We start from the raw sequence: 230,686 nt of genomic DNA, 5'->3' as shown, positions 1-230,686 counted from the left end.
CATAGCCTATAGCCAATTATTGCAACTAGGAAAGGAGCACTGCCTTGAAATTTTCACGCGCAATTGCAACAAGGCTGTTGGTCGATGCAATCTTGATTAATAGCGGCTTGCTCTTGGCCTTTGTGGTGCGCTATATCACGATTGTGCTGCACGAGCCACATTTAGCCGAACGCTTGATTTTGGATTATCGCAACCAATTTTTGAGCACCAGTTGGTTATTGACCAGCCTTGGCCTAGGCTTGCTCTGGATGTTTGGGGTTTATCATCACGTGCGCAGTTATGCGCGGCGCTTCAAAATCATCACCTTGTTGCAAGCCACCACCTTAGCCCATCTTGCCTATGGATTTAGCTTTTTCTTTCTGCGCTTCTTGCCGTTTGTTCCGCGTGGGGTTGTGGTGCTGAGCTGGGTCTTTAGCTCGGGGTTGATTATTGGTATTCGGATTGCGCGCAATGTGGTGCTCGCCGTCGATGCCTTGGAACGTCAAACGCCCAAAGCTGATCAGCCGATTAAGCATGTGTTGGTAATTGGCGGGGCGGGCTATATTGGCTCGTTGGTGCTGCGCCGCTTGCTCAATCAAGGCTATCATGTGCGCTTGGTTGACTCGCTGATGTATGGCGATGGCGCGATTCGCGAGTTGTACAATCACCCGCAATTTGAGTTTGTGCATGGCGATATGCGCCACATCGAAACTGTCGTGCGCTCGCTGGTTGGCATGGATGCGGTGATTCACCTTGGGGCGATTGTTGGCGATCCAGCCTGCGCGATTGATGCAGATTTCAGCACCGAAATTAATCTGATTGCCACCCGAATGTTGGCTGAAGCCTGCAAAGGCTATGGCATTCGGCGCTTTATTTTTGCCTCGACCTGTAGCGTCTATGGCGCGTCTGATGAATTGCTCGACGAGCGTTCGGCGCTCAATCCGGTTTCGCTCTACGCTCAAACCAAAATCGATTCAGAGACGATTTTGTTGGGCTTGGCCGACCAGCAATTTGCCCCCACGATTCTGCGTTTTTCAACGATTTATGGCTTGTCGCCACGGCCACGCTTTGATTTGGTGGTCAATTTGCTTACCGCCAAAGCTGTACGCGAAGGCAAAATCACGGTCTTTGGCGGCGATCAATGGCGGCCATTTGTCCATGCCGATGATGCAGCCCGCGCGGTTGTGATGAGCTTAAATGCGCCACTGGCAGCGGTGCGCGGCGAGATTTTCAATGTTGGCTCGGATGCGCAAAACTATACGATCAGCGCAATCGGCGAATTAATTGGCCAATTGATTCCTGAGGCTGAGTTGGTGTTGCAAGGCAGCGATGTTGATAAGCGTAATTATCGCGTTTCGTTCGCCAAAATTGCCAAAGTGCTCAATTTCAGCCCGCAGTACACAGTTGAAGATGGCGTGCGCGAAATCGAAGCAGCCTTGCGCAAAGGCACGATTGGCGATTATTACGACTCAGCCTACAACAACCATAAATTCCTGACCAACGTTGATAATGCGCCATTGCTACGCTTGGAAACGCCGTGGGTCAACCAGCGCGAATCAATCAAGCAATGAGCCAACCTGCGTTGGCGTTGTTGATAGCGGCGTGGTCGAGCCAGCCACAGCCAAATTTAGCCGAATTATGCGCTGCCTGCGGCCCCAACGATTGGCAAATGCTCGCAGCATTAGCTGATTATCACGAGGTCGAGGGCTTGCTCTGGTTTGGATTGCGCCAACAAGCCTTGCCAGCTGCCTTGGCTGAACATTGGCGCGAACGCTATTACCTCGCAGCCTTGCGCAACGATTTGCGCTTGGAAGAATTCCAGCGCATTCAACATATGCTCAAGGCTGAATCAATCGAGGTAGCGTTGCTCAAAGGTATGGCCTTCGCCCCAACGATCTATCGCTCGCTTGGCCAGCGCCAAATGGGTGATATTGATCTCTTGATTCGGCGCGATGAATTGCAACGTGCCTGCGCGGTGTTGTTTGCTGCTGGCTACGGCCTCAGCGAATATACAATCAATACATGGCCGCAACAGCAGCGCAGTGGTGGCGAAGTACGCTTGCAAACTGCGAACGGCGCGACGCTGGAACTGCATTGGTGGCTGTTTGCTGGCCATTGGTCGCGCTGGGCTAGCTTGCATGCCTATCCGGCTTGGCAGATTCAGCATATTCAATATCAATCATTCATGCTGCCAGTTTTGGAGCCGATCAGCCAACTGCTGCACACAGCCCATCACTTGGTGATTGGCAATCAATTTGGCGCTGGCATTGGCCGTATGCTGGCTGATATTGATCGCTTGCTTGCAACCTATGAATTCGACTGGCAGCAAGTTTGGCACGAAGCTCAACGTTGGAGCTTGGCGCATGTACTTTGGGGAGTTTTGCGCTTGGCCGAGCAATGGTTTAATTCAGCAATTGAATGGCATTGGCAACCGCAGACTTGGCGCAAATTGGCTTTAGAAACATTATTGCCAAGCCAAAAACTGTTGCGTGGCGCAGATCCGCGTTTGCGGGCTTGGTGGCGCTACGCCATTTTGGCCAGTGCTTGGGGCTAAAAAAATAGGAGCTTCATCAACTGATGAAGCTCCTGTTGCTGTTGATTAGGCGCGAGCTGGTTGGAGCGGCTCGTTGGTTGAGCTAGGCTGAGCATTCGGCAATGTGGCAGCCCGTTTCAAACGCAGCGAGTTGGTAATGACAAACACCGATGAGAAGGCCATCGCGCCAGCTGCCAAGAGCGGCGAAAGTTGCCAGCCAGTTAGGTTGTAGAACACGCCCGCAGCAATTGGAATCCCAATCACGTTGTAGATAAAGGCCCAGAACAGATTCCAGCGAATCGTGGTCATGGTGCGGCGCGAAAGCTCAATCGCTTGGGCCACGCCCACCAAATCGCCACGCAGCAAGGTAATATCGCTGGCTTCGATTGCCACATCAGTGCCAGTGCCAATCGCCACCCCAACATCGGCTTGAGCCAAGGCTGGCGCATCGTTCACGCCATCGCCAACCATCGCTACCAAGCCACCTTCTGCTTGCAATTGCTTGATTTTGGCAGCTTTGTCTGCTGGCAGTACATCGGCAATCACATGCTCAACGCCTGCTTCGCGGCCAATCGCTTCGGCGGTACGTTGATTATCGCCAGTCAACATCACAACTTTCAAGCCCAAATTGCGCAATTGTTTGATTGCCGCAGGCGAAGAAGCTTTGATCGTATCGGCAACCGCCAACACGCCAGCAAGCTGTTGATCAACCACCACAACCATTGCGGTTTTGCCTTCGGATTGCCATTGATCGATCGTTGATTGAAGAGCGCTCAAATCGTAGCCTTGCTCGCGAACCAAGCGCGGGCTGCCAATCACAACTTTTTGCTGATTGACCTCGGCTTCGATGCCACCGCCAACAATTGCCTTGAAGTTTGTAGTTTGGCCAAGGGTTGCGCCGCGCGCAGTTGCGCCTTGCACAATCGCCTTGCCCAGTGGATGCTCGGAGCCACGTTCGGCGGTTGCAGCGAGGCTCAGCAAATTAGCCTCATCAGCCAAGGCCAGAATATTGGTCAAGGTTGGCTTGCCTTCGGTAATCGTGCCAGTTTTATCGAGCACAATTGTTTGCAAGCGCACGGCACGCTCTAGGCTCTCGGCGTTTTTGATCAAAATGCCATGTTGTGCGCCAACTCCAGTGCCAACCATAATTGCCGTCGGCGTGGCCAAGCCCAAAGCACATGGGCAGGCAATCACCAACACAGCAACGGCAAAGATCAGCGATTGGGTAAAGCCAACGCCACCAACCCAATACCACAGCCCAAAGGTCAGCAAGGCAATCACGATCACAATCGGCACAAACACGCCCGAAATTTGGTCGGCTAGGCGCTGAATTGGCGCTTTGGAGCCTTGGGCTGCTTTGACTAAGTTGACGATTTGGGCTAAAGCGCTGGCCTTGCCAACCGCCGTGGCGCGTAATTGGAAACTGCCAGCATTGTTGAGCGTCGCGCCAAACACGCTATCGCCAACCCGTTTTTCAACTGGCAACGATTCGCCAGTCAGCATCGATTCGTCAACCGCCGATTGGCCCATCGTCACAACGCCGTCAACCGGAATTTTCTCGCCAGGCCGCACAACGACAATCTCGCCAGCTCGAACCTCGGCCACTGCCAACTCAACCTCAACCCCGCCCCGCAAAACCCGCGCAGTTGGTGGTTGCAAATTAATCAAGGCGCGAATTGCCGATGAAGTGGCGCTTTTGGCTTTGGCTTCGAGATATTTACCAACCAAAATCAAGGCCACAATCATGGCGGCGGTTTCAAAGTAGACGTGGCCGCTGAGCTTGAACAGCAAAACCGCCAAACTAAAGCCATAGGCTGTCAGCGAGCCAAGCGCAATCAGCGTATCCATATTGGCGCTGCCATGCTTGAGGTTAACCCATGCTCCACGCAGAAAATCGCGGCCACTATAAAACACAACTGGAGTTGCCATCAGGCCAAACAGCCATGGCCAGAGGTTGTAGAACGCTGGCATATGATGGCCCATATCGCCCATATCGCGAGCGCTGCCCAGCCAAATTGGGCTAATCAGGCTGAAATCATGCATCATCGAGAGAATCATCAATGGCACTCCCAGCACGAGCGCCACCATCAGATTGGTGCGTTTGCGCTTGAGTTCAGCTTGGCGCGCTTGAGTTTCACTATCCTCAGCATCCTCATCTTCGCCAGTATCGATAACGCCATAGCCAGCTTTGCTAATTGCTGCTTTGATTTGCTCGAGGCTCGCCTGATCAGGCAGATAGCGGATACTTGCGCTTTCGGTTGCCAAATTGACCGTTGCATCCAATACGCCATCGACTTTGCGCGCAGCTTTTTCAACCCGCGTCACACAAGCGGCGCAGGTCATGCCCGTGATTGGCAAGGTGCGTTCGGCGGTAATTACGCCATAGCCGCCTTTTTCGACTGCTGCAATTAAGCTGGTCGGCGTAACAGCCGCCGGATCAAACGCAACGGTCGCTGATTCGCTAGCTAAATTGACGCTGGCCTCAGCAACGCCGCTTACTTTTTTCAAATTACGTTCGACGCGAGTTACACAAGCGGCGCAGGTCATGCCGGTCACTGGCAACGTAAGAGTCTTTGTATCCATAACTATACCTTCAGATCTGGCGCAGTGAGTGGGATGGCGGGCTGACTGCGCAACCCGACCCAGCCACAAGCCCCTAATTTAATGGAATTGAATTTGCGAATGGCGAAACATCGTAGCCAGCTTCGCTGATTGCCGTCACTAACTGGTCGCGGCTCACTTGCGCGTTGCTTTCAACTTTGACGGTTTTGCTCGCCAAATCGACAACCACATTCTGAACCCCAGCCACGGCGCTTACTTCGTTGTTGATGGCGTTGACACAGTGTTGGCATGAGATGCCTGGAACGTTGAAGTTTTCGGTTTTCATTGCTTACTCCTTATTGATCACCCCCCCACCCAGGGGGGGTATATCTAAACCATAACACGCTGTTTCGGGCTTGTCAATCAAATTAGCAGCAAATTTAGCAGAATGTCAATTGGTTGGGGACTAGAGAACATAGAACATAGAGCATAGAGCATAGGGGTCAGGGGCTAGGGGTTAGGGGTCGGGAGCTAGCAGAATATCATTCGTGGCTCTTCGTGGATAAGAATTTAACGCAGAGGCGCAGAGTAACCTAAGGATGAAGGATGAGGGATGAATGCAAAAATCAAAAATCAAAAGGCAGAAGCCCCAAAGCCGATAGCTCAAAGCCATTTCCCCTTCGTGCTCTTCGTGTCCTTCGCGGTTGCAGATCCCTGACACCTGCCCCCTAATCCCTAACGTTTCTGCTTGACATTTTGGCGATCGTGACGAAGATTGAACCAGAATTGTGTTGAGGTTGCACTATGAAAATTGGCTTTGTCTTTGATGATCACATGCACCGCATTGGTGGCATTCAGGTCTATATTCGTGGTTTGTACCATTATTTTGAGAGCCTAGGCCACGAGGTGGTGATTTTTGCTGGTGGCAGCCAGTTTGATAACGCCAAATTGGCCGAGCGGATTATTCCTTTGGGTATTTCGTTGCCAACTTATGGCAGCGGCTCGAATACTTCGTTGCCCATTTGCCTTGAATCAAATCGACGGTTGCGCGAGCTGTTAGAGGCCGAGAACTGCGATATTTTGCATATTCAGACTTTGCACTCGCCAACGATGGGCGGGCGAATTTTGGCAAATTCCAAGGCTTGCCATATCTCGACCTTTCATAATCGGGTTGATGAAGCGTGGAAATTGCAGGCTTTGCGCATGGCCAAGCATATCTTGCCCGATTTCTTTCGCCATGTGCATGGCCGAATTGCTGGTTCGCAAGCAGCAATGGAGACGGCGCAGGCAATTTTTGGCAAGCAAGATGAATATACGGTAATTGCGAGCGGCATCAATCTTGATCGCTTTGAGGATGCAGCCAACTTGCCCCGCCTGCGCCAATATGATGACGATAAAATTACCCTCTTTACGCTTGGCCGTTTGGAACAGCGCAAAGGTGTGGAGTATTTGCTGCGCGCGTATGCCTTGCTACAAAAAGATTATCCCAACCAACTGCGGCTGGTGATTGCTGGCGATGGGCCGTTGCGCGAGGAGTTGCAGGCCTTAGCCAAGCAATTGAATTTGAGCAATGTGGAATGGCTTGGCTATGTGACCGATTTGGCCTTGCCACATTTAATGGCAAGCGCCGATATTTTTTGTGCACCAGCGATTGGCCAAGAAAGTTTTGGCTATGTGATTGTCGAGGCAATGGCGCTTGGTTTGCCAGTCGTGGCAGCAGCTAATGCGGGCTATGCAGGCGTTTTGGTCAATCATCCAGGTAATTTAGCTGTGCCACCGCGCGATCCACGGGCGATGGCTGGGGCAATTGCCAGCTTTATCGCCAGCCCAGCAGCACGCAAAAAAATTGGCCAATCGAATCGCCAACAGGCCAAAGGCTATAGCTGGCAAGTCATTGGCGACCAAATTATGGAGTTTTACAAAAAAACTTTAGCCCAAACTGTGCAATAGTGCCAAGCGATTAAGCGCTTTTTTGTGTAGTTTGCATAACAGGTGCTTAATCTTTTTATGCTATAGTAAGGTCTATGCCAACGGTGGCAACGAACCCCAATGTGGTGGATTCTAACGATGAGCTATCTAGAGGAGGCGCATATGCGTTCCCATGATTATTCAATCGAAGAAGCCGCCGGATTAATGCAGCTTTCCGAAGATACCGTGCGGCGTTGGGTGAGCAAAAAGTTGATTGGCGCGTATCAACTTGGGCGTGGCTGGCGAATTTCCGAAGATGAGATTCAAAATATCTTGAAGGCGCGCTACGAAATGGAGCAAGAACGCCAATTTGCTCCAAGCGCTGCCTAGGTTTCAACTTTTTTGGCAGACAACCTAAAGCCTGCTGGATTCTTTACGAATCCAGCAGGCTTTTTTTAATTTCAGGCGCTGAGGTCTTAAACATCTCTCCTCGCAAGGTTTTTATTTGGTGGCGATATGCACGGCAACTGCGCCCAAGCCCAATTGCTTCCAGGTCACGTCGCGCCAGCCGCATTCGGCAATAATTTGGGCTAGCTCGGGTGGTTGGGGGAAGATTGATGCTGATTGGGGCAAGTAGGTATACGCCCGATTGTTGCCGCCAACGATGCTGCCAATAATTGGCACAATGTTGTTGAAATAGAATTGATGGCCCCAGCGTACCAAGGGATTTTTGGGCCGCGCAACTTCTAAACATGCCAATTTGCCGCCAGGCTTAGTAACACGCGCCATTTCGCTAAATCCTTGGCGAATATCCACGATGTTGCGCATGGCAAAGCCAGTCGTCACCATATCAAACGATTCATCGGCAAATGGCAAGTGCATACCATCGCCATTGACAAAGCTATGCTCAGTTGTATCTTGATCGCGCTTGGCTTGGCCCGCCGCCATCATCGCAAAGGTAAAATCCAGCCCAACCACGCCAATCTGCGGCATGGCGCGTTGCAAAATCGGCAGAAAATCGCCAGTGCCAGAGCCAACATCCAAGGCCCACGTGGCTTGGGTTTGCTTGATGCGTTTGGTTGCCCAACGTCGCCAGCCTTGATCCAGCCCAAAGGTCATCAGCCGATTCATCAGATCATAGCGCTCGGCAATGGCTGTGAACATGGCGTTGACATAGACTGCTTTCTCATCAGATTGTGGCAAGACAGACATTATTCAAGCTCCAAGCCAGCCCATTGCTGGTCACTATCAAGCTCAGGGCTTAGCCCCAAGGCAACTAAAGCGCGGGCGGCCACAAAATCGACGACTTCGGCAACCGTGGTCGGGCGAGCATAGAAATTGGGCATCGGCGGCACGAGCCGCACGCCGCGCTGCGATAAACGCAACATATTTTCCAAATGCACGCTCGAAAGCGGAGTTTCACGCGGGACGACGACTAAGCGCCGTCCCTCTTTTTGAGTGACATCGGCCACGCGCAACAGCAAATTGTTGGCGAGGCCAGCAGCCAAGGCTGCAACCGTGCCCATCGAACATGGCACAATCAGCATGCCATAGACCGGATACGAGCCGCTGGCAATCGTTGCCGCCTGATTATTGGGATTATGCTCGGTGATTAGGCCCGAAGCTTGCCAAGCAGTAACTGCTTCGGCCCAAGCTTCGCCTTGTTCTTGTCGCCAAACGATGCGTGCTGAGGAGGTGGCGATCAACTCAATTGGGTGTTCGAGCGCAATCAAGCGTTCGATTACCCGTTTGGCTAGTGCCGCACCGCTCGCACCGCTAACCCCAACTACCACCGGCAAACGCTTACTCATCGTCCCACAGCTCCAGCAATTCGCGCCATTCGTTTTCCAGCTCTTCGCGGCGCGCAGCATAGTAAATATGGTCAACGCCATCTTCATCGCGATAGACGAGATCGACTTGTGAGCGCATTGGCCGCATATAGCCAATATTGCCCCACCAGCGCACCGAGGCCTCGTCGATTGGCAGATCTTCGAGGAACATGCGGGCAGCATATTCGCGCACCGTACCTTGCTCAAGATCCAAATCGCGCCATGGGTCGCTAACCTCGCCGCTGCGCAAATTGCGGAAGCGGAAGGAGCGGCCAAAATCGCTTTCTTCCATGGCGACAACTTCGATGCCTGTGGTTGGCGGCTTGACCCGAATCAAATTGAGCCATGCTTCGGTCAATTTGGCGCGGGTTACATCGTTGAAGGTTTGGAAATCTTCATCTTCTTTGTTTTTCATGGCAAGGTCAAAGCGCATTTTTTCGTCGTTGCCATAGATGCGCCATAAGCCGCCACGGCCCTTCCAACGATATTTACGGTCGCCCCACGGCAGCCAATTATCTTCGTTGTCAGCTTCTGCATCGTCGATTGGTGGGCTAAAGCTGCGTGGCGCGCTGATTGGTGCATGATCGTCGTTATCGTTGGCATCAACTGCAAAACTATCGTTGATGCCGAGCAGCGAGCGCCAGCCTTCGCCAAGCCCCCACTCGGAAACGCCATAGAAAATATGGTCGATTACGCCTGAGGCATCGCGATGAATCAGATCGTATTTGGTGCGATTGCCTTGCTGGAAGGTGCGCCAAACGCCGAGCCGTCCATACCAACGCACATCTTCATTGAGATCGATTTTGGCATCGCGCAATTCTTCGTGGCGTGAGATGGCATAAGCCCACAACCCTTGAGCGCGATCGCGTTCAACGCCGGTGGTGGTGCGCAAATCACGTACTTCGTAGGTCCAAACTGAGTTGCGTTTTTGCTCGCTCACAATTTCGACCCCTGAACGTGGCAATTCCAGATCTTCACCATTATCAAGTGGCGACATCATGCTGCGAACCAAGGCGCGGCGGGACAATTGCAATAATTCTTCGCGGTTGGCGACCTGCGTTTGATCGTCGCGACGCACATACACTGCGCCATTGCTTGCAACATAGGGTGGCAATTCATCGGGCTTAACTTCAACCCGCACAACATCGCGTTCTTGATATTGCATTAATTCGAGGCTGAGGTTTGGTTGCGGGTCGAGGTGTTGGGCCACAAGCTGCTTAATTTGCTCGCTGATGCTGCTTGCTGAGACAGTTTGCTCGCCATCGGTGCCAATTAAGATCACCCCGCCATCAGCGTTGGCAAGCGCTGCCACATCGTGCCAAACTTGCGCCAGATACTCCTCGGTTGCCGGACGGGCAATTAAGTGGCGCGAATCGCCATTCAGTCGCACGTTATCAATCTCCCATTGCTTTTGGTCGCGGCGTGGCACGCGCACCTTATCGATTTGCTTGCTAGTAAACAAGGTTTTCAAGGCATCGAATGAGGCTTCGGGCAAGAGCGCCTCGAAATAGCGGTCGCCAACGCCATAGAGTTTTTTGCTTTCTTGGTCGTCGGCAGCGGCGCGACTGATGCGATGAGCATCGGAGCCTTGAATACAGAACATTGGCCGTTCGTAGTAGGTATGTTGGCCATTATAAAAGGTTGGGCTGAGGTAGCTTTCGTGTGAAGCGTAGAAATGGACAAATTCGAGAGCGTGTAAATAGGGGCTTTGGGTTGCAGCAACGCGAGATTGACCGCTATTGCCAAAGCGAATTGATTCGCTGACCACGCCAGAATGGGCATTAACGTGGGCTGCAATCACGATGCCCCCAGCCCGATTGATAATCTCATAGGCTTCGGTCACGTGTTTGGTGTTGGAGATTGAGCACGAGCCAGCCTTTAATTCTTGAGCTGGAATGCCCAATTGCAACAAGACAGCTTCGAGCACACTGAGCGGCGTGGTTGGGGCAAACAGGGCCAGAATATGCGAGCCATAGTGGCTGGTAAATTCAAAGCCTGGCAACACAGTCAATTGAGCCAGCAATTGTTGATATTCGCCGTAGCGTTCGCGCTCCTCGGGCGTACAGCGGTCGGCTTGCACAAAGCGTTCGAGTAAGGCTAACTCATCGCGAAATTGCTCATAGCCGCGAATCGTGTTGTGGTCGGTAAAGGCAATAATATCAAGTTGGTGGGCGGCGGCGGCCCGTAAAATATCGAGATAACTTACCTCAGGTTCGGCATAATCTTCAGATGCGGGCGTATGGATATGTAAATCTAAACGCATCCATCGCTCGGAAGGCGCAGATAACTGCTCATCGCTAAACGTCATTTTCCGTTTTACTCCATCAAGATCAATGTTTTTTCTTTTGCCAAAAACTCTCGACTTCTCGTGTCGATTTTGTTCGTCATGATACCTCAATCTGCTCAGAGCAGCAATTTACTTAAATTTGACCTCTGGGTCGCAAATATGTTCTATTGTTTCCCGTGAAACAATCACGCTTTGGCTTAAAGCAACTTAGTTATCAAGAAGTTATCCACAGCATGTGGATAACTTCGGTTAATTGCTAATGTGGAAAAGCTGTGGGAAATGTGTATAACTTGGCCAATTTAGACGCTAAGGTTAATTCGCGGTTAAGCGATTACGGATAATCGTGCATATGTTCACATGTGAGCCAACAAATTCGCACGCTAGACAAAAACAACGTGCTGTTGTTTAGGCAGCACGCTGTAATTCAGTGAGTTAAATGTTTCCCGTGAAACATTTAGGCTTGGTACGTCCACGATTGACTTGGTTGCAAGGCCACAATTTCTGTTTTCAACTCAAGCTTATTCAACTCGTTTTGCAAGGCTTCAGGGTTGCCATGCAAGGCAGGGAACGTGCCGTAATGCTCTGGAATTGCGAATTGCGAGCCGATTAATTTGAGGGAATGGGCTGCTTGGCGTGGCCCCATGGTATAAAAATCGCCAATTGGCAAGATTGTGACGTTGGGCTGATAGATTTCGCCCATTAAGGCCATATCGCTGTGGATACAAGTATCGCCCGTGACATAGACCACGCAGCCATCGGAAAATTCGAGGATAAAGCCACATGGATCGCCCAAATAGAGCGGAATACTGCCGTTAGTAATGCTGCTGCTGTGGTGAGCGGTGGTTAATGTTGCTTTGATGCCAGCAATTTCAATGCAACCACCTTTGTTGTAGCCAATACATTGTGTCGCATCGACACCTTGGCCTTGCACCCAGCCAATTAATTCGATCATGCCGGCAATTGGCGCTTTGCTTTGTTTGGCAAGCTCAACCGCGTTACCAGTGTGGTCGATATGACCGTGGGTGAGCAAAATCGCATCAACATGCTCAAGCTCTGCTTTGGCCGAAGCTGGAAAGCTTGGATTATGCTCATACCAAGGATCAAGAATAATCCGTTTGCCTTCGGGCGTGACGAATAGAAAGCTAGCGTGACCAAGCCAAGTGATGGTCGTGTTGGCCATGAAATGATCTCCTTACACACCAAATACGGCTACTCGCTAAAATTCTACCACAGCCGTTCGAATAAAGGCATGGTTTCCAAGGGCGCAGGATAATTGTAGAGCCAAGTTTCGCCATCGAATTTCTCGCCAGTCCAATAATCGCGCCAACCACCTTCGGGCAAGTAGATGTCGCGTTGGTAGCGGTTGGCTTGCAGAATTGGCGCTGCTAAATATTGCTCGCCAAACAACCATTGGTCGCCAATAAAGCGGGTGCTCGCATCGTCGGGGTAGTGCCACCACAAAGGCCGCACCAGCGGCGTGCCATCGGTTGTGGTTGCTTGCAATAATTCGGCAATATATGGCTCTAGCTCAGCGTGCAATTGCGCATAGCGCTGGCAAATTTGGCTGGTTTCGGCATCGTATTGCCAAGGCGCAATTGAGAATTGCATGGCCGGCAAGAGCGCGGTAACTTGCGTCCAACGAATTAGCAATTCGCGTTCAGGAAACTCACCATTATAAGCATTGCCGCCAATCATATCGGGCAACACGTAGGGATAGCCGATGACGCTCATGGCAAGGGCTTGAGTGACGACCGCATGCAAGCCATTATCCATGCCCCAGCGGCTCCATTTATCCCATTCGCGGAAGAAAATTGGCTGTTGTTGCGAGCGCCAACCAGTGCGTACCTCAGTCCATTGCCACGATTGAGCCACGAAGGCAACGTAGCGATCGCTATATTGATTGGGAGTCATTGGCAGATGGGTTTTGGCTTCGGCGGGCAAGAAATTACCTTCAGCACCATCGAATTTAAAGCCATCGATGCCGTACAAGCTTTGCAAACGGTCTAAGCCTGCTTGCCACCACGCCAACGCCGCTGGATTCGAAACATCCAACAGACCGCCCCAACCTTGCCACCAATGAGTCAAATAGGGTTGATCGTTGCCAGGATGTTTGACCAAATAGCCGTTGGCTGCTGCTTCGGCAAATGCTGCACTCTTGGGATCAAAAAATGGTGGAATCCACAAGGTTACTTTATAACCAAGCTGATGCAACTGATCGACCATTGCCTTGGGATCGGGAAACTTGCGCCGATCGAATTCTAAATCGCCATAAGCTGTTTGCCAGCGATCATCGATTTCGAGCACGGAGTATGGATACTGTTGATCGATGATTTCTTGGGCAAAGGCCAAGGTTTGAGCTTGATCGATATCCATTTTATAGCGTGCCCAGGTTGTCCAGATTGGCTTGCTGAACATGGCCAAGGGTGGCGCAGCTTTGGGATAGCCAAGTTTTTGAATAATCTGCTGGGCTGCGAGGCTCACATTCTCAGCAATCACCAGATCGAGCACCAAGCGTGTGCCTGCATAGTGAATTTCGCTGCCATCCAAGCCAGCGCCAAAAGGAGTTGGCGAAGGAAACTGCAATAGGCGAATGAGGCCAGCAGGATCGCTATCGATTGTGACGTGCAGCGGGCCAGTATCTTCGGCGACCATCAACGCCACGCCATTCGCGCCAATCCAAACTGGCGTAACAATATTAAGCGTGCCATCATCGGCGTGATCGTAGGTAATGAAGGGTTGGCTTTGCACGCCAGCCAAATTGAGCGGCCAACTTTGGATTACGCGTTCGCCCATGCCATACCACGAGCCTGCTGGCTGAATGCCGATTGCAAGACCAATTTGGGCAACTTGATGTTTCACGTGAAACACCAAGCGATAGCCAGTTGGTGTAGTTTCGAGGTTCAGTTCAAAGGTTTGGTTATCGAAGCTAGTGTATTGCACGGTATCGGGCTGGATTTGCACGCCCATTGCGGCAAACTGCGAGCCATATTGAGCCAAATAGGGCTGAATCGTCAGCACCTCTTCATCATCGCGGTGAAACACCAATAAGCCTGTTGATTCAAGGGTATATGTCATAAAAGCCTCAGGTAGTGATCAGTAGTTGCAATCTATTATAGTGGGAATAGAGAGCAGAGAGCATAGAGCATAGAACATAGGGGAAGGTATGAAGGATGAAGGCAAAGAGCAACGATTAACGCAGAGGCGCGAGAGAATGGCTATGGGCTATTTGTACTAGTTCATTCGGTTAACCACGGCTTGATCCCCTCACCCCAACCCCTCTCCCACGTGGCGGGCGAGGGGCTTTAACGCCGTGGTTCTTGCGCAATACGTCGGTAAAAACCAGTGCTCTCCCTCGCCCGCGTTCAGTGGGAGAGGGGGTTGGGAGGTGAGGGAACATAGTTGCCAATGCAATGAACTAATACATCTATGGGCTATCGGAAGATAATCACCATAATAAGTGCTCATCTATGGCTACAAATTGCTCTTTGTGGAATTCGTGCAATTCGTGGCTACCGTTTCACGTGAAACATGGTTGCTATCAAAATCGATCAAATTTTAGTTACCAATTGAGCTTTCAAAAAAGTCAAAACATCTACCAAATAAAACTATTTTATCCTTTTATAGCAATCTATTTTTATATTGGTTGTAAGTATTTTTACTTTATTTAAAACCTCGTTCGTTCAGTTGACAAAGTATTGGCAGTAGGCTATGATCGCAGCACCGCTAAAGTTTGTTTGACGACGCAACAAATCAAGGACAATGCAGTTCAAATAAAAACCCTTACCAAAGGAGCCGTCCATGCGTGACACAGCCCATCGTCGGAGCCTAATCAGCAGAATATTGCTGATTAGTATGCTATTGGCGTTAATGATCTCCACGCTTAGTCCTCAAACTCCCGTGGTTGCCGCTCAACCCAGCAAGGTTGATTTGGCCGCAACCAACGCTCCCACTGTTTCCAATGCACAAGTTAATTGGTGTTTCGCTGGTGAGTTCCAAGGCTGGAACAACAGTGCAACCCAAGCCAATGATGAAGGTCTCAATGGCGATTTAGTCGCTGGCGATGGCATCTATTCATTTGATGCTGTCGTGCCAACTGCTGGCCGCTCAGAATGGAAGGCCGTCATTTGTGGCGATTGGGGAACCTCGGTTCCTGCTGGCCCCAATGCTTGGATGAATACCACCCAAGCTAATCAAACGGTCAAATTGACCCTCGATACCAACAATTACAGCAGCAATGCTGGTAATCATGGCGTGCCAAGCCAAAATATTGTTCACGCCTACGATTCAGGCTTTGCCAATTGGACTGCTGTTGGCTCGTTCCAAAGTGCTGCTTGGACAAACAACGACCCTGCCACAGCCATGACCAACATTGGCAACGGTTGGTATTCGTTGGTCTATACCGTGCCAAACGCTGGTACATATGAGGGTAAAGTAAGCCACACTGGCGATTGGACAACCCAAGTCAATTCCCTTGGCCGCGCCGTCGATCAAGGCAACATTAGCTTTACCACAACTGAAGCCAACCAAAAAGTAACATTTTTGCTCGATACCAACACCAGCCGCTTGACGATTCGCCCACAAACTGTTGGCAACACTGGTCCTTGGTGTGCACCAGGCACTTACCAAAACCCCCAATGGCAAGAAACTGGCAATCCGTTGGTTGATAATGGGACTCAAGGTGACTTGGTAAGCGGCGACGGCGTTTTCAGCCGCGATGTTGTCGTACCAACCGCTGGCACCTACGAGTGGAAGGTTAATGCTTGTAACTGGGCAACTGCTTTCCCTGCTGCCAACGCTTGGATCTACACAACCGAGCCAAATCAAACCGTGAAATTGTTGTTCGATAGCAATAATCACGCAAATGATAACGGCTGGGATTTGCTGCCAAGCCAAAATATCGTCAATGTGCTCGATTCATCGAATGACTTCACGGTAGTTGGCGCATTTCAAGGTTGGAGCAATAACAATCCAGCTACCAAGATGACCCAAATCGCACCTAATCAATTTGTGCTGCGCTACACCGTGGCTGCACCTGGCGATTATGGCGCTAAGTTCACCCGCACTGGCTCTTGGACAGAGCAATACAATGCTCAGGGTCGAGTTTTTGATGCTGGTGAGCCAGCACCAATTGGTTTTACGACAACCACATTGAATGAAACCGTTGTGTTTTATTTGGATAATCGCACTGGCCGTATGGCAATTACGTCGCAACGTGATGGCCAAATTCCCGATTCAGTCATCGGCGATGGCTTGATCAATCGCGATGCAATTGAGCATCACAGCCGCGAATCGCTCTATCGCGTGCCATTCGGCGCTGCTCCGCTCAACCAAGCAGTCAAATTGCGCTTGCGCACCGCTGCTCACGACATCACTCAAGCGCGGATTCGTTTGTATTACACGGCCAACAACGGCCAAAGCATTCAACGTATGACCAAAGTTGCTAGCGACGAAAGCTACGACTATTGGGAATACACCATGCCAGCCCAAACCGTGCTGGGCGTGGTGTACTACCGTTTCATCCTCGAAGATGGCAGCACAACCCTCTTTTATGAAGATGATAGCTTGTTCGATGGTGGCTTAGGTGAGGTGGTCAACACCAGCGCTGATCGCTCGTGGAATATCTACATCTACGACCCAGCGTTTACCACACCTGAATGGGCACAAAACGCCACAATTTATCAAATTTTCGTCGAGCGCTTCCGCAATGGCGATGCAGGCAACGACCCAACCGGCGTAGCAACCGACACGACCTACCCCGGGCGCGGCTGGTTCTACCCAACCGAGCGCGGCCACCGATTCCCAGTCACGCCGTGGAACTCGATTGTGCCCGATCCAGAACCATTTACCGACCCAAGCAACCCATGGTGGTCGACTTACAGCAGCACCATGTATGGCGGCGACTTGAACGGGGTCCAAGATAAACTCGATTATTTGCAAGAGTTGGGCGTAACCACGCTCTATCTCAACCCAATTTTCGATAGCCCATCGAACCACAAATACGATGGTCGCAACTATCGCACGGTCGACCCAGCTTTTGGTGGGCAACAAGCCTTTGATGATTTGGTCGAAGATGCCCACAATCGGGGCATGACGGTGGTGCTCGACGGCGTGCCAAATCACGTCAGCAGCGATAGCCCCTTCTTTGATCGCTTTGGCCGCCACCCAGAAGTTGGCGCATGCGAAAGCGTCAATAGCCCTTATCGCACATGGTTCTTCTTTGAACCAGCTGCCGAGCCAGGCACTGGCGTGTGTGCAGGCGATACCAACTATCGCGGTTGGTTTGGCGTAGCAACCCTGCCCCAAATCAACACCAACCACCCAGAAGTAATGGCCTATTGGTTTGGCACGCCTGGCGGCAACCCCAACTTGCCAACCAACACCGCCAGCTACTGGGTCGATGGCGAAAACAAAGCCGACGGCTGGCGTATCGACGTTGTGCCCGATGTGATTGGGGTCAACCCAACCTTCTTTGAAACGTGGCGCGACGTGATGAAAGCCGCCAATCCCGATTCTGTGCTCTACTCCGAAACTTGGAGCGAAGGCGACGTGCGCGATCGGGTGCTTGGCGATGAATTCGATAGCACCATGAACTATCGCTATCGCCGCGCGGTGTTGGGCTTCTTGCGCGATACCCGCTGGGTCGATGGTGACGGTGGCCAAGAGATCGATCCACTCTTGCCAAGCCAATTTGTCAACAGCTTTGAAACTATCCGCGAGGATTATCCAGAGCCAGCCTACAATTCAGCAATGAACCTGATCGACAGCCACGATACCAATCGGGCCGTGCATGTGCTGAACGAATTGGGCTTTACTGGCGAAGGCTACGATCGCCAACCAGTTGATAATTTTGTTAATGCGCGCCATCGTTTGTCGTTGGTTGCAGCCTTGCAAATGACCTTGCCAGGTGCGCCAACCATCTATTATGGCGATGAAGTTGGCTTGACCGGCTATGGCTTCGATGTGCCACGCGACGATCCATACAACCGCCAACCCTACCCGTGGACAGACCAAGCAGGCTACAACAGCTTGCCAGAATGGCGCAAAGCAGACACCAATTTGTTGGCGACCTATCAACGGCTCGGTCAATTGCGCCGCGACTATAGCTACCTGCGCACTGGCTCGTTCGATGTGCTAAACGCCGACGATGCCAACAAAGTCTTGGCCTATGGCCGCAAAGACGAAAATGGCGCGGCAATTGTGGTCTTCAACCGCGATAGCCAAGCGCATACAGTCGAGTTGAATTTGGCTGGCTACGTGCCAACAGGCACCGTGCTAACCCGCACCATGCCATTGAGCCAAACAGGCTTGTTGCCTGCAACCGATGTCACAACCTATACCTTCGGCGTTGCGCCACAAAGCGTTGGCATTTGGCTAACGCCTGATAGCGTTGATATGAGCGCTCCTGCGGCCCCAACTAACTTGCAAGTGACCAACCAATTGTCACAAAGCATCGAGCTGAGCTGGAATAGCGTGGCAACTGCCCAAAGCTACAACATCTATCGCTCACTTGTTAGCGGTGGTGGCTACGAGCTAGTCGGCAACAGCAGCAATACCAATTTCAGCGATGCAGGGCTAACGCCAGGCCAACGCTACTATTATGTCGTCAAAGCGCTGCGCAATGGCTTGGAAAGCGCCGCCAGCAACGAAGTTTCGGGCTTGCCAGCCTATGTGATTAACTGGTCGAATCTGCAATTCCCAGCAGCAATCACCCATACGATCAGCATCACCAACCCAACAACCAACATTTATGGCCAGGTCTACATTGAAGGTGTGACTAGCGAAGCTGGTGCAACCCCAAGCCTGTTGGCCGAAGTTGGCTATGGCCCCGATGGATCGCAGCCAAGCGCTGCTAGCTGGCAATGGTTCGATGCCAGTTTCAATGTACAAAATGGCAATAACGACGAATTTGTTGGCAATCTGCTGCCCACCAGCGTTGGGACCTTCGATGTAGCCTATCGCTATAGCACCGATGGCGGCACAAGCTGGATTTACGCCGACCTTGATGGCTCGGCCAATGGCTACTCGCCAGCCCAAGCAGCAAGCTTGTTGGTGCAGGCCAGCAGCGATACAACCCCGCCAGCAGCGCCACTCAACTTGCACGAAGTGCGCCGCTCAGCCGCGCAAATTGTCATTGGCTGGGATGTTTCAAGCTCAAACGATACCTATCGCTACGATGTGTATCGCGATGGCAACGCGATTGCCTCGGTATTGCACCCAACCACAATCTTCACCGATACCGAAGTAACCGCAGGCATTACCTATACCTATCAATTGAAGGCGCTCGATGGCTCGTTCAATCAATCGGGCTTCTCGAATAGCGTCGATATTCGCGCCGAACAACGGGTTGTCGATGTGACCTTCCGCGTCAAAGTGCCCGCCGAAACGCCAAGCAACGAAAGCGTCTATATCGCTGGCAACGATGGCGCGGTCTTCAACGGAGCTTGGTCGGCCAACGGCCAAATTCTGCAACGCGTGCTGACCGATACTTGGGAATTTAGTAAGCCAATTCTCGAAGGCACGGTTTTGGATTACAAATACACTCGTGGCACATGGGAACGGGTCGAATCGTGGGGCACGATTGAAGGCTTCAACAATCGCCGCGTGACGATTGAATATGGCAACGACGGCCATTTCATCGTGAACGATACGAATACCAACTGGGGCACTGGCGACGACAACCGCAAGGCTGTCCAAGCCTGGCGCGACCCGTTGGTCAGCAGCAGCTCAATTGCCAATAACGCAGTTGAGGTTGCACCAAACGCCAACATCTCAATTACATGGTCGCAAGCTGTTACGGCAACTATGCCGATCAGCAACGTGTTGGTCTTGACCAACGCCCAAAATCAGCCTGTCGCTGGAACAGTGGTCGCTACCAGCCCTACAACCTTCAGCTTCATCCCCGCAGCACCACTGCCAAACGGAACCTATACGCTAACTGCATTCAATGTTCGGCGGGTCATTGGTGATCCATCGCCAATGCAACAACGCTACGTTGTGCGCTTCACGGTTGGTCGCGAAGGCTTCAAAATCTTCCTGCCAATTGTTGGACGAACCAACTAACTCTCATTCCAACCCGCTAATTGAATACCGATAATGGTGTCGGGGTATTGTCGCTGGCTTAGCCAGCGCGATACCCCGTTTTGCACCGCTCAATGGTGAGGCTCTGTTGGTTGTCGTGAAGATGGTCTATACCACCATCATCGCAAGCACAAACAGAGAGCATGGGAAGCCGAGCGCTCGACGCTAGGTTTGGTGTGCCTAAAATTTGGCGCACGGCTCCTATTGAAACGTTGGTGTTTCACGACAAATACTCTAACAACGATGTAAACGGAGTTATTCATGCGCAACAAACGATTTGGCGGATTGCTCGCGTTGGTGCTGTTGGTTTTGGCATTGCTGCCAACGCCTAAGTCGGTCGCTGCTGGCGATAATAATGTGCATTGGGATGAGCTGTATCATGCTGCTCCCAACGCTAACCCACGCACCGAACTTGTGCCAGGCGAGAGTTTTAGCTTTCAACAAGGGGCAAGCAATGGTATGATTGTGTCAACTACCAATGTCCAAATTTCAATTCTGGCGCTGGCTGGCGATTTGACGAGTGCCCAAATTCGCTATTGGAACGGCAGCGAGCAGCTGGTGGCGATGACCAAAGTCAAAACCCTCAGCGCTAGCTTCCGCAATACCGCCAACACCAGTTACGATCTGTGGCGCGGCACGATTCCAGCTCAAGCCGCTGGCACGACAGTTTATTATCGGGTTCGGGTCTACGATGGCAGCGTTTTGGCGTTGCTCAAAGCCCAAAATGGCAGCTATGTTAATCCACGCGGCCAGCATGTACGCGGCACAAACTACGATCCCGACGATTATAGTTTTACCGTCCAAAGTGGCACGAATCCAACTGCCACGCCAACAATTGCCCCAACCGCAACCAGCACGCCAACTCCAATCGCGACCGCGACCAAAACGCCAACCGTGGTTGCAACGCCATCGCGCACGCCAACCGCAACTAACACGCCAATCCCCACGGTTTCAGCCACGCCAACCGGGGCTTGTAGCGGCGCAGCGCTTGGCAATAACGCCATCATCAGCAGCGCTGTCTATCACGATAGCACCAACAGCGTCTACCGCGATCCGCTTGGTTCGCTGCAAGCAGGTCAATCGGCTAGCATTCGCTTGCGCACTTGTAGCAATGATGTCAGCGCGGTAAGTTTGTCGGTCTGGTTAACTGGCGCGCCCTACAGCCAGCCATCATTCAACTATCCCTTGAGCGTGGTCAGCAATGATGGAACCTACGCAATCTGGCAGGCTAGCGTGCCAGCACCCAGCACTTCAAGCGATCAGTGGTATCAATTTAAGCTCAACGATGGCGCGACGCTTGGTTATTATGTGGTTGCCAACACCAGCAACACAGGCCCGGGCGTTTGGAGTGCAACCGCGCTTGATCGTTCGTGGAAGTTAGGCACTGTGCCAGCGCCGCCCCAAGATTACGCCGTGCCAACATGGCTACAAGATGCAGTCATCTACCAAATTTTCCCCGATCGCTTCCGTGATGGCGATAGTACGAATAATTTCAACAACGTGCGCGTCTATGGCCCCAACACCTGCAACGGCTACAGTGGTGCAGGCGCACCCAATTGTGTGGCTTCAATTCACAGCAATTGGAATGAAACCCCAACCACGCCTGGCTATGGCATCGATTTCTATGGCGGCGACTTGCAAGGCATCGTCGATAAAATCAATGCTGGCTACTTCAACGATCTGGGCGTAAATGTGTTGTATCTCAACCCGATTTTCGATGCTTCATCGAACCACGGCTACGATACCAACGATTATTATGGCATCAACCCACGCTTTGGCAATTTGGCAAAATTCGACGAGATGATCGCCGCCGCCGATGCCAAAGGCCTCAAAGTGATTCTCGATGGCGTGTTCAACCACGCAGGCATGGATAGCATTTATCTACAAGGTTACCCAGGCTACAAAACCGACCGCTGGACAGGCATCAATGGTGCGTGCGAATCGGCTGCATCGCCTTACCGCAGCTGGTTTACCCAAGGCTCAGCAGGTACGAGCGGCGCGTATCCATGTGCTGGCAGCTGGGGCTGGAAGGGTTGGTATGGCTATGAAACCATCCCCGAATTTATCGAAAACGACCCAGTTAAGCAATTTTTCTATCGCGATGGCAGCGCTCAAAGCCCGAATGGCAAATCGGTTACTCGTTTCTGGCTCGAACGCGGCATCGCTGGCTGGCGCTTCGATGTCGCCCAAGACATCACCCACGCTTGGTGGAGCGATATGCGGCCCTACGTCAAAAATGGCTATGGCGATAGCGAAAGTTTATTGCTTGGCGAGGTAACTGGCGGCTGTGATTGGGGCTTATATCGCGCCTATCTCAACCAAAACGAGCTTGATTCGGTGATGAATTATTGTTTCCGCGATTGGGCAGTGAGTTTTGCCAATGGCAACGCGCCTAGCTCCTTCGACAGCAGCTACAATGCCTTTCGCGCTCAAATGCCCACCACGCCATGGTTTGGCATGATGAACTTGGTCAGTTCGCACGATTCAACCCGCGCCTTGCGTTTGCTCAACGACGATAAAGCTCGTATGAAATTGATGGTGCTGTTGCAAATGACCTTGCCAGGCGCGCCATCGGTCTATTATGGCGATGAAGTTGGGGTAACTGGCGGCGGCGATCCCGACAACCGCCGAACCTATCCATGGGCCGATAAAGGCGGCAGCCCCGATACAGCGATGTATGCCCATTTCAAAAAACTAATCGGGCTGCGCCGAACCTATGCAGTGCTGAGCAGTGGCGATGTTGCAACCTTGCTGGTCAACGATGCCAGCAAACTGTATGGCTATCGGCGTTGGAAGGGCACGCAAGAGGCAGTTGTAGTGCTCAACAACGGCACTGCCAACCAAAGCGCGACCGTCAACGTGAGCCATTTAGCCAATGGCACAGTCTTGACCGATCGCTTGAATGGCGGCAGCTACACCGTCAGTAATGGCCAATTAACTGTGCCAGTTTCAGCCCAATCAGGCGTGGTATTGGTGAAGTAAGTCACTCCCTCACCCTCCAGCCCCCTCGCCCACGAAAACGCGGGCGAGGGGGAGCCGACCATGTTTCGCCAAGGAATTGCGGGAGAACCAACGCGTTAAAGCCCCTCGCCCGTTGGACGGGAGAGGGGTTGGGGTGAGGGGATCTTAACAACCGACCCTTGTAAGCCATCCCCCTCGCCCACGAAAACGCGGGAGAGGGGTTGGGGTGAGGGATAGTTCAAAACTCAAGCTCGCTGGTTTCCAGCCAACCGTAACGCTGCCAGCTGATATAGCCGCGATCATCAAACTCAATGCCCTCGGCCTCTAAGCGCTGGCGTTGCTCAATCGCCGTATGCACCGGACAATTGGTCGAAATACGGCCCTCGCGATTGACCACGCGCCACCAAGCCACATCAGGATATTGCTCATCTAAACTATGCAGCGCTTTGCCGACAGCCCGCGCATAACCAGGGTAGCCCGCCGCCAGCGCCAAACGCCCATAATTCACAATTCGGCCTGTGGGTACTTGCTTGAGGGTCTCATAAATTGCGCTCAAAAATTCGTTGCTCATACAGTCGCTCGCTGATAAATCACCTATCAGCACTTTAGCATGGAACTACGAAGCAGGCAGAAGTTTTGATCCACGAAGAGCACGAAGAGCACGAAGAACGGAAACCACGAAGGGCACGAAGATCGCGAAGTTGGGGTTATAGAAGCATAATAACAATCCAGAACATGAATATTTGGGGGTGCCGGGGGATGAAAACCCCCGGCGTTTCCCTCCAGCGGAGGGACGGAAGGGAGGAGAAATAAATGTTGTTAAGCTAGGATCTAACGTCCACTATTTTCGCGGCGCGCCCGTGAAGCAGCATCGATTGTAACTGCCAGCAACAACACCGCGCCAGTTACAATAAATTTGATCGATGATTTGAGCGCCAGCAAATCCATGCCATTAGCAATTGCCCCAATCACCAGCGCGCCCAGCAAGGCCGACCAAATGCGGCCCCGCCCGCCAAACAAGCTCGTGCCGCCGATGACCGCTGCCGCAATTGCGTTCAACAGCACATCGCCATCGCCTGATGATTGATTGGCTGCGTTCAAACGTGAAGCCGCCAAAATCCCGCCACAGGCAGCTAAGGCCGAAGCCAGCATAAAAATCGTAATTCGGATGCGATTAACATTGATCCCTGCGCGGCGTGCGGCTTCGGTATTACCACCAACTGCATAGACATAGCGGCCAAACCGTGTGCGCTGAGTAATAAAATCGAAGATAATCAAGAAGGTCATAAAGATAATAACGGCGGTTGGCACACCTTGAATCGGAATCCCAGCAGCATTGGCATTGCGGTTGACGTTCATCATCGCAACCCCAGCCAAAACGCTGGCCCCAACCACGCCAACTCGCCACAGCACGCCATTCAACGAGCCAACTGGCAATTCGGCGGCGCGGCGACTACGATATTCATTGAACACAATCAGGGCATACACAACCACGCCAACCACCCCAAACACCCAGCCCAGCCAAATTGGCAGCCGAAAGTTGGCAATATCAATAATAAATTTGTTGGTGATGTTGATGCTGCCAGTGTCGCCAAGCACCCGCAGGCGCGCCCCTTGCCAAGCCAGCAAGCCTGCCAAGGTCACCACGAACGAGGGCACGCGGAAGGAGGAAATCCACCAGCCTTGCAACAGGCCAACCAAGGCCCCAACCACAATCGCGCCAACAATGGCCACGCCAGCAGGCAGATTATGCCGCGAAACCAACACCGCCATCACCGCTGCTGCCAAGCCGCTCACCTGGCCCGCCGATAAATCGACCTCGCCAAGCAGCAAAATCAGCACAACCCCAGTTGAAATTGTGCCCATCGCAGCAATTTGCACCATCAAGTTGGTCAGGTTCAGTGGCGTAAGAAAATTTTTGTTAATGCTTTGAAACACAATCGCAATAATAATCAGGCCAATAATCACTGGCAGCGAGCCTAAATTGCCTTGGCGAAAGCGTTCGGCCAATGCTTCACGCCAATTATTTGGCGCAGCAGCGAGATTGGTTGGTTGAGTCTTCATCATTCAGCTTCTCCATAGGCATTGGCGGGCAGCATTGCCCCGGTAATCGCGCCAATCACTTGTTCGTTGGTGCTGCGCGCTGTGTGGAAGGTTGCAACCCGCCGCCCCAGCCGCATGACAATAATGCGATCGGATACTTCAAACACATCGGCAACATTATGGCTGATCACGACCACGCCTAAGCCACGTTCGCGCAAACGCAAAATCAAATCTTTGACTTGGCGGGTTTGCTCAACGCCCAGCGCAGCAGTTGGCTCATCAAGCAACACAACTTTGGAGTTCCACATTACCGAACGCGCCACCGCCACCGATTGGCGTTGACCGCCAGAAAGATTGGCAATTTGCACCCGCACACTAGGAATTTTGACACTTAGATCACGCAGCACTTCAGTTGCCCGCCGCTCCATCTCGGTTTCATTCAACAAATCCATGGATTTAAGGCCGCTACGGCGTACATTTTCGCGGCCAAGATAGAGGTTGGAAACCACATCGAGATTATCGCACAAGGCCAAATCTTGGTAGACCGTTTCAACTCCGAGGTCGGTTGCTTGCCGCGGGCTATTAACTGAAACGACCTTGCCTTCAAAAATATAATCGCCTTCGTCTGGTTTGTAGGCTCCGGCGATGGTTTTAATCAGCGTCGATTTACCTGCGCCGTTATCACCAACCAGCGCCACCACTTCATTCGAATAAACTTCGAAATCGACGTTGGAGAGGGCTTGAACCGCACCAAAGCGTTTGCTAACTTGGCGCAATTGCAAGACAGGCATCGCTGCTTCTGTTGCTGTCATGACTCTATTCCTTTTGCTGTGGGTCAGTGGAGTGGCCGCTGGGCTGGCGTTGTGAGCCATGCCAACCCAGCGGCGAGGAGGCTACCTATTGAATACCGGCATCAGTACAGGCTTTGGCGAAATCGCCAGCACAGATCTGATCAACTTTGTGGAATTGGTCTTTGACAATCGTGTCTTTGACGTTGGCTTTGGTCACTGAAATTGGGGTCAGCAAGATTGAAGGAACATCAATTTTGCCGTTGTTGACTTTACCAGTTGCCTTGTCGGAGGTTTTGCCGTTGATCAAGGCGAAGGCCAATTCAGCTGCTGCTTCAGCTTGGGGCTTGATCGCTTTGTAAACGGTCATGTATTGGTCGCCAGCCAAAATCCGTTGAATGGCTGCCAATTCTGCGTCTTGGCCCGTTACTGGAGGCAATGGCGAGAGACCACCGGCCTTCATAGCTGCAATTGCGCCGCCACCAGTGCCGTCATTGGCTGCATACACGCCATCAACTTTGTTGCCAAGGCTGGTCAAGGCTTGTTGCATTTGGTCTTGAGCTTTGTCTGGGCTCCAGTCTGGAGTGTCGTATTCGTTGGCAATCGTCAATTTGCCAGCGCTCACTAATGGATCAAACACGCTGTGCGCGCCAGCTTTGAACAATTTGGCATTGTTGTCGGTTGGCGAGCCGTTGATCATCACGATGGTTGGGTTGGCAATGCCTTGTTTGGTCAATTCAGCGATCAAACTTTCGGCTTGTAATTTACCAACTGATTCGTTGTCGAATGAAATGTAGTAGCTCACGCCATCTGAGTTGAGGATCAATCGGTCGTAGGCGATGACTGGCACATTTTGGGCTTTGGCTTTGTCGGCAATCGAGGCAGCAGCAGCTGAATCAACTGGGTCGAGCACCAAAACTTGTGCGCCGTTGGTCAAGGCTGCTTCTGCTTGTTGCAATTGCAAGTTAGCATCTTGGTTGGCGTTGTTGTAAAGTACTGTACAATCGGGGCAAAGCTCTTTCATTTTGGCTTCGAAGTAAGGGCGGTCGGCAGTTTCATAGCGGGCTGTCTTTGCATCGGGCAAGAACAAGGCAACAACTTTGCCGCCACCGCTGGTGGTGCCACCAGTGCCCGTGGTTGGAGCAGTGGTTGCGCTTTCGCTGCCACAGGCTGCAATCACGCCTGAGAGAAGCACAAGCAAGAGGGAGGTGAATGCGCTACGCCGCACGTTCATAGAGTGGACTCCTTCGTCTGTTAAGACCTACAATCATCATTGATACCGAGTTGTCCGAACAAAAAGCCAACGAAATCGAACGAACCTGCTCCTTGTAGGAGCGCACCAATGCCCTATCCCAGCACCAAAGCTACGTTGAGCGAACCATTGCTTTTTTTCTGTAGGTGTAGTTTTGCCATGCTGGATAGTTGGTTGGTGGTGGGTTGCCTAAGTTGCGTAAATACGCTGCTTATGGCACGATATTCCGTGCTGACTGATGTAACCCAAGTGTACGCCAAAGCCGTTGGTCAACAAAACCCCCAATCCCCCAATCTTCCTAGGGTCTTTCCCCTAGTTCAATGGGGGGATTTCCCCTAAAGCGAGGAATTTCATGCAACTCAATGGCGAGCGTCAGATCCGAATTGTGGTCGCTGATGACCATGCCGTGGTGCGAGCGGGCATTTCTACGGCCCTAAGCGATTTGCCCAATGTGCAGATTGTGGCCGAGGTTGGCGATGGCCCAGGGGTTTTAGCAGCGCTTGATCTGCAACCAGATGCCTTGGTGATCGATGTGAGCATGCCGCAATTCGAGCCGCTGCAAACGATTCGCCAAATTCGCATGTACTATCCCCAGCTCAAAATTCTCGTCGTCAGCGCCTACGACGACGATGTGTATGTGCAGGGTTTGTTGCAAGCGGGAGTTGATGGCTACCAACTCAAGGATCAACCGTTGGCTGATATTCGGCTAGCATTGCAACGGGTGCTTGCTGGCGAGCGCTGGGTTTGCACGCCCTTACTTTCCAAGCTGATGCGCGGCGTGCCCGTGGTTGATACTGGCCTTACGCCGCGCCAACGCGAATTGCTCTGGTGTTTGCAGCAGGGCGACGATAATCACGCAATCGCCCGCCGAATTGGCCTGAGCGTCAAAACCGTTGAAAATCACCTAACCCGCTTGTATCGCCAAATTGGGGTGCAAAGTCGGCTTGAAGCTGTGCATTATGCAGCGCAACACCCGCAATTGCCAATGATGCCAACCAGCAGCCAAAATCTTGTCCCCAGCCAAGCCCTAAATGTATTGATTGTTGATGATAATTTGCGCTATCGCCAACATGTTAGCCGTATGATTAGCAAAATGCAGCCCAATTGTGCTGTGGTCGAGGCCGCGCATCAAGCAGAAGCCTTGGCAGCAGTCAGCCAACGCACGCCCGATTTGGCCTTGGTCGATGTGGTTTTGGGCGATGAAGATGGCATTGGCTGTGCCGCCCAAATCAAGAAGCAATCGCCGAATACGCGGGTTTTGCTGGTCAGCGCCTACCCTGATCGCGAGTTTCATCGGCGTGGCTTGGCAGTTGGTGCAGTGGCCTTGCTCGATAAAAAGGATCTCGATGCGGCCTCGCTGCGCTTATTGCTCGAGGATGTGTAGCGCGAAGAGCATAGAACATAGAGCATAGGGGTTGGCGATCCACGAAGCGCACAAAGAGCACGAAGGACGACAGGCTTTTGGCTAGCGGGGGTTTTAGGGAGGCAAGAAGTCAGAGTTTTGATCCACGAAGCGCACGAAGGGCACGAAGATGTGGCTATAGGCTATGGGCTATGGGCTTTTGTTTTCATCCCTCATCCTTCATCCTTCGGTCGTTCTGCGCCGCTGCGTTAAATTTTGATCCACGTAGGACACGAATTCCACGAATAAATTTCCGATAGACCAAAGCCCAAAGCCATTGCTCCTTCGTGCTCTTCGCGTCCTTCGCGGTTAAATTTCATCCCTCTCTCTCCCCTTTTTTGACTTTTGACTTCTGCCTTTTGACCTTAAATATTCCGATAGCCCATAGCCTATAGCCTCTGCTCTTTTTTGACTTTTGCCTTCTGCCTTTTGCCCTTACTTGCGGCGCACAATCAAGCCCAACACGAGCAAGAGCATGGCAAGCGTCGCCCAAGCCCAGCCATAGCTTGGTTGGCTGCTGCTGGTATCAGGCAAGGTAATTGGCACATTTGGCGCTGGCGTGGCGGTTGGCGCTGCTGTCACTGGCGTAGCGCTTGGTTGGGTCGCGTTGCCATAGTAGTGAGCGTACAAATCTGGCACTAAAGTAAAGTTAACTTTATTCACCACCGCTGGGTCAATTGTGCCAGCATTTTTAACCGATTCTGCAATCAAATCGCGAATTTCGCTGGTCGATTGATACAAAATCTTGCCTTCGCGGAACATGGCAAAGCCGCCGCCGCCACCAGCGCGATAGTTGTTGATTGCAATCCGCAGGGTTTGTTCAGGTGCAATGTCAACGCCATTTAATTGGAGCTTGGTCACACGCTGGCCTGCTGGCTTGGTCAAATCGTAGCTATATTCGATGTCGGTATACAAATCCCAATTGTAATCGCGGGCATTATCGTTAACCACAGCCTTGGGATCATCGGGCAAGGCATTGGGATCAAGTTGGCGGAAATATTCGGCGTTACGTTCTAGCGCGCGGCGCAAAATATCGCCATTAATTTCCATCACATACAACGTGTTGTCGTAAATGTAAATACTGTAGGCATCGCGCAAGGTAATTTGGCCAGCCGGAATCATGCCGCCATCGGTAAAAATCGCTGCCAGCGAGAGATCGACAGGGTAGCCTGCGTCAGCAGCAGCTTGCTTTTGCACATTGTTGATCAAATCGGCCAAGGCGCTATCGCGATAGCGAGCCTTAGGGCCGCCAGCAAATTCGGCGCTGGCCGTGCCAACGGGCTGGCTGATGTAGCTCAACGTTTGGTCGTGGTAGGGTTGGATAAGTGCTTTGATCTCTGGATCTTCAGCAACGTTGGTAACCGAAAGCGTGGTTGAATCTTTATTAACTACATTCCAGCTATCGCCATTTTTCTCAACCGTAATTGACACTTTGCCCAAATTCCGGCCCCAATATGATGGCTCGGTTAATAAAACATTATTGATAACAGCCTTGGGAACATTCAAGTGCGAGTGACCAGTTAAAATTGCATCAATCCCAGGCACTTCTAAGGCCAGTTTAATCGCCACATTTTCGCCAGGCAACGAGCCAGTATCGCGCCAGGTGTTGTGGTCGGTAAGCCATGCTTCTGGCTTGGTTGCATCGGCTGGTTGTTTTTCCCAACCAATGTGTTGAATGACCACCACAATATTGGCCCCTTCGGCGCGAATTTGTGGCACATATTGCTTGGCAATTTCAACCGGATCAGCGAATTGCAAGCCAGCAATGTTAGCTGGTTTTTCCCAAGTTGGCACAGATGGCGTGGTTAAGGCCAAAATACCAACTTTCACGCCATTGACATCTTTGATCGTATACGGCTTGAAGGCTTCGCTGCCATCAGTTTTACGGGTATTTGCGCTCATCACTGGGTATTGGGCTTGGCTGCTATAGCGATTCAGCACATCCAAACCATAGTTGAATTCGTGATTACCCAGAGCAGCTGCATCATATTTCAGCGTATTAAACACCGCTGCCATTGGATGCGGCGCATTTTGGTCAATCGTATTGTAGTAGTAGGTCAACGGCGAGCCTTGAATCGTATCGCCACTATCGACCAACAACAGATTGGGATCAAGCGCCCGTTCTTGTTTGATCAGGGTTGCGACCTTGGTCATACCCCATTCGGCGGGCTTGCCGGTGTAGTAATCCCACGCCATCAAATTGCCGTGAATATCGCTGGTTTCCAAAATTGTGACCGTGCGTTGCTCACTTTGGGCCTTCACGACACCGCTCTGTAAGCCGAGCGGAGCCAAAACAGCCACCAAGAGCAACAACGCGAACGCACGTAGCAAACGCATCATTCAATCCTCCTAAAACACTGATATGCTCGTATTGAGATCCAAGCATATAGTGCTATAATACGCCGCTCCGGAGATTCGGTCAAAAATATTAAGTTCTAAGCAACGCCGTTTCAATCTTTAATCATGCTAGAAACTATTTCTGCTTTAGTTAAGCGAAATAACTATTTACATCAATTAAACAAAAATTGTGCAACAAAACTGTTACACAATTCGATCTATCGTTCAATATTTAAATTCAGCTAATATCAATATCGAGCATTTTGCGCAGTTGTTCGCGGCGTTTTGGTTTGCGCCGTGGGCGATAAAATGGATCGCTGGCTTGCAGATCGCGTTTCATTTTTTGCGAACGGCCATTGACCAATCCTCGCACATAGGCGGTCAAATCGGCCAATGATGCAGCCTTATCGGCCAACGACAAAATCCAGCCTTCGCGGGTCATGGGTGCAGGGCCAATCGGGTACATATGGCCAACGATTGCTAGGCAGACAGCCGAATCTTCGCCTTGTTCTTCGGCCCAGCGTGCAGCCACAGCGCCATGATTTTCCAGCGTGCCATAGCGCGAATCAATATCGTGGAGCAAGGCAGCCCGAGTACAAACCCGCACATCGGCTTTGAGCAAACGGGCAATGCGATATGAATAGCGGGTAACCCGCATTAAATGTTCGTATTTTGCAATCCCATGGTGCAGATGGGTTTGGGTTTCCAGCACTTTGGGATGCGCAAGTAAATCCTCAATCAAATCATCCATCGTTCTTTCCTCCTGGCCGATTCAATTGAATTGCGTCAATCGTGATCTCCATATCACAAACTGTACCATGCGTCACTTTTTATTGTCAACCTATTTTTTAGTATCGTAAGATTTAAGCGCCTAGCAATAAGACGACGATTGGGCCACGCAGGATGCAAAGCGCGCAGTTTGAAACCACGAATAACGCGAAGAGCACGAAGATTAAGTTTTTAGCCACAGATTGACACAGATTACTCAGATTATTGTTCCGATAGCCGATAGCCATCAGCCTATAGCCATGGATTCTCTGCGCCGCTGCGTTAAATTATGCTCCACGAAGGACACGAAGAGCACGAAGGGGAGAAACCACGAAGCATAATTTTTTCGCCCCAGATTCCACAGATTGTTTTAATTATGTTCCAAAAGCCCATAGCCTATAGCCTGTAACCATAATGTCTCTGCGCCTCTGCGTTAAATTTCTCCCTTTGCTCTATGTTCTTCGCTCTATACTCTTTACTAACGCAACTGATTCCCAACCAGCGGCAAGAATACCTTGCGCAGCCCAATTGGTTGGGTCGCGGTCGGCGTATTGGTCGGCGGCGTGGCCGAGGTTGTTGGGGTTTGGCTCAGCGTCGCGGTCGGCGAATGAGTTGGCGTGCTGCTCGGCGGTGTGGTCGTTATGGTTGGGGTTTGGCTATTGGTCGGAGTTGGGCTGATTGTTGCCGAGCTGCTCGCAGTTGGGGTTTGGCTATTGGTCGGAGTTGGGCTGATTGTCGGCGTATTGGTGTTGGTTGGCGAATTAGTCGCGGTATTGGTTGGCGAATTGGTTGCGGTGGCAGTATTGGTGCTGGTTGGAGTTGGCGTTGCTGTCGTTAGCACAAAACGACAAATTTGGAACGATTCGTTGCGGCTGCTCATCGTAAAACTATTGTTGGCAAATTGACGACCGCCAACCACAAACAGCGTGTCGTTGATGCTATCGGCTTCGGCTCCATAGCGCGAACTGTTGAGCAGCACTTCCGACCATTCGTTGGTCTGCTGATCGAAAATTAAGCTTGAGTTTGAGGCCACCACCGGCATCGAATAGCCTGTTGTAATGATAAAAAAGCGGTCGAGAATTTGGGCATCGCCACCCTGCATTTGGCGACGGGGCAAGTTTGGCGCAGCCAGCCAAGCATTTACATTTGGATCATAGAATTCCATCGTATCCAAGGCCGTTTGGTTGCTAATTGTCGCCGTACCGCCTGCCACATAGAGTTTGTTATCCACCACTCCAGCCGAAGCGAATGCCCGCGGCGTGCTCATCGCTGGCCCGGCAGTCCATGCTTGGCTGGCTGGGTCAAATATCCAAACGCTGGCTAAGGCATTGGTTCCATTCGAGCCGCCAATAATATATAGTTTGCCAGCAAGCACCGCCGATTGATAATAGGCCAATGGCGTTGGCAGGCTTGGACCGCTGCGCCAAATATCAAGCGTTGGCGAATAAATTTGTAGATCGCTAATCAAGCCTGTGGTGGTTGAGCCGCCGCCAGTACGATAGCCACCAACCAGATAAATTTCACCATTCAGCGTAGCCGCATCAGTGCCAAAAGTTGCAACAGGCATCGGCGCACGTTGTTGCCAGCTGTCAGTAATCGGCTGATAGCGCAACGTATTGGGCAAGGCAGGAGAATTATTATTTGGCCCTTGCCCACCAATTTGAAACAGCGAACCATCGGCGCTAACGACCGACGAATAGCGGGCCGCCAGCAACGAATCTTCGCGATCAAGCCAATGGCCAAGGCTACAATTGGTCACAAGCGCTTGATTAAGCTCAACCAATTGATTGCTTAATTGCAACGTCGTTTGATCGCTAGTGCGCGGTTGGGCGGTTGCCGGAATATGTACGCTCACCGTAATTGGGCCGCTGCTTTGAGCAGGAATCGTCAGCGTATTAAACGGTAAACTGCTTGGCCAAGCACTCGGTGCAAGATTAAGGTTAATCGTTTGCGAATTGGGATAATTGTTGCGCACGCTTAATGGATAGAGCAAAGTATCGCCAGCACAGCCTTGGTTGCTGGTCGTGCCAAAGATTTCAATCGGCGGCGTATCTTGAATCAGCACATCATCAATTAAAAGATTGGCCCCAAAATCGCTGATCCCCAAAAATCCCAAGTAAAACGGCTGGCCGACATTGGCAAATGGCAAATCAAGCTGATATTGCGTCCAGCCATCAGTTGCCCGATAGCGCGGATAGCTAGTGCGAGTGGTGTAGTTTTGGCCATCATTGCTGGTTTGCACCAACAGCGTATCAGCCGAGGTTGGAAAAATTGCGCTATGGTAATACCAAAAACTTGCCCGTAGCACATTAGTAGTTGGCGTAAGCACCGTTGATAAGCGCGCTGCATTGTCATTGCTCGTTGAATAGCTATTGAAATGAGCCATGCCCACACCACTATGGGGCTGAGCGGTTGGTCGAGTAGCACTGGTTACGTGAGTCCATTCAGGATCAGGCGTATCGGTTGCGGTGATAATCGTGGTTGCCCAATTGGCAGGGGGAAAAATGGGGCTATCGAAGCTTTGGTTGATGTAAATTGTTGAGACAAGAGCAGTTTGTGGTCGGGGCATTGGCCGTTGCAACTCACGCGCTTGGGTATACGAGCCACCAAAAAAAAGCAGCAACAACCCCAGCAGGAGCACAATCCGAAGGGTACGAGTAGTCATGGGCTTGCCTCCAACAAGTACAATCGCCAAAAAAACGACATTCGATAGTAGATAATCAACTTAACAGAACAATGTGTAGCATCATTATACGCGCAATCTTTCGGGAGGCGAGGGATCAGGTTTTGATCCACAAAGAGCACGAAGAGCACGAAGAATGAAACCACGAAGAACACGAAGAGCGCGAAGGACACGAAGATGTGGCTATAGGCTATGGGCTATGGGCTTTTGCTTTCATCCCTCATCCTTCATCCTTCATCCTTCGGTCGCTCTGCGCCTCTGAGTTAAAGCTATGACTTTTGCCTTTTGACTTTTGCCTTCTGCCTTTTGCTTTCATCCCTATGTTCTATGTTCTTTGCTCTATGTTCTATGTTCTTTGCCTTCGCTTATACTTAGGCCTATGTTGACGATTCGCCAAACGAGCATGTTGATAAGCTTGCAGGATACGGGGCGTGCTGGCCTGCGGCATTGGGGCGTGCCTGCCAGCGGTGCACTCGATTGGCTGGCGCATAGTCTCGCTAGCCGCGTGGTTGGTAATTCAGCAGAGTTGGCTAGCCTCGAAATGACGGGCGCAGGGGCACGGCTGCATTTCAGCGAGCTAACAATCATTGCCTTGGTTGGGGCCGATTTCGGCGCTGAGCTTGATGATCAACCAATTGCGCTTGGCAGGGCATTGTTAGTGCGACCCAATAGCGAGTTGACATTTAGCCAACGGCGAAGCGGCGCACGCTGCTATCTGGCAATTGCTGGTGGTTTCAACATTGCGCCGCAACTTGGCTCGCAAAGCTGTTTGCTTGGCGCACCATGGTCGGGCCATTTAGCCCAACCGTTGAGAATCGGCGATCAATTAAGCTATAACCAACCAGATCTGACGATTGCAGGCCGAGGTTTGGACACAATGTCCATTGATTCAAGCCAAAGCCCAATTCGCTATCTGCCCAATCGCAACTTGAATGGCTCGATTCAGCGTCACTTTCAAGCCGAAACGTGGTGCATTAGCAGCAAAAGCAATCGCATGGGCTATCGTTGCGAAGGCCAAGCCTTAGCAGCCCCAGCCAATCGAGTACGTTCGTTTGGAGTTGTGCCCGGCACAATTCAGCTGCCACCAGATGGCCAGCCGATTGTGCTTTTGGCCGATGCCCAAACCACAGGCGGCTATCCAGTGCTTGGGGTTGTGATTCGCGCCGATTTGCCCAAACTCGCTCAGCACTTGCCTTCTGAGTATTTGCAATTTCAGCCAATTGGGCTTACACTAGCCGAACGCGCTTTTGCAGAACAACTCAATCTCCTCAAGGCCAACTTCGAGCCAGAACCAGACTTCATGGTTGCCCCAATCTAGCTTAACCCCAAAGTACTAGCAAGCTATCCCCCAAAAAGATTGTGCAAAAAGAAACAATAGCCCAAAAATGTGGGTAAGTGTGGGATAATGTGGGATAACTTTTTGCAATTTGTCAAATAAATTGTTTTTATCCAGCCATAATAACACAAATGTTTCAAATAATTATAAAACCCACTTGTTAATAAAAACACATGTTCTGAATACTATCCCCAAATTGCATAAGTTACCCCCAAAAATGTGGATAACCATGTGGGATATGTGGGAAACTTGGGATATGTGGGATATGTTCATGGCCCGCAAATGATTGTGTATAATCGCCAAGGCAAGCGAGTGTCGCTGCCATTCGCACCTATGTGAGGCTTTTTATGCGCATCTATCAGCTTGCAAAGGCATTATTATTTCGTTTAGCCCCAGAAAAAGCTCATCGAATTACCACTGCTGGGCTTGATTTGGTCACTTATTTACCATTTTCCGCAAATTTATTCCGTTCCTTTCATCACAATGACCCAATCCTTAAAACAAATCTGTGTGGGTTAACGTTTAATAATCCTGTTGGTTTAGCTGCTGGTTTTGATAAAAATGGCACGCATATTCGTGGTATGCGCCAATTGGGCTTTAGTTTTTTGGAATTAGGCACTGTTACGCCCAAACCGCAAGCTGGTAACGAACAGCCACGCTTATTTCGTTTAATTGAGGATCAGGCATTAATTAATCGCATGGGATTTAATAATGCAGGAATTGAAGCCTTAGCGCTGCGTTTGGCCAAACAGCCGCGGTTAATTCCACTGGGCATTAATTTGGGCAAAAATAAAAACACTCCGAATGAGCAAGCAGCTGATGATTATCGCCAAGGAATTAACTTGCTTGGAGAATATGCAGATTATATTGTGATCAATATTTCTTCACCGAATACACCAGGGTTACGTGAACTTAGTCGGCGCGAACCATTAACCGAATTATTGCAGGTTGTGCAAACTGCCCGCCAACAATTACGCCATCAAGCGCCATTGTTCGTCAAACTCTCGCCCGACGAAGATCGCGCTGGTTTAGATGCAGCACTTGGCGCAGCGCTCGATGCAGGCGTTGATGGCATTATCGCCACCAACACAACCGTAAGTCGTGCAAGCTTACGCTCTGCGCAGCAAACCGAAACTGGCGGATTAAGTGGCGCGCCGCTCAAAACCAAAGCCTTGCAAACCCTCAAATATATCTATCAAAGCACAAATGGCAAGCTGCCATTGATTGGCGTTGGTGGCATTGCTAATGGCCACGATGCTTACGAACGGATTTTGGCTGGCGCGAGCGCGATCCAACTCTATACCAGCCTAATTTATGCTGGGCCACAATTGGTAAGCGCAATCAACCGTGAGCTAGCTGCACTGCTGCGGCGCGATGGCTTTAATTCGATTCAAGCAGCGGTTGGGTCAGCAATTTAACGCTACAGAGGTGAACATAAGTCACCCATATGGCAAAACCAAGATGACACCAGAGCATGACATAACTGGTTGCGCTGCTATAGGGGGCGTGGTAAGATGCAACGCAAGGGAGCGGCATTAATTCATAAGTATGCACCACGATGATGCATAGAAAGGTTTCAGCGTTATGGTTCGTGTCCAGGTTGATAGCATACGCTTTAGTCTACTCACACAACAACGGATTGTTGTCCTACGGGAGCTGAACAGCCGTCGCTATGTGACAATCTGGATCGGCCCGTTTGAAGCCGATGCAATTGCACTAGCCGTCCAAGGCCATGAGCCACCTCGCCCAATGACCCACGACCTGCTTTTGGCCACCGTCAAAGCACTGGGCGGCACGATTCGCGAAGTTGTAGTTAGCGATTTTCGCGATAGCACCTTTTTTGCCCGCTTAGTCATCGATAACAATGGCCAAGCGATCGAGCTTGATTCACGTTCTAGCGATGCAATTGCCTTGGCAGTTCGCGCCGAAGCCCCTATTTTCGTGGCCGACCATGTGATGGAAGAATTGGGCCATATGATGGACGACCAAGACGAAAGCGAAGATATTCCAACAACATCGGTTTCGCAGGCCGAGCCTGAGGCTGCCCCAACAACCGATGAAGAAGAGCTTTCGATCTTCCGTAAATTCATCGACTCAATCGATCCAGAATCTGATCAATAAGAAACCCATACCCGCTCCTTTCGCCGTCACTGAAGCTTCAGTGGCGGCTTTTTTTGGCGAAAATCAGGCCTGCATGTTATCCACAAGTTTCCACAGCTATCCACAGGCTCATGGAGCGATCATGTTATACAGAGGTTTTCCACCACGTTATCAGCAGCTTTTCCACAAAACATCCACGACCAGGATCTACTATATCTAGGGCCATGCTCAGCCAAGTTATCCTAGATGTAGTGTTATCCCTGTTTATTCGCCAGTTATCCCCAAAATTATCCACAAATTGGGGATAACTAGCCCTTTGCTGTGGAAAACTAGCCAGCATGTGGACAAGCATGGGGAAACCATGTTGGCAGATCGTGCACAATAATCCACATCATGTGCCTATCCCCAAAACCATGGGGAACATGGGGAAACTCTTCCACGATCTATCCCGATCAAACATGGCGCATTAGAAGAGCATGAAACGCGATCTTTCCACAAATCCACATGCTCTACTGTTAACGTCTATTTCATGATCCTAATTAAATAATATATTGGGGAAATCCCCAATGCTGCGCATTGGATTAAGCCCGATTGGAAAGTAACGCAACAGAATATTCAAATCAACGAGATCAACGTAGCCCTAAAATATAATTTTTTATCATTATCTATATATTTAGATGTTTATTTGCCTGTATTTAATCTGTGTAAATGCTTTTTAAAGTATGCTAGGATGTAGTTAGCCATTTCTAGTGAAGACGGAGCTTTGTTATGTCTGACGAGCAGCGAGCCACAATTCGGATTTTATTGGCCGAAGATAACGAACTTGTGGCCTTGACCATGGAAGAATATTTGACCGATTTGGGCTATCAGGTTGTGGGTGTTGCCCGCACCGGAACCCAAGCCTTGGAGTTGGCGCGCCAATTAGATCCCGACATGGCGATTCTTGATGTGAAGTTGCCAGAATTGGAAGGCACCGAGGTTGCCGCGCGCCTGTATGCTGAGCGGCCAATGCCAATTGTAATGGTGACGGCGTTTACCGACCGTGACACCATTCGCAAAGCTGAACGAGCTGGCGCACTGGGATATTTGGTCAAACCTGTAACGATGGAAGCCTTAACGCCAGCAATCGATATTGCCTTAGCGCGCTTTGCCGAAATTCGGGCCTTGCGCCAAGAAGTCGATGCCTTGCACGAATCGCTGGAAGCACGCAAATTGATTGAACGGGCTAAGGGTATTTTGATGCAACGCCTGAATATTAGCGAACACGATGCCTATGAGCGGTTGCGCCATCGTGCTCGTGAAAAGCGGGTTAAACTCAAAGATGTCGCCCAAACCATTATCGATGCTGAAGCCTTGCTCTCATAATTGCCCCAGCATTGTTGTTATTGTTTGAATTTGGTCTTTTTGCGCTATTCAATAGGTTTGAAGCGCCCTTGTTGGAATAAACAAAGGCGCTTCAAGCGATTAAGCGAGCACAACTACCGTAGGATTTTGCTGGTGAATTTTGACCTGAACGGTATCGCCAGCATCGGGAGCCTTGAGCAACTCAAGGAAGGGATAGATTTTGAGGGTGGTTTGTTCGAGTTGTAATTCAAGCTCAAATTCGAAAATTCGACGGCCATAGGTGCCACGCAACCAACCGGTTGGCGTTGCGCTCAGCACCCTTGCGGTTTGAATTTTGCCGTTAAGCTTGGCTTCGCGTTCTGCTGGCGGGCTGTATAAGTGCATTCCATGGCGAATTGCCTTGAATATTAAGCCCGCAATCAGCGCTATCAGCAACGTCATGGTGAGGCCAAGCGAAACGCCCGTCATTTGAGCCGCGCCAACTGCTGGAATAAAAAGCGAAATCGCAAGCACTAACAACACTGCATCAACCCACAAGCCACGGAGACGTTTGGCAACTGGCATAACTAGCATTCCTCAGCATTTAAATTTGCTTCATTTGAGATAGTGTAGCTGATTCTGCTTTGTTTGCGGGAAATATAGCGAGCAAATAGATAGCCTATTGACAAAAAGCCTTTATTTTTGTCAATAGGCTATCTATGTTTTGGATAATCTCAATTTCTATTGACAGAAATGGGTACTTTTTGTCAATAGCAATAAGCTATTGAGTAATTCGCACAATAGCTTGTCAGCTGAATTAAATTTATTGGCAGCTTGTAGCTAGGGCTTGGTTAATCACGGCAGGGCTTTGTTCAATCGCTTCTAGCGCAACACGTTGAATTTGCCAAGGCTGATCTGGCTCGGTGTTGTTGCGATGCAGCGTGACGCAGCCCGCCTCAAATTGCAATTGCCCAGTTTGATCGGGGCTAAACCAAACCAGATTGGTCGAATAATAAATATTGCCAGCGCCAGCATCGCTCAAGGCTTGCGGGTTGATCAAGACTTGGTTGAACTGTTTGGCAGCAAATTGTTGACTCCAAGTTGCCACATCGCTAGCTGGTTGCTCGCGCCAATAGCTGAATGCTTGGGCATAATCTGCTTGATTGAGTGCATTCGTGTAGAGCGTTAGCAATTGTTCTGGGGTTTGGGCTGCGTTTGGTTGGCTGGTTGCTGGGCAAACCTGGCCAACGCGCTGATTTAACGTTTGCAAATCGTTGACCAGCTCGAATTGGCTGCCGCGAATTTGCCATGGCTCGCTTGGGCCATTGATATTAACTCGATGCAAATCGTAGCAACCAACAAAATATTGCCAGCCTGCTTGGCGATCATAGGCAATTAAGGCGGCGGCAACCCGCGCATGTTGGTTGCCAGCTCCTACATCAATCACAACATTGGGATTGACTAAGACATCGACGCTCAGCGTTTGCTCGTAGCCTTGCTCGAATTGATCGAAGGGCATTGGCTCAAGCTCAAAATAGCCGTAGGCGCGTTGATATTCGGCGCGATTGACGGCGTTGTAAAAACTGGCCAACAAGCTCAGCGGGCTTTGTTGATCATCGAAAACGGCTACATCTGCTTTGCTTGGTGGCGCTGGTTCGGTCACAACAACCGCAGTTTCATCGACTGCAGGAGCGACAGCAGCTTGGGTTGGGAGTGGCTGAGTTGGCTCGCTACTGGCAGCAGGAATACTGGCAGTTGCTTGTTCTGGCAGAGGTTGTATCGGGGTGGGGGTGCTATTGCTACAGGCCGTTAGCAATCCAAGCCCCAAAATAATCATCAGACGTGAATAACGGTGCACGATGGCCTCCTTTCATCGTGCAGTATACGCCGCCTTTGATCGCTTCGGGGTGAGATTGCTATGATGCTATGCTGATAGGGTGATTATGCTTCGACTAAGCGCATAACGATTTCGTCATCCTCAACTTCGCCGGTTGCTTCGAAGCCAACTTTTTGATAGAGCTTTTCAGCAACCGCATTGCCTGGCACATAGCTTAGGCGAATTTCGGTGCGATACGATTTATGTTTAAGATGATCAATGACTGCCAACAGCGCTGGCTTGGAATAGCCCTTGCCTTGGTGTTCAGCGCCAATCATAAAGCGAATAATCCAATCGTGGCCAGTTTCAGGATCACGACCCATCAGCACAAAGCCCACCAAATCGGTATCGGCATAAATTGCCCGTGGCTCCCAATCGGGGTGAACATAGGCTTCGGCAACCGAAAACATATTTTGGGCCACAAATTGGGTTTGATCGTCGCGGACTTTGAGTTTAAGTACAGGCCGAAAGTTTTCCTCGGTAATTGGTTCTAAGCGAATCGTTGCCATTCTAAAACTCCCATTCCGAAGTACGAAGGATGAAGCCAAAAGCAAAAGTCAAAAGTCAAAAATCAAAAGCCAATCGCTGTATTGGTACATGAGGTTGGCAACTGTGTCCCCTCACCCCCTAGCCCCCGCTCCCATCGAACGGGCGAGGGGGAACCACACAATCCGTGCTCCCCTCGCCCGCGTTCAGTGGGAGCGGGGCTGGGGGTGAGGGCATGCTCATCGTTGTCAATCCAATGAACCATTACAAATAGCCCAAAGCTAAAGGATTAAAAAAACAGCGATGAAGGTTGGTGGGCCTTCATCGCTGGAACCGTACTGCTAATTAGTCGCCGCCAAGCAGGCTGCCGATGATGTTGCCACCAGCGCTGCCGCCGCCACCACTGGCTGGCATATATTCGGCCAGTTTCTTGGCCACGTTCATGACTGGCATGGTTTGCAGCCAAATTTTGCCAGGGCCGCGTAAGGTTGCAAGGAACAAACCTTCGCCACCAAACAGAATGTTCTTGAAGCCGCGTACCATTTCAATATCGAATTGGACGCTTGGCTCGTACATCGCCACGTGGCCAGTATCGACCTTCATCACTTGGCCTGGTTGCAAGTAGTATTCAACTACTTCGCCATCAAGCTCGGCAAAAACCACGCCCGGGCCGGTGGCTCGTTGCATAATAAACCCTTCGCCACCAAACAGGCCTGCGCCTAATTTGCGGCGGAAGTGAATATCAAGCTGCACCGATTTTTCGGCACACATAAACGAGTCTTTTTGCATGATGATTTCTTGGCCAGGTGCGAGGTGCAATGGCACAACCTTGCCAGGCATTTCGCTGGCAAAGCCGATCAATCCCGTGCCACCAGCAACCGTGAAATCGACGATGAACAACGATTCGCCAGAGAAGGCGCGTTTGAACATCTTGCCGATGCCACCACCAGAGTTGGTGTTCATCTGCACGTTGCCGCTCATCCACGACATGCCGCCGCTTTCCGAGAAGATCATCTGGCCTGGATCAAGCTCGATGATCACCGCTTGCAGCACTGAGCCAATCACTTTGTAGCGCAAACCAGTGGTCATGCCACGGCCACTCAAGGCAACTTGTGGTTCGGGCAAATCAAGCGGGCGGCCTGGTTCGCTGGCCACGGTGTATGCACCTTCTGGCGGTGCGCCATAGTTTGGCTGTGGTGGCGGCGGTGGATAGCCACCTTGAGGCTGATTGTAGTTGGGCTGATTTGGAATTGGTTGACCCGTTTGAGGATCAAATTTAGGACGATAGTCGTTCTCAGACATCACACGCTCCTCAATGCTAGCACAAAAAAGTGCAACACGATAGGTAATTGCATTGTACAACCTTCGTCTAGTACGTTGCTGTTTGGTCAAAGGTTGCTAGCTGGTCGCTGGCAATTGCCATGCCTTCAATCCACAGCCACTTGACGCTAAAAGCTTAATCACCAAAACTATTGTAAGATTGCCCGCAAGTTTGAGAGAAGGAGCAGGCAATGGCTCGCACAAAATTTGGATATTGGCTTTTAGTTGCGATTAACGGCATTTTAGTTATTTTAGCGTTGCGTGGTTTTTATCATATGTATGCGGTTATTGCGTTTCCGTATGATATTACCAACGGCGAAGGCTTTGTTCTGCGTGATGCTGCGTTGCTCGCGCAAGGCTCAGCAATTTATCAACCGATTGAGCAAAGCCCATTTTTGGTTTCGAATTATCCACCGCTCTTTGCTTGGCTAGCCTCAAAAATTATGCTGCTTACTGGGCCGACATTTATTGCAACCAGGATGCTTTCAGCGCTCGCATTTATCGCTACATCAGGTTTAATCTTCTATCTACTACATAAAAAGAATTTCGCCCTGAGCTATTGTATATTCGCTGCATTGCTCTTCTTTAATTCGATCTATGTTTATTATTGGAGCGCTTGGAGCAGGGTTGATGGCTTAGCGGTTTGTTTTAGTTTGATGGCAATTATTGCGCTTGAGATTAAATTGAATATGCGTTCGGTGCTTTTGGCGGCGCTGGCGTGTTTTGCCGCAGTTGCTACCAAACAAAGTGCCTTAGCTGCGGTTGCAGCAATCGCGCTATATCTGCTGATTAATGATCGCAAGCTCCTGATAATTTTTTTGAGTGCTTGGGCAAGCCTGCTCATTCCAGCAACGCTTTGGTTGAATTCCAGCACCGATGGCGAATTTCTGCGCCATATCATCACCTATAACCAATTGGAATGGTATCCGCGTGTGTTTCTTGGCCAAGCCAAAAATTTTGTAGCCACCCATTTTATCTTCGTATTGGCTTACACGTGGTTTGCGATTAAGTATTTCAAACGCAAGCAATTGCTGCTGTTTTATGCAACAATTGCATTAATAACCACTATTTCAACGGGCCGCGATGGTGCTTCGACCAACTATTTTATTGAGTCGATTGCAATTACCGCCATTTTGCTGGGGATTATCAGCAAGGATATTTTAGAAAACTCCAACCTGCGATTACGAACTGGCTTTGCTAGCCTAATTCTGATTCAAATTGGCTTCTTTGCCTTGCCAAATATCAAGCCTGTTAGCTGGTTTAATAAAACTACGCCGGATTTTGGCCTGAATCCAAGCCAAGCAGATCGTCAAGCATGCGATCAACTCAATGCGTATATTCAAGCAGCTACAGGGCCGATTTTGGTTGAAAACCCAGGCTTTGCGGTGATCAATCGCAAAGAGGTGATTGGTAATGCGGCGGTGCTTAAGTTTTTTCGGCGCAAAGGCTGGGATGCTCCGGTTGATAATTTTATTCAAACAATCGATGCCAAAACCTACGATCTGATTATTTTTCAAGGTGAAGCCTATGATCTTGATGTATTGCAAGCAACTGATCGCAGCTATCACGAAATAGCACGGATTGATTGTCTTGGTGAATACGAAGTTAAAGCGCCGAATCGCTAGGCTTTTGGCCAAACCCGATTTGAATTGAGCTTTGGGCTTAAAGTTGGAGTGGCGGTTGCGCTTAATGCTGCTATGCGTTATGATGGTAGCGCGTTTCTACCGTTGGGATGGGCAGAATCTGCCATCACAATGGTCTCCACCGACACACAAGGAGTTTCCAGCATGCGGCGTTTTGGAGCGATTCTAGCCTTTGTTATTGGCGCAGTTGTGGGTTTAGTTGGCGGCGCAGCCCTCTTGGCCTATGCCTATCAGGTGGCGGGTTTGTATCCCCCCGATGATGCCACGATTAAATTCATTGCCCAAGAACGGGGTTGGTTTGAAGCCAACGCTGAGGAAACACCTGCATCCTAAACCCACCACCCTGTTCGCCCAGTTGCCTCTCTAAATCTTTTGCTTGTCCGCTGTTGAGGAGGTATCATTGTGGATACGCCATGGACAACACACTACGAGCCAACGGTCAAGCCCTCATTGCAATACTCCAGCGAGCCGTTGATTTCGTTATTGGATAACGCCGTTGCCAATTATCCCAATCAGGTGGCTACTAACTTTGTGCTGAAATATGTACTTGGTGGTCGGGTGGCAATTGGCGGTTCGCTGACCTATCGGCAATTGAAGGAAGCTGTTGATCGATTTGCGACGGCATTGCACGGGTTGGGCGTGCGCAAGGGCGATCGTTTTGCGATTATGCTGCCCAATACGCCGCAATTTGTGATTGGCTTTTTTGCTGCGCTCCGATTAGGCGCAACCGTCGTCAATATCAACCCAACCTACTCACCCCGCGAACTCAAACACCAATTGGCCGATTCTGGGGCCGAATCAATTTTTGTGCTTAGTTCGTTCTACCCCAAAGTGCAAGAAATTTTGGCCGAAACGCCGCTCAAGCGGGTGATTGTGACCTATGTTCACGATGTTTTAGCCTTTCCCCAAAGCATGCTCGTGCGCCGAACCCAACAAAAAGACCCAACCTGGGTTGAGATTACGCCCGATCGCACGACGCTCTTATTTAGCAGCTTGTTGGCTGAATATCCACCAGCCCCACCTAAAGTTGTGGTCGAAGGCCAAGATGTGGCGCTGTTTCAATATACCGGCGGCACGACTGGCGCACCCAAAGCTGCAATGCTGACCCACTACAACATTATGGCCAATACCAGCCAATTGTTGAATTGGATGAATGGCCTCAAGCCTGGCCAAGAGCGCGTGATGTGTGCAATTCCGTTTTTCCATGTCTATGGCATGACGGTTGGCATGTGTTTCGCGGTCGCAATTGGCGCAGAAATGGTCATCATTCCCAATCCACGGCCTGTCGATGGCGTGCTCGAAGCCTTGCACAACGAGCGAGCGACGATCTTCCCGGGCGTGCCAGCACTCTACATTGGGATTATCAATCACAAAGATATTGATAAATACAATTTGCGCTCGATCAAAGCCTGTATCAGTGGCTCGGCTGCCTTGCCAATGGAAGTTCAAGAAAAATTTGGCGATCTAACTGGCGGGCGATTGGTCGAAGGCTATGGCCTAACCGAAGCTGCACCAGTAACCCACTGTAATCCAGTATTTGGGGTGCGTAAATCTGGCTCAATCGGTGTGCCGATGCCCGATGTCGAAGTGCAAATTTTGGATCTTGAGACCGAAGAGCCACTGCCGATTGGCTCGGAGCGCGAAGGCGAATTGCTGATTCGTGCGCCGCAAATTATGAAAGGCTATTGGGGCCGCGATGATGAAACCGCCAAGGTGCTGACCGAAGATGGTTGGCTACGCACTGGCGATATTGTCAAAACCGATAGCGATGGCTACTTCTATGTTGTTGATCGCAAAAAAGACTTAATTATCGCTTCGGGCTATAATATTGTGCCACGCGAAGTTGAGGAAGTGCTGTTTATGCACCCAGCCGTGCTCGAAGCGGCGGTGGCAGGCATTCCCGATACCTATCGTGGGGAAACAGTTAAGGCTTTTGTGGTGCTTAAACCAGATGCAGCCGCCACGGTCAAAGAAATTCGCGACTTTTGCAAAGAAAATCTCGCGCCCTATAAAGTTCCAACCCAAGTAGAATTTATCGAGGAACTGCCCAAAACCCAAGTTGGCAAAGTGCTGCGGCGGGTTTTGGTCGAGATGGAAAAGCAAAAGCAGGCTCAGCAAGTTCAACAGGAGGCAAGTTAGGCTCAACCTAACGTTGGAATATGCGTTCTCGCCATGAAGTTGCCGTGGTGCAATGCCCCGCTTGTGGGGCGCAATTCGATGCGCCCCTTTGGCTGATTCTCGATGGCGAGGAGCAGCCTGGTTTGTTGCAACAGCTGCTTGATGGCCGTTTGCGCGAAACCCAATGCCCCTATTGCGATGCGATTGGCTCGTTAATTGCGCCACTGCTTTACCACGATGCACGTTATGCGCAATTGATTTTGGCCTTGCCATTGTCGGTTGCGAGTGCTAGCGAAGCTGAGGCTTTGGCGCAGCATTTGGTTGGCTTGTTGCATCAGCAATTGCTGCTCGAACAGCTGGCCGAGGCTGAATATTTGGGCCATGTGCAGCTTGCTGCTGACCTTGACGATTTGCAAGCGCTGCTTGATCATGCTGCCAAGCAGCGCGAATTGGCTGCTTTTATGGCAAACTCAGCATGGTCGTGGCCACAACCAGCAACGATTGAATTGCTGGAGGGCTTGCTGCAAAGCCATGACCCTGATCAGCAACAAGCATTCTGGCAAAGCTTAACTGTTGCCCAACAATCTGACTTAACGTTGATGCTCGATCGCTTAGCCACAGTTGTGCCAATGGACAGTGGGCTTGGCGATTTTTTGCGTCGATTCATAGCCTAGCGAGAGCCGCATATGCCAATTTCATATAGCCAACCCTATGAACTTGTTTGCCCAACCTGCCAAACGCCGTTTGTGGCCGAAGCTTGGTTGATTGTTGATGCCGAGGAACGGCCTGATTTGGTGCAGGCGATTCGCGATGTGACATTGCACGATACCCGTTGCCCAAGCTGTGGCCAAACAGGGGTTGTGCCTGCACCAATTTTGCTGCACGATCGGCGGGCGCGCGCGGTGTTGTTTGGCGTGCCCTACGAAATGCCCGAAGCCGAATGGAATGAATTGGCCCAAGGCCTGTTGTGGATGTTGATTGGAGCTTTGCCGCGCGAAGATCAATTGCCCTACCTTGGCAATGTGCAAGCAGAAGCTGGGGTTGCTGGCGTGGCCGAGGCATTAGATCAACTCAATTACACGCCACAATCGGCGGCTGAAGCAATTGGCGATGCGCTTGGCTCCGATGATTCAGACGAGTTGCCGCCTTTGGCCGAAGCGATTATGCGCATGCTGGCCGCTGAAACGCCCGAAGAATTGCAAGCTGTGTTGCATGAATATCCCTTCTTGCTTGACGAGGCGATGGACGAGGGCTTGGCTGGTTTGGCCGAAGCAGCGGTTGACGCTGGCGAATTTGAAATTAGCCAAGCCTTTGAGCGCGCTAGAATTAGCTTAACTCAATTGCGCCAAACCCTTGATCAATCGAGCCAAAGCCGCGCCAACCCCAAGCCAACTGCTACGGTTGTGCAAGCAAGTGCGCCGCCGCCAGCCAATTGGAATACAATTCGGCGGGCAGTTTTGGCCTGTGAAGATGCTAGCGAGTTGGCTGCTTTGCGCGCCGAGTATCCAATTTTGGCAAGTGCAGATGCTGATGCGTGGCTGGCCGAAGATCAACAAGCCTTGCGCGATGTTGGCGATTTAGGTGGAGCGCAACTGATTGGCGAGGCCCGAGCGGTTTTGCGCGGCGAACGCTAAATTAAGAACATAGAGCAAAGAACATAGAACATAGGGTTTGGGGAGAGAGAACATAGAGCAAAGAACATAGAACATAGAGCTAGGGTTCAGGGATTAGGGGTCAGGGATCAGGTGCAAGGATCACGCATAAAATCTGGATAAATAGTCCTTCGTGCTCTTCGTGGTTTCAGCTTCTAATCCCCAGTCCCCGATCCCCGACCCCAACATACAAGGAGTTGATTATGCAAGAATTCTTTGAATTTCGGTTGATTCCACGGGTTCTGTATAAAGCTGGCTTGGTGGCTGAAATGGGAGCTGAATTAAGCTCGCTTGGTGCAACCAAAGGCTTTATTGTGACCGATGCAGGCTTGGTCAAATCGGGCTTGGTTGAGCAAGTACAACAAGCGTTGGCCGAAACGATCGAAATTGTTGGCGTGTATAGCGATGTGCCACCGAATTCATCAGTTGCGGTGGTCGAAGCTGCTGCTGCCCAAGCCCGCGAGGCTGGAGCCGATTTGCTGATTGCGCTTGGTGGTGGCTCGCCGATTGATACCGCCAAAGCGATGCGAATTGTGATTACCGAAGGCGGCAACTTGCTCGATTACGAAGGAATTAATGTGCTTGAGCGGCGCTTAATTCCAATGGTGGCGATTCCAACGACGGCTGGCACTGGCTCTGAGGCTAGCAATTTTGCTGTGATCAAAGATGAAGTTAATAATGTTAAGCTCTCGTTTACCAGCCCATATCTTGCGCCAGAATTGGCAATTCTCGACCCACAAGTGACCCAAAGCTTGCCACCACATTTGGCCGCTGCCACGGGCATGGATGCGCTGACTCATGGCTTTGAAACCTATGTCTCGACCGAAGCTGAGCCAATGAGCGATGCTTTGGCCTTGGGCGCAATCGAGATTGTTTCCAATTATCTGCGCGATGCAACTCACCACGGCCCAACCAACGAAGAAGCGCGCGGACAGATGTTAATTGCTTCGTGTATGGCAGGAATTGCCTTTACCAACTCCTATTTGGGTGCGGTGCATGCCTTGGCTCACGCGACTGGTGGCCATTTCCCATTGCATCATGGCTTGCTGAATTCAATTTTCTTGCCGCATGTGGTAGCATTCAACGCCAACACCGTGCCTGATCGCTATGCGCGGATTGCGCGGGCCTTTGGGATCAACACTGGTGGCCGCTCGCGTGAAGAAGTGATCGACGATTTGATTGCAGGCTTGCGCCAGTTGGCCAGCGATTGCGGCCTGATTACCCAATTGCGCGATTTGGGCATTCCCAAGGATGCCTTGCCGATGTTGGCAGAACAGGCATTTAGCGATGGGGCGGTTTATCATAACCCGTTGGCCCCATCAGTTGAAGATTTACTGGGGATTTTGCAAGCAGCATGGTAGTTGATACACTGAATGTATTAAGCCAGCGTCGCCAATGGTTGACGCTGGTTACGTTGTTAATTGGCCTATTAATTGGCTTGGGGCTTGTCTCCAATCGCCAATGGCAAGTACCGTTGAATATTGGCTTGGAAGAGGGCATCAACAACGATGCTCCATTTGTCGTAGGCTTTAATGCTGGCGAACAATTGCCCGATCGTTCTGCGCGCTACCGTTGGTCGAGCCTGAATGCAGAATTGCGTTTCCCCTATGTGGCGCAGCGCAACTATTGGCTCGATTTGCCGCAACTCACAGGCAATCCAGCAAATTTGATCATAGGCACTAGCCAATTTTCTAGCACTGCTGGGCGAATTTTGCACGTGCTGCTGCCTGCAGATGCTGCTGGTAAGGTGGCGATTAAGGTTGATCAGCCAATTGCTACCGACGACCCGCGTGAATTGGGGGCGGCATTTAGCGGTGGGCAATTGAGCAGCAGCGGTTGGGCTTGGCCAGCACTTTGGCCAACTTTGGCGTGGCTCTTTTTGCTCACAACGCTTGGCCTAAGTGTGCTCTGGCTTGGTGGCTCGAGCCTTGAAATTGGCTTGGCGGTTGGCTTAACTGGCTTGGGCATTGTGGCGGCGACCTGGTTTGCGCCGTTGCGTGCGAGCTATGCAGCGCCAGCGGTTGCCCAAACAACATTATACGGTTTGGCTGCGCTTCTGCTGTTGCGTTGGGCCTTGCCGCCAATGTTGCAGCGCTTGGGCTTAGCAGTAAATCGCGATGTCTTGCGTTGGCTCATTTTGGCGACGGTGCTGGTGTGGTCGCTCAAGTTGGGCGGGCGTTTGCTGCTCGAACATATGCCAGGCGACATTGGCTTTCATCGTAACCGGATTCATGCGACCAATCTTGGCGATTTGTTTCGACCCTCGCGCCATCGCGGCATTGATTTTCCGTATCCACCAGTCTTGTATGCCTTGTTGCAACCGCTGACTCTGACCGGAATTTCGGCAGAATGGTTGTTGCAATTAACCGCAGCTGCTTGTGAAGCCTTGGCCTTGCCAGTGTTGTTTTGCTTGGGCTTGCGGGCAACTGGCTCACAGCGCGGGTCGCTCATTGGCGCAATCATCTATGGGCTTGTGCCAGCTGGCTTTATGACCAACGCTTGGTCGTTTGATTCGCATATTTTTAGCCAATTTGTGGCTTTGCTGTTGGCGACGTTTATGGTTTGGACGTGGGAACATTGGCATGAGCGACGGAATTGGCTTTGGATTACGCTTGGTTTGAGCACGATTGCCCTCGGCCACTTTGGCTTTTATCTCAACACTGGCTTGATGGGCGGTTTGTTGGTGCTGTGGCTGTGGTGGCGCGGCCCGCGTTCGCAGGGTTGGGCACTCTTAGCCAGCCTTGTGGCAACCCAAGTGCTGGTCTGGGCTGTCTATTATTCTAGCTTTATCGGGCTATTTTTGCAGCAAGGCCAATCGTTTGCCGAAGGCGGCATGAACGCGGTCAATCAGCGCGAAGCTGTGCCGCGCATGCAATTGCTGTGGGATATGATTGAGCTTGGTTTTTGGCGACACTATGGCTTGTTGCCCGTGCTCATTGCACCATTTGGCTGGTGGCTGGCGCGCAAGCATCGTGGTTTGCACTTGGTAGCTGGCGCAACCTTTGTGGTTAGCCTCGTTTTGGCGGCCTTCCCAATTATCAATGGCTCGACCATTACCACCCGCTGGTTGATGTTTAGCGCTTGGGCGATTGCCCTGACTACCGGAATTGCCCTCGATTGGCTGTGGCAACACACGCGCTGGGGCCGTTGGCCAGCAATTCTCATTACCAGTGGTTGTGCAATTTTTGGCATGATTATTTGGTTTGCAGCTATGGTCTATAAAATTCGCCCACCGGAACCATTTTAGAAAAGGATGAAGGATGAATTATGAAGGATGAAAGAAAAGGCAAAGTCAGAAGTCACAAGTCAAAAGAGACGAGGCTATAGGCGATAGGCTTTGGGCTATCGGAACATTGTTCGTGCAATTCGTGGAATTCGTGGCGAAAAATAAAGCTTGGTAGTTTTTGCCCTTCGTGCGCTTCGTGCCCTTAGTGGATCAGATGTTTAATGCAGAGGCGCAGAGAAACGATGGCTATGGGCGATTGGCTCTAGGCTATGGGAAAGCAAGAAGCAAATCATACAAATCTGTGCCAATCTGTGGCTAAAAATTGGTCTTCGTGTGCTTCGTGGTTTCTCGTTCTTCGTGTCCTTCGTGGATCAGGATTTAACGCAGAGTTGCAGAGAGCGAAAGGCTGAAGGATGAAAATCCCAAAGCTGATAGCCAACATGCTTTCAGCGCTTTTTTGATTTTTGACTTCTGCCTTTTGTTTTTATCTATGTTCTATGTTCTTTGCTCTAGGTTCTACGTATGCTAAAGATTGAACTATTTGGCGATAGTGCCTTGTTGATTACAACCGCGCAGCCAGCTCAATTAGCCTTGACGCTGCGCAATGCCCAATTATTTGGGGTTCTTGATGTGGTTGCTGGGTTAGAAACAGTCACTGTTGTATTTAATGTGGCTAAGACCAATGCTCGCCAAGTGCGGCGGAGCATTCATCGGCTCCAAGTTACTCAGCAAACCTTGCCAACGCCGACCATCCATCGAATTCCAATACGTTACGATGGCATTGATTTGGCTGAAGTTGCCGAGCGCTGCCAATTAACCGTTAATCAAGTGATTGAGTTGCATGCTAGCGCCGAATATCGCGTGGCGATGGTTGGCTTTTTGCCTGGCTTTCCCTATCTCGATGGCTTGCCTGCGGCCTTGCATTTGCCGCGTCGCGCCACCCCACGAGCCAAAGTTGCTGCTGGCTCGGTTGCAATTGCCAACGATCAAACTGGGATTTATCCACAAAGCTCGCCTGGCGGCTGGCATATTTTAGGCACAACCCCCTTGCACTTGTTTGATTCAACTGCTTCCCCACCAGCCCTGCTCAATGCTGGCGATATTGTCTATTTTGAAAATATGAAGGATGAAGGATGAGGGATGAAGCAAAGTCAAAAGGCGAAAAAGAACAGAGAGCATAGAACATAGAGCATAAGTATGAAGGCATAAGGCAAAAAGATTTAACGCAGCGGCGCAGAGAAACGATGGCTATAGGCGATTGGCTATCGGAACCTTGTTCGTACAATTCGTGGAATTCGTGGCGAAAAATAAAGCTTGGTAGTTTTTGTGCTTCGCGCTCTTCGTGGCCTTCGCGGTTTCCCTCCTTCGTGTCCTTCGTGCTCTTCGTGGATCAATCGAATCGGTCTTTTGGCGGAACCAGCATCGCCAATAAGCCTCACGGGCTGCTGAGGCTTCGTGGTATAATGGGCCTATTGACGTTGACGAAATCCGTGGTTTGAGCGTTTTTGTTCTTCAGAGAGCCGCAGCTGCTGCGATTGCGGCGAACATTGCCAAACTATCCAATTTCTGAGTCTTAACGCCCCGCGTTCGGGTTGCTTCCGTTAGCAAGCTTTTCGAGGTTGTTGCCATGCAACGACGAACGAAGGTGGCACCACGAGAGTTTTACGCTCTTCGTCCTTCTCTAGGGACGAAGAGCGTTTTTAATTGGCGAAATGTTTGCTCAACCAAGCGTTTGAGGTTTTATATGTCATGGGAAGTCGGCTTAGTTACCTTCGGTAGCATTCTTGGGTTGGTCATTATTCTCTGGATTTTTAGCCGCTTGGCCTGGGGTGGCGGCATGCAACAACCATCATACGATTTGCTCAACCCAACCAAAGAGCGGCTAATGAGCACCCAATTTGCCCAACCTGATCAAGAATCGATTGTGGTGCGCTGTAAACAATGTAATTTTAGTCATGCGCTGCCTGATATTAGCAAAATGCCAGCTTTTTTGGCCTCGGTTGCGCAAGCTAGTAGCGAAAGCGGCGAGCTTAAATCGATCTGTCCGCATTGTGAAGGTGTGCTGCAAAGCTGGATTCGCCAAGCAATTCTGCATCAAGGCAGCCACCAAGTGCTTGAATTTGCGGTCTTGCGGCGCGGTCAACGCCGCCTGTACGAAATCGAAACAATCATCTATAGCACATTGAGCGCAATTCCCCAGCCCCAGCGGAGCTTGGTAGCAGAAGCGCTGAATGAGCCAGAACCAGAGGAACATGTATGATTATGCGTGGCGATGCATCCGATTTAATTCATAATCGCGAAGGCCGACTTGCCCCCGACCAACAACGCCATCTCCAAGCAATGCGGGCCTTTCGCGTGCCATTTTTGCCAATGCTGTTGGTTGGGCTTGCCCTGATCAGTTTTGGCATATCGCGCGCCGATGGGCTGGGCTGGGTGGTGGTGGCTTTAGGCGCGGTGCTGCTTTTCAACGCTTGGACGCGCCGCCAAAGCCAGGCTGCACTCAAAACTGGGGTTGTGCAGGCAATTACCGGCCAGCTCGAAAAAATTCGCCCAGTGCCCTTTGCGATGTTTGAATCGGAGTTGGTGATCAACAAACGCTCGTATGCGCTTTTGGCCAAATTAGGCGATCAGCCGCTCACCGTCGGCCAAAACTATACAATCTATGTCGCCAAAGGCGTTTCACGGATGGGCATTATTGTGGCGGTTGAAACAGCATGAGCAAGCGTCAATCCAAACGCCCCAGCGGCGAAGCACTAACCAGAATTCTCGAACACAACGCCCAAATCGCCCCGCAACAAGCAACTGATCTGGTTTGGGGCATCAAGGCCGAGTTGCAAAGCAATCGGCGGGGCGAGCTGCACCCTGATCAAATCAAGCGGATTTTGAAAATTTCAATTTTTGATATTTGGATTCGCTTGGCCTTTGGTGGGTTCTTTCTGGTTTTTGCCCTGACCCAACGCACCAATTCGTGGCAATTTTGGGTTCCTTTGGCAATCGCTTTGTTTCCATTAATCAGCGCAATTAATGGCGCGTTAGCCCGCCAGCGCTTGAAAAAAGCCAAAGTCGAAACGATCGACGGCAGCGTTAATCAGGTTAAGGTGCATCGCTCTGAGGCCGTTTCGGCCACCTTGCACCGCGATAGTTTATATATGTTTTTGCTCAACGATCAACACAGCAAAACCCTGCCCAAGCCCGAGCAAGCCTATCGCTTCTATGTGGCATTTGGCGTAATTCGGCCAGGAATTGTGGTGGCAATTGAAGCATTAGATCAAGTTCCTGCCTCAATCGAGGCATAGCTATTCAAGGAGTTTCAGCATGCTTGATATTCGTTTATTTCGTGAACAGCCCGATGTTGTGCGTGAAGGTTTTGCCAAAGTTGGCCGCGATCCTGGCTTAGTCGATCAAGTGCTCGACTTGGATGTGAAACGCCGTGAGGCGATTACCGAAGTTGAACGGCTTAAGGCCGAGCGCAACGCTGGCTCGAAAGATGTTGCCCGCACCAAAGATAAAGCCGAACGCGATGCGAAAATTGCGGCCATGAAACTGGTTGGTGATCAAATTAGCGAGCTTGATGTTCAAGCCAATGCAATTGATCTTGAGCTTAATAATTTGATGCTCGATTTGCCCAACTTGCCGTTGCCCGAAGTGCCTGTTGGCAAAGATGAACACGATAATGTGGTGGTGCGCGTCGAAGGTGCAATTAAAGAAGCCGATTTTGCGGTGAAGCCACACTGGGAGCTTGGCGAAGAGCTAGGGATTCTCGATTTTGAGCGTGGTGTGCGCATGAGCGGAACCCGCTTTTTCGTGATGAAAGGCTTGGGCGTGCGCTTGCAACGAGCCTTGATCAGCTGGATGATCGATATGCACGTCGATCAGCATGGCTATACCGAATTGGCCGTGCCCTACTTGGTGAAAGCCGATGCTATGGTTGGCACTGGCAACTTGCCCAAATTTGCCGACACCATTTTTCACATCGAAGATACCGATTTGTGGCTGATTCCGACCGCTGAAGTGCCAGTAACCAACTTGCATCGCGAAGAAATTTTGGATAAAGCTCAATTGCCATTGCGCTATGTTGCCCACACGCCATGTTTCCGCAACGAGCAAATGAGCGCTGGACGCGATGTCCGTGGCATCAAGCGGCTGTATCAATTCGATAAGGTCGAAATGGTTAAATTGGTCGAGCCTGCTACTAGCTACGATGAGCTGTTCTCGCTAATTAGCAACGCCGAAGATGTCTGCAAAGGCTTGAATATTCCCTATCGTTTGTTGCAATTGTGCACCGCCGATTTGGGCACTGCCACCGTCAAATACGATTTGGAGATGTGGGCACCTGGCATGAACGAATGGCTTGAAGTTTCGTCGTGTGGCCTGTTCGGCGATTATCAATCGCGGCGCGCCAACATTCGCTATCGGCCAGAAGCTGGCGCAAAACCAGAGTTTGTGCATACGCTGAATGGTTCGGGCTTGGCCTTGCCACGGGTAATTATTTCAATTCTCGAAAATTACCAAAATGCCGATGGGAGCGTGACGATTCCCGAAGTGCTGCGGCCATACATGGGCGGCATCGAACGGATTACTAAATCGAAAGCGTAAAGCAAAGAACATAGAGCAAAGAATATAGCCGTTGCTGAATGGATTTCCCTCACCCCCCAGCCCCTCTCCCACTGAACGCGGGCGAGGGGGAGCACCGACTCCGTGGTTCCCACTCGTTCACGAAAATGCGGGCGAGGGGGAGCCACCAAAAATCACGAAACCACCACAGAGCGAAAAGCCCCTCGCCCGCGCCAATTCATGGCTGCACCACAGAGCGAAAAAGCCCCTCGCCCGCGCCACGGGAGAGGGGTTGGGGTGAGGGCATCTAATCCTCGCGCTAGAATCTGCTATACTCGCTGATAACACAGGTGGTCAGTAGCTCCAAGGAGGTAGCCTCGTGGCTGAAGCAGTGTTAATTGATGCAGTTCGCACGCCGATTGGTCGCCAACAGGGCAGCTTGCGCGACGTGCGCCCCGATGTTTTGTATGCGCATGTGCTCAATGCCCTCATTGAACGCACTGGAATTGACCCAAGCTTAATTGAAGATGTGGTGACTGGTTGCGTTACCAACACTGGTGAACAAGGCGCAAATATTGGTCGTTTGGGCGTGATGCTTTCAAATTTACCAATTACGGTGCCTGCGGTTACGCTCAACCGCATGTGTGGCTCGGCCCAACAGGCGATTCATTTTGGCTCGCAAGCAGTTGCTGCAGGCGATGCAAAGTATGTTATTGCAGGCGGTGTCGAATCGATGAGCCGTGTGCCGATGTTCAGCGATGTAACTGGCGATTTCGCCACCTTCAATCCTGCAATTAATGAAAAACACCAGCTTGTGCATCAAGGCGAATCCGCCGAATTGATTGCCGAGAAATATCAATTGTCGCGCACCGAGCTTGACGATTGGAGTTTCGAGAGCCATCAGCGTGCTGCCGCTGCCACCAAAGCTGGTTGGTTTAGCAGCCAAATTATGCCAATTGTTGGCAGCGATAAAGCTGGCAATGCCCACGAATTGATCTACGATGAAGGCATTCGCTTTGAGGTTGATCGCGCCAAAATGGGCACGCTCAGAACCGCGTTTCGCGCCGATGGCGTGGTGACTGCCGCCAATGCCAGCCAAATTTCCGATGGTGCTGCGGTGGTATTAATTGGCGAACGTGAACAAGCTCTCGCCGATGGCTTCAAGCCGCGTGCCAAATTTCGGGCGCGAGTGGTTGCCGCTGGCGATCCGCGCATGCAGTTGCTCGAAGTGATTCCTGCAACCCACAAAGCGCTGGCCAAAGCAGGTTTGAGCATCAACGATATTGATCTGGTGGAAATTAACGAGGCTTTTGCTTCGGTGGTGTTGGCATGGCTGCGCGAATTCAAACTTGATCCAAATCGGGTCAATCCCAATGGCGGCGCGATTGCCCACGGCCATCCTTTGGGCGCAACTGGCGCGGTGTTGATGAGCAAAATGCTCAACGAACTCGAACGCCGCGATGCCCAATTTGGCCTGCAAGTGATGTGCATCGGCCATGGCCAAGCAACCGCCACAATTATTGAGCGAGTATAGAGTAGGGGCCAGGGGTTAGGGGACAGGGATCAGTATTAGATTTAACGCAGAGGCGCAGAGCAATAATGGCTATGGGCTATAGGCATGAGGCTATAGGAATGTTTTGGCGTATTCCAATAACACTAAAAGCCAAAAGCCACCTTGCGCCCGATCTCAGCCCCCAGCAACTGGCCCCCATTAAATAAGGAACCACAATGGAAATTCAAGCTTTGAGTGTGGTGGTGACTGGTGGAGCTTCGGGCTTGGGTGGCGCGACCGTGCGCCGCTTGCATAGCGCTGGAGCCAAGGTCGTGATTGCCGATCGCAATGCAGAGGTTGGGATGGCACTGGCCAATGAATTAGGTTCAAATGCCCAATTTGTGGCTTGCGATGTAACCGATGAAGCCTCGCTGGCCGCCGCTTTGGATCAAGCGATTGCGATTAATGGCCGTTTACAAGCAGTTATTAGCTGCGCTGGCGTTGGTAGTGCCGAGAAAATTCTGGGCCGTAATGGTGTGCATAGCCTCGAATCATTTAATCGAGTCATGCAAGTTAACTTAAATGGGGTGTTTAATGCGCTGCGCTTGGGCGCTGAACGCATCAGCCAAAATGAGCCAAACGCCGCTGGCGAACGTGGGGTCATTATCAACACTGCGTCGATTGCTGCCTTCGATGGCCAAATTGGCCAAGTAGCGTATAGTGCCTCGAAAGGTGCGATTGTTGGCCTAACCTTGCCTGCTGCCCGCGAATTGGCGCGCCATGGCATTCGGGTTATGACGATTGCCCCAGGTACGTTTGATACGCCATTATTGGCTGGCTTACCAGAACCAGCGCGCCAAACTTTAGCCGCTCAAGTGCCCTTCCCGCCGCGCTTGGGCGACCCTGCTGAGTTTGCTATGTTGGCCCAGCATATTCTCGAAAACCCAATGTTAAACGGTGAGACCATTCGTTTGGATGGTGCACTCCGTATGGGTTATAAGTAAACAGCGAGCGTGGGCAGTGGTACAATCTACCACTGCCTTGGTTTTTTAGGAGCATGCTGATGAATGGCAGCCAATTATTCTTAACTGCCTTGATTTTGGCGGGCAATGTGTTGTGGTGGTTGCGTGGGGTTCGAGCCAGCGAAAATTGGTTTTTTGGCCAGTGGCTAAGCCAGCATTGGCAGGTCGAAATTCGGCGCAGCGAGCGCTTTAAAGGCAAAACCTGGGAAATTCATCCGAATGATGCTGCTAAATTGAGCACTGGCAAGCGGGCGAGCTTTCAGGTGCTGCAAAGTATTTTTCCATTAATTACCGCTATTCCAACGATTCTCTCGATTTTTCTGATCACCTGGGTTGTGGCAATGTTTGGCAACTAGCAGCAATCGGCTTGAGCACTGGTATAATGCAGCTTGATCGCTAGCAGCAATGGGAGTATTTATTGTGCGGATTGGGATTAGTGGCACGTTCTGGGCTGAACCAATGGTCGGCAGCGGCCAATATTTACGCCATTTAATTGAACATTTGCCCCACGTTGGGCCTCAGCATGAATATGTGCTTTTCTTGCCCGCCTACACCCATGCCGAAATTCCCCAAATTCCGCATATTGCGGTCGATTTGGTGCCAACTCCATTCGATAAGCTGCACCCAAAATTGGCCAAAATCTGGTATGAGCAAATTGAGTTGCCACGGGCTGCGCTGCGTTTGGCGGTTGATATGTTGCACGTGCCCTATTATGCACCGCCACGCCGCCAATTAGTGCCCACCGTGGTCACGGTGCACGATTTGATTCCATTAATTTTGCCGGTTTATCGTGGCTCGATGGTGATGCGGGCATACACGGCGCTAGCAACCAGCGCTGTACGGCGTTGCCGTCAATTAGTTGCGGTCTCCGACCATACTCGTGATGATATTATTGATATTTTGAAGGTCAACGCCTTACAAGTGCATACGATTTATGAAGGCGTTGCTCCTGATTATCAACCGCAGAGCGAAGCACAAATTAGCCAAACCCTGCAACGATTTAATATTACCCAGCCCTATTTTTATTATATTGGCGGCTTTGATGTGCGTAAAAATCTCACGACGCTGTTGCGTGCATTTGGCCGCGTGCGTCGCCGCATCGAGCAACCAATTAAATTAGTGATTGCTGGCAACCGCCCCAAAGTGAATTCAGCATTTTTCCCTGCTTTAGAAACCACAATCCTCGATGAAGATTTAGCTGCTGATATTATTTTTACTGGTCGCGTATCGAATGCAGAAAATGCGGCGCTCTTTGCTGGCGCGAGTGCATTTGTTTGGCCCTCCACCTATGAAGGTTTTGGCTTGCCACCATTAGAAGCGATGAGTTGTGGCACGCCCGTTATTTCTTCAAACGCCAGTAGCATGCCCGAAATCGTTGGTGAAGCTGGAATTTTGCTGCCGCCGCACGATACTGAAGCGTGGGCCATGGCAATGCTGCGCATGTTAAATGATCAAGCATTAAATACCGAATATCGCCAACGTGGTTTGCAACGGGCCAGCCAATTTAATTGGCACAGCTTTGCAGCCCAGATGATTAAGGTTTATGAGAAAGCCTAGTTCATGATCACGTTTGGATGATTAGATAGCCCTAAATCCGTTAAAAGCGCGATTAATCGCTTCAGCATGGGCTATCTCAGGTTCATATTTTAGTTAAATAATATTAATAAAGCTGCGAAAATTGGTAAAAATGAGCTTAATTTTACAACTAAATTATGGTCAACTTTGTGCTTAACATCACATAATGATTAGAGTTTTCTCATCCATTTTCAAGAAAGTATGTTCTAAAATGAGCGAAAATCAGGCAATTTATGGCTTTGGAATGGCCTAAAAGTCCTATCTGACAAGCAGCTGAAAAGCTTAAGCGAGGAGTCTGAAAAATAGCTGAGATTTGCAAACATGGAACAAATATGTTAACTTCCCTTTCGGCATTGCACGATGCATAAACGTTAATTATTTAATTGTCAGCGCGATATCATTAAGCCGCGTTTGATAATAGGGAGGTTACAGCTGCATGCAAGATGCTAAGTCCTCGAATGATCTGATCCAAGAAGATCATGATCTCCAAGACTTCCAGCAGCGGGCTGTGAACAACGAAAATTCGCTTTTACGAACGACCGGTTTACGCCAACGCGTAAATACCCGTTCTGTTTCTGCACTTCGTGCGGTTCCATCGTACCTGCGTAAAGCTCCACGTCGCTACCTACTTCATCTCATGGTGCTTTCGCTGTTGCCTGTTGGTTTAGTGGTCAACAAAAACGCCACCACGCCTCAGGTCGATACAGCAATTCTGGTCAGCGCATCACCAACTGCTGAACGCCAAGTTCGGCCAGCCCTTGGTTTGATGACCATGACCCACCGTAACGAACCAGCACCGTTGACAGCCCTCAATGATTCAGAGGCCACGCCTGATCCAGGTGTTGGCGATGGGCCAATTACGAGTCCAGACTTTGATGATTCGTTGGTTATTCCTGTAGGCCGACCTGTCAATAATACTCCGACCTATCCCGAAGCAGTTATTAGCGGCGATATTGCCAATTTGCGCAATGGCCCTAGCACTGAATTCGATCGCTTAGATAAATTAGATTCTGGCACTAAGGTAAAGGTTGTGGCTCGCCACGCCGACTGGGTGCAAGTGCGCACCGAAGGTGGCCAAGAAGGCTGGCTCGCCGCTGATTTGGTCGATTTAGATCAAGCAGTGATCGATGCGTTGCCCGATGCGCCAAACGTGCCAACCCCACCACCAGCCAAAGTGGGCAAAATCACCCAAGACAATTTGAACTTGCGTGATGGCCCCGGTACTGACTATATCAGTATGAAGAAGCTGGGCCTTGATAACCAAGTTTCATTGTTGGCCCGCTATCAAGGCTGGTATCAAATTGAAACTGGTGAAGGTACTGTTGGTTGGGTTTCAGCAGAATTCTTGAATCTTGAAGCTGGGGTTGCTGATCGCATCGCCGAAGCCGAATCGATTCCATCAGCCAACCCAGCTTTGGTTGGTTGGGCAACTGACGAAGGCGTAAACCTGCGCTCTGGCCCAAGCACCAAGTTCGATTCATTGGGTAAACTGAGCAAAGGCGCTGAATTAGGCTTGTTGGCTCGTTACAAAGAATGGGTCAAAGTCGAAACAGCCAAGGGAACCAAAGGCTGGATCTCACAAGATTTGGTTGATGTTAGCAACTTTGTGTTCCGCCGGGTGCCATTTACCGATAACGTTCCTTCACTGCCGGTTGCACCTGCTCCTAAAAAGAGCAATCCCGCCAAGCCTCAACAACCTGCTGGTGGCGGCGGTGGCGGTGGCGGCGGTACGGCAAGTGGTGACGTTGCCTCGATGGCGTGGGCCTATGTTGGCTACAGCTATCGCTGGGGTGGCGAAAGCCCAAGCGGCTTTGATTGCAGCGGCTTGACCAAGTATTTGTATCGCCAAGTTGGGGTGAGCTTGCCTCACAGTGCTGCTGGCCAATATAGCAGCGCCTATGGTACCTTCATTGGTAGCATGAGCAACTTGCAACCAGGCGACTTGTTGTTCTACGCTGGCACTGCTGGCCCTGGCATCACCCACGTAGGCATCTACGTTGGCGATGGCATTATGGTCAATGCAATGACTCCCGCTTCGGGTGTTGGTGCTGTCAGCATCTACAGCAGCTACTGGCTCAATCACTATTATGGCGCGCTGCGGCCTTATCGCTAGTTGCTGTTCCATAGACAATCATAGAAGCAAGAAGCGTTCCACAATATTGTGGGACGCTTCTTTTGTTTTTTGGCTTAATCTCGGCTACTATAATCACGCGTAAGGCTATTTCATAGTGGGGAGGATAACCCTATGCGAATTCGGACGACGCTTATGTTGGTGTTGGTATTGGCGCTGATTGGTGTAGTTGGGTATGCATTTCTCTCGCCATCATTTGGTGTTGATGGGATTATGGCCAAACCAACCTCAACGATTAAACCAGGTATGACTGTACTTCAAGCAATCCGCCGCCAATCTAAACTCTCAACCCTCTCGATGAACTTCACCAAAGATACGACAATTATTCGCGAACATGGCTTGCTTGGTGCATGCACAGAAGAAATTACCTATCTTGGCTATTTCAATGTGCAAGCAGGCATCGATTTAAGCAAAATTAGCGAAGAACGCTTAATTGTCAGCAACGATGGCTACCCCGACCAAGCTACCGTCGAAATTGTGCTGCCTGATGCTGAGCTGTTGAGCAACGAGCTTGATACCCAAAATAGCCGACTGATCGCCCAAGATACGCCCAAGTGGTTGCCTGGCTGCTCCCATGAAATTGCCGATATGACCATCGAAGCCCAAAATACGCTGCGTGAGCAAGTTCGTCAAGATGCGCTCGAAAAAGGCATTCTTTCACAATCGCAACAACAAGCGAGCGAAGAGCTTGGGCGTTTATTAACTGATGTTGGCTACAAAAACATCACTATTCGGGCCTCGAACGGCTCAGTTCTCTACTCAACCAAACCGCAATAAGCCAAGTATGAGGATCGTCTATGGATTGGAATCTATGGGGGCAGCAGGCACAGGAGTTTGCGATTCGGGTGCTGCCACGGGTGCTGGCCGCAATCGTCATCTTATTAACTTTGCGCTATGGCATTCGGCTGGCCAACGGTGCGACCAATCGCGTATTGAAGCGAGTTGAGCTACCGAGCGAAGCCGAAAGCTTAATTTTGCGCTTGGTGCGGATTTTGGTGATCGTCGCAGGCTTGGTGATTGTGTTGCTGGTGATGGGCTGGGGCCAGTTGGCGCTCTCGTTTGTGGCTGGCTTAGGCGTTAGCGGCTTAATCATCGGTTTTGCGCTGCAAGACATCACCAAAAACTTAGCGGCGGGAATTTTGTTGTTGTTTCAGCGCCCGTTTCGGGTTGGCGATCGGATTTTGATTGGCAATGATGAAGGCACTGTGACCGATATTGCAGTACGTGCAACGACCATGCGCACTGCCGATGGTCGCGAGGTAATGGTGCCAAACGCCACGATTTACACTGGCACAATCACCAATTTGACCCGCTACGTGCAACGCCGCCATAGTGTTGAATTAACGCTCAAACGTGATGTTGATTTTGCCCCTGTTTTACAAGCCTTAACTGAAATTGCCCGCACCACTGAGCATGTGCTCGAAAAACCCGCCGCCGAAGTGTTGATTACGGCGGTTAAAGCCGATGGCCTGATGGTCGAAACCCGTTTTTGGTTGCCATCGAAGGGCGTGGATAGCAATCTGGTGCGCTCGAATTTGGCTGGGCGTTTGCGAGCCAAAGCCCTAGCCGAGGATTGGCTGGCATGAGCATCGATCTCAATGCAGATTTGGGCGAAGGCAGCGCGTTTGATGCCCAGTTGATGCCGCTGCTTTCGTCGTGCAATATTGCCTGCGGCGGCCATGCTGGCGACGAAACGAGCATGCGCAAGGCCTTGAGTTTAGCGCAGCAGCACAATGTTTGTGTTGGTGCTCATCCAAGTTACCCAGATCGGGCGCAATTTGGGCGGGTGGTGATTGCGCTTGAGCCAAGCCTACTCCAAGCGAGCATCATTGAGCAAATTTCCCAGTTACAACGTTTGGCGAGTGAGCAAGGGACTAAGGTACGCTATGTTAAACCGCATGGTGCTTTATATAATCAAGCTGCGGTTGATTCCGACTTAGCTCAATTGCTGATCGCCAGCATCAAGCAGCTCGACCCGACGCTTGCCTTGATGGGCTTGGCTGGCAGCAGCTTGCTTGAACAAGCGGCAGCGGCAGGCGTGCAGACAATCGCCGAAGGCTTTATCGACCGAGCCTATGAACATGATGGCCAATTACGTTCGCGAACATTGGCGGGAGCTGTGCATCACGACCAAACGGTGGCACTCCAACAGGCTTTAGCGCTTGCCAAAGGCATGCCATTTCCAAGTTATACTAATGTACCAATCAGGTTAACCGTGCAAAGTTTGTGCTTGCATAGCGATACACCGCAAGCGCTCGCTTTTGCCCAAGCGGTTCGTACTGCGCTAGTAGCCGAAGCTATAACGATTCGGGCAGCATGCTGAGCAACTTGCGATGGCGTGTTGGCTATGCTAGACTCGCTATAGCACAATCCAGACAGGAGTAGCCTATGACAATCACTGATCGCATGTTGATTGGGGCAATTGCCAGCAATCCCGGCGATTATGAGAAGGCAGGTCAGGCACGCTATTGTTTTACCACCCAAACAATTTACTTTTCGAGCGCCAAAAGCCCTGCGCCGGAAGATGCCAATAATAACTATTTCGACTTGCCCGCACTCAACGCTGATGGCTCCAAAAAATTAGTAACTGCCTTTCAACGCTATATCAAGCGCTGGCCCGAAGATCGCCAAGCGATTATCGAAAAATTTGCTTTACGCCGTGGCTGGGAGCTGGCCATGGAGTTGCATTATGGCGGCGGCGCATTAACTGATCAAGAGTCAGCTGAATGGCGCAAAATTGTTGATGGTCGGCTAACCCAATTGGTGGCGGCTGCTCGTCGTTATATTGAAGCTGGGCCGGGTTCGGCCAAGGAAATTATTGAATGAGCCTCGATTTAACCCAGTTTGTTCGCAATATCCCCGATTTTCCAATTCCAGGGATTCAATTTAAAGATATTACGCCGTTGTTGGGCAATGCAGCAGCCTTCGATGCAGCGATTGAGCACTTCGCCCAGCGCTATGCCAACCAGCAATTACAAGCGATTGTCGGCATTGAATCGCGGGGCTTTATTTTTGGCGCGCCATTAGCGTTGCGTTTGGGAATTGGCTTTGTGCCAATTCGTAAACCAGGCAAATTGCCAGCCCAAACCATCGGCGTTGATTATAGCTTGGAATATGGCACTAATCGCTTGGAAATTCACCACGATGCCTTGCAAGCTGGTGATCGCGTGGTTGTGATCGACGATCTTTTGGCAACAGGCGGAACCGTGGTCGCGGCCTGCGATTTGCTCAATCAGCTTGGGGCCGAGGTAGTTGAGGCAGCATTTTTAATTGAATTGACCTTTTTAGGTGGGCGCGAAAAACTTGGCGATCGGCCATATTACGCCCAAATTCAATACTAAACCGACAATGAGGCCAGCACGCGCCCCAAGCATGCTGGTCTTAGGTTGTCCAATGGCGGGAGGTTGGTGCGATGGGATACGCCGCCGATCTTTGTAATCAAGCAACTCAGCTTTTTCGGCAAGGCCAGTTTCGCAGCGCTGCGAGTTTGTTGGAGCAGGGAATTGTCGTTGCGCGGCAGGAGGCCGATAGCGATAATGAATTGCTGTGCTACCAAAAGCTCACCGCAGCCCTGATGAACTTGGACCAAAGTCAGCAGGCCTTGGAGTTGGCAACCACGATGTTGGCACGCGCACGGCAGCTGAACGAGCCACACTATGAATTAGTCGCCACGATTCGGCTCTGTAGCGCGTTGATCGACCTTGATCTCAAAGGTCGTTGGCCCGAAATCAAGACCTTGTTGCGCGATTGTTTGCACCAAGCCGAAGCCCGCAATACCAGCGCTTGGCAACTCGATTGTTTGCGCTTGCTTGCTGGCAATGCCATGACTATGCAAGAGTATGATGATGCCCTGAGCTATGCCCAACAGGGCTTGAGCATCATTCGCCACGATACCTACTCCGCCGATTTCTACCGCTATGTCTTTTATCGCGTGCTGCAACGCCTGCATTCGCAACGGGAAGACCATGCCGATGCTTTGCGCTATGGCTTGCTCTCGTTTGAGTATGCTCAGCGCGAGGGCAACCCAGCTTGGGTTGTGCTGGCGCGGCGCTATTTGGCCCATCTCCACTATCAACAAGGCAATTTGCAAGAAGCGTTTAATTTATTTAGCGAAAATGTTGCCGCAGCCTTAGCCTACGATTGTGCCAACGATCATCAAGATGCAACCATGTGGCGCGCCGAAATTGCCCTACAATTAGAGATGGGCGAACAAGCCTTGGAGTTTGCCCGCGAAGCGCTGGCTTTGGCTCGCCAACGCTTGCACGCTCGCGATGAGGCTTGGGCGTTGTTAGCTAATGTGCGGGCGTTGCATAAATTGAATCGTAGCGACGAAGCCTGGTATTTTGCCAACGAAGCCTATCATTTTGCCCAAACCCAACAGTTTGAGCATCGGCTGAAAGAAGCTCGCGAATGGATCGAAACGCTGACCAAAAAACAATCAGCGCCCACCGCCACCAACAAACAAGGCTCATGGTTTGATCGTCTAATCGGAAAGCGCTGAGTGATGAGTACTGGAACATTTCAGGTTGATTTTGAACATCTCATTCGTTTATTGGCTGAAAATTTGTATAGCGATCCGCATGTTGCGATTCGTGAGCTAATTCAGAATGCCAGCGATTCGTGTGTGCGGCGGATTGCCCAACAAGCGCTGTTTAAGCCAGCGATTCATGTGCGCATCGAGCCAAACCAACGCTTGTTAATTGTTGAAGATAATGGCACTGGCATGGCTCGCGACGATGTGGTGCGCTATTTGGCCACAATTGGAGCCAGCCAAACCCGCCAAGTCAAATTTTCAACCGCCGATCAGAACGCCGCTCAAATGTTAATTGGTCAATTTGGGATTGGCTTTCTCTCGACCTTTGTGATTGGCCAGCAAGTAACCGTCGATACCTTGGCCGAAGGCAGCGAGCAATCGGTGTTGTGGCGCTCGCAGGGTAGTGCCGATTATAGCCTTGAGCTAGGCACGCGCCAAACTATCGGCACTACGGTCACGATTGAGTTGGAGCCAGCGTTCTACAATTTGCTCGATGAAAGCACGTTGCGCTCAACGATCATTCGCTATGCCGATTTTATTCAGTTTCCGGTCTACCTTGGCGACGATGCGCGTCCAATCAATCGCATGAACGGGCCATGGCATTTGGATGGCTCGGAGCATGAATATATCGACTATGTGAAGCATCGCTTTGGCTCGGTGCCTTTGGCGGTTGAGCCAATCGCCATCAAGCAGCACAATGCAGAATGTAGCGGGGTTTTGGCAATTATGCCAAGTTCAGCAGCCCTGAAAATTCGCCCGCGCAAGCTCGATGTCTTTCAGCGACGCATGTATGTTTGCGAAGATCTGCAATTGTTGCCCGATTGGGCGACGTTTGTCTGTGGCATTATCGATGCGCCGTTGCTCGAATTGGTTGCCAGCCGCGAAGGCTTTATGATCGATCGGCCCAACTATCGGGCCTTGCGCGAAGCTTTGGCCGACGCAGTGCGTTCGTTCTTAATTCGTTTGGCCCAGCGCGAGCCAGCCACGTTTCTGCAAGTGGTCAAACAATATAACAGCGGCATCAAGCAAGCAGCGGTGAATGATAGTCAATTTTTTGCCGCAGTTGCCGATTTGCTAACCTTCGAGAGCGATATTGGGCCAATTACCTTGAGCCGCTATCTGGAGCGAATTCCAGTACGCGCTGCTGGCGAACGCACAATTTTTTATGTGCTCAACGATTTGCCGCCCAGTGCCCAGCAACGAGCGATCGTCGGCGCACGCGGCGTGCCAGTGCTGCACGTTAATTTAATCGAAGAAAAATTTCTGAAAAAATATTGTGCAGCGCGCCATGGCGTAAGTTTTCAGCCGCTCACCGCTGGCATCGCCGAATTGCTCGAAGCTGAAACCGACTCCCAATGGCGCAAACTTGAACAACACTGCGCACAATTGGGCATGCAGGTCTATGCGATGCGTTTCGAGCCAACTAATTTGGCGGCTTTGGCGATGCGTGACAGCGATTATAAACGTGAACAAGTTGTGGATAGCCTGTTGAAAGGTAGTGGAAGCCTGCTTGATTTCGTCCAATCGGTGGGGCGCAAGCGCAGCGATGATTATGTGCTGTGTCTCAACACGCTTAATCCACTGATTCAGCAATTGCGCGATGGCCAACCGAGCGACCAACGTTGGGCAACTGTTGTTCGCGCTTTGTGGGGCTATGCTTTGCTTTCTAGTGGCATCGAACTAACCCCCGAGCTAGGCGAGGCAGTGCAAAACTCCCAAATGTCGCTGCTAGAACTGGCACTTACTCAAGGCTAAGGAGTTGGTATGCAACGACCTCATGGAATTCGCCAAGGTCAAATGACGATTAATGTGCCTGGCGTGATTCGCACGCTTGGCGAAAGTTTATACGCCGATCCGCATGTGGCAATTCGTGAGTTGCTGCAAAATGCCCACGATACCTGCCTCGTGCGCCAGGCCGATGATCCCAACGCTCCAGTGCCCGAAATTCATGTGCGCTACGACCCATTTGGCCGCAGCCTGACGATTGAAGATAACGGCACAGGCATGACCGAGGCCGAAGTCGAGCAATTTCTCTCGGTGATTGGCGCAAGCAACACCGATGCTGTACGCTCGCGGCTTGAGGCGCTTGGCGAGCGCAGTTTGGCCGAGCGCTTGATTGGACGCTTTGGCTTGGGCATGCTGGCCGCGTTTATCATTGGCGAGCGAATTGAGTTTGTGACCCGTTCGTTTCGTAGCGAAGGCGAGGCGGCAGTTTGGTGGGAATGTACCGGCGAGCAATCGTATCGCATGGGCCAAACTACCCGCGCCACTGCTGGCACAACCGTCACGGTGGCGATCAAACCAGGCCAAGTGCATTTGCTGCGCGAAGATGAGCTGAGTCGGCTGATTCGTTTATTTGCCGATTTGCTCAGCGTGCCGATTTACCTTGACCCATCGCCGCGCCCAGTCAATGTGATGCAAGCGCCATGGCATAGCGATGCCAGCGAAAGCGACTATATTCGCTATTTGAACGAGCTGTATCCAAGCGAATCGGTGTTGGCGGTGATTCCGCTGAATGTCGAGGAAGATAACGGAGCCTTCAAGCTTGGCGGGGTGCTGTTTATTCCCAAACAGCCCTATTTGAATGTGCGTGAACATGGCGATTTGATTGTTTATGTGCGGCGCATGTTTGTTTGTCGTGGCGAGCGCAGCCTGCTGCCAGAGTGGGCCAAGTTTGTCAAAGGCGTAGTCGAAAGTCCCAATTTGCGCGAAACCACCTCGCGCGAGGCTTTGCGCCGCGATGAATATTTCGAGCGGGTGCAGCGCACGCTTGGCCAAGTGATTCTCACTTATCTTGAGCAACTAGCGCTCAACGATCAACGCTTGTTCCGCGAGATCGTTACCCAGCACAATCGGGTGATTAAATCGTGGGCGTTAATTTCCGACGAACTGTTTGCGCGGATCAAAGATATTGTGCTGTTTGATACCGATGCAGGGCGCATGAATTTGCCGCGCTATTTTGAGCAATCGCAACTTTCACGTAGCGGCATCAATAGCGACGATCCCCATCAACGGCTGTTGTTCTATTTCACCACGCCTGGCGGCATTGGCCAACATGCGGTGTTGTTTGCAGCCAAAGGGTTGCGCGTGATCGATGCTCAATATTTCCCCGATGAGCCGTTTTTGCGCCGCTACGCTGAGCTAACCGAACATATTGGCCTGCGGCGCTTAGATGTTGGCGGCGATTTTATCTTCGAGGCGCTGACCAATAAAGATGAGCGTTGGCTGGAACTTGAAGAACGCTACGCCGAAATGGGCGTGCAAGCCCAAGTTGCGCAATATCTGCCCGAATCGATTCCAGCGGTTTTGATTTTTGCCGAAAACTCCGAAACGACCGAGCAGGTTGATACACTTTTAGCCGATCCCAATTTGAGCCAATCGATTAAGCAATTGTTGCGGGCGATGCTCGATGAGCGCAAAGCTGAGCGCAAAAGTTCTGCCAACAAAGGCATGCTCTATTTGAATGCGCGCAATCCAGTGATTAATCAAGTGGCAACATTAAACCACTACAGCGACCCTCAAATGCGCGATGTATTGATTTTTCTCTATAACAATGCGTTGATGTTGAGTGCCCAAGGCGCGCAGCGGCTCGTCAAACCCGAACATGCCAAGCAAATTTTTGATGCTAATAATCGGGTGGCCAGCGCGTTGATGAATGCAATTACGGGCACGACTGGCGCGATTGATCTGCCGCCATCAACCGTTGCACCCTATGCCTTGTTGATTAACACGCTTGGCAATGCCCAAGCTAATCAAGAATTGCGCGCTGTGCTGGAGAGTGCGCCGTTTTTCCTGCGTGTTGTTGGGATTGACGCGGCGCTTTCGTTGACTGAGCATAGTTTGCAGAGCTTGCAACAGGCGGCGTGTATTGTGGTTGATGCCAGCGAGCCAGCCCAAGCAAGTTTGCTGGCTTTGGGCGCAGTTTGGGCGCTTGCGCCGAATGTGCCAATTATCGCCTTGCGTGCTGGCGAAGCTGATCGCTTGGCGATTCCGGCGATTGATGCGGTCTACGATTTGGGCGTGCGGGGTGCTGCATTGCGTGGCGCTTTGCAGGAACTGAATCTCGCCCAAGCAGCCAGCCGCCTGAGTGCAGCCGATTTTCTGCGCTACGAATTTGTGAGCGAGCGTTTGGCCCAAGCCTTGGCCGAACACTTCCGCAGCATCGACGAAGTGCTGAACGCCGATCCGGCGGAAGTCAGCAATTTGCTGGGCGTGCGCTTAGCACCATTGGGCTTAATCGAGGAATTGCAGCGCGCGTTGCAGGAAGATCGCGACGCTTAGTTGCGGCGCAGCACGACGACGGTCATATCGTCTTGGTATTGGCCGTCGCTCCAATGGTTGGCAGCGCTCATAATTTCGCTGACCAACTGCGCTGCTGGGCGTTGGCTGAGCATACTAATTAAATTGCGCAGCCGATTCAGGCCGAATAATTCGCGCTCGTTGTTGGCGGCCTCAACCACGCCATCGCTGACGAAAATTAAGCTCTCGCCAGCGTGAAGCTCCAAAGCTGCTTCGTGATACTGAGCGTTGGCCACAGCGCCCAAGGGAAACCCTGTCAAATCAAGATACTCGCATTGGCCGTCTTTGCGCATATGCAAGGGCGAAATCAAGCCTGCATTGCCCAATTGCAGCTGACCAGATTTGGCATCGAGCATGGCATAGGCCAAGCCGGTATTGATTTTTTGCTGCGCCATGCGGCGATAAAACAGCGGATTGAGCCGATTGGCAAGGCTCAATTGGTTGCTGGGCGGGCTATCGTGCAAATATAAATCGATCACGCTCATGGCGATGGCCATAAAAAATGCCCCGACCACGCCTTTGCCCGAAACATCGCCAACCCCAAGATACCAACGATCATCAGCTAAATCGATAACATTGAAGAAATCGCCGCCAACTTCGCGGGCTGGTTGGGTAAAGCCAGCAATTTCGTAGCCGCTGATGGTTGGCAATTGCTGGGGCAAAAAGCGTTGCTGCACCTCAGCCGCCAAATCAAACTCCCGTTGCAAACGAGCACGCTCTGAGCGTTCCTCAATTTGGCGGAAGTTCTCCAAGACAACTTCGACTTTGCTGCCCATGGCTTCGACGGTGGCTTGCTCTTGTTTGCTAAAGCCGCCAAGCCGATTGTAGAAGGCCAATAAGCCGATTGGTTTGCCTTCTAAGCGCAGCGGCACAGCCAAGGCGGCATCGATGCGCTGGCCAAAGCCAACCCGCTGAAAATCGCTGTTATTTTCGAGGCTGGTCGCCGACCAAGGTTCGTTGCGTTTGAGAATATAGGCAGCCAAGCTGGTTTGGTAGGCGGCGGTGGCTTGGGCTTCAAAACCCCAACTAGCGGCAATTCGGGCTTGGCCGTTTTCAAGCAAAATAATCTCGCCTGCTTGGGCATCGATCAACGTGCCGCCCTGTTGTAAAATCTCGCCAAGCAGCTGATCGCGCGGCAATGAACGGCCAAATAAATCGCCCATGCGGCTCAAAAATTGATATAGCTCGCGCTGGCGACTTAGCCGACCCCAACCGCTGCCAGCAAAATAAGCCAAGACTGGCATCAAAACCAAGGTTACAATAATCTCGATTGTTGGCGCACCCAACATTCCATATTTGGCTAATGAGGTTGCGACGAGCGGTGCAAACAGCAGATCGGCCAAAATCGCCACCGCCATGCTGCCCATCACGCCAAAACCCATTGCGGCGTGGGCAATTGGAATTAAATAGAGGTAGCGCAAGGCAGGCGCAGCCGTCCAACGCCCTTCGCCAAGGTACATCACAATCGTAATGGCCAAGAGCAAAAGGCTGATGCTAATCACATCACGCTGGCGGTGAGCACGATTCATCAGCGTAAAATCGCACTAAAACTAAACACAATATTACACAGATAGCCTGGCACGACGCTTTGATAGCGGCGAAATAACAGTGAGGCAGCAATCGACATCATCGACAAATAAATCACCACGCCCACCATTTGAATCGGATTTTGCCATTGGCTACGAATTAAATAAATGCTCAGATTTGCCACTGTGGTGACAGCAGTAGCGAGCCAAAAATTAAGCTTATAGATCGTTTGCAACGAACGCAAGAGCACGCCGCGAAAAAATAATTCTTCGCCGAGCGATTGAAAAACTTCGAAGCCCAGCGACCAAAACATATATTGCAAAGGTTTGATACTGAGGCCAACGATGCCACTAAAGCGCACCGTCGATAAAAAATGCAGCGCAATGAACACCCCTGCCAACAAACCAAGCAACACTTGATCGCGCCACTTGCGCAGGTGCAAGCCATGCTGTTGCATTTGTTGATCGCGTTGCGAGTACCAAAGCAGCAATGTTGGGGGAATAAAAAATAAGCCAGCCCAATACAAGCGTGGCGAATCGCCCAAGCCTGCGGCCAGAAAATGCTGATTTAGGCCATGTTTGGCAGCAGCATTGACCACAATTGCCACTGCCGCCCAAAATCCGAAAAGCACAGCCGTCCGGCGTTTGGCGCGCGGCTGGCGAAACCAAGCCAGCCCACAAAAAACAGTTGTAAACAGCACCCACGAACCAACTTCGGTCACAATCCCTTGCGCGACTTGGCCTTCAAACGTCGCGCCCCACAAAATCATGGCCGCGGCACCAAGCAACGTCAAGCCAATTGTCAGGCCATAGCGCCATGGCGGGCGTTGCAATAACCGGCGTTCAGGGGTTTCAAGTTGATGAAAAGCAAGCAGCGACATTGGGCCTCCGTTGGTCGTGAGCGCTATTGTAGCATAGGGAAACGAACATAGAACATAGAGCATAGAACAAGGATGAGGGATGAAGGATGAAGGATGAGGGATGAGGGATGAAGGATGAAGGATGAAGGATGAGGGATGACATCAATAATCAAACCTATCTGTGGAATCTGTGGCAAAAAAATCGTGCTTCGTGGATCGTAGGTTTAACGCAGAGGCGCAGAGCAATAATGGCTATTGGCTTTGGGCTATCGGAATATTGTTCGTGCAATTCGTGCAATTCGTGGCTAAAAACGAAACCTTCGTGCGCTTCGTGTTCTTCGTAGTTAAAAAAAGCCCTCATGACTCGTAATTTTAACCCAGAGGCGCAGAGCACTGATGGCTATCGGCTATTGGCTTTGGGCTAGGATGACATAATCAACAATAATCTGTGGCTAAAAGCTAGCTCTCAATTCTCTGTTCTATGCTCTTTGCTCGATGTTCTAAATATAGAAACTATGTGCTAAAATATTATGTTAGAATAGGGCTTTTGTGGTATAATAAAGCCATGAATAGACGTTTACAACCACAAGCCCAAGAGCCACAACGGCGTAATCTTCCGGAACGTCTAAGCCAAGGATTTCGCATCGTTCGTCGCGCACCTTGGGTTATTTTAATGCCCATTTTGCTTGACATCTGGCTGAGGTTAATGCCAGCTTTAGCGCCTAATCGTTGGCTTGCCAGCATTAGCAGCGTGGTCAACCGATTTAGCCGTGCGCAAGGCCAACAACTTTGGGCGCAGGCCAACGAGCTATTGCAAACCGTCGATTTGCGTTCGAGTGCCGTTGGAACTTACCTTGTGCCAAGTTTGTTTAGCGGTGCTGGCTCGCCCTCGCTGCATAGCGGCGCGCCATGGCTGTTCGATGGCTGGTTGACCTTGCTCTTGGTGCTTGGGTTGAATGTGCTGGGGCTTGGTTTCAGCGCAATCGTTTTGTTCTGGCTGGGACGCAATCTCGATCAGGCGCAGCCTGGATGGTCTGCCCTGCCAAAACAGCTCTGGAACTTAGCCAAACTAAGCCTGATTATCGTTGGCTTAGGCTTGTTATTTGGCATCCCTGCGTTTTTTACAGCAAGCTTTTTGCTCTCTGCCAGCGCGTTTGGGGCGCAATTGGTGCTCGCCGCCTTTGGCATGGTGCTCATTGCCCTCTGGGTCTATGCCAGCCTTGCGCCAGCAGCAATTATGCTTGGCCAACAATCAGCCTTGATTGCGCTCTATCAGAGCTACAACTTGGTGCGTCAACAACCACGCGAAGCCCTGTCGCTGATTCTCGCTAGCGGGGTTTTGATTCATGGGACGGCCTTTTTGCTGCGGCCCCTAGCCACCAACATAATCAGCATTCTTGCAGCAAGCGCCCTGTTTGGGTTGCTCAGCTGTAGTTTACAAGCAGCCAAATTAGTCTTTTATAACGAACGTGTTGGCTCACTTGCCCACCGTTTTCCTGTTGCCCTAACACAAAAGTGAGGTTCGATTCGATGGCGACAAATCCTAATCAGAGTACATACGATGCCGCTCAGATTCAAATGTTGCGCGGCTTGGAAGCAGTACGCGAAAACATGGGGATGTATCTCGGTGGCCAAGACACATCGGCCTTGCATCACTTGGTCTATGAAGTTGTCGATAACTCGGTGGACGAGGCTTTGGCTGGCTACTGCGATACGATTATCGTCGAAATGCGCACTGACGGTTCAATTGCTGTCGTCGATAATGGGCGCGGGATTCCTACCGATATTCACCCCGTCGAAGGTCGTTCAGCGCTCGAAATTGTGCTGACCGAGCTACACGCTGGCGGTAAATTCAAGGGCTCGCAAGGCTATAAAGTCTCAGGTGGTTTGCACGGGGTCGGGGTTTCGGCAGTTAACGCGGTTTCCGAATTCTTGCGCGCCGAAGTTAAACGCGATGGTAAATTGTGGGCGCAAGATTTTCGCCTCGGCATGCCCCAAGCTCCTGTGCATCAGGTTGGCGATGCCGAAGGCACGGGCACGACGATTATCTTCAAACCAGATGCCCAATTATTTACCACCGTTGAATTCAACTATCGCACGCTGTCGAACCGTTTGCGCGATATGGCCTATCTCAACAAGAGCCTGCGCTTCAAACTGGTTGATTACAACAACGATCGCGAAGTAACCTACTATTTCGATGGTGGGATTGTCTCGTTCGTGCGTCATCTGACCCGCGAAAAAGGCCCATTGCTCGCGCAACCATTCTATGTTGAAAAAGCTCATGAAAATGTTAATGTTGAAATTGCCATGCAATACACTGGCGATTTCAACGAAAATCTTTTAGCCTTTACTAATAACATTGCCAATCCTGATGGTGGCACGCACGTTACTGGCTATCGCGCAGCCCTAACCCGCACGATCAATGCCTATGGTCGCAGCAAAGGCTTGCTCAAAGAAGGCGATACGCTCTCTGGCGAAGATGTGCGCGAAGGTTTGACCGCAATTATTAGCATCAAACTGTTCCGCCCACAATTCGAAAGCCAAACTAAATCGAAATTGGCCACGCCAGAAGCCAAAACCGCAGTCGAAACGGTGCTGAATGAAGCGCTTTCGGGCTTTTTGGATGAAAATCCCAACGAAGCCCGCCGCATCATCGAAAAATCGCTCTTGGCCTCACGGGCGCGTGATGCAGCCCGCAAAGCTCGCGATTTGGTGCAACGCAAAGGTGCACTCGAAGGCTTTGCCTTGCCTGGCAAGCTCGCTGACTGCTCGGATAAAGAGCCAGCTCACTGCGAAATCTTCATCGTCGAAGGCGATAGTGCAGGTGGAAGCGCGAAGCAAGGCCGTGATCGTCGGTTCCAAGCAATTTTGCCTTTGCGCGGTAAAATTCTGAACGTCGAAAAATCGCGTTTGGATAAAATGCTTGCCAATAACGAAGTTCGTGCATTAATTACTGCACTTGGCACTGGTATTGGCGAAACATTTGATTTATCGCGTTTGCGCTACCATCGCATTTTGATTATGAGCGTTGCTGGCGATGAACCAACCCTGATTCGCAATGGTCAAGGCCATACTGAGTTTGTGCGCATTGGCGAATTTATCGATCAATGTATTGCAGGCCAACGCCAGGCAAGCGAGTACGAAGTAATTAGCTTCGACCAAAAACGCAATCTTGCGCGCTTCCGCCCACTCAAAGCAGTGATGCGCCACGCCAACCACGAGCCGATGTACAAACTTAGCACGCGCTATGGCCGTTCGGTCAAAGTAACCGCCTCGCATAGTGTGTTTGTGCTTGAGAATGGCCAGCCATTCTTGAAAAAAGGCGATCAAATCAAACTTGGCGATCAATTGGTTGCCAGTCGCCGGATTCCACGACCAGCAATCCAACCTCGCGAAATCGACCTGATCAAGTTGTTTGCTGAAGCAGGCTTGATTGATAATCTTTATCTGCGGGGTGAAAGTGTGCGCGCGATTGCTGCTCAGCGAGTGCTGAACAATGTTTCGCAGCCTGAGCAATGGAACGAAGCCCGAATCAGCTTGCATACTGCTGCTTGGGAACGTTTGGTTGAATATCGCCAAGCCCATGGCTTAAGCCAAAAAATGGTTGCCCAACGGCTTGGAGTGAAGCAAGCAATTACGATTAGCCAATGGGAACGTGGCATGCTACGGCCTATTCAATCGCAATTCGATAACTACTTGGCAACGATTGGCTGGGAAGAACCAATTAGCTATGAGCTGGTGCCTTCAAAGATCGAGCGTTTGTTGTTACAAGATGATAGTAGTGGCAACGCACGCTGGCGTGAAGTCAGTAACTACAAAGCTTTTAATAGCTTCAACAACGATGAGCTAGATTTGCTTGATCGTGATGTCGAGCTTGTGCCGCAAGCCCACGACGATCGCGCCTTCCCACGCATGTTGGCGATCACGCCTGAATTGCTGTGGTTCTTGGGCTGGTTTACTGCCGAAGGTTCATTGAGCAAACATCAAGTTAGTTTATCGTTAGGTCAAAAAGATGCAGCCTTCTTCGCTGAACTAAAAACCACGATTGAACAGCTTTTTGGTGAAACGCCACGTTTCTACCAATCGCCCGATAATGGCGGCATCAAATGCTACTTCCATAGCGTTTTGGCAGCTCGTTTGATTCGTGCTTTGGGCTTGGGTGCGGTTGCCCATCAAAAGCAAGTGCCTAATATGCTCTTCAGCTTGAGCAGCGATTTACAGCGTAGCTATCTTGAAGGCTACTTCCTTGGTGATGGCACGCTCAGCGATAGCACCATTAGCATGACAACCAACTCGCCAGAACTCAAAGATGGCTTGCTCTATGTGTTTGGCCAACTTGGCATTTTTGCTGGCGTGAGCAACATCAAGCCCAACTTGCCAGCCGATGCACCAATTCAAACTGTGCACGACTACTACAACATTGCAATTAGTGGCAAGCAACAGCTAGAACAATTGCGCAGCGTTTGGCAACGCCATCATCTGGCCGCCAAAGTCGAAGCCCATTTGGCGAAACCAACGACCAAAGCCCAAGCCTTTACGCCAATCAGCGATGATATGGTTGGCTTAGAAGTCTTAGCGGTTGAAGAATTAGACCCAACTGGTGAGTTTGTCTACGACTTCTCAGTCGAAGAAGACGAAAACTTCTTGTGTGGCACTGGTGGTTTGTATGCTCACAATACTGATGCTGATGTGGATGGAAGTCACATCCGCACCTTGCTACTGACCTTCTTCTTCCGCCATATGCGTGATTTGATTACCAATGGCCACTTGTATGTTGCCCAACCACCATTGTTCCGGGTGCAACATGGAAAGGCCTACAAATATGTCTACGATGAAGCAACCCGCGATGAATATATTCGTTCATTGCCAGCTGGCACCAAGGTCATCGTTCAGCGCTTTAAAGGGCTTGGCGAAATGAATCCCGACCAATTGTGGGACACGACGCTCAACCCTGGCAATCGCATGATTTTGCAAGTGACAATTGAAGATGCGATGGCTGCCGATGAAACCTTCTCAATGTTGATGGGTGAAATCGTCTTGCCGCGCAAACGCTTTATCCAAACCCACGCCGCCGACGTGAAAAACTTGGATGTTTAGGCGATTCAAATAGTTGTAAGGGTGCAGACGGTTTGATCCTAAGGACTCACGGGTTGATCATTTAGTGCAAACAGTTTGCTCCTTATAATTGATACCAGTTGCTCCTATAGACATCTAATAGGTTAATTCATAAGGATTATTGGGATGAAGTAGTAATGAACAGGGACAATGCATAATATCAAAAGCAAAGTCCCTGTTCTTATTATAAAATCTTCAATATAGAACTGAATGATATGTAAATATCATTTTTATAACCATAACAATATTTCTTAGCTCAATAATTTACCTGTTCTCATATAGTAAAAGCATAATTTGCTAGGGATTTGGAACAACTACTATACATTTTCGCAATCTTAGGAAGGATTTGTGTGACGATCGCTACTATGCCGGTTGGTTTATTCCCTGGCGATTTTACTCCAACATTCAGTGGGCATGAGACATTTGCTTTAAGAAGCACGTGGTTGAAGAAGGCATATGACGTGCTTCTTGTCTACCCTGACCTCTTTGCTCGTGATGATGCCATTGTACGCTTGGGTGTAGGCAAGAACATGGTTCAGTCGATTCGTTTCTGGGGTCGTGTATGTGGAGTGTTTCAGCGATCCGCACAAGGTGACCATTATGGTGCAACGAACCTTGGCCATTGTTGGCTGAATAGTCTTGATGGATGGGATCCATACTTTGTATCCCCAGCGAGTTGGTGGCTATTACATTGGAATGTTGCCTCGAATCCTGAGGCAGCATTCACCTGGTTCTATGTCTTCAATCTACTTCGTGGGGGTGAATTCACAATAGCGAATCTTACAGCACAATTACAATCATTTACCAGCGATCAGGGTTGGCGTATACCCTCGGATTCAACCCTTGAACGTGATATAGATTGTATGATTCGTTGTTATGCACGACCAACTATTAAACAAATTGCCGCTGGTGCGGAAGATAGCCTGCTCTGCCCATTAAGCGAATTAGGGTTGCTTGATACACTACCGGGAGAGCGTATCTACCACACTCTATCGGGAGCACATCCAACTTTGCCTGATGACTTAGTTGCTTATGCTATTCATTCGATGATGGTAAGACAACAACGCCGTACAATTGCTTTCAGTGATCTAGCCTATGCTCCAAGGTCACCAGGTCGCGTATTTCGCCTAGATGAGGATTCATTACTGAGTCGTCTTCATAAGCTTACATCAATTACTGGCGGAGATGCTTACTATACCGATCAGGCTGGCATTCGGCAGGTTGCTTGGACTGGCGCTATGGGAGATGATACTGCCATGGCTCTTCTTCAGCGAATGTTTGAACGCGAGGTGCGTGATGTCTAATACTACTTTGTCTCTTCCTATTGCTGGCCGTTACACGCGATCAGTTCATATTCAGCGTGATTTCATAGACCTTGATACATCATTAGAAGGTTATCAAGTTACACCTTTAGTAGTTGCAACTCTAGAGCGTGTTGTAGCAAGTTTGGCCCCCAATGCCAAAGGAAGGGCATTCTCTATAATTGGTCCATATGGATCTGGGAAATCGGCCTTTGGATTATTTCTTGCCTCGTACTTACAGAGTACGCCATCCAAGCGTGAGCAATTATTACCCACTAGTATGGTTCCCGGGACCATTGATAGCTCCCTATATGAAGTACCACAACTCTTGCCGGTGATTGTGAGTGGTAATAACAGTTCCTTACGTTTAGCACTCCTTCGATCACTACATGATGCCCTTTCTACCATTTCACGTCAACGTGTGCCGATCAAAAATATAGTGGCAAGCCTTACCCGTGCATTTGCTGATCCTGATATTGATCCGGAGAGTGTTGCCTCTCTTATTGAAACGGTTGGTAATGCTGTAAAGCAATATAGCTCTTGGGATGGGTTATTAATAATTGTTGATGAATTAGGACAACATCTTGATTATGCAGCTCAAGGCCGTGGAGAACGCGATCTTTTCGTGCTTCAAACTGTTGCCGAAATGTCTGCTCGCAGTGGTGATATTCCTTGTCTCTTTGTTACTATCCTACATCAATCATTTGAGCGTTATGCAGGTAGTGCTGGTGCGCACCAGCGTGCTGAATGGGCTAAGGTTCAAGGAAGGTTTATTGATATTCCTTTTAATGAGCCAGCAAGCCAACTGATCCGTATGGTGGCCCATGCTTTGTCAATACACGGAGATGATAAATTTGCTGAGGCCCGATCCGACTGGGTGAGACAAGTTTTACCTTTAACTGAACAGCTTAATTTACGACCAAAAGATATCTCGACTTATGATTGGGCTGAGCTAGTTGCTCAGGCTTATCCCATTCATCCCATGGTTCTAGTAGCTTTGCCTGCTATATTTCGTCAGTTAGCTCAAAATGAACGGTCATTATTTGCGTTTCTCAGTACACCTGAGCCGTGGAGTCTTCAGGATGTTCTTCGAATAACTACAGCGATTTCGGGTACATTACCAATTTATCGTATGACACATTTATATGCTTATATTGAGTCATCGTTGGGGCTAAGTCTCTTTCACCAAACCCGTGGTCGTCGATGGTCTGAACTTGCTGAAGCCCGCCAACGCATCGAGCATTTTGATAGTATGGTTGATGATGTGCTTGTTACTATTGGAACTCTAAATGCCTTGGGACAGAATCAGACATTAAGAGCAAGTTCTAATCATCTATCTTTTGCGCTTCAAGACAATATCGATCATCCCGATGTACTCCGTGCATTATTACAGCTTCAGTCACGACAACACATTACTTATCGTCATCATCGCGATAGTTATGCTCTTTTTGAAGGAAGTGATCTGGATTTAGATACAATAATTCAACATGAGCTTAATGCATTAGGGGATCAGGTATCATCAACTGATTTGCTTCAAGAGCACGCATCAACCACTCCTTTCATTGCTCGACGCCATAGTTACGAAACTGGTGCTGTTCGTCATTTTTCGGTTCGGTTTGTCACAGATGATGAACTTCCACGTTATCTAGCGATGCCGGTTATCGGGGATGGTGAGATATTCTATATTTTACCCTCTGATATAGAGGCACTTGAACGCGTAATGGAACTGTTACGTCATCCGAATCGCCAAGCTGATGCACAACGTATTTTAGTTATCTCAAATCATGTTCAATCACTTCGTGAACTATTGCTAGAAGTTAGTGCTGTTGGCCACGTACTTGCCTCTGAACCACTACTGGAAAATGATCGTGTGGCACGACGAGAATTAGCGAGTCGTTTATCAGATGCTCAGCAAGCACTTGCCGATGTATTAGTTCAAGCATACGGACCTGGATCAAGTCATTGGTATTGGCAAGGGTCTATTCAGCCTATTAATAATATGCGTGATGTAGATGCACTCTTATCAAATATTTGTGATGAAGTATTTTCATTGACTCCACGGATTTGGAATGAGTTGATCAATCGGCGTCAACTTACTGCCATGGGTGCAAAAGCACGGCGAAATCTTGTAGAAGCTATGCTTGATTATGGCCATATTGAGCGCGTTGGTCTAATTGGATATCCACCTGAGCGTGCTATATATGAAAGTGTATTTCTCAACAGTGGTCTACATCGTCAGGATGAAAATGGTCAATGGATTATTGCTGAGCCTAATGCTACTAATTCGACTAATCTTCGTCCAGTTTGGGATGCTATTCATAGATTTTTTGATCGAACTGCTGATGCACCAATTGACCTAGAAACACTTTATGCACTACTGGAGAAACCTCCATATGGTGTGAAAGCTGGCTTAATTCCCTTATTGTTTATTGCTGCATATCTTTCCAATGCTGGTGAGATGGTTCTGTATGAAAATGGCAACTATGTACAGGTACCCAGTATCGCGGTTTTTGAGCGCTTACTAAGGCAGCCGGGACATTTTTCATTGAGACTCAGCCGAATTCGAGGAAGTCGGCTCACAATTTATGAACGCATTATACATGCATTGGCACCGAAAAAGGCTCTAAATGGGTCTATTCCTCTGATTAATGATGCGGCAACTCCGTTAATGCGATTCATAGCTAAACTTCCTGAGTTTAGTCAAAATACTCACACAATTAGCGATCAAGCAAAAGCTGTTAGGAAAGCAATATTGGCAGCACAAACGCCCGATCAACTCCTGTTTTATCTGTTGCCACAAGCTTGTAATCTTCCACCATTTATTGCTGGTAATGAAGATCCAAAACATGTTGATACCTTTATAACCTCATTAAGAGAATATCTAGTAGAGATTCAAGACGCATATCCGAACTTGGTTCAGAATCTAGTAAATGATATTCGTAAAGCTTTTAAGACTCAACAAGAAAGCTTTATGCTACTTCGTGAGGAACTTGCCGAACGATATCGTTTTATTTCTGGAGTCACATCAGACATACAGTTACGTGCCTTTGGTGTTCGTGTCGAAAATGGCAGTAACGATGCAGGATGGGTTGAAAGCATTGGCGCACTCTTAATACGCAAGCCTACTACCTCATGGAATGATAACGATATAAATTCTTTTACTGCTCAAATTATGGATCTTGGTCGTCGCTTTCAAGATGCAGAACATCTTGCAGTCGCAATAGCTCCCCAAGAATCGGCATCAACAGTTTTACGCATTGGGTTAACAAATTATCAAGGAGAACGAAGTATGGTCATCCATACTAGTGCAGAAGATGATCTTATTGATGAAGTTCATCAACGCATTATGGATGTTCTTAATAACTATCCGATGCTAGTGCCCGCACAACAAGTAAGAGTGTTATCAATGCTTCTTAATCCACTCCTTGATCACATAAAGGAATAGATATTATGGTAATGCCAACAACATTTAGTCAGTGGTCAGAACTTCCTGGTAGACATATTGTTAGTCTAAGCGGAGGTAAGGATAGTACTGCTCTAGCCATCTATCTGCGTGACCATATTCCCCAACTTGAGTATGTTTTTTGTGATACTCATAAAGAACTGAAAGAAACATATGAATACTTAGATCGGCTAGAAGCATACCTTCAGCGCCCAATCATTCGGTTGAATCCAGATAGAGGATTTGATCACTGGTTGACTATGTACAACGGTATGCTCCCATCGGGCCAAGTTCGTTGGTGTACGCGTAAACTTAAGATCGAGCCGTTCGAAGCCTATGTTGGTAATGATAAAGTTTGGAGCTATATTGGTATTCGTGGTGATGAGAATCGGAGTGGTTATATCTCTACTAAATCTAATATTCAAGCTTTATATCCCTTTAAAGATCATGGATTGGGTCTTCGAGATGTTGAGCGTATACTCGCTGAGAGTGGGCTAGGAATGCCCACTTATTATGAATGGAGACAACGTAGTGGATGCTATTTCTGTTTCTTTCAGCGAACTGGCGAATGGGTTGGACTTAAAGATAGACATCCAGATCTCTATGAAGAATCTAAAAAATATGAGACTGAGAATGGGGGTGAACGCTTTACATGGCGACAACGAGAAAGTTTAGTCGAGTTAGAGCAACCTGAAAGATTAGCACAAGTTCGCGCTGATCACATAAAACGTTTGGAAGAGGAACGTCGACGACGGCCAGGTATTACTCTATATGAGCTCAATAAAGTTGTTTTTGATGAAGAAGATGATGATCCAGGTTGTAACATTTGTGCTCTTCATTAATTGGATCATTTATATACTAAGAGGGATTCGCTATGAGCTTTATTTCAATCCCGATGGATGCCGCACGTGTTGTTAATGGGCTAAGTCGAATTGGTTATACTCCCTCTAGCGCTATCTGCGATATTGTTGATAACGCTGTAAGTGCTAAGGCTAAGAACATTTATATTAGAATTGAACGTGAAAAAGATGCTCCTGATACACGTCAGAATAATGTAAAAGAATATCTAATTATTGACGATGGGGAAGGAATGGATGAAGACGGAATTCTGAAAGCTCTTACTCTCGGCTCTCCATCGGACGAATATGAACCTAAAAGTTTATCTAAGTTTGGATTAGGTCTTAAATCAGCTTCTTTTTCTCAAGGTGAAGTACTTGAACTTATTTCATCAAAAGATGGGTATAATTTCTCTAAATTTGTAGTTTCTCTTCCCGAGATTCAACGTAGAGATACGTATGGTGCAGAAGAAGCAGTATTAACTGATGAAGACCATATTCTTATTAATAAATATCTTTCCGGAGTAAGTGGATCTATCATTAGAATCACACAAATTCGTAAGAATAATCATCCAAGTATTAAGTCAACACTTGAAGAGTTACGTATGAAAATTGGTGCAATCTATTTTTATATGATGAGCAAACAAAATCTTAAGATTGAAGTAAATAATGTAGAATGCCAACCATTTGATGTGCTATTTACGAACGAAGCAGATCAACATGGTAATCTAGACGAACATGAATGGGATGGTTTATCTACATGCTGGATACAGCATCCTGATACGATGAAGATAGATACTTATAGTGATGTTGATGCCATAATTGAGGTAACACAACTTCCTCATCCTCCATCATTTGATGTTGATACTCCTGGAAGTGCTAAAAAAATCAGAGATAAATATAATATTGGGGCTGGAAATTATGGCTTCTATGTTTATAGAAATGAAAGGCTTCTTTCGTGGGCTGAAACATTCGGTATAATTCCAAGGGATCAAGATTTTTATTCTTTCCGTGGAAGAATACTTATTGATGATTCTGCCGATGAAGCATTTAATATTGATGTCAAAAAATCACAGATTCACTTATCAGATGAAGCACAAAAGATGCTTGATGATCTATCTTATGAATATAAGCGAAAAAGTAAACAAGCTTGGAATCATGCTAAAGCCGTAATAAATCGTCGTGCAGGACAGAATACGTTAGTCCATTCTAATGCGCTAGCCCAACAAGTCGATATGCCAGAAGAATTGCCAGGTGTATCTGAAACGGAGTCTGATTATGCTGAAGCAGAGCGCAGAGAGCTAGAAATCCTCGAGACTCAAAAGAGAAAAGTTCTCGAAATGGTTGCTCAAAGCGAAGAAATAGATCAGCCTAGTTTGCAGAATGATGAAGCTATAGAGCATATACTTCAGGAACAAGTCAAAGCAGTTATAGCAGGGCCAGAAGCTGAAGAGGGGGATCGTATTTTCTTAGTGAACTTCACTACGGATAATGTATTATGGGAACCATACTATGATGCAACCAAGGGTTCTTGTGTGCGAATCAACAGATTACACCGATTTACTCGGCTTGTTTATGAGAATAATAAAAATAATACTGCCCTAATAACAGTAATAAATCTATTTCTTTTACAGTTGGCTGGATCTGAGAAGTTTGTACAAAAAAATTCACGTTATGACATAGCAGAAGTCGAAAATGTCTTGGAGCATTTTCGACGAGTAACTACCGAATTTCTTGCAAATATGTGCAGAGAGTTAGGAGAGTCTCTCCCAAGCGATTAAGGAAATGTAATCAATGAGTTCAATTCTACTGAGGCTTAACGACTGCTTTATGGGTATTGGACGCGCCTATATATATATAATTTATTCTAATACCCATAAAGCATTATATATAGGTCAAACTAATGATCGTCACGGCGTTATTGGTCGATTTGCTGCGCATATTAGTACTTATGGAACCCTAAGAACTAGATTGTTTGATGCTGGAATAGACTTAAATTCTGTTGGTGATCTAAATGTCTTTGCCTACTCTTTACCAAATGATGCTCGTTTCATAGGTATAGATAGAACTCATCGAGAGGGGGTGGAATACCTTGTTCAAAGCCGTTTGTATAGAGCTAGAGGAAAGACCATACCAGCGATGAGAATTATATCAAACGTTATGCCTAGTAGTGCAACAACTCTAGCCCATATTCAGAATACAGCTGAAAATGTAGTAATGGATTTTATTAAACTTTATAATCCTATTTCTAGTTCACCAACAACGCAAAAAGCCAAAAAAAAGTCTAATCGGCCAGATGAATCATCTCAAATTAAGTTGAATATTTAAATAGCTTGATACTATTTATTTTATCATGAATACAGGTAATATAAAATAATAAAAAATAAATATGCGCGTATAGAAGTTGATACGCGCATATTTATTTTTTTGATTATTATGCAATATCTGACTCTAATTTAGTACGTTGATAATATGAATAATTATTGCTAGCAGTATGATTAATGATGAATAAGGTTTTATGATTCATTAGACCAGATAGATGGTGCTTGTCTCGTTAAACCAAGAATATTTTACAAGCTGGGGCTAAACATTGGGAGGAAACATAAATAGTGTACTTGCTTCAACGTCAAGCGCTGTAGCTAAAGCTGCGATCGTGTCAAAAGAAGGATTTCCAATTCCTCGTTCAATCCGACTAATATATTCCGTTGAGTAGTTCGTTCTTTCTGCAAGTTGGTTTTGTGTAAGATCATTAAGACGTCGTAAATATCGGATACGGCGGCCAAATTGTTTTCGTAGTTCTACACCGTTTATCATGAACAACATTGTATGAACTACATAGTACGAGATACAGAACTCATAGGTGTGATTCTATAGATCTATTAGTACGACTTAATGGTATACTGAGATACTCAGGATAGATAATAATCCTATGCAAATATATATAGTCTCTGAGTCGCATCCGAGGTATTATGCTGGAATTTATATGGAGCTATATTGGAGATCTCGTTATCATATGGACACTCATTGGGTTAATGTACCTTTGGAGGTATCCAGATAGAACGCACCATGTCTGGAAGGTTCTTCGTGATATACCTCAGCGAATGACTGACGCTTGGTATGATAGTGATAGATCAACTCAAGGAGATACTGATAGTTTACCAACTATTGTACAAACAACATCTTTTCAGCCTCAAAAAATTCCTCTTACCTCTCCATCATTTGATATGGCATTAGATGTACTTCCATCAGATACCCTAACTTCATATCCTTTTCCATTAGGATGGTATATAGATGAAGTAGATGATGACAGACTATCCTTCCATTTAGCTTGTGCTAATCTATTAACAACCCATAGTATTGGTATCTTTGGGCCTAAGCGATATGGGAAAACCACTGTAGTTAATACAGGAATTTTATCGTTAATACTCAATAGATCTTCTAAAGAAATTCAATTTATTATTATCGATTTAAAAAACCTTGATTTTATGCAACTAAAGAATAGTTCTTACACTTATTATTATGCTTCGACTATTACAGATTTTGAGAAATCTATTGGATTAATTTATCAGGAAATTCTTAATCGTATAAAGTTATTTGAACAGTTGAATATTATTTCATGGAAAGACTATCCAGAAGATGATTTACCTCTTATCGTTATTTACCTCACAGATATTCCCTTACTCAGTCTCTGTATAGGAGAAGATACTCTCAACGAATGGATAAAAATGCTTATTACATTTGCCCCAAATTTTGGATTTCGGGTCATTATTGATAGTATTTATTCCAATCAAATTTATCATCAGTGGTATACACTACTTGATACTCATATTCTTGGACCGATTCCAAAGGAAATACATCCTATTATCTATAGATATACTACGAAGGATATACCAAATACTTCTATAATCCATACAAAAATGGTTCTAGATCTTCCATATTCATATCAAGGTTTATTTAGTATGATTAACGATAATGGCCAAAGAAAATTGATACGATCAATATACAGTAATGAAAGTTTAATCCATGAAAGTGATTGATATTGAAGTTAATTACTATTGAATTCGGTATATCCATCCTAAGATAAGTATACCGAATTCAATAGTATAAAGTTTTACTTATTCACCAGTTCCAAAATATCTTTTTTCCAGAACCATCGCTGTTTTCCTCCCATATCGTCAATATGATGTAATTTTCCACTTGCTACCCAGCGGTGCAACGTGGCCTTACTGATGTGTAGAACCTTCATGGCTTCGCCAAAGGTTAGGCGCTCAAAACGCCATTGGACTAAGGACGCCCTGTCAAAACGGTAAGCATGACTTCCATCAATATCCGGCCCTGTTACCGCAACTAATCGACCTATGCGTACCCAACTCTGAATAGTTATTTGAGAAATACTAAGTAGTTCAGCTGCTTGACGTGAATCAATATAGTTTGCAAGGAATATAGCTATATCGTTCTCGGCATAAAGATGTCTAATAGTTAATGTATCAGTCTGATCTGTAATTGGTACTAGTAAACCTGTTGCATATAATCGGCGTAGCGTTGTTGGTTTGCAGTTTAAGCGCTCACATACCGTATTAACCGACAGACTTCCTGAGCAAGTATTTCGATAGTCCGATTGGTACTGTGAGAAGTCGATAGTATGAAACCATAGGATATCAAACCTCAGCTCATCGATGGCACGGAATGCAGGTAGTATGCCCTGATAAATATCAAGAATGAGTCGAGGTAACCCTAAGTTATATAATGTCATGGAGCGCTGTCCGCGTTGAAAGTCAGTTATTTTATTAGAATTACGGTTACGTGTAGGAAGTTGTACAGGAATATGCTCCAATAGTCTTTTCATAGCAGTATCAATATCCCTAACGTCGAATTCCCATGTAGATTGGTTGTCAACAAGTGGCCCATGGGTTGCCTCAATGATTCCAGCTGCAACCAGCGCAACGACATGCCGTTTGCTAAGACCAATGTACTCAGCCACCTGATACAGTGTGAAATATTGCGAACGCTCAATTCGCAGTTTTTCAACGCTTCCTGCGTCAATGAGTTGCCAAATATATCGCTCTGGTTTTTCTGGTTTGGCAGTGGCTACGAGCATCCCCTGCTCAACAAACTTTTTGAGCCGTAGCTCTGCTACTCCTAACATCTTCGCTGCCTCTTTTTGTGATAACAGTGGAGGGTTATAGGTTGAAGTCTCGTGCTGTATTGCACGGTAGTAGCGGAGCCACGGCACCATGGCAGGATTATCATACATATTTTGGCTCACAAAATCCGCCCAGCTCTTGCGCAGCCATATCCAGTCATCTCCTCTGAAACGTTTCATTAGTACGGCTGGGAAAGAGTTAGAGATTCTGCTATCATCAGCATTGAGGATGCGTTCTAGCAAATCGTACCAAGATTGAGGCCAACCGTACAAAAGCTGACACATTGCAGTTAGAGCACCATGAACCTCTGCAATCGAAGCAGTACGGATATTCTGTGGAGGAAACTCCCAATGAGTACCTGTAAGAAGTTGCGACTGGTTCAATAGAGGGCTATGCCTATCATATATGTGCATTAAATTATACCCTCTCCATAAGAACTGTATGATGTGCGATTGAGGCGCGATAAGGAAAGGATGATCTTCAGCCAACTCTCCCACTGGATAAGAGGGTGCGAAGCCTAAAGCTCCCCATACTACATGTTGCAGTTGCAGACTATTTTTATGCTCTCTGATGGAGATTACGGGCAATTCGCCGAGGGGAGTAGCACAACTTTTGCACTTGCCTTCTACAAGATTTATCTGAAGTGGCTCCCGACAGGTTGAGCAAGTATCGACCAGGAGCACCTCATGAGTGAAACAGGTTGTAACCGGACGTGCTGACCATGGTATGAATAGCGTCTGGTGTTTAGCCCAACACCAAGGACATATTTTCCAGGTGTTCGATCCATGAATAAATGCATTCAAACCACCCTGATTCCAAAAAGATCGTTCTCTATCGACTATTCTTTGCTCAAAATGTCGAGGGTTATACATCTCACAGAACCTATGAACAGTCATCCTGTAGATTTGGATCGGAGACAACCCAGTTAATTCTGATAGGATCTCATAATTTTTCGGTTGCTTAAGGTGATCTAACGGTTCTCTCAAAGATGAGGGAAAGAAGTCAAGGTACCAAAGTCTTTCTTCATAATAGTTTACCCTTCGCAACCTCTCCATATAGCCTGATAGACTTTCCAGACTGTATGGTTTCAGGCGATTAATAAGCATTCTTAGCTCCTGATGACATCGCCCAACGTAGGGTCTGAAGGCTTCCTTTTACTTGCACGATTATTGGTTGCAGCCTCTCCCACTGATGGTGTATCTGATTTCTTTCTTGGCATCTCTGGCATATTAGCAGTAAATGGATTCTTAATATTGCGTCGATCCGGTGCTAAGTATTTCAAGAAAGCTTGGGATAAGTATTCTAGTGTAAGGTACTCTTGACCATCTATAAGAGCCATTGCTGTTGCACCTCGAATAAGTTTCATAAGATGGGCCATAAGTCCTTCGCTCGCCAAAAAGCATCGAAGGGCAACATTGAATGTGTGTAGATCTGACTTTGTTGCCTCACGGAGCGGCAATAACATTTGCAACTGAGTTAGAAATTTGATGAACTCAGCGATTGTGTTTCGCTGGTCAATGTCCCATTGAAATGGGGCTAGCAAATGAGAATCGCCGAAGAGTCGGGCGAGTTGAGGATTTGCGTCAACAACCTTGTTTGCCTCTCCCTCCAGTCCGACAAGTATGCAGGCGACCTTCGTGTCTTTGATCAGAGCTTTGAGCCAATTACTCACGTTAAGAAGAATTTTCTTGTTATCCCGATCAATGAAGTGCTGAACTTCATCAAGGATAAAAAGTTGAACTTGGCAATCACGAATTAGATTCTTTAATCGAATTGTTTTTCCATCAATAGTCCCTCGATCAGGACGTGGATCTCCTAGTCCGGTGAGAAGTGCCGTTAATAAAGAGGAGATAGTCGCGTATGCAGGTATTTCACCACATAGGATAGGGATAATTCTTCCAAACTCTGTTGTAATCGACTTATAGCGCTGCCTATAAGACTCATGCAGCTTTGTTTTTCCTGCTCCGGTTGGACCGACGATCAGTATACAGGGAGGTTCAGCACTATATGGCTGTGTATTGTGGCACTCTTCGATGAGTTGAAGCAAAGTATTCCAGCGGGGATAGTTAACGCGAACACCCTCAACATAAGGTAGCCTTTGCTCAGCAGGTAACAATAGGATTTCATCGTGCGAAAGATCTGGAAGTGGCTTATATGCAGTCATTGTTGCCTCACTTGTTGCTAAGAAGATTGTAGTCACCGCTCCATCCCGTCATGTCAAGATCTAAACCCTCCCCAAAAATCGCGGATAGGTCGGTAGCTGTTGATGCTGAAGGATTAGCATCAGCAGCTACCGAAGCCTGGGGAGGATCTTGAGGAATAGGTGGGAGGTCTTTATGATTTATGACTGGAAGTGTAGGTTGATCAGGAGAGATCGCGCCTACCACAGGTGAGGTTCCAATGTCCAAATATCGTGCTGCGGTTTTTCGCCCCTTGTTACGGCGGCTATTTATGTACTCATCAGCGACAATTTTTTGAATTTTGGCTTTTGCCGCAGCCAGACCCTCGATGTCAACCTCATTCTTCTCTGCGAGAGTAAAATTCTTAATGATTCTGTGCTTCCATAATGAAAGACCTTTTGTATATTCCTGATTTGCAGCGGGTACAGGAATTGAGCTGCCTGTGATTGGATCGATTACATAGATAGTGCTAATGTCAGATGGATCAAATTTAATTTTGACCCTCCGTTCGTTTTTCGGGAGGAGAGAACGCAGACGTGCTAATTCAAGATTACGATAGTAAAGACATTCAAATTCGATCCCGCTGCGCTGAATCACACGAGTCTCTGTTCGCATTAGCAGGATACGTGTTTCCTCAGCGCTAGTGTGTAAGGATGGGAGAATACCGCTGAGCATTCCCTCTTCCCATAGTTTGGCGGGCACTGCTTTCTTACTGCTATTCCATCGCTGCGCATAGATATCCAAGAGAAAGATGTGAAGGATCTTCAGAAAGGCTGCCAGTGACAGACATGCTTCTCCACCCGCATTGTAATCACCTTTCATGAGAACATTAGAGAATGTTGTCCCTGGCAAAAGATGAAGTAATCCTGTGTTTTGAGTCTTGAAGTATCGCTCTACTGCTGCCTTGAACCAAGGTGTGCGTACTGGCATTCTCTCTAGAATAATACCTAACTGACCACAGGCTTCTTCCAGGTCACGACCAATAAGCTCCTTAGCGTTATCTATAATCAATGTTTCAGCTAATCCATATACGGGCCATTGATGAGCAGTATCATATAACTTGCAAACATCCGGTTTAGGCAATATTCCATGAAGTAAGCAGCTAGCGACAGTGTAGTAACTGGGAGGTTCAAATCCGATGTAAAAACCAAAGGGCATGCCGCTATACACATCAAGAGCAAAGGTGAGGGTCGGTCGTCCGATTACTAACCCGTCTTCTTCATCAACAAGCAAGATATCAAGCAGAGTATGATCAATCTCAACACGTTCCAGGATACGGCTCACCGTAACTCCGCCAGTCACGGTTGCATCGGCTTGAGCTTCTACACGCGATAATCGCCTATGAATAAGCGAAGGATCATAAGCCTTAATTCGGCGATATACCGTTTTTGGATGAGGGTGCTTCAACTGCTCTGTTTTAGGACGTGTTCGATTGGCTTCAGCGATGAGGTTTACTACCTTCAGATATACATCATCAACAGTACGATGCTGTCGATTTATGGAGCATTCCGTTAGGGCTTGCTGGATAATATCGTTGACCTCGGCATTCAGCCGTGACTCACCCTTTCGAGAACTTCGATGGAATCGGGGCACCAAAGCTCTCAAATCATAGCCACTTTGCTCAAATAGTCGAAGCCACCTCTCGATGCTTTGAGGACTAATTGCTGTTCCCAATCCTCGGCTCTTTGTAGCACTTTCCTGTTCAGTGGGATTCAATGTAGCTGTATATGCTTGGATGTTCACGCGGGTACGCTCGGCCTCTGGTCTCTTCAGCAAGGGGAGGAGTAGCTGGTAGCGTCTCCAAGCTTCTTCACGCCAAGCTTTCGGTAACTGGCTAAAGCTCTCGTGGGTATACTCCGTTGCTAGAGGTTTCTTGGAATGATGACGCGCAATTGGCGAAGGAACCTCAAACACCAATTCCCCAGCCTTCCATAGTGCCACCAGTTCATCATAGGCGATGGTGGACTGTCCTCCGAAACTCTGATTTTCAATCAATAATTGGTTGTTGACGAGCATCTGTACAACCCGATAAACCTGCTCTTTAAACAGATACCGCGTGCCTACTCGAAACCGCATGCGTGCCATAAATCCTCCTATGATGGCGAAGCCAAGGTGATAAGACTTTGAGGCGATAGAGCTTGGTGAATATCAGCAGCAAGGATGTGATGAAAAATCAAGTGGTATATCGTAGCTACGGGAGTAGGGCTTACTCCCCCATCCAGCAGACGTTGAGCAAGCGCTGATAGAGATTTACCCTCAGGGATTTGAAAGAGGAGCTGACGAATATGCTCTACAATGAATAATGGCGGAGCCATGCGGGCATACCGCCACAAGAGCTTCAGGTTAGCGAGCTGACTGCCAACTCGAAGGTCAGCGTCGGTTATGACAATGTAGTCGCAGTCGTTTGCCTCGCACCAGGTTACACCAAGAGCGATTTGGCGCTTGGTGTGATCATCCTCCAGCCGAGAGGCTGGCTTGCATTCAATCAGCTCTCTGCCTGACTTGCGCGTAATCAGTACGTCAGGGGTGTAGGATCTCTGTTTACCTTCTGAGTCTGGCCCGGTAATCACCATTGGCTGTAGTTCATACCGAAGGACAGTTTGATCAAATTCGAGGAAGAAGAGAAGGTCGCGCTCAATCGTTGATTCGTAGTGGACAGTATGACCGTTTTTCAGGCTGGGGAAGGCACCAATAATATTGCCCTCTCGGTTACGAACTTTCCGGGTCGGCATAAAATCTCCGTCAAAGATTGACCTACGAGGGGAGTACGGTGTATCGTTTAGATGTGGATAGAATCGAATTTAGGACTATGGTGGGTGGTAAGATAAGGTCTTATTTTGAGACATGATGAATCACCTCTGTTACATTTTGTCTCATATTACCTACTATGCCCTATCTGTCAAGTCAACGCCGAGGGTAGCACACTAAGTCAATAGGTGAGTAAGACATACCGATCACTTGTGTTGGCAGAGGGGTTTTATACCACTACAATGGCATAAAAACGCATCAATGATAATGGAAAAGCGGCATATTCTTGGGCAATACTGCCATGGTGAATGATAGGTATGTCTTAGCAAGGCAATGGCTTAGCTTGAGGGTAGTATGAATACAAAGAATCCTGCTGATATCTTTCAAGAACGAAATACCGAAATAGGGCGCATTCTAAGCTTGGCGAGGCAGACCCAGAAGCGTACTGTGTCTGAATGCGCGCAACACATATCAACTTCGCGGCGGCGCTACACGGCCATTGAGAAGGGTGCAGCGGCTATCAATGTACCGGAATTAGAGGCGTTGATGCAGTTCTTGGGAGTACCAGTATCCGCTATCTGGAAGAACTCCGATGACATTGTAGATCATAGACATGTCACGGTTCAAGCATCTCCAGGAGAAAGGATTCAAGTCATTGTAGAGATCAAAGAGGCAGAAATCTAATGCCTCTTCACACCTATAAAGACTAGAATAGGCTCAATCTGCTTGGTCAATAAAGGAGGAGCTTATTGGTTGGTTTGGATCAATTCGTCTGCACCCCTACAATCAAATACAAGCTAGGTTTTCCACATAAATAAAACCCTATGATACGATCTCTATATGTATCATAGGGTTTTATTTATCCCATCAATAATCAACGCTCTAAAGTAAACAGAAAGGATGTGGCATAGCCTGGTTGTTGATTTTCCATTATTTGAATTTCTGAACAGACTGCATTAAGTTTATGGCCTAAAAAGCAAGCCCCACTAAGTGGCCCGTAGTAAAATAAAAGCAATTTTTTTGCCTTCCAATATTTGCAAAAGTTACGCATATGAATTTTTGCCTGATCTGCAAAAGCGACCACATCACCTGCACTCTGAAAGCAATCTCGACCCAATTCATGATTAGGTCGCAAAAAGAGTAATGCCGAAACTTTTTCGTTGCTTTCTGCAATATACGTCCTTACATCATCCTCAATTGGTCCAGTAATGCTGATTCCCACAGCAACTGATGATGAAACAAATCCTAATGGTTCTCCTAAATGTGGAGATTGATTATTGGTACTGTTTAATATAAAATCTGGGTTGGGTTTGGCGCTTGTTCGCCATAATTTTTCTTGCTGATCAATCTCGATCGTGTATCTTACCATTTCAGAGAAAGTATATCCGAACGCGAACCAAACTGATAACCGTGCTAAGCCTCTAGCTTTTATTAATCGAAATTTACTCATATTGATTTTTTCTTCTAAATCCTGAAGCTCCGGAAGTAACAAGCTATTCCAATTATTTGGGTCATTTAGTTGATGTCCTCTATTATGAGTTCCTACGAAGTGGTGACGCCAATCAATACGGTGATCGGGTGGAAGATCAAATTCCTGGTTTTTGATGGTCATCAAATATATTGTGATACATTTTTCTGAATCTAAAGACTTAAGTAAATCGTGTTTTCTTAATATCGAATCAAGTTCCTGAATATCAATCCTTTGTACTTTATTCTTTATCCAATCTTTAATAATACCAATTGCAACAAATAATGCATTGATATCAGATTTGAGTCCAAGGTTATCCATACGTTCTGATACACGTTCTTCCAACTCTTTGGTAGAATCATATCCAAGCCTCAAGCGTAAGCATCGAATGAATGATTTGAATGTAGTTTCATCTGCATCTATGTGCTTTTTCCAGCTTTCTCTTAGTTTTCCTATATCAGATTTCACAGATGCTTCAAAAAAATCCTCTGTAAAACTATTATCTTGGCCACTAATACAGTTCTTGAGTTTATCATTACTATCCCATGTCCAATTGCTTACCAAATAAATTTCGACTTTACGCTCAGGATCTTGTGTGGTTAATTGTCTCCAGCTATCCCAAAACTTTTGAAGGAAGCTGGTAGACCCAGGTTTATGGCTTATAAAATATTTCGTTGAGTAAACATCCCTTTGGTCTACATGGTATTTCAGTTGGTAGAACTTATCTGGTATATCGGCATCAAGTTCATGAAGAATCGTAACATCATCAACCGATGCCGCTAACTCATCCTCAACAGCTACTAGCCGAACTTTCGTTTGGGGCATACGCAGTTGGAGAACGATCCACCAAGCATAGAGATGTTGATAATCATCGCCACTTAATCGTGCTGCAACCTGATTTGCCACTACCTACCTCCTAATCATTTATGACAATGGAAATCGTGGACCAAGCAGATCGCGCCAGGCACGGAGAGCTGCACCGTTTTGATTTGACCTCTCAAATTTAATAGCATTGGCTGCTTGTCGTTCGGCAGTGAGCAATGCCTCTCTTGCTCCACGACGCATCTCTTGCGTCATGCTATCGCTGACATCAGGCCCTAATCCTGCGGGATCAGGCCAATTTTCATTGATTCTTGTGGCAAGTGTAGCAAAGAAAGCCTGCATTTCCCGACTATATGTGCCTCCAAACGGTGGATTTAAAGCTTCGAGAGCTATAACTTCAATGAGGAAGGAGGGTTTGATAGGTTTATTATTGTAACGATTCCAAGATTTCATCATGCGGACAAGACCTTTCCATTCACCAGAATATGCTTTTTGAGATTCTACAGCTTTTCTTGCATGTATTTCTGGATCAGTCGCTGTCCAACCAGATGATGTGGATGTATCAGGAATCTCATAGTGATCACCTTTAACGAAGGCTGGTACTACATCAAAGCTCATAACAAGCCCATCTGTATCACCATTAACTTCTTGGATTCCAAAGGATACTAAGACAGAACGGCGCTGGCAAGAGACATTAGATTGACCATACTTATTCACTAAAACCTTCTCAACATCAGCGAGAAGGACTGAGGGGTGCTTATCTCGATAATGTTTCTCGTTTTCGGAAAGAACACAGAATATATCAACATCTTTCAGTGGCTTGACCTTCGTCCAACGCGCGTAAGAACCAGTGAGGAAATCACGATCAATGGAGAAGGCTGTATTCATTACCTCCCGAATATCCTTTTGCCGCCTTGAAGCATCTTTCTGGTTTCGTTCTGTAAGTTCCAGCCGACTGCGGAATTTCTTGAATGCTTCTTGAACCGTAAGCATTGACTATGCCTTTCTCCAGTAGGTAGTGCCAGTAGATAAACCACTTCCATCGATAGCCGTTCCAATACTTTGTCTTATGAACCCATCTGTTGAACGCAATGTAGCATTAGACCAGCCAACTACATCAGGCCTACCTGGTTTATTTGTTACAATAATCTGGTAAGAACAAGTGCTTGGCCATGCCCCAGACTTCTGGATATGGTACTTGATCGCGTCGGGATCAACCCAGAAGGCACCATCGCCAGAAAAACCGTAGTAAATCTCAAAATCCCAACGACCGATTAATTTATTAGTAGTAGGGTTATATACCTCCAAGTGTACTTGTTGGAGATGCTCGGAGTTCAACCATGCTTTGATTCCCCGTTCTAGTGTATCCCACTGACTAGTAAATTTCTCAGGACTCAGACCACTCCAACGGATAATATTCTTGATAGAGGTAAGCATCTTGTCTGTCACGTAGGTGACGGACTGGGTATAAGTGTTTACTCGAACAGCAGTACTCATGGTCGAAAGAATGCCTCCATATTAATATCACCTGTTGACTGACTCTTAGAAGAACTCGTGGTATCTTCTTCCACAAGAGGACTAAGCATATCGCGTGCTGTTATACGGGTAGAGTGCTTTTTTAAGGCAGCGTGCACCCACTCCAGATCATCAGTTTGGCAGGGAAGTGATAACTGCCAGTTTCCTTCGGTTGGATTAAAAGCGAAAGGGCTCTCTTTTGCCTGATCACCCTCTATTGCATCATCATCGTACAGACAATATATCCGTATACGAGGACCAGATCCATAAACAATAATCGGTGATGACTTTGTTGCCTCATCTGCAATTATGAGGCTAGCGATATTCGCTACAGCAGCCAATTCTTTTCTTGCGGGATTACTGTTTTCAGCAGCAAGAAGTTCAATAACGATGCCCCAAGCATCCGATGCAGAACGCGCTGGTGTGGCAATGATTCTGCGCATCATGACAGTCATGCGGTCAACTCCTTATTCTGGAGACTATTTTCCTTCACTTCCTTAGCCGCAGCAATCAAGTTTTCAATGGTTAGTTGGCTCGGATCTAAAGCTGTACTGCGATTGAATGCACATGCACTTATTACCATTTTCCTAATCTGTCTCCCATCCAAACCATCGCAAAGTGCAACAAGTGCATTGAATTTCTGATCATTTACGAGTCTCCCAATAGGAGGGTAGGTATTTGCTAAACCATGCAATGTGGACTGTAGAATTTCCCTACGAGCTTCTTGATCTGGACGGTCAATGTTAAGAATAAGGTCGGCACGGGACAGGAATGCAGTATCTATCGCCTGAGGAAAATTACTGGTGGCAATAAACAACATCTTTGGATAACGCATAGCTAATTGATCTAGTTGGGCCAATACTGCATCAGTAGCTCTGTGTACATCAACGGGATTAGCTTGCAAACTGAGCTTACTACGATCGGCGGCTAGTGTTTCCACCTCATCAAGCAGCACGATTAAAGGACCTAATGAAGCTTGCTCTGCTATCGTTTCCCCAAGCAATTCAGTCACAGCTTTTTGACTCTTTCCTAAAGCTGAACTTGCTAGTGCATGAGGTTCAACCTCAATATATCGATAGGCGTCTTTTGGAAAGGCCTCTGCAATACGAGAAGCTAAGCCACGGGCAAGTGAAGTCTTCCCTGTACCAGGAGGCCCAACAAGAAGAATAATTCCATGCAGTGGAGCAATAGAGCGGTCAACTTTTGCTCGAAGAGTGAAGTTGAGTAATGCCTGACAGAGCAGACGAGTTTTGGATTCCTGTTTCAGGATAATCGTATCCCACATTTTGGTGAAGGCTTCATCAGGCAAACGACGACTATCAAGAATACCTTTTGCATCAACTGTCCAATCGATTGGTGGTTGATATGAAGTGTTACTATCGTGTGAATTCAAGATGTCTCCTTTGAGCTAAAAAAGGCTGAATAAGATATTTAATAGTACATAGATATATTTACAATGGCTAATACTAATCAAAATTATCTCGCTCAGCCAATATGTTGTTCCTTACTGTTATCGAACGAAATTGATATGTTTTAGGATTTTGGAGGGCCCTCTCTTTCCCATGTTCGTCCAGGTTTTTGAGTTGGTGGTAGAGGATTATCACCAGGTTCAATAGTCACACGCCGAGGGTTAGGAACCTCGCCGCCACGAGGTCCTCGTTCGACATATTCACCTGGTTTTGCTGGTTTCTGGCCTGGCTTTTGTGTGCTCTTCGGCATAATTAAAATTCCTTTCAGGGCTAAGAGTTCTTATCCATCGTTATTCAACTGTATATTTTCTACCTTCAGACTCTAAATCAATACCTGCTGCTATTTAATGGATTGTCGCCGTAACTCTGTCATAACGCCAATAATCTGCATCGCTGGTGGTTTAATAGTTCCTTGTGAGCCGCGGAGACAGTTCAATTGTTGATCCATTTGCTTGAGAGTAATATGATCCAGAGCTGGTATGTGAGCACTTTCTGAGCTATTTAATGCACTTTCCAACCGTCTATGCCAGTCAGGTACTTCTACATCAGTACCTTCAGGTACTAATACTGCGACAATTTGTCCATCAGACACGTGGTCGAATAAATCTACTTTACGCATAATGACGATATCGCCATCACAAATGTGATAGCCAATCATGCTTGTACCACGAACTTGGAGTGCAAAATGAGTCTCAGGGTTAAGGTGATCAATTTGTAAGTAACTATTCTCAGGCTCTTCAACTAGGATTGCAGGCCCGGCTGCAATGAGGCCACGGTAGGGAATTCCTTGTAATAGGTTAGCTTCGTCTTCCTCTCTAATACCCAAGAGATATCGCGCATGATATCGTCCTGCTTCTGTTAACAGCCAATACCCTCGCTTTACTGTTTCTTGAACAAGTGGGTCTAATCGACCAGCGTTTCGGTCAACTTTCGCAAGGTCACTGAGATGTCCACTGATGGTGCTTGATGAGAGGCCAAGTTTATGGCTAAGTGAGGTAACACTTAACCGATGCTTATGTTTCTCAGCAATATAGAGAGATTTGATTAGACGATCCTTAGATTTACCGTTTTCGCTCATTCCCATCTGTAAGTCCTCAGATACTAATGAAGAATAATTAGAACCCTTTATCAAGAAATACTACCTACAAAAATAGAACATATGTTCTTATTTGTCAATCAAAATACCTTTTCGTCGGGAAAGTTTGGATTATCTCTAAAATTATTTTGAGATAGATTTTGATTATACTGAATATTCATTTGCATAGTACAGTTGTCATTCAGTGGTCATGAATTTATCATGAGCCATTCTTAATGTCAATTGGTTAGTAAAATGCACACTGTAGTTGACAAGAGGTAATTCATGGCTTAGCATAGGGAAATAATATTGTTATCCACATCAAGAGACTTCAATCTTTGTTGGTAAACTTCGGTTTTATAGAAGATCACAGGCCCAAGGAGGGTTCCAATGAATACACATGAACTCGGGTTCCAAGTTCATTCACGACGTAGAGATTTAGGTATTAGTCAAGAAAATCTCGCAAAACAAGTTGGTATTTCTAGAAATTATATTTCACTAATTGAGAGGGGTGCAGCTTCTAATGTGTCAGTAATAATTATTACTAACCTTGCAAAAGCCTTAGGAACAAGCACATCTGAATTAACTGGAGAAATAGAAAACTCAGGTATTGTAATTTCAAGTTCATTAAGAACATTTGCCCGAGAAGATAATCTTGGATTTGGAGTAGTTGAAAAGTTATTAAGTATACCTAGAAGAGGCAGAGAGCCAAAAACATCTGATGAATGGCGACAACTTTATAATAAAGTCAAAGATTATCTTGATGAAGATGATGAAGAATAATATATAAATTAAATTATTTATATTCGAATTATATATTATAATATTCATTCTTCTTTATTAGGAGAAGAAACTATGTACATGAATCCTGGGAAATTATTTATCCAAACAAAGGGTATTATAAAAACTCGTGATGATGTTCTCCAATATGCACAATTTCTTCGAGAGAAGGCAGGACTAAGCGATATTCCTCCAATTAATCTAAACAAAATCTATGAATATTTTAACATGCCCATGCCAAAGGTGGATGATTTGCCAGGACAACAAGGTCTTCTAATTCCCAAAAAGGGACAGATAATCGTTAATGCTGAAGATCCAGTCCTAAGGCAACGTTTTACCGCTGCACATGAGCTTATGGAAATTCTCTTTGATGCTATACCAAGAAAGTTTATAGGAGGGCAACGTTGGTATGGGAATTTCTCTTTAGAGGAAAAAGAAACTCTCTGTAATCTAGGTGGTGCGGAACTTCTCATGCCACAATCTACATTCCTGCCAGAACTGAAAACTTATGGTATTTGTTATAAAACAGCATTGAATCTAGCAAAAAAATATAACGTATCAGTGGCAGCAGCATTAGTAAATATGGTATTAGTAGGATCTGGCAAGCATGCTGTTGTTTTATGGAGTTGGAAGAATAAGCCTTCGGAAATTTCCAACAAGTCATGTGATGAACAACTTTCACTATTTCCCGGAGTAAAGAGAAATGTTCCCAAACGGCTTCGAGTTGAATGGGTTATGACTAAAAGTAAGGATATTTTTATTCCTCGTGATAAATCTGCATCAGATGAATCATCGATCTGTGAGGCAGCAACAACAGGAGTTTTTACTGAGAAGTATGAATATTTGTACTTAGGGAAGGTAGGAGGATATTATCGTTGTGAGAATTGGCCTTTTATGGTAGGCAATGAATGGCAAGTTCTTTCTCTACTTCACTTACCTGGTGATGATCAATTTTGTTGCATGGGAATACGTGACTAAAGAAGATAACATTGCCAAAGTCTCAACTTTCAAAGGCTTAGTTGATGTTTAATATCTTCGTTTGGTTTGGATTAATCCGTCTGTCCATAGCGACAGGTTTGGATCAATCTGTCTGCACTAATAGATCAAATCGTGTGTGAATAAGAGGTGGGCTTACGGCTAGGTTTGGATCAATCCGTCTGCACCCCTACAAATAGTCAACCAAAACAAAGCAGGGCTGGCAATTGCCAGCCCTGTTGCTGTTTAGCGCGAAACTTTCCGATACATAAAAGCGCCTCGGATATAGCCGTTGAAATAACTGCCATGAGAATCGGCCTGCATCAACTCGTTATAAATATCCTCGGGTACTTCAAAATACTGATAGATTGAGCGGTTTTGAAATTCGATCTCTAAGGTCTGGTTTGTCGCATCATAGCCAACCGAAGCCAAATTTGATGAATCAACAGGAGTTCGTTTCATACCCTGCCTCCGCTAAACACGCTAGTTGGCTGATTGTATAAAGTTTCTAGCAGTTTGGCTACTGGCTCAAGGGTCGAGGGGCCAGTGCGCAGGGGCTAGGATTCAGAGCTAAAACCTTCAATCTTCTAAGGACATATGCTCTATGCTCTATGTTCTATGTTCTTTTGTGGTATCTTGACCAAACCACGATTCATGCGTATAATAATTCGCGTTAAGCCGCATTAGCTCAGTTGGTAGAGCAACCGCCTTGTAAGTGGTAGGTCGTCGGTTCAAGTCCGACATGCGGCTCCAACCAACAAAGCCCTCAGCAAATCTGCTGAGGGTTTTGTCTTTTAGGCTTATTCGTCGTTGCCGTAGCTATCGAGAAACAAAACTTCATCGGCGCGGACGACGGTTTTAGAGCGGCGCTGACCGCTGTCTTTGTCTTCCCACGAGCGGGTGTGCAAGCTGCCAACTACTCGAACCCGACTACCTTTGTGCAAACGATCTTGGCAAATATCGCCAAGCCCATTCCAGGCTTCGATCGTCGTCCATTCGGTATCGAAGGTTTGCTCGCCTTGTTCGTCTTTGCTGCCAAAGCGCTTGGTCGCCACATTGAAATCGCAAACCCCAACTCCCGATGGCAAAAAGCGTTGGGTTGGTTCGCCGCCCAGCCAGCCGATCAATTCAACTCGATTTACGGTTCCTTTAACGTTCATTTGAAACTCCTCTGGTTTAGTGTACTTACTCAGTTGCCCATAGTTAGAGACGCAGATTGTGAATTTTTGGCTAGCCAATAGTCATTATTTTTGCTTGCGTATGGGCTAGCCAGCGATAGGACTTTTAGCGGCGTAAGCTGCGTTGTTGCAGTTCTTGCAACAATGCACCTGCTTCGTTGACCGAAAGATCGTCGAGCTGCTGCGCGCCGAAGCGTTGGCGAATTTCAGCGTTCAGATCAACGCCTTGTTGACCGGCGACCCGTTGCAGCGCTGCCAATTGGCGGGTGCTGGCTGGTGGTTCGCTCGCCGTCGATTCGAGCATGTTGCTGGTGCTGTTGGCACTTGGGCTAGAAGCGACCGCAGCCGCAGCGCTCGCTTGGCTGGTTGCTGGCTTTTGATCTAATTGCTGCTTCAAGCCATCGATAATTTCCGAAGCTTGGCCTTTGGTCAGGGTTTCGTAGCTTGCATTGTGTTCTTGCAAGGTTGCCTGCATCTGACCATCGTTAATTGCCAATGTATTGATCAAATACTCTAAGTACGAGCGTTGTTTTTCGCTCGCAGGCGAATCGGGGTCGGCGATGCGTGGCGTATTGATCGCAGGGTGAGCATCACGCAAGGCATTAATTTGGGCCTCGACCGCTGCTTGTTGAGCGCGAAAGATGCGCCAGCCGGTTTCGACAGCTTGACTGATTGCTGCATCATCAGCCGTTGGAGGGAGTGCAATTGTCTCTTCAATCGTTATATAATCATCTCCTGAGCGAATTGCAGCGCGGTAGGTGCGGGTTACTAAAGCTTCCTGTTCCATCGTTTGTACTCCAGTTCAATCGTTAATACTCATCCCAGCGTTTACTATCACGACCCGCTTGGTTTTGAGATGAGTATAGCTGACAGTTGTGTCAAATAACGTCACAAATCGATCTTGCTGGCCGCGAAACACCCCTAAACTATGGAGGATGCTATGTCAAGCTTCTTAGCCGATGATCAAAACCCGATCTTTTACACTGACACTGGCGGCCAAAAGCCAGCAATTATCTTTATTCATGGCTGGACGAGCGCAGGCTCGCACTGGGTTGGCATCACCACAGCGCTGCGCCGTTGGTATCGCTGTATCGCCATCGACCTGCGAGGCCATGGCCGAACTCCAGGCCAAGGCTCGCTGACCATTGCGCGCCTAGCCCAAGATTTGCATCAATTAATCGAGCACCTCAAACTTGAAAAACCAACAATCGTTGGTTGGTCGATGGGTGGTTTGACCACCTTTGAATATGTGCGCCAATTCGGGGTCGATAACCTCAAAAGTATTGTTTTAGTTGATCAGACCCCGTGTATGCAAACCAGCACAGAATGGACCATGGGTTTGTTCGGGGCTTACACCGCCGACCATATCACCAGCATGCGCCAATTGTTTGAAAGCCAACAACGCCGAGTGTTGCGCCGTTTTGCGATGGGCGTTGTGCATCCCAATCGCGCGCTGTTGCGCTTTGCCACTTGGTTCACTTCGCCCTATCGTCGCAACTACGATCCCAAAGCGCTTTTGCCCTTGGCCGAAGATATGGCTGATCGTGATTATCGTGATTTGTTGGCAACGATGGATGTGCCAATTCTGTTGTGCTATGGCGCGCAAAGCTGGCTTTACCCAGGCAAAGTTGGCGAATATTTGCACGAACACTTGCCGCAATCCACCTTGATTCACTTCGAACGCAGCGGCCATTGCCCACCGTTCGAGGAACCAGTTAAATTCATTCGCACGATTTTTCAATTTATGCGCCAACAACCAGCAAGCCACGCATAAACACTATGCTGAGAGGAGAACAAATGTTGTTTCAACGTCTATCACGCTGCTTTGGTTTGGCAATCTGCCTAAGCTTGATTACTGCCTGCGCCAGCCAAAATGCCACTCCTGTACCGGCGACCGAGCTTGCCCAAAATCCAACTGCGCTGCCAACGCGCAGCGATAAAGATAGTCCAAATCAAAACCCGACTAAAACGCCGCGTCCAGCTGCCACCGCAACACCAATTATCAGCGGCCCGCACTTTGAGCAAGTTGGCGGATTGCGGCTCAAGCCGCCGATCGAGGGTCGTCACGCCGATCTTACCCTTTACAACGATTTGGTTTTGCTGGGCATGCAGCCAGGTTCATGCCAACTCGAAAATCGCATCACATTAATTGATGTGAGCGATCCACGCCAGCCAGAAGTTGCTGGCTACTCGCCGGTGGTCAAAAATGTGTCGCTCGAAGATATGGATGTGGCGCGGATTGGCGATCAGGATATTGCAATTGTGGGCATGCAGCCGTGCACCAGCGAAACCAAGCCAGGTATTCAAATTTTGGATATTACCGATCCAAGCAAGCCTGTCGAATTGGCTCGTTTTGCAACCACCCTCGGCGTGCATGAGCTTGATCTGACCGTCAACGCAAGTGGCCAAGCCTTGGCCTTGCTTGCAGCACCAACCAACAACTTGTTTGGCTCAACACCTATGGCTGAGCATCGGGCTGAATTGTGGATTGTTGATTTGAGCACGCCGAGCAAACCAACCAAGCTCAGCCGCTGGGGTATTGATCAAAAGCCCGGTTGGCAAATGCTTGATTATGCTGATCAGACACGTGGTAACTTCCCTGGAGTCTTTTTGCATAGCGTTCGGGCCAGCAGCAATAGCCAACGCGCCTATCTCTCTTATTGGGATGCAGGCGTGATTATCTTGGATATTCAAGACCCTGCGCAGCCAATCTACCTTGGCCAAACGCCCTATCCTGCGCTTGCTGAGGGCGATGCGCACTCGGTTGTCGATTGGAATGACGGGCAATTGTTGGCCTTGAATAATGAAGATTTTAGCAATGCCCAAGTCAAAATTAGCCACCCCGCACTTGCCGAGCCTGCGTATGCCCGTAAACTGCCTTTTGGCGAAAAGCTTGATGCGCCCTTGAGTATCGAGTTTGTGGTGCTTGAGCAAGCCTGCGATCCCAAGGCCGAATATCCCGATTTTGCTGGCCACTTTGTGTTGATCGAAATGGCGGGCTGTTCGATTGAGCGTAAGTTTATCGTGGCTCAAAATGGCAAGGCAGCAGGTTTGTTGCTCTATGCCAACAAGCCTTACCAAGAGCTACCATTTGGCGATGATGTTGATTTAATCACTGATTTTAATTTGCCGATGTATTTGCTGAGCAGTACGACCGCTGCGGCCTTGCTGAGCCAACCTGAGGCCAAGGCAACAATCGAACAGTATTTTGATGGTGGTGGAGCAATTCAATTCTTTGATCTGAGCGATCCGAGCAAGCCAGTTGAAATTGGTCGTTATAACACGCCAAATTCGATTGATGCGAAGCGCGCTACCAACCCAACTGTGCATAATTCCGAGATTCAAGGCCAATATCTGTATGCTTCGTGGTATCGCGATGGCTTGCGTATGCTCGATATTAGTGATCCCAGCCAGCCCAAAGAGGTTGCAGCATGGCCAAACGGCAACTCGCCAAGTGTCAATTTGTGGGGCGTGCAAGTGCGCGATCAATATGTATATGTCAGCGATTTTAGCTATGGTTTATATGTGTTGGAGTTTCACGCCGAATAAATTAAAATACAGCTCGCATGATTTTTTCATGCGAGCTGTTTTTATTTAACGAGCAACAAAGGCAGCCAAAACAGCTTGCAACTGATAAATATTGATCCGGCTATTGAATTGTTTTTGAATCGGCACAGGATTGCCCGAAATCCAAATTTTCAACTCGGCATCGAGATCAAAATGGCCAGCGGTTTCGATGCTAAAGTGGGTAATACTGCGGTATGGAATCGAATGATATTCGACTTTGCTGCCAGTAATGCCTTGTTTATCGACCAAAATCAAGCGTTTATCGGTAAAAATAAAAAAATCGCGAATGAGTTGATAGGCTCGTTGAACTTGTTCGCCCCACGCCAGTAGTTGGGCAAAATCGCGTTGCGCTACTTGCGGATCGACTTCCGAAGCGTTGCCCATTAATCCATCAAATAAGCCCATAGTAGTTCCTCCTGTTGTGGTTCGCTATGGGTTTATACGCCGCAAGCTGGCGATTGTTGCGTTAGCGGCCTAGCTCAGGCTCGAATAATTCGCAGCGGCCACACTGCGGGCAAACATACATTTCAAGCCGTTCGCGCTTGATGAAGTTGCCAACTGCGCCCACCAAGGCTCCAGTTAAGGACATGCCTTCGTGGAAATACTTTACGCCACGAAATTCGAGCGCCGTATCGCAGCGTAAACAAGCGACTTGGCGCTCGCCAATTGGGCTAGCTAAGGCCAACGAGCCATCGCGCAGCCAGCCACACGTTGCGCATTCTTCCCAGTCGTCGGCGACATCAGCGCCACAATAACTACACTGTTGCATCCTCAACTCCCTTCAACTTCATTAAATTCTTGCGAATCGCTATTTGGTATTATTTAGAAAGATAGCTTTTCACCACGATGGATCGCCTTCGTGGCCTTCGCGTTCTTTGCGGTTTCTAATTAACAACTAACTACCGATATGCGGCAAGGCCAATTCTGCATAACCACAATAGCCACAGCCGTGTAATTCCAAAATTTGAAAATCGTGGCGAAACGAGCCAAAGCGACCTTGCAAAATATCCAGCGAGTTCGAGCTTTCGCGAAATTGCTTGAAGCCCAAAAAGGTCATTTGGGCCTGACAGCGCAAGCAGATTAATTGGCGCACGCTTGGCGGTGGCGGTTCTGGCGAGGCAATGCCCAGCGAGCCATCACGCAACCAGCCACAACTTGGGCATTCTTCCCAATCCTCTGGTACTTCATCGCCGCAATAGGGGCATTTGGCAGGCTCAAGCGGCAACGCCAACGAACCATCGCGCAGCCAGCCACACGTTGTACATTCTTCCCAATCGTCGGGAACATCGCCGCCACAATAGGTACATGCTTGCATCATCAATCTCTCGCTAGTAGATGCTTGTTTCAAGCAAAAACCATACGCTGTTAGCCAGCGAGTGTTGCAGCGAAAAAAGCAACGGCGCAAGCTCAATGCCTACGCCGTTGACGGTCGTTATCTGCTGCCACCAACTTCGAGCGGCATTTCGCTGGTTAGGGTTTCGGCCTCGGTGGTTACTGGCAAACCCAAATCTCTGCGCCGCTGATCGGCTAAGCGGCGTTTTTCAGCCACCATTTCGGGCGTTACATACTCATCGAAGGTGCGCAAACCAGCTAATTTCAGCCCATGCTTTTTGAATAAACGATACATTTCCTTGACTCGATCCATTTCGATATTGCGGCCAAGGGTGTAATCGTCGAACTTGCCATCAAGCGCCAAGAGGGCTGTCTCGGAGAGGCAAGCATAGGCTGTGCCTGCTGGCAAGCCAATATCAAAGCCAAAATCGACCTCGCCGGGCAAAGTAATTTCGCCCGATTCGATCACCAACACATCTGGGCGTTTGGCAGCATCTTCTTCTTTGATGTCTGGTGGGCGGGCCACGTCGCAGACCACCGCACCTGGTTTTAGGCGTTCAATATCGACAATTTTGGTATTGAGCGCGGTCGTGGTCGTAACAATTAGGTCGGCGCTGCCAACATAATCATCGGCCTTGGTGGCAATCGTCACTTTGGCATTGGGCGTTTCGGCCTCAATTTGCTTTTTCAAGGCAATCAAGCGCTCAGGTCGGGGCGCAATCAATACCACATCGCCAATAGCTTGGGCTAGCAAGCGCGAGCAAACCGCGCCAATCGAGCCAGTTGCCCCAATTACGACAGCGGTGCCTTGATCAACCCGCCCGCCCATCAGAATAACTGCTTGTTTGGCGGCTTCAAGGGTTGCAGCGACGGTCAGCGAGTTGCCTGAGGTAATCCCAATATCGGATTTTTGGGCCACTGTGATGCCAGCATCGCCAACCACCGAGGTAAACGCGCCCAAGCCCATGAGCTTTGCGCCCATGCGTTCGGCCATGCGCGCTGCTTTGATCAAGCGCCGATAGGTAAATGCAGTTGGGCGGCGCATTAATTCGCGTGGCGTAGCGCCCAAGGTCAGCAAAATGCCCTCAATCTCTTTGCCCGTACCCGTCGATTTGATGCCCTTCATCTTCGAAAGATACATTGGTGGCAAATGAGCCATAGCGCGTTCGACCAAGCGCTGCGGCACATATTTGAGCACTTTGAAGCGCGGATCTTTATAGATAAATTTGGTCGAGAGCGGGTGAATCACAAAGGCAAATTTTTCTAATTCTTCTTCGTTGGTCAGGCGCTGAATGTGCGGCTCCCAATTGGCATCGGCGGTAATTTGCAAAACGGTGGCTTCATCAAGCTCGCGCTTGCCCGTCACCGCCAAAATCATGGCCTCAAGCACATCTGCCGAAACAAACGGATGCTCTTCGCTAATTTTTGGCGTAAGCGTAATTAAGGTATGCGCTCCGCGTTGGCGCAAATCTTCAATCTCAGCAGGCGAGGGATCGTCAGTCAAAATCGTGCGGCCACGCAGATCTTGGGGCGCGTAGCGCCGAATGAAGGCAAAATCGCCAGCCAACACATCGGCCCAAGCACAATCTTTTTCGAGGCGGCTATCGTGGGTTGCGCCCTTGCCAATCGGGTGAATCCGCCGATAGGGCTTTTTGGCCAAATCGGGCATGGCAAATTTAGCGTAGCGCTCCAATTGGCTCAGCGAGCTAAGCGTAAACGGCAAACCATAATGCACCTTGGGGTCGGCAAAGCGCAAATCGACGTTATAGTTGCTCAGCGATTCGGCCAACGAATAGCGTTCGATGCCTGAAAAGACCAAAACCCGCCGATAGTTGAAGCGGCCAGGTTCGCGGGCCACTGCTTGAGCAACCGTCCAGCGTTCGAGCGTCGATTTGAGCAACACGCCGTCGGCGGTTGGCGTAGTGCGAGCTTGGTTGACGATTGTATAGGCTTGGTTGTGTTGATAGCTGGCCTTGCCAACCCGAAAATTAGCAATCACCCCGCCAAGCGCAATTGCATCGACCTTGCCATCGTGCTCGCGAATCAACTGTTTGACCCGTTCGACATCGCCATCGGCTCCAATGCGGCGCACCCGTATTTCTTCGCCCAACAGCGTTGTTGTAAAGCTAAAGTCACGCCGCGAACGACCGAGCGTGATACAGACTACTTCTTTCATAATGAATCCTCATTGCAAGCCTAGCGAATCGGAGGTTGGATCGATCGCGCTTGAGATTTAGGGAGTGAGCATAGCGAAGTACAGCAATGTTTCTACATCGATTATAGCCGATTATTGCATGTCAAGGCAATGGAAACTGAAATTATGAAGGATGAAGGATGAAATATGAAATAAGGCGTTAGGGTTCAGGGGTCAGGATTCAGAGGCTAGAGGTGAGGTGTACTGGTACATTGCGTTAACGGCGGTTTGCCCCCTCACCCCCTAGCCCCCTCTCCCGTCGAACGGGCGAGGGGGAACCGCGATTTCACTGCTCCCCTCGCCCGCGTTCAGTGGGAGAGGGGCTGGGGGTGAGGGCATGAACCATGGTTGCCAACCCAATGAACCAGTACAGCTATGGGCTATGGGCTTTCATCCTTCATCCCTCATCCTTCATAATTTCGCTATGCTTTATGCTCTGCGCTATATTGACAGAAGTGGATAGTTGTGGCACTGTACTTCACGCCGCACGAATTCCCGCTCGTGCCTCAACGAGGCCACCTAAGCGACGCTGCTCCAGTACACGTCAACTTTGAACTGATTCGCCGCGTTTTGAATGCGTCGGTTGGTGGCACAGTGTGAACTTTTAAGGAAAAACCCTATGGATACTAAATTGGTGATTGTTGAGTCGCCAGCTAAAGCAAAAACGATTCAAAAATATCTGGGCGCTGGCTATCGCGTCACCGCGAGCATGGGCCATGTGCGCGATTTGCCCAAGAGTAAAATTGGCATTGATATTGACAATGATTTTACCCCGGTCTATGAAATTAGCGCGGGCAAAGATAAGCTCATTGCCGACTTGAAACGCGAAATCAAAGCTGCTTCTGCAATTTACCTCGCAACCGACCACGACCGCGAAGGCGAAGCAATTGCTTGGCATATTTTGCAAGCAGCCAATATTGGCAAACGCAAGCCAGTCTATCGAATTACCTTTAATGAAATTACCAAGGAAGCGATTCAAAGCGCAATTCGCAATCCGCGCGAAATCGATGCGAACTTGGTCGATGCCCAACAAGCGCGGCGGGTACTCGACCGCTTAGTCGGCTACAAAATTTCGCCGATTTTATGGGCCAAAGTACGGCGTGGGCTTTCAGCAGGCCGCGTTCAATCGGTTGCTGTGCGCATGGTCGTCGAGCGCGAACGCGAAATCGAAAGCTTCGAACCCAAAGAATATTGGACGATTGAAGCTGATTTATCGCCAACTGGCTTGAAAAAACTAGCCAAAAACGATATTTTTCGCGCAATTCTCCATGCCCGCAATGGCAAAAAACTCGATAAATTTGCGATTCCCAGCAAAGACGATGCCGATGCTGTGTTGAGTGCCTTGGAAGGAGCAAATTATATTGTCGGGGCGATTACGCGCAAGGATAAACGCCGCTCGCCTTCGCCACCATTTATCACCAGTACCTTGCAACAAGAAGCCAGCCGCAAGCTGGGCTTTAGCTCCAAACGCACCATGCAAGTGGCCCAAAAATTGTATGAAGGGGTTGATGTTGGCGGCAAAGATGGCACAGTTGGCTTGATTACCTATATGCGTACCGACTCGACCAATGTTGCTGTCGATGCGCAAAACGAGGCTCGCAGCTTAATAACCGAGCTGTATGGCAAAGAATATGCGCCAGCTAAACCCAATATCTACAAAACCAAGGCCAAAGGCGCACAAGAAGCTCACGAAGCAATTCGCCCAACCAGCGTTATGCGCCGCCCTGATCAATTAAAAGCCACGATTGGCCGCGATGAGCTACGCTTATACGATTTGATCTGGAAGCGCTTTATGGCTTCGCAGATGGCAGCGGCAATTTTTGATAGCACAAGCATCGATATTGGCGCTGGAGTTGGCATCAAAACCGCTGCTGGCGCGCCCTTTACCTTTCGCGCAACTGGCTCGGTGCTCAAATTTAATGGCTTTTTGGCCGTCTATAACGTGAGCCTTGATGAAGGCGACGAGGACGAAGACAAAGAGGCTTTGTTGCCGCAACTCAACGAAGGCCAAGCCCTCGATTTGCACGATTTGTTTGGCGAGCAACACTTTACTACGCCACCACCACGCTATACCGAGGCAACCTTGGTCAAGCAGATGGAAAGCGAAGGCATTGGCCGCCCATCAACCTATGCGCCAACAATTTCGACGATTGTTGCTCGCGAGTATGTTGAGTTGGTTGAAAAGAAATTGATGCCAACGACCTTGGGCCGCGTAGTTACCGACTTGCTGGTTGAGCACTTCAAAGATATTGTCGATTACAACTTTACCTCGGATATGGAACAGCGGCTTGATGATATTGCTGAAGGCCAGCGCCGTTGGGTGCCTGTGCTGCGCGAATTCTACGATCCGTTTGCTCTGCGCTTGCATGCTGCCGAAACCGAGATGCGCAATGTCAAGCGCGAAGAAATCAAAACCGAGCTGCCATGTCCGTTATGTAGCAATCATTTGGTGATCAAATGGGGCCGCAATGGCGAGTTCTTGGCTTGTTCGCAATATCCAGAATGTAGCTGGACTGGCGATTTGGAGCGTGATGGCGAAGGTGGAATTCACATTGCCACCCAGCCCGAAATCTTCGGCAACACCACCTGCCCAGAATGTGGCAACCCAATGAGCCTCAAAAAAGGCCGCTTTGGCCCGTTCTTGGCCTGCAATAACTACCCAACCTGCAAAGGCATTCGCAAGGTGCGCGCTCAGGGCAAGGATTTTGTGGTAATTCCGCCGCCCAAGCCCACCGAAGAAAAATGCCCCAAATGTAATCGTCCAATGGTGCAAAAAGAGGGCAAATTCGGGCCATTCTTGTCGTGTACTGGCTACCCAACCTGCCGCTCGATTGTGCGCTTAACGCCCAACGATGCGCCGACTTGCCCGCAATGTGGCGAGGGCAAAGTGGTTGCCAAACGTGCTCGTGGTGGCCGCACATTCTATTCGTGCACCCGCTACCCCGATTGTACCTATGCCAGCAATGCATTGCCAGTGGCAGTTTCCGAAGAAGTAGCCTAAGGTTTTTGTTTGACGCAGGGTTTTATCGTTGTTCGATAAAGCCTTGCGTTGCTGTTTAACCAAGGAGATACGGTGCTCAAGCATCTTGCCGAAGCCTTGCGCTTTCTCACCATCTTGCCTGTGCCGGGCAAACCAGCCATGAGCGAACAAGCGCTTGTGCGTTCGATGGTGGCTTTTCCTTTGGCAGGCATGCTGATTGGTGGCTTGGTGGCGGCAACATGGTTTGGCGCGACATGGCTATGGGGCGCAACAATTGGCAGTTTGTGTGCAATTTTAACCTGGGGTGCAATTACCAGCGCTTTACATTTAGATGGCATTGCCGATAGTGCCGATGCGCTGTTTAGCTGGCGTTCGCGTGAGCGCAAGCTCGAAATTATGAAAGATAGCCGTATTGGCACAATGGGGGCAATTGCACTGATCAGTATTTTGCTACTGAAATGGCTGTTTGTGCTTGGCTGTGGCGATCTTGCGTGGCGGGCGTTGATTGTTGCACCAACGCTTGGCCGTTGGGTCGATATTATTGGTATTTTTTGGTTTCCGCCTGCTGCTGAAGGTGGGCTTGGACGCACATTTCACGATCATACGCGGCGCAGCGATTTTTGGTGGGCGACGATCTGCGCTGGTTTGGTTGCTGCTGGCTTGCTCTGGTGGTGGGCTGGCTTGATTTTTGGCGTGGTGATTGTGGCAACGATCATTATTGCCCGCTGGATGGTGCGCTCGCTCGGTGGCCTCACTGGCGATACCTATGGTGCGCTCTGCGAAATTGCCGAAATGCTGGTTTTGGCCGTAGTTGCAGCCTTAGTTAATCATCACGTGCTTTAAAATACTACCGCGCCAAAAACCATGGCGCGGGTAAGTGCGAAAATTCATTGCTGAACTCGCTTCTGCTCGGATATATCTACGGACTTTGTTAGCAAATGTTGCAGCAAACTCAAAAAACCATAACTTTTCAAGCTATGATTGCAATAAACAGCTCATTTGGGCTTTGGTTCGTTGATTATGGTAAGCGTTTGATCGTTTTCGTATTGATTAAGCAAACATTTGTTTTACTAATCACTATTTCGCCAGCAAGCTGCACTTTTTCGCCGAGCTTGACGACCGCTCCCGAATCATCGTGAATGACAATGGTCTCCGCGCTATAATTCTCTGGCACTACGATTTGATTCTTGCCAGTCCCTTCGTTAATCAGCACTGCAATCTGCTTGGCGTTGCGCAGATCATCAACAAACTCAAGCTCGCATTGGACGTGGCTGCTGCCTATATTCGAGCAAAAGATAGACGAACCAACCACTAGATAGCCTTCCGTTTTGATGAGTTTGCCATTATTAGCTTGCTGGCAAAGATCGCCAAATGCAACGCTGGCAGTTTCGCCACAGCCAACTAACAGCACAAATAGCAATCCATAGCCCAACTGCCATCTTTGACGCATACTTATGCTCACTTGTTTAAATGCAAAATGACACCATGAGCCATGCCCACAGTGTCATTCTAACGGTACTTCTGTTGAACGCTACCTACATTTTGATTTTATGGCCCAGTTTTTTGAGTTCTTCGCCAGCAATCACATATTTTTGAATTTCGTTGGTGCCTTCAAAAATCCGCGTTACCCGCGCATCGCGATACATGCGTTCGAGCGGCACTTCACGGCTAAAGCCCATCCCGCCGTAAATTTGAATTGCTTCGTCGATAATTTGCGAAGCTGCTTCGGTGCAGAACAACTTGACCATCGATGATTCAAGCGTAGCTGGTTTTTTGGCATCAACCAAGGCCGCGCAGTGATAGACCATTTGCTCCATCGCATAGATTTTGGTACGCATTTCAGCCAACTTAATCTGAATTGCTTGGAAATCGGCGATTGGTCGGCCAAATTGTTGGCGTTCAACGCTATAGTGCAAGGCCAAATCGTAGGCTTCTTTGGCCGAGCCAAGTGCGCTTGCACCCAAGCCACAGCGCCCAATATCGAGCGTTTTCATTGCAACGCCAAAGCCTGCCCCAACTTCGCCAAGCACGTTTTTGGCTGGTACGCGGCAATTTTCAAAGAAAATCGAGGCAGTATGCGAAGCGCGCAAGCCCATTTTTTCTTCGACTTTGCCAACTTTGAAGCCTACGAAATCTTTTTCGACAATAAAAGCGGTGATGCCGCCGCGTGCGCCGCGCTCGCGATTAGTCGATGCAAACACGACAATCACATCGGCAAACGAGCCATTAGTGATCCACATTTTGCCGCCGTTGATGACCCAATCGTCGCCATCTTGGGTTGCGGTGGTGGTAATGCTGGCAGCGTCGGAGCCTGCATTTGGCTCGGTGAGCGCCCAAGCACCCAATAATTTGCCTTCATTGAGTTTGCTGAGGTAGCGTGATTTTTGCTCATCGTTGCCCGAAAGAAAAATCGACATCCCACAAAGCTGAGCGTGTGCGCCGATAATCGTGCCAGTTGAGGCGCAATAGCGGTTAATTTCTTCTTGCAAAATACAATAACCGACGATTCCAGCGTCAGCGCCGCCAAATTCCTCGGGAAATGGAATGCCGAGCAAGCCCAAACTGCCTGCTTTGCGAATCGTCTCGAATGGCACACGCTCTGCTTCGTCGACCTCACGGGCGATCGGCTTAATTTCCTTAACGGCGAAATCGCGAACGGTTTCACGCAACATGCGTAGCTCTTCGTTGAGTTCCATTGGGGAAACCTCCTAATGTAAAGGATGAATTATGAGGGATGAAGGATGAAATAAGGATGAATTATGAAGGATGAGGGATGAATGGTATCTGATACGTTATCAGTTTCATGCTAAGATATTTATGTGTCCAGTGTTGATTCATCCTTCATAATTCATCCTTCATACTTGCTATGTATCGTTTTCTGCAATTAATTGGCTCGCCAAGCGAGATTGGGCGCTATTTGGCGAGTATGCTCCAACGGGTTAAATCGCCGTTTCGCTCAAGCTCGTGGGAGCATGATTTGGCTTTTTTGGCTGAATGTGCGGCGATTATTCGGCATACCCATTCGGCCTTATGGGATGAGTTGGCGACGTTTGCTGCTGCCTTTGATGCACCAGCAGAACGCAGTTTGTTTTTGCGAGCTGCGGCCTTGCCTCAAGCCTGTTCAGCAGTGGCTTGGCAACATTCCAGCGGTCAAATATTCGTTGGGCGCAATTATGATTTTTATATCAATATGCCAACCCGCGATTTGCTCGCCACGAGTAGCAGCTACGGCTATAAGCATATTGGCATGAACGGTGGCTTGGTTGGTGGTCGCTACGATGGCATCAACGAACATGGCTTATTTGTTGGATTGCACAAAGTTATGGCCGATCGGCAGGAGCATTTGCAGCCAGGCGTTCCGTTTCATCTGCTGCCGCGTTTGGCCTTAGATTTATGCACCAGCACCGCCGAAGTAATCAGCTTGTTTCGCGAATTGCCTCAGCTTTCATCCTTTAATTATACTGTCGCCGATCGCCATGGCCATTTTGCCCGTTTAGAGTGCTATCCTGGTCAACCAATCGGCGTTTTAGAATCGGATACGCTGCTGGCAACCACCAACCACTTCAATTACCCTGATTTGATGCCGTTGCAAGGCCGTCGCCCGCTGATTGATTCCAAGGCGCGCGAAGCTTTTTTATGTGCTGCGGTCGGCCATGAACAGGGCGATCCTTGGTTGCAAACCGCCCAAGCCATGAGCGATCATCAGATTCCGCTTTGTTGCCATAAAGAGTTTTCGAGCACCCTTTGGTCTGGTTTGTATGAATTGACGCAGCAGCGAGTGGCCTATAGTTTTGGCGCACCCTGTCAAGTCGGCTATCGAGAGTTGGAGTTTTAGGCTTGTTTTAACCACGAAGGTCACGAAGTTTCACGAAGATTTGGTTAATCGTGCTTAGTGCTCTTCGTGTTCTTCGTGGTTTCAATTCCTACAACAACTCGAAAATGCCCGCAGCGCCCATGCCGCCGCCAACACACATCGTTACCATGCCATAGCGTCCATTGCGGCGACGAAGTTCATTGATGATTTGGACGGTCAGTTTTGCGCCGGTACAGCCGAGTGGATGGCCTAAGGCGATTGCGCCACCATTAACATTGGTTTTGCTTTCGTCAATGCCAAGCTCGCGAATCACGGCCAAGGCTTGTGCGCCAAACGCTTCGTTCAATTCGATCAAGTCGATGTCGCTCAGATTCAAGCCGGTCTTTTTCAAAACCTTCGGAATCGCCACGACTGGGCCGATGCCCATGACTTCTGGGCCAACGCCACCAACTGCAAAGCCAATGAAGCGCGCCAAGGGTTTGAGTCCAAGTTCATCAGCTTTTTGGCGATTCATCAACAGCACTGCGGCTGCACCATCGCTGGTTTGCGATGAATTGCCAGCGGTTACCGTGCCTTTGACATGGAATACAGGCCGCAATTTGGCCAAGCCTTCCAAGCTGGTGTCGCGGCGTGGGCCTTCATCGACCTTGACCGTCGCATTGCTCCGTTTGATTTCGCCGCCTGCTTCAGCTTCGGCAAACTCAACATCAACCGGCACGATTTCATCAGCAAAGCGACCTGCTTGAATTGCGTCGATCGCTTTCATGTGCGAGCGATACGAAAAAGCATCGGCATCTTCGCGGCTGATGTTGAATTTACGGGCGACGTTTTCAGCGGTCAGGCCCATGTTGATGTAAATTTCTGGATAGTGCTCGGCCATCCATGGGTTGGGGGCAAATTTATTGCCCGACATTGGAACCATACTCATCGATTCAGCGCCGCCAGCGATGATAACATCAGCGCCGCCTGCCATAATCCGTTCTGCGCCGAGGGCAATCGTTTGCAAGCCCGAAGCACAAAAACGATTGACGGTTTGGGCTGGCACATCGATTGGCAAGCCAGCGCGCAGCGCGGCAATCCGCGCAATATTCAGGCCTTGCTCGCCCTCAGGCATCGCACAACCCAAAATCAAATCTTCGATTTCGCGTGGGTCGAGGCCGGGAGCTTGTTCAACTACAGCTTTAATCGCTGCCGCTGCCAAATCATCAGGCCGACTATTGCGAAACATCCCGCGCTTGGATTTGCCGACGGCGGTTCGCGCACCAGCAACAATCACTGCTTCATTCATCGTTGAATACTCCTTTATGGATATGGGGATCGGGTGTTGGGTGCTGGGGATCGGATTGGTAATCACTACCAGTTTCACTGATCCGACCAGTGGCTTGATTTGCCCGAAGCGAGCGTAACAAGCCATTGATTAAACGCCCCACTTGACCGATTAATCCTTTAGTTTCAGATAGTTGGTCTGGTTGAAGAAATCCCAAACGTTCTGCAAGCAGAATATGAGTTTCAACTTCCATCAGCGAGCCACGGGCAATTGATAAAAATCGAATGTATTCGGCTTGATAGAGCCGACCGTGACCTTCGGCAATATTGGCCGGAATTGAGACAACTGCTCGACGTACTTGATTGGTTAGTCCAAATCGCTCTTCGGGCGGCATTGTTTGAGTCACAGCATAGACATTTGCTGCTAGATCCATTGCTTTTTGCCAAACTTCCAAATCTTTGAAACTGCGGATTGCCATTTAGCACCTCAATCCAAATCGCTTGTCGCTTGAAAGTACAATGAATCTAGCGCGTATTCGAACCCTGCCACCCAACAGCTCATTCCCAATTCGCGAATCGCAACGGGTTGGTCTTTACTAGAATGTTAATCTACCGATCCCCAACCCCCAACAACCAGCCCCCAGTCTTTACTAATTCCGCAATGGCTTGTTGTTTTGCAACATAAACATGATGCGTTCCATGGTTTTTGGTTCGTGACAAAGTGCCAAGAACACTTCGCGCTCCATCGCCAAGAAATGCTCTTCATCAACCCATTGTGGGCTGCTGAGGTCGCCGCCAGCGATGGCATAGGCTAGTTTGTTGCCGATAAAGGCATCGTATTCGGAAATATAACCGCCTTGTTGCATCATCCACACGCCAACGCGCATTGCTGCCAAGCCATCGCGGCCAGCGGCATAGAGCTTTTCGCGGGCTGGTGGGGTAAAGCCAGCAGCAGCCAAATCGAGTACAAATTGCTTAGCGCGGCCAAGCAACTCATCGCTGTTCATAACAATCCGATCGGCTTCGGTGACAAAGCCTTGGTCGCGGGCTTCGAAGGCGCTGGTGCCAACCTTGGCCATGCCGATTTGCTCGAACACTCGTTGTAGATATGGCGTTGGGTCGCTTTCGGGAGCTAGTTTGATTGCAGGAGAGATGACGCGGCGCACAAATTCTTTGACCCCGCCAGCCCCAGGAATCAAGCCAACCCCAACTTCGACCAAGCCCATGTAGGTTTCGGCGGCGATACACATGCGCGAGCCGTGCATCGAAACTTCAGCGCCACCACCAAGCACCCGTCCGAAAGGCGCGGTCACAATTGGCTTGGGCGAGAAGCGCATGCCTTGCATCAGGTCGTGCGAGGTTTTCAACATTTGCTCAAGCTGATCAAATTGATCGTTTTGAGCTGCCATCATCAACATAAAGATGTTGGCTCCGATGCAGAAATCTGAGCCTTGGTTGCCAACGACCATGCCCGTCCAGCGATCGTCTTTGAGCAATTCCAAGGCTTTGAAGCCCATTTCGGTGATTTCGCTATCCAGCGCGTTCATCTTGGAATGGAATTCGAAGCACAATACGCCATCGCCCAAATCGATTAAGCTGGCTGAATCGTTGCGCGCGACTTCTTTGCCAGCGTTGCGCAATTCATCAAGGTCAAGCTTCAAGTCGGAGCTTGGTACTGCTTCATATTCGCCAGTGACTGGGCTGTAGGCTTGTTTAGCGCCATCGACCGTTTGATAGAATGAGGTATGACCTTTTTCAAGCAACGCCAACACCCAATCGGCCACTTGAATATCGCGTTCTTGCATCAACTTCACGCCATCGGCGAGGCCAATTGCATCCCACATTTCAAATGGTCCCATCTCTTTGGCAAAGCCCCAGCGCAAGGCATTATCAACATCGTAGAGATGGTCGCTAATTTCTGGCACGCGGCGCGCAGCATAGGCCAATGATGGCAGCAAGGTGTCGGCAATCAACTTACTGCCCCGATCTTGGCTTTGGTTGACTAAGAAGCGCAAGCGCGCAGCCAAATTGCCTTGCTTTTTAGCTTGCTTGATGATTGGCAAATCAACTTCACGCGGGGCGCGATGCTCGCCAGTTTCCCAATCGAGCACCCAAAATTCCTTGCCATTCGCACCTTTGACGGTTTTGTAGAAGCCTTGGCCAGATTTTTGGCCGAGCCAGCCGCGTTCCATCAAGCCTTGAACCGGCGCAGGAGCCAGCAACGCATCGCGTGATTCATCATCGGGCACGAGATTGTAGAGGTTGTGGGCAACCCCAACCATTACATCGATCCCGACCAAATCGCCAAGCCGGAAGGTTCCCGATTTGGGATTACCAATCAAGGTGCCAGTTAAAGCATCGACTTCTTCGATTGTGTAGCCGTTATCGACGATATATTTCATGGCATATGCGCCGCCAAACGTGCCGATGCGGTTGGCAATAAAGTTGGGCGTATCTTTGGCGATAACCACGCCTTTGCCCAAGCGTTCTTGTCCAAAGCTGCGAATATAGTCAATAATCGCTGGATCGGTATCGGGGGTTGGAATCACTTCGAGCAATTTGAGGTAGCGTGGTGGATTGAAGAAGTGAGTTCCAAGGAAGTGCTTTTTGAAATCGTCCGAGCGGCCTTCAGCAATTTTGTGAATCGGAATCCCGCTGGTATTTGATGAAATAATGCTGCCAGCTTTGCGAATTTCGTCAATTCGGGCCATAAGTTGTTGCTTGGGTTCGAGCTTCTCAACGATAACTTCAATCACCCAATCGGCTTCGCTGATCACGGCAAAATCATCTTCGAGATTGCCAAGTTGCACCAACTCGCCAGCTTTTTTATTCATCAGCGCGGCGGGGCTGCTCTTGACCACGCGATCCCATCCAGTTTGCACAACCCGATTGCGCACAGCTTTGCTTTGTAACGAAAGCCCTTTGGCCTCTTCTTCAGGCGTTAAACTGTTTGGCACAATATCCAACAACATGGTGCGAACGCCAGCATTGGCCAGATGCGCGGCGATGCCACCGCCCATGGTGCCTGAGCCAATTACCACTGCCCGTTGAATGCGGTACGTCATTGAACCACCTTTCTTTCTGGTTGGAAGCAATTTAATAAACGATCAACTGTAATCAGCGAGGGTTTTGCAGCTCTTTGGGGCTGATTGCAGGTTTGGAAAAACAATTAAAGTTCGATTCGGGCAACCTTACGCAAGCCATCGGTCAACAAATCGACCAATGAATCGCCTAATTGCTCACGCATAGCGTTTTCGACCGCATCGCCACGTTGGCGAGCATCGGGCAAACGCTCTAAACCACTGCTGGTTAATTGGATGCGAGTTGTGCGCCGATCGTTGGGGTCGGGCATGCGTTCGAGCCAGCCATCGCGCTCAAGGCGGTCGATGATTGGCGTTAGGGTTGAATTATCGAGATAGGTGCGGCTGGAAAGTTCGCCCATGGTTGGAGCTTCATCGGGCTTCATGGCTACGAGAACGAAGTATTGGGCGGTGGTCAGCCCCAAGGGAGCTAACACCCGATTGTAGTGGCTGATCAATTGGCGGGCTACGCGCCCAACTTGAAAACACAAATGATAGTGCGCTTCCACAATGCTACGTCCTTGTAAGCTTGATGAAGAACAGCGAATCGATTAATTTTTAACCACGAAGGACACGAAGCGCACGAAATACGAGGCTATAGGCTATAGGCTCTAGGCTTTTGCCTTCATTCTTCATCCTTCATAATTTCGCTATGTTCTATGTTCTTTGCTCTCTGCTCTTCAATCCCTCGTGTACAAATAGTCCGTACACAAACTAACTATACGCAGTGCGTTATGCTTTGTCAAGATTGAGAATTTTGCTACGAAGTGGCTGCTTGCGGGAGTGAGGAAAGCTTGTTATGATTAGTTAATCCTCACTTGGTCATGGATTCACCATGCATCCGCCAAAGAAATGCGTGCTACCATGAGTTTGTTCGAGACCGTTCCTGCCAACCTTTTTCGCCCACTCGCTAGCCCTGGGGCTGCAATTTATACCCAAGTGTTGCTAGCACTATTCGCCGCCACCAAACAACAATCACAACCGCTCAGCCGTGAACGAGCATTAAGCCTCGTCGAACAACAATTAGAGCAACCGAACGCTGAAGTGCTGACCAGCGATGCCCACGAAGAAGAATCGGAGCTTGAGCAAAATAACCATGCTTCGGCGATTTTACGCTCGCTGCGGGCTTGGGGTTGGCTGCGCTTCGAGCAACAAAGTGATTATTCCTCGGCGATTATTTTGCCCGATTATGCCTTTCGGCTGTTGCAACTCTTTGAAGACCTTGCGACCAAACAGCGCCAACATTTGCGTGGCATGATTTGTGGCATTCACGATGTGCTCGAAAAAGCCTGCACTGGCGATGCGCCGCACGATCGGCTTTCGAATGCCTATGACCAGACGCTTTTTCTGACTCAAGCACTCAAAGAATTGCAACACAATATTGGTTTGCACATTCAAACTGTACTCAAAACCCTCAAAACCAAAGATGTGCTTGAACATGTGTTTGGCAGCTATCGCAAAGATATTGTTGATCAAGCCTATCATCAGTTGCGCACCTCCGACCACCTTTCGCGCTATCGGCCTGCAATTTTACAATTTTTGCACAAAATCGAGCGCACAAATCTCATCGATCTATCGGCGCAGCATTTGGTTAGTCGCGGTGAGGCGGCTAGTTTTGAACTAGCCTACAATCGATTAAGCGAGCAAATTGAAACAATTCGTAGTCATTTTGAGCAACTTGATCAATTAATTAGGGTGATTGATCTTCGTCATAGCCAATTTGTTGATTCGGCAGTGCGCAATATTGAATTATTTCTCAGTGCTAGCACCAGCACCAGCGGTCAACTCCACAGTATTTTGAGCCACATCTTACCTAATCCTGAAGCCTATGCCCAAGCCAGCCCAGAAATTAACGAACTATTGAATATTTACGAGGTTCAACTAACTGATCAGCAATCGTTAACTGCGCCAACGCGTGCGGCTGTGCCTTTTGAAAGTCAGGCTGATAGCTATATACCAATTAGCGAGGCCGACATTGAACAAGCACAGGCGGCTACCCTGCGCCAATTGCGCCGTTCGATCAGCCGCGATCGGGTGCGCCGTTATGCCTTACAACTATTGGGCGATGCTGAGCAGCGGCGTGGCTCAGAGATAGAGCTTGAAAGTATTGACGATTTATCATTAATTATCTATTTGCGCTCGTATGGCGATGGCTCGCTGGGCTATAAAGTTGAGCCAATTGATGATGGTGTGTGGGTTGAGCGTGATGGCGTGGGCTTTCGCGATTTCTTGGTGCGGCGGGTTTCAACGGAGCAACCAGCATGAGTTTAGTTAATTTTGCTGAAGAATATAGCCAACTTTCATCAACCGAACAGCAATTATTTGCCGATAGCGTGCGGCGTTTGCTCAGCGATGGTCTGATTTGGCGTGAAGATGAGCAGGATCGGCGAATTTTTGCATGGTTAGTGCGCCGCATCGATTTGGTGCGTGATTATTTAGCAGTTGCAGGCTGGGAACTGCATTACGCCGAAAATTTGCATATTTTTCATGTCTTTCATCGTGATGGCAGCCATCGCCGCCGCTTTGATAAAGAGGAAACCCTCTGGTTGCTGTTATTGCGCCTGATTTACGCTGAACAATATGAATCCCTTAATCCAAGTTTGACGCGCTATCCTACTACGACGGTAAGTGATCTCTATAACCGTTATAGTGAGTTTTTCCCTAATCGAGCTATTCGCAAAAAAGGTGTCTTTGATAGTGCTTTACGTCTATTCAATGGACTTAAATTAATTCGTGCCCCGCAGAGTACGGTGCTGAGAGCCAATGATCCTGAGACCGTGATTGAATTATTGCCAGCCCTTGAGGTGATTGTTCCTGCTAGTGGCATCGCCGCTTTGGCCGAACGCCTAGCCGAATATCAACGCCCGAGCAATTCAGACGAGGAGCAAGCATGATTAAGCTGAGTCGAATTTTTTTATATCATTGGCATCGCTTCGATCGGCATGTCTTAGATGTCCAAGATAGTTTGTATTTGGCTGGGCATAATGGCTCTGGCAAATCGTCAATCCTTGATGCGTTGCAACTTGTGCTCGTGGCCGATTTGGGGCGAGTACGGTTTAACAGCGCCGCTCAAGATCGCTCGCAGCGTTCGCTCGATAGCTATGTGCGTGGCAAAATTGGTGAGCAACATTGGCTGCGACCTGGGGATACGATTGGCTATGTAGTGTTGGAATGGACTGACGATCTGAAGCACCAAGCCTTTATCAGCGGCGTTTGCCTCGAAGCTCGTGCTGCCACCCAAAGCGTCGAAAAAACCTTCTTCATCGGCGATGGCCAGCTTGACCCTGATCTGTTTATTGATCAAGGGAAGCCACGCACCCGCCGTGAAATCAAAGCGCTGGCTCGTAATCGCACAAGCTTTAACAGCTTTGACCAAACTGGCGAATATCAGGCGGAGCTATTGAATCGGCTTGGTGGCCTCAACCAGCGCTTCTTCGATTTATTTCTGCGCGCCTTGACCTTCCAGCCAATTCGTAATATTCGTGAGTTTGTTGAACAATGGTTGTTGGAGCCGAATTCGCTTGATGTGCATACCTTGCAAAATGTTGTTGAACGCCTACGCGATTTGGAACGCAAAGCCAAACAAGTCGAAGATCAATTAAAAAGCCTCAATGCAATTATCAAAACCCAAGATGAAGCGAAACGATTTCGTGATTTGCAAGGGAAATTTGAAATTCTCGCGGCGTATTACAACGTTGCGGCAATTCAACAACAGATTAATCAAAACCAACAACGATTAATCGATACCCGCCGTGATTATGAATTGAATCAAGCTGACCTTGAACAGCAAATTGGCTTGCAGCACAATGCGCAAATTGCCTTAGTTGAAGCCCAAGTTCAATTAAATCAATCGGATGTTGTGCGCCGTAAACAACAACTTGCCAACGAAATTCAGCAATTGCAGCAGCAAATTCAAAAAATTAACCAACGCTGGCGGCAACTCCAAGCAAAATTAACCCAAATTGCTCAATCATTGAATACATTACCAGCAATTGCTGAGCAAGATTTAGTTAATCTATTGCAGCAGCCTGAGTATATTCCCCAAGCGCAGCAAATTGTTCCTTTACTCCAGCAACAAAACGTGGCTACCGGATCTGCTTTAAAACTGCAAATCCAAGCGCTGACGAGAACTGATGATACGATTGCGCGCTTAGTTGAACAAGAAAGCAGCTTAAAAAAGGAAATTGCGAGCCTTGAACAATCAAATCGCCAAAATCATTATCCACAAAATGTGGAAAATGTGCGTAACTACTTAAAACAAGAATTAAAGATTGAACTGTTTTTGCTTTGTGAGCTTTTAGAAATTCCTGATCAACATTGGCAAGATGCTGTTGAAGCAATGCTTGGTCAGCGCCGATTCAATATTATTGTTGAACCTAAATATTATAGCCAAGCACTCGATTTGCTTGATCAGTTACGTGATAAACAACGCCTCTATGATGTGGGCTTGGTTGATTTGCAGCAAGCAAGCGCCGAAACTCGCCCAGCAAGGCCATTATCATTGGCAACGAAAGTTAAAGCCAAAACAGGTTTAATTGATAAATATATTGTAGCGATTTTAGGCGATATTATCACATGCGAACGAGTTCAAGATTTGCGCCAACATCGGCGAGCAATTACCGCTGAAGTGATGGTGTATCAAGAATGGACGGCTCGTTCAATCGATCCACGCAAATTTCGGCCTTGGTTTATCGGCGAACGTGCACAACGCTCGCAAATCGAAAGTCGCCGCCAGCAATTAACCGAAATCCAAGCTGAGTTAGCGATATTACGTCCTGAACAACAACGTCAACGTCAATATTCTGAGCAACTTGAAAAATTACAACAAATCTTATTAGGCTTAGATTCATATTTTGCGGAAGAACTTGATGCAAGTGAATTACAACGAACGCTTGCTGAATTACAACAAGATCACGATAGTATTGATACCAGCGGCGTAGCAGCACTTGAAGCAGAAGTTAAGCGTTTACAAACAATGTATGATGAATATTCTAAAAATATTAGCCGCTTTAATGAGCTAAATGGTGCTTTTAAAACTAAAATCAACCAACTTGAACAACAACTTCAACAAGATAACCATCAATTATTGAATGCTCAAAGCCTGTTTGATCATACGCAGCAGCAATATCCCAATCAAATTGAGGATGCAAGCGCCGATTTTCAGCGTGAAAATACTGAAGCTGCGCAATTTAGCCGTTTGCAAGAAACCGCTGAGCAACAGAGTCGCGGCTATCATACGCGCTTCAATAATCGCCAAGAAGCTTTGCGTGAACAAGTTCTGCTCTATAATCGCGATTTTGGGGCGCGTGAGCTGGCCGATATTGAGCAAACGAGCTTCCAAACCAGAAAAGCTGAATTAGAAGCTACAGATTTGCCCAATTTCGGGCAGAAAATTGCTGAAGCAAAACATGAAACTGAAACAGAGCTACGTGAACATGTTTTACACAAGTTACGCGAAAATATTGGCCGCGCTAAAGCTGAACTCGATCGAATTAACGATGCTTTACAAGGCTTAGATTTTAATGGCCAGCGTTATCATTTTCGCTATGAAGTTGCCGATTCACTCCGTGATTTTTATCAACTAATCGAGCAATCAGCGAATGTGACCAGTGAAATTATTCAAGATAGTGAGTTTTATCAACAACATAAGGCGACCTTTGATCGCTTTTTTCAATTGTTGATTCAGCCTGGATTAACCGACCAAGAAAAGCTTGAACAAGCTCAAATTACCGACTATCGACGCTATTTAAGCTACGACATTGATGTGATTGATCGTGATGGTACACGCTCTCGTTTGAGCAAGATTATGGGTCAAACTTCAGGTGGCGAAACTCAAACGCCATTTTATGTGACAATCGCTGCATCGTTTGTGCAACTGTATAAAATTAGCGAACGCAGCAAACGCTCAACCATCAGAATTGTGGCCTTCGACGAGGCATTTTCAAAAATGGATCAAGATCGGATTGGCTCGACTCTCGATCTCTTCCATCATTTTGGCTTGCAGATTATCACTGCTACACCGATTGAACGCTGTGAATATCTGGTGCCAAAAATGTGCACAACCTTGGTTTTAACGAGCTTGAAAGATCAGCAACAGCGAGTTTTGGTTGAGCCATATCGGAATTATGCAGCACGTCTAGAGGCGCTGAATGCTGAATCTGAACAAAACTAGCACCGCTATTTTGCAGCAATTGCTTGACCAACATGAGCAACGCGATCGCCAGCGAGTTAATCGCGTTCAGATCAAAGCTGCTAAATTTCAGCGTTATTTTGACCCTAAGCAGGTTGATGAACGCCAACAAACCAATAGTTGTTTGCTTGAATTGGCTCGAACGCAGGTCATTAAACTCCATTGGCGCAAATGGGAAGAGCATAATTGGCTTGAAGCTGTCGATTTGCTTGAGGCTGTGCCGCTTTATCATTTATTGAAACGCCAGCCTTTGGCTGAGCAAGAGCAGGCGTTGCACGCATTGTTGGCCGAATATGAGCATCCACAGGCGTGGTTTGCTGAGTGGTTGGCGTGGCTCGAACAGCAATTAATTCAACAACGCTCAATCCAACCACTTGATTTAACCGACCTCACTTGGAATCGCGATCTGCTACGGGCAGTTTATGGGCTAACTCAATTAGAAACGCCAATGCTAGAACGCTTATTTAGTGTTCGTTGGCTTCGCCAGAGCAAACGATTTAGCGAGCTAGAAAGCGCAGTTTTGCGGGTTTTGCGCCAATTTGCGCCCCAAGCCAAGCAGTTTGGCGATGACGACCGCGCTTTGTTACAAGCATTTGGGCTTGAAAAAGTACCAGAATATGTGTTAATTGCTGGTGATGTCCGGTTGAGTTTGAATCAAAAAATCCTCGAATTGGGTGATTTTCGGCCAAGTTTGGGTTTGCCTAGCTCAATTTTGCGTCAGGCTACGGTGCTCGATTCAAGCTGTAGCGAAATTATTACAATCGAAAATTTAACCAGTTTCCATAGTATGCTTGCTCGTCAGCCCCAAGCGATGCTGATCTATACAGGTGGCTTTGCGAGTCCAAGCCTTTGCCAATTTCTGGTCAAGCTAGCAACCGCATTGCCAAGCGTCGGTTGGTATCATTGGGGGGATTACGACGTAGGTGGCTTGCGCATCTTGGCTCATTTACGCCAACACGTTGCGCAAATTCAGTTATGGCAACCTGATCCAGCTATTTTTGAGCGTATGCCCAATGCGACACAAGCGTTGAATCAAAAAGAACGCCAAAACCTCACTGAACTCCAACAACACCCATTGCTTGCCGATTGCCAAGCCTTGATTGCTGCAATGCTGACCCAGAATATAAAACTTGAACAAGAGCAACTTGATCTTTTAGGCGGCTAAAAATCCTTTGCCCAGCGAGGGGGACGCTGGGCAAAGGTGCGGCGGAAGGAGGTGTCTACACCGTTGCTGGCTTAGCAGGCGGCGCGGTGGAATATGCGCCATCCATGGGGTGCCAAGTCACGGCAACAGTCAACGATCAAGGCCAGAACATCCGGCACCATATTGGCCAATAGCACCACGATAGCGATCGTGGAAAGGAGGGCCTTGGCCGCAGACCGGCAATCAGAGAATCCTAGCTCAACACGCTACCAAGGTTGGTAGCAACTGCGCTGCAACTATCAAGTCCTTGAGTTAACCGAATGAGTAAGCCCAGCTTCAGGTTTGTGAACCAGTTGAGCGCTGGTGAATACTCGGTTCAGGCATTGCGACGGCTAACCCTCAAGCTTTGTTGTTGATTCAGGTGGTTGAAATGGCCTAGCATTAACCACTGGCTGAATCGTACCAACGGCGATATTTGGACGCTGCTTGCCTTCGGTGAAGGCTTTGCTGAAACTAGGTTGTGAAGCGTCGCATCTTCGTTGAGCAGAATTGCTCTGACGATTGTGTCCAGCAGTGATGGTGCTTCACGTGGCCTCGTTTGTTTATGGGTTTAGGATACTCCTGCTTCGCCATAATCAATGAAATACTTTCGCAACGTATCGTAGCGACTCCTTCACCTGCTTAGGCTGGCAGCCGCACGCTCCAACCCGCTAAATCATGCTCAGGCTGGTGTTGCCAAATTAACAAGCCATCTTGGGCCAAGCCACTCACCAACTTGGCGAGCCAGGTAAGATCAGCCTCGTTGCCCAGCCAATCTGGCTTTACTTGCGGCCCCAAGTTTGCCAAATCGAGGCTTTGTTGCGCTTCAAGCGCCCGCAGCGCATCGATAATGCGCCCGCGAAAATAGCGGTTGGAGCTATGAAATGGTTGTTCGGCAGCCTTTTTGCGGGGCTTGATGACTGGCGGTTGCCACATATCGAGCTGGGTATTAGCCTCGCGCCAAATCGCATAGGCCCGACAATGCTGATTGAGCGGGCAGCGCCAACATTGGGGCTTGGCTGCGCTGCAAATCAAAGCTCCCAACTCCATAATTGCTTGGTTCCAAGCCCAACCTTGGCCTGGCGGAATCAGTTGTTTGGCATAATCAATTAATGTTTGTTCGTTGGTCTCAGGCGGCGCATCTTCGGGGCCAACCAACAAGCGCCGCACGACGCGCCGAATATTGGTATCAAGAAACGCCACATCACGCTCGAAGGCAAAACATGCCACCGCCCCCGAGGTGTACGCGCCGATGCCTGGCAAATTGCGCAAGCCCTCGGGCGTATCGGGGAAGCCAGCAGGCTCGGCGGGATAGCCAGCAGCAACAATCGCTTGGGCTGCACGTTGCAAATTAACCGCCCGCCGATTGTAGCCCAAGCCTTGCCACGAACGAATGACATCGGCGGTTGAGGCGCTAGCCAAGGCTTCGACGGTGGGAAACAGCGCCAAAAAAGCCTCATATTTGGGAATAACCCGATCAACTTGGGTTTGTTGCAGCATCGTTTCCGACACCAAAATATAGTAGGGGTTGCGGGTGCGTCGCCACGGTAAATCGCGCCCATTGGCCTGAAACCACGCCAACAGATCGGTTTGCAATGCGCTTGTCTCGTTCATAGCTCTTTCTGTTCTAAAATGTTCTAGCTTGATCGTACCATAAACTTAGCAAATTGGTTGAAATATCAGTCTTTTGGCGCTAGAAAACGAACAATTGTGCGGCTATACTAAACTTAATATTGATTGTATGTGGAGGACTCTTGATGAGTCAGACGCTTGAAACAGGCTATGTCGCTGTTGATGGTGGTGAATTGTATTATGAAGCGGTGGGCAGTGGCTTGCCGTTAGTTTTTATCCACGCTGGGGTAGCCGATTCGCGTATGTGGGATGCCCAAGTTGCTCATTTTTCGCCCAAATATCGGGTGATTCGCTATGATACCCGTGGCTTTGGCCGCTCGAAAACCGAAGCCGTCAGTTTTTCCAATCGCCAAGATCTTTTGGCTGTGCTTGATCATTGTAAGGTTGATCAGGCGATTTTGATTGGGAATTCACGCGGTGGCAGTATCGCGATTGATTCAACCTTGAGCTTTCCCGATCGTGTCAAGGGCTTGGTGGTGCTTGGCTCCGGCTTGGGTGGCTTTGGCTCAGAAGAAATTCCCCCAGATTTGGTGGAGCCAATTGGCAAAATGCAAGCCGCCCAAGAAGCCAAAGATTGGGCTTTATTAGCTGAATTAGAAGCCCGCTTTTGGGCCGATGGGCCAAATCAGCCAGCAGGTCGCGCCGATAATGCTGTTTATGAAGCTGTGCGCTCAATGACCTACGAGAATTTTATTAATCAACCAGTTGAGGCAGATGCCGAACCATTAGATCCGCCAGCAATGGGCCGTTTGGCCGAAATTCGAGTGCCATTGTTGATTTTTATTGGCCTACTTGATGAAGCAGATTGTGTTGAAGCAGCGAAATATCTGGCCGAGCATGTGACCAATGCCCAATATGTGGCCTTCCCTGACGTGGCGCATATGGTCAGCCTCGAAAAGCCCCAAGAATTTAATCGGATTATTGACGAATTTATCGACCGCAATCACTTATAATTAATGAATTGGCCCAGCCCGACCATTTAATAAGGGTTGGGCCAATGTATCATCAAGCATGGCGATTGTGCGGTGCAGATGTTGCCGCCGTTTGGTGGTTTGATACAAAATCCAGCCAGCCCCAGCAAAAAAGAGCGCCGCCAGCATATTCGTGGTCAAAACCATCGAAACCATGAGTTCAGATGGCGCGCTGAAACTATGCGCAATAATGTTCATGCTGCTAATCATCGTCAGATAAGCAGTTGAGAACAAAACGACCGTGCGCAAGCGTTGCCAACGAGCTTGGCGAATGCATAAACCAATTACGATAAAGGTGGCAATGCTGGTGAAACTCAGCAGCAAAATAAATTTGCTTGGGCCTGCTTGGCGGCCAAGCATCAATGCCGTAAAACCCTGAATGCCAACAATCGTGAGGATTGGCGCGAGCCAAATTTGGGCCGAACGCCGTAGCTGCAAGGCTTGCTGGCCATGCCAAAGCGCGTAGGCCAAACACACAAAACCTGGAGTTAAAAATTGAAACAGATCAATCGACCAACCAAACAGACTTTGCCCAGAGCTTAATTTGCTAAAGCGGTTGAACGACGATAATGCACCGCCAATGGTGATCATCAGTGCTCCAAGCCTTGCTAAATAGCCACTTTCCTCATCCATCAAGCCAATCATGCTGGTGATCCACCACAACGCGGCTGAAGTTAATAAAAAGGTAAGCAAATCGCCTGCGGCGAGCATCCACATTGTTTGCATAAAAGCGCTCCTGATTATTGGGTTGGCTAGCGTGGTTCCCAAACCCATTCATCGTGTAGAATGCGCCAAATTTGGTTGGGAAAACGATCTTGATTGATCGGAATGCCAATAAAACCATCGAAACCAGCATTCCGCGTTCGTTCTACATCATCGATCATAATATTGGCGGTTAAAGCGACAATTCGCGTGCCAATTAATTTTGGATGCACTCTTAATATGGGCAATTGGGCAAATGCTGCCCGTAAAGGCCGTTTAATATCATACAAAATTAAGTCAAACAAACCTGATGTCGGTGCATCAAGCATCGTAATTAATGAGCGACCATCGCGACACCGCACACACGAACGCACGCCAACTTCAGCAAGCAACAGATCTTGCACCACAAAAAACGTATCATCGCGATCTTCAACGACCAGCACATGGGCAAATCTTGGGTCTATCATAGCGCTGTCTGTTTCGTCTGTGGGTCAAAAATCACAACTTCTGGCGTAAGATTTTCGGCAATCGGCAGGGTAAAGCTAAAGCTCGAACCGCTGCCAAATTGGCTTTCGGCCCACATCGTGCCGCCTTGTAATTCTACCAAGTGGCGACTAATTGGCAAGCCCAAACCAGTGCCTTGCTGGCGTTGCGCCGAAGCAGCTTGCTCAACTTGGTGAAATTCTTCAAAAACCAAGGGCAATTCGTGGGCAGGAATCCCTGCACCGGTATCAATCACTGAAATTTGCACCATGCCATCACTTTCGAAGGCGCGCAGCGTAATGCCCCCGCTATCGGTAAATTTGGCCGCGTTGGAGAGCAAATTCAGCAAAATCTGGCGTACCCGCACTTTATCACCGCGTACTGGCGGAATTTCTTCCTCGACATCTGCTTCGAGATTCAGCCCCTTGCTTTTGGTCAATCCAACCGCAGTGGCCATTACCCCATTGAAAATCGGCTGTAAATCAAGCAATTCGAGCTGCAATTCCATCCGTCCCGCTTCAATTTTCGAAAGGTCTAAGATGTCGTTGATCAACCCGAGCAGATGTTCGCTATTGACCAGCACCCGTTCTTGCAGCTCAATTTGGCGCGCCGTCAGCTCGCCATAGCGGGGTTTGCCCAAAAACTGGGTAAAGTTGATGATTGCATTGAGCGGGGTGCGCAATTCATGCGACATATTGGCCAAGAAGCGAGTTTTCAAGGTGTTGGCTTCGTCGGCAACAGTCCGGGCAACTTCTAGCTCTTTATTCAACACTTGGAGTTGGCTATTCAAGCGCGATTGCATCTCATACGCGCCTTCAAGCTCCAAGAGCGTGCGGGCTACGCGAGCCTCGCTCACTCGCAAGCGTTCGGCGCGGCGCTCGGCCAAGCGATGGCTTTCCATGGCCCATTCGACGGTTGCCACTAAGTCGCGGGTGGCGAGCCAACTGGTAAGAGCTGCCAAAATTAAGATTACAATTGGAGGCGTAAATGTGGTAATAAATTGGGTAATCGAGCCATAATGATTGGTAACATTGGTGGCTGAAGCAAAGCCGACAGATAAAAAGATGATGATAACTAAGCAAACTACGGTAAACGGTGCGCGTGGCGAATACAAAATCCCAGCCACAATGACCGCAAGCACCAGCGAGTAGGCCATAAATGCGGTTGTGCCAGGCAGCAAAAATAAACTAATGGTTGGCGTGCCGACAATCGAGAAGAAGAATGCACCACGGGCTAAGCGAATTTTGTTGTAGCGCAAGCCCAAAAATGCCACGCCTGTGCCAACCGCAAACAAGGCCCATGGCGGGCCGCTGCGCGCATAATTACTTGGGTTGCCAGTAACTTGGGTGAGCAACATGGCAAACCAAAATACCCCAAAGCCCAAGCACAAATAGACCAAAATCGTGAGTGTGTCGATCCGAAACGATAGGAGATTTTCCTGAAGGCTGGCATCAATTTGATCGCGTTCTTCCATCGTGGGGCCACCGTTCAGTTGCATTAATTTAATTAGGTTGCAAAAGCTTGATTATGGCTCAAAATCATACCATGTTTTTGTAATTATTGTGCGTCTGATTGCGCTAAATCAGCCTGTTGCGCTTGGGCCAAACCAGCCCAATCTTCGCGCTTCCAACGATAGGGCAATTGCACGAATGTGCCCGCTTGACTGGCCTGCAGCAAGAGATCCAAACCATGCTTAATCAACAGTTGTTGCTGAACAACGTTATGCGGCTCGCCTAACACATGGCCAAAGGGAAACTTGACGCTTAGGCCACGGGGTACGCCAAGCTGTTGGGCGATCTCAGCCAGCAGAAAAAAGCTGACCGTACTAATTCCAGCTGCTTCTAAAACCCGCGCGATCAGTCCCACGGACTGGTTGCAAATGCCTCAGGCAGGGGTCAGCACTGCCGCCGTAATTCCAGCAGCGCGTAAATTGCGGGCAACGGTTGGCGCGGTTTGCTTGATTAACGTGTCGATGTGCTCGTCGGTAATATGACCCATAAAGCTATAGCATGGCCCAAGGTGCTGAATTGTGCCCTGCACTGCCAGCTGTTGAAAATGGCTGATTGGCAGCACGATATTCACATCACGATCAGCATCACGATGATCGTAATAATCGTGGGTAATCATCAAATCGCTGGGCTTAGCATTGGCAGGAATTAAACGAAAGCTGGGGTCGCCGTGCGGATCGTGCATATCAAACGCTGGATCACTGCGCAGATGCACGCCGCCAGTGGTAATTAAACTAATTCGTTGTTGCGCCAGCGTTCCATGCAGCGCCGTCCATGGAATCTGGGCCTCAACTGTTTGGACCTCAAAGCGTTTGGCCCAACGCTGGCCAAGCCCAGGCAGCGCCCGATATAACCAAGCCCCAAGTTGATTGAATGCTCGCCGCATTGGCAAACTCCAAGCATCAAAATGCGTAATCGTGCTGTTGGCAGTGTAGCATGGCAAAAATTGTTGGGCAATAAAAAACAGCACCAATCGTTGTGATTGGTACTGTTTTCGCTTACGAGCAAGCCTAATTAGGCTTCGGTTGCTGGGTTAAGAATCGCTTCGATCCGTTCTTGGTAGATCTTCTTGGGGCCTGCGCCAACAATCCGATCGACCTCTTGACCACCTTGGAAGAAGATCAAGGTAGGAATCCCTTGAACCCCAAATTTCATGGCGTTGCCACTATCTTCATCGGTGTTTACCTTGGCAATTAACAATTTACCTTGGTATTCATCGGCCAATTCTTCGAGCACTGGGGCGATTGAGCGGCAAGGCCCACACCATGGTGCCCAGAAATCAACCAAAACGGGAATATCGGAATTAATCACTGCTGATTCAAATTCGGCATCGCTAACTGCTAATGGCTTGGCCATTGAAAGTCCTCCTTGATAGCTTGTGCATTGCTGCACCTGCATGTAGTGTAGCACGTTTTTGATAAAAGCTAATAAGCGTTATATTAATGTTTAGGTGCTACTCTGCGCCATTAAAGCGTTGTTGCAAGGCTTGCTCAATTGCCTCAGAAACTTCATTTGGTGTGCCATCAGCATCGATCAAAATCAGTAAATCGCGTTCGCCGTAGAATTGAAGTAATGGCTCAGTTTTGGCATTGTATTCAGCTAAACGGCGTTTAATCGTTTCTGGCTTATCATCATCGCGCTCGATCAGTTGGCCGCCGCTGGCGCGACATTGGTCTAAGGCTGCTTGGTCGCTGATATGCAAAATTTGGTCGGGCTGGCCCTTGATGCGGCAGATACGGCGGCCACTTAAGCGCCGAATTGCCTCTTCATCAGAGAGGGTGAGCGCAATCACCACTTCAAGCGGGCGATTAATCGCTTGCATCAATTGATCAAGGCTTTGGGCTTGGCTCAACGTGCGCGGATAGCCATCGAGCAGCACGCCAACGTCGCTGGGAATGGTCAGCAGCCATTCATTCAAGAGCTTGTTCATCAATGTATCATCGACCAAGCGGCCAGCGGCCATCACTTGGGCAACCTCTTGGCCTAATTCCGAGCCAGTTTCGACAGTTTGGCGCAAACGTTGACCAGTCGAAATTGAATCGATTGCTGCTAATTTATCCAAATAGGCCGCTTGGGTCGATTTCCCCGCACCTGGGGGGCCAAAAAGAATGAGGTTAAGTGGTTTCATCCCTATACCTCGGCATTAAACAAATAATATGCATTATCTTATCACAGCAGTTTCATGCTGATGTAGCGTGTTTAAAACAAAACAACCGCGAATATTCGCGATTGTTTTTTGGTGCCGAGGGTGGGAGTCGAACCCACACTCCCTTGCGAGAACTACGCCCTGAACGTAGCGCGTCTGCCAATTCCGCCACATCGGCTAAGGGATTTGCTGCTAAAGCAACGTCATCAAGTATAGCAAATCTTCAACGATTGTGCAAGTTGGGGCTAAAAAACCTCAGAGCCGCAGTTGCGACTCTGAAGTGGTGTAGATACTCACATATTTGCTGTTGACTCTCGGTTGCCCTGAAATGTTCAAAATTATTGTTGCAGTTTGGCAAGCTCTTCGCTGGTAATCATGCGAAATTGGTTGCTGCTGGCATCGTTGATATACACCATCTCTTCTTGCTTGACGCTGACCAACATATCCAGACGTTGGTCAGCATTGACATCAGTAAAGCGCAGGCTGACAGGCGTTAAGTCTTCGCCTGACCCAAAGAGGTATGGGCCAACAATGGTGCGGGCCTTGGCTGGGTCGCCACCAGGCATTTCGACAATCACGATCCGGCGTTCCATATTCATTGCGACAAAGTGCGAAGGCAAACCGTTGGTTTCGTCGTGGCCAACAAAGGCGGTGGTTTGCATGGTGCGCGGGCGGCCATATTTTACATCGTCGTACTTAACTTTGAACCACGAGACAATTGGGCTGAACATCGCGTTGGCCAAAATCAACGCCAAGATAATGGTGATGGCATAGGCAAACTTGTTGTGCACACCAAACGATACCGAGCGACTCGCATAACGCTGCCGCGTTTGCGGAAGAGTAATGACGGTGATAGGTCTCGTGCGGCGCACAACCTCCGCTGAACGTAGATCGCGACTTGTAATGGCCATAGCGAACCTCCTGTGAGTCAACCATTTGAGAACAAATATGCTGGCTGTGAGTATAGTAGAACATGCGTTCTGTGTCAAGCGAAAAGCAGCCTTTTTGCTCGCTAACTCTTTGATTGGTTGTCGTAAGGCCAATTTTGCTTATTTGGGGCCTGAATACTCCACACCATGCGTCCAATGTGGATTAGCCCAAATTTCGCCATGAGTTGGCTCAAATATGCTTAATGCCTGTTGATCATCAGCCAGCAAACCCAGCAGCCACGCAGTTAAATAGCCGCGATAACTGCCGCCATCGGCTTCGATTTCGGTATGGCCAGCGCCAACCGACATTGCCAAAAAGCGCTTCTTCGCGCTTGATTGTTCTAAACTGGCTTGGTTGGCCGCAGCAGGCGAGACAATTAGATCGCGGGTTCCACTCAGAATCAGCCACGGAACGGTGATTAAACTTGGCTCATAGATGTGTGCTTCGTCTGTCCAGCGTTGTTGTGGCAGCGCATTGGTGACCAAGGTTTTGATCATCTGGCCTTGTGGATAGCGATTGAAGGCATTGATTATTCCAGTTGCGCCTTGCGATGTACCAACTGCGCCAATCTGATCAAGTTGAATTTTTTGGAATAAACGATTAGCTGGGTCTGCATTGGCAGCAATTAAATAATCAAGAGTTTGAATAATTGCCGCACCATCGCCAGTAGTTTCACTATAACTGTCAATCACAATAAAGCCCCAACTTGCCAGATGTTCGAATAAACCAGCATATTTTGCTGGCGAAGCAATCGTGCCATTGCCCCAAATAATTGCTGGATATGTGCGTGACAAATCATTTGGATAATAAATAATTGCTTTTTGCTGATTTTCTAATGTTAGCTCATTTTGGCTAATTGCTAAGCTACCAGGCTGCGCATAGCTAAATTCCAATGGATACGCAGGATCAAAATCATAACTGCTGCGTTTACCAGCGGTGAATTTCAGCCCAACAATGCAAACGATTGCTATAACAATCGAACTGCCCACAATTCCCCAAAACCACTTTTTATAGCGTGCCATATGTCACCTCATCCGAGCCAAGTTACGCTCATTTTAGCCAATTTAGCAAATTGCTGTAGCTGTGATGCCAAAAATCTGTGGTTTGTGTATCTAGGATTGGTTGTAGCGCTACGATTGTCAGTTTGTTTCTACATCACAAGGAAGGCTGCGATGATTCCAATACGCCGTGTTATGAGTATGTTGATTGTAAGTAGTATGATGATTGGTATCGTCCCTTCAAAAGCTGTTCAATCAACCGCGTCCACCGTTCAGCCCGTCGCCAAGCATGCCGCATTAAACGATATTCTGCTTGATGCCGATGATTATCAAGTGCTGAGTAGCGGCCAGACCTCGAATGTTGCGACCATTTTGCCCAAAACCGATCAAGATGTCTTTTATATTGATGTTGTTGCGCAGCAAGAAATTAGCGTTAATATGCAGCGCTCCGCCGATGAAGTAATGTTAAATGGCGAATTATCGTTGTTTGATCCAGCTGGCCGATTAATTGCCAGCGACGATAATAGTGGCAACGCTGGCAATCCGCAGATCGGCCCGACGCTTGCGCCAACCACAGGCCGCTATGCGATTTGGGTACGCGACCATGCAGGCACGCGTACTGGAAGTTACCAACTTACTGCAACCGTAAGCGAACCATTGGTTGCCGCTACTGAATATTCAACCTTTGATTTAGAACCAGATCCATGCCCTGAGGCTGCTGTTAGCATTGATTTACCTGAGTTAGAGCCATCACCGAATCAGCCGCAAAATGCCTCGGTCAAGCATACCAACCAGGCTTTACCACCTACAAACTACCCGTTGAACTGCGAGTTTGCCCGTGATCGAGAAATTTTGGCAACGTTTAGCCCTGAAGCATTCAGCATCGAAAATGCCAGTCAAGCCTTTACAACCGAAGCATTGGTTGTGCCCGATGCTAGCCAAATGCTGGTGTTTGAATACATGGTTGGGCGCAAAACCGCTGATAGCATAACCCCGCTGCATGTAGAGGTATTGAGTGGGGCAAACTTTGAGGCTGTTACCAACATTAGCAATTGGCGCATTAAGGGCCAATATCGGCTTGGCTGGCAAACAGGCCGATTAAATATTCAAGCCTTTCGTGGCCAAACGATTAAGCTTCGCTTTATTAATGATTGGTGGTGGATTGATCAGCCATCAGCCCAAGTGCGCGATCTGCGCTTAACGCAAGAAATTCCTGATTGGGAATTATCGAATTTTGGCGAATTTGCAATTCACAATGATCATTTGATTGGTGCATATGCGGTAATTACTGGAGCAAGTGCCAGTCTTATTTCCGCCCCAATCAATCTAAATCAACAAGTTCAAAGCCTTTCGTTTCGCTATCGTACTGGACGTTGGCAGCACGATGGGAGTGCGCCGCTTTTTGTTGAGATTTTGAGTGGCGCATCATTTGCAAGGATAACCAACATTGATCAATGGAGTTTGAAAGGTCGCTTAACTGATGGTTGGCATGAAGCGGTGCTTGATATTCAGGCATTTCGTGGTCAAACGATCAAAATCAAAATCATCAACGATTGGTGGCCACACCATCCTCAAGTTACCTCGATTGATAGGTTTACTTTAAATAGGGCTGTGCCAGGTTGGGATATTTCAAATGCAAGGTTTGTGCGAACCAATACCGCAGCACAACCCTCAGGAACTCCATTAAACGTTGATTTTGAGCAAGATTTTATGGCCTTTGATGTGATTGAAAATGCTGATTTTGAACAAACTCAGCTCGTGCTAGCTGAACCGCAACAGCCGCTGATCAATCTTGAAGGCCTGCAAACGAGGGCCAGTAGTGTTGATTTTGCTGTGCCACCTGCGGCAACCAGCATTCATTTTGAATATCTGCTCGGCGATCTTGATGATCCTTCTGCTACTCGACGACTCCTGATAACGATATTAAGTGGCGAAAACTTTGAAATTCTTGAGTTCCCCCAAGGCCATAGCTTTGTGGGTTCGAGCCAAGCAGGCTGGCAACAAGGTCGACTTGATCTGGTTGGCTATCGCGGGAAAACCATCAAGCTCCAGTTGATTAATGATGCCTATGGCCGCCCAATCAGCCAAATTAGAGCGTTAAAGCTTGTCCAAGATGTGCCTGCTTGGCAATCCCAAAATCATCAAGCGCTTAGCATTGATCAGAATCCAACCCAAGGCAATCATGGCTATCTGCATGGCCATGCAATGCAGCTAACCTCGCTCGATTTTACTGTTCCGCTGACTGCTCAACAGGTGCGCTTCGATTATCAAGCTGGCTTTAGCGACAATCCTGCTGCACGCCAGCGGGTTGCAATCAGTATCTTGAGTGGGCGTAACTTTGAAATCATCTATCCACTTCCTGCCAATTCTTTGCTTGGCTCAACCGATCAAGGCTGGCAAGCTTTAGCGCTTGATTTGCAGCGATTCCAAGACCAAAAAATTAAGCTTCAATTCACCTTAGAAGCCCATAATACTGCCTATTTACGTTTAGATAATGTTCAAGTAGGCCACGTATTAACTGGCTGGTCGAGCAGCGAGCATACACCATTTGTGCTCGAAACAAGTGATTCGAATCGCCAGGTTGTGCGCTTTGCTGGGAATAACGCACACTTTACCAGCGATGCCTGGACTGTGCTATACGATACTGAAGCCCTCCAATTCAACTATAAAACCCAACACCCTGATGCGTGGTTGCGTTCGGTGATTGAGGTTTATGTGTTGAGTGGCGCTGGCTTTGAAATCGTTACACCGATTGATGCAGGTTCGGTCTATGGTCATGGCAATGACCCAAATAATGGTTGGCATGAAGCGCGCTTAGGCTTGGCTCAATTTCAAGGCCAAACGATTAAGCTCCAATTTAGGCATCAAGGCCATGGCGATTCCACTTCTTGGCTAGATAATCTTCAGCTGATCGCTGGTGAAACACGGGCAAAACAAGCAGCCTATCATGCCCCTGATCATGCATTTATCGAAATGTCACAGACTTGGCAGCATGTTACAAGTTCTGGTTTTGAAGTTGCCAATGATAGCCAATTCTTGCGCTTTGTCTATCAAGTTGGCAATAAAGATCATGGCAATGCGCAACATCATTTGGCTGTTGAAGTGCTTTCAGGAGTTGATTTTACAATCATTACCCGAATCGATCAGAATCAACTCTATCGTTCGCTTAACGATGGCTGGAAGATCGCCCAATTACCAATTCAGCAATTCCAAAATCAAACGATCAAAATTCGCTTTGTTGCGCCAGGTTGGGTTTCTGCCCCAATCGCCCGAATTGATAAGGTTGCCTTACTCAGCCCGCGAGCAAGTATTACCGGCCCAATCGATGTGCCTGGTGTGACATATTTGAATGTACCACTTGCTGAATTAGCTGGAACTACTACCCCAACAACAATGACCATAAACTCCTTGGTTATGTATGATGACTATATGGATGTAGCAGGTCAAGTGCATTATAGCAATATGACTTATCCATTTGCCTTGTCTGGTGATTTATATCACTCTAGCTTGGGTACGCCTGGCGATATTGTGGCTGATCTTCAAGACACCACCGGAACATTTGAAGCCCTGTATTTTGCCCTGCGCCAACACCCATTTGGGCCTCAAGCCAATCCTTCAATCGTTGATCAAAATCTTTCGTTATATCTCCAACGCCATGCAACCCGAGAAGCTACATTAGTCGATCTTGGCTTAGATGATTCACTTAGTACATTGCTAAGCCCACTATTCGAGCTATCAACGCTTACGAATGCTCGTTATGCTGATGATTACTGGTTTGGCAAACTTCTCGAACCACACTCCACTTTTGAAGCATTAGGCGACCCTGATGAAAAGAAGTGGACATGGAAACGCACGACGATTGGCAAAGATTGCTCATTATTACAACGGCTTGACTTTGGTGTCGTAGTTGCAGTTCCAGATGGGAATATTGGTGAAAATAGTGGCAAATTTGGAAGCCAACTGGAAATACTTGGATCAATCTCTAATGGTTATGTAACACCTGGCCAATCTTGGCCAGCAGATTCATGTGATATCTATGATGTTGATAATGCTGGCGTTACTTTAGGCTCCAAAGACGATCCAGTCACTGTTAAGTTTGTGTCCTCAGGTAACGGTTTAACTGGGAATGAGGCCCAAGGTGATTATTTGAGTGATGCAACCTTTGGAGGTGATGCTACTCGCTTTAAAGGTAATCAACTTTGGTTTGATCAATTTATTGGCGATTTGATTAAATCGGTTGATATGGCTTCAAAACTCTTTTCAATCCCAATTACTGTTGGTGATGTAGCACAGTTATTCCCTGAAAGTACACCAGATATGGGAGATAAACCATCTTTAGTAAATACTATGATATTAAATGATTGGGATGATAATCCTAATACGAAAATAAAAGTCTTACGCGTACCATTTCAGCAATCTGTACTAGTTAAGCAACGAGATTATTTTATGGTTTCTGCTACTGTTGCATGCAAGAAACAACATAGTAATCGAGATATGCTGTTAAGAATATATTGGGAAATTCCACTTTATGATAATGTTTCCAGAAAAGAGTTGAATGTTAATTTATACAATAGAAGCTTTTTGGTTGATTATAAGAGTGGCCCCTGTAAAAATTAGCTAATTTGAATAGCGTTGAAATTAGCTTACCCAAAAGGTAGGCTAATTTCAACTTAGTAGCAAAGGAGTAACTATGAACACATTTCAACGTTGGTTGCTGGCAGCCTCGCTGATTAGCTGTTTGGTTATTAGTTTTTATAGTTATACAATCAATCATAATTTAAAGGTTATCGAAGCACGCCAACGTGGTCAAATTGCTACAACAGGACAATCGTTATGGTTTAGTTGGCATAATTGTGCTGACAAACTAACCTGGGTTTTAAGAGCTAGTGATCGTGATGCTCAAGCAGAGGTTTTAGAATATCTTTCCAATGTACAGCTTCATTGTGAAGCATCTTCGCAATTTATCTATAACTACAATGCTGCTCTGAAGTGGCCCGTTAAACCATGGTGGAATTTAAGTTTAGGCTCAGGCAATGTGATTGGATTTGTGCAATTATTTGATTATTACTCAGTCCAAATAGGCCATATTAAAAGTACTATTAAAGAGGAAGGATCGGTAAGTGCAGTAAGTCGTGATCGAATTCAACAATTATATAATGATATTACAACTTTTACTGAAAAAATACCTGAACCTATGCTCCAAAAAGGAAACATTAGCGAAATTCATCAGGCAATAGTAGATTGGTGTGGCACGATCAACGATGTTGAAGCTAAAGAGTCGATTAGGCTTCGAGAAGAGCAGTATCAAGATTCTTGTAAATAGGAGAAGCAGTTATGTATCAAGTTCCAAAAGCACGCCGTTTGCAACAGGTTCGTATCCAACAATATCTTTATCTCATCAATATTGGGCTGTATTCTTTAGCAATCTATCTCTCGATTTTTACGGCTGAAAATATCGTTGGTTGGTGGCTTGATGATCCTCGTTATGACTTGAATTTTGCATCATTTATTTGGTTTCCGATTGGTTTGTTGCTGCTAAATCCATTAATTTGGCAACAGAAGTATACGCCAACAAGTTTAGGAATTCTTACGGGGCTTTTGATCCTGATAAATGGATTTATGTTTGGCTTTATGCAGGTCGACGTTAGTGACGCAGATCAACTTGGTTGGGCTGTGGTAACGCTGCTTTCGGCGATGTTCGCGTGGTATGCATGTTACCGAGCTAGGCCATGGCGCAAATTGCAGAAACGAACATAAGCTCGCTGGTCGAACCACGCAGTGCAAAGAAGCATTCGTTGGTAGGTAAATGTCTGGATGAGCAAACGATTACAATTAGCAAGATTGAGCCTAACTCTTGGCTTGTAAAGCTGTGCAAGCGCTCGGCGATCAGCTATCATAGCATGGTTATACCAATCAACCTAGGATACAACTTAGATGCTTGCTTATTGGATTAATCTGCTATTCGTGGTGCTTGAAACTGCTTTAGGTACGTTTATTCTGGCGCGGGCAAGCCAATATCGGCCTGCCCGAATTTTCTTTTGCTTAACGCTATGCTTGGTCGTGATCAATAGCACGGCGCTGGCCCGTAACTTAACCACTGATCCGACGATCGCCTATATGTTGGTTTGTGTTGCGCTAATTAGCTTAGGCCTCTTGTGTTTATTAATGCTGCTGCTGTTTGCAGCGCTGTTTATGCCCCAGTGGTGGGAAGGCCAGCGCCCAATTCGCTGGATTAGTCTGGTTTATGGTGGTGCGATTGGCCTCGTAGCACTTGATCTGATTGGCCAATTTGGTTGGTTTACGGCAGGCATTGAGCTATCTAAAGGGATTTATCGGCCAATTGCTGGCGCGGCAGCTGGTTTGATGTTGAGCTTATTCAGCATTGGTTGGTTGGTTCAGCTTGGTTTGTTGGCAACGGCATTTTGGCGTAATCCGGCAACGCGGCGCTCGATTAGCTGGCTCATGTTCGCCATTTTATTTACAGCGCTTACCAACTCGGTCTTGGGATTTATTAAGTTGGATTCAAGTGGGCAGCTCGCGAGCATTTTGCAAACCGTGCCCTTAGTGCTGAGTTTGACCTATATTGTGCTGCGTGGGAGTTTATTTCAAACCAAACAAGTGGCGGTGCAGCAGGCGCTGCAAACGATGAGCGAGGCCATGGTTGTGGTTGATCGCGAAGGCATGTTGGTGTATCTCAATTATGCTGCTCAACAGCTTGGCTTGCAGAATCAACAACCACTTCAGCCCAATTTAGCCACAATTGGGGTTGCTGCTGATGATATTGCAGCATTGCAGCGTGCCTTAGCTCAAGATCCATTCCAGCCTTTTAGCCAAACGCTGGCTTTAGGCGAGCCATTGCGCTTGCTGGAAAATACGGTCTCGCCAGTGTTGGATAGTGCTGGGCAAATTCAAGGCACGATGTTGTTTATTCGCGATATTACTGAATTGGAACGGCGTACGGCACTACTTGAGCAGGAACGGTGGCGGCTGAGTACCACGGTAGAGCAGCTTGAGCAAGAGCAAGCCCAGCGTAATCAATTGGCGCAGGCGGTGCAAGCACTTTCGTTTCCGACGATTCCGGTTTTGCCTGGCGTGTTAGTTATGCCGTTGATTGGCGTGCTTGATCAGCAGCGAATTGCTGAATGCCAGCGGGTATTGATGGAATCACTCAATCAGCAAGCGGTGCAACGCTTATTAATTGATTTGACTGGGGTTCAGTTGATTGATGATGAGGGTGCAAATGGGATGCAACGGATGTTGCGGGCAGCCTACTTGCTGGGAGCAGAAACAACCTTAATTGGGGTGCGGCCCGATGTTGCTCAAACATTGGTAAGTATGGGAACCGATTTGAACGCTGTGGCGACAGCAGCAACCTTGCAAGCAGCAATTGGCCAAATTATTGCAAAAAAAGAGCCACATCAAGCGCTAAAAACTCGCTGATGTGGCTCGTATGAGTTGCGATTAGCGTGGACGAATTGCCAAGCCCTGCAATTCGAGCGCATATTCAACCCCTGCTTGCAAGTTGGCGCGGGTCACGATGCCCGTTAGATCAATGCCTAATTGGACGATCGTTTGGGCAATTTCGGCCCCGATGCCGACCAAAACGACGGTTGAGCCAAGCAAACGGGCGGCGCGGGCTGCTTGCAAGAGATAGTTGGCAACCCCAGTATCAATGACTGGCACGCCGGTAATATCCAAAATAACAACATCGGCGCTATAGGTATTGATTGCTTCGAGCAAGGCTTCCATAATTTGGCCTGCACGCCGCGAATCAACCGAGCCAATCAGAGGTAGCACCAAAATGCCGCCATAGACTGGCACAATTGGCGATGAAACCTCGGCTAAGGCTGATTCTTGGTTGGAAATAATTTCGACTTGCGCATCTTCATAGCCGTTGAACATTCCCATCATGCCTTCGGCAGTGAGTTCATGTAAGCGATCGAGCATTTCGAGCAAGAAGACCGGATCATCTGCATAATAGTTGCGCAACACGCTAGCAGTGGCTTGGTTGGCGCTGCGCAACACTTGTTGAACGCTATTTAAAGGAATATTTTGGCGAAAGCGATCGTAGCTAATGTCGCGCATATGCTGTTGGTAGGCATGCTTCTGTGGATCGCGCAAATCTTGAATTAATGCATCCATTGAGGCAACTGTGCGTTTTTTAAGTTCCTCGCGCGCCATTTTGCTATATTCAACCACATTAGCTTGAATGACCCCGATCGTGGCTTCGATAATTTCATCGAAGTGTTTGGTGTAAAAAGCTGCTAAATCTGCCACAGTTGCGAGCCCTCCTAAAGTTAGGTTTTTTGGATTGCGATAAAAGATACCAACCTACTGCGATCTGCCGAGTCTCTAACTATGCTGATTTAACAGCGTTTTGGCTTGACTAGCGTGGGCGAATTGCCAAGCCTTGTAAATCTAAGGCATATTCAATGCCCGATTGTAAGTTGGCGCGGGTAATAATGCCCGTTAAATCGATGCCTAATTGAACGATTGTTTGGGCAATTTCGGCCCCAATGCCCACCAAAACGACGGTTGAGCCAAGTAAGCGCGCGGCACGGGCGGCTTGTAAGAGATAATTGGCAACGCCAGTGTCGATAACTGGCACGCCAGTAATATCTAAAATGACCACATCGGCGCTATAAGTATTGATCGATTCAAGCAGTGATTCCATAATTTGGCCTGCGCGCATCGAATCGATCGAGCCAATTAATGGTAAGACTAACACCCCTTCATAGACTGGCACGATTGGCGATGAAACTTCGGCGAGGGCATAGGTTTGCGATGAAATAATTTCATCTTTGTGCTGCTGAAAGCCCTCGTAGACTGCGGCGATTGCGGCGGTGGTAATTTGATGACCTTTTTCAATCACATTAATTTGATCGGCAGGGCTGTCGGCGTAGGCTGTTCTCAAGCTTTTAATCATAATATCGGTGGAAACGAGCAATACCTCTAAGAATGCGCCGATCGGAATGCCTTGTTGGGCGCGGACATAACTGGTTTGTCGCCAATAATCAGGGAAAGCTTGCGGCTTGTCGTTATCGAGATCGCGGGCATATGGATCAAGCCCAGCTATTACCCGTTTGCGCACATCATCTCTGGGCATTGAACCGTAGGTGGGAATTTGCGTTTGTAAAGCGTTGATAACGCGATCGACAATAACTTCTTCGTGCTGCTTGAACATTTGATAATAGCTGGTCATGCAGGCTCCTTGAATGCTGGCAAGGTTTCCCGATTGCCAAGGTATCTCGCTTCTGGTTTGGTCAACGGAAGGGTTTCTCTACGACCCTTCCGTTGCAACTCCAAACACTATTTGATGACGATGTTGACCAAGCGATTTGGCACAACAATTTGCTTGACGATGGTCTTGCCCTCGACCAACGGTGCAATTTTTTCATCGGCCAACGCGGCTGCAATAATTGTTGCTTCATCGGCGCTGGCGGCTACCTGTATTTTACCGCGAACTTTACCATTGATTTGCACCGGCAATTCAATTGATTCGTCGATTAATAAGGCTTCGTCGTAGGTTGGCCAAGCTTGCAGGTGCACGCTTGCGCTCTGGCCCAAGAATTCCCACAATTCTTCAGCAATATGCGGCGCGATTGGCGCTAACAACAAGGTTAAGGCCTCGCTGGCTTTGCGCCATTGTTCGCTGCCATAGACATCGGTTTCGCGGGCTTTCATCAATTCGTTGACGAATTCCATCAAGCCAGCAATCGCGGTGTTAAAGGCAAAGCGTTGAATATCGTCACCAACTTTTTTGATGATGCGATGGGTTTGGCGCTCCAAAGTGCTAGCATCGCCCGCTGCATCGTGGCGTTGCGGCGTATCGGTCACGACGCGCCAAGCCCGATCTAAGAAACGCACACAACCCTCGATGCCGCGATTGTTCCACGGGCCGCCTTGCTCCCACGGGCCGATGAACATTAAAAAGGTGCGCACGGTGTCGGCCCCATATTGGGCTACCAGCATATCGGGGTCAATCACGTTGCCGCGTGATTTGGACATTTTATTACTATCTTCGCCTAAAATCACCCCTTGGTTGATCAATCGGGTCATTGGTTCATTGGCGCTGACCAAGCCCAAATCGCGCATGGCCTTCCACCAAAAGCGCGTATACAACAAGTGCATCACTGCATGCTCGCGCCCACCAGTATATTGATCAACTGGCAACCATTTGTCGGCGATAGCTTTGGTAAATGGCGCATTGGCATCGTGAGGGCTTAAGTAGCGTGCTTGATACCACGATGAATCGACAAAGGTATCCATGGTGTCGGTATCGCGCTCAGCTGCGCCGCCACAATTGGGGCAGGTGGTAAAGCGCCACGTTGGGTGCAATTTCAATGGCGATTCGCCAGTTGGCTTGAAATCGACCTCATCGGGCAACAGCAAGGGCAATTGATCTTCTGGCACGGGTACAGTACCACATGTTGGGCAATAGATCATTGGGATCGGTGTGCCCCAATAGCGTTGGCGGCTGACCAACCAATCGCGCAAACGATAGTTAATTGCGCGCTTGCCCAATTGTTCTGCTTCCAACCATTTAATGACTGCTTCTTTGGCCTCGGCGGAGCTTAAGCCATCGATCTGGCCCGAATTAACCACCGTACCATAGGCTGCTTCTGCTGCTTCCAAGGGCGTGTCGGCAGTTTGCTCTGCTTGCACAACCACCCGCTTGATTGGCAATCCAAAGGTTGTGGCAAAGGCAAAATCACGTTCGTCGTGGCCAGGCACGGCCATAATCGCGCCAGTGCCATAGGTCATCAGCACATAGTCGGCAATCCAAATTGGCACGCGCTCTTGGCTGGCCGGATTGATCGCATAGGCTCCGATCCACACGCCAGTTTTGGGTTTTTCGTCGTCGGTGGATTGGCGCTCAACTTCGGTTTTGCGAATTGCTTCGGCGACATAGGCATCGACGCTGGCTTTTTGCTCGGCGCTGGTCAATTTGGCAACTAAGGGATGTTCAGGAGCCAAGACCATAAAGGTTGCGCCCCACAAGGTATCGGGGCGGGTTGAAAAGACCGTGATTGGATCGCCGGCCTCAGATTTAAAGGTAATTTCGGCACCTTCCGAGCGCCCGATCCAATTGCGTTGCATCGATGTAATGCGTTCTGGCCAATCCAAGCCTGAGAAATCCAGCAATTCATCGGCGTAGGAAGTAATTTTGAAATACCATTGATCCAAATCGCGCTTGGTGACTAAGCTATCGCAGCGTTCGCAGCGCCGTTCGTCGCCAATAACCTGTTCGCGGGCCAAGGTTGTATTACACTTGGGACACCAATCGACAGCTGAGAATTTTTTATAGGCCAAGCCACGTTTGAAAAACTGAATAAAAAACCACTGGTTCCAGCGATAATATTCAGGGTCAGCACTAATAATCTGTTGATGCCAATCGACCATCATGCCCATTGATTGCAACTGACCGCGCATATATTCGATGTTCGAATACGTCCATTTGCGTGGATCTAAATTATTTTTGATGGCAGCGTTTTCGGCGGGCAAGCCAAAGGCATCGAAGCCCATTGGGAAAAAGACGTTGTAGCCCTGCATGCGCATATAGCGGGCATGCACATCGCTGGGCGACATGGCATACCAGTGGCCAATGTGCAAATTGCCCGATGGATAGGGCAACATGGTGACTGCATAATGTTTTGGTTTATCACTGTCTGGCTCGAAGCGATAAATTCCATCACGTTCCCAGCGTTCGCGCCATTTTGGCTCAGTAACGCTACTGTCATAACGAGTGGCCATAGTCTACTCCTTGGTTAACCATATCTAAATTAGCAAGACCTAACCCTTCTTCCTCAACCCAACCCCTTACTCCAATGATTAACAATCATCATTTCACCACCCTTCCGTCCCGCCTCAAGGCGGGAGACGCAGGGGGATTAAAGCCCCCTGCACCCCCTCAAGGGTAATTATTGGTGTCAGTTAGCTATTGATAAACCACAGGATTAGTGGTTCTAAGCGGAACACTATTCAAGCCAATCCATGTACGTGACCATCTCCCATCGCTATAGGAGGGTGGAATTGGCAAAAATCTAAAACAAAAAACCCCGAACTCATGCGAGGGACGGAGCAAAACCCCGTGGTACCACCCTGCTTATGAGCCGAAGCACATCACTTGTAGGCGCGATAACGGGCGCACCCGCCACCAACTACGCAGCCGAGGCTATTCGCTGGTGGGGCAATAAACGGGCGAGTTGGGCGCTTGGTGTAGCTTTGCACCAACCAGCTACTCTCTGCAAAAACGCGCTTAATACTCCCGCGAACCAAGTGTTATCAATTAATTGCGATTATACCACGGCTTGATCAGCCGCCATCAATCTAAAGATTGAACTCTTTAACAACGCTGTGATTGTGAAGATGGCACTGCTTAAGCGTAACGAAAGTACTAGCCTCAGTCAAGATTCGCTGTTTCGCTGTGGTCATAACTAACTACATACCTCGCTTTTGAAACTCATTGGTCTAAGATCGCTAAAAATGTGCATTTGCGCGCCATTTAAGTTAAGCAAAACTAAGCTTTTGCTGATTAGAATGAGCAATTAGGTTAAATTTGCATAAAGAAATGCTTGCTAGTACAATAGTCCTATCCCCAACGGGATACGAATTTAAGCGATTGTTGCCCCATAGCGCCTCAAACTGAAGCGTTACCATACGCCCATAACCAGTGAACGGGCTTCTTTAAGCTATAACTCTCACCAAATTTGCGACAATCCCCTTTTGATGAAAGGAGGGATGCAGTTTAGTATTCGTATTTTGACATTTTAGCCACTTGCTCACCATCGTACCGCTTGGAAATTGACTGGTATTACATACACACTTGTGTGTGGAGGATGGCATGGCCAAATTCCCCTTCATTCGGCAAGCAGCCCTCATTGCAATGACGCTCTCATTGGGACTTCAAGGTGCGGCGCAACCAGCCCGTGCAGAAGTATTGCGTGCTCCGACTGCGACGACCAAATTCCTCGTCGAACCCAACAGCCCAGCTAATAAATTTGTCCGCACAAATGGCACGTTAATTGCCGATTATGGTTCTTTTTCTGTTTGGCAAGTTGCCGATAGTAACGTCAACAGCCTTAACAAATTAGCTGGTGCCCAAGCCGCCGATCTGGATACGATTGGTTTGCGCGGGATTAGCTTTAATCCTTTAAAGAACGTTCCCACGGTGCAATCAAGCTTGAGCCAAAGCCCAACTGCCGACCCACAACTGTGGTTGGTGCAATTTGCGGGGCCGCTCAAGGATGCTTGGTTGGATGAAATCACCAAAGCTGGGGCCGAACGTGTCATCTATATGCCCAACAACGCCTACCTCGTTTGGGCAAATGGCCAAACCTTGGCCAAACTCGATTCGCTTAGCAAGAGCAATGTAGCGATTCAATGGGCTGGTGCTTACCACCCAGAATATCGCTTGGCACCTGAATTGCGCCAAAAAGCCAGCAATCCCGATGCAAAGGGCCTGGTCGATGTCACGATTCAGTTCTACAACAGTGCCACAGTTGAGCAAGATGTAAACGAAGTGCTGAAAGCCAGCGCTCAAGTTTATGCAACGCCATGGCAAGTGCTCAACTTCACCACGATTTCGGTGCAAGTGAGCGAAGACGCTTTGGGGCCAATTGCGCGGCGCGCCAATGTCTACAACGTTGAGTCGTGGCAAGCTCCCAAGCTGATGGACGAGCGCCAAGGCCAAATTTTGGCTGGCAACATTACCACCGCTGGTGGCAAAGTTGTGCCAAATGCCCCAGGCTACCTCCAATGGTTGCAAAGCCAAGGCGTGCCAACTGATCCAACCCAATATCCAATTGTCGATATTGTCGATGATGGTTTGGATAACGGCACGACCTCGCCGATTCATCCTGACTTCTATGTCAATGGGGTGAAGCCTGGTACCTCGCGGATTGCCGCAGTTGGCAACTGTACTGCCGATGCGACTGGCGCAAACCAAGATGGCCACGGTCACCTTAATGTGGGGATCGTCGGTAGCTACAACAACTTGACTGGCTCGCCACACGTTGACGGTGCTAGCTCAGGCATTGCTGGTGGCTATCGGGTTGGCTTAGGCATCTCACCATTCGGTCGGATGTCCAGCACCAAAATCTTCAATAACGCTGGTAGCTTCAACCTAACCAACTGTGGTGGCGGTAGCAACTACTTTGGGATTATCGAAATGGCTTATAGCCATGGCGCTGCAATCTCATCGAACAGTTGGGGTGCAGATAGCGGTGGTGCATATACCGCTTCATCACAAGCCTTCGACCAAGGTACCCGTGATGCAAGCAGCACGACTGCTGGCAACCAAGAAATGACCCACATTATCGCTGCTGGTAACGCTGGTCGCGGTGGCGCTAACACGGTTGGCGCACCTGGGACTGCCAAAAACGTTATCACCGTTGGTGCAACCGAAAACGTGCGCGATCAAGGCGTGATTGACGGTTGTAACGAACCAAATGCCGATAATGCTGATGATATTGCTGCCTTCTCAAGCCTTGGACCAACCGATGATGCGCGGGTGAAACCCGACATTATGGCTCCTGGGACTCACGTGATGGGGCCAGCTTCACAACAAGCTGACTTTAGTGGCGATAGTGTTTGTGCCATTGCTGGGAGTGCCTACTACCCAACCGGCCAAACCCTCTACACTTGGTCGAGCGGTACCAGCCACTCAACTCCAGCGGTTGCAGGCTCGGCTTCATTGCTCTACACCAAATATCGCACCAGCTTCGGCGGTGGGGTTGCTCCAAGCCCAGCTATGTTGAAAGCCTATTTGTTGGCTTCAACCCGTTATCTCAACGGCACGGGCACCGGCGGCACCTTGCCATCGAACCAACAAGGTTGGGGCGATGTGAACTTGGCACCAGCCTTGGATAGCACTCAACGGATTTTGGTTGACCAAACTCGCACTTTTGGCGCAACTGGTGAAGAATTCAGCCAAGTTGGTCAAATTGCTGAATCAACCAAGCCTGTGCGGATTACCTTGGCCTGGACTGACGCAGCTGGCAGCACAACTGGTAACAGCTATGTCAACAACCTTGATCTCGAAGTAACCGCTGGTGGCCAAACCTACAAAGGTAACGTCTTCAACGGTGCACTTTCGACCACTGGTGGCACCGCCGATACCAAAAACAACATCGAAGGCGTGTACTTGCCAGCAGGCACTACCGGCACTATCCAAGTTAAAGTTATTGCTCGCAACATTGCTGGCGATGCAATTCCTGGCAATGCCGATACCACCGACCAAGACTTTGCCTTGTATGTTTACAACGGCTCAGTTGGCCCAACCGGTACCTTGACTGGCCGTGTTGCTCAAAGCAACAACAACCCAGTTGCTGGGGCAACCGTGCGCACCAGCGGTGGCGCAAGCGCTTTGACCAACGCCAGCGGTAACTACAGCATGGTTGTGCCAGTTGGTACCTATGCAGTAACCGCCAGCTTGCAAGGTGCTTTCCAAGCTGTACCAAGCGTAACGATTACCCAAAATGTCACCACGACCCAAAACTTCACTTTGAGCTATGGCTCAATCAGTGGGACGGTGCGTGATGCCTTTACCCCAAGCAGTCCAATTGCTGGTGCAAGTGTTTCGGTACCTGGGTATAGCACCATCACCAACGCTGCTGGTCAATACACCATTCCAGTGGCAAATGTTGGCTCAACCACCGTTACGGTTAGCGCTCCAAAGTATGTTACCCAATCACAAACTGTGACGGTAGCCGATGCAACCAACGCTACCCAAGACTTCAGCTTAGCCGCTGGTGCGGTCGCAGGGATTGTGACCAACAGCGCCAACGGTGCTCCGGTGGCTGATGCAACCGTGGCAATTAGCAACCAATATGTGAAGACCAAAGCTGATGGTAGCTTTGCAATTCGCTTGGAGCCAGGCAGCTATACCCTGACGGCTTCGAAAATTGGCTTTGCTGCTGATAGCGAAAGCTTAACGATTACGAATGGGGTTACTGCAACCCAAAATCTGGCAATTACCCCAGCGTTTGGCTATACCCCAGCAAGCTTGAGCCGCACCTTTAACTTTGGTGATGCGCCATTCACCGATACGGTTGGCTTGGCCTTGACCAACAATGACACCCAACCATTTACCTACACCATCCGTGAACGCGTTGGTGGTTCGACCGGTAAAATCTTGGTTGTCCAACGCTCTTCGGCCACATCGGCTACGGCGGCAACGACTGCTTTGACCGCGCTTGGCTATACCTTCGAGTCAATCGATAACGTTGCCTTCGAAGCCCGTAGCTTGGCAAACCTGCGAACCTTTGATGTAGTGATCTACCTTGGTGCAACCGGCGGTACCGGCAGCAGCCCGAACCCAAGCGAAAACAAGTTGACCGAATACTTGAACGCTGGCGGTCGGTTGTTCATCGCCGATAATGACCTTGGTTACTACACCAACCCTGGCGTGTTCTACAAGACCATGCTTGACTCAACCTATGGTGGCGATGATCCAGGCGCTGCTAACCGGGCCTTGACTGGCGCTGGTTTCATGGCTGGGGTCAATACAGCATCAGGCGATAGCTTCCCTGACTACTACACCCCAGGTAGCTCATCAACCGTGATCTTCCGCTATGTGAATAACGCAGTTGGCGGTAGCTTCATCCAACGCAATAGCTACAAAGCTGTTTACCTTGCAACCGACTTCGTTAACCTTGGCACAACTGCTGCTGGCGAAACGATCGAGCGCACAGTGCTCGGGCGCGTCTTGCAAGCCCTTGGTAGTGGCGATGGTTTAGCGTGGCTGAATGAAGTACCAGTAACTGGTGTGATTGCTGGTGGTGCTACGACCAATGTTGCCATTGGTTGGTATCCATCGGCGGTAACTCAGCCAGGTACCTACACTGGCAGTTTGAGCCTTAGCTATTCATCGGTGATTAGCCAAACCTTTAATGTTCCAGTGACGATGGTCGTCAATCCATCAGCAACTCAAGCCCAAATCTCGGGTACGGTTGTTTCGTCTGGTGTTTGTGATACTGTGCCTGCTCCAGCAAGCGGCGCGAAGATCATCATTACCTACACTAATGGCCTGACCGCAACTACGACGACGAATGCAGCTGGTCAATATAGCTTGTTCGTCCCAGAAGGTGGCACCTACACGGTTGCTGCTAGTGCCCTTGACCACCTTAGCCAATCACAAAGTGTGACGGTAGCTAACGGTGGTACTGCGACCCAAAACTTCACCTTGCGCTTGAACAAGCCTTGTGTGACGGTTAGCCCAAGTTCATTGAGCGCTTCATTGGTCTTGGGTGCTGCTCCAGTAACCCAAACCTTGGTTGTAACCAGCAAGGGTGCAGCGCCACTCAACGCAACCATTACGGAAAGCGCCAATGTTGTTACCCAAGCTGGCTATACCATCGCTGAAGTTCCATATAGCTGGATCGAAGCCAACGATGGAACCAACTTGGCTTTGACCGACGATTTGGAAGCTAATATCACCAGCCCATTCACCGTGACCATCTTCAATACCAGCAGCCGTACCTTACGGGTTGGCAATAATGGTGCGATCTTGGTCGGTGCAACGACTGGCGATATTGTTCCAAGCAACGAATCGTTGCTGACTGCTACCGTCAATAATCTCATTGCTCCATTCTGGGATGACGTTGATGACGAATCCGGCGCAGTCTTCTGGAAAGTTGTCGGTAGCGCTCCAACCCGCTCATTGGTTGTTCAATGGGAAAATCGCCCACACTATAATGGTATTGGTAACGCAACCTTCCAAGTTGTGATCAAAGAACAAGGTGGAATTGTTTACCAATATAAGGATCTCGATTACGGCGATCCTGCATTCAACAATGGTGCGAGCGCAACTGTCGGCGTTCGTGGTGCAACCACGGCGCAAGCTGCTCAATTCAGCTTCAACCAAGCCCGCTTGCGCAGTCAAATGGCTTTGTGTGTCTCGGCAACCTGTGACAGTCTTCCATGGTTGAGCGAATCGCCAACCACGATTACTGGCTTGGCTGGTACGCCACCAAGCAACCAAGTTGTCAACGTGGTCTTCTCAACCGCTGGCTTGACCCAAGCTGGGGTCTACACTGGCAGCTTGACCTTGACCCACAACAGCCCTCAACCAGCAGTAACCATTCCGGTTACCTTGACGGTTACCACTCCTGCCAACTTCGGCACGATTAGCGGTACGGTTCAAGGCTTGGCTGCATGTGATGTTTCACCAGCTCCATTAAGTGGCGCAACTGTGACAATCAACACTGCAACCCCAACCGTCTTAACAACGAATGCTGCTGGCGCATATAACTATAGCTTGGCTGCTGGTACCTATACGGTTACGATTGCTAAAGCTGGCTATGTGACCCAAACCTTCACCGTGACGGTTCCGACAAGTGGGGCTGTGACCCAAAATGCCGAATTGCGCTTGAACGCGCCATGTTTGGCTGTGGATACCACACCAATCAGCGAAACCGTTGGCATCAACACCATCACGACCCAAACCCTCACCTTGGAAAACCAAGGTGCTGCACCATTGACCTGGACGATTGGTGAATTGGCTGCAAGTGGCCGCCCAGCCCCACGTGCTGAAGGTGCCCAAAGCCGCACCCCAGTCGCAGCAAACCAACGGCCTGTTGCTAGCAACCAAACCGCTCCTGCTGAAGAAGTGGTTCAGGATGGTAGCTTCGAGGCCACGGTTGTGGTTGGTAATGGCAATACCAATGAGTTCTGGACCCAAAGCTCAACCAACTTCGGCGTAGTATTGTGTACAACCAGTTGTTCAACTGGTAGTGGCGATATTCCACATACCGGAACGTGGTACGCTTGGTTCGGTGGACTTACTCCAACCGATTTCCCAGACGATGAAGTTGGTACCTTGTCACAAACCTTTACCGCTAATGGTAATGCTTCTGGTACCTTATCGTTCTGGTTAAATGTCGTTGACGACGGTGGTAACGCCAGTGACTACCTCAAGGTCAAGATCGATGGTACAACTGTTTATACGGTAACCAACGCCGAAGCTGGTAACTTCACAGGTTATACCTTGATTGAAGTGCCAATTACTGCGGCAGTCTTGGCTGATACAACTAGCCATACATTGCTGTTTGACTCGTTCGTCGATGCAACTGGTAACACCAACTTCTTTATCGACGATGTTTCGCTCGATATTGGTGGTGCTGTTGCTTCATGTACCCCAGACGTAGCTTCATGGGTTCGCGCAGTGCCAAATAGCGGCACAATCGCAGCCGATGGCGTGACCAATGTGGCGCTTGAATTCAACACCAACGGCTTGGCCGCTGGTCTCCACACAGTCAACCTGTGTATTCAATCGAACGACACAACCAAGCCAAACGTTCAAATTCCAGTGACGATCAACGTCTCTGAGAATGTTGACCCAACCCGCAAGGTCTACTTGCCTTGGGTAAACAAGAACTAAAATTCTTGGCGGCTCCTGGGTTTGCTCAGGAGCCGCCAACGGCTTTGGTTAATCAAAAAGGCCGCCTTGGAGCACTTCCAAGGCGGCCTTTCGTTGCTTATTGTTTAGACTTCCATCACCACCGGAATAACCATTGGGCGGCGGCGGGTGCGCTCGTAGAGATAACGCCCAACCACTTCTTTGATTTTGCGAGCTGCTGGCGATGAAACTGCTGGTGAGTTGCCCTCGGCAGTTTCTTCACCATCGCTGAAGGCGCGCGCTGGCACAACATAGCTTTCGCTAAACGAGGCTCGCACTGCTTCCTTGGCTCCCTCAATCAAATCGGTTGAGTCGCGGGTTGATACAAAGCCACGGCTAACAATATCTGGCCCAGCAACCAAATTGCCAGTTTGCAATTCGACTGAAACAACCACCATCAAAATGCCATCTTTGGCCAACATTTGGCGGTCGCGAACGACTGCGCCACCAATATCGCCAACTGAAACGCCATCAACAAAGACATGGCCAACTGGCGCACGGCTGACCAGTTTGCCATAGTTTTGGCTGAATTCCATAATCGAGCCACCCTCGGCAATCAGCACATTGTCGCCATTAAAGCCCATGCCCTCAGCCAATTGCTTGTAACGCGCAAGGTGGCGATAATCGCCGTGGAAGGGGATGACATATTGCGGCTGCACTAAGTTGAGCAACATTTTCAGCTCTTCTTGGGCTGCGTGCCCCGAAACGTGAACTGGCAAATCTGAACCATAAATCACATTCGCGCCAAGTTTATATAAGTTGTCGATCACTTTGTAGACCGAAACTTCGTTGCCTGGAATTGGCGAGGCTGAAATCACGACGGTATCGCCACGCTGAATCGAAATTTGGCGATGATCGCGGTTGGCCATGCGCGAAAGCGCCGCCATCGGCTCGCCTTGGCTGCCAGTACAGACAATGGCAATTTGGTCATCAGGCAGGTTTTTCATATCGCCTGGCCGAATCAACACGCCATCGGGTACTTCCAAATAGCCCAATTCGCGCGCAATCGAGGTGTTATTTTCCATCGAGCGGCCAACAGGCACGACCTTGCGGCCATAATCAATCGCTGCATTAATCGCCATTTGCACCCGCGAAATATTCGAGGCAAAGGTGGCCATAATCACTCGACCTGGTGCAGTGGCAAAAATTTGATCAAAGGCATCGCCAACCACGCGCTCCGACGGCGTGTAGCCCTTCGATTCCACCCGCACACAGTCGGTCACTAAAACGATCGGGTTGCGGCGGCCAAAATCAACCAAGCGATCGATTTCGGTTGGCCAGTTATCAACCGGCGTATGGTCAAGCTTCCAGTCGGTAATGTACAAGGCCAAGCCAGCGGGCGATGTCAAGCCAAAGCCCACCGAATCGGGGATGGAGTGGGCAATGTGGAATGGCTCAATCGTGAAGCAACCAAGCTGGAATTTATCGCCTGGAGCAATCGTTTTGGTCGAAACTTTATCGGTCAAGCGATGTTCTTTGAGCTTATTCGAGAGCAAGCCCAAGGTCAAGGTTGTGCCATAAACCGTGGGAAAGCCCAAATCGCCAATCAACCAAGGCACTGCCCCAATGTGGTCTTCGTGGCCGTGGGTCAGCAACACGCCGCGAATATTGGCAACCTTATCGCGCAAGTAGGTGATGTCGGGCAACACCAAATCAACGCCCATCATCTCGCTTTCGGGAAACATCACGCCCATATCGCAGATGATAATATCTTCTTCATACTCAAAAACCCACATGTTGCGGCCAACTTCCGATGCGCCCCCAAGTGGGATAACCCGTAATTTGTTTTTAGTCATACGAATACAAACCACAGTGCAAGCAGGCTCGCACTGTCGTCATGGCTCCTTTCATGGATAATCCCAACCCCATTGGCTGAGATAGTTGTTAAATAAAGCTTCTTGGTCGTACCACTCCACATAACGATGAGTAGCAGTTCTTCAGATCACAGCGTAGGCCAGCTGGCCTAAACTGCATTAGTGGGCCAATGCTGCTTGATTTGGCTTAACAAGCTGGTTAATTGGCCCGATGTGGCATACAACGGCACTTTATTGCAATAATGGCGATAAAACCAGCGCCGATACCATGGCGCTTTGCCGAGTTCGTTTGTCATCAGCACATCGATGCGCTGCACATAATCGTCGTAGCTATAGGCTGGCCGCAATTGCTCAACTGCCTGCCACGGATAAAATTGCAGCAAGCCCAACGTGCGAATCGTCAAGCCATCAGCTTCAAATTGATAGCTGGTTTGCCATTCCAAGAGCAATTGCCAAAGCATGCGTGGCAAGCTCAAACCCAAACTCAGCAAAAGAAAGGCAGTCGTTTTTTGGCCATCAGTCCAGGTTGGGGCTTGCTGTTGCCACGAACGAAACAAGGACGTGAATTCTAAGCCCAACAGATTAAACAACAGCCACCAAGTGGCGATTAATAAGCCAGTGTTCAGCAACCCCAGCCCAATTAATGATCTGCGTTGCCGAAAAAAGCTCATGCATAATCCTCTTCGCGAAATCAACCAATCGGATGTTCTGTGGTTTCGGCGCTGAGACCTTAAAACATTGATGTTTGTTGTGGTGGCGCTGTTGACTCGTCGATTTCAGGCTCGCTTGGCTGGCTTGCTTCTTCGTGCAAGCGCTGGTTGAGCCGCGCAATTAGCCGTGGAACCAGCCGAATATCGGCGATTGCATCGGGCATGGCGTTCATGTTGCGTAGCACATAGGCTGGATGAAACAAGGGTAAAAATACCGTTTGACCAACCCGTTTCACGCCCCGAATGCCATGAATTTTAGTAATTTTGCCACCTGGGAAAAATTTGTTCATCGAATGCCGCCCAAGGGTCGCAATCAACTTGGGAGCCAAGGCCGCAATTTGGCGATCTAAAAATTGGGCACAAGCGGCAATTTCGCTTGGCTCAGGGTCGCGGTTGCCAGGTGGCCGACATTTGACCACATTGGCAATAAACACCTGTTCACGGGCAAGGCCAATTTCGGCCAACCATTGTTCGAGTAAGTCGCCCGAAGGCCCAACGAAAGGCCGACCAAGCGCATCTTCACGTTGGCCAGGCCCCTCACCAATTAACAAAATTTCGGCATCGGCTGGGCCTTCGCCCGGCACTGCATTGGTTCGGGTGCGACAAAGTGGGCAAGCAGTGCAGTGGGCGACTTCTTCAGCAATCAGTGCCAAGGTTGCTGCTGCATCGGTCATAGGCGCAATTTAAACCCAGAGTTGCTCAAAACCTTAATCAAGCATGGTTTGCATGTTTTGATATTGTACACGAATTTAAGCTTGTCTGATTCTGGATAGCTATTTGACGCTCACTCGCTGACCAAATTTGCTTTCGGTGCCGTTGCGGAGGCGGGTAATATTATCGCGGTGCGAAACAACCACCGCCAAGGCAATCAAGCCGCAGTAGGTCACAATTGCGATATGGGTTTGATCGAGCGCAAAAAATACACCAGCGGTTGCTGCTGCCGCAATGCTCGCCAAAATTGAGGCCAACGAAACATAGCGGGTCAACCAAACAACCAGCCACCAAACTATGGCTGCTGCCACAAATCCCCAAGGGAACAGGCCTAAAACACCGCCCAAGCCAGTGGCCACGCCGCGCCCGCCATGAAAGCCTGCAAAAATTGGGTAGATATGCCCAACGACGGCAATTATTGCTGCCAGCACCATGGCCCAAGCATTATCGGGCAAGAGCCACCGCGCGACCCAAATTGCCACGATGCCTTTAAGCGCATCGAGCACAAACACCAACCCGCCATAGCGCGGCCCCATGGTGCGCAGCACATTGGTTGCGCCAGTGCGCTTGGAACCAAACGACCGAACATCAATCCCACCAACCATGCGCCCAATCAGCAACCCAAAGGGAATCGAACCGAGCAAATAACTGATTACAGCAATCAGCAGGTAATTCACGCAGCCTCCTTAGTCTTGGTTTTGGCGTGGTGGTTGGCGGAAAATTTCGCGAGCAGCCCAGATATATTCGACACCCGACATGATGGTAAGCAACACAGCCAGCCACAAGACAATTGATGATAAATGGCTGAGCCACGTCAAGCCGCCACCAACATCAATTGCATTAAACCAGCCAGCGCGGTCGATATTGGCGCGAACCATAATCCAGCCAAGCGCTAGGATTGTGACAATCATTTTGAGTTTGCCCCAACGCCCAGATGGAATAACCACGCCTTCTGCTGCTGCCAGTGAGCGCAAACCAGTAACCACAAATTCGCGCACCAAAATAATAATCGCCGCCCAAGGCGCAAGCAGATTAGTTGCAACCAAACAGATCAGAATGCCGGCAGTATAAATTTTATCGGCGGTGAGATCAAGGAAGATGCCTAAGTTGCTGACCCAGCCATATTTGCGAGCCAATTGGCCATCGAGCAAATCGGTGATTGCGACGATCGCATAAAACCAAAATGCCCAAAAATAGCTGACCGCAGTGTCGTTAAGCAACAACATCAACAACGGAATCGTTGCGATGATCCGAATCGAACTTAGAATGTTGGCCCAGTTCCATGGGTTCACCCAAGGCTTACGCCCAGCCCGCTCCTTCCTTCGAAGCAGCGGGGGGCGTTTACTGCGTTGAAAACGCGGAGCCGGTGATTGCCCTGATGAAGGTGCATTACTCATTGATTACTCAGCAAACACAGTTGCGGCATCGGGAACTTGTTTCCAATCAACTAAGAAGGTTTCGATGCCTTTGTCGGTTAACGGGTGCTTGACCAATTGTTGCAGCACTTTGAACGGCATAGTAGCAACATGCGAGCCAGCCAATGCCGATTGCAGCACGTGTACTGGGTGACGAATTGAGGCGGCCAAAACTTCGGTTTGGATATTGTAATTTTTGAAAATCTGGACAATATCGCGAATCAAAATCATGCCATCTTGGCCAATATCGTCGAGCCGCCCAAGGAATGGGCTAACGAAGGTTGCGCCAGCTTTGGCTGCCAACAAGGCTTGTGAGGCCGAAAACACCAAAGTTACGTTAGTTTTGATGCCTTCGCTGGTCAATTGCTTGACTGCTTTCAAGCCTTCGGCCATTAAGGGTACTTTAACGACAATATTAGGTGCCCATTTGGCCAAAATGCGGCCTTCGCGGACTATTTCATCGGCTTGCAATGCCACGGTTTCGGCACTGACTGGGCCGGGGCAAATTTCAACAATTTCTAAAACTACATCACGGAAGTTGCGGCCTGCTTTTGCTGCTAATGAAGGGTTGGTGGTCACACCATCAACCACGCCCATCGCCACACCTTGGCGAATTTCTTCTACATCAGCAGTATCCAAAAAGATTTTCATCCAGTTGCTCCTTTGATTGCCCTGGTTAGAACCTATGCCTCTCAGACTTCCACTTGCATTATAGCAGCATAATGCGCTGCATTATAACTAGGTAGTTGCTATTCTTTGGTTTATAAATTCGGTATCAGGGCTGAGTTTTGGCCTACGCTACTTTGTTATAGTCAACCAAAGCGTTAATTGTAGGAGGTGTGTGATGGGCCGATTTGGCGAAGAACCGCTGGATTTTTTTACCAATGTCTATACTGCTGTGCCGCCATGGGATGTTGCGGCCCCGCAACCAGCGCTGATCGACTTGATCAAGGCTTTTCCACCGCAAAATCCGTTGCTTGATGTTGGTTGTGGTTCGGGCGATTTGGCAATTGGCCTCGCCCAACTTGGCTATAGCGTTGTCGGAGTCGATTTTGTGCCAAGCGCGATTGAGCAAGCACGCGAAAAAATTGCGGCACTGCCTGCCGAGGTTGCCCAACGGCTGAGCTTTGAAGTTGGCGATGGCCTCAAGCCTTCGTTATTGCCAAGCAAATTTGGCGCAATCGTCGATACTGGCTTTTATCATTTGTTCAATGAGGCTGATAGCGAGCCATTTATTGCTGATTTAGCGCAAGCGTTGCAACCGCAAGGCCGCTATTATCTCTTGGCGTTTGGGGTTGAATTTGCTAGCGTCAACGTGCCCCGCGCCATCAGCGAGGATGAAATTCGCAGCCGTTTTACTGCTGAGCATGGTTGGCGTATTCTGGCCTTGCATCCAGCCGAATTTCTCAATCGGGTTGGGCCACCAGTGTTTGCGCTAGCTGCCTGTATCGAACGGATGTAGGTTCTGGGGATCAGTTGTTGGAGATCGGGGATCAGTGTAACCACGAAGGACGCGAAGAGCGCGAAGGATATGGCTATGGGCTATGGGCTTTTGGGATAAGAGATTATTGAAAATTGTAAATCTATTGCGCTAGCCTGAAGCCTAGAGCCAATAGCCTATCGCCACTATTGACGATTAAGCTGCAAATACTTGATAATCGGTATTGGATTCAAGAGTAAAGCAAGGAGCCATTATGCCAGAGATGACAACCTACGAACGAGCACTGCAAATTTATCAAGTGTTGATTAGTCTTGCCCATAACCGCCAAACCCTAACGTATTCGCTATTGGGAGACTTGGTTGGTTTACCCCGACAAAGCTTGGGTGCACATTTAGATCATCTTTTTCGTTACTGTCAACACAACAATTTACCTCAAATTACGGTGTTAATTGTACGAAAAACTGAAGGGAATCCGAGTAGCGGTTTTTCAGCCGAAATGCTCAATCTTGATCAAGAACGTGAACGGGTCTTTGAATACCCATGGTTTCGCCAAAAACCACTAACGGTGGAAGACCTCAAGGCTTTAGCCTAAAGTCAAAAGAGAGAGGAATAGCCAATGAAATATTTCTACCTTCTGATTGTCTGTTTGCTACTTGCGAGTTGTGAAACAGCGACCCCGCAGCCAACCTCGATTCCGCTAATTGAGCCAGTTATCCAACAAAAAATTGAACAAACAGCTGAACAAATCCTTGGCCATTCCAATATTAATGATGTCGTTATTCATGAAATCCCTGGTTTGGAACGTGATCGCCTCTTTGTATTTTTATTTCAAGCCTCCGAGGGCTTGATGATTGGCTCAACGAGCGGTTGGCATGATCAAACACAGCAAGAATTTCATACCAAAGGGCTGAGTATCGATCGCTTAACGCCTATGACTGATCCATTTATTTCTCAAGTTTCGATTGAAAATGAGCCTTTTTATTTAGTCTATGGCTATATGCCAAGTCAAAGTGCGCAGTTGGCTAAAATTTTCTTGAAAAATGGCGATGTGTTCTATTTTGCTGCTGGTTCTGGTTTGCAAGCTCGCTTGCTGTTCTTGGCCAATCCTGCGGTTAAAGTCGAATTTGTGGATAATACTGATCAGGTGATTCTGGAGCATCAACTGCATAGCAAATAATCTGCAAACAGCGGGTACAAATTGCTGGCTAGCTGCAAAATAGATTGATCGCACTAGCTAAACGGAGCATTAGAATCGCCTAAAAGCGCTTGACATCTCCATAGTTTGCACTATACTTCACAATATCAATTGAGATGCGCAATGCAGCGCCAGCCTCGTTTGAGCAGCCTCAACGGTGCATGGCCAGAGCGGCTCGTTTTGTGGTGTTTTCAAAGGAGTGTGCGGGATGGACATCTCCCCCAACGCAATTCCCGATGTTGTAGTGCGGCGATTGCCAATTTACGCACGTAGCCTGAGTTATTTGGCCGAAGAAGGTGTTCGCTCGGTTTCCTCGCAAGAGTTGGGGGAACGCATTGGGGTAACTGCCGCGCAAATTCGCAAAGATCTTTCCTATTTTGGTGAATTTGGCAAACAGGGCATTGGCTATAACGTCGAGTATTTGCTGGGCCATATTCGGCGCATTTTGGGTTTGCACGAAGTTTGGCCAGTGGTGCTGGTTGGGGTCGGGCCGCTTGGGCAGGCAATTGCTCGCTACGAGGGCTTTCGCTCACGGGGCATTGATATTATTGGGGTTTTCGATAACGATGCCTCAAAAATTGGCTTGCAACTAGGCCGCAACAGTGTTCAGCCCGATTCTGATTTGCCCAAGATTTTGAAAGAACATGGCATTCGTTTGGCAATTGTGGCAGTGCCAGCTGTGCGTGCCCAAGAAGTCGTCGATGTCTTGGTTGAAAACGGCGTGCAAGGTATTTTGAACTATGCGCCGGTGGTGGTGCAAACGCCCGAGAATGTTTGGGTGCGACATATCGACCCTGTGGCCTTGCTGCATAGCATGACCTATTATCTCTCACGCGAAGACGAACACCACGCGATGAACGAGCATTGAGCCAACAATTAACGTTGGCTCAGCAAAATTGCTAATTGCTGCAACAGCTGCTCAATTTGGCTCTCAAGTTTGCGTCGACCTAACCCTAAACGGCCAGCGATGGTTTGTTGGGCAACTCCATGCAATAACAGCCCCAATAAGCGCGCCTGATCGCTTTCCAGCAACGGTAAGCATGAGCGCAAGGCAACATGGGCGGCGGTTGCCCCGCCAAATTCGTCTTGTAAATTCATGCCTGCTTGCCGCCCTTGCTCGCCCACATGAAACCCCGTCGTGAGCACCGCCAAAAGATTGCGCACATCGTCGCCGTTCCACAAGCGTGGGGCTGGGCGCTGCTGTAACTCCAATAGATTCAGCACATCAAGCTGGCCTTGGCGAAACGCCACAGCACTAATTTCATCATTTAGTGCAGGCACGGGCTGGGTCATTAATTCGGCTAGCCATTGAGCTTTGAGCGGCGTTAACGGTTTGCTCAGCACTGCGCTACAGCCAGTTGCCAGCGCTGCCCACTCGCGCTGTGGATTGAGTTCGCTGCTAATTGCCACCAAATGTACTGGCGCATGGCGAGCTTGAGCCACTGCATCGCTAATCGCTGCTGCCAGTACCGTGCCCTCTAAACGTGGAAAGCTGGGGTCGGGCAATTTAATATCGAGCAAGCCCAGCATTGGTTGCGTGGTTTGATCATGCTCAAACCAATGCCAAGCTTGGCGAATTGAGCGCCAAATAGTTACCTCAAAGCCAGCTTCTTGCAACAGCAACTCGGCTAAGGTTGCATGAACTTCGCTATCTTCGACCACAAATGCTCGATACTTCACCGCTAAATCCTCCTAGATCGCTCGCTGTAGTAGTTCATTGGATTGGCAACGCCCTCACCCCCAACCCCTCTCCCACTGAACGCGGGCGAGGGGAGTCCTGATTCGGTGGTTAAGGTAACGAACTACTACAGGTAGCTTCGTGGCAATTGAATGCAGGCCCAGGCTCCTTGGCGATTTTCCAACTGTAGGCTAGCCCCAATTAAGCTCAGGTTGGCCAAAACGCCGCGTAGGCCAAAACCATAGCCCTCGCCATCGCTGCTGCTTGGTTCTAAATTGAGCACATGCTGCGGAAAGCCCGACCCATTGTCGTGAATAAGAATCGTGATCTGTGCAGCATGAACTTCGATGCTTACACTCAGCTGATCGCCACCATGATCAAGGCTATTTTTCAAGAGATTATAGAGTGCCCGCCCAAGTAAACGCTGGTTGGTATGGGCCTGAATTGATTGCAGCCGTGCTTGAATTTGCGGTTTATTGGCTTTTTGGGCGAAAGCAGCGCTGGCCTCTAAACGGGCAATTTCAGCGTTACAGATTTCAGCCAAATCAACCGGAGCTTGGTGCAGCATAGCTTTGGTTTGGGCGCGGGCAATATCCAACAGATCGTGCATTTGCTGGCCAATATCTTCAATTTGCACCCGCAATAAATTCCATAATTGCATGCGTTGCGGTTGCCGCTCCAAGACATTGATTAAGCCTGTGGCTCCATCGATTGGTGAACGCAAATCGTGAATTGATGAGCGCAGCAGTTCGCGCAGAAATTCGGCCTCGTCGCGGGCATGGGTTGCCTCACGCCGCGCTTGTTCGAGTCGCAGCGAAAGTTGTTGGGCTTCGCTCATCTCAACGCTGATGCGCAGCAGCAATAATGGCAATAGCAAAAGCGCAAAACGTAGCTCACCAGTGGCAATTGTAAAGCCCAAGCCACCCAGAAAAATCACATATGGAATGCTGCGTTTGGCAAGCGTATCGATGCTGAGTTGATTATTGAGCGGGCTAGTATCGTTGGGATGAATTGCCGCTGCTTGAGCCAAAATCAGCCAAGCAACACAATATAACGCCCCAATTGGCAACCCAACTAATTTACTGCGGTCGAAAATCCAAGCCAAATCCACCAAACTCAAGGCCAAAATGCCGCTGCTCAGCTGGCGAAACAAGGCTTGCCAACGCTTTGGCTGTTGCTGGCGAATCAGATCGAGCGCGTAAAGCAACGAGAGATCGGCTCCGACAAATAGACCATCATACCAAGCAACGTTGGGCACAACTTGGCGAATCGCAATCGTAGTAATAATCATCAAGCCAACGCTCAAGCCAAACCAATCGAGCACAATGCTACTGCGGCGGCGCTGGCTAAATGGTAGGCTCACAAAAAATGCGCCAGCCATCACCACGGTTGGCACATAGACAATAATTGGCAGCACAACTTGGCTTAGGCCTTTGATGCTGGTGAGCGTGCCACCCAAGCCGCGATAAAGTGCCAACATGCCCCATTGCAAGGCCAAAATCCGCCAGCCTTTGGCTAACGCCGCATGTGGCCGCATTTTGGCAGGCAACCAAAAACGCCCGACACAGACCAGCAAAATCAGCACTTCAACCAAGCGACTAGTTGGGCCTGAGCGTTTGCCAAGGGCGGGCCAGATTAATGCAGCGGCCAGATACAGCAGCGCCGCCGCATACCACCAGCGGCTATATAACCAGCGATGCCAGCGTTCATGCATATGGCGATTGTACGCGAGGCGGGCACTTGAGGCAATCGGAGTTATACCTTCTAGGGTGGTTACACATTGGAAGCTAACTAGTTGAGAATGATAGTTGGACGGAATAATCCAACAAATGAATTTTAGGGGGTGCAGGGGGATGAAAACCCCCTGCGTTTCCCTCCGGCGGAGGGACGGAAGGGTGGCGAATCATTGAAACAAAACGATTCTATTGAGAATAAATAGATCTCGTGTCGATAACAGAGCGATCATCGCTCCAATTAATAAAGAATTTGGGGCCGTTGGGCGAATTGGGGCTTGGTATGCGCAAGCGCTATTCACGAAAGATAGCCACCACCCAAGGGCGCTTGCTCGATCAGCGCTTGGCTGATTGCCCAATCGAAAAAGCTGTGCAAGGCTGCTTTGGCAACTTCGCGTTCAGCGAGGCTGAGGCTGCTCAAATAGGCCTGCACCCAATAGGTCGAAATGCTATCCAGCTCGTTGGGATAACCACTATCAAGCCAGCGTTGGGCAAAATCGTCGAGATATTCGTTGTAATCGGCGGCAAGTTGAGGGCGGGTGCGCACCAAGGTTCCGCCAAAACTATCCAAAGCGCCCAACAATGTCCGTTCGTGAACCAAAAACTCTTGCATGGTCATGGGTAAACTCCCAAATCAAACAAAGGCGCAGCCCACGGCGTTGGAGGCTGCGCTATAGCTGCGATCTACGTTCTAGCGCTTGAAGCCAGTAATTGCCACAACCCCTGAGCGTGGGACTTCGTTGCCACCGATTGGCCAGTGGCTGCTCAATTCAGTCAGGCTCTTGGATTCTTCGCCTGGATGTTGAATTGAGAGGAACAGGGTGCGGCCATCAGGCGACCAGCATGGCCCGGTCAGCTCGCATTCAACTGGCCCTGAGGCAAATTGGAAGGCGATGCCAGCATCGGGGCCGCTGGTGCGGAAGAAAAATAGACCGTTGTTGCCTTGGAATTTGTAGATGCCTTTGTTGGTGCGCGATGATGAGATGTCGGTTACCATCCACAGGTTGCCTTCGCCATCGAACACTAAGTTGTCGGGCGATGAGAAGCCGCTTTGTGAGCCACCAACCGCAAAAATGCTCCAATCGAAGCTCATGGCAGCGGGGTTGCCATCGGTTTCGGCCAAGCGCACGATTTGGCCGTGGAAGTTGCCGTGGCCAGTGTTGTTGGTCAAGGCCACGTAAACGCTGCCATCAAGTGGGTGAATTTCAATATCTTCTGGGCGATCAACTGGCGTGGCTTTGAGCGCCATGGCTGCCGCTTGGGCATCGGCCAGCACATCTGCTTGCGAGGTAAAGAGCAAATTGCCTTTGCTATCTTTGGCGCTTTGCAAGGCGCTTTGGCTGTTGTAATCGAGCAAAATCCATTTGCCATTGGCAAAGTCGGCGGCGTAGAGTTGGCCGCTTTCGAGAATTTGCATATTGCCTGGGCGATCGGCCAAGTTGGTCAATTTGCGCTCGGCCACGAATTTATAAACGCATGAATCGGCTTTGTCGTCGCCCATATAGGCCACAACCGTGCCATCGCCGCCAACCCGCACGGCCACATTTTCGTGGCGGAAGCGGCCCAAGGCGGTGTGTTTGCGTGGCGTGCTGTTTTTATCAAATGGGTCAACTTCGACGACCCAGCCATAGTGGCGTTTGGCATAAATTTCTGGCTCCCAGCCGTAGCCAGTTGGCGCAGCATTGGGATAATCTTGGAAGTTTTCTTCGCAGCTCAGCGCCGTGCCCCAAGGCGTTACGCCGCCTGAACAATTGCCAAGTGAGCCAATCGCGATTGGGCCGCCATCGATGTTGGCAGCAGGGCCGGTCAGGGTGATTGGCGTGGTTGCGTCGATGCGGCGGTTGTGAGCGGCATCAGTTTGGTCGAAATACCAACGGCCATCGCTATTGCGCTTGACCCGAATTACGCTCATGCCAACCATATGTTTTTCGGCATTGATCTGATCGCTCGATTTTGCGCCCGAGCCAGTGTAGCCTGAGATAAACATCGGGTTGATATATTCGTGGTTGACCAGCAACAAGCCATCGCTGCTCGATAAATCGCTGCGGGTAAAGCCAAATTGAGGCCGATTTTGGTCAAGCCCTTTTTCGAGCATATCAATTGGGAAGAAAGCCAAGAAGTCGGCGTTTTCGCCGAACTGATTGCCATTGCCCATATCGTGGCCGCGATGGGCCAACAAATCGTAGCGAAAGCCTTCGGGCAAAATCAAATCGTCGGCGGTGCTGGTGCCGATTGGCTTGAATGGCAAGGAACCTTGGGCTTGGCGCTGGGCCAAGGCTGGAGCCGACATTGGAGCGTTATAGTGGGCAGCTTCAGCAGTTTGCAGATCCAACGGCAAGGCTGCAACCGCAGCGGCAGCAGCACCAGTCGCAACAAGGCTCCGGCGATTAATCCGACGTTCTAATAAATCGTGCCAAATACTTTTGCGCTCTGCACGCTGATCGTGGCTGGTCATGGAAATCCCTCCAACTTGGCAACACACCATTCTTCAACTGGACACAGCCGCTAGTCTAGCCACCACATATCAAGCCCAACTCATCAGTATGTAAAGATCAGATTAAGAAATGAGGGTGCTATAATGAACGCTAGCAACAATAAGGAGGTTATCCCATGGCAGTACGACGGGTATTGCAGATAGAAGATCCAACCGATGCAGTGGTCTTGCGAGCCAAGGCCAAGCGCATTACCAGTTTTGACCAAAGCTTGGCAGGCTTGGTTGATGATATGATCGAAACCATGCGCGAGGCCCGTGGCGTGGGCATTGCCGCGCCCCAAGTTGGGGTTTCGCGGCGCGTGGTGGTAATCGAAGAGCCAGCCCAATATGAAGAAGACGAAGAAACTGGCGAGCGCACCGAAATTGCGCCAGCGGTTTTGTATGTGATGGTTAACCCAGAGATTGTTAAGGCCAGCGAAGAAACCCATATGCTGCAAGAAGGCTGCTTGAGCATGCCAGGCCGCTACACCAAAGTGCCACGCCACAAATGGGTCACGATCAAATATTACGATCTCAAAGGGCGCGAACAACGCTTGCGGCATATTCCCGCTGAAGATTACAAAGTTGGGCATATTGCGCAGCACGAGTTTGATCACCTCGATGGAATTATGTTTATCGACCGCATGACCGAAGAAAGCAAGCTGGTCGATTATCGCAAAGAAAGTGAAAGTGCCCGCCTCAAACGGCGCGGTTTGTTGGCGCGCAAAAAACGCCCCGATCCTGAGCTAGAATCAGAATCGGCAGCCAATGAATAAGCACATGCTTCGTCGAAGCAACGCTTAGAAATACTTAATATTCAGCCAAGCAATCTGCGTTTAGAATAGGGCGACTTCTGCGCCGATATTCTGTTTGAAGGAGTTCACGATGCGCGTGTTGATCACGGGAGCAGCAGGGTTTTTAGGCTCACACTTGTGTGAGCGTTTTCTTGCCGAAGGCCATTCGGTTGTTGGGATGGATAATTTCATCACTGGCAATCCGGAAAATATTGCCGATTTAGTTGGTCAAGACGATTTTCAATTTATTCGCCATGATGTGACCAACTATATTTTCTTGCCCGGCCCGCTGGATGCAGTCCTGCACTTTGCCTCGCCAGCCTCGCCAATCGATTATCTTGAACTGCCGATTCAAACGCTTAAGGTTGGGGCTTTGGGAACCCACAATGCCCTCGGGTTGGCCAAAGCCAAAGGCGCACGCTTCTTGATCGCCTCAACCTCAGAAGTCTATGGCGATCCGCAAGTTCACCCGCAACCAGAAACCTATTGGGGGCATGTGAACCCAATTGGGCCTCGCGGCGTGTACGATGAAGCCAAGCGCTTTGCCGAAGCCATGACCATGGCCTACCACACCTACCACGGCGTGCAAACGCGGATTGTGCGGATTTTCAACACCTACGGCCCTCGCATGCGCTTGGCCGATGGGCGGGTTGTGCCAAACTTCATTCAACAAGCCTTGCGCGGCGAGCCGCTGACCCTCTACGGCGATGGCTTGCAAACCCGCTCGTTCCAATTTGTGGGCGATTTGGTCGAAGGCGTGTATCGTTTGTTGCTCTCCGATGAGGTCGAGCCAGTTAACATTGGCAACCCCCACGAGTTCAACATGCGCGAGTTTGCCGAAATCGTCAATGCGATTACCAACAATCCTGCTGGCACAGTTGTCAAGCCCGAACTGCGGATTAAGGATGATCCGCAAAATCGCCAGCCAGATATTAGCAAAGCCAAACGGGTCTTGGATTGGGAGCCACAAGTGACCTTGCAAGCAGGCTTGGAAAAAACAATTCCATGGTTTGCTGAGCAATTACGCAAACGTGGCGAAATTCAATAAGCCCAAGTTTCGCCTAGCAAGCGTCCTGAGCATCGGCGTGGATGGCTCGGGATTTTGGCATACCCATGAGCTTTAGAGAGGAGCCACGCATCGCCATGCAGCGTCGAGCATTAACTTTGCGCTCCATCCAGCCATTAGATTGGCTGTTGGCAGGCTTGGGGCTGGCAGGAGTGGCCATCATCAGCCTGCTGCCATTTGCCCAAGCAGCAACATTAATTATTTGTGGCATGTTGTTGGTTGGCATGCTGATTCAGCCAGCGCTGGGTTTGAGCTTAACTGTTGCCACCGTCATGATTCAAGAGTTGCTGAGCTTTCCGCTTGGCCTGACCGCAACTCATGTGATTGGCATCATGGCGCTGGGGGCGTGGCTCTTATATGGCATGGCGCAGCGCAAAATCATCATCGATACAACCTTGCTGGTGCCATGGAGCCTGTTTTTGATGGCGCTGTTGCTCTCGGCAGGCCTAACCGAATACAACGCGGTTGATGCCTTGAAGCAAGTGGTGCGTTGGTTTATGGCTTTTCTGGCCTTTGTGGTGACGGTTGCCACGATTACCACGCCTAAGCGAGCAATTGGCCTGATTGCGGTGATGTTCACGGTTGGCGTAATCGAAGCGCTGATTGGCATTCAGCAATATCGGCTGGGTGCTGGCCCGTTTGCGATTGGCGAGACTGTGCGCGCCTATGGCACAATTGGCAAACCCAACACCTTTGCTGGCTTTTTAGAGTTGATGTGGCCCTTAACCTTGAGCGTGGCCTTGGGTTTGCTCTGGTTTTGGTGGCAGCAACGCCAACGCTGGCACTATTTGCTGGGCGCGGCCTTGAGCGGCGGTGCAAGCCTGATTATTCTGGCGGCAATTGGCGTGAGTTTTTCGCGCGGCGCTTGGATTGGGATCATGGGTGCGCTGGCGGTGATGCTGCTGGCAGTTGATCGGCGACGAGCCTTACCATTAATTGGGCTTGGCGCTGTGATGCTGTTGGCAGTTATCAGCCAGCCAGAGCTATTTCCGGCGGTCATTAGCGAGCGAATTAGCAGCCTAACCAACAATCTACGCATTTTTGATGCAGGCCGCGTAACCGTAACCGATGAAAATTTTGCGGTCGTCGAACGCATGGCCCATTGGCAAGCTGGGGCAAATATGTTTCTGGCCAATCCAGTGCTAGGCGTTGGCCCCGACAACTTCAATCGGGCTTATCCTGAGTTTTTTGTTGGCCACTGGTCGGAATCGCAAGGCCACTCGCACAACTACTACATTCATATTGCGGCAGAAGCTGGTTTGTTGGGTTTGCTGGCCTATTTGGTGCTGATTGCGGCAGTCTATCGCCAAGCCTATTTGGCAATTCAAGCGACGCGCGGCACGGTTTGGCAGATGGTAGCGATTGGCTGCTGTGGTATCATAACCGCCATTCAGTTGCACAACATTTTTGATAATCTCCATGTGTTGAATTTTGGAATTCATTTGAGCGCGGTGTGGGCCTTATGTGTGGTTCTGACACAGCGCCAAGGGTGGCGTGCATGACATATTTAGTAACGGGTGGTGCGGGTTTTATTGGCTCGCATTTGTGCGAAACACTGTTGCAGCGTGGCGAACGTGTCATTGCATTCGATAATTTCAATGACTATTACAGCCCCGAACGCAAACGGCGCAACGTGGCCGATTTGCTCAAGCACCCCAATTTTGTGCTTTGGGAAGGCGATTTGCGCGATCCAGCCAGCTTATTGGCTTTGTTTGAGCAACATCGCCCAAGCCATGTAGCCCATTTGGCGGGCATGGCCAATCCGCGTTATTCGTTGCAACACCCGGCGTTGTATAGCGCAGTTAATGTTGAAGGCTCGGTTAACGTCTGGCAGGCAGCGATTAAATATGGCATTCAAGCCTTTGTGCAGGCCTCAACGTCGTCGGTGTATGGGCTTGCGCCAACGCCATGGCACGAAGCTTTAGCCACCGATCAGCCCTTATCGCCGTATGCGGCCACCAAAAAAGCCGCCGAATTACTGGCCTACACCTTCCATTATCAAACTCAAATTCCCACCCGCGTGGTGCGTTTCTTCACGGTCTATGGCCCGAAAGGCCGCCCCGACATGACCCCGACGATTTTTGTTGAGGCCATGCGCAAGCGAGAACCAATTGTGCTTTACAATGGCGGGGTTGATGTCTACCGCGATTGGACCTACGTTGACGATATTGTTTCGGGGGTGATTGCGGTGCTCGATAGCGATCGGGCTTTTGATATTTTTAATCTTGGCAACTCAACCCCGGTGATGCTGCGCAGCTTTATTGATACGCTGCAAGCAATTACTGGCATTGAAGCAATTATCGAAGCCAAGCCCTTATCCTCTGCCGACCCGCCAATTACCTTTGCCGATACCAGCAAGGCGCAACAATTGCTCGGTTGGAAGCCAACCACCGATATTGAGGATGGCCTAGAGCGCTATTGGGATTGGTACAAAAGCGAGTACGATTGCTAGATCGTTCGCCGATGCTGGCATTTGGCCTAGTGTTATACACAATTGGATCATTATGAAATCGCAATCTCACGCTAATACGCCGAGTTTACGCCCTGAGCAAACCGACCAAGGCTTACCGCGCCCTGCTGAAACCGAAGCGCTTGAGCAGTTGGTTGAACAGGCGGCTGAAGCAGCACCTTTAGCTGCTGATCAAATGCCCGAAGATTTGGCCGATGTTCGTTCAAGCGGTTTTTCGCTGCGCGATAAATTTCTGAACATTAAATCATTGGCCTCGTTTGGGATTGCCTTTGCGATTCTTGGCTTTGCTTTTTGGCGCGCCGATATTAACTTGGCCGATATGTGGCGGCAAATCGGCCAAACCAATCCTTGGCTGTATGCTGCTGGCTTTCTTGTTTTTTATGGTCTTTTTCCAGTGCGCGCCTTACGATGGCGAATTATTTTGCGCAGCGCTGGCTTCGAGGTTGATAGCCCGCAAGCTCGCAAGCGTTGGGCCGGAGTTGGGCCGCTCAGCGAGTTTATTGGGCTTTCGTGGTTTGCCAACTGTGTTGTGCCAGCCAAATTAGGCGATGCCTATCGCGGCTATTTGGTCAAGAAAAACGGCGATGCTTCGTTCTCACGCACGCTGGGCACGATTTTCGCCGAGCGCATCGTCGATATGATTGTGCTGTTTGGCATGCTGGTGGTTTCGGGCTTGTTGGTTTTTCGCGGCCATCTCAATAGCTGGACAGAACGGCTCTTTATCATTGGCATCGTTTTGACAATTTTGTTGGTAATTGGCTTGATGTCGATGCGCTATCTTAGCCCGTTGATTCGCCGTGCCTTGCCAAAACGCTTTCATGATTTCTATGCCCGCTTCGAGGAAGGCACGCTCTCATCGTTCCGGCCTTCGCGCTTGCCGGTTCTGTTGCTGTTGACGATCGTCGTTTGGCTAGGCGAGTCGATGCGATTATTTTTTGTGATTGAAGCGATGGGCGGCTTAGGCTTATCGTTATCAGCAATTATTTTTGTGGCCTTGGCTAGCTCGTTGCTAACCGCCGTGCCAGCCTTGCCTGGTGGCTTGGGCTTGGTCGAAGTTGGGATTGCTGGCGTGATGATGTTGTTTGATGTGGGCCAAACCACCAGCACCGCCGTCGCCTTCCTCGATCGCATCATCAACTATTGGAGCATCGTGATTTTGGGCTTAGTGTTGTATCTCTTCAGCAAACGAAAGTGAGCCATCCATGTTAACTGCTACCGAACGCGATGCACTTGTAGCAACGATTTTGCATTTGCCAGCCCAGTTGCATGCGTTGGTCGATCGTTTGAACCTTGAGCAATTAAATACGCCTTATCTGGCGAACGAATGGACAGTTGCCCAAAATATTCATCATCTTGCTGATGCGCAGATGAATTTGTTTATTCGGATGAAATTGTTGCTGTTGGAAGAGCATCCAACCCTCAAGCCGTTCGAGCAAGATACCTGGGTGACGACCGCCGATAGCATTGGCTCAATCGAGCCATCGTTGCTGATTTTGCAGGGCCTGCAAGAACGCGCCGCAACCTTAGTCAACTCGCTTGATCTCGCCAGTTTTGAACGCACTGCATGGCACCCAGAAAATGGCGAAGTAACGCTTGAGCAGATTGCGCGCTACTATGCCCGTCACGGCGAATTGCACCTTGAGCAAATTAGCCAAACCTTGGCAGCAGCGAACTGAAGGATGAATTATGAGGGATGAGGGAAAGTCAAAAGGCAAAAATCAAAAGTCAGAGTGATGAGGGATGAAGTTTTAACGCAGAGGCGCAGAGACCCGAAGGATGAGGAAAAGTCAAAAGGCAAAAATCAAAAGTCAGAGTGATGAGGGATGAAGTTTTAACGCCGATGCTCAGACCACCCAACCAACTCCCCTCGCCCGCGTCCAGTGGGAGAGGGGCTGGGGGTGAGGGGACACAAATTCTTATTCAAACTGATTATGCTCTATGCTCTATGTTCTATGCTCTTAACTTATGCACATAGCAATTGATTACAATGCAGCAGTGCGTCAAGGCGGTGGAATTGGCCGTTTTGTGCGTGAAATAACCCAAGTTGCCTCGCAGGCAGCACCGCAACATCGCTTTTCGTTGTGGTATGCAGCGCGTGGGCTTGACCCTAACAGTGCTCAGATGCAGGCCTTGCATGAGCTTCAACGGCGTTTGCCCAATATTCAGCCGCGGCCAATTCCGATTACTGAGCGCTTGCTGACGATTCTTTGGCAACGTTTGCGGTTGCCCTTGGCGGTTGAAAGGATTGTTGGCGCGGTTGATGTGGTCCATGGCACCGATTTTGTGCTGCCGCCAACCGCCGCCAAAACCCTGCTCTCGATTCACGATTTTGCCTATATCATCCACCCCGAAACTGCGCCGCCAGAATTGCGCCGCTATTTGGGTGGAGTTGTGCCGCGCAATATTCGCCGCGCCGACCATATTCACGTTAATTCGCGAGCAACCAAGGCCGATATGGAGCGCTTGCTTGGCACTGCGCCAGATAAATCAACCATAGTTTATTCGGGCAGTGGCAGCGATTTTTACCCGCGGCCTGAGGCAGAAATTGCTGAAATGCGCCAGCGGCTTGGCTTGCCCGAGCGCTATCTATTAAATGTAGGCACGGTGCAACCACGCAAAAATGTCGAGCGTTTGATCGAAGCCTTTGGTAAATTGCCTGCCGAATTGCGCACCCAGCCCTTGGTGATTGGCGGCAAGCGTGGTTGGTTGGCCGAGCCAATTTATGCGGCAGTCCAACGCTATGGCCTCGCTCAATCTGTCATCTTTTTGGATTTTGTCAGCGACAGCGATTTGCCCAAGCTTTACAGTGGTGCAACGGCCATGGTTTATCCTTCGCTCTACGAAGGCTTTGGCGTGCCGATTGTCGAAGCCCAAGCCTGTGGAACGCCAGTGATTACCTCGACCATCTCGAGCTTGCCCGAAATTGCTGGCAATGCGGCCTTGCTGGTCGATCCCCACGATACGGCGGCGCTGACGGCGGCCTTACAAAAAGTATTAACCGAGCCGGAATTTTGCCAAGCTTTAGCTGAGGCAGGCCCACGCCAAGCAGCTAAATTTACTTGGGAAGGCACTGGTTTGGGGGTTTTGGGGTTATACGAATTACTGGGGCTGCAATCCTAAAATACAAACGCCCCTTGCTCGCCATTGAACTCGGGGCGTAATGAATATCTAGCCCAAGCGCTCCAAAACAGCAGCGCCAACTTCTTTGGTTGAGCGAGCTTGGCCAGCAGGAGCCAAATCGCCAGTCAAAATGCCTGCATCGATCGTCGCGTAAACAGCTTTTTCAACTGCCTCAGCCTCTGCATTCAAGCCCAAGGAATAACGCAACAGCAAGGCCACGCTCAAAATGGTTGCCAATGGATTGGCCACGCCTTTGCCCGCAATATCGGGAGCGCTGCCGTGAATTGGCTCGTACAAGCCAGCTTTGCCCTTGCCCAGCGAAGCAGATGGCAACAAGCCCAACGAGCCAGCCAACATCGAAGCCTCGTCGGTCAGAATATCGCCGAACATATTTTCAGTCACAATCACATCGAAATCTGCTGGGCGGCGCAATAAGTGCATCGCGCAAGCATCAACCAAAATATGCTCAAGCTCAATATCGGGGAATTCTTCGGCCACCACGCGGCTAGCCACCCGCCGCCATAAGCGCGAGGTTTCTAGCACATTGGCTTTGTCGACCGAGGTCACTTTGCCACGCCGACCACGGGCTAATTCGCAAGCCCGCCGCACTACGCGCTCGATTTCGCTGGTCGTGTAGACGCAGGTATCGATTGCTTGCTCTTCGTCGGGGCGAATGTAGAAGCTGGTTTTATCGCCGAAGTAAATTCCGCCAGTTAATTCGCGCACCACCAACATATCGACACCTTCGACCAAATCGGGGCGCAAGGGCGAGCGACTGGCCAAGGCTGGGGTTACCGCAACGGGGCGTAAATTGGCGTACAAGCCCAAGGTTTTGCGAATGCCCAACAAGCCTTGTTCTGGCCGAACTTTGGCCTTGGGATCATCCCATTTCGGGCCGCCAACTGCGCCAAGCAGCACTGCATCGGCAGCTTTACAAATTTCGACGGTGGCTTCTGGCAAGGCGGTACCATGGGCATCGATCGCACAGCCACCGATTAAGCCTTCGCTGAATGTAAAAGTATGGCCATAGCGTTCAGCCACGGCCTTGAGCACCTCGACCCCTTCGGCAACGACTTCGGGGCCGATGCCATCGCCAGGTAATAAGGCAATTGTTGCTTGCATCAAAACACTCCTTGCTAAGTTAACCAACAAGCGGTGGAGTAAATACTTCACCATTAACCATGTAGAGCTGTAGAGTACAGCAAATATAACAGAATCAGGAAATCACCAGAAGGATTCCCTGATTCCCACATGTTTAAAACTCTACTTTCGCGTTCTTCGTGCTCTTCGTGGTTTCAATAAATTGTTAAACTCCAACCGTATTGACGCGGGCGGCATGGCTGGTTTCGTAGGCTTGGATTGCAGCTTCTTGGGCTTGAATATAGCCTAATTGGTCGACTCCATGCAATAAGCAATGTTTGGAGAAGGCATCAATTGGAAAACTAATAGTTTCGCCAGCGACATGCACTTGTTGGTTGGCAAGGTCGACGCTCACGTCGATAGTTTGATTGGCTAAGCATTGCTCAGTCAGTCGGGCCAAGGTTGCGGCATCAACCACGATTGGCAACAAGCCGTTTTTCAAGGCGTTACCTTTGAAAATATCAGCAAAATAGGTGCTGATGACTGCTTGGAAGCCAAAGCCTTGCAACGCCCACGGCGCATGCTCGCGCGAGGAGCCACAGCCAAAGTTATGGCCTGCAATAAGCACGCCAGCGCCTTGAGCATACGGTTGGTTGAGCACAAAATCTGGCTCGCCGCGCCAATCGGTAAACAGCGCTTCCCCCAAACCATTTTTATCGGTAACTTTCAAATAGCGCGCCGGAATGATCTGGTCGGTGTCGATATTTTCAATTGGCAAGGCCACTGCTTTGGCCTGAAATGTATTAATTGGCTGCATGTTAACCTCTATGTAATTATGAAGGATGAGGGATGAATTATGAATAAGAATGAATAAATAGCATCAATATATTCTTCATCCTTCATAATTCATCCTTCATCCTTTTATAGAATTTCTCGCACGTCGACGATATGGCCGTTGATGGCGGTGGCGGCGGCGGTCAACGGGCTGGCGAGGAAGGTTCGTCCGCCTTTGCCTTGGCGACCTTCAAAGTTGCGGTTGCTGGTGCTAACCGCATATTGGCCAGGTTGCAATTGATCGCCGTTCATGGCGATACACATCGAGCAGCCTGCTTCGCGCCATTCAGCGCCAGCAGCGCGGAAAATTTGGTCCAAGCCTTCGGCTTCTGCTTGGCGTTTGACTTGTTGCGAGCCGGGCACGACCAACATGCGCAAGCCGTCGGCAACTTTTTTGCCATCCAACAACTTAGCGGCTGCCCGCAAATCGGAGATCCGCGAGTTGGTGCAGGAGCCAAGGAACACCACATCGACTTTTTGGCCAATCAGCGGTTGGTTTGGTTGCAAGCCCATGTAATTCAAGGCTTTGTCCAAGGCCATGCGTTGGCTATCATCAGCCAAATCGCTGGGGGCTGGCACGTTGCCTGTCACCGGAATGCCCATACCTGGGTTGGTGCCATAGGTAATCATCGGAGCCAATTCATCGGCATTCAAAACGACTTGCAAATCGTAGCTTGCGCCTTCATCGCTGGGCAACGTGCGCCAATATGCAACCGCAGCATCCCATGCTTCGCCCTTGGGCGTATGCGGGCGATCTTTCAGCCAAGCAAAGGTGATTTCGTCGGGTGCAATCAAACCAGCCCGTGCGCCGCCCTCAATCGACATATTGCAGATGGTCATGCGTTCTTCCATCGAGAGGGCGCGAATCGCCGAACCAGTGTATTCGAGCACATAGCCCGTGCCGCCGCCTACGCCAATTTTGGCAATAATCGCTAAGATAATGTCTTTGGCCGTTACACCTGCGCGCAGCGTGCCATCGATGCGAATTTCGGCAGTTTGCGGTTTTTGCTGCAACAAACATTGGGTTGCCAAGACGTGGCCAACTTCGCTGGTGCCAATTCCAAACGCCAATGCGCCAAACGCGCCGTGGGTGCTGGTATGCGAATCGCCACAAACAATCGTCATGCCTGGCTGGGTGTAGCCTTGTTCTGGCCCGATCACGTGGACAATGCCTTGGTTTTCGGTACCCAAGTTGTAGAGCGGCACGCCAAAATCGCTACAATTTTGAATCAACTGATTCAATTGTTTACGGGCAATTTCGTCGGTCACGGGAATAATGCCATCAGCGCCGCGCGGTGTGGTTGGCGTGCTGTGGTCCATCGTGGCGAGGGTTTGGGATGGGCGGCGCACGGTCAAGCCACGTTCGCGCAACATCGTAAAGGCTTGTGGCGAGGTAACTTCGTGCACCAAGTGCAAATCGATATATAAGGTTGCTGGCGATTCAGCGTCAGCAGCTTGAACAACATGCGCATCCCAGATTTTTTCAAATAATGTCTTGGCCATTGTGGTTCTCCAAATGTATAGTAGGGGTCGGGGGTCAGGGGCTGGGGATCAGTTTTCCCTTTTTGCCGCTAACCCCAAATCTCTAGCATAGAACTAAGGAATGAAACCGCGAAGAACACGAAGATCACTAAGGATTCTCATTCCAAGTATTTGCATTTCTCATCCTTCCGTTCTCTGCGCCTCTGCGTTAAAACCTATCTCAACTTCGTGCTCTTCGTGCTCTTCGTGGATAATTAACTCGTGCGTTTGATTTGCCAGCCGTTTGTGATCGATTCGAAGCCGACTTTGGCGTAGTAATCGGCGGCGGCGGGCGCAGCTAAGAGCACTAAGGAACATTGCGCGCCAAGTTTTTCGCGGGTAAGCGCAATTAATTGGCGGCCAAGGCCTTGTTTTTGGTAGCTTTGGTCAACCGCCAAATCGGAAAGATAGGCGGCATAACTCCAATCGGTGATTGTGCGGGCTACGCCAATCAGCTTTTCGCCATCCCACGCCGTGACGATCAAATCGGCATTGTCGATCATCGCTTGCATGCGCGCCAAATCGTCGACCGGACGGCGTTCGCCAAGGGTTGAGGCATTCAGCACGGCCACAAATTGCTCGGCGCTAATTACTGTGTCGCTGCTATAACGAATGCTCATCGCAGATACTCCAACCAGTTCCATTTATCTGCGGTTTTGCCGTTGAACAAGCCGAAGAAGGCCTCTTGCAATACGGTGGTGATTGACCCGCGCTTGCCTTCGCCAACTTGTATGCCATCGACGGAGCGAATTGGCGAGACTTCGGCAGCTGTGCCAGTGAAAAACATTTCATCAGCAAGATAGAGAATTTCGCGCGGCAAGGCTTGTTCGCGCACTTCGTAGCCAAATTCTTTGGCCAAGGTCAGCACGCTATCGCGGGTAATGCCCGGTAGAATTGCCGCCGTCACCGGCGTGGTATAAATCACATCATCGCGAATGATGAACAGATTTTCGCCGCTGCCTTCGCTCAACACGCCATTAACATCGAGCGCGATGCCTTCGGCGTAGCCGTTGAGCGCTGCTTCCATCACGATCAATTGCGATGAAAGATAGTTGCCACCAGCTTTGGCCATGGTTGGAATCGTGTTTGGCGCGGTGCGATTCCACGACGAAACGCAGACATCAACGCCCAATTCTAGCGCTTCGGGGCCAAGATAGGCTCCCCATTCCAAAGCTGCAATCATCACATCAACCGGCGCTGCCAGCGGGTTTACGCCCAGCACGCCATATCCACGCCAAGCCAAGGGCCGCAGATAAGCCGAATCTAAGCCATTTTCGCGTACCGCAGCATGACAAGCATCAGCCAATTGCGCTTGATCAAAAGGAATCGGCATGCGATAGATTTTGGCCGAATCGTACAAACGGCGTAGGTGCGGCTGCAAACGGAAAAAAGCTGGGCCATTGGGCGTGTTATAGGCTCGAATGCCTTCAAAAACTGATGAACCATAGTGCAAGGCGTGGCTCATCACATGCACCGTGGCCTTTTCCCATTCCACCAATTCGCCGTTCATCCAAATGTACTTGGTCGGTTTGATTGACATGCAGTGTTCCTTGTCTAGCGTTACGCCGCGACGGTTTCGGCGTGTTTGAGTAGCACTGGTTGGTTGCTTTGGGCGCGAACCAAGGGCAATTCTAGCGAATCGACCAAGGCTTGCCAGCTGGCTTCGATAATATTTTCCGAGCAGCCAACGGTTGTCCAGCGTTCTTCGCCCATCGCGGCCTCGATCAAAACGCGGGTGGTTGCGCCAGTTGCCGATTCCGAATCGAGAATCCGCACTTTGTAATCGACGAGATGCACATCGGCCAATTCTGGGTAGCGCGCGAGCAACGCTTTGCGCATTGCTTGATCAAGCGCGTTAACTGGGCCGTTGCCCGAAGCTGCTGTATGATAAATTTCCTCGCCAATTTGTAGCTTAACTGTTGCCTCGGCCTGCATCTCAACCCCACGCCGCTGCTCAACAATCGTCACGACATCGAGCAATTTAAAGGGCGCGGTATAATCGGCAGCAGCACGGCGCACCAATAATTCAAATGAACCTTCAGCTGCTTCGAACTGAAAGCCCTTGCTTTCGAGTAATTTGACCCGTTCGAGTACGCCACGTTCGAGGCCTGCGCTCTCCACACCCAATTCCTCGGCGCGCATTTTGATGTTGCCACGGCCTGAAAGCTCGCTAATCACCACTCGTTTGCGATTGCCAACTTGCACTGGGTCGATATGCTGATACGAATGTTCAACTTTGGCCACTGCTGCAACGTGAATCCCGCCTTTATGGGCGAACGCGCTGTTGCCAACGTAGGCGGCATGTTCGTCAGGGTTCAAATTGGCAATCTCGCTGACCGTGCGCGAAAGCTCAGTCAAGCGTTGCAGTTGGTCGGGCAGCACACAGAACATACCCATTTTCAGTTGCAAATTGGGAATGATCGAAATTAAGTTGGCGTTACCGCAGCGCTCGCCATAGCCGTTGATCGTGCCCTGCACTTGGCGACAACCAGCGACAATCGCCGCCAACGAATTTGCTACCGCCAACTCGCTATCGTTGTGAGTATGAATCCCCAGTTGGGTCTTGATTTTGCCCTTGACTTGCTGCACCACGGCGCTGATCCAATCGGGCAGCGAGCCGCCGTTGGTATCGCAAAGCACAATCCAATCGGCTCCTGCTTCGGCGGCAGCGTTGATGGTGGCTAGCGCATAGCTATTATCAGCACGGAAGCCATCAAAAAAGTGCTCTGCATCATAAATAACTTCTTTGCCGTTGGCTTTCATCAAAGCTACACTATCACGAATCATGGCCAAATTTTCTTCGAGCGTGGTTTCCAGCACCTCGGTTACGTGCAAGGTCCACGATTTGCCAACCAAAGTGACGACTGGCGTGTTAGCATCGAGCAATGCCTTGAGGTTGGCATCGGTTTCTGGTTTGCTATTGGCGCGACGGGTTGAACCAAATGCCGCAATCTTAGCGTGCTTCCACTCCATTTTGGCAGCTTCGGCAAAAAATGCTGCATCCTTGGGGTTCGAGCCAGGCCAACCACCCTCGATATAGTGCATGCCAAAGCGATCAAGTTCGCGAGCGATTTTCAGTTTATCGGCTAACGATAACGAAAGCCCTTCGCGTTGAGTGCCGTCCCGCAGCGTTGTATCATATAAAAATATTTGCATGTGTCACACTCCTAGAACATAGATCGAATGATTTATGACTTTGGCAAAAATTTGCGTCCCCTCACCCCCTAGCCCCCTCTCCCGCACGCGAGCGAGGGGGAATTGGTTCAACTAAACTCCCCTCTCCCGCTCCGTGGGAGAGGGGCTGGGGGTGAGGGAATATCGCAATTGATTCATAGATTTATGTATGTTCTATGTTCTAAACTTTGGATAACTACCAAAAATCTTGACCCGCCCAGCGATGGTTGCCAGCTTTTGCAGGGCTTCGGCAACGCTTGGCTCATGACGATGGCCATCGATGTCTACGAGAAAAACATAATCGCCAAGCTCGGCTTTGGCTGGCCGCGATTCGATTTTGCTCAAATTGATCCCAGCTTGGGCGAAAATTGCCAAGGCTTCGTGCAAGGCTCCAGCGCGATTGACCTTCGATGTAAACATCAGCGAAGTCTTGTCGTCGCCAGTTGGCGCGGCATCCTCGGGAGCCAAAACCACAAAGCGGGTGCGATTGTTGGTGGTATCTTGAACATCGTAGGCCAAGATATTGGCTTGAGCGCGTTCGGCAGCATGCAAGGTGGTCAATGCGGCGGCGCGGCGCTCATCAGCGAGCGCTTCGACCAATGCAGCAGCAGTGCTTAACGTGGCCACGGTTGGCACATTCGGCAAGCAGCGTTCGATAAAACGGCGTGATTGGGCCAGCGGTTGTTGGTGGGTATACAGCACTTCGATCGTATCGAGTTGCACATCGGGCTTGGCCACCAACATATGTCGAATCGGAATCACGATTTCGCGGCAAATCCGCAACCGCGTTTCGTGAATCAGCACATCGAGCGTAATGCTCACCGCGCCTTCGAGCGAGTTTTCAATTGGCAAAATGCCATAATCAACCGCTCGAGTTTCAACAGCCGTCATCACAGCGGGCATACTTGCCATTGGCAAATAGGTGGATTGTTGGTCGCCCGCTTCCAACGCTGCTTTTTCGCTGAATGTACCAGCTGGGCCGAGATAAGCAATTTTCATAAGTTCGTTTGGGCTAGGGGCCTTGATTCAGCGCGAACCAAGGCCGCAAATTATTCGTAACGACCGAGCGTCGAGCCACCGAACAGATCTACGCCTGGCGCGGCGCTGGCAACTTCCATGCGGGCGGTAGTTTCTTGCTTGAGCCGTTCTTGGCGGGCTTTGAGCAATTTGTTCAAAGCTCCAACGTAGGCTTCGGCGGCAGCAACAATAATGTCGACATTAACGCCATTGCCGCGCCACACTTTGGCATCAGTTGCTTTGTCGGTTAGCACGCCGCGTACATGTTTATGCTTGCCTTCGACCACTTTCACGCTAACTTCGCCAACCGCATCGATGCCTTCGGTGATGGCGTTGACCGCAAATTCGAGCAAGGTAACTGGAGTCAGCACCACTTTGTTGATCGCCGAATAGACGGCATCGACTGGGCCTGTGCCTTGCGCCGATTCGATTTTGACTTCGCCGTTGGGGCCGCGCATGCGCACGGTCGCGGTTGGAATGGCGTTCACGCCTGAGGCAAATTGCACATGCTCCAATTCATAGACTGGGCTTGGGCGACCTGCTTCATCAGTAATCAAGGCTTCAACATCGCGATCATCAACATATTTCTTGCGATCAGCCACATCTTTGAAACGGGCAAACAAGTGGTTGATTGTGGCTTCATCGAAGCTATAGCCCAATTCTTGCACCCGATGGCGGAAGGCATGGCGGCCTGAGTGCTTGCCCAAAACCAAGGCATTGCCATCTTGGCCAACCGATTCGGCGCTCATAATTTCGTAGGTCATACGGTGCTTCAACACGCCATCTTGGTGAATGCCCGATTCGTGAGCGAAGGCATTCGCGCCAACAACTGCCTTGTTGGGTGGCACTTGGGTGTTGGTGCAGGCGCTCAACAAGCGCGAGCTAGGGGTTAGTTGGGTGGTGTCGATGTTGGTGCTCAGGCCATAAAATTGCTTGCGCGTTTCCAACGCCATCACCACTTCTTCCAATGAAGCGTTGCCAGCTCGCTCGCCAATGCCATTGATTGTGCATTCAATTTGGCGTGCGCCAGCTCGAACGCCAGCCAACGAATTGGCTACTGCCAAGCCCAAATCGTCGTGGCAGTGGGTCGAGATAATCACATCAGCAGCGCCAGGTACGTTTTCGATAATCCCCCGAAGCAACGCTGCATATTCCTCAGGCGTGGAATAACCCACGGTATCAGGAATATTCAAGGTTGTTGCGCCTTCTTCAATCGCTATCGCCAGCATCTGATACATAAATTCGATGTCGGAACGGGTCGCATCCATCGGCGAGAACTCAACATCGGCGCAGAGCGAGCTAGCCAAGCGCACCATCTCACGGGTTTTCGTCAGCACTTCCTCGCGGGTCGAGCGCAATTGATACTCGATATGAATATCTGAGCTTGAGAGGAAGGTGTGAATGCGCTTTTTGGCCGCTGGTGCAATTGCCGTCGCACAGGCTTCGATGTCGCTTTTGACTGCCCGCGCCAAACCACAGATCACCGGACCATCGGCAGTGCCAACGCTCTTGGCAATTTGGTTAACTGCTTCCCAATCGCCTGGTGAGGCCGCCGGAAAGCCCGCTTCGATAATATCCACACCCATTCGTGCCAATTGCTTGGCAACTTCCAACTTTTCGTGCAGATGCATGGTGCAGCCTGGTGATTGCTCACCGTCACGCAGGGTTGTATCGAAAATTCGTACATAATCGCTGGTCATAAAGTTCTCCGTAATCAGGGCAATAGTTTGAGCCAATTGAAACCCCGAAGAACGCGAAGAACGCGAAGTATGAAATTTAATATTCGTGCTCTTCGTGTCCTTCGTGGTTTCGGCAACGCTAGCCCTCGTTCCCTAATTAACTGCCTGGGTTAATTTCTTTTGGATTGACAAACGGCATCATTGAGCGCAGTTCGCGGCCAACATGTTCGATTTGGTGGCCGACATCAGTTGAACGATATTTGTTGAAACGAGCGCGGCCAGTGTGGTTTTCTTCGATCCAATCTTCGGCGAATGCGCCATTTTGAATCTCTTCCAACAACAGTTTCATGGCAGCTTTGGTTTCGCTGGTCACAACCCGTGGGCCTGCGATGTAATCGCCCCATTCGGCGGTGTCGCTGACCGAGTAGCGCATATAGCTCAAGCCGCCTTGGTAGAACAAGTCGACGATCAATTTGAGTTCGTGCATACATTCAAAGTAGGCAACTTCTGGTTGATAGCCAGCTTCGACCAAGGTTTCAAAGCCAGCTTTGACCAAGGCCGAAACGCCGCCACACAAAATCGCTTGCTCGCCGAACAAGTCGGTTTCGGTTTCTTCAGCGAAGGTGGTTTCGAGCACGCCAGCCCGCGCACAACCGATGCCCTTGCCATAGGCCAAAGCGTTTTGCAAGGCTTCGCCGCTAGCATCTTGATACACCGCGACCAAACCTGGCACGCCGCCGCCATGCTCAAACACTTCACGGACGCGATGTCCAGGTGATTTTGGCGCGATCAACGACACATCAACCCCAGCTGGGGGCACAATTTGACCATAGCGAATATTGAAGCCGTGCGCAAACATCAAGGTTGCGTTGGGCTTTAAGTTGGGGGCAATTTCATCGCTGTAGAGTTGGGCTTGGGTCGTATCTGGCACCAACACCATGACAACATCAGCAGCCTTGGTGGCTTCGCCAACGCTCAACACTTGCAAGCCCGCAGCTTCGGCTTTGGCCTTTGATTTGCTGCCTTCGTGCAAACCAACCACCACCTTCACGCCGCTATCCTTCAAGTTCAAGGCGTGGGCGTGGCCTTGCGAGCCATAACCGATGATCGCCACAGTTTTGCCAGCCAAGCGTCCAAGATCTGCATCGTTATCGTAATAAAGCTTTGCCATTGAATGAGTTCCTCAAATATAACTAGGAAATGGGTTGAACGATGAACAATTGCTACCCGTGTTTATTCCATGGTCTCGCCGTAATCGCCCCACCAGGTATCCCAATTGACATCTTCGTCGCTATAGTGGGCTTTATCAGCGGTCGCGTTGGTTTCTTCTTCAAACATTGGTTGCAGCATGGTCGTGATCCTTTATTAATGAAGAGGCGTTTGCCTCGTTGAATGCAATTAAGCAGCGCGAAATTCTTGGCTTTGATATGGCCCGCTGATGGTCGAAGCGCCACGGGTCATTGCCACGCAGCCAGTACGCACCATCTCGCGAATGCCAAACGGGCGAATTAGGTCAACAAAGCGGTCGAGCTGTTCAGGGCTGCCGCTCAGTTCGATCATCATGGCATCGGGCACGACATCGACGATTTTGGCTCCGAAAATATCGGCCAATTGCATCAATTCGCTGCGCTTGGCTGGTGGTGCATAGACCTTGACCAGCAGCAAATCGCGAGTGACATTTGGATCTTGGGTCACGTCGCTGACCTTCAGCACATCGATCAATTTATAGAGTTGTTTGATCACTTGCTCGACGCTGGTGGTATCGCCATCGATCACCAAGGTCATGCGTGAGATGCCAGCGGTTTCGGTGTGGCCAACGGTCAGGCTTTCGATATTGAAACCACGGCGGCGAAACAGGCTCACAGAGCGGTTCAGCACTCCAGGTTGGTCACGTAACAAAGCGACTAAGGTATGTTTCATCACAAAAATCTCCTGAGCCTATTTCACTGCCACAACGTCTTCGATTTCGACTTCGCTGGGATCTTCAAACATATCGCTGATGCTTGCGCCTGGAGCCACCATCGGATAGACATTGACTTCGCGCTCAACCACAAATTCAATCAAGAATGGCCCGTTAGTTGCCCGCGCTTGGTGAATCGCTTCGGCCACATCTTCGGCGCGCTCGACGCGCACCCCAGGAATCCCATAAGCATCAGCCAGTTTGATAAAATCGGGACTCCACATTGGCGTTGCCGAATAGCGGCGTTCGTGGAAAAGCTCCTGCCATTGGCGCACCATGCCCAAGTAGCCGTTGTTGATGATACAAATCTTCAAGGGCAGGCTTTCTTGGACTACCGTGGCTAGCTCTTGCAAATTCATCTGAAAGCCGCCATCGCCAGCAATTGCCCAAACTTCTTCGTTGGGGCAAGCGACTTGCACGCCCATCGCTGCTGGCAAGGCAAAACCCATCGTGCCCAAGCCGCCAGAAGTGATGTGGGTATGGGGTTTCATATATTCGATCAACTGGGCTGCCCACATTTGGTGCTGGCCCACATCGGTGCAAACCCGAAATTCGCCTTGCAAAATGCGGGTGAATTCAGCATACACATGGTGCGGCGTGAACATGGCGCTTTCAGGGTCGCGTTGGCGCTTGGAGCGAGTTGCCTGAACCTCGCGAATATGGTTGACCCATTCGCTGTGGTCGTTGGGGTTGGCAATTTCGGTCAAATGTTCCAGCACTCGCTTGGCATCGCCGACAATTGGCACAGCAGTTACCACGTTTTTGCCAACCTCAGCAGGGTCAATATCAACGTGAATAATTTTGGCATTGCGGGCAAAGCTATCCAATTTGCCAGTTACGCGGTCGTCGAAGCGTGCGCCAATCGTAAACAGCACATCGCATTCTTGAATCGCGCGATTGACGTGCACCCAACCGTGCATGCCAGGCATACCCAACGATAGCGGATGATCTTCGGGAATACAGCTAATACCCAACAGCGTGGTGATCACCGGAATGCCAGTTTTTTCGGCAAATTCGCGCAATTCGGTGCTGGCGTGGCCCAGCAAAATACCATGGCCTGCCATAATCAAGGGCTTTTTGGCCTGATTCAGCAAATTGGCAGCTTCTTTGATTTGGCGACGATTGCCATCGTAGTTGGGCTTGTAGCCAGGCAAATCGACAGTTGCTGGATACTCGAACACGCCACGAGCATTTTGGGTATCTTTGGCAACGTCGATCAGCACTGGGCCGGGCCGTCCAGTTCGCGCAATATGAAAGGCCTCTTTGAACACCCGTGGCAGGTCGCGCACGTCGGTCACCAAATAATTGTGCTTGGTGATTGGCTGGGTGATGCCCGTCACATCGGTTTCTTGAAAGCCATCTTTGCCAATCAACGAGGTGACGACTTGGCCAGTGATTGCCACGATTGGAATTGAATCCATCATCGCATCGGCAATTGCGGTGACCAAGTTGGTTGCGCCCGGGCCGCTGGTAGCGACGCAAACCCCAACTTTGCCGCTGGTACGGGCGTAGCCTTCGGCGGCATGGCCAGCTGCTTGTTCGTGGCGCACCAAAATATGGCGCAATTGAGGATATTCGGGCAGCGCATGGTAGAACGGCATAATCGCCCCACCAGGATAGCCAAACATCACATCAACGCCCTCGGCTATCAACGCTTCACACATCATTTGAGCACCAGTTAGCGTTTTCATTGGTATACCTCGCCTTGCGTAAGGATTTCAATAATCTATGCTTCCAACACCGCGCCATTGCTGGCGTTCGTCACCAAGCGGGTGTAGCGTGCCAACCAGCCGCGTTGATGTTTGCGTTCTGGGGCTTGCCAACCAGCGCGGCGTTCGGCAAATTGCGCTTCGCTGAGTTCGACTGCCAACAGGCGATTTGCTAAATCGATATGAATGATGTCGCCATTTTCGATCAGGCCAATCGGGCCACCCTCGGCGGCTTCTGGTGAAATATGGCCAATGCACAGGCCGCGCGTGCCGCCGCTGAAGCGACCATCGGTCAATAAGGCCACTTGCTCGCCCAACGGCATGCCTTTGAGCAACGAGGTCAAGGCCAGCATTTCGCGCATGCCTGGGCCGCCGCGTGGGCCTTCGTAGCGCACAACCACCACATCGCCAGCTTGGATTTCGCCAGAACGGGCGGCGTAGGTGGCGGCTTCTTCGCTGGGGAAACAGCGAGCGGGGCCGCTAAAGGTCATTTGATGTTGATCAACTGCGCCAACTTTGATCACTGAGCCTTCGGGAGCTAAGTTGCCAAACAAAATGCACAAACCACCTTGGGCTGAATGCGGATGTTCGATTGGGCGAATGCATTCAGGGTTTTCGTTGGCGATGCCTTGTAATTGCTCGCCCAAGGTTTGGCCAGTGACGGTTGGCACGTTCAGGTGCAAGGCATCGGGCTTTTTGGCCAATTCGGCCATAATTGCGGGCACGCCGCCAGCGCGATGCACATCTTCCATATGCCATTGACGATCGCCATCCCAAGCTGGGCTAACTTTGGCCAAGTGTGGCACGCGAGCAGCAACCTCGTTAAAGCGGCTGATTGGATAAGCCAAGCCAGCTTCACGGGCCAAGGCCAAGACGTGCAAGACGGTGTTGGTCGAGCCACCCATCGCAACATCAAGCGCCATGGCGTTATCAATTGATTCGGGAGTGACAATATCGTTGAAGGAAATATTGTTGTGGAGTAATTCGAGGACTTTGCTAGCGGCGGTGCGGGCTAATTCGTGGCGGGCGGGGTCGGTGGCCAGTAATGAACCGTTGTATGGCAGGGCGATTCCCAGTGCTTCACACAGACAATTCATCGAATTGGCGGTGAACATACCGGAGCACGAGCCACAGGTCGGGCAGCCGTTGCGCTCCAAATCCAGCAGCCGTTCATCACTGATACGGCCTGAGGCATGTTGCCCAACGCCCTCGAAGACACTGATCAGATCAACTTTATTGCCATCTTTATCGCGGCCAGCCTGCATCGGCCCACCAGATACAAACACGGTGGGAATATTGACGCGGGCAGCGCCCATCAGCATGCCTGGCACAATTTTATCGCAGTTGGGGATACAGATCATCGCATCGAAGCAGTGCGCTGCTGCCACCGTTTCAACACAATCGGCGATCAACTCGCGCGAAGGCAACGAATAGCGCATGCCCTCGTGGCCCATGACGATGCCATCATCGACCCCGATGGTGTTGAATTCAAAGGGAATGCCGCCAGCAGCGCGCACCGCATCTTTGACGATTTTGGCAAACTCATGCAAGTGGACATGGCCAGGAATAATATCGATATACGAATTACAGATTGCCACGAACGGCTTCTGAAAATCGCTATCGTCTTGAATTTGGCCTGTCGCACGGAGTAGTGATCGATGTGGTGCGCGTGCAAAGCCCCGTTTGATCGTATCTGAACGCATAGATGCTCCCCGCATAGAGATGTGGATGGCTGGACTGGCCATCGCAGCAATAAGCTCGCTTGGGCCAATGCTCCAGTTGAATTGGCCACAGAGCGCTCGATTTTTGGCAATAGGAAAGCAAGCCTTGTCAGTCCCGATGCTGAACACAGGCAAAAGATGAACGAACATACTCATCAATGAGCTGAACGAATGAGCGACACTGCTCAGGGGTTTGTTGCAATCATTGCAACGGTTCGGGTTATCGCTCTAGCGCAGGCGACGGCCTACGCGACACGACCAAATGGGAATGGGTTGGAGAATAATAAACTGCGGACGAGGAGTGATCATGGTGACGAGAAGTGTCAACAAGTTCCGCATGTGTTTATCCTCCAGAAGCTAGCGAACTTAACCAAAAAGCCCCTCCCGAATTGGGAGGGGCTTGAGTTCTTTTGAACTACCCGCGAGGCTTGTTAGCCCCTCCCACATAAAAGTGACCGCGTAATAACGACGATTACGAGGCTAAGGAGGTTGCTAATAATAATAAACGCGGGACGATTGCTCATTTGGTAGTTTCCTACAAAAGTTATTTGTGCAGAGTATACACATCCAGCGATACTCTGTCAAGTTGGATTTTTGAGTAGTTTACTTAACTTCAGCCATCTTTGGCCCACACTTGAATAATTCGTTGATATTGCATCATTAAACCGTCGATCATCTATTCTTCGTGCATTCTACTGAGCCTGGTTGAACCCGACTTTTAATTTGAAATGTGTATTTTTTATCGTTATTTTCAAAAGGAGTGTCATCGATCATATACATATAATCCATACAATCAACCAGATCTTGCTTAAGAAACATGACCCAAGTTGGGCCTTGTTCTAAATAATGCCAATCGGCTGGAAATTGGCGCTTATACCAATCAATCACCTGTGCCCGCTCGTCCTGAGTTTTCATTACTAAAACCAAAGAACCGCCATCCTGAATGACCTCGCCGAGTGCTCTTCCGCGCGGGTAGGGCAAAATCTCCATCGGGTCGGGATAAGCTTTTTCCACAACCTGCGAGCTACAGCCTGCTAGAAAGATAGCGATTATGCTGAGCAAGATATAGCGCATCATGCTTAACTATCCTTGGGCCATAGGATTAATCTCATTCAACGGCAATTTATTGCTTCAAATAGTGGCCAAATACAGATATTGAGCTTAGTCACACCTACACTTCTCACTATAGTTTCCAGTTTAGACAAATTAACCCTGCTGGAATTATTTACAAACGCCCTCATATTGATCCTCAGTCAGGATAATTGTTTTTTTGGCATCAACATCGGTGATCATTCCACACCAGCTGGCAATTGCCGCATGAATTTCAGCAATATCGCCCTTTTTTAGCATTGGTTCTGTTATTTGCTTGGCAAATTTCTTAATATCATCATGCAATTGTTGCAACCGAGCACGATTAGCCGCACTCACTGAGCCTTCGGTTCGAATAATATTGTGAGCTTTGGCTAATTGGATCGAATAATGATCAAACAAGAACATAAACCCAAGTGAGTTTGATTCGGTTAGTTCGTTGAGATTCCACCATGGTTTGACTGGGAAATCCAAAGCAGCTATATAGCTGTAGATTAATCTGGTTGATGACTGACAATAAATTCGAGCATTGGAAAGGTATGTGAGCACATCCGCTTGAATTTGATTATCAACAGCCTGTAAAACCCTCTCAAGTCTATCAATACAATCATACCAACTTAACCATAACGATTGCCCAGCTGTGGCTGTTTGAACCCGCTGACGTTGCTCAATTACCTGCAAATTGTGATGGATGCTATAGCTATAAAAGCTGAGCACTAAACAGCTAATCCCTAAAAATGTCATTAGCCAACGTTGAAATGGTTTCATAATAACTCCTATAAAGATAAAAATAGCTTGGCTCTTAAAAGAAGCCAAGCTATTTTTATCTAGAAATTTATTACTTATTACAAGGTCCACTCTTATAATTCATTATAAAATTTTTAATATATAACATATTATTTATTTCTCGCTTTGTTAAATTATCATACATAGGAATATCCCAGTATATTTTTAATTGCATATCTCGACTTACATTTTGCTTTTTACAAGCTACAGTAACCTTTGTTGTAAACCTATTATTTTTATTTACTAATATTGCTTGCTGAAATGGTACTCGTACCGTTTTTATTTTTGTATCAGGATTATTATCCCAATCGGCTAATATCATCTCGTTTGTTAAGCTTGGTACATCATCTATAAACGGAGTTTCTACTTTAATTAACTCCAAAAGGCTACTAATATTAATTGGTACTGAATAGAAAGCAAGAGCTACATCAATAACTTTAATCATTTGTGCTATAAATATATCAAACCAGAGCTTATCATTTTTATATATAGCAGCCTTACCTCCAAATGTTATATAACTTAGATAATCTCCTTCTGCTGCATTACCTTTTAGATTATTACCAGAAGATGCAAACTTAACAGAGACAGGATCATCTCTAGAACCTAAAGTAACACCGGCACTATCTTCATCATACATATCACAGGAATCTGCAGGCCAGTTCTGTCCTGGCGTAACATAGCCATCTGTTATACTCTCAAGTACTTCTATTTGGGTCGCAAAGTCCCCACTACCACCAAGAATATCAACCTCTGGTGCTTCGACTACTACTCCAAATTTAAGTTGTTGTAATAGAGTGCAATCTTTATGAACAATTCTGCGTGTCCATTTCCATACATTTTCATTTGGATCTCCCATTGCTTCCACGGTTGAATCATCACCTTCGATGAGCTTACCAAACCAATAATCGCTTCCGTAATCAGCATCTTCAAGCGAGGCTAATTCGAATACTGGGCTTAGCAATGCGTTGAGCGTATTATCTAATCCCAAGTCAATTACTGTGGCTTCACGGGTTCCATTACGTTGGATATATAGTGATAGGTTCTCATTTGTTATTGTAGGATTAGTTTGCGGGCCTAATGGTTCTTGTCGAACTGCAAAATATAAACTATCAAAGGTTCTGGTTGTGTCTTGAAGTTCTGCCACAATGTCACCTGGCGTGCCAAGACTTGAGTTATACAAATCTCCAGTTAAGGCAAATGGCAAGGTTGTATTTGCATAGCGAACTTGACCCGCCAAATCTACATACTCATCGTAGACAACCAATGACGTGATTGTCATGGTCGCAGTCGTTGTAATCCCGCCCAATTCAGTGAGTGGTACGTTCAAATAGGTTGTGCCAGTCACGACGATTGGCGTGGTAAGGGTTGATCGTGGGCTCAACAAGGCCAGTTTATCAACGCGTACAACTGAGCGGGTACCAAATTGGTGCGTTAATAGGCGAATTTTAATCGTTTGGCCTTGGAATTGGCTTAAGGGCAGTTTGGCAACCTGCCAGCCATCATTTGCTCGACTAGTGATACCTTGGCTAATAAAGGTCGCTGTCGAGAAATTATTGCCTGATAGCACTTCAACCAATAGTGCTTCTTGGGCATTTCCATTATCAAGATTGCTGAGTTGATATTCCATCCGCAACCATTGGGTATCGGTTGGTACATTGAAGCTGGTCGAGATTGCCGCATTATTTGCATTTCGCAATTCAAGCAAATTACCGTCAGGAGCCTCATCGGGGCCATGGCTGGCACTGGCTGCACCTTGATTGAGGCTTAAGTTATCAAACCAAGAAACCGAATTGCCAAATTGTTGGTGTTTGAATTGAAGCTTAATCGTGCGGCCTTGGAATTGAGCCAAATTGAGGGTTGCTTGCTTCCAACCACCATTAGGATCATTCTGGGTACCAAAAACGGTGCCAGCATCGATTGGAGTGCTGACTTCAAAATTTTCGCCACTGAATACATTGACGCTAACGAATGAATTGCCTGTCCCATCAGTGTGCATGGATTTATAATCAAAGCTGAGGCTGACGGTGGTACTTAACACGGTCAATGGGTCACTGGTTATGGAGTTCAGTGCGCCATCCATACGCAAGCTCTGACCTAAAGCAGTCGTGGTTGACTCAATTGTGACATTTTCGTAGCTCTTGCCCCACCAACCTGCGGTTGCAGTTCCAACTTCTATGTTATCAACCCGCAGATACGGCTGATCAAACTCAGGCAGTCTAAATTCAAGTTTAACTGTTTGACCACGCAAATCTTGCAGATCAAGCGCTAAGGTCTTCCAGCCATTGTTAGTGTTACCCCACAAGCGGCCTTGGTCGATTCTGGTCCGAATACTAAAGTCAGGGCCACTAAGCAGGGTCAATTCTGCTGCTCGGTTTGCATTAGTATCGTTCACATCACCCATCTGAAAGTCGAAGCGCACTTGCTGGGCTTGGCTTGGTAGGCTAAATGGTGCTGATACAAGGGTGCTACGGGTTTTGCTCAGATAGACATGGCTAGGATGTGCCGATGATTCATTGATCATCTGCATCCGTGGTTGGCTACTTGCCGTCCATTGGGGTACATGATCAACCAAGCGGAAATTGCTCAATTGACTGGTTGGATTATCCCAATCATGATTGAAGAATTGGACTTTAATCGTTTTCCCTTGATAGCGTTTGATATCAATCAAGCCGATTTGGCTGCCAGCTTGGGTTGATCCCCATACTTGACTATCGGTTGGCCATTCACGAATATCGAAGGTGTCGCCACTCAGAATTGCCACCCCAACTGGTTTCGCAAGGGTTGCATTGCCACTGTCACCAATCAAGGCTTCAAACTGAAACCCCGTGGTATGTTCAGGCACAACGAACGAAGCAGTCGTTGTAGTTGCATTAGGCCCAGTCAAGGTGATAGCTGGTTCACTAAGAGTTTGAATCAGGGTACTAGGAAGATCAAATGCGTTATTGGGAATAACATCGGCAATCGGGGTAAATCCAAGCTCGAAATCAGTATTGGTTAAGACATTCGAAGCATCGTTAAGTGGGAGTTGAAGTGTATCAATTTTGACATAATTAGTATTGCTAACTTCCCAGCCTGGAACTGCTCGATTGAGTTTAAAACTATCAATATAGGTTGTCTGAGGTTGGATTGGCCACCAATCATTACTGACTTTGAGCTTAATCACTTGGCCACGGAATGCTTGAATTCCGACTGTAGCATGTTTCCAGCCTTCGCTTAAGCGGCCTTCCACTTTCCAGCTATCAAGATTCGTGGTTGTCTCGAAATTCGGCCCACTGAGCACTTGAATTCCAATTGGCGCACCACCATTATTCAGTGGGCGGCCAGTTTTGTAGTTAAAACTCAAACTTTGAGTTTGCATGGGAATTGTAAATGGAGCCGAGACGATAAAGGTATTTACGCCGGTAATTACGGCATGGGCCCCAATTAGATCGTCATACTCGATTGCGCTCACACCAAACGGTGATAGCTCCCAGTCGGGAATTTCAACGGTAAGCTTAATCTTGCGTACCTGGGCTGATGGTTCATCGCCGCCTAACCAATCATTGATGAAGCGTAATTTGATCGTTTGACCGCGAAATCCCATGATTGGCAATTTACCCTGTTTCCAACCATCGAGATATTGACCGCCAACAACACCTACGTTGGTAACAGTCGCAAAGTTTGATCCACTTAAGACTTCAACACCCAGCGGTGTACCGCGGTCACCCGTCTTACGCCCAACCATATACTCAAATGAAAGGTATTGGGCTGAGCTATCAACCACAAAAGAATCAGTTGTTTGTGATTGGTTGACATTTTGAATTGTGAATGATTGTGGCGTAATCGATGTTAGTAGAACCTGACGATCACGGGAAAATTCACAATTTAAAGGGTGGCTTGTTCGCGGTAATTCTTGATTCGCTATATCAAAATTAGGGTTTTGCGGCCCACTGGTTGAAGTTGGCAGTTCAGGCAAGGTCACTGCTGCCATCGGAGTTGGGCAGGGATCGGTTTCAGCAACATTTACCGATTGATTCAAGGCTTGATAATCATCGCTATCAACCAAAATGTTATGACTATTTGTCGCTGATGGTGGGGTGGTAATCGTCGCAGCAGCTACTGCTGGCTGACTGAGTGCTGGAAGTATGCCGCTCACCAGAGTGGTAAGCAGAAGCCCAGCGCTGATAGGCCGAAGCATTCTCATGAATTAACCTTTCCTTTGGGTAAAATAGATCTGCTCTCATGAAGACGAATTGATTAACCCCATTGCAACGACAATGAGCAATGAATCAATAGACGAGGTTATTTTGTTGGTACATATGCAGAAAGCCCCTCTTCGTCTCAAGAAGATGCGCTCATCATATACTCATTTTGGGGATTTGGCAAGCCGAAATTATACGTTTTGTTAGGCTTGAGCGTGAGACATGTGGCTCAATTCTTGGTTAGTGCGGGGGGGATGCTCAGGCAGGTGCAAGGTAAAGGTCGAGCCAAGGCCCAAACGGCTATCAAGCTCGATTGTGCCACCCAAGGCTTTGGCCAGCCGCAAACCAACTGCTAAGCCCAAACCAGTGCCTTCGTATTGGCGGGTTGCCGAGGAATCGGCCTGCACAAATGGTTCAAAAATGCGCTCGAATTGTTCATAGGCGATGCCAATGCCAGTATCGCGAATGGCAATTTCGAGCCAGCCGCCAGCAGCGTGTTGCAAGCGCTGCACCGAGATACTGATCAAGCCAGTGTGGGTAAATTTAATCGCATTATCCAGCAGATGGTAGATAATCATGCGCAATTTATGATCATCAGTTACAACCGAACCCCAGTTTTGGCTGCCCAACAATTGGACAGTGTTTTTGTTTTCTTGGGCTTTGGTTTGGAGTTGGTCGCTGATGCTGCCAATCGCCAGCGCTAAATCGATCGTTTCGTGCTCCAAGCGCACAACTTCTGCATCAAGATCGGTAATCGTCAACACGCCATCGATTAAGCTCAGCAAGCGGTCGCTGGCGCTGCGAATGCGCGTCATATCCATTGCCAATTCGGGCATGCTGCGGTCGATCAAATCTTCGTAGATCATTTCGCTATAGCCAACAATCGCGTTGAGCGGCGTGCGCAATTCGTGGCTGACGGTTGAGAGGAAGGTGCTTTTGGCGCGGTTGGCAGCTTCGGCTTGATCTTTGGCACTGAGCAATAAGTTTTCAAAATGGCGTTGTTCGGTAATATCGCGCACTGCTGCGACCCGCACCACGCGGTTGCTATAGGGCAGATTTGTGCCGAGAACCAAAGCGATGAAGGTGCTACCATCTTTGCGCAACGCCGTCACCTCGTAGGGATCGCCATCTTTATATTTGTGCATGGCTTTTTGCAGCGATTGCGGCTCGACAAATTCGCGTAGCGAGTGACCGAGAATCTCATCGCGATGATAGCCAAACATCTCGCCAAAGCGCTCGTTGGCATCCATCACCACGCCTTCATCTTGTAGCACAACGCCTTCAGAAGTGGCTTCGGCCAAGGCGCGAAAACGCTCCTCGCTCATTTTGATTTGAATTAATGCCTCTTGCAGTTCGTATTTATAGGTGCTTTCTTGCATGCGCAGGGCAATCAGGCCGCGAACTGTGCGCATGCGAATACCTTGAATAGTAGCGGCAGCAACCGTGGCGCTTACCAACATAAAAATAAAATGCATAGTTAATGGCGAGCTTGGCAATGAGCTAATTGCCGCCAGCCACGCCAGTAAGGTTGCGCCAATGCTCACAATAAACCAGTTCCACGAGAGCAACAGACAGCCAGTGCCAATCAAAATAAAGGCAATATTGGTACTTTGGTGAATCTCGCCGCTAAGCCAAATATGCAAAATGCTGTTGAAACCAGCGACCACAATAAACAGCGTTGCTAGCGGATGGGCGAATTCGGCGGATGGCCGCCAGCGTTGCAAACGCCACCACCAAAAAGCAAAAAAGAGCACACTCAACAGCGCAACAATCACCATTGGCAGCTTAATTGGGGCTGGCAGCACCAAGGCATGGGCGATGCTAAATAACAAATATAAAAAACCCAAGCCGGTTACGGTTGGGCGGAGAGCAAACGCAACCTCAACATTGAGGGCTGATTGAAGCTTGGTTGAAGCAGGCGATTCTGCTACTGGTTGGTCGCTCATAGTGTTCTCAAATAGCTGAATTGATCGTTTAATCTAACTTGCCCATTAACAAGCAGCCTAAAGCGCCAACCTTACGAGCATGCTTACGCTTGAGGGATTCTTTATTAAATTTTTACTTCTTGGCAGTACTAGGCAGGTGTTTAAAGCGTATTGGTTCATCACGTTAATCACCATGTCGTTTTTCCACCCTTCCGTCCCGCCAGCGGGAAACGCAGGAGGCTTTAATCCCCCTGCACCCCCTCAAGGACAATTCGCAACCGAACCACAATCCTTGATGAATCTGCGGATGGGTGGTGTTCAGTTGAAACCGACCCTTGGGGTTGTGGGAATACACTGGTTATCAACCCAATCAACCATTACATTTAAAGCGCCTAAACAAACACCAGCGATCAACCTTGATCGCTGGTGTTTGGTGTGTGTGAAGGAGTGACTAGCGTTAAGCGGCGACTTTGGCCAATTCTGGTTGGTTATTTTGGGCTGCCGCAGCGTGGGCGGCCTTGGAAATAACGTGCCAGAAGGCTGATTGCTGATCTTCCCAGTTGGCGAGAATTTCGTTGGCCAAGACACTTCCCGTAAGTGCCGCGTGGCGTTCGATTAGTTCGCGCAAATGGTCGGCGACCAATGGGGATGCAACCCGTTCGGCAATTACCATTTCGTCGTTGAGGCGGCCAAGGAAGCGTTGGCTGGGGTCGTAGACAAAGGCTTGACCACCGCTCATGCCTGCGCCAAAATTGTTGCCAGTGCTGCCGAGCACCACTACCGTGCCACCAGTCATATATTCGCAGCCATGCTCGCCAATGCCTTCAATAATCGCCACTGCGCCACTATTGCGCACCGCGAAGCGCTCGCCTGCGCGGCCTGCTGCATACAAGCTGCCGCTGGTTGCGCCATACAACGCGGTGTTGCCAAGAATTGTGGCTTCGTGAGCTAAGAATTGAGCATTTGGCCGTGGCTTGATTACGACTTCGCCGCCAGCCAAGCCTTTGCCAACATAATCGTTAGCATCGCCAACGAGGTTAAGTTGCATACCGCGCGTCGCGAAGGCGGCAAAGCTTTGGCCTGCGCTGCCAGCAAAGTTCATGCTAACATGGCCAGTATTTTTGAGCAGCGCCAATTCGCCCGCCAAGGTGATGCCCGTTGAGCGATCTTCGTTGGTGATTTCGGCGTTGATAATCACTTCTTGACCTGCTTTGGCGCTTGGCAAGGCACTATCGACCAAAAATTGATTGAGCCGATCGATGCCAACCAACTGGGGCATGCCGTTGTAGCGCCGTGGGCCTGCATTGGCCAAGCCCAGCAATGGGCTAAGATCAAGCGCATCGTGGTCGGGGTTGTTGGTTTGGCGTTGGCGCAATAATTCGACGCGGCCAATAATTTCGTTGAGGCTGCGAGCGCCAAGTTGGGCCAGCAATTCGCGCACTTCTTGGGCGATAAACTGCATAAAGGCCATCACATGCTCTGGCTTGCCCGGGAATTTGGCGCGTAAATCGGGACGCTGGGTGGCAATCCCAACTGGGCAGGTGTTGTTGTGGCAGGCGCGGGCCATCACACAACCTTCGGCAATCAGCGCTGAGGTGCCGAAGGAATATTCATCTGCGCCAAGCAAGGCGGCCATAATCACGTCGCGGCCAGTGCGCAAGCCACCGTCGGCTCGCACCCGCACGCGATCGCGCAGTTGGTTGATCATCAAGGTTTGTTGGGTTTCAGCCAAGCCAATTTCCCATGGAATGCCGACGTTTTTGATTGATGACAGCGGAGAAGCGCCAGTGCCACCCGAATTGCCACTAATCAACACCACATCAGCGCCGCCTTTGACCACCCCAGCCGCAATTGTGCCAACACCCATTTCTGAAACAAGCTTGACCGAAACCGCAGCAGTGGGGTTGATCGTGCGCATGTCGTAAATCAATTGAGCTAAATCCTCAATTGAATAGATGTCGTGGTGTGGTGGCGGCGAAATTAAGGTTACGCCGGGCGTGGTGTGGCGGGTGCGGGCAATGTCTTCAGTGACTTTATTGCCTGGAATTTGGCCACCTTCGCCTGGCTTGGAGCCTTGGGCCATTTTGATTTGCAGCTCGCGAGCGTGCATCAAGTAGCTTGGCGTTACCCCGAAGCGGCCTGAGGCAATTTGCTTGATCGCGCTGACTTTTTCGGTGCCAAAGCGCGCTGGATCTTCGCCGCCTTCGCCGCTATTGCTCATACCGCCGAGCCGATTCATGGCGATTGCCAAGGTTTCGTGAGCTTCGGCGCTCAACGAACCATAGGAAATTGCGGCGGTCGAGAAGCGTTTGACAATCGTTTCAATTGATTCGACTTGATCGATTGCAATTGGCTCCGTCGCCACAAAATCCAGCAAATCGCGTGGGTCGGATGGTTGGCGTTTGTTCAGCAAGTCGCTATATTCGCGATAGGTTGCATAGCCAGCTGCGAAATCTGCGCCATTATCGACTGCGGCGCGCACAGCTTTTTGCAAGGCATGCACCACCGCTGGCTGGAAGGCATGATATTCGCCATCCTTGCGGAATTTGTATAAGCCTGGGTGGCTGAGCGCTGGTTTTTCCAAGCCAAACGCTTGGGCATGACGTTTGTAGCTTTCGCGACCTAAGCGTTGCCAATCGGCTCCGCCAAAGCGTGAAGGCGTGCCAGTCAGACAGCGGGCAATGACCGCATCGCTAAGGCCAATCGCTTCGAAAATTTGCGCTCCGCAGTAGCTATCGACGGTCGAAATGCCCATTTTCGACATTACTTTGAGCAAGCCTTTTTCCAATGAATGCACATAGTTGTCTTCTGCTTGATCGGCAGTGATTGGCGTGCGTGAGCGTTCTTTGGCAATTTCGCGAATTGTGGCGATTGCAACGTATGGGTTGACGGCTTCAGCGCCGTTGCCAACCAAGACTGCCACATGATGCACTTCGTGAGCCTCGCCAGTTTCGACAATCAACGAGCAGGTTGAGCGCCGCCCAGTCCGAATCAGATGATGGTGAACTGCGCCAAGTGCCAAGACGGTTGGGATGGCGATTCGTTGCGCTGCAACTTCGCGGTCGCTCAACACAAGAATGGTCGCACCGCTATCCAAAGCGCGGTCGGCGCTACTACACAAATCATCAAGCGCATGTTCGATCCATTGGGCATCGTCGGTGACTGGGAACGTAGTATCCAAGGTGGCGGTGCCAAAGCTGCGATCAGGGCAAGCACGCAAGGCTGCCAACTCGATGTTGCGCAAAATTGGGCTAGCCAAGGCAATTTGATGGGCTTGGTCGGGTCGTTCGATCAAAATATTGTGACGTGGCCCCAAGCGAATCGATAACGACATCACCAATTGTTCGCGCAAGGGGTCGATTGGTGGGTTGGTTACTTCGGCAAAGCGTTGCTTGAGGTAGCCATAGACTGGGCGAGCAAGGTTTGAAAATACCGCCATTGGTGTGTCGTCGCCCATCGAGCCAATTGGTTCAGCGCCTTCGCGACCCATTGGCTTGAGCACCATCGCCAAGTTTTCGTCGGTATAGCCAAACGCTGCTTGCAAACGAAGCAAATCGTCGGCGTTGAGTTCAACGTCGGCTTCGTTGTAGGCGGCAACCAATTCGGCCAAATCGATGCTTTTGTTTTGTAGCCATTGGCCGTAGGGTTGGCGGGCTGCAAACATCGCTTTAATCGCGGTGTTATCCAGCAATTGGCCTTTAATCAGATCAACGGCGATCATTTGGCCTGGGCCAAGCCGACCCTTGCGAATAATCCGATCTTCGTCGACTGGCGTTGCGCCAACTTCGCTGCCCACAACCACTAAACCATCGTCGGTGACGATATAGCGGGCTGGGCGCAGGCCATTGCGATCCAAGGCCGAGCCAACAATTTTGCCATCACAGAAGGTCATGGCGGCGGGGCCGTCCCAGGCTTCCATCAAATTGGCGTGCCACTGGTAGAAATCGCGCACATCTTGCGGGAGATCATCGATATGTTCCCAGGCTTCGGGCATCATCATCAACAATGAATGGCGCACATCGCGGCCAGCCCGCACCAACAGCTCTAGCACATTATCGAATTGAGCAGAATCGCTGCCGCGTTCGTCGACAATCGGTGCAAGTTCACGCACATTGCCAAGCAACGGGCTTGAAAGATGGGCTTCGCGGGCACGCATCCAGTTCACATTGCCAGCCAAAGTGTTGATTTCGCCGTTGTGGCTGACGACGCGAAAGGGTTGAGCGCGGCTCCAGGTTGGCATGGTGTTGGTTGAATAGCGTTGATGATAGACCGCAGCGCTGGCGCTATAGTCGGCATCGGCCAAATCGGGGTAGAACAAGGCCAAGCGACTTGGTAGCATCAGGCCTTTATAGACAATCGTGCGACAAGAAAGTGAAGGAATGTAGAGATCGATGTTCTCGGCGAGGGCGGTGCGTTCGGCGCGGCGGCGGGCGCGGTAGAGTTCTCGTTCAAAGCTATCGTCGTCCATCGTGGCTGGGCGATCGACCCAAACTTGCTCAATCTGGGGGCAAATATCACGGGCAATTGGGCCAAGTTGCTCACGATCAAGCGGGACTTCACGCCAACCAAGCGGTCGTAAGCCTCGCCAGACGAGGGCATCGTCGATCAGTTCGCGAGCGCGTTCGGTGTTGCTGGTTGGTAGAAAGATCATGCCAACTGCGATCCGCTGTGGATTCGCCAAAATCCGGCGGGCAGCTAATTCACGGGCCATAAATGCGCGTGGGATAGTGGTTAAGAGGCCAGCGCCGTCACCTGTCAGACCGTCGGCGGCAATCCCACCGCGATGGGTCAGACTGCCAAGCGCCGCGAGGGCTAAGCTCACTGTTGCATGAGTTGGTTTTCCATCAATTCGAGCGACAAAGCCAATGCCACATGCATCATGTTCAAAGCGTGGGTCATACAACAGGCGGTTCATGCGAGGTCTCCTTTCGCGCAGGGAGTTGGCAAATACGCGACGGCGTTAGCAACGCTGCCCTATACCATGGCGCATTTTCAGGTAGCACAAAGAAACGTTGGGTAAACCACCAGCGTCATCGCTGCGGGAGAGCCTTCATTGGTGCATTCTGCATCATCGCAGGAGGGGAAACCTAGTTCGGCAGGTTGCCGAGTTGAGTTTTTTGGTTGGGCAAAAAGTTGGCGAACAATTGGATTTAGACCAGAGGTGTGTTAAATCAGAGTTAAAGCCATTCTATGTTAATTTGTGCAATGTGTCAATTGGCTTTTGGGTAAACTGCATAACACACTGCGTCATAGTGGGATGCAATTTGCTTGACATGTGTATAGGGGCGTGTTAATCTGTTCGCTACAATCAGCAAAAAATTGATCGCGACACAACAGCGCAATGCCGCTAGAAACGAGGGTCATTATGGACCTCGCACCTCATATGCCTAGTTCTTATAATGATGATGCTACCCATAGCGAGAGCACAAAACACACCACAGCCACTCCCGCTAGTTCGCCGCAAGTTCATGAAAGCGAAGCGCTAATCAGCCGCATGCGTACCTATTGGCCGCTTGATGAGTTTCAGCTGATCGAACGGGCCTGGGATGTAGCCAAAGAGGCTCACGCCCCGCAAGTGCGCAAATCGGGCGAGCCATATTTTTTGCATCCGGTGCAAGTAGCCCATATTTTGGTCGATATGAAGCTCGACCCCGAATCGGTTGCAGCAGCGCTTTTGCACGATGTCGTTGAAGATACGCCAATTACGCTCGATCAAATTCGGGCTGATTTTGGCCGAGAAGTCGCGCATATCGTCGATGGCGTAACCAAGCTGAGCAAGCTCGAAGCCAAAAGCATCGAAGAAGCCCAAGCAATCACCTATCGCAAGATGTTTATTGCGATGGCCGATGATCCGCGCGTGGTGCTCATCAAGCTGGCCGACCGCTTGCACAATATGCGCACGCTTGGCGCAATGCGCCCCGACAAACAGCAACGCATCGCCCGCGAAACCCTTGAAGTCTATGCGCCGCTCGCCCATCGCTTGGGGATTTGGCAGTTCAAGTGGGAGCTTGAAGACCTTTCGTTTCGTTATATGAACCCAGAAAAGTATAGCGAAATTGGTCGCCAGCTCAACTTGCGCCGCGAAACCCGCGAGCGGATTGTGCAACGGGTCATCGCCCGCCTCAAACAGATTCTTGATCGCGATAACATTAAAGCTGAAGTAACTGGCCGCCCCAAGCACATCTATTCGATTGCGCGCAAAATGGAGCGCAAGGGTGTTAGCCTCGATCAAATCTACGATCAATTGGCTGTGCGGGTGATGGTCACAACTGTTGATGAATGCTACCGTGTGTTGGGCCTTGTCCACTCGACTTGGATTCCAATTATGAGCGAATTCGACGATTATATTGCTGTTCCCAAAGAGAGCATGTATCGTTCGCTGCATACAACTGTGGTGATTCCAGGCGAGCAGCCGTGCGAAGTGCAAATTCGGACCTACGAGATGCATGAAGTCTCAGAATATGGGATTGCAGCACACTGGCGCTATAAAGAAGGCTTTGGCAATCGCAACGATCAATCATTTGAAACCAAATTGGCTTGGCTGCGTTCAGCAATCAACGGCCAGCGCGACCTTGATCCGACCGAGTTTTTCGAGTCGGTCAAAGAAGATGTGCTGCGCGATCAGGTGTTTGTGCTGACTCCCAAGGGTAAAATTATTGATTTGCCCAAAGGTTCAAGCCCAATTGATTTTGCCTATCGGATTCACTCCGAGGTGGGCAACCGCTGCATTGGTGCGCGCGTCAACAACAAACCAGTGCCACTTTATTACCAGTTGCAACACGGCGAAATTGTCGATGTTGTGACCAGCAAAGTGCCGCGTGGCCCTTCGCGCGACTGGCTCGAATATGTTAAATCGAATGGTGCGCGTACCCATATCAAACGCTGGTTCCGTCGCCAAGAAAACGATGTCAACATTACTGCTGGCCGCGAATTAATCGAAAAAGAACTCAAACGCTTGGGTGTGCGCCCAACCATGGAAGAGTTGCTGCGCGCCAACGCGATGAAAAATAGCGAAGATTTTCTGGCGGCGATTGGCAATGGCGATCTCTCGCCACGCCAAGCAATTCAGCGCGTGCTGAGCGACAAAAATACCGATGATGAACCACTGGCGGCGATTCCTACGATTGCCCCACCAGCCAAGCCGGTCAAGCAAGGTACAATTACGGTGCGTGGTGAGGCCGATGTGTATACCCGCATCGCTCACTGTTGCAATCCAGTTTATCCTGAGGCGGTCATTGGCTATACAACTCGTGGCCATGGCATCACCGTTCACCGCATGGATTGTTATAACGTTTTGCATGAGCGCAACCGCGAACGCTTGATCGACGTTGAATGGGGCGGAGCAACTGAAAAACAGTCGTATCCTGTACCAATTCGTATCGAAGCTTGGGATCGAGTGGGCCTCTGGCGCGACGTGACCAATGCAATTGCTGATGGCAATATCAACATTCAAGCAGTTCAGCAATTGGATAATAAACATCATGGGCGGGCAACCTTGCTAGCGACGATTCGGATCGAGAGCATCGATCAACTTAGTCGCATTTTGGATAAACTCAATCGCGTCAAGGATGTGATCGAAGCCCGCCGCGAAAATACCGTGGCTGGCACGATGATTGGCTAGCCTAAGAGCATAGAGCAAAGAACATAGCGCATAGCTGTAATGGGACATTGGATTGACAACGAGGAGCATGCCCTCACCCCCCAGCCCCCGTTTTCACCGCGCCGTGCGGCAGAACCACGCGATTAAAGCCCCTCGCCCGCTGCGTGGGAGAGGGTTTGGGGTGCAGGGATCAGACGGTGGTTAACCTGATGTACCATTACATATAGAACATAGAGCATAGAATATTGGAACAAAGTTTGTTCTGGATTCTTTGCTCTATGTTCGTTTAAGCACTATCCTAAGCTCTAATTGTAGGCGTTGTTGATCATGGCTCTTGTGGAATGACTTGAGCAAGCAACGACCATGAGTGTTGCTATCTTTAGGCCAACCGTAGCGTTTTCCTGATCACGCTCACGACGAGGTGTCCGATGATCGCATAGCTCACGAACCACGATCCACTTGCTCGATATGCCACCGCGTTGGTGCATGCCGACGGGCGATCGTGCCCGCGCGAGCCGTTGTCTTCTTCCATTCTTGGGTGCTGGCGGCCTTGATCTGGCCGTTCAGCTGCGTTCTGAGGACACATGGGTATGGCACTCCTTCGATCAATCAACCTCGCCGTGGCCTTTCTGTTGGAACTGTGTATGCTGGCGGCGCTCGGCTACTGGGGCTTTACCACGATCCAGGGCTGGCCGCGAATTGTGCTTGGTCTGGCCGCTCCGTTGTTGGCTGCGGTTGTGTGGGGAGTATTCCTTGCGCCCAAAGCCGCCCGACCGCTCGATCCTGTGCTGACATTCTGGCTCAAAGGTGCCATGCTTAGCCTCGGCGCAGTAGCATTAGTAATAGCCAATCGGCCTAGACTGGCAATCGGCTTTGCCCTAGCGGTGGCGCTTAACATGCTGCTGCTGTGGCTTTGGCGCGAGTGATCGTGTAATCGCTCGCAAGGATTGGCTCACGGGGCGGATAAGGTGAAATGCTCCGCCCTGTCATCATGATTAAGCCTCAGGCTGCAATAGCTTGAGCTGTTGCTCCCAAAGCTGCGCGGCAATTACATCCGAGGCGCGGCGCTGCCATTTATAAAATGTATCCTCATCAATATCGGCCAGCCAACTCAACACACTGGCATCAATCAAGGGATCGCTTAACCCGCGGCGTAGCCAATCGATCGCAGTTTTACGGTTGATCTCGCGCACATAGGGCAGATAGAGCACGTTGTACCAGCGCCATGCATCGCCAGCGCCCAAGCTTGGGCTGGCATCAGGCCTCAATTGCTCAATCGCTTGTAATAAAAGCTCACGGGTGATGGCGCTCCGATTCAAGCGATTATCTTCGAGCTCTTTGGCTTGCAACAGATTGCTGACCAAGGCACTGCTCAACAAGGAATTTTGGGCTAATTGAACTGGATTTTTCAAGCCGCTAATTGCCCGCCGCACTGCATCGTTCCAGGTTTTATCGGGCTTGCTAGCAACAATCGCTGGCGCAGGCGTTGGCGTGGGAGTCGAGGCCAACGCAACGGCAAATTCACGCGATTGGCTGCGGGCTGCTTGCTCAGCGCGGGAGAAAAATAAGCGATCAAGCCAGCGTCGCCCGCGATCAAGCCCCGTGTGGCTGATAATGACACAAGCCAACAGCAAGGCCAGTTGGCTGGGGCGCAGCAGATCAAGAATATTCACGCTGACCAAATACAGCAGCGCCAAAATGCTCATTTCGCAAAAGCTATAAATTAAATCGCGTAGCACATTTTGGCCTTGAAGCAACAAGCCAAATCGCACCAAACTAAAGCCGCTAATTAACAAGCCAGCAAAAATCGGCACATAGCCATACAACATCGACCATGTGCCAGCGCTAATCAATCGTGCCAACAACATGCTTGTGCCAAGCAGAAAGCATAACGCCCCAAGCACTAAGCTGGCCAAACTGCGTCGCGCAATCCCGCTTTCGGCAATGCGCCAACTTGCCACCAAATGCCAAAGCGCCGCGCTCACACAGCCCATCACATAGGCACTATAGATTGGGTAGGCTTGGCCAGTGCCGATCATTTGGCTGCCGTTAGCGAGCATCACCGGCTCAGCATAATTCAACAGACTATTGCTGAAGCTGCCTAGCCCGATCATGAACCCACCAATAATGCCCGTCAGCCAACGCTCCGGCATGGCGATGCTGGCAATGCTTGGCTGCAAGGTTTGATGGATAAGGCTACAAACCATCAGCCAAGCGCTGATTGGCAGCACCGAACTCCACCAAAACCCACGTTCAAGCCCAATCAATTGGGCAAGGTTTGAGACCTCGCTGCCGATTACGCCTGAGCCAAAAAAGCCAATTAAGCCCAACAAACTAACATTGATTGCCCAAAAAAGCTTCGAATGCTGGTGGGTGCGGGTGGCGATAAACAACGCCAGCCACAGCGCAACGCCAAATCCAAATAAATGTGCTTCGACCATCAACAGTTCTCCCTTGGTCTCGCTGCATTTCGTGCCATGAATAGTGCTATTATGCGGTATTTTTGGCGCTTGCCAACTATCTGGCCTATTGAGCAGGCTTAATCGACAGTAATTGCCAGTCGCGCCACTGGTTCGGCCAGCTAAATTAAGCCATACTAAAGGTGCAAGCAATTGCTGGTTTCGGCTAAGCGCGAAATGCTGATAGAAGTTAGCAACAGCGAGAACACATAAACCTTCATCAAAGGAGCAAGCTATGCACTGGTTCAAGCGTTCTTGGCGCAAGCTTTTGGGCATTATCGTTGGGCTGTTTGCGATTGGCGTGATTTGGTTTTTGACGACCGATAGCGTGACAATTTGGCCAATTCGCAATACCCTGCGCTATCAACTTGATCAATGGCGTGGCGCAGGCCAAAGCGCGAGCCAACAACCAGCCGATCACAGGATTAGCGGTTGTATTCGCGATGCCCATCAGCAACCAATCGCTGGAGCAATTGTGGCAGTTAGTGAGCGCAACGGCAAGCTCCATCGGGCAAATAGCAATTCTCAGGGCTGCTACACGCTCGCCAATCTGCCAGCAAACAACTATCGCTTGTTGGTTACAGCAGCGAGCTATCGCGATGATGTGAGTGCTGTTGATCTGCATAATGGCTCAATTCAGCACGATGTGCAACTTGCTCCAGCAATTGCGCCTAGTTATGCGCCGGTCGAAAAGCTGCTGATTGGCTCGACCAGCGTTGTCAGCCGCAGCACGCCGTATCCAACCCAAGCCTTGCGCCAGCAAGTGCAGGTTTGGGGCGATAACGGCGAGCAGCAATTAACCTTGCTCTATCGGCCAATTACCACAACCAATCCCTTAACCAATCCCTTGCCCTTGATGCTTGCGGTCTATCCTGGGCCTGCAGATGAATGGGAGAGCGTCAGCATTCCGCTGGCTGAGCGTGGTTATAGTGTGTTAGCGGTTGGTCCAGCCTATAGCCTCGACCTCGAAGCCGATATTGCTGATCTCAAACGCTTGTTGGCCTTAGCGCGCGGTGGCTCGTTTGTGGGCGTTGATGGCAGCCGCGTGGCGATTATGGCTGGCAGTTATAGCAGCCTGCATGTGTTGCGCTTGCTCCAAGATGATGTTGGATTTACTGGCGTGGTCTTGCTCGGGCCAATTAGCGATTTATTTGCCATGCGTGAGAATTTTGTGGCCGGAAGCTTTATGCCGCCGTTTGGCCTCGACCAAGCCCTGATTGCTTTGGGCTATCCCGACGAGCAAATTCAGCGCTATGCAACCTATTCGGCCCAATTGCACCCGCGCGCCGATCTGCCGCCGATTTTGTTGCTGCATAGCAGTAACGATGAAGTTGTGCCCGCCAGCCAATCAGAATTTTTGGCGGCGCAATGGCGTAGCTTGGGGGTTGAAGTCGAAAGCTATTTTTTCGCTGGCATGTCGCATTATTTGCAGGCAGTTGATCGCTCACCAGAGCTTGATGAGCTGTATCGCATCACGCTCGATTTTCTAGCCCGCGTCAATTAGTGTAGAGGCTATGGGCTATGGGCTATAGGCTATAGGGAAAATTATCTAGGCAAGATGAGCTGGGGGTCAGGGGTCAGGGGTCGGCGACTAGACGAGGGCAAACGCAACCTTCGTGCTCTTCGTGTCCTTCGTGGATCAATTTTTTAACGCAGCGGCGCAGAGCGACCGAAGGATGAGGGATGAAGGATGAGGGATGAAATCAAAAGCCAAAAGCCTATAGCCTATAGCCTCATCCTTCGTGCTATTCGTCTCCTTCGTGGATCAAATCATATTCCGATAGCCAATAGCCCAAAGCCAATAGCCTATTTACCCTTTTCACGAACCTTGTTCGCGTTGCAAGCTGGTGGGAAATTCGGGCAATGGATTGCCAGCGCGTTTGGCCAAAACCCGCTCATAAATTGCTTCGATCTGGCGCGCAGCCAGCTCCCACGAATGTTCGTTGACGGCTCGTGTGCGCACTGTTTGGGCCAAATTATGCCGCCGCTCGGGATTATCGATTAAGCCCAGAATTTCGTCGGCCAGCGATTGCGCATCGCCAAACTTGGCATAAACCCCTGCATCGCCCAAAATTTCGTGACTGACTGGGGTATCAAAGGTAATCACGGGCAAGCCCATCGCCATATAGTTGGGAATTTTGCCAGCGCCTTCGGTTGCCGACATTTTGGGCGCGACTGCGACATCGCCCAAGGCCAAATAGGCATGACAATCTTTGTATAAAATGCGGCCTGGCATGGTCACAATATCACTCACGCCCAACGATTCGGCCAAGGCCAAATACGAACGCACATCGGGATAGCCCATAATCAAGAAATGCACATCATCGCGCTGTTGGCGAATAATGCGAGCGGCTTCGAGCAAGACGTTGGTGCCTTGATAGGCTGCAAGCAAGCCCAAATAGGCCACGATTTTGCGGCCTGCTGGAACGCCCAATTCGCTACGGATTCGTTCGCGTTCAACTGTCCACTCTGCTGAGCCATCGAAAGGCCGGAAGCGATCGGTATTGACGCTATCAGGTACGGTATACAGTCGATCGCTGGGAAATTGCCAATCGTCGCGTAGCATATTGGCTGCATTAAAGGAGCTGGTCAGCACCGCATCGGCTGTCCGATTAATTTTATCTTCAAGCCAGTGAAACGGCTTATAAAACATGCCGTCGCGTTTGAGAAAGCCGTGATCGAGCATTTCGGCGGTCAGGCTGCCTTGATAATCGAACACCAAGGGAACCTTGAACATGCGTGAAAGCACGCTGCCAATCAAGGCCGATTCGTGTATATGCGCATGGATCAAATCGGGCTTGATTTCCATGGCAACGCGCAAGGCCCGCCATGAAAGCGCCACATCCAAATACATTTTATGATGCGAAGCCCCGACCATCGTGCGCTTGACCCATGGCACGTCCCATGAGCGGCGAATTTCAAAGCCTGGCATATTATCGCCGTTATGGTAGGTTGCAATCACAATGCGATGACCTAATTTTTGCAGGGCGCGGGTTTCTTCCCAAATGCGAACATGCGCGCCGTAGTCAGCAAAAAATGAGGTTGAGGCAATGCTCAGGATGGTGTAACCCATGCACGAAACTCCTTTAAGGTCAGGGCTATTCTAACGCATCTCTTCAGGAGGGCAAGTTTTGCTTCGCTGCACATAAAAAGCGCTGCTAGAACCAAAGCTAGCAGCGCTTGATCAAGTGTATCTGTAAGTTGAGTTTAGCTAAAGAGTGCGCTCAATGAAAGGTCTTTGTGAATCCGAATGATTGCTTCTGCAAACAACGAGGCCACCGAAATTTGGGCAATCCGCGCTGCATTGGCTTCTGGTGGCAAGGGAATTGTGTCGGTCACCAACACTTCTTCCATCACCGAATCGCCCAGCAATTCGACCGCGTTGCCAGCAAAGATGCCGTGAGTTGCACAGGCCACCACGCTAATTGCGCCCCGTTCTTTAAGGGTTTTGGCTGCTTCGGCCAAAGTTCCCCCAGTGGAAATCATATCGTCGAAGATCACCGCGTGCTTGCCTGCAACGTCGCCGACCATTTCGACAACTTCGGAAACATCGGGTGCTGGGCGTTGCTTGGCGATAATTGCCAAACTTGCGCCGATGCGTTCGCGGAACTTATTGGCCCGACCCACGCCGCCAGCATCTGGCGAGACAACCACGACATTTTTCATGTTGCGGCTGCGGAAGTGGTCGGCAATCAATGGCCCAGCTTGCAAGTGATCAACTGGAATATCGAAAAAGCCCTCGATTGCTGGTGCATGCAAATCCATGGTCAACACCCGATCTGCTCCAGCAGTAGCAATCAAGTTGGCGATCAATTTCGCCGAGATTGGCTCACGCCCAGTGGTTTTTTTCTCTTGCTTGGCATAGCCATAGTAAGGAATAACCGCTGTTACCCGTTGAGCCGAAGCGCGGCGTAGGGCATCGATCATCAACAACAATTCCATGAGGTGATGATCAACTGGCGTAGTTAAGGATTGTACGATGAATACGTCTGAGCCACGCACGTTTTCTTCAAGCTGCACCCGAGTTTCGCCATTCTTGAAAACGCCGACAATCGCTCGACCGAGATTCAAATTGAGATGCGATGCGATACTGCGAGCTAACGGGATGTTGGCATTCCCCGTAAAAATCTGCAATCGCCCGTCCATTCGATGCCCCCCAAGTTAGTAATTGGTCACATTGAAAAACCCAAACCTACTCGTTCTCGCTCTGCTCAAGCTTGCGGTGGCGAATGACGCGGGCTGGCATACCCACGGCAACGCCGCCATCAGGTATATCTTTGGTCACAACTGAACCTGCTCCGGTAATTGCGCCTTCGCCAATTTTAACTGGCGCACGCAACATCGAATCGGAGCCAATAAAAGCGTTCGCGCCAATTTCGGTGCGATGCTTTTTGCCATCAGCAGTAAAGTTGCAGGTAATCGTGCCTGCACCGATATTAACATTTTCGCCGATTGTGGCATCGCCAATATAGGAAAAATGGCCCATCTTCGTGCCAGGGCCAAGAGTTGCATTTTTCACCTCGCCGAAGTTGCCCATGTGGACATGCTCCATCAGGTGCGCTCCCCGCCGCAGGTGACCATATGGCCCAATATTGGCTCCCAACTCCATCCGCGCTTGCTCAACCACGGAATAACTGATTTTGCAATGCTCGCCAATCTGCGAATCTTCAATCAAGCTGTTTGGTCCAATCGTGCAATTGGCTCCAATTGTGGTGCGGCCTTTGAGAATCGTCCCCGGCAGCAGGGTCGTATCTATGCCAATTTGCACATCCTGGTCAACAAAGGTGCTGGTTGGATCAACGATGCTTACGCCTGCAAGCATCAGGGCGCGCAGCTTACGTGCATTCAAAATTGCCCCAACTTGGGCCAACTGAATGCGGTCGTTGACCCCCAACGCTTCGTCGGGGTCGCGTAATTGAATAGCAGCTATTGCGCCAGCGCCCTGTTCGCGCAAGCCAATCTCCACTAAATCAGTCAAATAATATTCGCCATTGAGGCTGTTGGGCTGTACTTGATCGAGGGCGTTCCAAAGCCAAGCGCCATCATAAAGCGCCACGCCTTGGTTCACTTCAGTAATTCGGCGTTGTTCGGGGCTGGCGTTGCGTTCTTCAACAATCGCCTGAACTGCGCCATGCTCATCGCGCACAATTCGGCCATAGCCAGTGGGCGGATCTGCTTGGAAGGTCACGATTGCGGCTTTGGCATTGCTCGTACGGCGTACTGCCAGCAATTCGAGCAGCGATTCATGGCGCATCAACGGATCAGCGCCATACAACACCAGCACTTCATCGACCTTGCCTTCAAGTTCGGCACGGGCTTGCGCCACCGCATGGCCAGTGCCAAGCCGTTCATGTTGCACCACATAGCGATAGCGATGGCCAAAGGCAGCACTAATTGGGGCTAACGTATCTTCGCTCACGACCAATACAATCTGCTGTGCGCCGACCGCATCGGCCAGACGGGTAACATGCTCGACTAATGGCAATCCGGCAACAGGATGTAAAACTTTCGGTAAGCTCGAACGCATGCGCGTTCCCTGACCAGCAGCAAGCACAACCACACCGAGTGTCATAGTTCAAAGCTCCCCATTGCAAAGTAAGAGGCATAATTTCTATGCAAGGGCTATCTTAGCAGAAAATTGCTGGTACGCGGGCGTTCCTGCGGCCTAGTTATGAGGTGCTGTCGTTGAGGTTTAATAACGATTAAGCAGCATGCTCGCCACCACTCCTGCGGCGAGCCATGCCAAAAAATACAAACTTACAGTTGTTGGATGCAGACCCAGCGCCATAATTAGGGCCGCCAAGCCAAGCGTTGTTGCATAGCCAAGGCAGACCATCCATGGCCGCCAAACAATCGCCGTGAACCAGCGAATCAGGCCAACGACCAACCAAAAACCGAAGAATAAGCCAAGCCACAGCGAATCGAGCAAGGCATACAGCAACAATGGTGCTGCGCCATAGAGCAGGCCACTCACCAAATACTCATGTTTAAGCCGAAACCACATAGCTAGCCTTTATTATGGGTTGGCTGGCATTGCAGTATGAAGCAACGTACCAGCTGCATCAAAAAACTCAATTCGCTCATACTCCAAAGTATTCCTACTGGTGGGAATTGTAACAATGAGCTGTGATTCTCCATTGGTAGCAAAAGATTGTACTTGCCCATTATTGGTATAAATTGTGAATGTTTGGGCTTGCTGTTGAATAGCAAGCTCATTAATTGCAATACAATAAATGGAGATACTATTTGAACCTTGAGTAAATTGATTCGTATTAAGTACAACGATTGGATTATTAATAGTGCGATAGGTTGTAATTTCATGGATTTGTTGACTATATTCTTGATTTTTACTGCGTTCAAATGTTGCACAGACTTTTTCATTAGGTTTTTGAATAAAAACTATTGTTTTATCGTTTATATTCGCTGTTTTTAATAAATGCGCCTGTTCTTTTTGTACGAAATTATCAATCTCTTGTTGACTCAGTAATGCCGATTGCGCACCACAGCCAACTAAGCCAAATAAAACCAAAGCTAAAACCAATCCTCGCTGATTCAGACCCATTGTGTACTCCTTGCATAGCTATTCGTTATCAATCCGAATTATGGATTAACCTGATTCTCGAATGTCACACCGTGGTTTGTGGCAAATTGCTGCGCAACCTCACGGCTTTGCGCCATCAATCTATTTTCTAACTCATCGGCAATGATATTGCCATTTTTATCAGTCATTTTCCAGTAGGTGATCGTCGATCGGCCTGATGGTTGTTTGTAAATAATGACTGATTGAAGATCGTTCCATGGATAGGCTTCAACATAACCCGATGAAACAATGGTTAAATGGGTTTCATTAAGCCGAAATTCTTGCCGAATCAGCCGTGGAAAAAATACCAAATTCCCGATAGTCAAGATACTAATTGCCAAGATTTTGAGCTTACGCGGAGTAATTATCCATATGAATAACATTAATGTTAGCAGATATAAACCAATAACAATTGGGAAATTAATCGCATTATCATACGTTATGCTATACGCTGTGGCTGATTGCTCGATCTTGGTAAATTCCACAAGATACGATGCGAAAATTAAAAAGGGAATCGTAATTCCAATATAATTTTTTATCAATCTCATCATAATAACCTATCTTGTTGAATCAAAAAAGCTTATTCTCAGTGTAAATGGATAATTACCAATTAAGGGCTTGGAATAAGCTTAATGTCAGCTGCTGTAAAGGTATCGATCCACGCTTGAGGCTGCTTTGAAACAAAGAAGAAGCCCAATAACGCACCCTTTGGATAAAGCCGATAATTAATTTCAAAACCTTCCTTACCAAACCAAATAAAGCGTTTGCGCAACTTAATATAGCTAATCTGCTCAATTGGGATCTGATACTTTGGATGTATAAAGAAAATCCAAAATACTTCAATAAAGAAGCTTTGTTGATCAAAACTCACTGAAATAGGATTGCGAGCAAAAATAGTATTAATTCGTTCTTGCATCATTTTTTATCCTAGCATCGTTCAATCGATAATTTTGATGCCTGCTGTATTGAATGCATCAATCCATTGTTGAATTTGATTTGAAGCAAAGAATGCGCTGAATAACGTGCCTTTCGGCTGCCTGCGATAGTTAATTTCGAAGCCTTGGCTACCAAACCAAATAAAACGTTTACGTCGCTTAACATAGCTAATCTGTGCAACAGGTATTTCAAATAGAATTCTTGTACCGAGAAGGCCTCGATCTTTACCACATATAGTTTTCTGATCCATCGTTATCAATAAGTCATTATAAATTGTATTGAAGCGTTGGCACTCTTGCATCAGATCCATATCCTAAAGTAATCAATTATCGAGAATTACAATATTCTGGCCAATCAATTCAAAAGTAGGTTCACTTTGAGGAAATTGTACTTTTTCGCTAAAAACTTGAAATATGATCTCTTTATTGTGTTTTCTAGAGCGATCACTCGAAGTATATAAATCCAATGACTGTTGATTGTGCTTACGAATATTAATCAGCAAATCGGCAACATCCTCGAATTGATCAAAAACAGGAAGATAATTTTTGCTATACGCTTTATCTAAAATCACAATCGTATCGCCATTTTCAGGATTAACCGCCAAAAAATCGATTTTAACCGGATCAGTAGCAATCTTTACCAAGGTTTTATAGGTTCCACTATAGGTCTCGGTAAATTTTTGGTTGGCATTAGCCAGCGTTGGATTAAGCACGATATATTCTGGCGGCAGCGAAATAATCAAATCAGCTTGTTCGATTGTTTGCCAACCTGCTGGCGGAATTGGCAGTGGTGCTGGCTGATTGAGCCAAATATAAGCCCCAACACTACTTGCAAACACTACCATTAAACCTAGTATCATCCAACGCTCTAAACGCATGGCGAAATCGCTTTCTAATTAAACAAGAAAACTAACGTAATTAATAATCGAACAGACAAGTGCGCTAGCACAAATAATGATGTTAATCTTGGGATTTAATTTCTTCTGAAACAGAAAAAATATCCCTAACAAGCAAAATCCTATGCCCCCAAAAATTCCTGGCCAGAGGATATTATTTGAATATGCCTGATAGATTTGGGTTACGCCCGAAAGTACCGAGACAATTCCGGTGATTAGAATGAGGATATTGACATATTTCTGATTCATAGCTCCTCCATTGCTGATCAAACAAACAACATAACCATATTAATCACGAAAAATAGCAGTGCGCTAGCGCTAAGAATGATTTTAGCAGTGCTATTGATTTTCTTCTGCAGAAGAGAACTTAATCCCACTAAAATAAGCCCGATCCCACCAAAAATCCCATTCCAAGCTATATTGTTTGCTAAAGTCTGGTAAATCATCATAATTCCTGTCGGAACTAAAACTGCTCCAACGATGAGGTTGAGTTTATCAAGCTGTTGCTGATTCATAACTACTCCATTCAATTTGAAACTCGCAACTTGTACGTGAAAATGCTAGCAAGGTTGCTCTGATCGTGATAATTTAGCATCGCAAAAGGCCTCGATTGCTGGCTGTGAGCAACATTCGAGGCGTAGTGATAGTATGCAGCTGATTACCAACCTGCTGGTTTGCTTAGTTCGCCAGTTTCCGCATCAACCATAATCAATCCATCACGAGTTGAAACTTGCCATAGATTGTGGCAATTGCCAATCCCGATATGAGGTTTATAGAGGGCTAGAGTTGGTTGATTGGCAAATTCGGGATTGGCCTTAACGACTAAATCGATTGCCGCTTCGGGCCTAATGTTAAGCTTATCAAGCATTCGATTACAATCAGTATATTCGACGATTTGATCATTGCCAATGGCTTTTATCTCAGAAATATCGTGCGAATCCTGATTAAATTGCAGGTAATTCAATTGTTTTCGTTCTAGATCAATAATTTGGACTTCAGTATCGCCAAATTCACTTTTATAGACTACATCAAAGATTAGGTAATTGTTTAAGCGATTTCCATATAATTCTTTAATTTTTGCATCTAGATCTTGATTGTAGTTATTATTTGGAGCTGTACTTTGGCAACCAACTAAAATCAAGCCTAAAACCAACCCATACATCAATCTCATGCTTTGCTCCTGTTCATCTCGTTGCTATTGATGCTGGTTGTACGGTGAGCAATGCAATTGGGTTACACTGAAGAAATGGATCGAATTACCACAATTTTCTCTCGCTACAAACAACGCTGCTTAAACTATTTGATTATTCGCAACCAGGAGCATAGAGCAAAAGCTCAATGGTTGTTGTTTGTTCATTCTCAGTTCCTGTAATCGTGACATAGTATCTAGGACATCCTGATGGATCACTAAATTGTATTTGATTTATATTCATTGGCATTGATGACATTTCCCATCCTTCTTGGATAAGGGTTTGTTTATACCAATCCAAGATTTTTTCAATCGGATCTGTACTTTTAAACTGAAACGTCTGTCCATCCCCCACAGGTGTACTAGCTTTGATCACTAAGGTTTCAAGCTGACTATTAGGATATGCTGGAATAGGCGGTGATTGTGGGTTTGTTTTGGCATGCGATGAACAGCCTGTGAAAAATAATAAAAAAATAAATGCTTTAATGAATTGCTTCATACAATTCATCCTCGCAAATGAATTAATATTAGTTGCTATTGATGCTGCTTGTACGCAGGATCTGCTGTTTGGTGATGGCGAAGGATGAATCATAGGCAATCAAACAAAATGGATACACCTGGGGCGCTGGTGTATCATCATTGATGCCATTGTAGATACTAATTTGCGAAATGAGGTATTGGGCCGCAGCAAGATTGTTTTGTAAGCCGTATTGGTTGGGCATACAATCAACTGGTGGATTATTCCTAATCAATTGTTGATTATCCGATTCGCAGACCCATGAATGAATGCTACTATAATCAAACCAACCTAACTCAATCCCCATCCAACGACCCTCTTCTGTTGGCAGTGGTTTTGGCTGCTGAAGCATGGTTAAAAAACCTTCTGGCTGTTCATCTGGGCGCTTTGCGGTTTGTTCTGCAATAAATTGGTCACAATACTGCGCTGCTAAGCCAATACGCACAATCTGCAACTCTTCGCTTTGTTTTGGTAATTTTAATGCAAATTCTTGGGCCAATTCGAGCGTTGTAAAGATGTTTGGCAGCAATAATTCAGCTGCATTGGTTGTATACCAATCAGCTAAATCTTTCGCCACCAGATCACTAGCAGCAGCGCTGTAATAACGCCACCAATGCTCAGGCTGCGCATTGAAACTACAATCGCGCAAGGCAAACATTTTTTCGGGAAACAGTGCTGGATCAAGATCTGACGGGCGCTCAATGCGCGTCATGAGCAAATAACCACAATCGTACCACATTGTTTAGCTAGCTCCTATCAAAACCTTCTTGTTCTTCTTCATCGTCATGCGCCTCAACGATAAAATGTTCGTCAGTATCGTCATCGATCAAGCGCCAATACTCTTTATTGGTTGAATCAATTAACAATTCTAAGCAATAGTCTTTACTCAAATGCAATTTAACATCACCAACACGATTAATTTGAATGCTGCGGATAAACAACGATTGAGGCCAAAAGCTGGATAAAAAACTGTGCAAGGCTGAACGGTCAACGCCAGCAGGATCAGGCTGCGCCCAATCGCCACTGCCGATAATAATCCGTTGATGTTGCCACAAGCGCCATGCGCCGCTAATATGCAAGCTATAGCGGCCAATCTCAACTTCTTCGTGCTTGCGGTTGATAGTCATGCGCTTTGCGCCAATCCGTAAGCATAAGATGCCACCAAAATCAAAGCCTTCCCACAGCTCTAGGCTAAGCAAAGTTGCCAGTTTTTGTTGAATGAGCGAAATCTCGTGCATAAACCCCTAGCTGCGATAACTACAAATTTTCAGCCCATCGTGGTGTAAAACCCAATGTTCGCCAGCTGCTGCATCGATCAGAATATCGAGTTGATAATTGTGATTGATTGAAAAGCATATATCGCCACTCTGGGTCTGCACTTCAATCGCCCAAATGATTAAGTTGGCGGGATTATGCTTGGCCCAAAATGCTGCGACACTTGGCTCGAAGCTAATAGAATTATCGTCTTCAAACCAGTAATCATTGCTGCTGAGCAACACTTGGTGGTGTTGACGCAAGCGCCAAGCACAGTTGATCGTCAATTGATAATATTGAATTTCACGCGTGGTTGGCTCGATAACGCGAATAACAAAACTTTCGAGGTCGCAGCTTGTGCCGTGATACCACAATGCACCACCGCTGAGCTGGCTAAGCGTTGATTTAATGCTACTGAGTTGGCTCAAGAATCGTGCTCCGCATAGAATTTGGGCAACATAGCGTGGAGGAAGCTGCCGTTATTCTACAACGAAGGCCTGAATTAAGCATGGAACCCAATTGCCCAGTGATATGAGAAATCCATCCCAGCCGATTTCGCGATTGATGATTGTTCTGGTCAGGCGTACCGCAGCGGCGTACGAATCGATTAATTGATGTTGATTTAGCTCAAGCAAGATTGGTTTTTCAGGCAAGACTCGCCGATAGATATATGATTGCCAACAAAAAATATCAAACGCAAGAATATCAAAACCTAGCGGTTCCATGGCTGGATGCAGCGGTTGTTGGGCTTGGAGCATGGAATACAATGCAGGCTTGTTATTACCATAATCTTCTTCAATCGCAGCGAGCGAGGTTGCAGCAAACTGGGTAGGAATGGATTGACTGACAATTTGTCATTGATAGTGCTTGCTGTAAAAACGTTCGACAAACTCCAACGCATCCTCAAACGCTGTAGACACATACTGAAACGCAAAGCCTGCATTGAGCTTTTGGCCGAGCCAATCGGTTGCCGCACCAACATTGGTGATCTGATCCATACAGCTAGGTTCAAGCACTAATGGCTGCTTGGCATCTTCGGTAAAGAAAAACTCAGGGGTTGTGAGGCTGTAATGATCGCACCATGGCCCCTGCGTGCGAAAGGTAGTAGCCAAGGTTGATGTAGGTTTGTTGGTTGCTCATGGTTTGCCTTTCAGGTGTCCATTTGCTCAACGTAGATTAATAGCTATTACCCTAATCAAAGAACTCCTACTCGCAATCATATGCTAGCAGGAGTTCTTTGATACCTACGTTACTGATGATAGAGAATTAGCACTTATTTAAAGAGCTTGAATTCTTTTTCACCAGTACGAACCTTAATATTCCATGGAATACCAATCTTCGAATAATTAATGTAAACTCCAAAGAATACTGTTTTTTTACCGTTCTTTTTTGCATCAGCGATTGCAGATTTCAAACCGCCAATAACACGGTTTAAGAAAAAGATTGAGCCTCGTAAATACTCTTGTTCTGTTCTTAATTCTTTAATTGCTTTTTGTCTTCGGGCTTCTTCAGTTTTTTCAACAATTTTATCACCTGCACCCATTCCCACACCTGCAAGTATTTCACACATGGTTTTCGAGTCAGGGAATACCGTATCACAGACTTCGCCTATAACTGCACCAGCACCACCTGCTACACCACCCAGAATAATTTCCTCAATATCCCCTCCATTCTCAATATCCTCTATTTGTTGATCGATTTCCTTGATTCGGGCATGCATTGTGTCAACCAATTGTTGTAAGTATCCACCAACCATTTGGGCTTCCCAAATTTCAAGTTCGCCCTCCCAATAAGTTTTCCATTCATGGCCACTAGGATCGGCATAATTTAGTGGGTTGTTGGCTACATAACTATACCGATTTAGCGCTTGGGGATTTTCGGTTCCCCATGATGGCATCGATGATTGCATATTGCGTGCATCCATCTGAAACCAGAATTTTTGTCTATTTTCTTGGGCCAATTTCGCTAAGAATGCAACCTCATGGAAATCAATAGTTAGAGAACGATGAGATGCATTTGGCACAATACTATCAGCACTGGTGAAGCGGGCAATTGCTGGATCATAGTAACGGGCGTTGTAGAATAGCAAGCCCGTACCATCATCTTTACGTTGGCCTGTGTAGCCAAACTCGGTGCTGCTGAGGTTGCCACTGCGGGTTGCACCCCAGGGGTCATAGCGTTCAGCTTCGATAACCGTACCACTACTATTGGTAACTGCGCCGATTGAGCCAAGGTGATCGGTGTGGAAGTAGATCACGCTGCCCCGATTGGTGGTGCTTGGATTGCCAGTAGTTGTTCGCGAAGCAATACCTGCATAATTCGAAACAACCTTACCATCGCTCCAATACTCAACAGCTCCAATATAGACAACGCTCTTGACCGTGCTGCCGGTGGTTGTCGTTTTTTTGACGCGGGCATTGTTGCCATCGTATTTGTAGGTTTCGGTGACCGTGCTGGTGCTAATTTGAGTTGGTTGGTTTTCGATGTTCCAGGTGTAGCTGCGCCCGCCACCACTGAACATATTGCCATTGCTATAGTACAAATAGTTTTGACCGCCAACGCTCGAAACCGCGTGGGGCTTGCCATTGGTATAGCTGTAATTGACCCCAGCTTTGGTGGTGATATTACCAATCACATCGTAGCCATAGCTTTGATTGAAGGTTGCGCCCCCAATACAGATGCTGCTGCTAGCGCTGCTGACGGCACAGGCATTGGTTACCCGATCACGGTGATCATAGCTGTAGCGCATGATTTCATTCGGGTTCAAGGCATCGCGCGATGTGATCGTTTGGACATTGCCTGCCAGATCATAGGTAAAGGCGCGACTGAAGCGCTCTTGCAGGAGTGCAACGTCATAGGTCTGCATGCTGGTCAAGCGTTGCGACAGCGAATCATAGCTATAGTTCGATTGTTGCCCATTCCCCAAGAATTCGTTGGTTTTTTGGCCAAGGGCATCATAGGTGACATTGGTTTGGAACATTTCCCCAAGGCTTGATGTAACGCCATTTTGGCGACCCGCATCATCATAGCTATAGCTGATGATTTCACCAGTTGGATAGATTTCACTATTGATATTCCCATCGGATCGATAGGTATTCATGATTGAATAGAGTGTTCCATCTATCGTTGTTGAGCGATATTGAATCTCGCCACGAGGAGTGTAACCATAGGTTGTGCTGCCACTGGCATTGGTCATCGTCGTCAACTGACCTTTGCCATACGGATACCCGTTGCCAAACTGGTCGTAACTGTAGCTCGCAAGGGTGGTTGAACCTTGCTTTTTAGCTGTCAAGCGATTGAGGGTGTCATAATCGAAGCTCAGCGTTTGGTTATTGGCATCGGTTTGGCTCACGAGGTTGCCATCAACATCGTAGCTATAGCTCCATGCGCCCATGTCGGGGTCATTCATGGTCAATTTGCGACCAGCAGAGTCGTAGGTCATGCTGGTGACATTGTTATTAGCATCGGTGCTGGTGGTCAACAAATCAAGTGGGCTATAGGCATAGGTTGTCATGCCATAGCTGGCCCACGTGGTGGTGTAGTTGCCAGTACAGCTGAAGTCGCTGAAGAAGGCCCAGGTTGTACAATTACCGCTTAATTCTTGCACTTGGACCAAACGGCCAAATTGATCAAAGCGTTGTTGAGTCCGAGAGCGATTGGGATCGATCGTATCGATCACACTCATGTTGTTGTATTGCCAATAGCGATTGTTGGTTTTGGCTCCATCGGGCGTGGTTAGAGTTAATACGCGCCCAAGGCTATCGTAGGTCGTGGTTGCCCAATTGACCCCAGTGCCTGGAATCGCGGTATATTCCCAGAACGATGTGCTGGTTTCCGCAACATAGCGAGGTTGGGATTGATGAGTAACTTGGCCCATCCCATCGTATTTGGCATCAATTACGATAGTTTGGCTAGCATTGACACTTTCTTGTTTGGTTTGAATTTTGCGGCCTATGCCGTCATAGAATTGGCTATCGATGCGCACGCCACTTAAGCCACTATGCTCACGAGTTTCAGTCCAATAGTGGAAGGGGATTTTCGCATCCTCATAATGAGCCTTGACCGTTGGCAATGTGCTGCTATCACCTGGCTTGATTAATGCCACCATACGGCCAAAGGCATCATATTCAGCGTTGGTTATAATGCCATTTGCATCAGTCACGCTGGTCAAGGTACCCATACGATAGTTGTAACCAGCACTTTCATTCAGCGTTGGGCTATTGGTATTGCCCGTTGGTTGGCTGATGCTGGTAGAGAAGGCATGGAAGGTGGCATCGTAGGTTGTGGTAACGGTGCTACTGGTTGAGCCATTGCCTGGTGCGCTAAACGTGGTGGTTGAGCCATTGAACAAGCGTGTGCCTGCTTGGGCATAGGTTGTCACCGTTGTTTGATTGCCATAGGTATCATAGCCAAAGCTAGTATCCCTGCTGGTGAGGGTTACGCCGGTTGTGCTAGCTGCAAGCGGCACATTGGTATATTTGCGCACCAAGGTCGGCAAGCCGCGTGTACCCACAGCTTGGGTTGTTACCGCATTGTCGTAGCGATTTTCGGTTAAGGCCAAGACGCGGTTTTGGCCGTCACGAATCACTTGGGTGACCAAGCGATCGACGATATAGGCGCTACTGGTGTTGGGGCTGTAGGTATTGATGGTTGAACGATAGACTGCACCAGTTACATCCAATTCCTCAACTTTGGTGACATTGCCGTATTGCGCGCCACCTTGATTGATTGGCTCGTAGTAATACTTGGTGCGATTGACAGTTTCGGTTGGCCCACCAGAAGGCGCAGCATCACGATTGATATTGGCGACTTCGTTGGTGTAGTTGAATGACGACCAAAGACCTGAAAGCGGTGTTGCACCATAACTATACATTTCAACCGTATAGGTATTGAGGGCCTCCCAGAGCATTGTGCTACTTACGCCTTGGCGTTGCACCGTGCGATATTCTTTGCCTTTAAGAATTTCACGATCGCGAATTTGTTGGAAGCACAGATCATTGAAAATCTGTGAGCCAGTGCCTGTGGCGGTAGGATTACAGCCAGCATCGCCTTGATAGAAATAGTGATCGGTTTCGTTGCCATTTGAGTCGCGTTCAACCACTTTTGAGTGACCACGAAACTCAGTGTTAGCTTGGTGTTGCAGCCATGCACTATTATCATGCGATTGATCAAATTTGAGATTGTAATACAGCACCGCTGAGTTTGCATACTGCTGGACTGACGATTGGGTTGTATCGAGGAGCGTCCCAATTGAATTGTAGGCGGCATTGCTATAGCTATAGTTGGTTGTATAGCTATTGCCTCGTCCATCATTGAGTGTTTTGCTGGTAACCCGATGATTATTGATAAATTTATTGTTACCGTTGAGCAAGCCAATGGTTTCATAGGCAAAATTGATCGTTCCACCTTGGCCATTATTAACTTGGGTCAAACGATTCCAACTAGCATTTGGCGTTGGGGCGTTAACCCGCGCACCATAGGTAAATGTTGTTAATGGTAAGCCTGTTGTGCCTGTATTGCCAAGGCGTTGAATACTGGTAAGGGTCAATTTACTCGTACTTGTGTCGCTGGTATAGTTCGAGCCATTTTGAATTGAAATATTCGCACTTGTACTATAATCGTAATTTAAATCATAGCCGCGCACAAGCTCCCATGTGGTTGCTTGTTTACTATAGACTAAAATTTGATCAAGCAACTTGGTTTGACGAACTGCGCCATTCGTGCCTTCATATTGATTTGGCGCATCATCAAAAGTTAAGTCATTGGTTCGAGCTTCGACATCAAAAACAACCCGATAGCGATCAATCGCCCCAGTGTTGATATTGCCGCCCCATGTAATTTCGGTTGGCCAAACTTCTCGATCAACCTTTGCCTGTGCATTGTTATATGGGTCGCACGAGCGCAAAGCGCCAGCAAATGTATCGCGGCCATAGCTGTAATTAATGCTGTTGCCATGGGGATCAACCGTCCGCGTGAGCATCCATTTGTAGGTTTCGAGGCGTAATTTATTCGAAATACTACAATCATTCCAGCCCCACCAAAGATCATCTTGGAACTCATAGCGCGTGCCATCTTTGCTCCAAATTGTCCAGGTATAACGGGCTTGCGCTTGTCCATTAACAAACCCACCACGGCTGCTGGTTGAAACCCCATTTGCCGCAACTTGAACTTTCGCAAACGATTCATCGGTCATGCGCCATGCCCAATGGGTTGGGTTGCTCATTTGTGGGTTTGCAATCAGCGCATCACCACGCATGAGATCGGATGCGATGCCATTGACACTTAATGAGTAATAGTTAATGATATTAGCGGTTGCAGGGTTTACGCTAATCACATTGGCGCTAATTGAACCGCTATCAAGGCTCCAATCACGCCCAACCCAACCAGCTTGTTGTTTGGCTCGCATTCCGCTGCGCCCATCGCTGCTGGTGCTATTGTAGGAAAGCGCGATATTTGGCTTGATTCCAGCTGGGCCTGCAGGAACATCAATTGGATACGAGCTGGTTGCTGCCCCAGTAAAAAGGCTCGTTTGCCAAGCTTGCAAACTTGGCAAAAAGGCTTCCGCAGGGGTTGAACCATCACCAAGCTGATACGGCCCTTGGGCTGCAATTCGGGCTGTTACTTGGCGCTTAACCAAATCTAAATCGCTAGCTACCACTTCCCAGCGATTTTGCTCGGCAACATAATGATAGAGCGTTAAATCGGCTGCATCAATCCCTAAGGCAGTTAATTGAGCATCAGTGTAATTCCATACCAGTGTTGTTGGGATTTTAACTGCTCCTCGGCTTTGCAATGAGCTTGAAACAACAACTGGTGCAAGCCCACGTTGGGTTGGATGCACAGTTGATACATCAGTTGTCATCGTCCACGTAGGATTAACTGCTTTGCTTTCAGCGAGTACCACCCGCCCATCAGCAGAGGTTGTTGGGTTGGGATTGCGCTCGGCTATGTTAGGAATGAGTACAAATCCACTATTGCTAGCGATTGGCTGGGCCATCTGGGGACTGTTGACTGTAGCAGTTGCAATAATTGCGCCTGCGGAAATATTTTCATTAGCTTGAACGCTTACTTCAAAATAATGTGATTTTCCTGGCTCTAACGTACTCATTTGCCAGATCCATTCACTACCATCAGCGTTAAGTCCATCTTTTGAAATTGGGGTTACACCTTTAGGAACAGGCAATGAAACAATGATATTCGATGCAACAAGCGCTCCAACATTACGAATATCTACTTTAAATGTTGTAGTACTACCTACTTTGACGAAAGATTTTTCGGAACGTAGATTAATTGCAACGCTAGCATAGCGCGCAGCTTGATTAACCAAAATTGGTTGTTGATTAGGTAATGCTTGATCTGGTGTGCGAACGTTTTCTTGGGCATTGATTGCTTGGCTAGGAAGCAAAGAAGTAGTTAATGCTGTTAATAAGACAGCATTAACAGCACGCTTAAGGCGTGAAGAAATTAACATAGAATTCTCTCAAATAAGAAAACATGCAAGGTCAACACAATTATGATTACAATTAATCATAATCGTGTTATGCCAACATCATGGATAGAGTTAGCTACGGATTAACTTTATTTTTTTTGAATGAAGGTAGTTCTGTATTCTCTGTCTCATCGTAAAGTCTGATTGTCTCAAAATCAAACCTTAACTCAACCTTCAACAATACTCTCTTAACGTATACCTCCCTTACAATCTCTAATTTACTCATCATTGCGATTATAACAAAAGATTAACAATATGCAAGCACGAATTGAGCAACGTTTTTATGATTAGCATATTCTATTGCTTGATCAAGGCCATGCTGACCTGTTGTACCTGGCTACACGTTACTTGAATCTTGCATTGGTGTTGCTAACCGAGCAGTCGAATCAAATGCTACGGCAAACCACAGCAACACTAAGCCATATAATTTATACGAAAGCAGTAGCGCCCAAAAAATGCCATGGTAACTGCGATCATAGAATGTCCATTGATTGCCGGTGCTCAAGCAAACCCAAGCCAAGCCATAGAAGCCAAAAATTGGCCAAGCTGGCAGTTTTTTGGTTTGTTGTACCCGCACCAAAAGTTG

At 49.1% G+C, this 230,686-nt stretch carries 181 protein-coding genes and 2 tRNA genes (1 of these 183 running past the window's edge); 77 read left to right on the top strand and 106 right to left on the bottom strand.

Annotation, left to right across the window (positions count from 1 at the left end; genetic code table 11):
- Positions 1-44 precede the first annotated feature (44 nt).
- Entirely contained in the window at positions 45-1,550 is a 1,506-nt protein-coding gene (locus tag JOD20_RS04190) for an SDR family oxidoreductase (protein ID WP_204754059.1), read from the top strand.
- Entirely contained in the window at positions 1,517-2,533 is a 1,017-nt protein-coding gene (locus JOD20_RS04185; protein ID WP_204754058.1) for a nucleotidyltransferase family protein, read from the top strand. Before JOD20_RS04190 ends, JOD20_RS04185 begins: the two co-directional genes overlap by 34 nt.
- 45 nt (positions 2,534-2,578) lie before the next feature.
- On the opposite strand, the gene JOD20_RS04180 is transcribed toward JOD20_RS04185, so the two are convergent.
- Both JOD20_RS04180 and JOD20_RS04175 read right to left on the bottom strand, forming a co-directional pair.
- A complete protein-coding gene (locus JOD20_RS04180; RefSeq protein WP_204754057.1) occupies positions 2,579-5,095 on the bottom strand; it encodes a heavy metal translocating P-type ATPase in 2,517 nt (838 codons plus the stop codon).
- Positions 5,096-5,168: 73 nt separating this feature from the next.
- Complete coding sequence (locus JOD20_RS04175) at positions 5,169-5,399, bottom strand: heavy-metal-associated domain-containing protein (protein ID WP_204754056.1); 231 nt, start codon at positions 5,397-5,399, stop codon at positions 5,169-5,171.
- Positions 5,400-5,857: 458 nt separating this feature from the next.
- Here JOD20_RS04175 and JOD20_RS04170 point away from each other — a divergent pair, with 458 nt between their 5' ends.
- Positions 5,858-7,003, top strand: coding sequence for a glycosyltransferase family 4 protein (locus JOD20_RS04170; protein ID WP_204754055.1), 1,146 nt, complete (start codon positions 5,858-5,860; stop codon positions 7,001-7,003).
- Positions 7,004-7,144: 141 nt separating this feature from the next.
- A complete protein-coding gene (locus JOD20_RS04165; protein ID WP_164689660.1) occupies positions 7,145-7,351 on the top strand; it encodes a helix-turn-helix domain-containing protein in 207 nt (68 codons plus the stop codon).
- A 111-nt stretch (positions 7,352-7,462) separates the two neighbouring features.
- Here JOD20_RS04165 and ubiE read toward each other — a convergent pair whose 3' ends face one another.
- The 5 genes from ubiE to JOD20_RS04140 form a co-directional block, all read right to left on the bottom strand.
- Complete coding sequence (ubiE, locus tag JOD20_RS04160; RefSeq protein WP_204754054.1) at positions 7,463-8,173, bottom strand: bifunctional demethylmenaquinone methyltransferase/2-methoxy-6-polyprenyl-1,4-benzoquinol methylase UbiE; 711 nt, start codon at positions 8,171-8,173, stop codon at positions 7,463-7,465.
- Positions 8,173-8,772, bottom strand: coding sequence for a UbiX family flavin prenyltransferase (locus tag JOD20_RS04155; RefSeq protein WP_204754053.1), 600 nt, complete (start codon positions 8,770-8,772; stop codon positions 8,173-8,175). The genes ubiE and JOD20_RS04155 overlap by 1 nt, the downstream gene beginning before the upstream one ends.
- On the bottom strand, positions 8,765-11,098 hold the full coding sequence (locus JOD20_RS04150; protein WP_204754052.1) for an RNA-binding domain-containing protein: 2,334 nt from the start codon (positions 11,096-11,098) through the stop codon (positions 8,765-8,767). Before JOD20_RS04150 ends, JOD20_RS04155 begins: the two co-directional genes overlap by 8 nt.
- A 433-nt stretch (positions 11,099-11,531) precedes the next feature.
- Entirely contained in the window at positions 11,532-12,257 is a 726-nt protein-coding gene (locus tag JOD20_RS04145; protein ID WP_204754051.1) for a metal-dependent hydrolase, read from the bottom strand.
- 44 nt (positions 12,258-12,301) lie between these two features.
- Positions 12,302-14,152 carry a TIM-barrel domain-containing protein gene (locus tag JOD20_RS04140; protein ID WP_204754050.1) on the bottom strand — a complete coding sequence of 617 codons (1,851 nt, stop codon included), beginning with the start codon at positions 14,150-14,152 and terminating at the stop codon, positions 12,302-12,304.
- Positions 14,153-14,875: 723 nt separating this feature from the next.
- On the opposite strand from JOD20_RS04140, the gene JOD20_RS04135 reads away from it, so the two are divergent.
- Together JOD20_RS04135 and JOD20_RS04130 are read left to right on the top strand one after the other, a co-directional pair.
- Positions 14,876-20,137, top strand: a complete 5,262-nt coding sequence (locus JOD20_RS04135; protein WP_204754049.1) for an alpha amylase N-terminal ig-like domain-containing protein — start codon at positions 14,876-14,878, stop codon at positions 20,135-20,137.
- Between the two features lie 279 nt (positions 20,138-20,416).
- The gene (locus JOD20_RS04130) at positions 20,417-23,137 is read left to right on the top strand and encodes a glycoside hydrolase family 13 protein (RefSeq protein WP_204754048.1); all 2,721 of its coding nucleotides are present in this window, start codon (positions 20,417-20,419) and stop codon (positions 23,135-23,137) included.
- Positions 23,138-23,354: 217 nt separating this feature from the next.
- On the opposite strand, the gene JOD20_RS04125 is transcribed toward JOD20_RS04130, so the two are convergent.
- From JOD20_RS04125 to JOD20_RS04110, 4 genes are all read right to left on the bottom strand, one after another.
- A complete protein-coding gene (locus JOD20_RS04125; RefSeq protein WP_204754047.1) occupies positions 23,355-23,687 on the bottom strand; it encodes an MGMT family protein in 333 nt (110 codons plus the stop codon).
- 260 nt (positions 23,688-23,947) lie between these two features.
- Entirely contained in the window at positions 23,948-25,183 is a 1,236-nt protein-coding gene (locus tag JOD20_RS04120) for a sugar ABC transporter permease (protein WP_204754046.1), read from the bottom strand.
- Positions 25,180-25,971 (bottom strand): ATP-binding cassette domain-containing protein, encoded by a 792-nt coding sequence (locus tag JOD20_RS04115; RefSeq protein ID WP_204754045.1) that lies wholly within the window; start codon positions 25,969-25,971, stop codon positions 25,180-25,182. Before JOD20_RS04115 ends, JOD20_RS04120 begins: the two co-directional genes overlap by 4 nt.
- An 85-nt stretch (positions 25,972-26,056) precedes the next feature.
- Complete coding sequence (locus JOD20_RS04110) at positions 26,057-27,181, bottom strand: sugar ABC transporter substrate-binding protein (RefSeq protein WP_204754044.1); 1,125 nt, start codon at positions 27,179-27,181, stop codon at positions 26,057-26,059.
- A gap of 370 nt (positions 27,182-27,551) precedes the next feature.
- On the opposite strand from JOD20_RS04110, the gene JOD20_RS04105 reads away from it, so the two are divergent.
- A complete protein-coding gene (locus tag JOD20_RS04105; RefSeq protein ID WP_204754043.1) occupies positions 27,552-28,583 on the top strand; it encodes a response regulator transcription factor in 1,032 nt (343 codons plus the stop codon).
- Between the two features lie 453 nt (positions 28,584-29,036).
- Here the strand turns inward: JOD20_RS04105 and JOD20_RS04100 are convergent, their stop codons facing one another.
- From JOD20_RS04100 to JOD20_RS04090, 3 genes are all read right to left on the bottom strand, one after another.
- A complete protein-coding gene (locus JOD20_RS04100) occupies positions 29,037-30,941 on the bottom strand; it encodes a bifunctional metallophosphatase/5'-nucleotidase (protein WP_239583704.1) in 1,905 nt (634 codons plus the stop codon).
- Positions 30,942-31,176: 235 nt separating this feature from the next.
- Positions 31,177-31,689 carry an HD domain-containing protein gene (locus tag JOD20_RS04095; RefSeq protein WP_204754042.1) on the bottom strand — a complete coding sequence of 171 codons (513 nt, stop codon included), beginning with the start codon at positions 31,687-31,689 and terminating at the stop codon, positions 31,177-31,179.
- A gap of 495 nt (positions 31,690-32,184) precedes the next feature.
- Positions 32,185-34,371, bottom strand: coding sequence for a Kelch repeat-containing protein (locus tag JOD20_RS04090; protein ID WP_204754041.1), 2,187 nt, complete (start codon positions 34,369-34,371; stop codon positions 32,185-32,187).
- A gap of 421 nt (positions 34,372-34,792) precedes the next feature.
- Between JOD20_RS04090 and JOD20_RS04085 the strand changes: the two genes are divergently transcribed.
- From JOD20_RS04085 to JOD20_RS04070, 4 genes are all read left to right on the top strand, one after another.
- Entirely contained in the window at positions 34,793-35,707 is a 915-nt protein-coding gene (locus tag JOD20_RS04085) for a 5-oxoprolinase subunit C family protein (protein WP_204754040.1), read from the top strand.
- 365 nt (positions 35,708-36,072) lie between these two features.
- Positions 36,073-37,143, top strand: coding sequence for a quinone-dependent dihydroorotate dehydrogenase (locus tag JOD20_RS04080; protein ID WP_204754039.1), 1,071 nt, complete (start codon positions 36,073-36,075; stop codon positions 37,141-37,143).
- A gap of 166 nt (positions 37,144-37,309) precedes the next feature.
- Complete coding sequence (locus JOD20_RS04075; RefSeq protein ID WP_054532811.1) at positions 37,310-37,846, top strand: bifunctional nuclease family protein; 537 nt, start codon at positions 37,310-37,312, stop codon at positions 37,844-37,846.
- Positions 37,847-38,593: 747 nt separating this feature from the next.
- The gene (locus JOD20_RS04070) at positions 38,594-39,190 is read left to right on the top strand and encodes an ANTAR domain-containing response regulator (protein WP_054532812.1); all 597 of its coding nucleotides are present in this window, start codon (positions 38,594-38,596) and stop codon (positions 39,188-39,190) included.
- A gap of 99 nt (positions 39,191-39,289) precedes the next feature.
- Here JOD20_RS04070 and JOD20_RS04065 read toward each other — a convergent pair whose 3' ends face one another.
- From JOD20_RS04065 to JOD20_RS04050, 4 genes are all read right to left on the bottom strand, one after another.
- Entirely contained in the window at positions 39,290-39,733 is a 444-nt protein-coding gene (locus JOD20_RS04065; protein WP_204754038.1) for a hypothetical protein, read from the bottom strand.
- Between the two features lie 238 nt (positions 39,734-39,971).
- Positions 39,972-41,006, bottom strand: coding sequence for a hypothetical protein (locus JOD20_RS04060; protein ID WP_204754037.1), 1,035 nt, complete (start codon positions 41,004-41,006; stop codon positions 39,972-39,974).
- A gap of 83 nt (positions 41,007-41,089) precedes the next feature.
- Entirely contained in the window at positions 41,090-41,533 is a 444-nt protein-coding gene (locus tag JOD20_RS04055) for a GNAT family N-acetyltransferase (RefSeq protein WP_204754036.1), read from the bottom strand.
- Positions 41,534-41,855: 322 nt separating this feature from the next.
- The gene (locus JOD20_RS04050) at positions 41,856-42,812 is read right to left on the bottom strand and encodes a TIGR00266 family protein (RefSeq protein ID WP_204754035.1); all 957 of its coding nucleotides are present in this window, start codon (positions 42,810-42,812) and stop codon (positions 41,856-41,858) included.
- A 209-nt stretch (positions 42,813-43,021) separates the two neighbouring features.
- Here JOD20_RS04050 and JOD20_RS04045 point away from each other — a divergent pair, with 209 nt between their 5' ends.
- From JOD20_RS04045 to JOD20_RS03925, 25 genes are all read left to right on the top strand, one after another.
- A complete protein-coding gene (locus JOD20_RS04045; RefSeq protein ID WP_204754034.1) occupies positions 43,022-44,455 on the top strand; it encodes a glycosyltransferase family 39 protein in 1,434 nt (477 codons plus the stop codon).
- Between the two features lie 162 nt (positions 44,456-44,617).
- Positions 44,618-44,806 (top strand): hypothetical protein, encoded by a 189-nt coding sequence (locus JOD20_RS04040; protein ID WP_054532818.1) that lies wholly within the window; start codon positions 44,618-44,620, stop codon positions 44,804-44,806.
- Positions 44,807-44,875: 69 nt separating this feature from the next.
- The gene (locus JOD20_RS04035) at positions 44,876-46,612 is read left to right on the top strand and encodes an AMP-binding protein (RefSeq protein ID WP_204754033.1); all 1,737 of its coding nucleotides are present in this window, start codon (positions 44,876-44,878) and stop codon (positions 46,610-46,612) included.
- A gap of 20 nt (positions 46,613-46,632) precedes the next feature.
- Positions 46,633-47,265, top strand: a complete 633-nt coding sequence (locus JOD20_RS04030) for a CpXC domain-containing protein (protein ID WP_204754032.1) — start codon at positions 46,633-46,635, stop codon at positions 47,263-47,265.
- A gap of 12 nt (positions 47,266-47,277) precedes the next feature.
- Positions 47,278-48,225, top strand: a complete 948-nt coding sequence (locus JOD20_RS04025; protein ID WP_204754031.1) for a CpXC domain-containing protein — start codon at positions 47,278-47,280, stop codon at positions 48,223-48,225.
- 221 nt (positions 48,226-48,446) lie between these two features.
- Positions 48,447-49,604 carry an iron-containing alcohol dehydrogenase gene (locus JOD20_RS04020; RefSeq protein WP_204754030.1) on the top strand — a complete coding sequence of 386 codons (1,158 nt, stop codon included), beginning with the start codon at positions 48,447-48,449 and terminating at the stop codon, positions 49,602-49,604.
- Entirely contained in the window at positions 49,598-51,490 is a 1,893-nt protein-coding gene (locus tag JOD20_RS04015) for a glycosyltransferase family protein (protein ID WP_204754029.1), read from the top strand. Before JOD20_RS04020 ends, JOD20_RS04015 begins: the two co-directional genes overlap by 7 nt.
- 501 nt (positions 51,491-51,991) lie before the next feature.
- On the top strand, positions 51,992-52,606 hold the full coding sequence (gene pxpB, locus JOD20_RS04010; RefSeq protein ID WP_204754028.1) for a 5-oxoprolinase subunit PxpB: 615 nt from the start codon (positions 51,992-51,994) through the stop codon (positions 52,604-52,606).
- A 607-nt stretch (positions 52,607-53,213) separates the two neighbouring features.
- Positions 53,214-53,729 carry a hypothetical protein gene (locus JOD20_RS04005; RefSeq protein ID WP_204754027.1) on the top strand — a complete coding sequence of 172 codons (516 nt, stop codon included), beginning with the start codon at positions 53,214-53,216 and terminating at the stop codon, positions 53,727-53,729.
- On the top strand, positions 53,726-54,187 hold the full coding sequence (locus tag JOD20_RS04000; RefSeq protein ID WP_204754026.1) for a hypothetical protein: 462 nt from the start codon (positions 53,726-53,728) through the stop codon (positions 54,185-54,187). The genes JOD20_RS04005 and JOD20_RS04000 overlap by 4 nt, the downstream gene beginning before the upstream one ends.
- Positions 54,184-54,765, top strand: coding sequence for a hypothetical protein (locus JOD20_RS03995; RefSeq protein WP_204754025.1), 582 nt, complete (start codon positions 54,184-54,186; stop codon positions 54,763-54,765). Before JOD20_RS04000 ends, JOD20_RS03995 begins: the two co-directional genes overlap by 4 nt.
- Positions 54,766-54,784: 19 nt before the next feature.
- Complete coding sequence (gene serS / locus JOD20_RS03990) at positions 54,785-56,065, top strand: serine--tRNA ligase (RefSeq protein ID WP_204754024.1); 1,281 nt, start codon at positions 54,785-54,787, stop codon at positions 56,063-56,065.
- Positions 56,066-56,402: 337 nt separating this feature from the next.
- On the top strand, positions 56,403-57,557 hold the full coding sequence (locus tag JOD20_RS03985) for an acetyl-CoA C-acyltransferase (protein WP_204754023.1): 1,155 nt from the start codon (positions 56,403-56,405) through the stop codon (positions 57,555-57,557).
- Positions 57,558-57,751: 194 nt separating this feature from the next.
- Positions 57,752-58,519: a 3-hydroxyacyl-CoA dehydrogenase gene (locus JOD20_RS03980; RefSeq protein ID WP_204754022.1), complete on the top strand. Its 768-nt coding sequence runs from the start codon at positions 57,752-57,754 to the stop codon at positions 58,517-58,519.
- Positions 58,520-58,578: 59 nt separating this feature from the next.
- A complete protein-coding gene (locus JOD20_RS03975; protein WP_204754021.1) occupies positions 58,579-58,893 on the top strand; it encodes a hypothetical protein in 315 nt (104 codons plus the stop codon).
- 64 nt (positions 58,894-58,957) lie between these two features.
- Positions 58,958-60,094 carry a glycosyltransferase gene (locus tag JOD20_RS03970; RefSeq protein ID WP_204754020.1) on the top strand — a complete coding sequence of 379 codons (1,137 nt, stop codon included), beginning with the start codon at positions 58,958-58,960 and terminating at the stop codon, positions 60,092-60,094.
- 454 nt (positions 60,095-60,548) lie between these two features.
- Positions 60,549-62,225 carry a C40 family peptidase gene (locus JOD20_RS03965; RefSeq protein WP_204754019.1) on the top strand — a complete coding sequence of 559 codons (1,677 nt, stop codon included), beginning with the start codon at positions 60,549-60,551 and terminating at the stop codon, positions 62,223-62,225.
- Between the two features lie 132 nt (positions 62,226-62,357).
- On the top strand, positions 62,358-63,020 hold the full coding sequence (locus JOD20_RS03960) for a DUF4230 domain-containing protein (RefSeq protein ID WP_204754018.1): 663 nt from the start codon (positions 62,358-62,360) through the stop codon (positions 63,018-63,020).
- A gap of 20 nt (positions 63,021-63,040) precedes the next feature.
- Positions 63,041-63,829 carry a mechanosensitive ion channel family protein gene (locus JOD20_RS03955; RefSeq protein ID WP_204754017.1) on the top strand — a complete coding sequence of 263 codons (789 nt, stop codon included), beginning with the start codon at positions 63,041-63,043 and terminating at the stop codon, positions 63,827-63,829.
- Positions 63,826-64,566 (top strand): 5-oxoprolinase subunit PxpA, encoded by a 741-nt coding sequence (gene pxpA, locus JOD20_RS03950; RefSeq protein WP_204754016.1) that lies wholly within the window; start codon positions 63,826-63,828, stop codon positions 64,564-64,566. The genes JOD20_RS03955 and pxpA overlap by 4 nt, the downstream gene beginning before the upstream one ends.
- A 65-nt stretch (positions 64,567-64,631) precedes the next feature.
- Positions 64,632-65,069 carry a hypothetical protein gene (locus JOD20_RS03945; RefSeq protein ID WP_204754015.1) on the top strand — a complete coding sequence of 146 codons (438 nt, stop codon included), beginning with the start codon at positions 64,632-64,634 and terminating at the stop codon, positions 65,067-65,069.
- Entirely contained in the window at positions 65,066-65,584 is a 519-nt protein-coding gene (locus JOD20_RS03940) for an adenine phosphoribosyltransferase (protein ID WP_204754014.1), read from the top strand. The genes JOD20_RS03945 and JOD20_RS03940 overlap by 4 nt, the downstream gene beginning before the upstream one ends.
- 71 nt (positions 65,585-65,655) lie before the next feature.
- Positions 65,656-66,744: an ATP-binding protein gene (locus tag JOD20_RS03935; RefSeq protein ID WP_204754013.1), complete on the top strand. Its 1,089-nt coding sequence runs from the start codon at positions 65,656-65,658 to the stop codon at positions 66,742-66,744.
- A gap of 3 nt (positions 66,745-66,747) precedes the next feature.
- On the top strand, positions 66,748-68,532 hold the full coding sequence (locus tag JOD20_RS03930) for an ATP-binding protein (protein WP_204754012.1): 1,785 nt from the start codon (positions 66,748-66,750) through the stop codon (positions 68,530-68,532).
- Between the two features lie 9 nt (positions 68,533-68,541).
- Positions 68,542-71,058 (top strand): ATP-binding protein, encoded by a 2,517-nt coding sequence (locus JOD20_RS03925; RefSeq protein ID WP_204754011.1) that lies wholly within the window; start codon positions 68,542-68,544, stop codon positions 71,056-71,058.
- On the opposite strand, the gene JOD20_RS03920 is transcribed toward JOD20_RS03925, so the two are convergent.
- Positions 71,055-72,605 carry a PP2C family protein-serine/threonine phosphatase gene (locus JOD20_RS03920; protein ID WP_204754010.1) on the bottom strand — a complete coding sequence of 517 codons (1,551 nt, stop codon included), beginning with the start codon at positions 72,603-72,605 and terminating at the stop codon, positions 71,055-71,057. The genes JOD20_RS03925 and JOD20_RS03920 overlap by 4 nt on opposite strands.
- Positions 72,605-73,483: a CPBP family glutamic-type intramembrane protease gene (locus tag JOD20_RS03915; protein ID WP_204754009.1), complete on the bottom strand. Its 879-nt coding sequence runs from the start codon at positions 73,481-73,483 to the stop codon at positions 72,605-72,607. The genes JOD20_RS03920 and JOD20_RS03915 overlap by 1 nt, the downstream gene beginning before the upstream one ends.
- A 544-nt stretch (positions 73,484-74,027) precedes the next feature.
- On the opposite strand from JOD20_RS03915, the gene JOD20_RS03910 reads away from it, so the two are divergent.
- The 7 genes from JOD20_RS03910 (at position 74,028) to JOD20_RS03880 (ending at position 86,484) form a co-directional block, all read left to right on the top strand.
- Positions 74,028-74,981 carry a hypothetical protein gene (locus JOD20_RS03910; protein WP_204754008.1) on the top strand — a complete coding sequence of 318 codons (954 nt, stop codon included), beginning with the start codon at positions 74,028-74,030 and terminating at the stop codon, positions 74,979-74,981.
- 11 nt (positions 74,982-74,992) lie between these two features.
- Positions 74,993-78,559 (top strand): ATP-binding protein, encoded by a 3,567-nt coding sequence (locus JOD20_RS03905; protein ID WP_204754007.1) that lies wholly within the window; start codon positions 74,993-74,995, stop codon positions 78,557-78,559.
- Between the two features lie 368 nt (positions 78,560-78,927).
- Entirely contained in the window at positions 78,928-79,881 is a 954-nt protein-coding gene (locus tag JOD20_RS03900; protein ID WP_204754006.1) for a DUF4007 family protein, read from the top strand.
- Entirely contained in the window at positions 79,874-83,323 is a 3,450-nt protein-coding gene (locus JOD20_RS03895; RefSeq protein ID WP_204754005.1) for a DEAD/DEAH box helicase family protein, read from the top strand. Before JOD20_RS03900 ends, JOD20_RS03895 begins: the two co-directional genes overlap by 8 nt.
- A 5-nt stretch (positions 83,324-83,328) precedes the next feature.
- A complete protein-coding gene (locus JOD20_RS03890) occupies positions 83,329-84,162 on the top strand; it encodes a phosphoadenosine phosphosulfate reductase family protein (RefSeq protein ID WP_204754004.1) in 834 nt (277 codons plus the stop codon).
- A 32-nt stretch (positions 84,163-84,194) separates the two neighbouring features.
- Positions 84,195-85,937 carry an ATP-binding protein gene (locus JOD20_RS03885; protein WP_204754003.1) on the top strand — a complete coding sequence of 581 codons (1,743 nt, stop codon included), beginning with the start codon at positions 84,195-84,197 and terminating at the stop codon, positions 85,935-85,937.
- 13 nt (positions 85,938-85,950) lie between these two features.
- Entirely contained in the window at positions 85,951-86,484 is a 534-nt protein-coding gene (locus JOD20_RS03880) for a GIY-YIG nuclease family protein (RefSeq protein WP_204754002.1), read from the top strand.
- Positions 86,485-86,739: 255 nt separating this feature from the next.
- On the opposite strand, the gene JOD20_RS26950 is transcribed toward JOD20_RS03880, so the two are convergent.
- Complete coding sequence (locus JOD20_RS26950) at positions 86,740-86,970, bottom strand: helix-turn-helix domain-containing protein (protein WP_204754001.1); 231 nt, start codon at positions 86,968-86,970, stop codon at positions 86,740-86,742.
- Between the two features lie 287 nt (positions 86,971-87,257).
- On the opposite strand from JOD20_RS26950, the gene JOD20_RS03870 reads away from it, so the two are divergent.
- Positions 87,258-88,193: an FtsK/SpoIIIE domain-containing protein gene (locus JOD20_RS03870; RefSeq protein ID WP_204754000.1), complete on the top strand. Its 936-nt coding sequence runs from the start codon at positions 87,258-87,260 to the stop codon at positions 88,191-88,193.
- Between the two features lie 74 nt (positions 88,194-88,267).
- Here JOD20_RS03870 and JOD20_RS03865 read toward each other — a convergent pair whose 3' ends face one another.
- The 4 genes from JOD20_RS03865 to JOD20_RS03850 are packed head-to-tail and all read right to left on the bottom strand — an operon-like array spanning position 88,268 to position 94,212.
- The gene (locus tag JOD20_RS03865) at positions 88,268-90,406 is read right to left on the bottom strand and encodes a helix-turn-helix domain-containing protein (protein WP_204753999.1); all 2,139 of its coding nucleotides are present in this window, start codon (positions 90,404-90,406) and stop codon (positions 88,268-88,270) included.
- Positions 90,407-90,408: 2 nt separating this feature from the next.
- A complete protein-coding gene (locus tag JOD20_RS03860) occupies positions 90,409-91,464 on the bottom strand; it encodes a TniB family NTP-binding protein (protein WP_204753998.1) in 1,056 nt (351 codons plus the stop codon).
- 7 nt (positions 91,465-91,471) lie between these two features.
- Positions 91,472-93,565, bottom strand: a complete 2,094-nt coding sequence (locus tag JOD20_RS03855) for a Mu transposase C-terminal domain-containing protein (protein WP_204753997.1) — start codon at positions 93,563-93,565, stop codon at positions 91,472-91,474.
- A gap of 8 nt (positions 93,566-93,573) precedes the next feature.
- Positions 93,574-94,212 carry a TnsA endonuclease N-terminal domain-containing protein gene (locus JOD20_RS03850; RefSeq protein ID WP_204753996.1) on the bottom strand — a complete coding sequence of 213 codons (639 nt, stop codon included), beginning with the start codon at positions 94,210-94,212 and terminating at the stop codon, positions 93,574-93,576.
- A gap of 370 nt (positions 94,213-94,582) precedes the next feature.
- Here JOD20_RS03850 and JOD20_RS03845 point away from each other — a divergent pair, with 370 nt between their 5' ends.
- On the top strand, positions 94,583-94,912 hold the full coding sequence (locus JOD20_RS03845) for a helix-turn-helix domain-containing protein (protein ID WP_204753995.1): 330 nt from the start codon (positions 94,583-94,585) through the stop codon (positions 94,910-94,912).
- Positions 94,913-95,102: 190 nt separating this feature from the next.
- On the opposite strand, the gene JOD20_RS26845 is transcribed toward JOD20_RS03845, so the two are convergent.
- The 7 genes from JOD20_RS26845 to JOD20_RS03810 all read right to left on the bottom strand — a co-directional run bounded on the left by JOD20_RS26845 (position 95,103) and on the right by JOD20_RS03810 (position 100,586).
- Entirely contained in the window at positions 95,103-96,602 is a 1,500-nt protein-coding gene (locus tag JOD20_RS26845; RefSeq protein ID WP_204753994.1) for an SAVED domain-containing protein, read from the bottom strand.
- Positions 96,603-96,620: 18 nt separating this feature from the next.
- On the bottom strand, positions 96,621-97,511 hold the full coding sequence (locus JOD20_RS03835; protein ID WP_204753993.1) for a CBASS oligonucleotide cyclase: 891 nt from the start codon (positions 97,509-97,511) through the stop codon (positions 96,621-96,623).
- Positions 97,512-97,514: 3 nt separating this feature from the next.
- Positions 97,515-98,015 carry a hypothetical protein gene (locus tag JOD20_RS03830; protein WP_204753992.1) on the bottom strand — a complete coding sequence of 167 codons (501 nt, stop codon included), beginning with the start codon at positions 98,013-98,015 and terminating at the stop codon, positions 97,515-97,517.
- A complete protein-coding gene (locus JOD20_RS03825) occupies positions 98,012-98,488 on the bottom strand; it encodes a hypothetical protein (protein ID WP_204753991.1) in 477 nt (158 codons plus the stop codon). Before JOD20_RS03825 ends, JOD20_RS03830 begins: the two co-directional genes overlap by 4 nt.
- Positions 98,485-99,426, bottom strand: coding sequence for an AAA family ATPase (locus JOD20_RS03820; RefSeq protein WP_204753990.1), 942 nt, complete (start codon positions 99,424-99,426; stop codon positions 98,485-98,487). Before JOD20_RS03820 ends, JOD20_RS03825 begins: the two co-directional genes overlap by 4 nt.
- Positions 99,427-99,566: 140 nt before the next feature.
- Positions 99,567-99,752, bottom strand: coding sequence for a YjzC family protein (locus JOD20_RS03815; protein WP_204753989.1), 186 nt, complete (start codon positions 99,750-99,752; stop codon positions 99,567-99,569).
- A 90-nt stretch (positions 99,753-99,842) separates the two neighbouring features.
- A complete protein-coding gene (locus JOD20_RS03810; RefSeq protein ID WP_204753988.1) occupies positions 99,843-100,586 on the bottom strand; it encodes a LexA family protein in 744 nt (247 codons plus the stop codon).
- A gap of 381 nt (positions 100,587-100,967) precedes the next feature.
- On the opposite strand from JOD20_RS03810, the gene JOD20_RS03805 reads away from it, so the two are divergent.
- Together JOD20_RS03805 and JOD20_RS03800 are read left to right on the top strand one after the other, a co-directional pair.
- Positions 100,968-101,360 (top strand): helix-turn-helix domain-containing protein, encoded by a 393-nt coding sequence (locus JOD20_RS03805; RefSeq protein WP_204753987.1) that lies wholly within the window; start codon positions 100,968-100,970, stop codon positions 101,358-101,360.
- A gap of 72 nt (positions 101,361-101,432) precedes the next feature.
- Positions 101,433-102,335: an ImmA/IrrE family metallo-endopeptidase gene (locus JOD20_RS03800; protein WP_204753986.1), complete on the top strand. Its 903-nt coding sequence runs from the start codon at positions 101,433-101,435 to the stop codon at positions 102,333-102,335.
- A gap of 243 nt (positions 102,336-102,578) precedes the next feature.
- Here JOD20_RS03800 and JOD20_RS03795 read toward each other — a convergent pair whose 3' ends face one another.
- Positions 102,579-102,794 carry a KTSC domain-containing protein gene (locus JOD20_RS03795; protein ID WP_204753985.1) on the bottom strand — a complete coding sequence of 72 codons (216 nt, stop codon included), beginning with the start codon at positions 102,792-102,794 and terminating at the stop codon, positions 102,579-102,581.
- A gap of 215 nt (positions 102,795-103,009) precedes the next feature.
- Between JOD20_RS03795 and JOD20_RS03790 the strand changes: the two genes are divergently transcribed.
- A tRNA-Thr gene (locus JOD20_RS03790) sits at positions 103,010-103,085 on the top strand.
- 47 nt (positions 103,086-103,132) lie between these two features.
- Here the strand turns inward: JOD20_RS03790 and JOD20_RS03785 are convergent.
- Complete coding sequence (locus tag JOD20_RS03785; RefSeq protein WP_110519544.1) at positions 103,133-103,492, bottom strand: single-stranded DNA-binding protein; 360 nt, start codon at positions 103,490-103,492, stop codon at positions 103,133-103,135.
- Positions 103,493-103,616: 124 nt separating this feature from the next.
- A complete protein-coding gene (locus JOD20_RS03780) occupies positions 103,617-104,297 on the bottom strand; it encodes a hypothetical protein (protein WP_204753984.1) in 681 nt (226 codons plus the stop codon).
- Positions 104,298-104,450: 153 nt separating this feature from the next.
- Between JOD20_RS03780 and JOD20_RS03775 the strand changes: the two genes are divergently transcribed.
- Positions 104,451-105,284 (top strand): alpha/beta fold hydrolase, encoded by an 834-nt coding sequence (locus JOD20_RS03775; RefSeq protein WP_204753983.1) that lies wholly within the window; start codon positions 104,451-104,453, stop codon positions 105,282-105,284.
- Positions 105,285-105,307: 23 nt separating this feature from the next.
- Positions 105,308-107,059 (top strand): PA domain-containing protein, encoded by a 1,752-nt coding sequence (locus JOD20_RS03770; protein ID WP_204753982.1) that lies wholly within the window; start codon positions 105,308-105,310, stop codon positions 107,057-107,059.
- 45 nt (positions 107,060-107,104) lie between these two features.
- On the opposite strand, the gene JOD20_RS03765 is transcribed toward JOD20_RS03770, so the two are convergent.
- The 4 genes from JOD20_RS03765 to JOD20_RS03750 form a co-directional block, all read right to left on the bottom strand.
- Positions 107,105-107,482 (bottom strand): PH domain-containing protein, encoded by a 378-nt coding sequence (locus tag JOD20_RS03765; protein WP_204753981.1) that lies wholly within the window; start codon positions 107,480-107,482, stop codon positions 107,105-107,107.
- A 61-nt stretch (positions 107,483-107,543) separates the two neighbouring features.
- Entirely contained in the window at positions 107,544-107,846 is a 303-nt protein-coding gene (locus JOD20_RS03760; RefSeq protein WP_204753980.1) for a hypothetical protein, read from the bottom strand.
- A gap of 126 nt (positions 107,847-107,972) precedes the next feature.
- Positions 107,973-108,395 carry a zinc ribbon domain-containing protein gene (locus tag JOD20_RS03755; RefSeq protein WP_204753979.1) on the bottom strand — a complete coding sequence of 141 codons (423 nt, stop codon included), beginning with the start codon at positions 108,393-108,395 and terminating at the stop codon, positions 107,973-107,975.
- A gap of 114 nt (positions 108,396-108,509) precedes the next feature.
- A complete protein-coding gene (locus JOD20_RS03750) occupies positions 108,510-110,585 on the bottom strand; it encodes a serine carboxypeptidase (protein ID WP_204753978.1) in 2,076 nt (691 codons plus the stop codon).
- A 637-nt stretch (positions 110,586-111,222) separates the two neighbouring features.
- On the opposite strand from JOD20_RS03750, the gene topA reads away from it, so the two are divergent.
- Positions 111,223-113,604: a type I DNA topoisomerase gene (gene topA, locus JOD20_RS03745; protein WP_204753977.1), complete on the top strand. Its 2,382-nt coding sequence runs from the start codon at positions 111,223-111,225 to the stop codon at positions 113,602-113,604.
- 72 nt (positions 113,605-113,676) lie between these two features.
- Entirely contained in the window at positions 113,677-114,426 is a 750-nt protein-coding gene (gene cobS, locus JOD20_RS03740; RefSeq protein ID WP_204753976.1) for an adenosylcobinamide-GDP ribazoletransferase, read from the top strand.
- Positions 114,427-114,601: 175 nt separating this feature from the next.
- Here cobS and JOD20_RS03735 read toward each other — a convergent pair whose 3' ends face one another.
- Positions 114,602-115,033 carry a hypothetical protein gene (locus JOD20_RS03735; protein ID WP_204753975.1) on the bottom strand — a complete coding sequence of 144 codons (432 nt, stop codon included), beginning with the start codon at positions 115,031-115,033 and terminating at the stop codon, positions 114,602-114,604.
- Positions 115,034-115,118: 85 nt separating this feature from the next.
- A complete protein-coding gene (locus JOD20_RS03730) occupies positions 115,119-116,279 on the bottom strand; it encodes an acyl-CoA dehydrogenase family protein (protein WP_204753974.1) in 1,161 nt (386 codons plus the stop codon).
- A gap of 170 nt (positions 116,280-116,449) precedes the next feature.
- Here JOD20_RS03730 and JOD20_RS03725 point away from each other — a divergent pair, with 170 nt between their 5' ends.
- Positions 116,450-117,418, top strand: coding sequence for a C45 family autoproteolytic acyltransferase/hydrolase (locus tag JOD20_RS03725; RefSeq protein WP_204753973.1), 969 nt, complete (start codon positions 116,450-116,452; stop codon positions 117,416-117,418).
- A gap of 88 nt (positions 117,419-117,506) precedes the next feature.
- Here JOD20_RS03725 and JOD20_RS03720 read toward each other — a convergent pair whose 3' ends face one another.
- The 4 genes from JOD20_RS03720 to JOD20_RS03705 all read right to left on the bottom strand — a co-directional run bounded on the left by JOD20_RS03720 (position 117,507) and on the right by JOD20_RS03705 (position 122,252).
- Complete coding sequence (locus JOD20_RS03720; RefSeq protein WP_204753972.1) at positions 117,507-118,685, bottom strand: acetyl-CoA C-acyltransferase; 1,179 nt, start codon at positions 118,683-118,685, stop codon at positions 117,507-117,509.
- Positions 118,678-119,142: a four helix bundle protein gene (locus JOD20_RS03715; RefSeq protein ID WP_204753971.1), complete on the bottom strand. Its 465-nt coding sequence runs from the start codon at positions 119,140-119,142 to the stop codon at positions 118,678-118,680. The genes JOD20_RS03720 and JOD20_RS03715 overlap by 8 nt, the downstream gene beginning before the upstream one ends.
- Positions 119,143-119,313: 171 nt before the next feature.
- The gene (locus JOD20_RS03710) at positions 119,314-121,728 is read right to left on the bottom strand and encodes a 3-hydroxyacyl-CoA dehydrogenase/enoyl-CoA hydratase family protein (protein ID WP_204753970.1); all 2,415 of its coding nucleotides are present in this window, start codon (positions 121,726-121,728) and stop codon (positions 119,314-119,316) included.
- 104 nt (positions 121,729-121,832) lie between these two features.
- The gene (locus tag JOD20_RS03705; protein ID WP_204753969.1) at positions 121,833-122,252 is read right to left on the bottom strand and encodes a MarR family transcriptional regulator; all 420 of its coding nucleotides are present in this window, start codon (positions 122,250-122,252) and stop codon (positions 121,833-121,835) included.
- 355 nt (positions 122,253-122,607) lie between these two features.
- Between JOD20_RS03705 and JOD20_RS03700 the strand changes: the two genes are divergently transcribed.
- Genes JOD20_RS03700 through JOD20_RS03685 form a run of 4 tightly spaced genes read left to right on the top strand, consistent with a single transcriptional unit; the run spans position 122,608 to position 129,098 of the window.
- On the top strand, positions 122,608-124,008 hold the full coding sequence (locus tag JOD20_RS03700; RefSeq protein ID WP_204753968.1) for a Wadjet anti-phage system protein JetA family protein: 1,401 nt from the start codon (positions 122,608-122,610) through the stop codon (positions 124,006-124,008).
- The gene (locus JOD20_RS03695; protein WP_204753967.1) at positions 124,005-124,637 is read left to right on the top strand and encodes a DUF4194 domain-containing protein; all 633 of its coding nucleotides are present in this window, start codon (positions 124,005-124,007) and stop codon (positions 124,635-124,637) included. The genes JOD20_RS03700 and JOD20_RS03695 overlap by 4 nt, the downstream gene beginning before the upstream one ends.
- Positions 124,634-127,915, top strand: a complete 3,282-nt coding sequence (locus JOD20_RS03690; protein ID WP_204753966.1) for an ATP-binding protein — start codon at positions 124,634-124,636, stop codon at positions 127,913-127,915. Before JOD20_RS03695 ends, JOD20_RS03690 begins: the two co-directional genes overlap by 4 nt.
- Complete coding sequence (locus JOD20_RS03685; RefSeq protein ID WP_204753965.1) at positions 127,893-129,098, top strand: Wadjet anti-phage system protein JetD domain-containing protein; 1,206 nt, start codon at positions 127,893-127,895, stop codon at positions 129,096-129,098. The genes JOD20_RS03690 and JOD20_RS03685 overlap by 23 nt, the downstream gene beginning before the upstream one ends.
- A gap of 660 nt (positions 129,099-129,758) precedes the next feature.
- Here JOD20_RS03685 and JOD20_RS03680 read toward each other — a convergent pair.
- Positions 129,759-130,730: an A/G-specific adenine glycosylase gene (locus tag JOD20_RS03680; protein ID WP_204753964.1), complete on the bottom strand. Its 972-nt coding sequence runs from the start codon at positions 130,728-130,730 to the stop codon at positions 129,759-129,761.
- Between the two features lie 143 nt (positions 130,731-130,873).
- Between JOD20_RS03680 and JOD20_RS03675 the strand changes: the two genes are divergently transcribed.
- Complete coding sequence (locus JOD20_RS03675) at positions 130,874-131,701, top strand: alpha/beta fold hydrolase (protein WP_204753963.1); 828 nt, start codon at positions 130,874-130,876, stop codon at positions 131,699-131,701.
- Here the strand turns inward: JOD20_RS03675 and JOD20_RS03670 are convergent, their stop codons facing one another.
- The 10 genes from JOD20_RS03670 to JOD20_RS03625 all read right to left on the bottom strand — a co-directional run bounded on the left by JOD20_RS03670 (position 131,702) and on the right by JOD20_RS03625 (position 138,510).
- Positions 131,702-132,445, bottom strand: coding sequence for a hypothetical protein (locus JOD20_RS03670; RefSeq protein ID WP_204753962.1), 744 nt, complete (start codon positions 132,443-132,445; stop codon positions 131,702-131,704).
- Between the two features lie 26 nt (positions 132,446-132,471).
- A complete protein-coding gene (locus JOD20_RS03665) occupies positions 132,472-132,888 on the bottom strand; it encodes a response regulator (protein WP_204753961.1) in 417 nt (138 codons plus the stop codon).
- A complete protein-coding gene (locus tag JOD20_RS03660) occupies positions 132,885-134,378 on the bottom strand; it encodes a sensor histidine kinase (RefSeq protein WP_204753960.1) in 1,494 nt (497 codons plus the stop codon). The genes JOD20_RS03665 and JOD20_RS03660 overlap by 4 nt, the downstream gene beginning before the upstream one ends.
- Positions 134,379-134,461: 83 nt before the next feature.
- A complete protein-coding gene (locus tag JOD20_RS03655) occupies positions 134,462-134,770 on the bottom strand; it encodes a hypothetical protein (RefSeq protein ID WP_204753959.1) in 309 nt (102 codons plus the stop codon).
- 18 nt (positions 134,771-134,788) lie between these two features.
- A complete protein-coding gene (locus JOD20_RS03650) occupies positions 134,789-135,382 on the bottom strand; it encodes a glycine/sarcosine/betaine reductase selenoprotein B family protein (protein WP_204753958.1) in 594 nt (197 codons plus the stop codon).
- Between the two features lie 44 nt (positions 135,383-135,426).
- Positions 135,427-135,768, bottom strand: coding sequence for a thioredoxin (gene trxA, locus JOD20_RS03645; RefSeq protein WP_054532876.1), 342 nt, complete (start codon positions 135,766-135,768; stop codon positions 135,427-135,429).
- 97 nt (positions 135,769-135,865) lie between these two features.
- Complete coding sequence (locus JOD20_RS03640; protein WP_204753957.1) at positions 135,866-136,540, bottom strand: adenylate kinase family protein; 675 nt, start codon at positions 136,538-136,540, stop codon at positions 135,866-135,868.
- A 109-nt stretch (positions 136,541-136,649) separates the two neighbouring features.
- Positions 136,650-136,736: transfer RNA gene (locus JOD20_RS03635), tRNA-Leu, on the bottom strand.
- 160 nt (positions 136,737-136,896) lie between these two features.
- Complete coding sequence (locus JOD20_RS03630; RefSeq protein ID WP_204753956.1) at positions 136,897-137,469, bottom strand: hypothetical protein; 573 nt, start codon at positions 137,467-137,469, stop codon at positions 136,897-136,899.
- 138 nt (positions 137,470-137,607) lie between these two features.
- Complete coding sequence (locus JOD20_RS03625) at positions 137,608-138,510, bottom strand: poly(ethylene terephthalate) hydrolase family protein (protein ID WP_204753955.1); 903 nt, start codon at positions 138,508-138,510, stop codon at positions 137,608-137,610.
- Between the two features lie 150 nt (positions 138,511-138,660).
- On the opposite strand from JOD20_RS03625, the gene JOD20_RS03620 reads away from it, so the two are divergent.
- The 4 genes from JOD20_RS03620 (at position 138,661) to JOD20_RS03605 (ending at position 145,926) form a co-directional block, all read left to right on the top strand.
- Positions 138,661-143,103, top strand: a complete 4,443-nt coding sequence (locus JOD20_RS03620) for a hypothetical protein (protein WP_204753954.1) — start codon at positions 138,661-138,663, stop codon at positions 143,101-143,103.
- Between the two features lie 73 nt (positions 143,104-143,176).
- Positions 143,177-143,809, top strand: a complete 633-nt coding sequence (locus JOD20_RS03615) for a hypothetical protein (RefSeq protein WP_204753953.1) — start codon at positions 143,177-143,179, stop codon at positions 143,807-143,809.
- An 11-nt stretch (positions 143,810-143,820) separates the two neighbouring features.
- Positions 143,821-144,243 carry a hypothetical protein gene (locus JOD20_RS03610; protein ID WP_204753952.1) on the top strand — a complete coding sequence of 141 codons (423 nt, stop codon included), beginning with the start codon at positions 143,821-143,823 and terminating at the stop codon, positions 144,241-144,243.
- Positions 144,244-144,420: 177 nt separating this feature from the next.
- The gene (locus JOD20_RS03605) at positions 144,421-145,926 is read left to right on the top strand and encodes an STAS domain-containing protein (protein WP_204753951.1); all 1,506 of its coding nucleotides are present in this window, start codon (positions 144,421-144,423) and stop codon (positions 145,924-145,926) included.
- Between the two features lie 21 nt (positions 145,927-145,947).
- On the opposite strand, the gene JOD20_RS26840 is transcribed toward JOD20_RS03605, so the two are convergent.
- The 3 genes from JOD20_RS26840 to leuS form a co-directional block, all read right to left on the bottom strand.
- Positions 145,948-146,763 carry an STAS domain-containing protein gene (locus JOD20_RS26840; RefSeq protein ID WP_204753950.1) on the bottom strand — a complete coding sequence of 272 codons (816 nt, stop codon included), beginning with the start codon at positions 146,761-146,763 and terminating at the stop codon, positions 145,948-145,950.
- Between the two features lie 109 nt (positions 146,764-146,872).
- Positions 146,873-147,688: an STAS domain-containing protein gene (locus tag JOD20_RS03595; RefSeq protein WP_204753949.1), complete on the bottom strand. Its 816-nt coding sequence runs from the start codon at positions 147,686-147,688 to the stop codon at positions 146,873-146,875.
- 107 nt (positions 147,689-147,795) lie between these two features.
- The gene (gene leuS, locus JOD20_RS03590) at positions 147,796-150,240 is read right to left on the bottom strand and encodes a leucine--tRNA ligase (RefSeq protein ID WP_204753948.1); all 2,445 of its coding nucleotides are present in this window, start codon (positions 150,238-150,240) and stop codon (positions 147,796-147,798) included.
- 1,090 nt (positions 150,241-151,330) lie between these two features.
- Here leuS and JOD20_RS03585 point away from each other — a divergent pair.
- Complete coding sequence (locus JOD20_RS03585) at positions 151,331-157,867, top strand: carboxypeptidase regulatory-like domain-containing protein (RefSeq protein ID WP_204753947.1); 6,537 nt, start codon at positions 151,331-151,333, stop codon at positions 157,865-157,867.
- Positions 157,868-157,971: 104 nt separating this feature from the next.
- On the opposite strand, the gene JOD20_RS03580 is transcribed toward JOD20_RS03585, so the two are convergent.
- The 6 genes from JOD20_RS03580 to fsa form a co-directional block, all read right to left on the bottom strand.
- On the bottom strand, positions 157,972-159,681 hold the full coding sequence (locus JOD20_RS03580; RefSeq protein WP_054532924.1) for a ribonuclease J: 1,710 nt from the start codon (positions 159,679-159,681) through the stop codon (positions 157,972-157,974).
- Between the two features lie 167 nt (positions 159,682-159,848).
- Positions 159,849-160,370 carry a hypothetical protein gene (locus tag JOD20_RS03575; RefSeq protein ID WP_204753946.1) on the bottom strand — a complete coding sequence of 174 codons (522 nt, stop codon included), beginning with the start codon at positions 160,368-160,370 and terminating at the stop codon, positions 159,849-159,851.
- Between the two features lie 59 nt (positions 160,371-160,429).
- Positions 160,430-161,083: a uracil-DNA glycosylase gene (locus JOD20_RS03570; protein ID WP_204753945.1), complete on the bottom strand. Its 654-nt coding sequence runs from the start codon at positions 161,081-161,083 to the stop codon at positions 160,430-160,432.
- 99 nt (positions 161,084-161,182) lie between these two features.
- Positions 161,183-161,797, bottom strand: a complete 615-nt coding sequence (gene plsY / locus JOD20_RS03565) for a glycerol-3-phosphate 1-O-acyltransferase PlsY (protein ID WP_204753944.1) — start codon at positions 161,795-161,797, stop codon at positions 161,183-161,185.
- Between the two features lie 9 nt (positions 161,798-161,806).
- On the bottom strand, positions 161,807-162,412 hold the full coding sequence (pgsA, locus tag JOD20_RS03560; protein WP_204753943.1) for a CDP-diacylglycerol--glycerol-3-phosphate 3-phosphatidyltransferase: 606 nt from the start codon (positions 162,410-162,412) through the stop codon (positions 161,807-161,809).
- A 108-nt stretch (positions 162,413-162,520) separates the two neighbouring features.
- The gene (gene fsa, locus JOD20_RS03555) at positions 162,521-163,186 is read right to left on the bottom strand and encodes a fructose-6-phosphate aldolase (RefSeq protein WP_110519617.1); all 666 of its coding nucleotides are present in this window, start codon (positions 163,184-163,186) and stop codon (positions 162,521-162,523) included.
- A 193-nt stretch (positions 163,187-163,379) separates the two neighbouring features.
- On the opposite strand from fsa, the gene JOD20_RS03550 reads away from it, so the two are divergent.
- From JOD20_RS03550 to JOD20_RS03535, 4 genes are all read left to right on the top strand, one after another.
- Positions 163,380-163,997, top strand: a complete 618-nt coding sequence (locus JOD20_RS03550) for a class I SAM-dependent methyltransferase (RefSeq protein WP_204753942.1) — start codon at positions 163,380-163,382, stop codon at positions 163,995-163,997.
- Positions 163,998-164,229: 232 nt separating this feature from the next.
- Complete coding sequence (locus tag JOD20_RS03545) at positions 164,230-164,568, top strand: hypothetical protein (protein ID WP_204753941.1); 339 nt, start codon at positions 164,230-164,232, stop codon at positions 164,566-164,568.
- A gap of 24 nt (positions 164,569-164,592) precedes the next feature.
- Positions 164,593-165,153, top strand: coding sequence for a hypothetical protein (locus JOD20_RS03540; protein WP_204753940.1), 561 nt, complete (start codon positions 164,593-164,595; stop codon positions 165,151-165,153).
- Between the two features lie 226 nt (positions 165,154-165,379).
- A complete protein-coding gene (locus JOD20_RS03535; RefSeq protein WP_204753939.1) occupies positions 165,380-166,039 on the top strand; it encodes a redox-sensing transcriptional repressor Rex in 660 nt (219 codons plus the stop codon).
- Positions 166,040-166,047: 8 nt separating this feature from the next.
- Here the strand turns inward: JOD20_RS03535 and JOD20_RS03530 are convergent, their stop codons facing one another.
- The 4 genes from JOD20_RS03530 to JOD20_RS03515 all read right to left on the bottom strand — a co-directional run bounded on the left by JOD20_RS03530 (position 166,048) and on the right by JOD20_RS03515 (position 171,037).
- On the bottom strand, positions 166,048-166,851 hold the full coding sequence (locus JOD20_RS03530; RefSeq protein WP_204753938.1) for a response regulator: 804 nt from the start codon (positions 166,849-166,851) through the stop codon (positions 166,048-166,050).
- Positions 166,852-166,976: 125 nt separating this feature from the next.
- On the bottom strand, positions 166,977-168,563 hold the full coding sequence (locus tag JOD20_RS03525; protein WP_204753937.1) for a sensor histidine kinase: 1,587 nt from the start codon (positions 168,561-168,563) through the stop codon (positions 166,977-166,979).
- A gap of 317 nt (positions 168,564-168,880) precedes the next feature.
- The gene (locus JOD20_RS03520; protein ID WP_204753936.1) at positions 168,881-169,201 is read right to left on the bottom strand and encodes a hypothetical protein; all 321 of its coding nucleotides are present in this window, start codon (positions 169,199-169,201) and stop codon (positions 168,881-168,883) included.
- A 72-nt stretch (positions 169,202-169,273) separates the two neighbouring features.
- Positions 169,274-171,037, bottom strand: a complete 1,764-nt coding sequence (locus JOD20_RS03515) for a PhoX family protein (RefSeq protein ID WP_204753935.1) — start codon at positions 171,035-171,037, stop codon at positions 169,274-169,276.
- A gap of 155 nt (positions 171,038-171,192) precedes the next feature.
- On the opposite strand from JOD20_RS03515, the gene def reads away from it, so the two are divergent.
- From def to JOD20_RS03480, 7 genes are all read left to right on the top strand, one after another.
- A complete protein-coding gene (gene def, locus JOD20_RS03510; RefSeq protein ID WP_054532901.1) occupies positions 171,193-171,831 on the top strand; it encodes a peptide deformylase in 639 nt (212 codons plus the stop codon).
- 109 nt (positions 171,832-171,940) lie between these two features.
- Complete coding sequence (locus JOD20_RS03505; RefSeq protein WP_204753934.1) at positions 171,941-172,897, top strand: UDP-glucuronic acid decarboxylase family protein; 957 nt, start codon at positions 171,941-171,943, stop codon at positions 172,895-172,897.
- 95 nt (positions 172,898-172,992) lie between these two features.
- Entirely contained in the window at positions 172,993-174,417 is a 1,425-nt protein-coding gene (locus JOD20_RS03500; RefSeq protein ID WP_204753933.1) for an O-antigen ligase family protein, read from the top strand.
- Entirely contained in the window at positions 174,414-175,367 is a 954-nt protein-coding gene (locus JOD20_RS03495) for a GDP-mannose 4,6-dehydratase (protein WP_204753932.1), read from the top strand. The genes JOD20_RS03500 and JOD20_RS03495 overlap by 4 nt, the downstream gene beginning before the upstream one ends.
- Positions 175,368-175,419: 52 nt before the next feature.
- Positions 175,420-176,580 (top strand): lysylphosphatidylglycerol synthase transmembrane domain-containing protein, encoded by a 1,161-nt coding sequence (locus tag JOD20_RS03490; protein WP_204753931.1) that lies wholly within the window; start codon positions 175,420-175,422, stop codon positions 176,578-176,580.
- Positions 176,581-176,587: 7 nt separating this feature from the next.
- Complete coding sequence (locus tag JOD20_RS03485; RefSeq protein ID WP_204753930.1) at positions 176,588-177,061, top strand: DinB family protein; 474 nt, start codon at positions 176,588-176,590, stop codon at positions 177,059-177,061.
- Between the two features lie 289 nt (positions 177,062-177,350).
- The gene (locus JOD20_RS03480) at positions 177,351-178,505 is read left to right on the top strand and encodes a glycosyltransferase family 4 protein (RefSeq protein WP_204753929.1); all 1,155 of its coding nucleotides are present in this window, start codon (positions 177,351-177,353) and stop codon (positions 178,503-178,505) included.
- A 48-nt stretch (positions 178,506-178,553) separates the two neighbouring features.
- On the opposite strand, the gene leuB is transcribed toward JOD20_RS03480, so the two are convergent.
- The 17 genes from leuB to gltB form a co-directional block, all read right to left on the bottom strand.
- Positions 178,554-179,627 (bottom strand): 3-isopropylmalate dehydrogenase, encoded by a 1,074-nt coding sequence (leuB, locus tag JOD20_RS03475; protein ID WP_204753928.1) that lies wholly within the window; start codon positions 179,625-179,627, stop codon positions 178,554-178,556.
- 184 nt (positions 179,628-179,811) lie between these two features.
- Complete coding sequence (gene leuD, locus JOD20_RS03470) at positions 179,812-180,402, bottom strand: 3-isopropylmalate dehydratase small subunit (RefSeq protein ID WP_204753927.1); 591 nt, start codon at positions 180,400-180,402, stop codon at positions 179,812-179,814.
- A 104-nt stretch (positions 180,403-180,506) separates the two neighbouring features.
- Positions 180,507-181,922, bottom strand: a complete 1,416-nt coding sequence (gene leuC / locus JOD20_RS03465; protein ID WP_204753926.1) for a 3-isopropylmalate dehydratase large subunit — start codon at positions 181,920-181,922, stop codon at positions 180,507-180,509.
- Between the two features lie 233 nt (positions 181,923-182,155).
- Positions 182,156-182,560 (bottom strand): GNAT family N-acetyltransferase, encoded by a 405-nt coding sequence (locus tag JOD20_RS03460; protein ID WP_204753925.1) that lies wholly within the window; start codon positions 182,558-182,560, stop codon positions 182,156-182,158.
- Complete coding sequence (locus tag JOD20_RS03455; RefSeq protein WP_204753924.1) at positions 182,557-183,480, bottom strand: branched-chain amino acid transaminase; 924 nt, start codon at positions 183,478-183,480, stop codon at positions 182,557-182,559. The genes JOD20_RS03460 and JOD20_RS03455 overlap by 4 nt, the downstream gene beginning before the upstream one ends.
- 20 nt (positions 183,481-183,500) lie before the next feature.
- A complete protein-coding gene (cimA, locus tag JOD20_RS03450) occupies positions 183,501-185,096 on the bottom strand; it encodes a citramalate synthase (protein ID WP_204753923.1) in 1,596 nt (531 codons plus the stop codon).
- A gap of 192 nt (positions 185,097-185,288) precedes the next feature.
- The gene (pheA, locus tag JOD20_RS03445) at positions 185,289-186,113 is read right to left on the bottom strand and encodes a prephenate dehydratase (RefSeq protein ID WP_204753922.1); all 825 of its coding nucleotides are present in this window, start codon (positions 186,111-186,113) and stop codon (positions 185,289-185,291) included.
- Positions 186,114-186,163: 50 nt separating this feature from the next.
- Positions 186,164-187,831: a 2-isopropylmalate synthase gene (locus tag JOD20_RS03440; RefSeq protein ID WP_204753921.1), complete on the bottom strand. Its 1,668-nt coding sequence runs from the start codon at positions 187,829-187,831 to the stop codon at positions 186,164-186,166.
- A 136-nt stretch (positions 187,832-187,967) separates the two neighbouring features.
- On the bottom strand, positions 187,968-188,981 hold the full coding sequence (gene ilvC / locus JOD20_RS03435; RefSeq protein WP_204753920.1) for a ketol-acid reductoisomerase: 1,014 nt from the start codon (positions 188,979-188,981) through the stop codon (positions 187,968-187,970).
- 227 nt (positions 188,982-189,208) lie between these two features.
- The gene (gene ilvN, locus JOD20_RS03430; protein WP_204753919.1) at positions 189,209-189,730 is read right to left on the bottom strand and encodes an acetolactate synthase small subunit; all 522 of its coding nucleotides are present in this window, start codon (positions 189,728-189,730) and stop codon (positions 189,209-189,211) included.
- An 18-nt stretch (positions 189,731-189,748) separates the two neighbouring features.
- Positions 189,749-191,461 carry a biosynthetic-type acetolactate synthase large subunit gene (ilvB, locus tag JOD20_RS03425; protein WP_204753918.1) on the bottom strand — a complete coding sequence of 571 codons (1,713 nt, stop codon included), beginning with the start codon at positions 191,459-191,461 and terminating at the stop codon, positions 189,749-189,751.
- Between the two features lie 35 nt (positions 191,462-191,496).
- Positions 191,497-193,182: a dihydroxy-acid dehydratase gene (gene ilvD, locus JOD20_RS03420; protein WP_204753917.1), complete on the bottom strand. Its 1,686-nt coding sequence runs from the start codon at positions 193,180-193,182 to the stop codon at positions 191,497-191,499.
- Between the two features lie 690 nt (positions 193,183-193,872).
- Positions 193,873-194,277 (bottom strand): flagellar basal body L-ring protein FlgH, encoded by a 405-nt coding sequence (locus tag JOD20_RS03415; RefSeq protein ID WP_204753916.1) that lies wholly within the window; start codon positions 194,275-194,277, stop codon positions 193,873-193,875.
- Between the two features lie 144 nt (positions 194,278-194,421).
- Positions 194,422-195,057, bottom strand: a complete 636-nt coding sequence (locus JOD20_RS03410) for a hypothetical protein (protein WP_204753915.1) — start codon at positions 195,055-195,057, stop codon at positions 194,422-194,424.
- 70 nt (positions 195,058-195,127) lie between these two features.
- Complete coding sequence (locus JOD20_RS03405) at positions 195,128-199,258, bottom strand: hypothetical protein (protein ID WP_204753914.1); 4,131 nt, start codon at positions 199,256-199,258, stop codon at positions 195,128-195,130.
- 201 nt (positions 199,259-199,459) lie between these two features.
- Positions 199,460-201,202 (bottom strand): sensor histidine kinase, encoded by a 1,743-nt coding sequence (locus JOD20_RS03400; protein ID WP_204753913.1) that lies wholly within the window; start codon positions 201,200-201,202, stop codon positions 199,460-199,462.
- Positions 201,203-201,638: 436 nt separating this feature from the next.
- Positions 201,639-206,096 (bottom strand): glutamate synthase large subunit, encoded by a 4,458-nt coding sequence (gene gltB / locus JOD20_RS03395; RefSeq protein ID WP_204753912.1) that lies wholly within the window; start codon positions 206,094-206,096, stop codon positions 201,639-201,641.
- 468 nt (positions 206,097-206,564) lie between these two features.
- On the opposite strand from gltB, the gene JOD20_RS03390 reads away from it, so the two are divergent.
- Together JOD20_RS03390 and JOD20_RS03385 are read left to right on the top strand one after the other, a co-directional pair.
- Complete coding sequence (locus JOD20_RS03390; protein WP_239583703.1) at positions 206,565-208,802, top strand: RelA/SpoT family protein; 2,238 nt, start codon at positions 206,565-206,567, stop codon at positions 208,800-208,802.
- Positions 208,803-209,371: 569 nt separating this feature from the next.
- The gene (locus tag JOD20_RS03385; RefSeq protein WP_204753910.1) at positions 209,372-209,707 is read left to right on the top strand and encodes a YrdB family protein; all 336 of its coding nucleotides are present in this window, start codon (positions 209,372-209,374) and stop codon (positions 209,705-209,707) included.
- 69 nt (positions 209,708-209,776) lie between these two features.
- Here the strand turns inward: JOD20_RS03385 and JOD20_RS03380 are convergent, their stop codons facing one another.
- A complete protein-coding gene (locus JOD20_RS03380) occupies positions 209,777-211,222 on the bottom strand; it encodes a hypothetical protein (RefSeq protein WP_204753909.1) in 1,446 nt (481 codons plus the stop codon).
- 253 nt (positions 211,223-211,475) lie between these two features.
- On the opposite strand from JOD20_RS03380, the gene JOD20_RS03375 reads away from it, so the two are divergent.
- Entirely contained in the window at positions 211,476-212,744 is a 1,269-nt protein-coding gene (locus JOD20_RS03375; protein WP_204753908.1) for a carboxypeptidase regulatory-like domain-containing protein, read from the top strand.
- 315 nt (positions 212,745-213,059) lie between these two features.
- Here the strand turns inward: JOD20_RS03375 and JOD20_RS03370 are convergent, their stop codons facing one another.
- The 19 genes from JOD20_RS03370 to JOD20_RS03280 all read right to left on the bottom strand — a co-directional run.
- Complete coding sequence (locus JOD20_RS03370; RefSeq protein ID WP_204753907.1) at positions 213,060-214,313, bottom strand: glycosyltransferase family 4 protein; 1,254 nt, start codon at positions 214,311-214,313, stop codon at positions 213,060-213,062.
- Positions 214,314-214,447: 134 nt separating this feature from the next.
- Complete coding sequence (locus JOD20_RS03365; protein ID WP_110519700.1) at positions 214,448-215,386, bottom strand: ribose-phosphate diphosphokinase; 939 nt, start codon at positions 215,384-215,386, stop codon at positions 214,448-214,450.
- A gap of 46 nt (positions 215,387-215,432) precedes the next feature.
- A complete protein-coding gene (glmU, locus tag JOD20_RS03360; protein ID WP_204753906.1) occupies positions 215,433-216,812 on the bottom strand; it encodes a bifunctional UDP-N-acetylglucosamine diphosphorylase/glucosamine-1-phosphate N-acetyltransferase GlmU in 1,380 nt (459 codons plus the stop codon).
- Positions 216,813-216,932: 120 nt separating this feature from the next.
- Entirely contained in the window at positions 216,933-217,244 is a 312-nt protein-coding gene (locus JOD20_RS03355) for a hypothetical protein (protein WP_204753905.1), read from the bottom strand.
- Positions 217,245-217,256: 12 nt separating this feature from the next.
- On the bottom strand, positions 217,257-217,802 hold the full coding sequence (locus JOD20_RS03350; protein ID WP_204753904.1) for a hypothetical protein: 546 nt from the start codon (positions 217,800-217,802) through the stop codon (positions 217,257-217,259).
- A gap of 38 nt (positions 217,803-217,840) precedes the next feature.
- A complete protein-coding gene (locus tag JOD20_RS03345) occupies positions 217,841-218,305 on the bottom strand; it encodes a hypothetical protein (RefSeq protein ID WP_204753903.1) in 465 nt (154 codons plus the stop codon).
- Positions 218,306-218,430: 125 nt separating this feature from the next.
- On the bottom strand, positions 218,431-218,739 hold the full coding sequence (locus tag JOD20_RS03340; protein ID WP_204753902.1) for a hypothetical protein: 309 nt from the start codon (positions 218,737-218,739) through the stop codon (positions 218,431-218,433).
- Between the two features lie 18 nt (positions 218,740-218,757).
- Positions 218,758-219,057, bottom strand: a complete 300-nt coding sequence (locus JOD20_RS03335; RefSeq protein WP_204753901.1) for a hypothetical protein — start codon at positions 219,055-219,057, stop codon at positions 218,758-218,760.
- 21 nt (positions 219,058-219,078) lie between these two features.
- Complete coding sequence (locus JOD20_RS03330) at positions 219,079-219,633, bottom strand: hypothetical protein (protein ID WP_204753900.1); 555 nt, start codon at positions 219,631-219,633, stop codon at positions 219,079-219,081.
- Between the two features lie 284 nt (positions 219,634-219,917).
- A complete protein-coding gene (locus JOD20_RS03325; RefSeq protein WP_204753899.1) occupies positions 219,918-220,166 on the bottom strand; it encodes a hypothetical protein in 249 nt (82 codons plus the stop codon).
- Between the two features lie 143 nt (positions 220,167-220,309).
- Positions 220,310-220,822: a hypothetical protein gene (locus JOD20_RS03320; RefSeq protein ID WP_204753898.1), complete on the bottom strand. Its 513-nt coding sequence runs from the start codon at positions 220,820-220,822 to the stop codon at positions 220,310-220,312.
- A 133-nt stretch (positions 220,823-220,955) separates the two neighbouring features.
- On the bottom strand, positions 220,956-221,339 hold the full coding sequence (locus tag JOD20_RS03315; protein ID WP_204753897.1) for a hypothetical protein: 384 nt from the start codon (positions 221,337-221,339) through the stop codon (positions 220,956-220,958).
- 28 nt (positions 221,340-221,367) lie between these two features.
- Positions 221,368-222,096 carry a hypothetical protein gene (locus JOD20_RS03310; RefSeq protein WP_204753896.1) on the bottom strand — a complete coding sequence of 243 codons (729 nt, stop codon included), beginning with the start codon at positions 222,094-222,096 and terminating at the stop codon, positions 221,368-221,370.
- A 7-nt stretch (positions 222,097-222,103) separates the two neighbouring features.
- Positions 222,104-222,595, bottom strand: a complete 492-nt coding sequence (locus tag JOD20_RS03305; RefSeq protein WP_204753895.1) for a hypothetical protein — start codon at positions 222,593-222,595, stop codon at positions 222,104-222,106.
- Positions 222,596-222,601: 6 nt separating this feature from the next.
- A complete protein-coding gene (locus JOD20_RS03300; protein ID WP_204753894.1) occupies positions 222,602-223,039 on the bottom strand; it encodes a hypothetical protein in 438 nt (145 codons plus the stop codon).
- Positions 223,040-223,090: 51 nt separating this feature from the next.
- Complete coding sequence (locus JOD20_RS03295; RefSeq protein WP_204753893.1) at positions 223,091-223,369, bottom strand: hypothetical protein; 279 nt, start codon at positions 223,367-223,369, stop codon at positions 223,091-223,093.
- 96 nt (positions 223,370-223,465) lie between these two features.
- Positions 223,466-223,723, bottom strand: coding sequence for a hypothetical protein (locus JOD20_RS03290; protein WP_204753892.1), 258 nt, complete (start codon positions 223,721-223,723; stop codon positions 223,466-223,468).
- Positions 223,724-223,884: 161 nt separating this feature from the next.
- The gene (locus tag JOD20_RS03285) at positions 223,885-230,082 is read right to left on the bottom strand and encodes an RHS repeat-associated core domain-containing protein (RefSeq protein ID WP_204753891.1); all 6,198 of its coding nucleotides are present in this window, start codon (positions 230,080-230,082) and stop codon (positions 223,885-223,887) included.
- 355 nt (positions 230,083-230,437) lie between these two features.
- Positions 230,438-230,686, bottom strand: partial view of a glycosyltransferase 87 family protein gene (locus JOD20_RS03280; protein WP_204753890.1) — the 3' portion only. Its footprint extends 1,860 nt past the window's final position; only the last 249 of its 2,109 coding nucleotides appear in the window; its start codon lies off the right edge, out of view — the gene reads right to left on this strand; it ends in the stop codon at positions 230,438-230,440.

It is taken from the genome of Herpetosiphon giganteus (genome assembly GCF_016907925.1).
Lineage (GTDB): Bacteria > Chloroflexota > Chloroflexia > Chloroflexales > Herpetosiphonaceae > Herpetosiphon > Herpetosiphon giganteus.
This window is presented reverse-complemented; position numbering and strand designations above follow the sequence as displayed.

Coding starts and splice junctions, on each gene's coding strand:
- JOD20_RS04055 (WP_204754036.1), bottom strand. CDS start 41,533: ATGGCAACGATTCGCTTAGAACCAATTACCGAGGAAAACTTTCGGCCT.
- JOD20_RS03845 (WP_204753995.1), top strand. CDS start 94,583: ATGAATACAAAGAATCCTGCTGATATCTTTCAAGAACGAAATACCGAA.
- pxpB (WP_204754028.1), top strand. CDS start 51,992: ATGCTAAAGATTGAACTATTTGGCGATAGTGCCTTGTTGATTACAACC.
- JOD20_RS03855 (WP_204753997.1), bottom strand. CDS start 93,565: ATGGCACGCATGCGGTTTCGAGTAGGCACGCGGTATCTGTTTAAAGAG.
- JOD20_RS03910 (WP_204754008.1), top strand. CDS start 74,028: ATGAATAGACGTTTACAACCACAAGCCCAAGAGCCACAACGGCGTAAT.
- JOD20_RS04110 (WP_204754044.1), bottom strand. CDS start 27,181: ATGAACGTGCGGCGTAGCGCATTCACCTCCCTCTTGCTTGTGCTTCTC.
- JOD20_RS03610 (WP_204753952.1), top strand. CDS start 143,821: ATGTATCAAGTTCCAAAAGCACGCCGTTTGCAACAGGTTCGTATCCAA.
- JOD20_RS03380 (WP_204753909.1), bottom strand. CDS start 211,222: ATGGTCGAAGCACATTTATTTGGATTTGGCGTTGCGCTGTGGCTGGCG.
- JOD20_RS03505 (WP_204753934.1), top strand. CDS start 171,941: ATGCGCGTGTTGATCACGGGAGCAGCAGGGTTTTTAGGCTCACACTTG.
- JOD20_RS03710 (WP_204753970.1), bottom strand. CDS start 121,728: ATGACGTACCGCATTCAACGGGCAGTGGTAATTGGCTCAGGCACCATG.
- JOD20_RS03485 (WP_204753930.1), top strand. CDS start 176,588: ATGTTAACTGCTACCGAACGCGATGCACTTGTAGCAACGATTTTGCAT.
- JOD20_RS03415 (WP_204753916.1), bottom strand. CDS start 194,277: ATGATGCGCTATATCTTGCTCAGCATAATCGCTATCTTTCTAGCAGGC.
- JOD20_RS03365 (WP_110519700.1), bottom strand. CDS start 215,386: ATGGACGGGCGATTGCAGATTTTTACGGGGAATGCCAACATCCCGTTA.
- JOD20_RS03665 (WP_204753961.1), bottom strand. CDS start 132,888: ATGATAGACCCAAGATTTGCCCATGTGCTGGTCGTTGAAGATCGCGAT.
- JOD20_RS03935 (WP_204754013.1), top strand. CDS start 65,656: ATGGGATACGCCGCCGATCTTTGTAATCAAGCAACTCAGCTTTTTCGG.
- ilvC (WP_204753920.1), bottom strand. CDS start 188,981: ATGGCAAAGCTTTATTACGATAACGATGCAGATCTTGGACGCTTGGCT.
- leuB (WP_204753928.1), bottom strand. CDS start 179,627: ATGCAAGCAACAATTGCCTTATTACCTGGCGATGGCATCGGCCCCGAA.
- JOD20_RS03760 (WP_204753980.1), bottom strand. CDS start 107,846: ATGCAACAGTGTAGTTATTGTGGCGCTGATGTCGCCGACGACTGGGAA.
- JOD20_RS03520 (WP_204753936.1), bottom strand. CDS start 169,201: ATGACCATGCAAGAGTTTTTGGTTCACGAACGGACATTGTTGGGCGCT.
- JOD20_RS03285 (WP_204753891.1), bottom strand. CDS start 230,082: ATGTTAATTTCTTCACGCCTTAAGCGTGCTGTTAATGCTGTCTTATTA.
- JOD20_RS03400 (WP_204753913.1), bottom strand. CDS start 201,202: ATGAGCGACCAACCAGTAGCAGAATCGCCTGCTTCAACCAAGCTTCAA.
- JOD20_RS03920 (WP_204754010.1), bottom strand. CDS start 72,605: ATGAATCGTGCTCACCGCCAGCGTGATGTGATTAGCATCAGCCTTTTG.
- JOD20_RS03535 (WP_204753939.1), top strand. CDS start 165,380: ATGGACATCTCCCCCAACGCAATTCCCGATGTTGTAGTGCGGCGATTG.
- JOD20_RS03730 (WP_204753974.1), bottom strand. CDS start 116,279: ATGGAACTCAACGAAGAGCTACGCATGTTGCGTGAAACCGTTCGCGAT.
- JOD20_RS03685 (WP_204753965.1), top strand. CDS start 127,893: ATGCTGAATCTGAACAAAACTAGCACCGCTATTTTGCAGCAATTGCTT.
- JOD20_RS04025 (WP_204754031.1), top strand. CDS start 47,278: ATGCCAATTTCATATAGCCAACCCTATGAACTTGTTTGCCCAACCTGC.
- JOD20_RS03405 (WP_204753914.1), bottom strand. CDS start 199,258: ATGAGAATGCTTCGGCCTATCAGCGCTGGGCTTCTGCTTACCACTCTG.
- JOD20_RS03500 (WP_204753933.1), top strand. CDS start 172,993: ATGCAGCGTCGAGCATTAACTTTGCGCTCCATCCAGCCATTAGATTGG.
- JOD20_RS03320 (WP_204753898.1), bottom strand. CDS start 220,822: ATGAGATTGATGTATGGGTTGGTTTTAGGCTTGATTTTAGTTGGTTGC.
- JOD20_RS03825 (WP_204753991.1), bottom strand. CDS start 98,488: ATGACTGTCATGATGCGCAGAATCATTGCCACACCAGCGCGTTCTGCA.
- JOD20_RS03440 (WP_204753921.1), bottom strand. CDS start 187,831: ATGACCAGCGATTATGTACGAATTTTCGATACAACCCTGCGTGACGGT.
- JOD20_RS04095 (WP_204754042.1), bottom strand. CDS start 31,689: ATGGATGATTTGATTGAGGATTTACTTGCGCATCCCAAAGTGCTGGAA.
- JOD20_RS04175 (WP_204754056.1), bottom strand. CDS start 5,399: ATGAAAACCGAAAACTTCAACGTTCCAGGCATCTCATGCCAACACTGT.
- JOD20_RS04180 (WP_204754057.1), bottom strand. CDS start 5,095: ATGGATACAAAGACTCTTACGTTGCCAGTGACCGGCATGACCTGCGCC.
- JOD20_RS03615 (WP_204753953.1), top strand. CDS start 143,177: ATGAACACATTTCAACGTTGGTTGCTGGCAGCCTCGCTGATTAGCTGT.
- JOD20_RS04140 (WP_204754050.1), bottom strand. CDS start 14,152: ATGACATATACCCTTGAATCAACAGGCTTATTGGTGTTTCACCGCGAT.
- JOD20_RS04040 (WP_054532818.1), top strand. CDS start 44,618: ATGCGGCGTTTTGGAGCGATTCTAGCCTTTGTTATTGGCGCAGTTGTG.
- JOD20_RS03675 (WP_204753963.1), top strand. CDS start 130,874: ATGAGTCAGACGCTTGAAACAGGCTATGTCGCTGTTGATGGTGGTGAA.
- JOD20_RS03410 (WP_204753915.1), bottom strand. CDS start 195,057: ATGAAACCATTTCAACGTTGGCTAATGACATTTTTAGGGATTAGCTGT.
- serS (WP_204754024.1), top strand. CDS start 54,785: ATGCTTGATATTCGTTTATTTCGTGAACAGCCCGATGTTGTGCGTGAA.
- leuD (WP_204753927.1), bottom strand. CDS start 180,402: ATGCAGCCAATTAATACATTTCAGGCCAAAGCAGTGGCCTTGCCAATT.
- JOD20_RS03585 (WP_204753947.1), top strand. CDS start 151,331: ATGGCCAAATTCCCCTTCATTCGGCAAGCAGCCCTCATTGCAATGACG.
- JOD20_RS04065 (WP_204754038.1), bottom strand. CDS start 39,733: ATGCCAGTTGCCAAACGTCTCCGTGGCTTGTGGGTTGATGCAGTGTTG.
- JOD20_RS03995 (WP_204754025.1), top strand. CDS start 54,184: ATGAGCAAGCGTCAATCCAAACGCCCCAGCGGCGAAGCACTAACCAGA.
- JOD20_RS03770 (WP_204753982.1), top strand. CDS start 105,308: ATGTTGTTTCAACGTCTATCACGCTGCTTTGGTTTGGCAATCTGCCTA.
- JOD20_RS03880 (WP_204754002.1), top strand. CDS start 85,951: ATGAGTTCAATTCTACTGAGGCTTAACGACTGCTTTATGGGTATTGGA.
- JOD20_RS03340 (WP_204753902.1), bottom strand. CDS start 218,739: ATGATGCAAGAACGAATTAATACTATTTTTGCTCGCAATCCTATTTCA.
- JOD20_RS04090 (WP_204754041.1), bottom strand. CDS start 34,371: ATGACTACTCGTACCCTTCGGATTGTGCTCCTGCTGGGGTTGTTGCTG.
- glmU (WP_204753906.1), bottom strand. CDS start 216,812: ATGACACTCGGTGTGGTTGTGCTTGCTGCTGGTCAGGGAACGCGCATG.
- JOD20_RS03660 (WP_204753960.1), bottom strand. CDS start 134,378: ATGGAAGAACGCGATCAAATTGATGCCAGCCTTCAGGAAAATCTCCTA.
- JOD20_RS03735 (WP_204753975.1), bottom strand. CDS start 115,033: ATGCGTCAAAGATGGCAGTTGGGCTATGGATTGCTATTTGTGCTGTTA.
- JOD20_RS03980 (WP_204754022.1), top strand. CDS start 57,752: ATGGAAATTCAAGCTTTGAGTGTGGTGGTGACTGGTGGAGCTTCGGGC.
- JOD20_RS03945 (WP_204754015.1), top strand. CDS start 64,632: ATGACAATCACTGATCGCATGTTGATTGGGGCAATTGCCAGCAATCCC.
- JOD20_RS03940 (WP_204754014.1), top strand. CDS start 65,066: ATGAGCCTCGATTTAACCCAGTTTGTTCGCAATATCCCCGATTTTCCA.
- JOD20_RS03355 (WP_204753905.1), bottom strand. CDS start 217,244: ATGTGGTTTCGGCTTAAACATGAGTATTTGGTGAGTGGCCTGCTCTAT.
- JOD20_RS03480 (WP_204753929.1), top strand. CDS start 177,351: ATGCACATAGCAATTGATTACAATGCAGCAGTGCGTCAAGGCGGTGGA.
- JOD20_RS03895 (WP_204754005.1), top strand. CDS start 79,874: ATGTCTAATACTACTTTGTCTCTTCCTATTGCTGGCCGTTACACGCGA.
- JOD20_RS03930 (WP_204754012.1), top strand. CDS start 66,748: ATGAGTACTGGAACATTTCAGGTTGATTTTGAACATCTCATTCGTTTA.
- JOD20_RS03785 (WP_110519544.1), bottom strand. CDS start 103,492: ATGAACGTTAAAGGAACCGTAAATCGAGTTGAATTGATCGGCTGGCTG.
- JOD20_RS04030 (WP_204754032.1), top strand. CDS start 46,633: ATGCGTTCTCGCCATGAAGTTGCCGTGGTGCAATGCCCCGCTTGTGGG.
- JOD20_RS03925 (WP_204754011.1), top strand. CDS start 68,542: ATGCAACGACCTCATGGAATTCGCCAAGGTCAAATGACGATTAATGTG.
- JOD20_RS03870 (WP_204754000.1), top strand. CDS start 87,258: ATGACTGACGCTTGGTATGATAGTGATAGATCAACTCAAGGAGATACT.
- JOD20_RS03810 (WP_204753988.1), bottom strand. CDS start 100,586: ATGGGAATGAGCGAAAACGGTAAATCTAAGGATCGTCTAATCAAATCT.
- JOD20_RS03755 (WP_204753979.1), bottom strand. CDS start 108,395: ATGATGCAAGCATGTACCTATTGTGGCGGCGATGTTCCCGACGATTGG.
- JOD20_RS03765 (WP_204753981.1), bottom strand. CDS start 107,482: ATGGGCTTATTTGATGGATTAATGGGCAACGCTTCGGAAGTCGATCCG.
- trxA (WP_054532876.1), bottom strand. CDS start 135,768: ATGGCCAAGCCATTAGCAGTTAGCGATGCCGAATTTGAATCAGCAGTG.
- JOD20_RS03830 (WP_204753992.1), bottom strand. CDS start 98,015: ATGAGTACTGCTGTTCGAGTAAACACTTATACCCAGTCCGTCACCTAC.
- pxpA (WP_204754016.1), top strand. CDS start 63,826: ATGAGCATCGATCTCAATGCAGATTTGGGCGAAGGCAGCGCGTTTGAT.
- JOD20_RS03540 (WP_204753940.1), top strand. CDS start 164,593: ATGAAATATTTCTACCTTCTGATTGTCTGTTTGCTACTTGCGAGTTGT.
- JOD20_RS03525 (WP_204753937.1), bottom strand. CDS start 168,563: ATGCATGAACGCTGGCATCGCTGGTTATATAGCCGCTGGTGGTATGCG.
- ilvN (WP_204753919.1), bottom strand. CDS start 189,730: ATGAAACATACCTTAGTCGCTTTGTTACGTGACCAACCTGGAGTGCTG.
- JOD20_RS04015 (WP_204754029.1), top strand. CDS start 49,598: ATGGTAGTTGATACACTGAATGTATTAAGCCAGCGTCGCCAATGGTTG.
- JOD20_RS03375 (WP_204753908.1), top strand. CDS start 211,476: ATGCACTGGTTCAAGCGTTCTTGGCGCAAGCTTTTGGGCATTATCGTT.
- JOD20_RS03460 (WP_204753925.1), bottom strand. CDS start 182,560: ATGAGCATTCGTTATAGCAGCGACACAGTAATTAGCGCCGAGCAATTT.
- JOD20_RS03720 (WP_204753972.1), bottom strand. CDS start 118,685: ATGAATGAAGCAGTGATTGTTGCTGGTGCGCGAACCGCCGTCGGCAAA.
- JOD20_RS03775 (WP_204753983.1), top strand. CDS start 104,451: ATGTCAAGCTTCTTAGCCGATGATCAAAACCCGATCTTTTACACTGAC.
- JOD20_RS04045 (WP_204754034.1), top strand. CDS start 43,022: ATGGCTCGCACAAAATTTGGATATTGGCTTTTAGTTGCGATTAACGGC.
- topA (WP_204753977.1), top strand. CDS start 111,223: ATGGATACTAAATTGGTGATTGTTGAGTCGCCAGCTAAAGCAAAAACG.
- JOD20_RS03750 (WP_204753978.1), bottom strand. CDS start 110,585: ATGAAAGAAGTAGTCTGTATCACGCTCGGTCGTTCGCGGCGTGACTTT.
- JOD20_RS03915 (WP_204754009.1), bottom strand. CDS start 73,483: ATGTCGCTGCTTGCTTTTCATCAACTTGAAACCCCTGAACGCCGGTTA.
- JOD20_RS03780 (WP_204753984.1), bottom strand. CDS start 104,297: ATGGAACAGGAAGCTTTAGTAACCCGCACCTACCGCGCTGCAATTCGC.
- def (WP_054532901.1), top strand. CDS start 171,193: ATGGCAGTACGACGGGTATTGCAGATAGAAGATCCAACCGATGCAGTG.
- JOD20_RS04100 (WP_239583704.1), bottom strand. CDS start 30,941: ATGATGCGTTTGCTACGTGCGTTCGCGTTGTTGCTCTTGGTGGCTGTT.
- JOD20_RS04075 (WP_054532811.1), top strand. CDS start 37,310: ATGGTTCGTGTCCAGGTTGATAGCATACGCTTTAGTCTACTCACACAA.
- JOD20_RS03800 (WP_204753986.1), top strand. CDS start 101,433: ATGTACATGAATCCTGGGAAATTATTTATCCAAACAAAGGGTATTATA.
- JOD20_RS04120 (WP_204754046.1), bottom strand. CDS start 25,183: ATGATGAAGACTCAACCAACCAATCTCGCTGCTGCGCCAAATAATTGG.
- JOD20_RS03310 (WP_204753896.1), bottom strand. CDS start 222,096: ATGTGGTACGATTGTGGTTATTTGCTCATGACGCGCATTGAGCGCCCG.
- JOD20_RS03295 (WP_204753893.1), bottom strand. CDS start 223,369: ATGCTCCAAGCCCAACAACCGCTGCATCCAGCCATGGAACCGCTAGGT.
- JOD20_RS04150 (WP_204754052.1), bottom strand. CDS start 11,098: ATGACGTTTAGCGATGAGCAGTTATCTGCGCCTTCCGAGCGATGGATG.
- JOD20_RS03625 (WP_204753955.1), bottom strand. CDS start 138,510: ATGGCACGCTATAAAAAGTGGTTTTGGGGAATTGTGGGCAGTTCGATT.
- JOD20_RS03315 (WP_204753897.1), bottom strand. CDS start 221,339: ATGAAGCAATTCATTAAAGCATTTATTTTTTTATTATTTTTCACAGGC.
- JOD20_RS03570 (WP_204753945.1), bottom strand. CDS start 161,083: ATGACCGATGCAGCAGCAACCTTGGCACTGATTGCTGAAGAAGTCGCC.
- JOD20_RS03490 (WP_204753931.1), top strand. CDS start 175,420: ATGAAATCGCAATCTCACGCTAATACGCCGAGTTTACGCCCTGAGCAA.
- JOD20_RS03690 (WP_204753966.1), top strand. CDS start 124,634: ATGATTAAGCTGAGTCGAATTTTTTTATATCATTGGCATCGCTTCGAT.
- JOD20_RS03550 (WP_204753942.1), top strand. CDS start 163,380: ATGGGCCGATTTGGCGAAGAACCGCTGGATTTTTTTACCAATGTCTAT.
- JOD20_RS03715 (WP_204753971.1), bottom strand. CDS start 119,142: ATGGCAATCCGCAGTTTCAAAGATTTGGAAGTTTGGCAAAAAGCAATG.
- JOD20_RS03795 (WP_204753985.1), bottom strand. CDS start 102,794: ATGAAACGAACTCCTGTTGATTCATCAAATTTGGCTTCGGTTGGCTAT.
- JOD20_RS03885 (WP_204754003.1), top strand. CDS start 84,195: ATGAGCTTTATTTCAATCCCGATGGATGCCGCACGTGTTGTTAATGGG.
- JOD20_RS03595 (WP_204753949.1), bottom strand. CDS start 147,688: ATGACCAGCTATTATCAAATGTTCAAGCAGCACGAAGAAGTTATTGTC.
- JOD20_RS03605 (WP_204753951.1), top strand. CDS start 144,421: ATGCTTGCTTATTGGATTAATCTGCTATTCGTGGTGCTTGAAACTGCT.
- JOD20_RS04000 (WP_204754026.1), top strand. CDS start 53,726: ATGATTATGCGTGGCGATGCATCCGATTTAATTCATAATCGCGAAGGC.
- JOD20_RS03850 (WP_204753996.1), bottom strand. CDS start 94,212: ATGCCGACCCGGAAAGTTCGTAACCGAGAGGGCAATATTATTGGTGCC.
- JOD20_RS03455 (WP_204753924.1), bottom strand. CDS start 183,480: ATGTCAATCAAACCGACCAAGTACATTTGGATGAACGGCGAATTGGTG.
- JOD20_RS03960 (WP_204754018.1), top strand. CDS start 62,358: ATGCGAATTCGGACGACGCTTATGTTGGTGTTGGTATTGGCGCTGATT.
- JOD20_RS04145 (WP_204754051.1), bottom strand. CDS start 12,257: ATGGCCAACACGACCATCACTTGGCTTGGTCACGCTAGCTTTCTATTC.
- JOD20_RS03575 (WP_204753946.1), bottom strand. CDS start 160,370: ATGAGCTTTTTTCGGCAACGCAGATCATTAATTGGGCTGGGGTTGCTG.
- JOD20_RS03965 (WP_204754019.1), top strand. CDS start 60,549: ATGCAAGATGCTAAGTCCTCGAATGATCTGATCCAAGAAGATCATGAT.
- JOD20_RS03695 (WP_204753967.1), top strand. CDS start 124,005: ATGAGTTTAGTTAATTTTGCTGAAGAATATAGCCAACTTTCATCAACC.
- JOD20_RS26950 (WP_204754001.1), bottom strand. CDS start 86,970: ATGATAAACGGTGTAGAACTACGAAAACAATTTGGCCGCCGTATCCGA.
- cimA (WP_204753923.1), bottom strand. CDS start 185,096: ATGCAAATATTTTTATATGATACAACGCTGCGGGACGGCACTCAACGC.
- JOD20_RS04135 (WP_204754049.1), top strand. CDS start 14,876: ATGCGTGACACAGCCCATCGTCGGAGCCTAATCAGCAGAATATTGCTG.
- JOD20_RS04155 (WP_204754053.1), bottom strand. CDS start 8,772: ATGAGTAAGCGTTTGCCGGTGGTAGTTGGGGTTAGCGGTGCGAGCGGT.
- JOD20_RS03325 (WP_204753899.1), bottom strand. CDS start 220,166: ATGAATCAGCAACAGCTTGATAAACTCAACCTCATCGTTGGAGCAGTT.
- JOD20_RS03860 (WP_204753998.1), bottom strand. CDS start 91,464: ATGACTGCATATAAGCCACTTCCAGATCTTTCGCACGATGAAATCCTA.
- JOD20_RS04020 (WP_204754030.1), top strand. CDS start 48,447: ATGCAAGAATTCTTTGAATTTCGGTTGATTCCACGGGTTCTGTATAAA.
- JOD20_RS04085 (WP_204754040.1), top strand. CDS start 34,793: ATGTTGATAAGCTTGCAGGATACGGGGCGTGCTGGCCTGCGGCATTGG.
- JOD20_RS03865 (WP_204753999.1), bottom strand. CDS start 90,406: ATGCTTATTAATCGCCTGAAACCATACAGTCTGGAAAGTCTATCAGGC.
- JOD20_RS03905 (WP_204754007.1), top strand. CDS start 74,993: ATGGCGACAAATCCTAATCAGAGTACATACGATGCCGCTCAGATTCAA.
- leuC (WP_204753926.1), bottom strand. CDS start 181,922: ATGGCCAAGACATTATTTGAAAAAATCTGGGATGCGCATGTTGTTCAA.
- leuS (WP_204753948.1), bottom strand. CDS start 150,240: ATGGCCACTCGTTATGACAGTAGCGTTACTGAGCCAAAATGGCGCGAA.
- JOD20_RS03305 (WP_204753895.1), bottom strand. CDS start 222,595: ATGCACGAGATTTCGCTCATTCAACAAAAACTGGCAACTTTGCTTAGC.
- JOD20_RS03835 (WP_204753993.1), bottom strand. CDS start 97,511: ATGCTTACGGTTCAAGAAGCATTCAAGAAATTCCGCAGTCGGCTGGAA.
- JOD20_RS04125 (WP_204754047.1), bottom strand. CDS start 23,687: ATGAGCAACGAATTTTTGAGCGCAATTTATGAGACCCTCAAGCAAGTA.
- JOD20_RS03580 (WP_054532924.1), bottom strand. CDS start 159,681: ATGACTAAAAACAAATTACGGGTTATCCCACTTGGGGGCGCATCGGAA.
- JOD20_RS04170 (WP_204754055.1), top strand. CDS start 5,858: ATGAAAATTGGCTTTGTCTTTGATGATCACATGCACCGCATTGGTGGC.
- JOD20_RS04005 (WP_204754027.1), top strand. CDS start 53,214: ATGTCATGGGAAGTCGGCTTAGTTACCTTCGGTAGCATTCTTGGGTTG.
- JOD20_RS03975 (WP_204754021.1), top strand. CDS start 58,579: ATGAATGGCAGCCAATTATTCTTAACTGCCTTGATTTTGGCGGGCAAT.
- gltB (WP_204753912.1), bottom strand. CDS start 206,096: ATGAACCGCCTGTTGTATGACCCACGCTTTGAACATGATGCATGTGGC.
- pheA (WP_204753922.1), bottom strand. CDS start 186,113: ATGAAAATTGCTTATCTCGGCCCAGCTGGTACATTCAGCGAAAAAGCA.
- JOD20_RS03815 (WP_204753989.1), bottom strand. CDS start 99,752: ATGCCGAAGAGCACACAAAAGCCAGGCCAGAAACCAGCAAAACCAGGT.
- JOD20_RS03495 (WP_204753932.1), top strand. CDS start 174,414: ATGACATATTTAGTAACGGGTGGTGCGGGTTTTATTGGCTCGCATTTG.
- JOD20_RS04070 (WP_054532812.1), top strand. CDS start 38,594: ATGTCTGACGAGCAGCGAGCCACAATTCGGATTTTATTGGCCGAAGAT.
- JOD20_RS03620 (WP_204753954.1), top strand. CDS start 138,661: ATGATTCCAATACGCCGTGTTATGAGTATGTTGATTGTAAGTAGTATG.
- JOD20_RS03680 (WP_204753964.1), bottom strand. CDS start 130,730: ATGAACGAGACAAGCGCATTGCAAACCGATCTGTTGGCGTGGTTTCAG.
- ilvB (WP_204753918.1), bottom strand. CDS start 191,461: ATGAAAACGCTAACTGGTGCTCAAATGATGTGTGAAGCGTTGATAGCC.
- JOD20_RS04130 (WP_204754048.1), top strand. CDS start 20,417: ATGCGCAACAAACGATTTGGCGGATTGCTCGCGTTGGTGCTGTTGGTT.
- JOD20_RS03335 (WP_204753901.1), bottom strand. CDS start 219,057: ATGCAAGAGTGCCAACGCTTCAATACAATTTATAATGACTTATTGATA.
- JOD20_RS04050 (WP_204754035.1), bottom strand. CDS start 42,812: ATGTCTGAGAACGACTATCGTCCTAAATTTGATCCTCAAACGGGTCAA.
- JOD20_RS03640 (WP_204753957.1), bottom strand. CDS start 136,540: ATGAAACCACTTAACCTCATTCTTTTTGGCCCCCCAGGTGCGGGGAAA.
- JOD20_RS03515 (WP_204753935.1), bottom strand. CDS start 171,037: ATGACCAGCCACGATCAGCGTGCAGAGCGCAAAAGTATTTGGCACGAT.
- JOD20_RS03385 (WP_204753910.1), top strand. CDS start 209,372: ATGGCACTCCTTCGATCAATCAACCTCGCCGTGGCCTTTCTGTTGGAA.
- ubiE (WP_204754054.1), bottom strand. CDS start 8,173: ATGTCTGTCTTGCCACAATCTGATGAGAAAGCAGTCTATGTCAACGCC.
- ilvD (WP_204753917.1), bottom strand. CDS start 193,182: ATGCGTTCAGATACGATCAAACGGGGCTTTGCACGCGCACCACATCGA.
- JOD20_RS03390 (WP_239583703.1), top strand. CDS start 206,565: ATGCCTAGTTCTTATAATGATGATGCTACCCATAGCGAGAGCACAAAA.
- JOD20_RS03370 (WP_204753907.1), bottom strand. CDS start 214,313: ATGGGTTACACCATCCTGAGCATTGCCTCAACCTCATTTTTTGCTGAC.
- JOD20_RS03630 (WP_204753956.1), bottom strand. CDS start 137,469: ATGGCCATTACAAGTCGCGATCTACGTTCAGCGGAGGTTGTGCGCCGC.
- JOD20_RS03670 (WP_204753962.1), bottom strand. CDS start 132,445: ATGCAAACAATGTGGATGCTCGCCGCAGGCGATTTGCTTACCTTTTTA.
- JOD20_RS03700 (WP_204753968.1), top strand. CDS start 122,608: ATGAGTTTGTTCGAGACCGTTCCTGCCAACCTTTTTCGCCCACTCGCT.
- JOD20_RS03725 (WP_204753973.1), top strand. CDS start 116,450: ATGTATCGTTTTCTGCAATTAATTGGCTCGCCAAGCGAGATTGGGCGC.
- JOD20_RS03545 (WP_204753941.1), top strand. CDS start 164,230: ATGCCAGAGATGACAACCTACGAACGAGCACTGCAAATTTATCAAGTG.
- JOD20_RS04105 (WP_204754043.1), top strand. CDS start 27,552: ATGCAACTCAATGGCGAGCGTCAGATCCGAATTGTGGTCGCTGATGAC.
- JOD20_RS03805 (WP_204753987.1), top strand. CDS start 100,968: ATGAATACACATGAACTCGGGTTCCAAGTTCATTCACGACGTAGAGAT.
- JOD20_RS03955 (WP_204754017.1), top strand. CDS start 63,041: ATGGATTGGAATCTATGGGGGCAGCAGGCACAGGAGTTTGCGATTCGG.
- JOD20_RS04165 (WP_164689660.1), top strand. CDS start 7,145: ATGCGTTCCCATGATTATTCAATCGAAGAAGCCGCCGGATTAATGCAG.
- JOD20_RS03330 (WP_204753900.1), bottom strand. CDS start 219,633: ATGCGTTTAGAGCGTTGGATGATACTAGGTTTAATGGTAGTGTTTGCA.
- JOD20_RS03890 (WP_204754004.1), top strand. CDS start 83,329: ATGGTAATGCCAACAACATTTAGTCAGTGGTCAGAACTTCCTGGTAGA.
- JOD20_RS04080 (WP_204754039.1), top strand. CDS start 36,073: ATGCGCATCTATCAGCTTGCAAAGGCATTATTATTTCGTTTAGCCCCA.
- JOD20_RS04115 (WP_204754045.1), bottom strand. CDS start 25,971: ATGACAGCAACAGAAGCAGCGATGCCTGTCTTGCAATTGCGCCAAGTT.
- JOD20_RS03350 (WP_204753904.1), bottom strand. CDS start 217,802: ATGGGTCTGAATCAGCGAGGATTGGTTTTAGCTTTGGTTTTATTTGGC.
- fsa (WP_110519617.1), bottom strand. CDS start 163,186: ATGAAAATCTTTTTGGATACTGCTGATGTAGAAGAAATTCGCCAAGGT.